Origin of the sequence: Aliidiomarina taiwanensis, from assembly GCF_003987015.1 — a bacterium.
In the GTDB taxonomy this organism is placed as follows: Bacteria; Pseudomonadota; Gammaproteobacteria; order Enterobacterales; family Alteromonadaceae; genus Aliidiomarina; species Aliidiomarina taiwanensis.
This window is the reverse complement of sequence record NZ_PIPQ01000001.1, coordinates 461,371-692,056: the sequence shown is the minus strand read 5'-3', so window position 1 is coordinate 692,056 and position 230,686 is coordinate 461,371. Positions and strand designations below refer to the sequence as shown.

The 230,686-nt window shown below is 48.6% G+C and carries 217 protein-coding genes and 6 tRNA genes (2 of these 223 running past the window's edge); 75 read left to right on the top strand and 148 right to left on the bottom strand.

Going from position 1 to position 230,686, the window contains the following annotated elements; genetic code table 11:
* Positions 1 to 471: the 3' portion of a prolyl oligopeptidase family serine peptidase gene (locus tag CWE15_RS03210; RefSeq protein WP_126756590.1), read on the top strand. Its footprint begins 2,037 nt before the window's first position; the window shows 471 of its 2,508 coding nt (coding positions 2,038–2,508); its start codon lies beyond the left edge, outside the window; it ends in the stop codon at positions 469 to 471.
* A 74-nt stretch (positions 472 to 545) separates the two neighbouring features.
* Here the strand turns inward: CWE15_RS03210 and asnS are convergent, their stop codons facing one another.
* A complete protein-coding gene (gene asnS / locus CWE15_RS03205) occupies positions 546 to 1,946 on the bottom strand; it encodes an asparagine--tRNA ligase (protein WP_126756589.1) in 1,401 nt (466 codons plus the stop codon).
* 60 nt (positions 1,947 to 2,006) lie between these two features.
* Positions 2,007 to 3,302 carry an adenosylmethionine--8-amino-7-oxononanoate transaminase gene (bioA, locus tag CWE15_RS03200; protein ID WP_126756588.1) on the bottom strand — a complete coding sequence of 432 codons (1,296 nt, stop codon included), beginning with the start codon at positions 3,300 to 3,302 and terminating at the stop codon, positions 2,007 to 2,009.
* An 86-nt stretch (positions 3,303 to 3,388) separates the two neighbouring features.
* Between bioA and bioB the strand changes: the two genes are divergently transcribed.
* The 4 genes from bioB to bioD all read left to right on the top strand — a co-directional run bounded on the left by bioB (position 3,389) and on the right by bioD (position 7,127).
* Positions 3,389 to 4,426: a biotin synthase BioB gene (gene bioB / locus CWE15_RS03195; protein WP_198674964.1), complete on the top strand. Its 1,038-nt coding sequence runs from the start codon at positions 3,389 to 3,391 to the stop codon at positions 4,424 to 4,426.
* A complete protein-coding gene (locus tag CWE15_RS03190) occupies positions 4,413 to 5,633 on the top strand; it encodes an aminotransferase class I/II-fold pyridoxal phosphate-dependent enzyme (RefSeq protein WP_126756586.1) in 1,221 nt (406 codons plus the stop codon). The genes bioB and CWE15_RS03190 overlap by 14 nt, the downstream gene beginning before the upstream one ends.
* Entirely contained in the window at positions 5,630 to 6,304 is a 675-nt protein-coding gene (locus CWE15_RS03185) for a methyltransferase domain-containing protein (RefSeq protein ID WP_126756585.1), read from the top strand. The genes CWE15_RS03190 and CWE15_RS03185 overlap by 4 nt, the downstream gene beginning before the upstream one ends.
* 127 nt (positions 6,305 to 6,431) lie before the next feature.
* Positions 6,432 to 7,127, top strand: coding sequence for a dethiobiotin synthase (bioD, locus tag CWE15_RS03180; protein ID WP_126756584.1), 696 nt, complete (start codon positions 6,432 to 6,434; stop codon positions 7,125 to 7,127).
* 4 nt (positions 7,128 to 7,131) lie between these two features.
* Here bioD and pepE read toward each other — a convergent pair whose 3' ends face one another.
* A complete protein-coding gene (gene pepE / locus CWE15_RS03175) occupies positions 7,132 to 7,830 on the bottom strand; it encodes a dipeptidase PepE (protein ID WP_126756583.1) in 699 nt (232 codons plus the stop codon).
* A gap of 130 nt (positions 7,831 to 7,960) precedes the next feature.
* Between pepE and htpX the strand changes: the two genes are divergently transcribed.
* From htpX to CWE15_RS03155, 4 genes are all read left to right on the top strand, one after another.
* A complete protein-coding gene (gene htpX, locus CWE15_RS03170; RefSeq protein ID WP_126756582.1) occupies positions 7,961 to 8,851 on the top strand; it encodes a protease HtpX in 891 nt (296 codons plus the stop codon).
* Positions 8,848 to 9,486 carry a flavin reductase family protein gene (locus tag CWE15_RS03165; protein ID WP_126756581.1) on the top strand — a complete coding sequence of 213 codons (639 nt, stop codon included), beginning with the start codon at positions 8,848 to 8,850 and terminating at the stop codon, positions 9,484 to 9,486. Before htpX ends, CWE15_RS03165 begins: the two co-directional genes overlap by 4 nt.
* A gap of 102 nt (positions 9,487 to 9,588) precedes the next feature.
* The gene (locus CWE15_RS03160) at positions 9,589 to 10,965 is read left to right on the top strand and encodes a class II 3-deoxy-7-phosphoheptulonate synthase (protein ID WP_126756580.1); all 1,377 of its coding nucleotides are present in this window, start codon (positions 9,589 to 9,591) and stop codon (positions 10,963 to 10,965) included.
* Positions 10,966 to 10,981: 16 nt separating this feature from the next.
* Positions 10,982 to 11,776 carry a DUF1338 domain-containing protein gene (locus CWE15_RS03155; protein WP_126756579.1) on the top strand — a complete coding sequence of 265 codons (795 nt, stop codon included), beginning with the start codon at positions 10,982 to 10,984 and terminating at the stop codon, positions 11,774 to 11,776.
* Positions 11,777 to 11,824: 48 nt separating this feature from the next.
* Here the strand turns inward: CWE15_RS03155 and ppsR are convergent, their stop codons facing one another.
* Positions 11,825 to 12,631, bottom strand: coding sequence for a posphoenolpyruvate synthetase regulatory kinase/phosphorylase PpsR (gene ppsR, locus CWE15_RS03150; RefSeq protein WP_126756578.1), 807 nt, complete (start codon positions 12,629 to 12,631; stop codon positions 11,825 to 11,827).
* A gap of 121 nt (positions 12,632 to 12,752) precedes the next feature.
* Between ppsR and ppsA the strand changes: the two genes are divergently transcribed.
* Positions 12,753 to 15,128: a phosphoenolpyruvate synthase gene (gene ppsA, locus CWE15_RS03145; protein WP_126756577.1), complete on the top strand. Its 2,376-nt coding sequence runs from the start codon at positions 12,753 to 12,755 to the stop codon at positions 15,126 to 15,128.
* Between the two features lie 18 nt (positions 15,129 to 15,146).
* Entirely contained in the window at positions 15,147 to 18,185 is a 3,039-nt protein-coding gene (gene ydiJ, locus CWE15_RS03140) for a D-2-hydroxyglutarate dehydrogenase YdiJ (protein ID WP_126756576.1), read from the top strand.
* Between the two features lie 76 nt (positions 18,186 to 18,261).
* On the opposite strand, the gene CWE15_RS03135 is transcribed toward ydiJ, so the two are convergent.
* Positions 18,262 to 19,311 (bottom strand): Glu/Leu/Phe/Val dehydrogenase dimerization domain-containing protein, encoded by a 1,050-nt coding sequence (locus CWE15_RS03135; RefSeq protein ID WP_126756575.1) that lies wholly within the window; start codon positions 19,309 to 19,311, stop codon positions 18,262 to 18,264.
* Positions 19,312 to 19,529: 218 nt separating this feature from the next.
* Between CWE15_RS03135 and CWE15_RS03130 the strand changes: the two genes are divergently transcribed.
* Positions 19,530 to 19,949: a DUF4826 family protein gene (locus tag CWE15_RS03130; protein WP_126756574.1), complete on the top strand. Its 420-nt coding sequence runs from the start codon at positions 19,530 to 19,532 to the stop codon at positions 19,947 to 19,949.
* Here the strand turns inward: CWE15_RS03130 and CWE15_RS03125 are convergent.
* Genes CWE15_RS03125 through CWE15_RS03105 form a run of 5 tightly spaced genes read right to left on the bottom strand, consistent with a single transcriptional unit; the run spans position 19,946 to position 24,998 of the window.
* Positions 19,946 to 21,133, bottom strand: a complete 1,188-nt coding sequence (locus CWE15_RS03125; protein ID WP_126756573.1) for a cupin domain-containing protein — start codon at positions 21,131 to 21,133, stop codon at positions 19,946 to 19,948. The genes CWE15_RS03130 and CWE15_RS03125 overlap by 4 nt on opposite strands.
* A complete protein-coding gene (purB, locus tag CWE15_RS03120) occupies positions 21,134 to 22,522 on the bottom strand; it encodes an adenylosuccinate lyase (RefSeq protein ID WP_126756572.1) in 1,389 nt (462 codons plus the stop codon).
* 16 nt (positions 22,523 to 22,538) lie between these two features.
* A complete protein-coding gene (hflD, locus tag CWE15_RS03115; RefSeq protein ID WP_126756571.1) occupies positions 22,539 to 23,192 on the bottom strand; it encodes a high frequency lysogenization protein HflD in 654 nt (217 codons plus the stop codon).
* Positions 23,189 to 24,307: a tRNA 2-thiouridine(34) synthase MnmA gene (gene mnmA / locus CWE15_RS03110; RefSeq protein ID WP_126756570.1), complete on the bottom strand. Its 1,119-nt coding sequence runs from the start codon at positions 24,305 to 24,307 to the stop codon at positions 23,189 to 23,191. Before mnmA ends, hflD begins: the two co-directional genes overlap by 4 nt.
* A 49-nt stretch (positions 24,308 to 24,356) precedes the next feature.
* Positions 24,357 to 24,998, bottom strand: a complete 642-nt coding sequence (locus CWE15_RS03105) for a pseudouridine synthase (protein ID WP_420807747.1) — start codon at positions 24,996 to 24,998, stop codon at positions 24,357 to 24,359.
* A 101-nt stretch (positions 24,999 to 25,099) separates the two neighbouring features.
* Here CWE15_RS03105 and CWE15_RS03100 point away from each other — a divergent pair, with 101 nt between their 5' ends.
* Entirely contained in the window at positions 25,100 to 25,927 is an 828-nt protein-coding gene (locus CWE15_RS03100) for a hypothetical protein (RefSeq protein ID WP_126756568.1), read from the top strand.
* A gap of 30 nt (positions 25,928 to 25,957) precedes the next feature.
* Positions 25,958 to 26,887, top strand: coding sequence for a glucosaminidase domain-containing protein (locus tag CWE15_RS03095; RefSeq protein WP_126756567.1), 930 nt, complete (start codon positions 25,958 to 25,960; stop codon positions 26,885 to 26,887).
* Here the strand turns inward: CWE15_RS03095 and uspE are convergent.
* From uspE to ccoN, 10 genes are all read right to left on the bottom strand, one after another.
* Positions 26,868 to 27,791 (bottom strand): universal stress protein UspE, encoded by a 924-nt coding sequence (gene uspE, locus CWE15_RS03090; RefSeq protein ID WP_338022893.1) that lies wholly within the window; start codon positions 27,789 to 27,791, stop codon positions 26,868 to 26,870. The genes CWE15_RS03095 and uspE overlap by 20 nt on opposite strands.
* A 77-nt stretch (positions 27,792 to 27,868) precedes the next feature.
* On the bottom strand, positions 27,869 to 28,615 hold the full coding sequence (fnr, locus tag CWE15_RS03085; protein ID WP_126756565.1) for a fumarate/nitrate reduction transcriptional regulator Fnr: 747 nt from the start codon (positions 28,613 to 28,615) through the stop codon (positions 27,869 to 27,871).
* Positions 28,616 to 28,629: 14 nt separating this feature from the next.
* Positions 28,630 to 29,283: a sulfite exporter TauE/SafE family protein gene (locus CWE15_RS03080; RefSeq protein WP_126756564.1), complete on the bottom strand. Its 654-nt coding sequence runs from the start codon at positions 29,281 to 29,283 to the stop codon at positions 28,630 to 28,632.
* Positions 29,280 to 29,483, bottom strand: coding sequence for a cbb3-type cytochrome oxidase assembly protein CcoS (gene ccoS / locus CWE15_RS03075; protein WP_126756563.1), 204 nt, complete (start codon positions 29,481 to 29,483; stop codon positions 29,280 to 29,282). Before ccoS ends, CWE15_RS03080 begins: the two co-directional genes overlap by 4 nt.
* A gap of 9 nt (positions 29,484 to 29,492) precedes the next feature.
* Positions 29,493 to 31,895 carry a heavy metal translocating P-type ATPase gene (locus CWE15_RS03070; RefSeq protein WP_126756562.1) on the bottom strand — a complete coding sequence of 801 codons (2,403 nt, stop codon included), beginning with the start codon at positions 31,893 to 31,895 and terminating at the stop codon, positions 29,493 to 29,495.
* Positions 31,896 to 31,904: 9 nt separating this feature from the next.
* Positions 31,905 to 32,417, bottom strand: coding sequence for a FixH family protein (locus CWE15_RS03065; protein WP_157980705.1), 513 nt, complete (start codon positions 32,415 to 32,417; stop codon positions 31,905 to 31,907).
* Positions 32,418 to 32,497: 80 nt separating this feature from the next.
* A complete protein-coding gene (ccoP, locus tag CWE15_RS03060) occupies positions 32,498 to 33,457 on the bottom strand; it encodes a cytochrome-c oxidase, cbb3-type subunit III (RefSeq protein ID WP_126756560.1) in 960 nt (319 codons plus the stop codon).
* A complete protein-coding gene (locus CWE15_RS03055; RefSeq protein ID WP_126756559.1) occupies positions 33,450 to 33,644 on the bottom strand; it encodes a cbb3-type cytochrome oxidase subunit 3 in 195 nt (64 codons plus the stop codon). Before CWE15_RS03055 ends, ccoP begins: the two co-directional genes overlap by 8 nt.
* Positions 33,645 to 33,654: 10 nt before the next feature.
* A complete protein-coding gene (gene ccoO / locus CWE15_RS03050) occupies positions 33,655 to 34,263 on the bottom strand; it encodes a cytochrome-c oxidase, cbb3-type subunit II (RefSeq protein WP_126756558.1) in 609 nt (202 codons plus the stop codon).
* Between the two features lie 14 nt (positions 34,264 to 34,277).
* Positions 34,278 to 35,711: a cytochrome-c oxidase, cbb3-type subunit I gene (gene ccoN, locus CWE15_RS03045; protein ID WP_126756557.1), complete on the bottom strand. Its 1,434-nt coding sequence runs from the start codon at positions 35,709 to 35,711 to the stop codon at positions 34,278 to 34,280.
* A gap of 180 nt (positions 35,712 to 35,891) precedes the next feature.
* Between ccoN and CWE15_RS03040 the strand changes: the two genes are divergently transcribed.
* Complete coding sequence (locus CWE15_RS03040; protein WP_126756556.1) at positions 35,892 to 36,365, top strand: hypothetical protein; 474 nt, start codon at positions 35,892 to 35,894, stop codon at positions 36,363 to 36,365.
* Here CWE15_RS03040 and CWE15_RS03035 read toward each other — a convergent pair.
* Positions 36,362 to 37,978 carry a methyl-accepting chemotaxis protein gene (locus CWE15_RS03035; RefSeq protein WP_126756555.1) on the bottom strand — a complete coding sequence of 539 codons (1,617 nt, stop codon included), beginning with the start codon at positions 37,976 to 37,978 and terminating at the stop codon, positions 36,362 to 36,364. The two genes, CWE15_RS03040 and CWE15_RS03035, sit on opposite strands and share 4 nt — an antisense overlap.
* 170 nt (positions 37,979 to 38,148) lie before the next feature.
* Between CWE15_RS03035 and CWE15_RS03030 the strand changes: the two genes are divergently transcribed.
* From CWE15_RS03030 to CWE15_RS03015, 4 genes are read left to right on the top strand one after another with little or no spacing between them, the layout of a single operon-like run.
* A complete protein-coding gene (locus tag CWE15_RS03030) occupies positions 38,149 to 39,054 on the top strand; it encodes a MaoC/PaaZ C-terminal domain-containing protein (protein ID WP_157980704.1) in 906 nt (301 codons plus the stop codon).
* 2 nt (positions 39,055 to 39,056) lie between these two features.
* On the top strand, positions 39,057 to 39,506 hold the full coding sequence (locus tag CWE15_RS03025) for an NfeD family protein (RefSeq protein ID WP_126756553.1): 450 nt from the start codon (positions 39,057 to 39,059) through the stop codon (positions 39,504 to 39,506).
* A 21-nt stretch (positions 39,507 to 39,527) separates the two neighbouring features.
* Positions 39,528 to 40,451, top strand: coding sequence for an SPFH domain-containing protein (locus tag CWE15_RS03020; RefSeq protein WP_126756552.1), 924 nt, complete (start codon positions 39,528 to 39,530; stop codon positions 40,449 to 40,451).
* Positions 40,448 to 40,954 carry an LEA/WHy family protein gene (locus CWE15_RS03015; protein ID WP_126756551.1) on the top strand — a complete coding sequence of 169 codons (507 nt, stop codon included), beginning with the start codon at positions 40,448 to 40,450 and terminating at the stop codon, positions 40,952 to 40,954. The genes CWE15_RS03020 and CWE15_RS03015 overlap by 4 nt, the downstream gene beginning before the upstream one ends.
* A 268-nt stretch (positions 40,955 to 41,222) precedes the next feature.
* Here the strand turns inward: CWE15_RS03015 and CWE15_RS03010 are convergent, their stop codons facing one another.
* The gene (locus tag CWE15_RS03010) at positions 41,223 to 42,020 is read right to left on the bottom strand and encodes a MipA/OmpV family protein (protein WP_157980703.1); all 798 of its coding nucleotides are present in this window, start codon (positions 42,018 to 42,020) and stop codon (positions 41,223 to 41,225) included.
* Positions 42,021 to 42,202: 182 nt separating this feature from the next.
* Between CWE15_RS03010 and CWE15_RS03005 the strand changes: the two genes are divergently transcribed.
* Both CWE15_RS03005 and fabA read left to right on the top strand, forming a co-directional pair.
* Positions 42,203 to 44,200: a Lon protease family protein gene (locus CWE15_RS03005; RefSeq protein WP_126756549.1), complete on the top strand. Its 1,998-nt coding sequence runs from the start codon at positions 42,203 to 42,205 to the stop codon at positions 44,198 to 44,200.
* 79 nt (positions 44,201 to 44,279) lie between these two features.
* Positions 44,280 to 44,789: a 3-hydroxyacyl-[acyl-carrier-protein] dehydratase FabA gene (gene fabA, locus CWE15_RS03000; RefSeq protein WP_126756548.1), complete on the top strand. Its 510-nt coding sequence runs from the start codon at positions 44,280 to 44,282 to the stop codon at positions 44,787 to 44,789.
* Positions 44,790 to 44,857: 68 nt separating this feature from the next.
* Here the strand turns inward: fabA and rmf are convergent, their stop codons facing one another.
* From rmf to rlmKL, 5 genes are all read right to left on the bottom strand, one after another.
* Entirely contained in the window at positions 44,858 to 45,034 is a 177-nt protein-coding gene (gene rmf, locus CWE15_RS02995; RefSeq protein ID WP_126756862.1) for a ribosome modulation factor, read from the bottom strand.
* A 164-nt stretch (positions 45,035 to 45,198) separates the two neighbouring features.
* On the bottom strand, positions 45,199 to 46,896 hold the full coding sequence (locus CWE15_RS02990) for a DUF3466 family protein (protein WP_126756547.1): 1,698 nt from the start codon (positions 46,894 to 46,896) through the stop codon (positions 45,199 to 45,201).
* On the bottom strand, positions 46,896 to 48,824 hold the full coding sequence (gene uup, locus CWE15_RS02985) for an ATP-binding cassette ATPase Uup (RefSeq protein WP_126756546.1): 1,929 nt from the start codon (positions 48,822 to 48,824) through the stop codon (positions 46,896 to 46,898). Before uup ends, CWE15_RS02990 begins: the two co-directional genes overlap by 1 nt.
* On the bottom strand, positions 48,821 to 49,060 hold the full coding sequence (locus CWE15_RS02980; RefSeq protein ID WP_126756545.1) for a glutaredoxin family protein: 240 nt from the start codon (positions 49,058 to 49,060) through the stop codon (positions 48,821 to 48,823). Before CWE15_RS02980 ends, uup begins: the two co-directional genes overlap by 4 nt.
* Entirely contained in the window at positions 49,053 to 51,188 is a 2,136-nt protein-coding gene (gene rlmKL, locus CWE15_RS02975) for a bifunctional 23S rRNA (guanine(2069)-N(7))-methyltransferase RlmK/23S rRNA (guanine(2445)-N(2))-methyltransferase RlmL (protein ID WP_157980702.1), read from the bottom strand. The genes CWE15_RS02980 and rlmKL overlap by 8 nt, the downstream gene beginning before the upstream one ends.
* A gap of 184 nt (positions 51,189 to 51,372) precedes the next feature.
* On the opposite strand from rlmKL, the gene CWE15_RS02970 reads away from it, so the two are divergent.
* A tRNA-Met gene (locus tag CWE15_RS02970) sits at positions 51,373 to 51,449 on the top strand.
* 86 nt (positions 51,450 to 51,535) lie between these two features.
* On the opposite strand, the gene CWE15_RS02965 is transcribed toward CWE15_RS02970, so the two are convergent.
* The 3 genes from CWE15_RS02965 to CWE15_RS02955 all read right to left on the bottom strand — a co-directional run bounded on the left by CWE15_RS02965 (position 51,536) and on the right by CWE15_RS02955 (position 53,532).
* Complete coding sequence (locus tag CWE15_RS02965) at positions 51,536 to 52,024, bottom strand: helix-turn-helix domain-containing protein (RefSeq protein ID WP_126756543.1); 489 nt, start codon at positions 52,022 to 52,024, stop codon at positions 51,536 to 51,538.
* A gap of 191 nt (positions 52,025 to 52,215) precedes the next feature.
* Positions 52,216 to 52,698 carry a hypothetical protein gene (locus CWE15_RS02960; RefSeq protein ID WP_126756542.1) on the bottom strand — a complete coding sequence of 161 codons (483 nt, stop codon included), beginning with the start codon at positions 52,696 to 52,698 and terminating at the stop codon, positions 52,216 to 52,218.
* Positions 52,699 to 52,743: 45 nt separating this feature from the next.
* Positions 52,744 to 53,532 (bottom strand): class I SAM-dependent methyltransferase, encoded by a 789-nt coding sequence (locus tag CWE15_RS02955; RefSeq protein WP_198674963.1) that lies wholly within the window; start codon positions 53,530 to 53,532, stop codon positions 52,744 to 52,746.
* A gap of 169 nt (positions 53,533 to 53,701) precedes the next feature.
* Here CWE15_RS02955 and CWE15_RS02950 point away from each other — a divergent pair, with 169 nt between their 5' ends.
* Entirely contained in the window at positions 53,702 to 53,923 is a 222-nt protein-coding gene (locus CWE15_RS02950) for a TA system antitoxin ParD family protein (protein ID WP_126756540.1), read from the top strand.
* Positions 53,916 to 54,206: a type II toxin-antitoxin system RelE/ParE family toxin gene (locus CWE15_RS02945; protein WP_126756539.1), complete on the top strand. Its 291-nt coding sequence runs from the start codon at positions 53,916 to 53,918 to the stop codon at positions 54,204 to 54,206. The genes CWE15_RS02950 and CWE15_RS02945 overlap by 8 nt, the downstream gene beginning before the upstream one ends.
* Before the next feature lie 69 nt (positions 54,207 to 54,275).
* Here the strand turns inward: CWE15_RS02945 and CWE15_RS02940 are convergent, their stop codons facing one another.
* A complete protein-coding gene (locus tag CWE15_RS02940) occupies positions 54,276 to 54,689 on the bottom strand; it encodes a hypothetical protein (RefSeq protein WP_126756538.1) in 414 nt (137 codons plus the stop codon).
* 186 nt (positions 54,690 to 54,875) lie between these two features.
* Here CWE15_RS02940 and CWE15_RS02935 point away from each other — a divergent pair, with 186 nt between their 5' ends.
* Positions 54,876 to 55,157, top strand: coding sequence for a type II toxin-antitoxin system RelB/DinJ family antitoxin (locus tag CWE15_RS02935; RefSeq protein WP_126756537.1), 282 nt, complete (start codon positions 54,876 to 54,878; stop codon positions 55,155 to 55,157).
* A complete protein-coding gene (locus tag CWE15_RS02930; protein WP_126756536.1) occupies positions 55,157 to 55,435 on the top strand; it encodes a type II toxin-antitoxin system RelE/ParE family toxin in 279 nt (92 codons plus the stop codon). The genes CWE15_RS02935 and CWE15_RS02930 overlap by 1 nt, the downstream gene beginning before the upstream one ends.
* A 57-nt stretch (positions 55,436 to 55,492) precedes the next feature.
* Here the strand turns inward: CWE15_RS02930 and CWE15_RS02925 are convergent, their stop codons facing one another.
* The 5 genes from CWE15_RS02925 to CWE15_RS02905 form a co-directional block, all read right to left on the bottom strand.
* Positions 55,493 to 55,699, bottom strand: coding sequence for a YqaE/Pmp3 family membrane protein (locus CWE15_RS02925; RefSeq protein WP_420807746.1), 207 nt, complete (start codon positions 55,697 to 55,699; stop codon positions 55,493 to 55,495).
* A gap of 628 nt (positions 55,700 to 56,327) precedes the next feature.
* Positions 56,328 to 56,891 carry a hypothetical protein gene (locus CWE15_RS02920; RefSeq protein WP_126756535.1) on the bottom strand — a complete coding sequence of 188 codons (564 nt, stop codon included), beginning with the start codon at positions 56,889 to 56,891 and terminating at the stop codon, positions 56,328 to 56,330.
* A 319-nt stretch (positions 56,892 to 57,210) separates the two neighbouring features.
* Positions 57,211 to 57,405 carry a hypothetical protein gene (locus tag CWE15_RS02915; RefSeq protein WP_126756534.1) on the bottom strand — a complete coding sequence of 65 codons (195 nt, stop codon included), beginning with the start codon at positions 57,403 to 57,405 and terminating at the stop codon, positions 57,211 to 57,213.
* A 318-nt stretch (positions 57,406 to 57,723) separates the two neighbouring features.
* Positions 57,724 to 58,209, bottom strand: coding sequence for a hypothetical protein (locus CWE15_RS02910; protein WP_126756533.1), 486 nt, complete (start codon positions 58,207 to 58,209; stop codon positions 57,724 to 57,726).
* A 180-nt stretch (positions 58,210 to 58,389) separates the two neighbouring features.
* Positions 58,390 to 62,274 carry a S8 family serine peptidase gene (locus CWE15_RS02905; RefSeq protein WP_126756532.1) on the bottom strand — a complete coding sequence of 1,295 codons (3,885 nt, stop codon included), beginning with the start codon at positions 62,272 to 62,274 and terminating at the stop codon, positions 58,390 to 58,392.
* A 362-nt stretch (positions 62,275 to 62,636) separates the two neighbouring features.
* Here CWE15_RS02905 and CWE15_RS02900 point away from each other — a divergent pair, with 362 nt between their 5' ends.
* The 3 genes from CWE15_RS02900 to CWE15_RS02890 all read left to right on the top strand — a co-directional run bounded on the left by CWE15_RS02900 (position 62,637) and on the right by CWE15_RS02890 (position 65,038).
* Positions 62,637 to 63,524 carry a LysR family transcriptional regulator gene (locus CWE15_RS02900; protein WP_126756860.1) on the top strand — a complete coding sequence of 296 codons (888 nt, stop codon included), beginning with the start codon at positions 62,637 to 62,639 and terminating at the stop codon, positions 63,522 to 63,524.
* An 88-nt stretch (positions 63,525 to 63,612) separates the two neighbouring features.
* A complete protein-coding gene (locus CWE15_RS02895; protein ID WP_126756531.1) occupies positions 63,613 to 64,308 on the top strand; it encodes a pirin family protein in 696 nt (231 codons plus the stop codon).
* A 1-nt stretch (position 64,309) separates the two neighbouring features.
* Positions 64,310 to 65,038, top strand: coding sequence for a sulfite exporter TauE/SafE family protein (locus tag CWE15_RS02890; RefSeq protein WP_126756530.1), 729 nt, complete (start codon positions 64,310 to 64,312; stop codon positions 65,036 to 65,038).
* On the opposite strand, the gene CWE15_RS02885 is transcribed toward CWE15_RS02890, so the two are convergent.
* Positions 65,035 to 65,289 (bottom strand): Rho-binding antiterminator, encoded by a 255-nt coding sequence (locus CWE15_RS02885; protein ID WP_126756529.1) that lies wholly within the window; start codon positions 65,287 to 65,289, stop codon positions 65,035 to 65,037. The genes CWE15_RS02890 and CWE15_RS02885 overlap by 4 nt on opposite strands.
* A gap of 117 nt (positions 65,290 to 65,406) precedes the next feature.
* Here CWE15_RS02885 and CWE15_RS02880 point away from each other — a divergent pair, with 117 nt between their 5' ends.
* On the top strand, positions 65,407 to 66,576 hold the full coding sequence (locus CWE15_RS02880) for an MFS transporter (RefSeq protein WP_198674962.1): 1,170 nt from the start codon (positions 65,407 to 65,409) through the stop codon (positions 66,574 to 66,576).
* 21 nt (positions 66,577 to 66,597) lie between these two features.
* On the opposite strand, the gene CWE15_RS02875 is transcribed toward CWE15_RS02880, so the two are convergent.
* From CWE15_RS02875 to CWE15_RS02865, 3 genes are all read right to left on the bottom strand, one after another.
* Positions 66,598 to 69,129, bottom strand: a complete 2,532-nt coding sequence (locus tag CWE15_RS02875; RefSeq protein ID WP_126756528.1) for a putative bifunctional diguanylate cyclase/phosphodiesterase — start codon at positions 69,127 to 69,129, stop codon at positions 66,598 to 66,600.
* 145 nt (positions 69,130 to 69,274) lie between these two features.
* Complete coding sequence (locus CWE15_RS02870; protein WP_126756527.1) at positions 69,275 to 70,255, bottom strand: glutathione S-transferase family protein; 981 nt, start codon at positions 70,253 to 70,255, stop codon at positions 69,275 to 69,277.
* Positions 70,256 to 70,331: 76 nt separating this feature from the next.
* On the bottom strand, positions 70,332 to 70,787 hold the full coding sequence (locus tag CWE15_RS02865) for a DoxX family protein (RefSeq protein WP_126756526.1): 456 nt from the start codon (positions 70,785 to 70,787) through the stop codon (positions 70,332 to 70,334).
* A 132-nt stretch (positions 70,788 to 70,919) separates the two neighbouring features.
* Between CWE15_RS02865 and CWE15_RS02860 the strand changes: the two genes are divergently transcribed.
* A complete protein-coding gene (locus tag CWE15_RS02860) occupies positions 70,920 to 71,834 on the top strand; it encodes a LysR family transcriptional regulator (RefSeq protein ID WP_126756525.1) in 915 nt (304 codons plus the stop codon).
* A 112-nt stretch (positions 71,835 to 71,946) separates the two neighbouring features.
* Positions 71,947 to 73,383, top strand: a complete 1,437-nt coding sequence (gene cls / locus CWE15_RS02855) for a cardiolipin synthase (protein ID WP_157980701.1) — start codon at positions 71,947 to 71,949, stop codon at positions 73,381 to 73,383.
* A 28-nt stretch (positions 73,384 to 73,411) separates the two neighbouring features.
* Here the strand turns inward: cls and CWE15_RS02850 are convergent, their stop codons facing one another.
* From CWE15_RS02850 to CWE15_RS02790, 13 genes are all read right to left on the bottom strand, one after another.
* A complete protein-coding gene (locus CWE15_RS02850; RefSeq protein WP_126756523.1) occupies positions 73,412 to 73,951 on the bottom strand; it encodes a cell division protein ZapC domain-containing protein in 540 nt (179 codons plus the stop codon).
* Between the two features lie 45 nt (positions 73,952 to 73,996).
* Positions 73,997 to 75,013 carry a quinone-dependent dihydroorotate dehydrogenase gene (locus CWE15_RS02845; RefSeq protein WP_126756522.1) on the bottom strand — a complete coding sequence of 339 codons (1,017 nt, stop codon included), beginning with the start codon at positions 75,011 to 75,013 and terminating at the stop codon, positions 73,997 to 73,999.
* Positions 75,013 to 79,857, bottom strand: a complete 4,845-nt coding sequence (locus CWE15_RS02840) for an NAD-glutamate dehydrogenase (RefSeq protein WP_126756521.1) — start codon at positions 79,855 to 79,857, stop codon at positions 75,013 to 75,015. The genes CWE15_RS02845 and CWE15_RS02840 overlap by 1 nt, the downstream gene beginning before the upstream one ends.
* A 193-nt stretch (positions 79,858 to 80,050) precedes the next feature.
* Positions 80,051 to 80,272, bottom strand: coding sequence for a DUF2835 family protein (locus CWE15_RS02835; RefSeq protein ID WP_126756520.1), 222 nt, complete (start codon positions 80,270 to 80,272; stop codon positions 80,051 to 80,053).
* Between the two features lie 4 nt (positions 80,273 to 80,276).
* Positions 80,277 to 82,889, bottom strand: coding sequence for an aminopeptidase N (gene pepN / locus CWE15_RS02830; protein ID WP_126756519.1), 2,613 nt, complete (start codon positions 82,887 to 82,889; stop codon positions 80,277 to 80,279).
* Entirely contained in the window at positions 82,886 to 84,358 is a 1,473-nt protein-coding gene (gene nhaC / locus CWE15_RS02825; protein WP_126756518.1) for a Na+/H+ antiporter NhaC, read from the bottom strand. The genes pepN and nhaC overlap by 4 nt, the downstream gene beginning before the upstream one ends.
* A 44-nt stretch (positions 84,359 to 84,402) precedes the next feature.
* Positions 84,403 to 85,782, bottom strand: coding sequence for a sodium-dependent transporter (locus tag CWE15_RS02820; RefSeq protein ID WP_126756517.1), 1,380 nt, complete (start codon positions 85,780 to 85,782; stop codon positions 84,403 to 84,405).
* Between the two features lie 42 nt (positions 85,783 to 85,824).
* Positions 85,825 to 87,873: a carboxy terminal-processing peptidase gene (gene prc, locus CWE15_RS02815; RefSeq protein ID WP_126756516.1), complete on the bottom strand. Its 2,049-nt coding sequence runs from the start codon at positions 87,871 to 87,873 to the stop codon at positions 85,825 to 85,827.
* Positions 87,874 to 87,884: 11 nt separating this feature from the next.
* Positions 87,885 to 88,547 carry an RNA chaperone ProQ gene (gene proQ, locus CWE15_RS02810; protein ID WP_126756858.1) on the bottom strand — a complete coding sequence of 221 codons (663 nt, stop codon included), beginning with the start codon at positions 88,545 to 88,547 and terminating at the stop codon, positions 87,885 to 87,887.
* 46 nt (positions 88,548 to 88,593) lie between these two features.
* Positions 88,594 to 88,887 carry a hypothetical protein gene (locus CWE15_RS02805; RefSeq protein ID WP_126756515.1) on the bottom strand — a complete coding sequence of 98 codons (294 nt, stop codon included), beginning with the start codon at positions 88,885 to 88,887 and terminating at the stop codon, positions 88,594 to 88,596.
* Positions 88,877 to 89,374 carry a GAF domain-containing protein gene (locus CWE15_RS02800; RefSeq protein ID WP_126756514.1) on the bottom strand — a complete coding sequence of 166 codons (498 nt, stop codon included), beginning with the start codon at positions 89,372 to 89,374 and terminating at the stop codon, positions 88,877 to 88,879. The genes CWE15_RS02805 and CWE15_RS02800 overlap by 11 nt, the downstream gene beginning before the upstream one ends.
* Positions 89,375 to 89,379: 5 nt before the next feature.
* Positions 89,380 to 89,697 carry a YeaC family protein gene (locus CWE15_RS02795; RefSeq protein ID WP_126756513.1) on the bottom strand — a complete coding sequence of 106 codons (318 nt, stop codon included), beginning with the start codon at positions 89,695 to 89,697 and terminating at the stop codon, positions 89,380 to 89,382.
* 4 nt (positions 89,698 to 89,701) lie between these two features.
* On the bottom strand, positions 89,702 to 90,067 hold the full coding sequence (locus CWE15_RS02790) for a zinc ribbon domain-containing protein (RefSeq protein WP_126756512.1): 366 nt from the start codon (positions 90,065 to 90,067) through the stop codon (positions 89,702 to 89,704).
* Between the two features lie 237 nt (positions 90,068 to 90,304).
* Between CWE15_RS02790 and CWE15_RS02785 the strand changes: the two genes are divergently transcribed.
* On the top strand, positions 90,305 to 91,840 hold the full coding sequence (locus CWE15_RS02785) for an alanine/glycine:cation symporter family protein (RefSeq protein WP_126756511.1): 1,536 nt from the start codon (positions 90,305 to 90,307) through the stop codon (positions 91,838 to 91,840).
* 63 nt (positions 91,841 to 91,903) lie between these two features.
* Here CWE15_RS02785 and tyrA read toward each other — a convergent pair whose 3' ends face one another.
* The 5 genes from tyrA to msrB all read right to left on the bottom strand — a co-directional run bounded on the left by tyrA (position 91,904) and on the right by msrB (position 97,941).
* Positions 91,904 to 93,043, bottom strand: coding sequence for a bifunctional chorismate mutase/prephenate dehydrogenase (gene tyrA, locus CWE15_RS02780; RefSeq protein WP_126756510.1), 1,140 nt, complete (start codon positions 93,041 to 93,043; stop codon positions 91,904 to 91,906).
* 86 nt (positions 93,044 to 93,129) lie between these two features.
* Positions 93,130 to 94,587: a catalase KatE2 gene (katE2, locus tag CWE15_RS02775; RefSeq protein WP_126756509.1), complete on the bottom strand. Its 1,458-nt coding sequence runs from the start codon at positions 94,585 to 94,587 to the stop codon at positions 93,130 to 93,132.
* A 154-nt stretch (positions 94,588 to 94,741) separates the two neighbouring features.
* Entirely contained in the window at positions 94,742 to 95,869 is a 1,128-nt protein-coding gene (locus CWE15_RS02770) for a M14 family metallopeptidase (protein ID WP_126756508.1), read from the bottom strand.
* Positions 95,870 to 95,934: 65 nt separating this feature from the next.
* Positions 95,935 to 97,383 (bottom strand): glyceraldehyde-3-phosphate dehydrogenase, encoded by a 1,449-nt coding sequence (locus tag CWE15_RS02765; protein ID WP_126756507.1) that lies wholly within the window; start codon positions 97,381 to 97,383, stop codon positions 95,935 to 95,937.
* A 162-nt stretch (positions 97,384 to 97,545) separates the two neighbouring features.
* Entirely contained in the window at positions 97,546 to 97,941 is a 396-nt protein-coding gene (gene msrB / locus CWE15_RS02760; protein ID WP_126756506.1) for a peptide-methionine (R)-S-oxide reductase MsrB, read from the bottom strand.
* 96 nt (positions 97,942 to 98,037) lie between these two features.
* Between msrB and pyk the strand changes: the two genes are divergently transcribed.
* The gene (pyk, locus tag CWE15_RS02755) at positions 98,038 to 99,468 is read left to right on the top strand and encodes a pyruvate kinase (RefSeq protein ID WP_126756857.1); all 1,431 of its coding nucleotides are present in this window, start codon (positions 98,038 to 98,040) and stop codon (positions 99,466 to 99,468) included.
* Positions 99,469 to 99,502: 34 nt separating this feature from the next.
* Here pyk and CWE15_RS02750 read toward each other — a convergent pair whose 3' ends face one another.
* Both CWE15_RS02750 and CWE15_RS02745 read right to left on the bottom strand, forming a co-directional pair.
* Positions 99,503 to 100,333 carry a LytR/AlgR family response regulator transcription factor gene (locus CWE15_RS02750; RefSeq protein ID WP_126756505.1) on the bottom strand — a complete coding sequence of 277 codons (831 nt, stop codon included), beginning with the start codon at positions 100,331 to 100,333 and terminating at the stop codon, positions 99,503 to 99,505.
* A 1-nt stretch (position 100,334) separates the two neighbouring features.
* Positions 100,335 to 101,402: a sensor histidine kinase gene (locus CWE15_RS02745; RefSeq protein ID WP_198674961.1), complete on the bottom strand. Its 1,068-nt coding sequence runs from the start codon at positions 101,400 to 101,402 to the stop codon at positions 100,335 to 100,337.
* A 141-nt stretch (positions 101,403 to 101,543) separates the two neighbouring features.
* Between CWE15_RS02745 and CWE15_RS02740 the strand changes: the two genes are divergently transcribed.
* Positions 101,544 to 103,313 carry a M61 family metallopeptidase gene (locus CWE15_RS02740; RefSeq protein WP_126756504.1) on the top strand — a complete coding sequence of 590 codons (1,770 nt, stop codon included), beginning with the start codon at positions 101,544 to 101,546 and terminating at the stop codon, positions 103,311 to 103,313.
* Positions 103,314 to 103,332: 19 nt separating this feature from the next.
* On the opposite strand, the gene CWE15_RS02735 is transcribed toward CWE15_RS02740, so the two are convergent.
* Positions 103,333 to 104,172, bottom strand: coding sequence for a M23 family metallopeptidase (locus CWE15_RS02735; protein ID WP_338022891.1), 840 nt, complete (start codon positions 104,170 to 104,172; stop codon positions 103,333 to 103,335).
* A gap of 19 nt (positions 104,173 to 104,191) precedes the next feature.
* Positions 104,192 to 104,863, bottom strand: coding sequence for a LysE family translocator (locus CWE15_RS02730; protein WP_126756503.1), 672 nt, complete (start codon positions 104,861 to 104,863; stop codon positions 104,192 to 104,194).
* Between the two features lie 107 nt (positions 104,864 to 104,970).
* Between CWE15_RS02730 and CWE15_RS02725 the strand changes: the two genes are divergently transcribed.
* From CWE15_RS02725 to CWE15_RS02715, 3 genes are all read left to right on the top strand, one after another.
* Complete coding sequence (locus CWE15_RS02725; RefSeq protein ID WP_126756502.1) at positions 104,971 to 105,855, top strand: LysR family transcriptional regulator; 885 nt, start codon at positions 104,971 to 104,973, stop codon at positions 105,853 to 105,855.
* A gap of 243 nt (positions 105,856 to 106,098) precedes the next feature.
* Positions 106,099 to 106,893: an ADP-ribosylglycohydrolase family protein gene (locus CWE15_RS02720; RefSeq protein ID WP_157980700.1), complete on the top strand. Its 795-nt coding sequence runs from the start codon at positions 106,099 to 106,101 to the stop codon at positions 106,891 to 106,893.
* A 72-nt stretch (positions 106,894 to 106,965) separates the two neighbouring features.
* Positions 106,966 to 108,033 (top strand): AAA family ATPase, encoded by a 1,068-nt coding sequence (locus tag CWE15_RS02715; protein ID WP_126756500.1) that lies wholly within the window; start codon positions 106,966 to 106,968, stop codon positions 108,031 to 108,033.
* Between the two features lie 99 nt (positions 108,034 to 108,132).
* Here CWE15_RS02715 and CWE15_RS02710 read toward each other — a convergent pair.
* The 9 genes from CWE15_RS02710 to CWE15_RS02670 all read right to left on the bottom strand — a co-directional run bounded on the left by CWE15_RS02710 (position 108,133) and on the right by CWE15_RS02670 (position 114,678).
* Positions 108,133 to 108,219: transfer RNA gene (locus tag CWE15_RS02710), tRNA-Leu, on the bottom strand.
* 36 nt (positions 108,220 to 108,255) lie between these two features.
* Positions 108,256 to 108,329 (bottom strand) — tRNA-Cys (locus tag CWE15_RS02705).
* Between the two features lie 15 nt (positions 108,330 to 108,344).
* A tRNA-Gly gene (locus CWE15_RS02700) sits at positions 108,345 to 108,420 on the bottom strand.
* Between the two features lie 113 nt (positions 108,421 to 108,533).
* Positions 108,534 to 109,091, bottom strand: a complete 558-nt coding sequence (gene pgsA, locus CWE15_RS02695; RefSeq protein WP_126756499.1) for a CDP-diacylglycerol--glycerol-3-phosphate 3-phosphatidyltransferase — start codon at positions 109,089 to 109,091, stop codon at positions 108,534 to 108,536.
* 36 nt (positions 109,092 to 109,127) lie between these two features.
* Positions 109,128 to 110,963, bottom strand: coding sequence for an excinuclease ABC subunit UvrC (uvrC, locus tag CWE15_RS02690; RefSeq protein WP_126756498.1), 1,836 nt, complete (start codon positions 110,961 to 110,963; stop codon positions 109,128 to 109,130).
* 71 nt (positions 110,964 to 111,034) lie between these two features.
* On the bottom strand, positions 111,035 to 111,679 hold the full coding sequence (locus tag CWE15_RS02685) for a LuxR C-terminal-related transcriptional regulator (protein WP_126756497.1): 645 nt from the start codon (positions 111,677 to 111,679) through the stop codon (positions 111,035 to 111,037).
* Positions 111,680 to 111,776: 97 nt separating this feature from the next.
* Positions 111,777 to 113,156: a DUF3482 domain-containing protein gene (locus CWE15_RS02680; RefSeq protein WP_126756496.1), complete on the bottom strand. Its 1,380-nt coding sequence runs from the start codon at positions 113,154 to 113,156 to the stop codon at positions 111,777 to 111,779.
* A complete protein-coding gene (locus CWE15_RS02675) occupies positions 113,149 to 114,480 on the bottom strand; it encodes a DUF2868 domain-containing protein (protein ID WP_126756495.1) in 1,332 nt (443 codons plus the stop codon). Before CWE15_RS02675 ends, CWE15_RS02680 begins: the two co-directional genes overlap by 8 nt.
* Before the next feature lie 106 nt (positions 114,481 to 114,586).
* Positions 114,587 to 114,678, bottom strand: a tRNA-Ser gene (locus CWE15_RS02670).
* A gap of 268 nt (positions 114,679 to 114,946) precedes the next feature.
* On the opposite strand from CWE15_RS02670, the gene CWE15_RS02665 reads away from it, so the two are divergent.
* The 3 genes from CWE15_RS02665 (at position 114,947) to CWE15_RS02655 (ending at position 116,790) form a co-directional block, all read left to right on the top strand.
* A complete protein-coding gene (locus CWE15_RS02665; protein ID WP_126756494.1) occupies positions 114,947 to 115,609 on the top strand; it encodes a Bax inhibitor-1/YccA family protein in 663 nt (220 codons plus the stop codon).
* A gap of 105 nt (positions 115,610 to 115,714) precedes the next feature.
* On the top strand, positions 115,715 to 116,458 hold the full coding sequence (locus tag CWE15_RS02660; protein WP_126756493.1) for a DsrE/DsrF/TusD sulfur relay family protein: 744 nt from the start codon (positions 115,715 to 115,717) through the stop codon (positions 116,456 to 116,458).
* Positions 116,459 to 116,460: 2 nt separating this feature from the next.
* Positions 116,461 to 116,790 (top strand): TusE/DsrC/DsvC family sulfur relay protein, encoded by a 330-nt coding sequence (locus CWE15_RS02655; protein WP_126756492.1) that lies wholly within the window; start codon positions 116,461 to 116,463, stop codon positions 116,788 to 116,790.
* Here CWE15_RS02655 and serS read toward each other — a convergent pair.
* Genes serS through CWE15_RS02625 form a run of 6 tightly spaced genes read right to left on the bottom strand, consistent with a single transcriptional unit; the run spans position 116,787 to position 123,460 of the window.
* The gene (gene serS, locus CWE15_RS02650; protein ID WP_126756491.1) at positions 116,787 to 118,079 is read right to left on the bottom strand and encodes a serine--tRNA ligase; all 1,293 of its coding nucleotides are present in this window, start codon (positions 118,077 to 118,079) and stop codon (positions 116,787 to 116,789) included. The two genes, CWE15_RS02655 and serS, sit on opposite strands and share 4 nt — an antisense overlap.
* Positions 118,080 to 118,123: 44 nt before the next feature.
* Positions 118,124 to 118,525 carry a fluoride efflux transporter FluC gene (locus tag CWE15_RS02645; protein WP_126756490.1) on the bottom strand — a complete coding sequence of 134 codons (402 nt, stop codon included), beginning with the start codon at positions 118,523 to 118,525 and terminating at the stop codon, positions 118,124 to 118,126.
* Entirely contained in the window at positions 118,516 to 118,866 is a 351-nt protein-coding gene (locus CWE15_RS02640; protein WP_126756489.1) for a fluoride efflux transporter FluC, read from the bottom strand. The genes CWE15_RS02645 and CWE15_RS02640 overlap by 10 nt, the downstream gene beginning before the upstream one ends.
* A 5-nt stretch (positions 118,867 to 118,871) precedes the next feature.
* Positions 118,872 to 120,224 (bottom strand): replication-associated recombination protein A, encoded by a 1,353-nt coding sequence (locus CWE15_RS02635; RefSeq protein WP_126756854.1) that lies wholly within the window; start codon positions 120,222 to 120,224, stop codon positions 118,872 to 118,874.
* A 20-nt stretch (positions 120,225 to 120,244) separates the two neighbouring features.
* Positions 120,245 to 120,895 (bottom strand): outer membrane lipoprotein periplasmic chaperone LolA, encoded by a 651-nt coding sequence (lolA, locus tag CWE15_RS02630; protein ID WP_157980699.1) that lies wholly within the window; start codon positions 120,893 to 120,895, stop codon positions 120,245 to 120,247.
* 9 nt (positions 120,896 to 120,904) lie between these two features.
* On the bottom strand, positions 120,905 to 123,460 hold the full coding sequence (locus tag CWE15_RS02625) for a DNA translocase FtsK (RefSeq protein WP_126756487.1): 2,556 nt from the start codon (positions 123,458 to 123,460) through the stop codon (positions 120,905 to 120,907).
* Positions 123,461 to 123,710: 250 nt separating this feature from the next.
* Here CWE15_RS02625 and ald point away from each other — a divergent pair, with 250 nt between their 5' ends.
* The 4 genes from ald (at position 123,711) to infA (ending at position 126,927) form a co-directional block, all read left to right on the top strand.
* Positions 123,711 to 124,838, top strand: a complete 1,128-nt coding sequence (ald, locus tag CWE15_RS02620; protein WP_126756486.1) for an alanine dehydrogenase — start codon at positions 123,711 to 123,713, stop codon at positions 124,836 to 124,838.
* 106 nt (positions 124,839 to 124,944) lie between these two features.
* Positions 124,945 to 125,895 (top strand): thioredoxin-disulfide reductase, encoded by a 951-nt coding sequence (gene trxB / locus CWE15_RS02615; RefSeq protein WP_126756485.1) that lies wholly within the window; start codon positions 124,945 to 124,947, stop codon positions 125,893 to 125,895.
* Positions 125,896 to 125,910: 15 nt separating this feature from the next.
* Complete coding sequence (gene aat, locus CWE15_RS02610; RefSeq protein WP_126756484.1) at positions 125,911 to 126,615, top strand: leucyl/phenylalanyl-tRNA--protein transferase; 705 nt, start codon at positions 125,911 to 125,913, stop codon at positions 126,613 to 126,615.
* Positions 126,616 to 126,708: 93 nt separating this feature from the next.
* Positions 126,709 to 126,927 (top strand): translation initiation factor IF-1, encoded by a 219-nt coding sequence (infA, locus tag CWE15_RS02605; RefSeq protein WP_072155533.1) that lies wholly within the window; start codon positions 126,709 to 126,711, stop codon positions 126,925 to 126,927.
* 65 nt (positions 126,928 to 126,992) lie between these two features.
* Here the strand turns inward: infA and clpA are convergent, their stop codons facing one another.
* The gene (gene clpA / locus CWE15_RS02600) at positions 126,993 to 129,260 is read right to left on the bottom strand and encodes an ATP-dependent Clp protease ATP-binding subunit ClpA (RefSeq protein WP_126756483.1); all 2,268 of its coding nucleotides are present in this window, start codon (positions 129,258 to 129,260) and stop codon (positions 126,993 to 126,995) included.
* A 37-nt stretch (positions 129,261 to 129,297) separates the two neighbouring features.
* Positions 129,298 to 129,615 carry an ATP-dependent Clp protease adapter ClpS gene (clpS, locus tag CWE15_RS02595; RefSeq protein WP_126756482.1) on the bottom strand — a complete coding sequence of 106 codons (318 nt, stop codon included), beginning with the start codon at positions 129,613 to 129,615 and terminating at the stop codon, positions 129,298 to 129,300.
* A 251-nt stretch (positions 129,616 to 129,866) separates the two neighbouring features.
* On the opposite strand from clpS, the gene cspD reads away from it, so the two are divergent.
* On the top strand, positions 129,867 to 130,082 hold the full coding sequence (gene cspD, locus CWE15_RS02590; RefSeq protein WP_126756481.1) for a cold shock domain-containing protein CspD: 216 nt from the start codon (positions 129,867 to 129,869) through the stop codon (positions 130,080 to 130,082).
* Positions 130,083 to 130,156: 74 nt separating this feature from the next.
* On the opposite strand, the gene yejK is transcribed toward cspD, so the two are convergent.
* Entirely contained in the window at positions 130,157 to 131,206 is a 1,050-nt protein-coding gene (gene yejK, locus CWE15_RS02585) for a nucleoid-associated protein YejK (RefSeq protein ID WP_126756480.1), read from the bottom strand.
* Between the two features lie 82 nt (positions 131,207 to 131,288).
* Here yejK and CWE15_RS02580 point away from each other — a divergent pair, with 82 nt between their 5' ends.
* From CWE15_RS02580 to CWE15_RS02570, 3 genes are all read left to right on the top strand, one after another.
* Positions 131,289 to 131,501, top strand: a complete 213-nt coding sequence (locus CWE15_RS02580) for a DUF1414 domain-containing protein (protein WP_241971837.1) — start codon at positions 131,289 to 131,291, stop codon at positions 131,499 to 131,501.
* Positions 131,502 to 131,523: 22 nt separating this feature from the next.
* Complete coding sequence (locus CWE15_RS02575) at positions 131,524 to 133,155, top strand: DUF3413 domain-containing protein (protein ID WP_126756478.1); 1,632 nt, start codon at positions 131,524 to 131,526, stop codon at positions 133,153 to 133,155.
* A gap of 91 nt (positions 133,156 to 133,246) precedes the next feature.
* Positions 133,247 to 133,323 (top strand) — tRNA-Pro (locus CWE15_RS02570).
* A 117-nt stretch (positions 133,324 to 133,440) separates the two neighbouring features.
* On the opposite strand, the gene CWE15_RS02565 is transcribed toward CWE15_RS02570, so the two are convergent.
* The 6 genes from CWE15_RS02565 to CWE15_RS02540 all read right to left on the bottom strand — a co-directional run bounded on the left by CWE15_RS02565 (position 133,441) and on the right by CWE15_RS02540 (position 136,838).
* Positions 133,441 to 133,758 (bottom strand): hypothetical protein, encoded by a 318-nt coding sequence (locus CWE15_RS02565; RefSeq protein ID WP_126756477.1) that lies wholly within the window; start codon positions 133,756 to 133,758, stop codon positions 133,441 to 133,443.
* 58 nt (positions 133,759 to 133,816) lie between these two features.
* Positions 133,817 to 134,041: a hypothetical protein gene (locus CWE15_RS02560; RefSeq protein ID WP_126756476.1), complete on the bottom strand. Its 225-nt coding sequence runs from the start codon at positions 134,039 to 134,041 to the stop codon at positions 133,817 to 133,819.
* A gap of 108 nt (positions 134,042 to 134,149) precedes the next feature.
* Positions 134,150 to 135,394, bottom strand: a complete 1,245-nt coding sequence (gene traF / locus CWE15_RS02555) for a conjugal transfer protein TraF (RefSeq protein WP_126756475.1) — start codon at positions 135,392 to 135,394, stop codon at positions 134,150 to 134,152.
* 37 nt (positions 135,395 to 135,431) lie between these two features.
* The gene (locus CWE15_RS02550; RefSeq protein WP_126756474.1) at positions 135,432 to 135,938 is read right to left on the bottom strand and encodes a YgjV family protein; all 507 of its coding nucleotides are present in this window, start codon (positions 135,936 to 135,938) and stop codon (positions 135,432 to 135,434) included.
* Between the two features lie 25 nt (positions 135,939 to 135,963).
* On the bottom strand, positions 135,964 to 136,326 hold the full coding sequence (locus tag CWE15_RS02545) for an outer membrane protein assembly factor BamE (protein ID WP_126756473.1): 363 nt from the start codon (positions 136,324 to 136,326) through the stop codon (positions 135,964 to 135,966).
* Positions 136,323 to 136,838 (bottom strand): DUF192 domain-containing protein, encoded by a 516-nt coding sequence (locus CWE15_RS02540; protein WP_157980698.1) that lies wholly within the window; start codon positions 136,836 to 136,838, stop codon positions 136,323 to 136,325. The genes CWE15_RS02545 and CWE15_RS02540 overlap by 4 nt, the downstream gene beginning before the upstream one ends.
* Before the next feature lie 75 nt (positions 136,839 to 136,913).
* Here CWE15_RS02540 and CWE15_RS02535 point away from each other — a divergent pair, with 75 nt between their 5' ends.
* Positions 136,914 to 137,300 carry a hypothetical protein gene (locus tag CWE15_RS02535; RefSeq protein ID WP_126756471.1) on the top strand — a complete coding sequence of 129 codons (387 nt, stop codon included), beginning with the start codon at positions 136,914 to 136,916 and terminating at the stop codon, positions 137,298 to 137,300.
* On the opposite strand, the gene CWE15_RS02530 is transcribed toward CWE15_RS02535, so the two are convergent.
* Positions 137,297 to 138,055: a 3-deoxy-D-manno-octulosonic acid kinase gene (locus CWE15_RS02530; RefSeq protein ID WP_126756470.1), complete on the bottom strand. Its 759-nt coding sequence runs from the start codon at positions 138,053 to 138,055 to the stop codon at positions 137,297 to 137,299. The two genes, CWE15_RS02535 and CWE15_RS02530, sit on opposite strands and share 4 nt — an antisense overlap.
* Positions 138,052 to 139,362: a lipid IV(A) 3-deoxy-D-manno-octulosonic acid transferase gene (gene waaA / locus CWE15_RS02525; RefSeq protein ID WP_126756469.1), complete on the bottom strand. Its 1,311-nt coding sequence runs from the start codon at positions 139,360 to 139,362 to the stop codon at positions 138,052 to 138,054. Before waaA ends, CWE15_RS02530 begins: the two co-directional genes overlap by 4 nt.
* Before the next feature lie 137 nt (positions 139,363 to 139,499).
* On the opposite strand from waaA, the gene CWE15_RS02520 reads away from it, so the two are divergent.
* From CWE15_RS02520 to CWE15_RS02510, 3 genes are read left to right on the top strand one after another with little or no spacing between them, the layout of a single operon-like run.
* Positions 139,500 to 140,426 carry a gluconeogenesis factor YvcK family protein gene (locus CWE15_RS02520; RefSeq protein ID WP_241971836.1) on the top strand — a complete coding sequence of 309 codons (927 nt, stop codon included), beginning with the start codon at positions 139,500 to 139,502 and terminating at the stop codon, positions 140,424 to 140,426.
* An 8-nt stretch (positions 140,427 to 140,434) separates the two neighbouring features.
* Positions 140,435 to 143,146, top strand: coding sequence for a M14 family metallopeptidase (locus tag CWE15_RS02515; RefSeq protein ID WP_241971835.1), 2,712 nt, complete (start codon positions 140,435 to 140,437; stop codon positions 143,144 to 143,146).
* Positions 143,147 to 143,163: 17 nt separating this feature from the next.
* On the top strand, positions 143,164 to 145,218 hold the full coding sequence (locus CWE15_RS02510) for an alpha/beta hydrolase family protein (protein WP_126756468.1): 2,055 nt from the start codon (positions 143,164 to 143,166) through the stop codon (positions 145,216 to 145,218).
* On the opposite strand, the gene dcd is transcribed toward CWE15_RS02510, so the two are convergent.
* Positions 145,193 to 145,786 carry a dCTP deaminase gene (gene dcd, locus CWE15_RS02505; protein ID WP_126756467.1) on the bottom strand — a complete coding sequence of 198 codons (594 nt, stop codon included), beginning with the start codon at positions 145,784 to 145,786 and terminating at the stop codon, positions 145,193 to 145,195. The two genes, CWE15_RS02510 and dcd, sit on opposite strands and share 26 nt — an antisense overlap.
* Before the next feature lie 18 nt (positions 145,787 to 145,804).
* A complete protein-coding gene (gene apbC / locus CWE15_RS02500; protein WP_126756466.1) occupies positions 145,805 to 146,821 on the bottom strand; it encodes an iron-sulfur cluster carrier protein ApbC in 1,017 nt (338 codons plus the stop codon).
* Between the two features lie 168 nt (positions 146,822 to 146,989).
* On the opposite strand from apbC, the gene metG reads away from it, so the two are divergent.
* From metG to CWE15_RS02485, 3 genes are all read left to right on the top strand, one after another.
* On the top strand, positions 146,990 to 149,032 hold the full coding sequence (gene metG / locus CWE15_RS02495) for a methionine--tRNA ligase (protein WP_126756465.1): 2,043 nt from the start codon (positions 146,990 to 146,992) through the stop codon (positions 149,030 to 149,032).
* 87 nt (positions 149,033 to 149,119) lie between these two features.
* Positions 149,120 to 149,431 (top strand): heat shock protein HspQ, encoded by a 312-nt coding sequence (gene hspQ, locus CWE15_RS02490; protein WP_126756464.1) that lies wholly within the window; start codon positions 149,120 to 149,122, stop codon positions 149,429 to 149,431.
* A 105-nt stretch (positions 149,432 to 149,536) separates the two neighbouring features.
* Positions 149,537 to 149,902, top strand: coding sequence for a histidine triad nucleotide-binding protein (locus CWE15_RS02485; protein ID WP_126756463.1), 366 nt, complete (start codon positions 149,537 to 149,539; stop codon positions 149,900 to 149,902).
* Here the strand turns inward: CWE15_RS02485 and CWE15_RS02480 are convergent.
* The gene (locus CWE15_RS02480; RefSeq protein WP_126756462.1) at positions 149,899 to 150,321 is read right to left on the bottom strand and encodes a hypothetical protein; all 423 of its coding nucleotides are present in this window, start codon (positions 150,319 to 150,321) and stop codon (positions 149,899 to 149,901) included. The genes CWE15_RS02485 and CWE15_RS02480 overlap by 4 nt on opposite strands.
* The gene (ggt, locus tag CWE15_RS02475; RefSeq protein ID WP_126756461.1) at positions 150,318 to 152,060 is read right to left on the bottom strand and encodes a gamma-glutamyltransferase; all 1,743 of its coding nucleotides are present in this window, start codon (positions 152,058 to 152,060) and stop codon (positions 150,318 to 150,320) included. Before ggt ends, CWE15_RS02480 begins: the two co-directional genes overlap by 4 nt.
* A gap of 91 nt (positions 152,061 to 152,151) precedes the next feature.
* Between ggt and rrtA the strand changes: the two genes are divergently transcribed.
* Positions 152,152 to 152,742 carry a rhombosortase gene (gene rrtA / locus CWE15_RS02470; RefSeq protein ID WP_126756460.1) on the top strand — a complete coding sequence of 197 codons (591 nt, stop codon included), beginning with the start codon at positions 152,152 to 152,154 and terminating at the stop codon, positions 152,740 to 152,742.
* Here rrtA and CWE15_RS02465 read toward each other — a convergent pair.
* A complete protein-coding gene (locus tag CWE15_RS02465) occupies positions 152,739 to 153,290 on the bottom strand; it encodes a nitroreductase family protein (RefSeq protein WP_126756459.1) in 552 nt (183 codons plus the stop codon). The two genes, rrtA and CWE15_RS02465, sit on opposite strands and share 4 nt — an antisense overlap.
* A gap of 123 nt (positions 153,291 to 153,413) precedes the next feature.
* Between CWE15_RS02465 and sppA the strand changes: the two genes are divergently transcribed.
* Both sppA and ansA read left to right on the top strand, forming a co-directional pair.
* The gene (sppA, locus tag CWE15_RS02460; RefSeq protein WP_126756458.1) at positions 153,414 to 155,300 is read left to right on the top strand and encodes a signal peptide peptidase SppA; all 1,887 of its coding nucleotides are present in this window, start codon (positions 153,414 to 153,416) and stop codon (positions 155,298 to 155,300) included.
* The gene (gene ansA / locus CWE15_RS02455; protein WP_126756457.1) at positions 155,301 to 156,314 is read left to right on the top strand and encodes an asparaginase; all 1,014 of its coding nucleotides are present in this window, start codon (positions 155,301 to 155,303) and stop codon (positions 156,312 to 156,314) included.
* Between the two features lie 5 nt (positions 156,315 to 156,319).
* On the opposite strand, the gene CWE15_RS02450 is transcribed toward ansA, so the two are convergent.
* The 13 genes from CWE15_RS02450 to yceD all read right to left on the bottom strand — a co-directional run bounded on the left by CWE15_RS02450 (position 156,320) and on the right by yceD (position 166,737).
* Positions 156,320 to 157,108: a TatD family hydrolase gene (locus CWE15_RS02450; protein ID WP_126756456.1), complete on the bottom strand. Its 789-nt coding sequence runs from the start codon at positions 157,106 to 157,108 to the stop codon at positions 156,320 to 156,322.
* Between the two features lie 2 nt (positions 157,109 to 157,110).
* Entirely contained in the window at positions 157,111 to 158,076 is a 966-nt protein-coding gene (locus CWE15_RS02445; protein WP_126756455.1) for a hypothetical protein, read from the bottom strand.
* Entirely contained in the window at positions 158,064 to 158,684 is a 621-nt protein-coding gene (gene tmk, locus CWE15_RS02440; protein ID WP_126756454.1) for a dTMP kinase, read from the bottom strand. Before tmk ends, CWE15_RS02445 begins: the two co-directional genes overlap by 13 nt.
* On the bottom strand, positions 158,681 to 159,703 hold the full coding sequence (gene mltG, locus CWE15_RS02435; RefSeq protein WP_126756453.1) for an endolytic transglycosylase MltG: 1,023 nt from the start codon (positions 159,701 to 159,703) through the stop codon (positions 158,681 to 158,683). Before mltG ends, tmk begins: the two co-directional genes overlap by 4 nt.
* The gene (gene pabC / locus CWE15_RS02430) at positions 159,697 to 160,545 is read right to left on the bottom strand and encodes an aminodeoxychorismate lyase (protein WP_126756452.1); all 849 of its coding nucleotides are present in this window, start codon (positions 160,543 to 160,545) and stop codon (positions 159,697 to 159,699) included. Before pabC ends, mltG begins: the two co-directional genes overlap by 7 nt.
* A gap of 8 nt (positions 160,546 to 160,553) precedes the next feature.
* The gene (gene fabF, locus CWE15_RS02425) at positions 160,554 to 161,804 is read right to left on the bottom strand and encodes a beta-ketoacyl-ACP synthase II (protein ID WP_126756451.1); all 1,251 of its coding nucleotides are present in this window, start codon (positions 161,802 to 161,804) and stop codon (positions 160,554 to 160,556) included.
* 124 nt (positions 161,805 to 161,928) lie between these two features.
* Positions 161,929 to 162,168, bottom strand: a complete 240-nt coding sequence (acpP, locus tag CWE15_RS02420; RefSeq protein WP_126756450.1) for an acyl carrier protein — start codon at positions 162,166 to 162,168, stop codon at positions 161,929 to 161,931.
* A gap of 104 nt (positions 162,169 to 162,272) precedes the next feature.
* Positions 162,273 to 163,010, bottom strand: coding sequence for a 3-oxoacyl-ACP reductase FabG (fabG, locus tag CWE15_RS02415; protein WP_126756449.1), 738 nt, complete (start codon positions 163,008 to 163,010; stop codon positions 162,273 to 162,275).
* 10 nt (positions 163,011 to 163,020) lie between these two features.
* Positions 163,021 to 163,950, bottom strand: coding sequence for an ACP S-malonyltransferase (gene fabD, locus CWE15_RS02410; RefSeq protein ID WP_126756448.1), 930 nt, complete (start codon positions 163,948 to 163,950; stop codon positions 163,021 to 163,023).
* Between the two features lie 40 nt (positions 163,951 to 163,990).
* Complete coding sequence (locus CWE15_RS02405; RefSeq protein ID WP_126756447.1) at positions 163,991 to 164,950, bottom strand: beta-ketoacyl-ACP synthase III; 960 nt, start codon at positions 164,948 to 164,950, stop codon at positions 163,991 to 163,993.
* A 36-nt stretch (positions 164,951 to 164,986) separates the two neighbouring features.
* The gene (plsX, locus tag CWE15_RS02400) at positions 164,987 to 166,012 is read right to left on the bottom strand and encodes a phosphate acyltransferase PlsX (protein ID WP_126756446.1); all 1,026 of its coding nucleotides are present in this window, start codon (positions 166,010 to 166,012) and stop codon (positions 164,987 to 164,989) included.
* Between the two features lie 5 nt (positions 166,013 to 166,017).
* Positions 166,018 to 166,188 carry a 50S ribosomal protein L32 gene (gene rpmF, locus CWE15_RS02395; RefSeq protein ID WP_126756445.1) on the bottom strand — a complete coding sequence of 57 codons (171 nt, stop codon included), beginning with the start codon at positions 166,186 to 166,188 and terminating at the stop codon, positions 166,018 to 166,020.
* 30 nt (positions 166,189 to 166,218) lie between these two features.
* A complete protein-coding gene (gene yceD, locus CWE15_RS02390; protein WP_126756444.1) occupies positions 166,219 to 166,737 on the bottom strand; it encodes a 23S rRNA accumulation protein YceD in 519 nt (172 codons plus the stop codon).
* A gap of 113 nt (positions 166,738 to 166,850) precedes the next feature.
* On the opposite strand from yceD, the gene CWE15_RS02385 reads away from it, so the two are divergent.
* Positions 166,851 to 167,453, top strand: coding sequence for a Maf family protein (locus tag CWE15_RS02385; protein ID WP_275065501.1), 603 nt, complete (start codon positions 166,851 to 166,853; stop codon positions 167,451 to 167,453).
* Here the strand turns inward: CWE15_RS02385 and CWE15_RS02380 are convergent.
* Positions 167,419 to 168,090, bottom strand: a complete 672-nt coding sequence (locus CWE15_RS02380) for an HAD family hydrolase (protein WP_126756443.1) — start codon at positions 168,088 to 168,090, stop codon at positions 167,419 to 167,421. The two genes, CWE15_RS02385 and CWE15_RS02380, sit on opposite strands and share 35 nt — an antisense overlap.
* A 6-nt stretch (positions 168,091 to 168,096) precedes the next feature.
* Positions 168,097 to 169,095: a 23S rRNA pseudouridine(955/2504/2580) synthase RluC gene (gene rluC, locus CWE15_RS02375; protein WP_126756442.1), complete on the bottom strand. Its 999-nt coding sequence runs from the start codon at positions 169,093 to 169,095 to the stop codon at positions 168,097 to 168,099.
* A 521-nt stretch (positions 169,096 to 169,616) separates the two neighbouring features.
* Here rluC and rne point away from each other — a divergent pair.
* Positions 169,617 to 172,601, top strand: a complete 2,985-nt coding sequence (gene rne / locus CWE15_RS02370; RefSeq protein WP_126756441.1) for a ribonuclease E — start codon at positions 169,617 to 169,619, stop codon at positions 172,599 to 172,601.
* 57 nt (positions 172,602 to 172,658) lie between these two features.
* Here the strand turns inward: rne and CWE15_RS02365 are convergent, their stop codons facing one another.
* The 11 genes from CWE15_RS02365 to gyrA all read right to left on the bottom strand — a co-directional run bounded on the left by CWE15_RS02365 (position 172,659) and on the right by gyrA (position 184,427).
* Positions 172,659 to 172,976: a ComEA family DNA-binding protein gene (locus tag CWE15_RS02365; protein ID WP_126756440.1), complete on the bottom strand. Its 318-nt coding sequence runs from the start codon at positions 172,974 to 172,976 to the stop codon at positions 172,659 to 172,661.
* Positions 172,977 to 173,059: 83 nt separating this feature from the next.
* Positions 173,060 to 173,749 (bottom strand): orotidine-5'-phosphate decarboxylase, encoded by a 690-nt coding sequence (pyrF, locus tag CWE15_RS02360; RefSeq protein WP_198674960.1) that lies wholly within the window; start codon positions 173,747 to 173,749, stop codon positions 173,060 to 173,062.
* On the bottom strand, positions 173,749 to 174,906 hold the full coding sequence (gene lapB / locus CWE15_RS02355) for a lipopolysaccharide assembly protein LapB (RefSeq protein WP_126756439.1): 1,158 nt from the start codon (positions 174,904 to 174,906) through the stop codon (positions 173,749 to 173,751). Before lapB ends, pyrF begins: the two co-directional genes overlap by 1 nt.
* Position 174,907: 1 nt before the next feature.
* Positions 174,908 to 175,171, bottom strand: a complete 264-nt coding sequence (locus CWE15_RS02350) for a lipopolysaccharide assembly protein LapA domain-containing protein (RefSeq protein ID WP_126756438.1) — start codon at positions 175,169 to 175,171, stop codon at positions 174,908 to 174,910.
* A gap of 81 nt (positions 175,172 to 175,252) precedes the next feature.
* Positions 175,253 to 175,537, bottom strand: a complete 285-nt coding sequence (locus CWE15_RS02345) for an integration host factor subunit beta (protein ID WP_126756437.1) — start codon at positions 175,535 to 175,537, stop codon at positions 175,253 to 175,255.
* Between the two features lie 45 nt (positions 175,538 to 175,582).
* On the bottom strand, positions 175,583 to 177,256 hold the full coding sequence (rpsA, locus tag CWE15_RS02340) for a 30S ribosomal protein S1 (RefSeq protein ID WP_126756436.1): 1,674 nt from the start codon (positions 177,254 to 177,256) through the stop codon (positions 175,583 to 175,585).
* A gap of 134 nt (positions 177,257 to 177,390) precedes the next feature.
* The gene (gene cmk / locus CWE15_RS02335; RefSeq protein WP_126756435.1) at positions 177,391 to 178,140 is read right to left on the bottom strand and encodes a (d)CMP kinase; all 750 of its coding nucleotides are present in this window, start codon (positions 178,138 to 178,140) and stop codon (positions 177,391 to 177,393) included.
* A gap of 103 nt (positions 178,141 to 178,243) precedes the next feature.
* Positions 178,244 to 179,551: a 3-phosphoshikimate 1-carboxyvinyltransferase gene (gene aroA / locus CWE15_RS02330; RefSeq protein WP_126756434.1), complete on the bottom strand. Its 1,308-nt coding sequence runs from the start codon at positions 179,549 to 179,551 to the stop codon at positions 178,244 to 178,246.
* Positions 179,541 to 180,650 carry a histidinol-phosphate transaminase gene (hisC, locus tag CWE15_RS02325; protein ID WP_198674970.1) on the bottom strand — a complete coding sequence of 370 codons (1,110 nt, stop codon included), beginning with the start codon at positions 180,648 to 180,650 and terminating at the stop codon, positions 179,541 to 179,543. Before hisC ends, aroA begins: the two co-directional genes overlap by 11 nt.
* A gap of 41 nt (positions 180,651 to 180,691) precedes the next feature.
* A complete protein-coding gene (gene serC, locus CWE15_RS02320; protein ID WP_126756849.1) occupies positions 180,692 to 181,768 on the bottom strand; it encodes a 3-phosphoserine/phosphohydroxythreonine transaminase in 1,077 nt (358 codons plus the stop codon).
* A 7-nt stretch (positions 181,769 to 181,775) separates the two neighbouring features.
* Positions 181,776 to 184,427 carry a DNA topoisomerase (ATP-hydrolyzing) subunit A gene (gyrA, locus tag CWE15_RS02315; protein WP_126756432.1) on the bottom strand — a complete coding sequence of 884 codons (2,652 nt, stop codon included), beginning with the start codon at positions 184,425 to 184,427 and terminating at the stop codon, positions 181,776 to 181,778.
* A 185-nt stretch (positions 184,428 to 184,612) separates the two neighbouring features.
* Between gyrA and ubiG the strand changes: the two genes are divergently transcribed.
* The 6 genes from ubiG (at position 184,613) to CWE15_RS02285 (ending at position 190,429) form a co-directional block, all read left to right on the top strand.
* Positions 184,613 to 185,338 (top strand): bifunctional 2-polyprenyl-6-hydroxyphenol methylase/3-demethylubiquinol 3-O-methyltransferase UbiG, encoded by a 726-nt coding sequence (gene ubiG / locus CWE15_RS02310; protein ID WP_198674959.1) that lies wholly within the window; start codon positions 184,613 to 184,615, stop codon positions 185,336 to 185,338.
* Positions 185,335 to 186,015 carry an HAD family hydrolase gene (locus CWE15_RS02305; RefSeq protein WP_198674958.1) on the top strand — a complete coding sequence of 227 codons (681 nt, stop codon included), beginning with the start codon at positions 185,335 to 185,337 and terminating at the stop codon, positions 186,013 to 186,015. The genes ubiG and CWE15_RS02305 overlap by 4 nt, the downstream gene beginning before the upstream one ends.
* A gap of 310 nt (positions 186,016 to 186,325) precedes the next feature.
* Positions 186,326 to 188,662 carry a class 1a ribonucleoside-diphosphate reductase subunit alpha gene (gene nrdA / locus CWE15_RS02300; protein WP_126756431.1) on the top strand — a complete coding sequence of 779 codons (2,337 nt, stop codon included), beginning with the start codon at positions 186,326 to 186,328 and terminating at the stop codon, positions 188,660 to 188,662.
* Between the two features lie 14 nt (positions 188,663 to 188,676).
* Positions 188,677 to 189,807 (top strand): class Ia ribonucleoside-diphosphate reductase subunit beta, encoded by a 1,131-nt coding sequence (gene nrdB / locus CWE15_RS02295; RefSeq protein ID WP_126756430.1) that lies wholly within the window; start codon positions 188,677 to 188,679, stop codon positions 189,805 to 189,807.
* Between the two features lie 5 nt (positions 189,808 to 189,812).
* Positions 189,813 to 190,076, top strand: a complete 264-nt coding sequence (gene yfaE, locus CWE15_RS02290) for a class I ribonucleotide reductase maintenance protein YfaE (RefSeq protein WP_126756429.1) — start codon at positions 189,813 to 189,815, stop codon at positions 190,074 to 190,076.
* 89 nt (positions 190,077 to 190,165) lie between these two features.
* Positions 190,166 to 190,429: a GrxA family glutaredoxin gene (locus tag CWE15_RS02285; RefSeq protein WP_126756428.1), complete on the top strand. Its 264-nt coding sequence runs from the start codon at positions 190,166 to 190,168 to the stop codon at positions 190,427 to 190,429.
* 59 nt (positions 190,430 to 190,488) lie between these two features.
* Here the strand turns inward: CWE15_RS02285 and hrpA are convergent, their stop codons facing one another.
* Positions 190,489 to 194,370, bottom strand: a complete 3,882-nt coding sequence (gene hrpA, locus CWE15_RS02280; protein ID WP_126756427.1) for an ATP-dependent RNA helicase HrpA — start codon at positions 194,368 to 194,370, stop codon at positions 190,489 to 190,491.
* A gap of 110 nt (positions 194,371 to 194,480) precedes the next feature.
* Positions 194,481 to 195,524: an isoaspartyl peptidase/L-asparaginase family protein gene (locus CWE15_RS02275; protein ID WP_126756426.1), complete on the bottom strand. Its 1,044-nt coding sequence runs from the start codon at positions 195,522 to 195,524 to the stop codon at positions 194,481 to 194,483.
* A gap of 115 nt (positions 195,525 to 195,639) precedes the next feature.
* Here CWE15_RS02275 and sbcB point away from each other — a divergent pair, with 115 nt between their 5' ends.
* On the top strand, positions 195,640 to 197,079 hold the full coding sequence (gene sbcB / locus CWE15_RS02270; RefSeq protein WP_126756425.1) for an exodeoxyribonuclease I: 1,440 nt from the start codon (positions 195,640 to 195,642) through the stop codon (positions 197,077 to 197,079).
* Between the two features lie 85 nt (positions 197,080 to 197,164).
* Here sbcB and CWE15_RS02265 read toward each other — a convergent pair whose 3' ends face one another.
* The 3 genes from CWE15_RS02265 to CWE15_RS02255 all read right to left on the bottom strand — a co-directional run bounded on the left by CWE15_RS02265 (position 197,165) and on the right by CWE15_RS02255 (position 203,774).
* The gene (locus tag CWE15_RS02265) at positions 197,165 to 199,930 is read right to left on the bottom strand and encodes a TonB-dependent receptor domain-containing protein (protein WP_275065502.1); all 2,766 of its coding nucleotides are present in this window, start codon (positions 199,928 to 199,930) and stop codon (positions 197,165 to 197,167) included.
* A 349-nt stretch (positions 199,931 to 200,279) separates the two neighbouring features.
* On the bottom strand, positions 200,280 to 202,634 hold the full coding sequence (locus CWE15_RS02260; RefSeq protein ID WP_126756424.1) for an efflux RND transporter permease subunit: 2,355 nt from the start codon (positions 202,632 to 202,634) through the stop codon (positions 200,280 to 200,282).
* A 6-nt stretch (positions 202,635 to 202,640) separates the two neighbouring features.
* Positions 202,641 to 203,774, bottom strand: a complete 1,134-nt coding sequence (locus CWE15_RS02255) for a WD40/YVTN/BNR-like repeat-containing protein (RefSeq protein ID WP_126756423.1) — start codon at positions 203,772 to 203,774, stop codon at positions 202,641 to 202,643.
* 267 nt (positions 203,775 to 204,041) lie between these two features.
* Between CWE15_RS02255 and CWE15_RS02250 the strand changes: the two genes are divergently transcribed.
* Positions 204,042 to 205,394, top strand: a complete 1,353-nt coding sequence (locus CWE15_RS02250; protein WP_126756422.1) for a DUF1329 domain-containing protein — start codon at positions 204,042 to 204,044, stop codon at positions 205,392 to 205,394.
* A 62-nt stretch (positions 205,395 to 205,456) separates the two neighbouring features.
* On the opposite strand, the gene CWE15_RS02245 is transcribed toward CWE15_RS02250, so the two are convergent.
* From CWE15_RS02245 to CWE15_RS02235, 3 genes are read right to left on the bottom strand one after another with little or no spacing between them, the layout of a single operon-like run.
* Positions 205,457 to 206,335, bottom strand: coding sequence for an NAD(P)-dependent oxidoreductase (locus tag CWE15_RS02245; RefSeq protein ID WP_126756421.1), 879 nt, complete (start codon positions 206,333 to 206,335; stop codon positions 205,457 to 205,459).
* Position 206,336: 1 nt separating this feature from the next.
* Positions 206,337 to 207,092 (bottom strand): methyltransferase domain-containing protein, encoded by a 756-nt coding sequence (locus tag CWE15_RS02240; protein ID WP_126756420.1) that lies wholly within the window; start codon positions 207,090 to 207,092, stop codon positions 206,337 to 206,339.
* On the bottom strand, positions 207,089 to 207,856 hold the full coding sequence (locus CWE15_RS02235) for a Nif3-like dinuclear metal center hexameric protein (protein ID WP_126756419.1): 768 nt from the start codon (positions 207,854 to 207,856) through the stop codon (positions 207,089 to 207,091). Before CWE15_RS02235 ends, CWE15_RS02240 begins: the two co-directional genes overlap by 4 nt.
* A gap of 86 nt (positions 207,857 to 207,942) precedes the next feature.
* On the opposite strand from CWE15_RS02235, the gene CWE15_RS02230 reads away from it, so the two are divergent.
* Positions 207,943 to 208,296 (top strand): hypothetical protein, encoded by a 354-nt coding sequence (locus tag CWE15_RS02230; RefSeq protein ID WP_126756418.1) that lies wholly within the window; start codon positions 207,943 to 207,945, stop codon positions 208,294 to 208,296.
* A 48-nt stretch (positions 208,297 to 208,344) separates the two neighbouring features.
* Here CWE15_RS02230 and CWE15_RS02225 read toward each other — a convergent pair whose 3' ends face one another.
* The 11 genes from CWE15_RS02225 to CWE15_RS02175 all read right to left on the bottom strand — a co-directional run bounded on the left by CWE15_RS02225 (position 208,345) and on the right by CWE15_RS02175 (position 217,149).
* The gene (locus tag CWE15_RS02225) at positions 208,345 to 208,557 is read right to left on the bottom strand and encodes a DUF3912 family protein (protein ID WP_241971834.1); all 213 of its coding nucleotides are present in this window, start codon (positions 208,555 to 208,557) and stop codon (positions 208,345 to 208,347) included.
* 91 nt (positions 208,558 to 208,648) lie between these two features.
* Positions 208,649 to 209,209, bottom strand: coding sequence for a DUF3833 domain-containing protein (locus tag CWE15_RS02220; RefSeq protein WP_241971833.1), 561 nt, complete (start codon positions 209,207 to 209,209; stop codon positions 208,649 to 208,651).
* Positions 209,206 to 209,757, bottom strand: a complete 552-nt coding sequence (locus tag CWE15_RS02215; protein WP_126756416.1) for a chalcone isomerase family protein — start codon at positions 209,755 to 209,757, stop codon at positions 209,206 to 209,208. Before CWE15_RS02215 ends, CWE15_RS02220 begins: the two co-directional genes overlap by 4 nt.
* Positions 209,747 to 210,286: a DUF2878 domain-containing protein gene (locus tag CWE15_RS02210; RefSeq protein WP_126756415.1), complete on the bottom strand. Its 540-nt coding sequence runs from the start codon at positions 210,284 to 210,286 to the stop codon at positions 209,747 to 209,749. The genes CWE15_RS02215 and CWE15_RS02210 overlap by 11 nt, the downstream gene beginning before the upstream one ends.
* Complete coding sequence (locus CWE15_RS02205) at positions 210,274 to 211,515, bottom strand: class I SAM-dependent methyltransferase (protein ID WP_420807748.1); 1,242 nt, start codon at positions 211,513 to 211,515, stop codon at positions 210,274 to 210,276. The genes CWE15_RS02210 and CWE15_RS02205 overlap by 13 nt, the downstream gene beginning before the upstream one ends.
* A gap of 5 nt (positions 211,516 to 211,520) precedes the next feature.
* The gene (locus tag CWE15_RS02200) at positions 211,521 to 212,309 is read right to left on the bottom strand and encodes a DUF1365 domain-containing protein (protein WP_241971831.1); all 789 of its coding nucleotides are present in this window, start codon (positions 212,307 to 212,309) and stop codon (positions 211,521 to 211,523) included.
* Complete coding sequence (locus CWE15_RS02195) at positions 212,302 to 213,627, bottom strand: NAD(P)/FAD-dependent oxidoreductase (RefSeq protein WP_126756413.1); 1,326 nt, start codon at positions 213,625 to 213,627, stop codon at positions 212,302 to 212,304. The genes CWE15_RS02200 and CWE15_RS02195 overlap by 8 nt, the downstream gene beginning before the upstream one ends.
* 3 nt (positions 213,628 to 213,630) lie before the next feature.
* On the bottom strand, positions 213,631 to 214,362 hold the full coding sequence (locus CWE15_RS02190) for an SDR family NAD(P)-dependent oxidoreductase (protein WP_126756412.1): 732 nt from the start codon (positions 214,360 to 214,362) through the stop codon (positions 213,631 to 213,633).
* The gene (locus CWE15_RS02185; protein ID WP_126756411.1) at positions 214,359 to 214,799 is read right to left on the bottom strand and encodes a nuclear transport factor 2 family protein; all 441 of its coding nucleotides are present in this window, start codon (positions 214,797 to 214,799) and stop codon (positions 214,359 to 214,361) included. Before CWE15_RS02185 ends, CWE15_RS02190 begins: the two co-directional genes overlap by 4 nt.
* On the bottom strand, positions 214,786 to 216,204 hold the full coding sequence (locus tag CWE15_RS02180; protein WP_126756410.1) for a cryptochrome/photolyase family protein: 1,419 nt from the start codon (positions 216,202 to 216,204) through the stop codon (positions 214,786 to 214,788). Before CWE15_RS02180 ends, CWE15_RS02185 begins: the two co-directional genes overlap by 14 nt.
* Before the next feature lie 9 nt (positions 216,205 to 216,213).
* A complete protein-coding gene (locus tag CWE15_RS02175) occupies positions 216,214 to 217,149 on the bottom strand; it encodes a YbgA family protein (protein WP_126756409.1) in 936 nt (311 codons plus the stop codon).
* Positions 217,150 to 217,310: 161 nt separating this feature from the next.
* Here CWE15_RS02175 and CWE15_RS02170 point away from each other — a divergent pair, with 161 nt between their 5' ends.
* From CWE15_RS02170 to CWE15_RS02160, 3 genes are all read left to right on the top strand, one after another.
* Entirely contained in the window at positions 217,311 to 217,889 is a 579-nt protein-coding gene (locus CWE15_RS02170; RefSeq protein ID WP_157980697.1) for an LON peptidase substrate-binding domain-containing protein, read from the top strand.
* 87 nt (positions 217,890 to 217,976) lie between these two features.
* A complete protein-coding gene (locus CWE15_RS02165; protein ID WP_126756844.1) occupies positions 217,977 to 218,570 on the top strand; it encodes a sigma-70 family RNA polymerase sigma factor in 594 nt (197 codons plus the stop codon).
* Positions 218,560 to 219,228, top strand: a complete 669-nt coding sequence (locus CWE15_RS02160) for a ChrR family anti-sigma-E factor (RefSeq protein WP_126756407.1) — start codon at positions 218,560 to 218,562, stop codon at positions 219,226 to 219,228. The genes CWE15_RS02165 and CWE15_RS02160 overlap by 11 nt, the downstream gene beginning before the upstream one ends.
* A 35-nt stretch (positions 219,229 to 219,263) precedes the next feature.
* Here the strand turns inward: CWE15_RS02160 and ihfA are convergent, their stop codons facing one another.
* From ihfA to thrS, 7 genes are all read right to left on the bottom strand, one after another.
* On the bottom strand, positions 219,264 to 219,563 hold the full coding sequence (ihfA, locus tag CWE15_RS02155; RefSeq protein WP_126756406.1) for an integration host factor subunit alpha: 300 nt from the start codon (positions 219,561 to 219,563) through the stop codon (positions 219,264 to 219,266).
* Position 219,564: 1 nt separating this feature from the next.
* Positions 219,565 to 221,955 carry a phenylalanine--tRNA ligase subunit beta gene (gene pheT, locus CWE15_RS02150; RefSeq protein ID WP_126756405.1) on the bottom strand — a complete coding sequence of 797 codons (2,391 nt, stop codon included), beginning with the start codon at positions 221,953 to 221,955 and terminating at the stop codon, positions 219,565 to 219,567.
* 12 nt (positions 221,956 to 221,967) lie between these two features.
* On the bottom strand, positions 221,968 to 222,948 hold the full coding sequence (pheS, locus tag CWE15_RS02145; protein ID WP_126756404.1) for a phenylalanine--tRNA ligase subunit alpha: 981 nt from the start codon (positions 222,946 to 222,948) through the stop codon (positions 221,968 to 221,970).
* Positions 222,949 to 223,081: 133 nt separating this feature from the next.
* On the bottom strand, positions 223,082 to 223,441 hold the full coding sequence (gene rplT, locus CWE15_RS02140) for a 50S ribosomal protein L20 (protein ID WP_126756403.1): 360 nt from the start codon (positions 223,439 to 223,441) through the stop codon (positions 223,082 to 223,084).
* A 15-nt stretch (positions 223,442 to 223,456) separates the two neighbouring features.
* On the bottom strand, positions 223,457 to 223,654 hold the full coding sequence (gene rpmI, locus CWE15_RS02135) for a 50S ribosomal protein L35 (protein WP_126756402.1): 198 nt from the start codon (positions 223,652 to 223,654) through the stop codon (positions 223,457 to 223,459).
* A gap of 85 nt (positions 223,655 to 223,739) precedes the next feature.
* Positions 223,740 to 224,276, bottom strand: a complete 537-nt coding sequence (gene infC / locus CWE15_RS02130) for a translation initiation factor IF-3 (protein ID WP_126756401.1) — start codon at positions 224,274 to 224,276, stop codon at positions 223,740 to 223,742.
* A 20-nt stretch (positions 224,277 to 224,296) separates the two neighbouring features.
* Complete coding sequence (gene thrS, locus CWE15_RS02125; RefSeq protein WP_126756400.1) at positions 224,297 to 226,213, bottom strand: threonine--tRNA ligase; 1,917 nt, start codon at positions 226,211 to 226,213, stop codon at positions 224,297 to 224,299.
* 222 nt (positions 226,214 to 226,435) lie between these two features.
* Here thrS and CWE15_RS02120 point away from each other — a divergent pair, with 222 nt between their 5' ends.
* On the top strand, positions 226,436 to 227,320 hold the full coding sequence (locus CWE15_RS02120) for a DMT family transporter (RefSeq protein WP_126756399.1): 885 nt from the start codon (positions 226,436 to 226,438) through the stop codon (positions 227,318 to 227,320).
* Here the strand turns inward: CWE15_RS02120 and CWE15_RS02115 are convergent.
* Positions 227,298 to 227,927, bottom strand: coding sequence for a riboflavin synthase subunit alpha (locus CWE15_RS02115; RefSeq protein WP_126756398.1), 630 nt, complete (start codon positions 227,925 to 227,927; stop codon positions 227,298 to 227,300). The two genes, CWE15_RS02120 and CWE15_RS02115, sit on opposite strands and share 23 nt — an antisense overlap.
* Before the next feature lie 50 nt (positions 227,928 to 227,977).
* On the opposite strand from CWE15_RS02115, the gene CWE15_RS02110 reads away from it, so the two are divergent.
* Positions 227,978 to 229,072, top strand: a complete 1,095-nt coding sequence (locus tag CWE15_RS02110; RefSeq protein WP_126756397.1) for a DUF3080 family protein — start codon at positions 227,978 to 227,980, stop codon at positions 229,070 to 229,072.
* On the opposite strand, the gene CWE15_RS02105 is transcribed toward CWE15_RS02110, so the two are convergent.
* Positions 229,059 to 229,949: a diacylglycerol/lipid kinase family protein gene (locus CWE15_RS02105; protein WP_126756396.1), complete on the bottom strand. Its 891-nt coding sequence runs from the start codon at positions 229,947 to 229,949 to the stop codon at positions 229,059 to 229,061. The two genes, CWE15_RS02110 and CWE15_RS02105, sit on opposite strands and share 14 nt — an antisense overlap.
* Positions 229,918 to 230,686 carry the final stretch of a thiol reductant ABC exporter subunit CydC gene (cydC, locus tag CWE15_RS02100; RefSeq protein WP_126756395.1) on the bottom strand. 965 nt of this gene lie beyond the right edge of the window, so only the last 769 of its 1,734 coding nucleotides appear in the window; its start codon lies off the right edge, out of view; the stop codon is at positions 229,918 to 229,920. The genes CWE15_RS02105 and cydC overlap by 32 nt, the downstream gene beginning before the upstream one ends.

The following is a 230,686-nucleotide window of genomic DNA, read 5'->3' as shown; positions in this document are numbered from 1 at the left end:
GACGTGGTGAACTGGATGGGCGAGCACCGTCATGTGGACACAGAGCGTGTAGGTACTTATGGCGGCTCTTACGGTGGTTTCTTAACCTTTATGGCCCTGTTCAAAGAGCCAGGCCTATTCCAAGCGGGTGCCGCTTTACGGCCGGTGACAGACTGGGCGCACTACAATACAGGCTACACGTCGAATATTTTGAACCTGCCTCAGGACGACGCCATTGCTTACCGTCGAAGTTCGCCTATTTACTTCGCCGACGGCCTGGAAGACGCCTTGCTGATCAATGCGCCTATGGTAGACGACAACGTCTTCTTCCAAGACACAGTGCGTATTGTGCAGCGCTTTATTGAGCTGGAAAAAGAAAACTTCGAAACGGCTATTTTCCCAGTGGAGCCGCACGGTTTCGTGCAGCCTTCCAGCTGGTTAAATGAGTTCCGGAAAATTCATAAGTTGTTTGAAGAAAACCTGAAGAAATAATGTTCGTCGGTACGAAAAAACCCCAACCTAGGTTGGGGTTTTTTATTCTTACTGTTTATGGTTTTACAGCGTTTTTAGAAGTCGGCGCTATGGGGTGCACGCGGGAAGGGGATAACGTCGCGAATGTTCGACATACCCGTTACATACGACACTAAACGCTCGAAACCTAAGCCAAAACCGGCGTGAGGGACTGTGCCATAACGGCGTAAGTCGCGGTACCAGCTGTACTCTTCTTTCGGTAAGCCCATTTCGTCAATGCGCTTGTCAAGCAGGTCTAAGCGTTCTTCACGGGCACTACCACCAATAATTTCACCAATACCTGGGGCTAATACGTCCATGGCCGCAACGGTTTTGCCGTCTTCGTTTTGGCGCATATAGAAGGCTTTAATGTCCCTCGGGTAGTTTTTCAAAATAACAGGTGCGCCTACATGCTCTTCAGCGAGATAACGCTCATGCTCAGACTGCAGATCAACACCCCATGCCACCGGGTATTTAAACTCTTTGCCGCTCTTTAACAGAATATCAATGGCGTCCGTGTAGTCCATGTGCACGAAGTCGTTTGAAATCATGTGCTCGAGGCGGGTAATGGCGTCTTTGTCTACACGCTGGGCAAAAAATGCCATGTCGTCAGCACGCTCTTCCAGTACCGCTTTGAACACATACTTCAGCATGTCTTCAGACAGCTTGGCAATATCGTCTAAGTCAGCAAAGGCTACTTCAGGCTCAACCATCCAGAACTCCGCAAGGTGGCGGCTGGTGTTGGAGTTTTCGGCACGGAAAGTAGGGCCAAAGGTGTACACTTTCGATAGAGCGCAAGCATAAGCTTCCGCATTCAGCTGGCCGGACACGGTTAAGAAAGCTTCTTTGCCGAAGAAGTCTTCGTTGTAATCCACTTGGCCTTTGTCGGTCAGCGGCAGGTTGGTCATGTCCAAGGTAGAAACCCGGAACAATTCACCCGCGCCTTCGGCGTCACTGGTGGTAATAATGGGGGTGCTTACCCAGAAGAAGTTATTCTCATGGAAAAAACGGTGTAAGGCTTGCGCCAGGGTGTGGCGTACACGCGTTACAGCACCGGTAATGTTCGTGCGCGGACGTAAATGCGCATATTCGCGTAAATACTCCATGCTGTGGCGTTTTGGGGCCATGGGGTAAGTTTCCGGATCTTCTACCCAGCCAAGTACTTCCAACGCACTGACTTGGAGCTCAAACTCTTGGCCTTTGCCCTGAGACTCCACCACAGTCGCTGTGACAGACACAGAGCAGCTGGTGGTTAGTTTTTGTACTTCAGAGCTGTAATTTTCTAGCGAATTAGGAACGACAGCCTGCACAGCGTCAAAGCACGAGCCGTCGTGCAAATTTATAAAGGAAAAGCCAGCTTTCGAGTCGCGCCGAGTGCGCACCCAGCCACGTAGCACAACTGTGTCACCCACAGCATGTTTTCCTGCCAAAATGTCTTTGACAACTGCAAAGGTCATTGATGTTCTCCAACTGCATGTTAAAAATGGATTGTTATGTTACCTTGCTCGCCATGATACTCAAGCAAAATGTTGGCAAAAAGCCGCGATTGCCTGCGTTAACTGCTGAATATCTTGTTCCGTCGCAATATAAGGCGGCATGATATACAGCAAGGTCCCGAAGGGACGTATCCAAACCCCTTGTTTTACCAAGAAGGCTTGCGCTTTCGCTACATCAATGGGCGTTTTCATTTCCACGACACCAATTGCACCGAACACGCGCACGTCGGCCACTTGTTCATACGCCCTGCAAGGCGCGAGCTCTCGTTTCAATTGGGCTTCAATGCGTGGTACATCTTGCTGCCAGTGACCTTCAGCAACCATGGCTAAACTTTCGCAGGCTACGGCACAAGCAAGTGGGTTGGCCATAAAAGTCGGTCCGTGCATGAGCACACTGGCTTCACCTTGACCTATGGTGTCTGCCACATGCCGGCTGGCTAAGGTGGCGGCTAACGTCATGTAACCACCCGTGAGCGCCTTCCCGACACACAGTATATCAGGGCTGATATTGGCATGCTCACAGGCAAACAAACGCCCCGTACGACCAAATCCAGTGGCTATTTCATCGGCAATCAGCAACACGTCGTAGGCGTCGGCAAGACGACGGGCGCCCGCCAAGAAGCCTGGGTGATAAAAGCGCATACCGCCTGCGCCTTGTACAATAGGCTCAAGAATAATGGCTGCTAATTCCTGGTGATGCGCAGCAAGCAAACTCTCAAAGGCGTCAAGCTCCACGTCTTGCCAGGTGTCCTCGGGTTTTAGCTGCGGCGCTGGAGCAAACAGGTGGTGTGGTAACACACTTTGAAACAAGCCGTGCATGCCATTCACCGGGTCGCAAACGGCCATGGCCGCAAAGGTGTCGCCATGGTATCCCTGACGAATGGTGAGCAACCGGCTTTTCTCGGGTTTGCCGCGGCTGGTTTGGTATTGCAGAGCCATTTTTATGGCGACTTCCACCGCAACCGAGCCCGAGTCAGCGAAGAATACGGCGTCAAGCCCTTCCGGTGCCATGGCCAGCAGCTGCCGCGCCAGTTGCACCGCGGGAGGGTGGGTGATGCCGCCAAACATGACATGGCTCATTTGACTGGCTTGATCAACTAACGCTTGGTTTAGCCGCGGGTGGTTATACCCATGAATGGCCGACCACCAAGAGGCCATACCATCCACTAATTCGGTGCCGTCCGCTAGGGTTAATTTGGTGCCCGTCGCAGACACCACAGGGTAGGTAGGTAGCGGGTTACGGAGCGACGTATAGGGGTGCCAAATATGCCGGGCGTCAAAGGCCAAGCCATCTTGTACTGTTTGAAATTCAATCATAGGTAAACTACTTTTCTTTTGGTTTGTTGACAGTTTACCTTGTGCAGTTATTCTTATCGAGTAAATTCATGGCGATAGGAACCAGTATGACCACTGCATGGAAACGGGAGCAAATACAGGCTTTATTTGAGCTCCCATTTAACGATTTACTTTTTCAAGCTCAAACCGTTCACCGCGCACATTTTAAGCCGAACGAAGTGCAGGTTTCCACCTTGCTTTCGATTAAAACCGGAGCTTGCCCTGAAGACTGTAAATACTGCCCACAAAGTGCCCGGTACGACACGGGGCTAGAAAAGGAGCAGTTAATGGAAGTGCAACAGGTGTTAAAGCAAGCCGAGCGGGCTAAGTCGACGGGTGCGACGCGCTTCTGCATGGGGGCCGCGTGGCGCGATCCGAAAGATCGCGACATGCCAAAGCTTCAGGCCATGATACAAGGCGTACGCGAATTAGGCTTAGAAACCTGTATGACCTTGGGCATGCTCAACGGTGAAAAAGCGCAAGCCTTAGCTGAAGCAGGCTTAGACTACTACAACCATAATTTAGACACCTCACCAGAATATTACGGCGATATTATTACGACGCGCACTTATGCAGACAGGCTCAATACCATTGAAAATGTGCGCAGTGCCGGCATGAAAGTCTGCTCGGGTGGTATTGTTGGTATGGGCGAGCAGGCGAAGGATCGTGTGGGTCTACTCCAACAACTGGCGAACATGGAACAACCACCGGAAAGCGTGCCCATTAACATGCTGGTGAAAGTACCTGGCACCCCCATGGCAGACTTGGACGATCTTGACCCGTTTGAGTTTGTGCGGACCATTGCCGTGGCACGTATATTAATGCCCACCTCGCATGTGCGTTTGTCGGCAGGGCGTGAAGCCATGAGCGACGAGTTACAAGCCCTCTGTTTCTTTGCTGGGGCCAACTCCATATTTTATGGTGAAAAACTTCTCACCACAGACAACCCGGAAGCGGAAGCCGACCAGCAGCTCTTTGCTCGCCTTGGCATAGTGCCGGAGCAGCGCTCAGTGCACCAGCAACAGCTTGAACAGGAGGCCACGGCTGTGGACCAAGCGCATCAAGCCTTAGCCCCTGAACCTCTGTTTTACAATGCCGCACCTTAACGCCATGGGGCTGCAACAACAACTAAAAGCGTTTCAACAAGCGCGTAAAGAAAAGGCGCTATGGCGGAGCCGTCAGGTGACCGCTATGGGTACCCGGGCCTTTAATTTTTCGAGTAATGACTATTTGGCTTTAAGCACCCATCCAAAGGTGATCCAAGCCTTTCAACAAGGGTTAGAAGTGTGGGGTGCTGGCTCGGGCGGCAGCCCATTAACAACGGGTTACCAAGGGCCGCATCAAGCGCTAGAAGAAGCGCTGTGCGCTTGGCTAGGGGTCGAGTCCGTGTTGTTATTCAATTCCGGCTACGCCGCCAACCAAGCCTGTATGAAAGCGCTGACGCAACTAGGGGCTGTGCCAGCGCTAGACCGATTAAGCCACGCGTCTTTGTATGCGGGGGCCTTGTCGGGCGCAGCACAAGGTCAGCGCTTATTGCGTTTTCACCACAACCACGTAGAGCATGCTCGCAAACAACTTAACACGCTCCCCCATTCGACCCCCGGCGTCTTAGTTACCGAAGGTTTATTTAGCATGGACGGGGACAGCGCTCCTTTAGCTGACTTCATTGCGCTAAAAGCAGATCAGAAAAAGCACGGCCGCAACACTTTGTTGTTTGTTGATGACGCTCATGGGTTAGGGGCGCGTGGGCAAGCAGGGCGTGGTTCAGTCCCCGCAAGCTATATGTCTCACATTGACCTGCTTACGGCCACCTTTGGTAAAGCTTTGGGCTGCCAGGGCGCTTTTGTGGCGGGTGATAAGGCTTTTATTGAATACTTGGTACAAACAGCCGGGGAATACATTTACAGTACCGCTATGCCGGCTGCACAAGCCTGTGCGGTACTGGCTGCCATTGAACTTGTTCAAGACGAGTCTTTGGCGTTGCAGCAACAGTTAGCAACTCAGGTCAAGCTGTTTCAACAGGAAGCAACGCAGCTCGGCATTCCTTTACTGTTACCTGAACAGGGGCCTGTAAGTGCTATTTTACCTTGTGTGCTTGGTTCAGCAGACAAGGCGTTGCGTTTAAGCCAGCAATTGCAGCAACAAGGCATAACCGCAGTAGCCATTCGGCCACCAACGGTGCCGCAAGGGAAAGCTCGCGTGCGTTTTACCATCAGCTTGCAGCAAACTCCCCAGTCCATTCAACAAACGGTGCAAGCATTGCACCAAGCGTTACAGCAGCAAAGTGCCCCGTGGGTTGAGGAGACGCAATGAGCGAGGTGCATGTACAGCAAGCATTTAACCGGGCTGCGGCCAAATATCAGACGCTTTGTTATGGCGCAAACACGGCCACCCTGCAACAGCAAGCCGCCCAATTATTACTGCAGCAGACTCTGGCTGCGCACAAGCAGCCTGCTAAGCAACTCCTCGATTTGGGATGTGGCTCGGGGGTGCATTGGCCAAAACTACATACGTTAAGCAAAAATTACCTCGGCGTAGACCTGTCACCCGCCATGATAGGGCAAGCCCGCAAGCGCTATGGTATGCCTGCAGGGACACACTGGCTAGTAGGCGATGCTCAGGCATTACCGCTGCCCAATAGCGTAACAGACTTGGTGTTTTCTAATTTGGCTTTGCAGTGGTGTCCGCAGCCAGAACAGGTGGCCGCAGAGTTATTTCGGGTGTGCAAGCCCGGTGGGCGTATTCATGTGTCCACCTTAATTCAAGGCAGCTTAGTCGAATTAAAGCATTTGCAGCAACTAGGGCTGCTAACCCGTGTGAACCGTTACCCAAGGGCTGCCCAGTGGCAACAGGCCTTGCAACAAGCCGGCTTTCAACAGGTGCTTGTAGAGCAAACCCAAATTACCACCCACCATGATTCTGCAGCCAACTTATTACGCAGTATGAAGGCTATAGGCGCAAGCCGCGTACTGCAGTGTTCTTAGTCGCGGGGCTTGCGGACTCCCCATTGGTTACGCCAAGTCCACCAAGCCCTCGCTGCTTTTGAGCAAGAGCAGGGCATACCTCTTACTTATCACCTTGCATTCATCCAAGCATATACATGAGGTGTTTATGACCCAGCGAGTTTTTGTGACAGGCACGGACACTGAAATTGGGAAAAGCCAGGTGGCGGAACTGATTTTGTCCACGCTGCCATACACGGCGGTGAACCATGGTTGGAAACCCATTGCGGCTGGCTGCGAACAAAATGGGCAAGGCCAATGGGTGAATGAAGACGCCTTACTATTGCAAAGTGCCAGCACCAGCCAGTGGGGGTATGCCAGTGTTAATCCTATTGCTTTACCACAGCCTATAGCGCCGCATATAGCGGCTCAGTATGCGCAGCTTCCCTTGTCGGTGCAGTTGGTGCAAGAACACTTCGAAGCATTGCCAAAGCAGATGGATCATCTCGTGATTGAAGGCGCTGGCGGCTGGCTGCTGCCTTTAAATGCAAAAGAAACCCTAGCCGACTGGGTGTGTTTAAACCAACTACCTGTGGTCTTGGTGGTGGGCATGCGGCTCGGTTGTTTAAACCATGCGTTACTTACTTGGCAAGACATACAAGCGCGTGGGCTGCGTTGTTTGGGCTGGGTTGCTAACTCACCCGAGCCAACACCTATGGCAGAGTATGCCGCGAACTTGGCTTACCTACAGCATGCTTTACCTGTACCCATGTTAGCGGAAGTGCCGTTTATGGCGACGGAACAAGAAAGGCAACAGTGGTTGCAGCAGCATGCCCAGTTTGGGGCGCAGCTGCTGCAAAATTAACACATTAAAGCCAGTGTGAAATAGTGCTGCCAGCTTTTAAGGTGCGGCGGGTGTTGTCAGCAAACACAACCCCGTCTTTCTCACCGAGAAGCTGCATGTGCTGGCCTTGTACTTTTAATGCTGTGCCTTCCATAATTCCCAGCACAGGCGTGTGGCTGTCCACCACCATAAACTCGGCAATGCGTTGGCTGCGGGTTTCACCGCGGTGACCTTTTGGCATTGCGTCGGTAAAGTGAGGGTTTAACTGAAAAGGCACCACGTTTAAAGCGTTAAAGGAGCGTGGCTGAATAATGGGCATATCGTTGGTGGTGCGAATGCTTGGCCCTGCAATGTTCGAGCCTGCGCTCCAACCCGCATAAGGCATGCCTTCTTGAATACGACGCTTTAAAACGTCAAGGCTGCCGGTTTCGTAAAGGGTATGCAGCAGCATATAGGTATTCCCGCCGCCAACGGCTACTGCCTCGGCTTCGGCAATGGCTTCCGCAGGCTGGGTATAGTCCTGAATACCTGTTACTTGAATGTTCTCTTTAGCCAACGCCTCTTGCACCATGCCTGTGTAGGTCTCATGGCTCATGGTGACGCCTGCATAAGGGATAAACAGCACCCGTTTGCCAGCGAAATGTTCGCTCAGCCAAGGTAGACCGTGGGCCAAATAGTCGGGGTTGTCTGCACGAGAACTACTCATTAACAGCAGGTTACGCATGTGTTCATGTCCTTTCGTTACTAAAAGTGAAAGCGAAGCTTATCATTTACACGTAAAACATTGAACTTACGGCATCTGCCCCCATCTATGAAGCAGTTGTATTGTGTTTAGCTGTATAGGTCACATTCTTATGAAACGTACGATTCTTTTTCTAGCAACCAACCTTGCCATTTTGGTTGTGTTTAGCCTGGTTGTGAATATTTTGATGGCGGTGCTTGGCATCGACTTTGGAAGTACCTCCGGCTTATTGTTATTTGCTGCTGTGTTTGGTTTTGGTGGCTCATTTCTTTCCCTAGCTATTTCTAAGTGGATGGCCAAGCGCTCAACCGGTGCGCAGGTAATTACCCAGCCGCAAAATGAAGTAGAGCACTGGCTATTGAACACTGTGGCACGCCAAGCGCAGCAGGCCGGTATTAAAATGCCGGAAGTGGCTATTTATAACTCGCCCGAGCCCAACGCCTTTGCCACAGGCCCCAGCCGCGACAACTCGCTGGTTGCTGTGTCTACAGGACTGTTACGCTCCATGACCCGAGACGAAGTGGAAGCCGTATTAGCCCATGAAGTAAGCCACGTGGCCAATGGCGACATGGTTACCTTGACGTTAATTCAAGGGGTGGTAAACACCTTTGTTATTTTCTTAGCCCGTATTATTGCTGGGGCAGTAAACAACATGATGCGCAGCAACCAAGACGAAGAGCATGGGCAGGGTGGTTTTCTGTACTTTGGCTTGGTCATGGCCTTTGAAATTTTGTTTGGCTTCTTGGCCAGCATAATTGTTATGTATTTTTCCCGTCAGCGCGAATACCGTGCCGACGCCGGCGCTGCACGCTTAGTAGGAGCCAATAAAATGATCGCGGCCCTACAACGGTTAGGGCAAGGGCGTATGGACGAGTCGGAGCTAGAAGGCTCATTAGCAGCCTTTGGTATTCGAGGTGGCAAGAAGCAAGTCAGTGAATTATTTTTAACCCACCCACCTTTGGAAAAGCGCATTATGGCGCTGCAACAAGGACGCTTTTCATGATTATTGAACTGGCCAGTATGAGCAAGAACCAGGTGTACCATACCATGACCCAAACCTTGGTACCCCGACCCATTGCTTGGGTGCTTTCTCAGCATACACAGGGGCACTTGAACCTAGCGCCATTCTCTTACTTCACGGCGGTTTCAAGTAAACCGCCGCTGCTGATGTTCTCTGTGGATGAAAAGTCACCAGGGGAGCTCAAGGACACAGCGGCCAATATTCAAGCTTCACCATACTTTGTCGTGCATATTGCCAGTGCTGAACAAGCGGAAGCTGTGACAGAAACATCGCGCACGCTGCCAGCAACCGAGTCGGAACTTGCGAACATTGATATGCCCACAGTACCTTTTGAGGGGTTCCCCTTGCCGCGGTTAGCCGAGGCACCTGTTGCTTACGGCTGTAAGCGACATAGCACGTATCAGTTACCTGGCTCTTCGCAAACCCTCGTATTTGGAGAAGTAGAGTGTATTTATATTGCGGACCATTGCGCCGAGCGTATTGAGTTTACAGACAAACAAGGGCAGCAAAGAACCCGCATTCAGGTGTCTGCAGAAGCCATAAATCCATTGAGCCGACTCGGCGCTGGAGAATATGGCAGCTTAGGACCGATAAAGTCCGTACCAAGGCCCCGATAGTCGCCTGTAGCGGTTGCGTTTATATAAGCCAGCCGATACTATTTGTACTCTTTTGCACCACTCGGTAGGTGCTTTTCTCAGATGTTCGTATAAAGGTATAAGATGTCCTCAAATAACCCAGCATGGAGTACAAGTAGCTGGCGTGATTTTCCAGCCCAACAGCAACCTGATTATCTTGATAAAGCCCAACTAGCCGCAGTTGAAGCCCAACTAAAGTCGTTTCCACCGCTGGTGTTTGCCGAGGAGATTCGTAGCTTAGAAGCCAACCTCGCGCAGGTCTGTCAGGGGCAAGGCTTTTTACTGCAAGGGGGCGACTGTGCAGAGTCATTCCAAGACTTTACCGCACCCAAAATACGCGACACCTTCAAAGTTATTTTGCAAATGGCCATTGTACTGACCTTTGCAGGCTCATGCCCTGTCACCAAGGTAGCCCGCATGGCCGGCCAGTATGCCAAGCCTCGTTCAAGCGACTTGGAAACCATAGGCGATATGAGCCTACCCAGCTACCGAGGCGACATTATTAATGGCGCTGAATTTACGGCAGAAGCACGGGTACCTGATCCGAACCGCATGATCACTGCGTATCATCACTCTGCGGCGTGTTTAAACTTATTGCGTGCATTTGCGCAAGGGGGCTTGGCTGACTTACATAAAGTGCATAAGTGGAATATGAGCTTTGTGGAAGCAAACCCCTTGAAGGACAAGTACCTGGAGCTTGCCAGCAAGCTCGAAGAGTCGTTGCGTTTTATGCAAGTGATTGGGATTACTTCAGAAACCCACCCGACGATTCATGAAACCGAGCTGTTCACGTCTCACGAGGCCTTACTGTTGCCTTATGAAGAAGCGTTAACGCGTATCGACACCTTAACGGGGCTTCCCTATAACTGTTCGGCGCATATGCTTTGGATTGGTGAGCGTACCCGTCAGTTAGACCATGCCCACGTGGAGTTTTTCCGCGGGCTCAATAACCCCATTGGGGTCAAGCTGGGGCCAAGCACACAGCCAGACGACGTTATGGCCTTAATGGACACCCTGAACCCAGACAACAAGCCGGGCCGCTTAACCTTTATTACTCGCATGGGCGCAGACAACCTGGCGGAGCATTTGCCCAAGCTGATTCGGAAAGTGGAAGCGGAAGGGCGCCATGTTATTTGGTCGAGCGACCCGATGCACGGCAACACAGTAAAAACAGGAAATGGGTACAAAACCCGTAACTTTAACGCCATTGTGCGTGAACTCGAGCAATTCTTTGCAATTCATCAAGCGGAAGGCTCGTATGCGGGTGGAATTCATTTGGAAATGACCGGTGAGGACGTCACCGAGTGCACAGGCGGAGCTTATGCCATTTCCGAGTCGGACCTTGTACAACGCTACAAAAGCCAGTGCGACCCTAGGTTAAATGCCGACCAGGTTTTAGAGCTGGCGTTTTTAGTTTCGAAGTCGTTGGCGAATGCACGCCAAGGACAAACCAACGTTTAAGGAGCAGTAGAACATAATGCAAGCAGATCAGTTTTTTGAGTTACTGTGGCAAGACTACATTTCCCGCACACCGTCTGCGGCGAAAGTGCACCAAGTTCTTGGCCAGGGTAATGAAATTATCAACGACCACGTGGCTTTTCGTACTTTCAACATCGAGCCGATTGGCTTAGAGTCTTTAGCGAAGCTGTTTGAGGGTATGGGGTACTTTGCCAACGGCGACTACCACTTTGAAGAGAAAAAGTTACGCGCTAAGCATTTTGAACATGAAAACCCGAACCTACCCAAAATATTTTTAAGTGAGTTGTTGGTTGAAAAGTTCAGTCCTGAACTGCAAGAGTTTGTGCATTCCATTGTGGCGCAAATTAACCCAGAAGACGTAAAACAGCCTGAGTTTATGTTCTCGGGAACGCACTGGGACATTGACTATTCACGCTACGAAAGCTTGCTGCAAGAAAGCGAGTACGCCGCGTGGTTAAGCACCTTTGGTTTTTGTGCCAACCACTTCACTGTGAACGTGAATGAGCTAAATGACTTTGCCACGCTTGAACATGTAAACCAGCTGCTAAAAGAAGCGGGCTTTACATTGAACACGTCAGGCGGCGAAATTAAAGGCTCGCCAGAGGTATTCTTAGAGCAGTCGTCCACCATGGCCGACGAAGTGGATGTGCAGTTTAGTGACCGCACGGCTAAAATTCCAAGCTGCTTTTACGAGTTTGCACGCCGCTACGAGTTACCCGAAGGTGGCTTGTATACAGGCTTTGTTGCAGCCTCTGCAGATAAAATTTTCGAGAGCACCAACAAAGTAAACTAAAGGGTCCTAAGCTAAATTTCTGAGCGGACACCTTTCTGAAAGCGCTACCTAATACCGGTAGCGCTTTAATTTTGTAATGGCCATAATTTTGGCTGCTATTTCTTCAACCGAAGCATGGGTTGAGTTTAAATAGGGAATAGCCTCCCGCCGATACATGCTTTCTATATGCTCTACTTCTTTTTCGCACTGCTCCGTTGACGCATACCGGCTATTTGCCATGCGGTTGTCGCGTATTTGTTGGAGTCGCGTGGCGTCTATGGTTAAACCAAATAACTTATGGCGGTGCATTTTCAAGTCACTCGGCAATGACAAGTCCGCCATGTCCTCTTCCGTGAGCGGGTAATTTGCGGCTTTTACGCCATACTGCAGGGCCAAGTACAGACAGGTTGGAGTTTTCCCCGTGCGTGAGGCTCCCACCAAAATAATGTCGGCTTCAGGATAGTTTTTGGTTGTCACTCCGTCGTCGTTAGCGAGGGTGTAGTCAACGGCGTCAATCCGAAAGGAATAGTCTTGGTGAATACCGTGGGTTCTATTGGTTCTTGGTTGAGGCTCAACACCCAGTTCAGCCTGCACTGGTGCCACATAATGGTCCAAGAAGTCGAAAGCAACGGCTTGGCTACTGGTCACTATGTTTTTAATCATCGGGTCTATAATGGTGTGAAAAATAAGGGGCTTTTCCCCTTGAGCTGCAAACTCAGCATTTATTTCTTCAACGGCTAAGCGGGCTTTATTTTCGTCGTCGATAAACGAAAGGGTGCGGTGTTTCACCTCTACGGGGAATAAAGAAAGGATGGCGTGACCAAATGTTTCTGAGGTTAATGCTGTTCCGTCGGATATATAAAAGGCTGTACGCATAAAAGTTGTTTATCTCGAGTATACAAGTGGACATTCATGTTAACCTTTTGCTGTGGAATGTGTAAAATGATTGCACCTTCAAACGCTCCAGCATTTATGCGCAGATAACAAGGAAAAGACCGTGCAAGACTTTGTACTTTGGTATCAAGATTTAGGAATGGGTGATGTAAGCCGAGTTGGGGGTAAAAACGCCTCCCTCGGAGAAATGATCAGTAACTTAGCCGGTGCAGGCGTTACTGTGCCAGGTGGCTTTGCAACAACCTCGGAAGCATTCAACAGCTTTCTTGAGCAAAGCGGCTTAAACGATAAGATCTATGCATTACTCGACACATTGGATGTGAACGACGTCAAAGCACTTGCCGTAGCAGGTAAGCAAATTCGCGAGTGGATTATTGAAACTCCGTTCCAACCCGAATTCGAAGAAGCAATACGCCAAGCCTACGACACCCTGAGTGCCGGCCAAAGCGATGTTAGTTTCGCCGTCCGTAGCTCCGCCACCGCAGAAGATATGCCAGACGCTTCCTTTGCTGGTCAGCAAGAAACCTTTTTGAACGTACAGGGTATCGACGCTGTGATGGAAGCAACCAAACACGTGTTTGCTTCTTTATTTAACGACCGAGCTATTTCTTACCGAGTGCATCAGGGTTACGACCACAGAGGCGTAGCCTTGTCTGCGGGCATTCAACGTATGGTGCGTTCAGACTTAGCCACCGCCGGTGTGATGTTCTCCATTGACACCGAGTCTGGCTTTGACCAAGTGGTGTTTATTACCTCTTCCTACGGGTTAGGAGAAATGGTGGTGCAGGGTGCGGTTAACCCGGACGAGTTCTTTGTGCATAAGCCAACATTGGCAGCAAGCCGCCCAGCCATTTTGCGCCGTACCATGGGCAGCAAAAAAATTGAAATGGTTTACTCAGGCAGCACAGAGCACGGTGAACAAGTGCAAGTGCAAGACGTAGACGAAGCGCGTCAGCGTCAGTTTTCTTTGTCTGACGAAGAAATTCACGAGTTAGCCAAGCAAGCCGTTATTATTGAACAGCATTATGGCCGCCCCATGGACATTGAGTGGGCGAAAGACGGTCAAGACGGCAAACTCTACATAGTACAGGCCCGTCCTGAAACTGTGCGCTCAAACGAAAAAGGGCAAAGCATTGAGCGTTTTGCCTTGCAAGAAACCTCGGAAGTACTGGCCTCTGGCCGTGCCATTGGTCAGCGTATTGGCAGTGGCGTGGCACGTGTTCTGAACTCCATTGACGACATGGACCAAGTGCAACCAGGCGACGTACTGGTAACGGACATGACAGACCCCGACTGGGAGCCTATTATGAAGCGGGCGTCTGCCATTGTCACTAACCGTGGGGGCCGTACCTGTCACGCCGCAATTATTGCGCGCGAACTAGGCATTCCAGCGGTGGTTGGCTGTGGTAACGCCACCGAGCAAATTAGTGACGGTATTGATGTCACTGTGTCTTGTGCTGAAGGCGACACCGGCATGATCTACAAAGGCACATTGAACTTTGATGTGACCCAAACAGAAATTGGTAGCATGCCAAGCCTGCCGTTAAAAATTATGATGAACGTGGGCAACCCAGACCGTGCCTTTGACTTTGCTACCTTGCCTCATGAAGGGGTTGGTTTAGCGCGGCTTGAGTTTATTATTAACCGCATGATAGGCGTGCACCCACGGGCCTTGCTCGAGTTTGACTCACAAACCGACGAAATGCAGGCGGCTATTCGTGACCATATTGTTGGTTACCCAGACCCCATTGAGTTCTACATTCGTCGTTTAGTGGAAGGTATCTCCACCTTGGCTGCGTCTTTTGCGCCAGAGCGAGTGATTGTCCGTATGTCTGACTTTAAGTCGAACGAATACGCCAACTTGCTCGGTGGTAACCAGTACGAGCCAGAAGAAGAAAACCCAATGCTGGGCTTCCGTGGTGCTTCCCGTTACTTGTCGGAAGAGTTCGAGCCATGTTTTGCCCTTGAGTGTGAAGCTATTAAACGTGTTCGTAACGACATGGGCTTAACCAACGTGGAAATAATGATCCCGTTTGTGCGTACGCTTGAAGAAGGGCGGGGGGTTATTGAAGTGTTGGCTAAGCATGGTTTACGCCAAGGCGAAAACGGCTTACGTGTTATTATGATGTGTGAGTTACCGTCTAACGCGTTACTGGCAGACCAATTCCTCGACATTTTCGATGGTTTCTCCATTGGCTCCAACGACTTAACCCAGCTAACGCTTGGCCTCGACCGTGACTCAGGCGTTATTGCGCACCTGTTTGACGAGCGTGACGAAGCGGTGAAAGCCTTGCTGTCAATGGCCATTCAAACAGCCAAGAAGCGCGGTAAGTATGTGGGAATTTGCGGCCAAGGGCCGTCGGATCACCCCGACTTTGCCCACTGGCTGGTAGAACAAGGCATTGACTCGGTGTCACTGAACCCAGACACAGTGGTAGACACCTGGCAATACCTCGCACAAGAACTGTCGAACACTTAACAGAAAAGGAAGTAGAACATGAGCACTGCGTTACCCACGCTGCAAGATGTATCTCGCGTGGCGGATGAAACCGAACGCTTTTTAAACGCATTAGGTAAGGCAGGGTTCATAGGCGACATAGACGCCTCCTACGGGGGGCGTCTGATTGCTGCAACCGACAACAGTATTTATCAGCAGCTGCCACAAGCAGTTGTGTACCCGAAAAGTTCCCACGATGTTCGCTGCCTATTGCGGGTCGCTAACAAAGCAGAGCACCAACATATCACTTTTTCGCCACGAGGCGGGGGGACTGGCACCAATGGCCAGTCGCTTACGCCAGGTATTGTGGTGGATGTTAGCCGCTACTTAACCAATATCCTCGAACTCAACCTAGAAGAAGGTTGGGTGCGGGTAGAAGCCGGCTTAGTCAAAGACGCATTAAATGAATACTTGGCGCCTCATGGCTACTTTTTTGCACCGGACACCTCCACCAGTAACCGTGCCACTATTGGCGGCATGATAGGCACCGACGCTTCCGGGCAGGGCTCTTTGGTGTACGGCAAAACAAGCAACCATGTGCTTGGCTTACGAGCCTTTTTAGCGAATGGTGAAGCCCTCGACACGGCACCTATAGCCCGCACGCAGGCAGAGCAAATAGCTCAAGAAAACTCCACCTTAGGGGCTATTTATCAGCAAGTATTAAAAAGCTGCGTTGACGAGCGCGCCACCATCGACGATAAGTTTCCACCGCTGAATCGCTTTTTAACGGGCTACGACTTAAAGCATACATGGGACAAAGAAGCAGACACCATTGATCTTTCTCGCTTACTCACCGGGGCGGAAGGTACATTGGCCTTTGTGACCGAAGCGAAGTTGAACATTACCCCCATTCCCAAACATAAGGTGTTGGTGAATGTAAAATATCAAAACTTTCAGGCGGCGTTACGCCATGCACCTGCCTTAGTAAAAGCCCGTGCCACCTCTGTTGAAACCGTGGACTCCACGGTATTTGACTTAGCCCGCAACGACGTGATTTGGAGCGAAGTGAAAGACCTGCTCACGGACGTAGAAGGCTTCAGCATGGACGGCATTAATATGGTGGAGTTTACCGCCACAGAAGCCGCCGATATAGAAGACAAGGTGGCAAGTTTATGCGCCACCCTTGACAGGTTAGACCCGAATGAAAGTGGGGTTATTGGCTACCAAGTGTGTGCCGACGGGGCAAGTATTCAGCGTATTTATGCCATGCGGAAAAAAGCCGTAGGGCTGCTGGGCGCTACCAAAGGTCGGCGAAAACCCGTTGCCTTTGTGGAAGACACAGCGGTACCACCAGAGCATTTAGCCGACTTTATTGAAGAGTTCCGTGCCTTACTGGATGCAGAGCAGTTGCAATATGGCATGTTTGGCCATGTGGACGCTGGCGTTTTGCATGTGCGACCCGCGCTTGACTTAACCCAAGACGAAGACGAAGCACTGGTGCGCCGAGTAAGCGACCAAGTGATGGCACTCACAGAGAAATATGGCGGCCTTATGTGGGGCGAACATGGCAAAGGCTTTCGGTCTGAATATGGGCCGGAGTTCTTTGGTGAACACTTATTTATGCAGTTGCGCCAACTGAAAGCTGTATTTGACCCGCTGAACCGAATGAACCCTGGCAAAATATGTACGCCGGCTCATTCAGACGCTGCATTGGTGTCGGTAGACGCCCGTAAGCGGGGCTGGTTCGACAAGCAAATCCCCCTAGAGGTGCGTGAAGACTGGCAAAGCGCGATGGACTGCAATGGCAATGGGCTTTGTTTTAATTACGACGCCACAACACCTATGTGTCCTTCCTATCGCGCCACGAAAGACCGGCGTTATTCGCCGAAAGGCCGTGCCTCTTTATTGCGGGAATGGTTACGTCTCACCCACACGGAAGGGCAAACCCTTGGGCAAGCTAAACCCAGCTTTTGGCTGAAACGAGTATGGAATACTTGGCGAGCCGGCACAGACTATAACCATGAGGTGCGCGCAGCCCTCGACACTTGCTTATCGTGTAAAGCATGTGCCACTCAGTGCCCCGTCAGCGTGGATATACCGACCCATAAGTCGCGCTTCTATCAGCATTACTTTAGTCGGTACGCACGGCCACTAAAAGACTACCTGGTGCGTGACGCAGAGCAAGTCTTACCGCGCCTTGCGAAAACCCCGCGGCTGGCCAACGCACTGACGCAAAACCCATGGAGCCGGTGGCTGCAAGCACGGCTGTTTGGGTATACAGACACGCCGAGCTTTGCCGTGCCTAGCCTGCAGCAGCGCATGGAAAAAATGACCCACTTACTCAGTTGGGACGACTTTTATAACCTGACCCAAACCGAGTATTTTGACGCCAGCGACTATGTGGTTGTGGTGCAAGACGTGTTTACCTCCAGCTATGAGCCTGAAGTCATAGAAGCCTTTTTACAGGTTGCCCAGCGCTGTGGCAAAACGCCTGTGGTGATGCCGTTCAAGCCGAACGGCAAAGGCCTGCATGTGAAAGGCTTCCGCACACAGTTTCGTCAACAAGCGCAGCGCATGGCGAACCAACTAAATGAATTACACAACAAAGGCGTCAGCCTAGTTGGTTTAGATGCTGCAACAACCTTATGTTTCCGGGACGAATACCATGAAGTGCTGGGTGAGCAGCGGGGCGAATTCCGCGTTGATCTTGCTCATGAATGGATTATTCGCAACATGCCGGTGAAATTACAGGCTCAGGCATCGAATGCCCACTATACCTTGCTACCGCACTGTACAGAACAAACGGCATTACCAAACCTCAAGCAGGCCTGGAGTGCTATCTTTAATGTGCTGGGTCTGAAGCTAGAAACGCCAGCCATGGGCTGTTGTGGTATGGCGGGCAGCTTTGGCCATGAAGTGGAACAAAAAGAGTTAAGTGCTGATATATTCAACTTAAACTGGAAGCACGCCCTACAGCAAGAAGGGAGCGTTCCCTTAGCAACCGGGTTTTCTTGTCGCTGTCAGTCGGAACGTTTTACCCCTGAAAAAGCCAAGCCACAACACCCCTTAGTGGTGCTCGCGCAGGTGCTTTCGCCATAGTAGAAAAAAAGCCTAATGAGCAAAAAACTCATTAGGCTTTCCTATTTTAAACGTCCGTTTGCAGAAGCAAAGAAGCTTAGCCTGCGTTCTCCGCTGCTTTAGCAGCTAAGATTTCACGGGCCATTTCATCGGCAATTTCACCCGTAGGGCGGTTTTCTTCCTTCGAGCGCGTGAAAATTTTGTCCAGGGTGTTGTAAATGTTACGTACCCGAGCGGCCGTTTCTTCATTGCTAAAGCTAGCTGCTTCCGAGCATACGTGAATAACACCACCGGCATTAATCACATAGTCTGGGGCGTATAAAATACCCATGTCTTTTACTTTTTGGTCGTGCTCTGGCGTGGCCAGCTGGTTGTTGGCACTCCCGGCAATAACTTTTGCTTTAATACGTTGCAAGGTGTCGTCGTTAATGGTGGCACCCAGTGCACATGGCGCGTACACGTCAACTTCTTGGTCGTAAATTTCGTCTATACCAACCGCCGTTGCTGCTAACTCTTTCACAGCACGGTCAACCGCTTCTTGGTTCACGTCAGTGACAAACAAAATAGCACCGTCTTTAGCACAGTGCTCGGCCAGGCCGTAACCAACAGCGCCTAAGCCTTGAATAGAGATTTTAACGCCGGCTAGGTCGTCTTTATTTAAAGCATGTTTTACAGCGGCCTTTAAACCAAGGTATGCGCCAAGGGCCGTATGCGGCGAAGGGTCGCCCGCTTTTTCAGCTGTGCCTGCAACATAACGGGTTTGAGTTGCAACAATGGCAATGTCTGTGGTGCGAATGTTCACGTCTTCAGCGGTTATGTATTTACCGTTTAACGAGTTAATAAAGCGACCGTAAGACTTAAATAACGCTTCGGTTTTATCGGTTTTTGCATCGCCAATAATAACCGCTTTACCGCCACCGAGAGGCAAGCCGGCAAGGGCGCTCTTATAGGTCATACCGCGAGAAAGACGAAGCACATCGGTAAGAGCTTCTTCAGAAGACGCATAGTTCCACATACGCGTACCGCCAAGGGAAGGGCCCATGGTGGTGTCATGCACAGCAATAATAGCCTTTAAACCAGATTCTTGGTCATGGCAAAAAACCACTTGTTCGTGGTTATCAAACTCTTTATGTTCAAACAGGGACATGAAATTTACCCTTTTCAGTTATATAAAAACGCTGCGTAAATTATCACTTTGCACTAACAAGTGCTAGTAAGAAGAGCGTTAATTTTACCTTGTATTGAGTGGAATGTGTAAGAGTTCTTTACACCACACGATAAAAGGCGATTGAAACAATTCCCACCTTGGGCACTAAATGGTAAGCTTGTTTATGAACGTTTTATGTAGTTATAACGAGAATAAACATGACAACACCAATGAATGAAGAACAAATGCAAGCCTGGGTTCGAAGCCAGTACCAAACCGCGAATGGTTATTTAGCCGAACGTGGGTTAGTCACCGACCGTGTGCTCACTAAAGAAAGCCGTATGCTGGTTCCCCATGTGACGGTTTGGAAGTTTTCCTTGCAACGCCTTACCGAAAAAGTATGGGTCATAGCAGGGACTGACCTACCCACCGACCATATCGACGCAAGCCTTGCTGCAACAGCCCAAGACGCATTACGTTATTTTTCTTATATGTGGCAACTAAAAGCAGACAAAATACTGAACAGTGAGTCTGGTATAAGCAAAGAACAGCAGTCGATTGCTGATGTGCTTGTTAAAAGTGCCGAGCGTATATTCCAAATGAGTGAAGAAAAACAGTTGTGGGAAGAAGAGGCTTAAGCCTCTTCTTCATCTTCTGCGTCGTCTTCCACCACCAAATACCCTTCATTAAGCAACCATATAACAAGCTTAGCAGCCTTGGATGAAGTCTGCACAGCCTGCAAAATACGTGCGCTCGACACACTTTCGACCGACTTAAACACACCCAATAACGCTTCGACCTCTGTGTCACAAGCGAATGCTTGGCCTTGTACGTAAAGGGTGAGGGCCTCGTCTTCGTTGCAATGCTCTGTTGTGAGCCAGCGTAAACCTGGTGCCGTTAAAAATGCATCGTGCTCTGTTAAAAAAGCAGGTAGCTGCTCGTGTGTGAACGGTTTCTCAGGCCAAAACTGCAGCGGGGGCCGCGGGTTTTGCGAAAGAAATTGGGCACACAAGCGGTGCATAAGCGCCGAGTCGGCAACGGCTTCTTGCAACATCCGCTGAAACTCATTCACAGCCGCTTCGGGTAAATACCAAGAGGGCTGGCTATTTTGTGCTTGCAATGAAGCGTCTGTGTCGCGAAAGCGGGTATTAAGCAATTCTTTATCAAGAGCTTTGTCGGCTAAAGCAGAAAGTAGCTCGGCCTGGCTTGGCGCCCGGAAGCCCACGGAATAGCTTAACGACGGCTCAATACTCACCCCGTCATGAGGAAAGCCAGCCGGAATATAAATCATGTCGCCTGGCTCTAACACCACATCAATCATGGGAGTAAAGCCTTTGACCTGTTTTAACTCGGGGTGAGGTGTCATGGTTTCAAGATTACCTGGCTCGCCAATTTGCCATTGGCGTCGGCCTTCCCCTTGAATAATAAACACATCGTATTGATCCACATGAGGGCCCACGCCCCCTTTCGGTGTTGCGAAACTGACCATAAGATCATCAATACGCCAGTCGGGTAGCCAGTCGAAAAAGCTTAGTAATTGGCGAGCAGGGGGGTAATGTTCATTCACCGCTTGCACCAGCAAGGTCCAGTGGGAGTCACCGAGTTTGCCGTAGTCTTCGAAAGGACCGTGAGCAAGCTGCCATTGACCTCTGTTGCACCAGATAACACGCGAGTCGACACCAGGCTCTAACGCTAAACCAGCCAGTTCGTCGGGTGTTAATGGTTCTTCAAGCTGTGGCAAAACCTGGCGAAATACGCCAGGTTTTTTTTGCCATACAGTGCGCTTAAAGTCTGCAGGGTCAAAGTCGCGCAACTTATTCATTTAGTTGTTTTCCAAGTACTTAGACACGTCTTTAGCAAGGCGAACGGCATCACCTATATAGGTATTTGGCGCAAGCGCTTTCAGCTCGTCTTTAGCGGCTTCTGGCATGTCCAAGGTGTCGATAAACTCAGCCATTCCTGCTGCGGACAAACGCTTACCACGGGTAAGGTCTTTTAGCTTCTCGTAGGGCTTTTCAATGCCGTAACGACGCATGACGGTTTGTACCGGCTCCGCCAGCAGCTCCCAGTTCTTATCTAGTTCTGCATCGAGCACGGTCGGGTTTATTTCAAGCTTACTTAAACCTTTTAATGTGGCTTGCCAACCTATAAAGCTATAGCCTAAGCCAACCCCTAGGTTACGCAACACGGTGGAGTCGGTTAAGTCACGCTGCCAACGTGAAACAGGTAGTTTTTCAGCCAGATGACGCAAAATAGCGTTGGCTAAACCTAGGTTACCTTCTGAGTTCTCGAAATCGATGGGGTTCACTTTGTGTGGCATGGTGGAAGAGCCCACTTCGCCTTCTACGGTTTTTTGCTTAAAGTGGTTCAGCGCAATATAGCCCCAAACGTCGCGGTCGAGGTCAATAATAATTGTGTTTAAGCGGGCTACGGCGTCAAACCACTCGGCAATGTAGTCATGGGGTTCAATTTGTGTGGTGTAGGGGTTCCAGCGAATACCTAAGCTGCTAACAAACTCTTCCGACACCTTATGCCAGTCTACTTCAGGGTATGCCGACAAGTGCGCATTGTAGTTACCTACAGCGCCGTTAAGCTTGCCTAAAAACTCAATGTCTTTAATTTGTGACAGTTGGCGATCCACACGAATGGCCACGTTCGCAAACTCTTTACCAAAGGTAGAAGGGCTGGCTGGTTGACCATGGGTGCGGGACATCATGGGTACATCGGCAAACTCTGCCGCTAGGCTAGCAAGCTTCTGCAATAATTCTGTCACTGTCGGCACCACAACTTCTTCACGGGCATTGTGGTGCATCAATGCGTGTGACAAGTTGTTAATGTCTTCGGAAGTACAAGCAAAGTGAATAAACTCACTCACAGCCGCCAACTCTGCGTGGTCCGCAACTTTCTCTTTTAAGAAGTATTCAACGGCTTTCACGTCGTGGTTGGTGGTGCGTTCAATGTCTTTTACGCGGGCGGCGTCTTGTTCTGAAAATTCGCTCACAATGCGATTTAAGAAGTCGTTTGCGTCGTCAGACAGCGGGGGTACTTCGGCAATCGCTTCAATACTGGCCAGCTTCTGCAACCAGCGTACCTCTACCAGCACACGTTGGTGAATAAGGCCAAACTCACTCACATGAGGACGTAAACTGGCTGAACGGCTGCCGTAACGACCGTCGACAGGACTAATTGCACTTAAACTGGAAAGCTCCATTATAATTGGCTCCGCTTTACGATGTAGTTAATAAAAGTGATTTCGCAGCATCGACCATGCTGCGACGATTGAATATGAAATGGCGTTTTTTGCCGCCTAATTGACGCCATAAAACAGCGCTTCGTATACCTGCTAGCAGCAGGCTACGTATTTGGTGTTGAATGGCCGGCTGCTGTAATAAACTAGGTTTGCCTGGCACTTGAATAGGGGGAGCGAGGGGACTAATAATACTGCTGTATAAGCCCGCTAAACTCTCTGTAATACGGTAATTGTCCATATTAAAGTCGTTTCGCTGCCGCGCGACCTGTATTAAACCTTTGCCTAACTCAGCTTTGGCCGCCTCGTTCTTATGAAGCACCTGTTCCATTCGTAGTATGTTCAACGCATGCTTTAAGGGACCGTCTTGTTTTGCTTTAACACCTGGGGCCCCTGCAAACTGCTCTAAAAAAATCCGCAAGCCAATGGCTAAGGGAAGTCTATTCTCACCTTCTGCCATTTCACTCGCGTATATATCTTCTACAGACTCCGCATCTATCGCTAGCACTGAGTTTATCAGGGGGGTGGCGGCGTCTTGGGGAATTATTTTACCTTGGTATGCTAACTGGTACACACAAGCGGCTGCTTGTTGAATACCTGCGATAGCATACACACGCTGCTGCCACTCGGTCACAGTGCAACCTCAAAGTCGGTAATGCGCGACTCGATAATAGCACCACCTAAACAGACGTCGTCTTGGTAAAACACTGCGGACTGGCCCGGTGTCACCGCGGCCACAGGCTCATTGAACATAACTTCAAGGTCACCGTTTTCAAGCGGGGTCACCACGCACGGAATGTCTTGTTGGCGGTAACGGGTTTTCACCATACACTGCACGGGTGCTGTTAAAGTTTCACGGGACACCCAGTGTATTTGCCCAGCGACTAACCCCTTGGAAAATAAGCGCGGGTGGTTTTTACCTTGGGCAACCACCAGCTCATTGCTGGCTACGTTTTTGTCCACCACGTACCAAGGGTCATTGCCGGCATTGGCTAACCCGCCAATCAGAAGCCCTTTGCGCTGGCCTATGGTGTGGTACATCAAGCCTTCATGCTCGCCCAGCTGTTCACCGTCGACGGACACGATAGGGCCGGGCTGAGCTGGCAAGTATTGCTGTAAAAAGTCTTTGAATTTACGCTCGCCAATAAAGCAAATACCCGTCGAGTCTTTTTTATTGAAGGTTACTAGGCCTTGTTCTTCTGCAATACGGCGCACTTCGTTTTTCTCTAAGTGGCCCACAGGGAAGAGGGTACGTGCCACGTGTTCGTGGCTTAGCGTATATAAAAAGTAACTTTGGTCTTTATTGCTGTCTAAGCCTCGAATCAGTTGATACTTGCCTTCGTGCTCACGGCGCTGACAATAATGCCCTGTGGCTATGTAGTCGGCGTCCAACACCTCGGCAGCAAAGTCTAGAAAGGCTTTAAACTTAATTTCTTTATTGCACATAATGTCTGGGTTGGGCGTGCGGCCTGCTTTGTATTCTTCTAAAAAGTGCTCGAACACAGAGTCCCAGTACTCGGCGGCGAAATTAACCGTGTGCAATTCAATGCCCAGTTTCTCACAAACGGCTTCGGCGTCTTTTAAGTCTTCGGCTGCGGCACAGTATTCATCCGTGTCGTCTTCCTCCCAGTTCTTCATAAACAAGCCTTCCACTTGGTACCCTTGCTGCTGCAAGAGCCAAGCAGAAACCGACGAGTCTACGCCGCCGGACATACCAACAATAACGCGAGGAGAAGAAGTGTTTGTCATGGAAAACCTTTAGTCGAGAACGCCTGTATTTAGGCGCTGAATTCTACCACTATTTCCTTGCAGGGAGAAGCTCAGGTGGGATCTCGCTTAAACTCAGCTCTTTATATTCACCTGGTTGCAATCCATTGAGTTGAAATGAGCCAATTTGGTGGCGTACCAGGCGCAAGGTTGGGTGGCCAATCGCCGCTGTCATTCTTCGTACTTGGCGGTTCCGGCCTTCGCAAATGCTAATATTTAGCCAGGTGTCGTGAATGCTTTTGCGGACACGAACAGGCGGGATTCGCTGCCAAAGGTCCGGTGCATCTATGACCTCGGCTCGGGCGGGTAGTGTCTGTCCATCCTTCAGCTCGACCCCTTGCCGAAGTTGCGCTAAGGACTCTTCACTTGGTTCACCTTCAACCAGCACCCAATAGGACTTGTAGGTGCGCTGTTTGGGTTGGGTAATACGAGCCTGTATAATGCCGTTGTTTGTTAGCAGCAAGAGCCCTTCACTGTCTTTGTCGAGACGACCCGCGGGGTAGACATCCGGAATCGGGATAAAGTCTTTAAGCAAGCTGTCGTGAGGCTCACCGCTGAACTGACAAAGGGTTAAGAAAGGTTTGTTAAAGAGAATAATCTTCGGGGTGGCGGGCCGCGGTCTGCGCTTTTGTTGCTGCCAACGAGGACGTTTCGACACGGGTTTTTTGCTCACTTTAACCTCTACCGGGTAAAAACAACGCAAGCCATGCGTTCGTTGTCGTGAATTTACGTTACAATATGCCCTAAGCATAACAGTAGAATTGGAAAATAAGAATGAGTGATATGTGGAAGAACCAACAAATACAACGGATTGGCGGGCACCCAAGCACGGCTTTAGATGACACCTACACCTTAGACACCAAAGAGGTACTAAAAGAAGCTTGGGATATGGTGCGCACCACAAAAGCACCTTTTTTAATGGCTACTTTCATTATTTATGTCATCGCCCTGGCCAGTAGCTTTGTATTTCCGGCGTTAGATATTGATGTGAATGACCCGAACGCATTAGACGCGATTACCTTACCTGTGGTGCTTGGCCAATTTGCTTTACAAGTCATAACTGCCATTTTATTTGCCGGCATGATCTCCATGGGGCTACGCAATGCAGTGCGAGGCCAGCGCGCAGAAAATGGCGCTCGTGCTATTGCGCCAAATAATACACCTATGATGGTCTTTGAGCACTTCCCAACGGCTTGGCCTCTAGTTGTCTTTGAGCTGATTAAAGCCGTTGCTGTGTTAGCTTTAGCTGCGCTTGGTTTGCTATTAGCGAATAATCTGGGTGTGTCCTTGAACGCACTGATGTTCCTTTGGATTTTCATTGCCATGACGTTTAGCTTAGGCCTTATCTTCTCGGTGCAGTTAATTATTCAAGACAAATTAAGCCCTGTAAAAGCCATTCGTGTGTCGCTAACAGTTGTATTCCGTCGGTTTTTTACCTTTTTGCCCCTCTATGCCTTTATGACATTACTGGCGGTGGCCTCGGTATTTACTTTTTTCATTGGCTTTATTTGGGTTATTCCGTTGTTTTTTAACATGAAGGGTATTTTGTATCGGGAAATATTTGGTATTGAAGCACCGGTTACAAATGGGGAAGACTCATGATGAGTCACCTTGCATTGGAAAGGACGTAACATGCTGAAAGAGAAAATAATAAAGCATAAAGTATTGAGTGTAGTTTCCGGCCTTTTGGCCTTGATTGTACTGGTACTTATTCTGGTTGTTCTGCAGGTGGACGACCAGGTGCCTGCACAACAGCAAGCAGAGCAAGGCAAGCAAGCAGTAACCTTTGTAGCGCCCCCCGCAGCGCCATTACCCGCCGTGAATGGGCCCATTCAGCAAGGCCATACAGAAGTCCCAAATTTTGCTGAAATAACCAATGTGACCGCCAGAAAAGTAGAGTTCTTTCGTTTCTTATTGCCAGCAGCGCGACAAGAGAATCAAGCCATATTGACTCAACGAGAAACGCTGGAAAACCTCTATCATGAAAAAGTGCTCAAAGGCATTGCGCTATCAAAGGAAGAGGCTGCCTGGTTAGCCAAGTTAAGCGACTACTATAAAGTAGACACTCAAGACAGAACACGGCAGTTCAAGCTTCTCTTGCGACGGGTCGACATAGTCCCTGAAACTTTAGTGCTTATTCAGGCAGCGAATGAAAGTGGTTGGGGAACGTCACGTTTTGCCTTACAGGCCCGAAACTTTTTTGGTCAGTGGTGTTGGGTGCCAGGCTGTGGCTTAGTGCCAAACCAACGGCCAGAAGGGGAGTCCTATGAGGTACAACTGTTTGCCAATATGGAGTCGTCTGTTCGCGCCTACATTCGCAACTTAAATACCCACCAAGCCTACCATGACTTGCGCAGCATCCGACGCCTACAACGTTTGCACGACAAACCGATGAAAGCCACTGCGCTGGCAGAAGGGCTTATGAGTTATTCCACCCGTGGTGAAGCTTACATTGCAGAGTTGCAACAAATGATCAGAGTCAATGGCCCCATTATTGAGGCCATTCGCGCAGACTTAGAAGAAAGTAACGAGCAAGGTATACTTAGCCAAGTGGGCAGTTAAACCCTTCCGGTTTCAAAGCCAACAAATCGCAATTTAAGCGGCCGATCACATGCTCCGCCGTATTCCCAAGCAGTGCGGCGGAAATTCCAGTACGTCCAACCGTGCCCAGCACAACCAGCCCAGCATCAATTTCTTCAGCTAAAGCAGGAATTCTGTCTTCCGGCATGCCTTCTTCCAAATGCAGCTCGTAAGCGTCCGCATGCAACTCTTCTGTTAGCTTTTTTATTTCTTCTTCATGGTAAGAGCGCACACTCTCTTGGTACTGGTAGGTGTCAAAGTCTGGTATTTCAATGGCTATGGCCGATGGAGCAGACGGATAGCTATTGATTAAATGTAAACTTGCCTTGAGCTTTTCACTCATGGCATAAGCGCTTTGAATCACTTTTTTGTTCAAGCTTTTGTGGTCTTCGCTGGTGGTTGCTGCGTGTACAGCCGCCAGCACTCGGCCTCCTTGCTCTGGCCATGCGTGCTCTTTCACCAGCAATACTTGGCAGGGCGCTTTGCGTAACAAGTGCCAGTCAGTGGGCGTAAACAGAACGCTCTGGAGGGCACCGTGCTTTTTAGCCCCTTTAATAATAAGGTCATGGTTATGCTCAAGAGCGCAGCGAATGATGGCTTCAAAAGGTCTGTGGTGCCACACCACTTCCACGTTTACATCGAGGTTTTCTACCTCTCGCTCTTTTAACAACCCTTGCACCCAGTGACGACGCTCGTGAATAAGCGAGTCGCGCATTTGCTCGCGCTCTTCACCCGAAAGCATGGTGGTCATTTCATAAGAGAAGTCGTAAATAGACACAAACAGAGTGAGTTGTGCGCTTAACAGGCTTGCAAGGTGCAAGCCGCGGGAGAGTGCTTTATGCTCATCATCTTCAGCATCAAGTACTACCAGAATATTCTTATACATAAGCAACCTTCCTTAAACAAAAAGAGAACAATGGCTTATGTGTAGCTTAGTCTATTTGCTGGCTAATTCACAAGCTATTAAGCTTGTTTCAATTGGCAGGGTACTGGCGATAAGCCGGCAATTTCACAAATACGGCTCGAGTCGAGTAGCTTCACAAAACGGCCATTCACCTCAATGAGCTGCTCTTTTTGAAACTTACCAAGCAAGCGGCTGACCGTTTCTACCGTAAGCCCAAGGTAGTTGCCTATCTCTGAGCGGGTCATGCTTAAACGGTATTCAGTTGATGAAAAGCCACGTTTATGAAAGCGTGAAGAAAGCTCCATTAAAAAGGTGGCCACGCGGGCTTCTGCACTGCGAGATGTTACTAAACCAAGCAGGCGTTTGTCGGCGTTAATTTCGTCGCTCATCAGCCGCATTATTTGACGGCGCAGACTCGGCACCTGGCCACTCAATAACTCTAAGTTATTGTAAGGTATTTCACAGACCATGCTGGTTTCAAGGGCTTCAGCGAAGCCTTGGTAATGCTCTTGACCTATAGATGAAAAACCAATGAGGTCGCCTGGCAAGTGAAAGGCTGTAATTTGCATTTCACCCGCGTCGTTTAGCATGTAGCTTTTTAGACTGCCTGAGCGTACCGCATACAAAGAAATGAGCGGATCGTTGGCTCGGAATAAGGTTTCGCCGCGTTGGTAGGGACGTTTCCGTTCAATAATCGAGTCGAGTTTGTCCATCGAACTGTCGTCTAAAGTATAGGGCAAGCAAAGCTGATTGATGCCGCAGTTTTGACAGTTAATATGGTTTTTTAAACGACTTTCATTTGACATTTGAACTCCTAGAATTAACGCAATTGCATTAACCCGATAGTAATTGTAGCCACGCCATAAGTTGCTAAAATAGCTGATGAAAACCAACGAAATTTAGTTGATTTCAATAGGCTAACTAACGTATGACTCACCATACCTAAGAATAACATACTTGGCAAAGTACCGAGACCAAATAACAACATAAATAATGCCCCGGATGTCGGCGACGCGGTTAAAGCAGCCCACGACAACGCACTATAGACCAAACCACAAGGTAACCAGCCCCATAACATGCCGGCCAAGTATACATGATGGCTTTTCCCGTTACGGTTATATTTTCGGGTTAATGGCTTTAAACGTCGCCAAAGAATGGCACCGATGCGCTCCAGCCACAGCAGGGCGGCGGTAATGCGCAATAAGTAGGCAGCTAAAAGCAGCATCATAACGCCAGCGAATATACGCATCCAAATAAACAGCTGGGGTTGCAGTTGGGCTAAACCAAAGAAAGCAGAGCCAACCAAAGCGCCTGCTAGCATATAACTGCTAATACGGCCCACGTTATACAGGAGAATGCGGGGTTTGCTTTGCTGCACACCCATGGCACCTGCAAGGCCGCCACACATGGCAATACAATGGCCGCTTCCGGCCAGTCCCATTAAAATAGCAGCCCAAAAGTCAACGGGGTTCATGGTGATTTCGCAGAAGAGTGTTTGTTCGGTGTTTCTTTGTCGTCATTCTTTGTTTCAGGTGTTTCGTCGTCCAGAAGTATATTGAACCCCTGACGTTCGAGGTCGTCGAACTGGCCTGTTCGAACCGACCAAAACAGCAAACCAATTAAAGCCGCAACAATAATAATAGCAACAGGGACCATAATATGGAGATATTCCATATTCCCTCCTTAATACGCCTGTTTACGGAGTAGGCGTAACGAATTAGAAATAACAATGAGTGAGCTTGTGGACATGCCTAGCATGGCCCATAAAGGCCCCACATAGCCCATCACGGCTAAGGGTAATATTATACCATTATACCCTAAGGCCCAGGCAAAGTTTTGACGAATGACCAATCGGGCCTTTTTAGCGGTATCGAACAGCCGGCGAATCGCCGTTAATTCACCGTTCAAAATAACCACGTCAGAACCTGACTGGGCCAATTCCGAGCCGGAGGCGAAGGTAATGGAAGCGTCGGCCTGTGCAAGTACAGGCGCGTCATTAATGCCGTCGCCCACCATAATAACCGGCCCTTGGTGTTGCTGCTTGCGTAAAATGGCCAACTTGTCATCTGGTTTTAATGCACTGTGAACTTCGTCTAAAGCTAAGCTTTCAGCTACTGCAAGCGCACGCTCTTGAGTGTCACCTGTTAGCATAATGGTGTGGAAACCTTTTTTCTTGCACCACTGCAGCATAGTCGTTGCGTCATCACGCAGTTCATCGTCGACTCGCCAGCAAGCGATAAGGCCTTGCTCTGTGGCTAAAAACACATTGGCTTGAGGCATCGGCGAGCTTAACTGCGGATGCCATTGCTGAACAAAGGCCAAGCTACCAATGCGGTAAAGGGTGTTGTCTACGCGGCCTTCCACGCCAAGGCCAGGGGTGTTTTCTACTTCATTTAAGTCCACCGGTTTAGCAAGCCTGCGAAAGGGCTGGGCAATGGGATGTTCTGAAGAAAACTCCAGCGCAGCAGCAATGGCTTCATGCCGACTTTGCTCGCTCGTTTCCTGGTGCCATGCCTCCAAAATATGAAAGCGACCATGGGTTAAGGTGCCTGTTTTGTCAAAGCAAACGGTTGTTATTCCAGGTAATGCTTGCAGCACATTGGCTTGTTTTAACAAGATCCCACTTTGGTTTAACCGACTGACTGCACCGCTCATTGCCGTAGGAGCCGCTAACGAAAGGGCACAAGGGCAGGTGGCAACCAAGACAGCCAGCACAGTCCAAAGGGCTTTCTCTGGCGCAATAAAATACCAACCTAAATAAGTCGCTGAAGCAATAATAAGAGTCGCCAGCACAAAGTATTTACTAATGTGGTCTGCCAATTGCACCACGCGTGGCTTTTGCCCTAAAGCGTCGTCTTGCAAATGAATAATGCCTGCCAGTAAGGTGTTTTGATGGGTATGGGTTACCCGCATACGCAGTGGGTTTTCTTGGTTCACACTGCCCGCATAAATGGTTTCACCGGTGCGCTTTGCAATCGGGCGGCTTTCGCCGGTGAGTTGGGCCTCGTCGCACCAAGCTTGTTGTGAAAGTAATACTCCGTCGACAGGAATAGCTTCGCCCGGGCGAATTTGAATGACATCGTCTGGTACTAGGTGTTTCACCATCACTTTTTGCCAGCCTTCAGCGGTTTGTTTCTCGGCGATAGCTGGAATAAGCTTCATCAGGTTTGCGGCATTGGTAATGGCTTTTTGGCGGGCTAATAGCTCTAAATAGCGGCCCGACAACAGAAAAAACGCAAACATGGTGACACACTCATAGTACACGTCACCGGTGTCGGTTACCGTGGCGTAAAAGCTGGCAAAAAACGCAAAAATAATTGCCAGGCTGACCGGCACATCCATATTTAACGACTTGGAGCGTATCGCCCGCCAAGCGTTTTGAAAGAAGGGCTGGCAGCTATAAACAAACACCGGGGCACTAAAGAGTAAAGAAACCCACCAAAAATACAGCCGGGTGGTGGCGTCAATGTCGTCGTAATACAAGCCCACAGCCACCATCATGGTTTGCATGGAAGCAATACCTGCTACCCCCAGCCTGCGTATATAGCTGCGGCGTTTGCGTTCGTACTGCTCTTCTAAGTCAGCTTGCTGGAAAGGCAAAGCCTTATAGCCTATTTGGTGAATGGCTTTTAAAATAGAGCTCAGCTTCGTTTTGCCTGCAGCCCAGGTCACATGGACACGATCTGTAGTGGCGTTCACTACCACCTTTTCAATCCCCGCGTGGTTGCCTAATTGCCGCTCAATCAACCAAGCACAAGCTGCGCAGGTCATGCCTTCTACCGCCAGCGAGGCCGAGCTATGGTCGTTTTGAGTGAGAACAAATTCTTTTTGTATTTCTGCGTCATCGTAGGCTGTAACGGCTTCATCAAGCCCCGCTAGCTCTTCAGGAATAAGTGCTGGGCCTTGGCTATCGTCTACTTCACGGTACTTATAAAAATGGGTCAGGCCTTGGTCCACAATGGTTTCGGCAACGGCTTGGCAACCATAGCAGCACATGGGTTGTGCTTCGCCGAACACCTCTACTGTAATATCAACGCCTTTGGGAATGGGCTGAAAGCAGTGAAAACAGGCCTGTTCTTTGTTCATTCGGAAACCTTATACATCAGGAGTAATATTCAGCTCTTTGCGCAATGGGAAAGTGGTAGACTTCGAAATACGCCACTCTCTGTTATAAGGTTCAAAATCCATACGCCAATGGCCACTCACATCCTCTGGAAACTCGGCACGGTACACACCATTCGAGGCGTGAGGCACAAGAATATCAAAGTCTCTGTCGTCTAAAGTAGGGTGGTAAAACATGACACGTACAGCCGTTCGCTGCTCAGGCTCGCCACTAGCGAACTTTAAAATAAACATGTCGTTTTCAATGCTCACTTGCAACTCAATACCAAGGTCTGCAGCGCGCTGTTCACGGTCGAGTTGGAAGTTAATGGCACGGCCTTCGTTATAATAGTCGTCAATAACCATAGCCGTTGGGTTTTTCTTAATGAGTATGACGGTAATCGTTATTGCAGTAATAACCGCAAGCTTCATGAACACTAAATACCAAGGCCAAAAGTGCTTGTACCAAGGACCAGTATTTTTTGTGTGGTTTGTATTCATCGACATACGCATTCTCTTTTAGGGTGATTGATACAAAAAGCCCCTAACGAAGTAGGGGCTTCCAATAGGGCAGAAAAGGAACTTGCTTACTCAGCGTTTAAGCTCAGTACATAACCTGCAAGTATTTTCACCTTATCTTCGCCTAGGATGTTTTCCCAACTTGGCATAACACCGTTCCGGCCATGGCGAATGGTTTCTTCAACTGCTTTTTGCGAGCCACCGTACAACCAAATGTTGTTGGTTAAGTTAGGTGCGCCTAGCATTGGGTTACCTTGACCTTCGCTACCATGACACACAAAACATGTCCCTTGGCCTTTAAAAATTGCTTCACCAGCGCGGGCTACGTCACGGTCTACAGAACGACCATTCAGGCTTAGTACGTAGGTTGCTACTTCAACAACACCTTGTTCGCCTAGGGCGTCAACCCACGACGCCATGTTGGCGTTACGGCCTTTCATAATAGTGGTGTAAATGTCTTGTGGCTTACCGCCCCAGTTAAACACACCATCGGTTAGGTTCGGGAAGCCTTGTGAACCACGCGCATCCGACCCGTGACACTGAGCACAGTTCTGCAAGAACAGGCGTTGACCAATTTGTACAGCTTCAGGCTCAGCGGCAATTTCTTCAATGCTTAAGCTTGCATACTGTTGGAAAATTGGGCCGTACTTTTCTTCCGCATGCATACGCTCACGGTCGTATTGTACGTTTAAGCCTTGTTCACGAGCAAGCTCGACAGCTTGACGCGACTCTTCAAGTGAAAGAACGCCTTGGTTTGAACTTGTCCAGCCAAGAAGTCCTTTGAAATTGCCTAATCCTGGGTATAAGGCAAGGTATACGAAACCCCAAGCAAAACATAACCAGAATAAAATAGTCCACCATTTAGGTAGTGGGTTATTTAACTCTGAGATGCCGTCGAATTCGTGCCCCATAGGCTCGCCTTCTTCCACACCCGTGTAGTTAGTCATGTTCCAACGCAGTAGTAGCATTAGTGCTATTAAGGTACCGAGGGTTATTACAATTATCCAGGCACTCCAGAAGCTACTCATTATTATTTGACTCCTGTTTGCGACCTGAAGCGTTATCCTTCAGGTCGGTTGAATCATCGTCCACGACAGACTTTGCGATATCGTCGTAACGCTTTTTGTTTTTAGGTAAGAAGGCCCACAGAATCACCAAAATGATGATTCCGAAGACCACGAGTGTGTACCATGCTGTGAATGTAGCTCCACTCATATTTTATTCCTTACCTTAGGGCGGTGCCAAGTGACTGCAAGTAAGCAATCAGGGCTTCCAACTCAGTGTGACCGGCAACTTTCGCGCCTGCGCCTTCAATATCCTCGTCCGTGTACGGGACACCTAGGGTTCTGAATGCGCGCATTTTACGCTCAGTCAGTCGACCATCGAGTTTATTTTCAGCTAACCAAGGGAAGGCTGGCATGTTTGACTCTGGAACTACGGCACGTGGGTTAATCAGGTGCACATGGTGCCATTCGTCAGAATAACGACCGCCTACACGGGCTAAGTCAGGACCTGTACGCTTCGAGCCCCATAGGAATGGGAATTCCCATACGTGCTCACCTGCTACAGAGTAGTGACCATAGCGTTCGGTTTCGTGACGGAACGGGCGAATCATTTGGCTGTGACACCCAACGCACCCTTCACGAATATAAATGTCACGACCCTCTAGCTGCAACGGTGTGTATGGCTGTAGGTTTTTCACTGGCTCATTTACTTGGCGTTGGAATAAGAGGGGGGTGATCTCTACGAGACCACCTAGTGATATTGCAATAATTGCAAATACAGCAAGCCAGCCTACGTTCTTTTCTACTAACTCATGTTTAATTCTTTTCACGACTCAGTATCTCCTTAGGCGGTTTGTGCAACGAGTGGTTCGCTTTTGCGAACAGCGTTACTGCGAACTGTTTTGAATACGTTGTATGCCATAAGAAGCATACCAGTAACGATGAACAGGCCACCCACAAAGCGCACAAAATAGAATGGGTAAGAGGCTTGTAAGCTTTCCACGAAGCTGTATGTCAGGGTACCGTCAGAGTTCACTGCGCCCCACATTAAGCCCTGTGTAACACCTGAAATCCATAGCGCGACAATGTAAAGCACCACACCAATGGTATGTAACCAGAAGTGCGTAGTAATCATCTTAATGCTGTACATGCGCTCGCGGTTGAATAGCACTGGAATTAAGTGATAAATCGAGCCGATGGTGATCATCGCAACCCAGCCTAGCGCACCCGAGTGCACGTGACCTACAGTCCAGTCAGTGTAGTGTGACAAGGCGTTCACCGACTTAATCGCCATCATGGGGCCTTCAAACGTGGACATGCCGTAGAACGACAACGACACAATCAGGAAGCGCAAGATAGGGTCGGTACGTAATTTATGCCACGCGCCGGATAAGGTCATAATACCGTTGATCATACCGCCCCAGGAAGGAACGAATAGAATAACGGACATCACCATACCCACACTTTGTGCCCAGTCTGGCAGCGCAGTGTAGTGTAAGTGGTGAGGGCCAGCCCAAATGTAAATACAAATAAGGGCCCAGAAGTGAACAATGGACAAGCGGTAAGAATAAACCGGACGCTCTGCCTGCTTAGGTACGAAGTAGTACATCATACCAAGGAAGCCAGCTGTCAATAGGAAGCCAACCGCGTTATGCCCGTACCACCACTGCATCATGGCGTCGATAGCACCCGGGTAAATCGAGTACGACTTCATGAAGGACACAGGTAAGGCCAGGTTATTACCAATGTGCAGCATGGCAACGGTAATCATAAAGGAGCCATAGAACCAGTTCGCTACATAAATGTGCGAAGTTCTACGTGTGGCTACTGTACCGAAAAACACGATCATCACGGCAATCCACACAATCGCGATAAGAATACCAATCGGCCATTCTAGCTCCGCGTACTCTTTGGTGGTTGTGTAACCCATAGGCAGGGTGATAATTGCTGCAACAATGACAAGTTGCCAACCCCAAAAGGTGAAGGCAGCTAAACGGTCAGAGAACAGTCGCGTATGACAGGTTCTTTGCACCACATAGTATGCAGTCGCAAAAAGGGCACTGGTACCAAATGCAAAAACTACTGCGTTGGTATGCAATGGACGTAAACGGCCGTAGGTTAGCCATGGGGTGTCGAAGTTCAGTGCGGGCCAGACAAGCTGGGCTGCAATGAGAACACCAACACTCATGCCTACAATGCCCCATACGATGGTCATGATCGTAAATTGTCTGACCACCTTATAGTTATATTCAACAGGTTGAGAGTTCGTTTGGTTCATTTTCTTATTATCCGCTCGAGGTTGCAGGACGTGGAAAGGTAACTTTAATAAAAAATTACCAATAACAAATTAATTGTACGGTTTTTATAAAAGGATTACACCCTATAAGAGGTAGATTTTATGACACTGATCAATCTAATGGGTATTATAGCAGCGGTTTTTCATGTTTGCGGAGATAAAATGCACAAAATAAATGTATATAAAGCCATGGGCTTAGCAGTCGTCCTTTCTGTTTCGCTTGTTTCTTGTACAAAAGCAACGCTTCCAAGTACGGAGGTGGCTTTTTGTGCGCTTGGCTCTATTCCAAGCGCTCAGTGCCAGGTACAAGTGGGCGACCAGACCATTAGCTTTTTCTCAACTTCACCTTCCATGCCAGAAGAAACAGACATGACCCTGTTTGCGCAAACACCTTCGGAGTGGACTCTGAATAAAGCGGTGATGCGGGGCGAAAGTATGTATATGGGAGAAATACCTATTGTCTGGACGCCACAAGGGGATGGACGTTGGCAGGCCGACCTACGTATCGCTGCCTGTGCACACCCCGGCATGGTCTGGCGTATAGACTTTGACATAGAAACAGAAGCAGGGCATGCGACCACAGCTATTCACTTTCCTGTGGCCGCACACGGTGAAGCGTCACATCACCAGCATTAGGTTTTAAACTGTCGCGCTTGGGCTGCAAGCTCATGGCTACTTGTAGACATGGTGTTGCTTAAGCGGCCCAGCGCTTGGTTGTTTTCTTCATTCTGATTGGTTAAGTCGTTAATACCAACAATGCTTTGACTGATTTCGCTAGTCACACGGCTTTGCTCGTCCGTGGCTGTCGCAATTTGAACGTTCATGCTGGATATAGTTTCAACCGCTTGATTAATGGTACGTAACGCATTTTCAGCATTACCAACATTGGTACTGGTATGAGCCGATGCTTGCTGCACATCGTTTATCACTGTGGAAACATTACTAATCGCCGCTTGTATATTGTCCGTTAGTTGGCTTATTTCATTGGTGGAGTGCTGGGTACGGGTCGCTAGGGTACGTACTTCATCAGCTACAACGGCAAAGCCGCGGCCTGCCTCGCCCGCTCGCGCTGCTTCAATGGCAGCGTTTAAAGCAAGCAAGTTGGTTTGCTCGGCAATATTTACAATCACTTCAAGAATATCACCTATGCGGCTCGAGCTTTCTTCCAGTGCTTTTGTTTGCGAAACAGCCGAGTTCAACTTGATGGCCAGTGCGTCAATGCTTTCTACTGTGCTGTGCATCACTTCCGCGGTGGTATGAGACTCTTTATCCGCTTCACTAGCCGACTCCGCTGCTTGGCGGGCATGGTCCGCAACTTCAGCGGCAGAAGCCGACAGCTCATGCACGGCTGTAGCAACCGAGGAAGCCTCTGAAGCAAGTTGCGCAGAAAGGCTCGAGCTGGAATGGCTGAGGTGGGTCAACTCTTCCGCAGCTTCCTCCTCTTGCAAGGCACTCTCTTGTAGGCTTTTCACCACTTGCTGTACCTTGCTAACAAATAAATTAAAGCTGTGGCCTAATTGAGAAAGCTCGTCATTTCCTTCGGCATTTAAACGGACAGTTAAGTCGCCATCACCAGAAGCTATGTCTTGCATAGCCGCAATCGACGTGTTCAATGGCTTAGTGATGCTGCGAATAATCAGCATAAAGAGCAGCAGAAGGGGGATAGACAAGCACAGGGCAATCAGCATTAAGCGCCAAAACTGTTTCATGACCAAGCCGTTAATGGTTTGCATTTCAACACGTGTGTTAATAACCCAACCCCAAGGCTCAAAAGCCGCAACTCGAGCCAACACAGCCTTGTCGTTTTGATGGTACCGGACCGTTGCTTCTTTGTTGTTCGAAAGGGCGCTTAACATGTCTCTATAGTAGGGAGTGCCACGGCTGTCCGTTTGATCAAGCACTTTTTGCCCTTGCAGCCTCTGGTTTGGGTGCTGCAACAAGGTACCATTGGTGCTTAGGGTATAAATATAGTTGCCACCGTCGTACTTTATATTGGCTAACATGGCTAAAGCGGCTGCTTGGGCTTCCTGTTCTGTCATATTTCCGCTTTCAGCTTGGCGGTAAAACCCTTGTACTTGCGTCAGAGCAACGTCATTAATGGCATCGAGCTTATTCTGAACCTCGTTCATCACAAAGCTTCTGTCGCTCATGAGCATAAATAACACCATAAGCCCCGTGCCTATTGCCGCTATGCAAAGAAGTAAAAAAAGTCGAACGCTAATTTTAAAGCGCTGAAAGAAACGGTCCATATTTTAACCACCTACTAAGTTCACAAAAGATGATGTTGTATTCTAGTGAATATGTATCGGCTGATATTGATATAACACAAGGCTTTATTTCATAAATAGTACTACGCCGTTTATAAGAACTTTGGTAACCTAACATACATATTACAAACAAAAGTGCTATGGAGGGATGGATGGCGCAAGGTTACCAAGCGGAGAACCCGCCTGTAAAAACCTTACCTGACTTACCAGGTATGTTGTTGCGAGCTGTTGGCACAGTCACACGGAAAGGCATTGTCAGCGACGATTTGAAGCGACTGACCAGTCAATACAGTGCCAAGCCGATCGATCTGGAGCATTTGGCGTCTTATAAAGAAAAAATACCTAACTTTGTCAGTGACGTACCTTTAACTTACTTTTATTTGTTAGCACAACGGGCGCATTTAGCGCTGATGCTTGAAAATGACTTCCCGTTTCCTATTTTAGGCATGGTGCATGTTGCCAACCGTATGGAGTACTTTGCTCCAGTTGATAAAAAGCAACCCTTCACCCTGGATGTGCAAATAGAAATGCCAGCAAGGGCAGCCAAGCGTAAGCGTATTCGTCCAATGTATTTAGTGGACTTCTACCAAGACGACACGCTGGTGCTGCGCAGTAGCAGTGCCTACCAGGTAGGTGGCGGCAGCAAGCCAGGCAAGGGGCGCGAACGCAAAAGCCCAACTATCGACTTGAGCCTGTGGCAAGAAAACGACGCCTGGTCACTGCCAAGCCATTTAGGCCGCACCTACGCGCGCTTGTCGGGTGACTATAATCCTATCCACTTGCACCCTTGGGTGTCGCGCTGGTTTGGTTTCAGCCGGCCTATTATTCATGGCATGTATTCGGTAGCTCGGGCGCAAGCCAGTATTGAGCATTACTTAGGCGAAGAAGTCACGCTCATGGACGTTGGCTTCCGACGTCCCGTATTTTTGCCGACGGAGCTAAAAAGCTTTCACCAATTAGAAGAAGGGCGGCTGATGGTTGCTGACACACGTGGCAGCCGGAGTTTTTTAGAAGGCAGCTTCGAAACCCGCAGTATGCACTCGAATAAAGAGGACTAAACATGTCAGCCGGTATTATTTGGATTATCGTAGGTATATTTCTGATACTAACAGAACTCCTGGCAACCAGTGTCATTGCTGTGTTTATTGGTATAGGCGCTATCACCACGGGCATTTTATTGCAGCTTGGTGTTATTACTTCCCAGTCTGCCCAGTACCTAGTGTTTGGTGGGGTCAGTTTAGCGACGCTTCTGTTAGCTCGGAAACATTTACAAAATTGGTTTGTTGGCTTCACCAGCGACACTGCAAGCTCTCCACAAATTTTTCAAAAAAGCCTGGGCGACCGGGTTGAAGTGCAAAGTACCTTTGTACACGGCCGAGGGCGTGTCGTTTTGAATGGCGTACAGTGGGACGCAAGCAGTGAAGACCCGCTAGAAAAAGGGGATGTGGCTTGGGTGATCAAAAACGACGGCATCACCTTAATTGTTAGCCGCAACCAACCTGCAAAATAATTTACTTATAAGGAACAACTCATGGACAGCTTAGCCATACTCTCGTTGGGGTTTGCCGTATTTGTCATTGTTATTATTGTCAAAACAGCGCGCATCGTTCCCCAGCGCAGCAACTATGTCATTGAACGTTTAGGAAAATACTCCCGTACTTTAGACTCGGGCTTTCATATTTTAATCCCGTTTATTGACAAAGTAGCCTATGTACATACGCTAAAAGAAGAAGTAATCGACGTGCACCGCCAAGCTTGTGTCACCAAAGACAACATACAAGTAGGCATTAATGGTGTGCTGTATATTCAGGTAATCGACGCACATCGCGCAAGTTACGGTATTAACGACTATCGTTACGCTGCGTCTCAGCTTGCACAAACCACCATGCGTTCTGTTATTGGCCAAACGTCATTAGACAAAACCTTTGAAGAGCGTGCCAAAATTAACGAAGCTGTAGTGCAAGCACTTGACGAAGCAGCTGCACCTTGGGGTATTAAAGTCCTGCGCTATGAAATTTCAGACATTGAGCTACCCACCAGCATTAAAGACGCCCTTGAACAGCAAATGCGTGCAGAGCGTGAACGCCGCGCTGCAATCGCCAAGTCTGAAGGTGAACGCCAAGCCATGATCAACGTTTCAGAAGGTCAGAAACAAGAAGTGATTAATATGTCGGAAGCCGAAAAGCAGAAACAAATAAATGAAGCAGAAGGGCGTGCGCAAGAAATTGAACTTATTGCTTCTGCCACGGCTGAAGGTTTACGTAAAATTGCCTTGGCCATTAATGAGCCAGGTGGTAAGGAAGCAGTGAACCTACGCGTTGCAGAACAATATGTAAAAGAGTTTGGTAACTTAGCTAAAGCCAACAACAGCATGATCATTCCTGCTGAATTAGCCAACATTGGTGGCGCGGTGGCCAGTATTACCGACATTGTGAAAGGTATGAGCAAGTCATGAAGCATGGTTTATTTAAAACAAGCGCACTCATAGCAGCAAGCTCCTTGCTGCTCAGTGCATGCTCTGTCGTAAAGGACCAAATAACCGACAAGGTTTCTTTCGATTTAGCTGCCGTGAATGCAAACATGTCACTCCAACAAGACGGTACCTATATACCAGACCTTGTTACAGACCTAGCTGTGCAAGTGAGCATAGGAAACGCCAGTCCTGTGCAGCTCCGTTTAACCCAGGTAAATTACCAAGTTTATATGGGCGAAGCCTTAATCGCCGAAGGCGCAAACAGCGACCAGCTAGCAATAGCAGCAAATGGTGGCACGGGCGACATTACGTTGCGCATAGCGCTGAGTGGTAAGAAGCTCCTTACTGAAGGCTTAAAGTTAAAACGCGGCGAAAGCTTGCCACCATTTCGAGTAGAAGGTGCTGCCCAAGTAGGAACACCGATTGGCCAATACGCATTGCCGTTCACCTTAAACTACAACGAGGAAACCAAGCCCAGCAATTAAAGCTTTGGCTTTTCACCAAACGAATCGCCGCCACCGTTTTTACGGTGGCTTTTTTTTTGACAAATTTTTGAACAAATCAAATTTCCTGTTTTTACGTTATAACCAAAAACCAGCAAAAACAGCCGAAGTTTGCACGTACAAACACCACAGGGCAGAGCAGGCCTCATAAGAGCATAATAAGCAATTTAACATAATATATATTATGCGTAGTTATAATAATAAGAGGCGCCTGGAAAAACACCTCCATATGTTTGGTTTTTGCATCACGCTACAGCCGATAATTGATAATGATAAAGGCACTATTTGCATGGCTGCCTTCAGTCATTGGGCTGTTACGAATGGCGTCGTCTAAGAAACTACGTTTAATGGTACCTGCCAAAGACCAGCGCTCATTTAAGCGCACAAAGCCTTCCAAGCTTATGGCCACATTCCAGCTGCTATTGCTGTCGTAGGCAGAAAGCCCAGACCGTCCAGCTTCCGCTTGGCTTATTCCATAGAAATAATCGGTATAGCTGCCGCTGACATAACTGACATCTAGCCGTGGTCCTAGCTGCCATTGCCGTGGGCTTGGGCTAAAGGAGTAAAAATACCCCAGTGTCGACTGGTAACCCGTGTCAAAGTCACGCACGTTCACACGGCTTTCAGCGGTAAATCGGCCGTATGGTGTTCGCTGTGTGAATTTAAGGCCTGTTTCTAAGCGAAAGTCCCGTTTATCTAATTGCTGCAGTTCTGCATTGTTATTCTTTTTAGGATCAAAACGTTTCCCTCCAATGCCAGACACAATGGCCAGCTCCTGACTGCGCGAACTCAACAAGCGATAACCTAACTCAATTCCACGAAAGTAAAGCCGTTCACTTTCGTAACCAAGTACAGGAAACACATAATTATCGCGGTTTCTGCCTTTATAAGCAGCATCTACCGTGGCCAAAGCCAGACCTGCTTGCCAAACACCTTTGCTTGACTCTTTTTCAGCGGCTACGGCAAGGCCGCTAACAAGCGTCAAGCCTATAAATGGCGCTGCTTTTAGTGCTTTTCTGAAGGCTTTCTGCTTTTGCGTTAAATTCAACTTACCATTCCTTTTAGTCATGTCAAATTAGGCTTTTTTAGCCTCAATATGATGTTTTTAGCCAGTATTACTACCAATACGCATGCCATTTCGAAACGGATTCACCTCTGTATTTTTAACTTTCGTTTACAGTGCTGTGTTTTAGCGTATCATACCGTTTGTTTTTACGGGGGCGCTATCTTATGCCAAGCAATCAAGAAACCACGAGTTCATTTACGTATCAAAAACTAACAGCAGAGCAGTTAACCGCTCAGGTCCATCCCATGCTGACGCAGCCCGCTTCTGCGGAAAATGTGGCAGCCCAGGTATTAGCAGGACAATCACGCGCCCTTCTTGCTTTACAACATGCCATTCAGTCGAACTCCAGCTACAGCCATGCGTTTATGGCGTTACCGAGTGGACTTATTGCCAACGACGTTATTCGTGCCGTGGCGAAACATCAGCAATGGCAAGCAAAAAACCAATACGACTGGGTTTATTTGGCCCATCCCAGCAACCCGCTGACACCCGTCTGTGTGTGGTTGCCCGCTGGTAGTGCGCCAGAAGCCCTGCACAGCTTATGGGATTTTTTAAACACAGCACCCGAACAACGCAGCGAACTCATGCAACAGCTGAAGGCACAGTTTCCTTCCAGTAGCTTCAGCCAGTACTTAAACCACATCGCCACAAAGCGCTTCGACGACATACCCGGCAATGAACTGGCCAATATTATTGTGTCCCACACCCAAGACGCTGAGCCTTGGGTGTATTGTGACCGGGTAAACTATGCCCGTTTATTTGGCGACATTCGTATTCAAGCCGTAGAAGGCACCGTGAGTTCGGCCCTGCATTTAATTCGTCCAGGCGCCCTGTTGCATGCAAATGGTGGGGTGTTGGTGGTCGACGCCCATGAACTATTGCAAGAGCCCCATTTATGGCGCCAACTAAAGCATGTGTTAAGACGCAAACGGTTTGACTGGGAGCAACCCGGCAAAGGGCAAACGGCTATTTTTTATCAGCCCGAAGCCATTCCTATCGACGTCAAAGTTATTTTAACCGGCGACACCTACTTATTTAGTCAGTTGGCGGAGCTCGACGAAGAGTTCAGCAACTTTTTCCCATTTATTGCCGACTTTACAGCTATTTTTAAGCCAAGCGAGCACAACAGCCATGAATATTTAGGCTTTTTAACCTACCTGCGCGATCAGGTTCGACACCGCCCGCTAAGTGCATGTGGTTTCACCGCCCTCTTACAGTATTCGTCCAGCCTGTGTGAACACCAAGGCGAACTCAGCCTAGACGCCGTGCGATTAATGCAGTTTTTAGAGCAAGCCGAAACCCTAGCAAACGCCGCAAACAGTGAGTACATAGAAGCTCGCCATATTCATGCCACAGAGCAAGAGCAAGACTACCGCATGGCCCGTATTGCGGAAATGAACTGGCAAAGCATTATTGAGCAACAAGTGCATATCGACACCAGCGGCCAAGTCGTCGGTCAAATCAATGGGCTGACGGTGGTGTCAACGGCGGGCATCGAATTTGGTGAGCCTTCCCGTATTACCGCGACCGTCCATTACGGCGACGGCGATATTATTGATATTGAGCGCAAAGCCGAGTTAAGTGGCAGCATCCATACCAAAGGCGTCATGATATTAACCGCCTATTTAGCCCATGTTTTCGCGCAGAAAGAACAAATTCCTCTGTCTGCAACCTTGGTGTTCGAACAGTCGTACCATGAAGTAGACGGCGACAGCGCCTCGCTGGCAGAGCTTTGCTGCTTGCTTTCAGCCTTAGCCAATGCCCCAATTGAACAAGGTTTGGCTGTGACCGGCGCCATCGATCAATTCGGTAATGTGCAAGCCATTGGCGGTATTAATGAAAAAATACAAGGCTACTTCACCATTTGCCAACAACGCGGTCTCACCGGTCAGCAAGGTATTATTCTGCCCTACTCAAACCGGCTGAACCTGCATTTGCCTCCAGCCATACGGGAAGCCGTGGCCAACGACACCTTTCACATTTACACCGTGAAACATGTGAGTGAGGCGGTACAACTATTAATGGGGATGCCGTGCGGCTCAGCACAACAGCCAGACAGTGCTAGTATTTTCGGCCGTATACAGCAACGGTTGCAAGAAGTACAAGAGTTACACCACCACGACGAGCCGGTCTTTTTCCGCCGTTGGCTGCGTAAAAGCTAAAGGCGCAACTGTTCGGACTTGTTCAGCGTACAGGTGTTCGCTAAGCTACGCGCAACATTTATAATATAAAGGTGTAACAATGCAGTCTTCTTATACACGCGAAGAACTCTTAGCCTGTGGCCGTGGTGAAATGTTTGGTCCTGGTAACAGCCGTTTACCAGCCCCGAACATGCTCATGATGGACCGTGTCACCCGCATGGAAGAAACCGGTGGTACCCATGGTTTAGGATATGTGGAAGCCGAACTCGACATTCATCCAGACCTTTGGTTCTTCGACTGTCACTTTATTGGTGACCCTGTCATGCCCGGTTGCCTAGGCCTCGACGCCTTGTGGCAATTACTTGGCTTCTTCTTGGCCTGCTCTGGTGGCCCCGGTCGAGGCCGTGCCCTAGGTGTGGGTGAAGTCAAATTCACAGGACAAGTATTACCAACAGCGAAAAAAGTAACCTACCGCATTAACTTTACCCGCGTTATCAAACGCAAGCTGTTTATGGGTATTGGCGACGGTGAAGTAGAAGTAGACGGCCGTGTCATTTACACCGCCAAAGACCTAAAAGTAGGTTTGTTTACCGACACATCTAAGTTCTAATATGTGCCGTTAAACACAGAAAAGCCCGGTAATTTGCCGGGCTTTTTGTTGTGAATTCAATAGTGAGTTTAGCGAATAAAATAACCGTCGTTGCGGGCTTCCATGGCCTCTCGCCACCCGCCTAACCACTCAGAACGAATATCGCTTTCTTGATAAGGACAAAGATCTTTCGAACGACCAGCAACTCCAGCTTTAAAGCCTTGGGCATTTGCCCTTTCTAAGCGATTCCGCTTCTGTCTTTTCATGCTCATGTTCACTTTCCTCTTGTCTTAATATAAGGCGTGCTTTTTTCACTGCACACTTACTTTGATAGCGAGGATCGTGGCAAAGTTCAATCAAAAAAAATGCGATCTCATCGGCTTTTCGTTAAGCAGCTGAGATCGCACCAAATTTAATTTGCACAAAAAGCTTATTTTTTCGCTTTTCGACGGCGGCGGCTAAATACTGCAAAAACAGAAAGTGTCGCAGCCATAGCAAACTGCATAGGGCTGAGAGCCGCACCTTTCCGCTCTTGGTTGCCCGTGTTATCGCCACAGGCTTCCACTGTGTCGCTGGCACGAAGTAACACAGGCTGCACCGCGTGAGTAGTGTAGCTGCGTCCGTCAATTTCACGGGTGACTTCTTTATTAGCTAAAGCCACAATATCGCCATGCTCGTTAATGCTTACCGCATCGAACAAGTGGTAGCCGCTATTACACGCCAATTGACTGTTTAAGTCCGTTAAGGTGTCGGTTTCTATATCGTATAGAAAAGCAGACGTTGGGCGATTTTGTACTAGGGTTCTGTCGCGCTCAGCACGACCAACCACTTGGTTTAAGTTGTTTAAATCGCGCGCTTCCCACGCTGAATGACTAAAGTGACCATCGGGGAAGACAGGCTCACGACCATCCACATGCGCTACAAATAAACGCTTCCGGTTAAATTGGAAGTTTCGAATTAATGCGTCACCCACAATGTAACCATTGTCGTTTATATGTGTCGCCCGCGACTGAGTGAAGCCTTCTGTATCCCGTGGTAAAACCCATAGGGCTTCACCGTCTTTAAATACAGTGGCATAACTTAAAACAAAAAACTCATTCCGTAGGCTAGTGAAGCCAACCGCAACTCCTTGGTTGTTAATATCTACAGCTTCACTGCGTACCACGCCGGTTAATCTGTCTTCTTCAGCTACATCCTCTTGTTCGTCTAATAAGGTCGGAGCTGCCCCTAAAGTCGTTTGACTTACCACAGTTCCTGTTGCATCGAGAGTCCAGGTATAAGCTTGCTCTGTATATAAAGGAGCCGTTATAACTTGCGCAAAACGCTCACTAAACCAAGCCGTGTGCATGCACACCTTCAGTGGTAGGTGAGCTGTTTCAGATTCAGGATCCGAACATTTTTCATAGGCAGCCACAATCCGGTCGTTGTCGGCTACAGCCGCATAACCCACCACTTGGTTGTGGTCGTTAATTGCATAGGCCCGAGACAAGCCGCCATAGGTTAATCCAGGCTCTGCAGGCAGCTCTACATGGTCTACCCCATTACTCCAAAGCCCATGGGGGTAGCGGTCGCGCACAAAGTACTGCACCGGCTCACCTGCACCATTCACACCCTCTTGCTGAATAAAAGGCGCTCTGTGCTCACCCACAACTTGGTTTTGTTCGTTTATATCGTGCAGTAGCACGTCGTTGCTTTGGCTTAACAAGCCCGTCGCCGGCTCTATTGTGTCAAGGTCTTCATTTAAAGACATGTTCATACCTTGAAACACTACGCCTCGTAAGCTACTTAATTTTTGTGCTGTCGAGTCAGCTAATGAACCATTGGTACTTAATAAGTAGTTACGCAATTGCATGTACTCACTGGCGGATAACTCATTGAAGTCTTCAATCCCTTCAAAGTTTTCCGGGTCTAATAGCTCCGTACGAATAAGAATATCAGCAAGGTTATAGCCAATACCCGTGTAATTGCCGCTGTTGTTCATACTGGTTACGGAAAAAGAAAGTGCACCCGTAACTGGCTCTAGCTCTGTCACTTCATAACCTGTGGCAGCGTTTGCAGCACCCGAGAAGCTCGCACTCACCAATAAAGCAGAAAGAGCTAAAGCAAGCTGTGTTTTTTGAAATTGCATTAATTATCCTCGAAATTCTCTAAGTAATCCCAACGCTCAAGCGCGGTTTCTAATTCTTCTTCGATGGCTTGTATACGCTCTAAAACAGGCTGCGTATCACCAATAGGCTGAGTAAAAAAGTCCGGCTCAGACACCTTTTCTTGCAAGCCTTCAAGCTCTTGCTCAAGCTGCTCTATTTTAGCGGGCAACTGCTCAAGTTCGCGTTTCAGTTTGTATGATAACTTGTTACCGCTACGAGCTGAAGTTTGCTGTGCTTGTGAGTGCTTTTCTTTCGCAGAAGTTCCCTGCTTTGGCGTATTAACCGCCCGTTTTTGTTCTTTTTCACGTTTTGCTTGCTGGTACATGGCCACTTCGTGGAAACCACCCACTATTTCAGTAATTTGACCATTACCTTCAAACAATAACACTTCGTTCGCCGTGTTTTCGATAAACTCACGGTCGTGGCTCACTAAGAGTACCGTGCCTTTAAACTCCGACACAATAGTTTCAAGCAATTCTAAGGTTTCCACATCCAAGTCGTTGGTGGGCTCATCCAGAATCAGCAAGTTGCATTCTTTCAGTAGAATTTGGGCCAACAACACCCGGTTGCGCTCACCGCCAGACAAGGCCTTCACTGGCATACGGGCTTGCTGCGGGGTAAACAGGAAGTCTTGCAAATAGCTGTATATATGGCGAGTGCGCCCACCAAAGGTCACATCCATTTTGCCTTCGCCCACGTTGTCCGCTATCGACTTTTCTGGGTCAAGCTCAGCACGGTGCTGATCGTAATAAGCCACATTCAGCTTGGTGCCCTGCTCCATCGTGCCAGCCGTGGGCTGTAAGTCACCAAGAATCAGTTTAATCAGGGTACTTTTCCCAATTCCATTCGGACCCACAATGGCAATTTTGTCGCCCCGTTGCAGGGTAAAGGTAAAGTCTTTCACCAGCACTTTGTCGTTGTACTGAAACGAAATATTATTTGCCCGCCAAACAATTTTGCCCGAGCGTTCAGCTGCCTGCGCTTCAAAATTCGCTGTCGACTGCTTCTCGCGGCGTTGTTTGCGCTCTTCGCGCAAGGCTTTTAGCGCCCGTACTCGACCTTCGTTGCGGGTACGACGGGCTTTAATACCTTGGCGAATCCACACTTCTTCTTCGGCCAGCTTTTTGTCGAAGGCCGCATTATGGGCTTCTTCTACTTCCAGCAAACGCTGTTTTTCCACTAGATAGGCGTCATAATTGCCTGGGAAGCTATGCAGCTCGCCCCGGTCTAAGTCTACAATACGTGTGGCTAAGGCCCGAATAAAGGCCCGGTCGTGGCTTATAAATACAATCGAACCATGAAAGTCACGCAAGGTTTGCTCAAGCCACTGCACAGTTTCTACGTCTAAGTGGTTCGTGGGCTCGTCTAATAACAATACATCGGGTTGAATCACCCAAGCTTTCGCCAAGGCCACACGGCGCAACCAACCACCGGACAAACTGTCCAAGCGGGCTTGGCCGTCTAACCCTAAACGCGTCAGGGTTTGCTCAATTTGCTGCTGCACTTCCCAGCCATTTTGGGCTTCTAGCACTTCTTGTACTTTCGAAAGCTCCGTAAACAAGGCTTCGTTGGTAGGCTCGTCGGTCATGCGTTGAATCAGGCGCGCATACTGGCTTAAATGTTCTTTTAAGTCGGCAAAGGCCCCAGCGACAAAGTCGAACACCGCCATTTCCGTGCGCGCAGGCGGGTCTTGCGGCAACATAGCCACTTTCAAGCCAGCGTCTTTCTTTAATTCGCCATCGTCCAGCGCTACTTGGCCATTTAACACCTTTAGCAAACTCGACTTGCCCGCACCGTTACGGCCAACAATACACAGGCGCTCGTCGCGCTCCACAATTAACTGTGTGTTGTCTAATACAGGCGCCGTACCAAAGGCTAAACGGGCATTTTGTAAACGAAGTAAACTCATTGTTCGAGAAAATTCCTTAACTTGTCATCGCCGAAAGGCCATTTCAATTCGGCATCATCGTGCTCACGCACTAAAACAGGCACTAAATTGCCATACTCTTCAAGCAGCTCTGCTTGGCTGGCAATGTCCACCTCGTGCAACGCCACAGGCTGTTGCAGCGCCATACGCTGTATAAGCTGCTTGGCCATGGTGCATAAGGGGCAGTTGTCTTTTGTCAGTAAATAAAAATTACGCATGCTCTATATACCAGCAGTAATGAATGGCGCGCTGGCGTTTAAAGTCTTCCGACGTGGTGGCATGGGTGCGTTCATCCGCTTTTAATGCCAGTTCTGCAAGCCCTGCCTGATCCAGCTTAAACCTGCGTTTGTTGGTCGAAAATATCAGCAAGCCACCAGGCGCCAACAGGCTTTTCACCTGACGCAATACGTCAAGGTGGTCACGTTGAATGTCAAAGGTGTCTTCCATGCGTTTCGAATTTGAAAACGTCGGCGGGTCTAAGAAAATCAAGTCCCACTGCTGCCCCGAGCCTTGCATGTCACTTAGCCACTGCAGGCAGTCCGCTTGAATAAAAGCGTGCTTATTAATGGTTAAATGGTTCAGACGGAAGTTGTCTTTGGCCCAGTTTAAGTAGGTGCGCGACATATCCACCGTGGTCACTTCCGTCGCCCCGCCTAAAGCCGCATGCACAGACGCACTGCCCGTATAGCCAAACAGGTTCAACACCCGCTTGTTCGCCGCCCGCTTTTGAATGTCTTTACGGACTAAACGGTGGTCTAAGAACAGCCCCGTGTCTAAGTACTGGGTCATATTCACCCAAAAAGCCGCATTGTATTCACGGGTTTGGAACACCACAGCATCGTCTTCGGCCGTGTTTTTCTTATTGTACTGCGCAAGCCCTTTCTGGCGACGACGCTGCTTGGTGTGAATATTGTCAGGGTCAATCGGCAATACTGCTAAAATGGCATCAATTAAGTCCCAAAAGCGGTTTTCCGCCACATGATCAGGAATATCCGCCGGAGCTGCGTATTCTTGCACCACCAGGTGGTCGTTATAGTAGTCAATGGCTGCGTTGTAGTCGGGCAAGTCCGCGTCGTACACACGAAAGGCTTCCACCCCTTCCCGCTTCGCCCACTTGCGGCGCTGCTGCCAATTCTTTTTCAAACGGTTGGCAATGTCGGTGTTGTCTTTCGCCCCAAGCTGCTTTTGGCCTTCCAGCTTATAAACAGCCAAACGCACAGAAATAGGTCCGTTATTAAAGTTGTATTTCTTCCAGGCACGTAACCGCAGCGACTTCAACAAGACGTCGCTTGGTGCTAACACACTGGCGTTCCAAGTACCTTCTAATTGATACAACACAGCGCCAAAGTTTCGGAACAACACATGGGCCGAAAGCGGAGTTTCTAAGCGTTCACCATAAGGCGGGTTGGTTACCAGCAGGCCGTTTGCTTGCTCGCCTACAAAACTCACTAAGTCCGCCGTTGCCGCGTCTAATCGTTCAAATTGGAATAAGTCTGCCAGCCCCAAAAGCTCTGCAGACGCAGCCGCTTGAGCCAGTACTTTCGGCTCTAGGTCACTGCCATAAAAGGTGGTGGTACAGCTGGCTTTGCCTGCTGCAAAACGCTGCTCGGCTGCCGCCAAGGTTTCTTCCCATAAGCCTTGGTCGTGTGCTTTTAAACCGAAAAAGCCCCAATGTTCGCGCAGCAAGCCAGGTGCACAGTCTGTTAATAGCATGGCGGCTTCGAGTAATAAGGTACCCGAGCCACAAAATGGGTCTACTACTGCAGAAGGCGTAGGCTCTGCCAGCGAATTCAAACTCCGCTGCACAACAGCCGCAGCCAAAGTTTCACGAATAGGCGCTTGCCCCGTACCATGGCGGTAACCCCGCTCATGCATGCCCGACCCAGAAAGGTCTAAATAAAAATTCGCGTTCTCTTTGCCCAGCTGCACCACCACCATGACACCCGCTTCGTCGCGGTCCACCGCTGGGCGTTGGTCGAAGGTACGCCAGTAATCCAAATAACCGTCTTTTACCACTTGCGCAGAAAAGCCCGTATGGCGCAGCGCGTCGTTGGTACCGCTAAAGCGCACCACAAAGCTGTCGTCGCCATTTACATAGCTGCCCCAAGGCACCTTGGTAGACTCGCGTAACAAAGACTCGCGGTCCGACACCGGCCCTTCATGTAGGTGCAAAAGCACTCGGCTGGCCGTACGCAAGTTTAAACACAGGCTGTAAGCAGCGGCTAAATCGCCCTTACAAGTTACCCCACCGTGAGTTAGCTTCACTTCAGAAACAGGCTGTTGGCTTAACTCAGCCGACAGCAACTCTTCTAAACCATGCGCGCAAGAAATATAAAATTGATACATAAGGCCATCCGTTCGTTTTAATGGCGCATAGTATACCTGTTCAGCAAGGCTATGTCTGTTATAGCTTTTCAAGCCAATATGCACACATAAGCAGCACATTGCCCAATAAGTACGCACTTAAACGCTTTTTCAAGAAATAGGCTTGCGTTCTGCTCTGCGCATCATTATAGTGCACTTCATCGGACGCGGGGTGGAGCAGTCTGGTAGCTCGTCGGGCTCATAACCCGAAGGTCGTAGGTTCAAATCCTGCCCCCGCAACCAACGTATTCAAAAGAAAGCCCGAACAGAAATGTTCGGGCTTTTTTGTATCGCGGGCTCAATCAATGTCCTTATCGCGCACGACATTCCTACAGCTTACGCCCTAGCTTCCACTCGACCAGCTTTTTTTCCCATTTAGGGCTTATAAAGCTTATAACTTCAAAGGCAAGCAACCCTTGCACGACCAAACCTATGCCTAACCCCGCAAAAATCATATAAACGACTGGCTCATCATGAAATGCGAAGAGAAAAACCGCAGCAAGCACCAGGTAGGTTATCAGGTGATCATAAAATGCTTTCATACGTTTGCCGCTCATTAATGCTTCTTGCTCATCAGGCTGAAGCCCCTCATTGGTTTTCTTGTTTTCTAATCGTTCATTCGTTTCTTTCATCGTCTTGTCCTCTGGTTGTAAAATAGAAAGTTCTATCTCAAACACAGAAGCAAGTGCTTTGCTGGTTTCCAAGCTCGGCCGATAGCCTTGTTCAATCCGTTGAATCGTGCGCGTGGTAACCCCTGCCATTTCGGCTAGTTGGCTTTGCGTCCACCCTCTTTTCAAGCGAAGTTTTCTTACTATCATGGCTATTCCCTTACTGTTTGAGATGCACCAAGCGTTACAAACTTTTCGCCATTTGAGAACGAAAGGAACACGAAATGAACACGACACATCAATAAAATCAATAGGTTAAAAAGCAAGCATTCGGCTTTGTTAGCGAATCCGCTTTCTCGTAAAGCATAGTATTAGAGTAGCAGCTTTTGCTTTTGTAGTGGTCAGTGTTTCGGTAACGTGAAGTCTTCGTCAACGAAGAAGTCAGCATAGCTATGTAGCGCGCCAACAAGGGCGACGGCCGCCTGGCGCTTTTCAGCTAGGTCGCTGTTTTGCTCCATGGTTTGGGCGCTCACCATCATGCGAGCAATCACAATATGCAGCTGGGCGTCAGCGGCGGGCTCAAGTTCGCAATTGGCAAAGATATACGCTATTTGTTCATTCACCTGCCCTGCCAGGGTTTTGTAGCCCGCTGCGTTTAATGAATGGTTGTGTATGTCTGCCAGCACTGCGCTTACATTCTGGCTCACTGTGGCCATCGACTGGCGAAGCGGCGCATCGGTTTCCCATTTCTTACCGTTGTTAAGTTGCAGTTCAACACCTTCAGCATGATGGTGATCGTGCTCATCAGCGCTACCGGGAAAAGCAGTCGCCGTGAAAGCCAAGGTTGCAACAAGTCCGACAATCGAGCCAATAGGTAATTTCATAATCTATCCTTTTGTCAATTAGTGTGTCTTTACATATAACGAGGGTTAATTCGGTTGCCAACTCATAAAAGCCCAGCGTAGAGGTTCACCGCCCTGCTTTGCGTACTCCGGCTGCTGTTGGTACCAGCGGCTTAAGGTGTGCTTTTCTGCCGTGCTCAGGGGGCCAAAGCGAGTGTCTACCTTTTCAATAAACTCGGCTTCCGAACGGCTGCCCGCAAGGCCACTGGGCAGCTCAATATAATCCATAGTCGGATAAATATTGCGTTGATACAGCATGTTCAACACATACATATGATCAGGAAAACTGGTGTCGGGCCGACCTAACAGCTCGGCTATTTCACGGCTTTGAAAACGTCCGCCAACCAAATGCGTCATATACACGCGTTTGCGAGTGTGGGCATTCAGTTTAGTTAAAGCCCTGTCCATGTCGTTCACAATACTGGCGCGAGACACAACCGTAATGTCGCACACAGGCACTTGCTCCCAAGGGGCATCCCAGGAGCATTCAATAGGCGCCACATTATTTAACTCAAGCCGCTTAGCATGCTCCATCAGGGCCGTTAGCATTCCTGAACTATAGTCGAGCCCATACACCTGTTGCACGTGCGGCGCCAACGCCAAACCAATGGTGCCAGGCCCACACCCCACATCAAGCACAGTGTCGCTTGCATGCAACTGAACCCGACGTACAAATTCCCTCGCATAATCACTGTCGGTTCCAGGCGAAGCCATGGCAGCCGCCTTCGCGTCCCACACACTGGCGGGCTTTGCTTTACGTCCACTACGGGCAAGGTGTTCACGGTACAGGCGGGCAAAATCAATGTCTTTTATCACGCACTCCATTCCTACTTCTTAAGAAACTGCATATGCGAGTAGTTATACCTGTTTCTCTAAAGGTATACGATGCTACTTATGGGGTATTTAACGAATCAGTTGCACTTTGCATCATTTGTGGCAATTTGCTACAATATGCGACAATGTTAACCTGCTTGAGGATATGCCCGTGGCAACTACTAGTATACGATTAGACAAAGAGCTTATAGATAAAGCCACTATTATGGCAAAAGCCCTTAACCGAACACCACCCAAACAAATAGAACATTGGGCTAAAATTGGTAAAATAATGGAACAAAACCCCGACTTACCTTATGGGTTTGTTAAACAAGCCATTATTGCGCAGGCTGAAAAAGAGGCAGGAAAGCTGGAGAACTACGACTTTGGTTAAAGTTACCAGCGTTTTACAAACGCCGAGTTTCAAGAAAGCCGTAAAGAAACTTAAACCGAATCAAAAGAAAGATCTAGATTCCGCCATTAAAGAGCTCATGAATGAACCTTCGCTTGGCGAACAAAAAAGAGGCGATTTATCTTTTTTGCGCGTTTATAAATTTAAAATGAGTAAACAGCTTACATTATTAGGGTACAGCTTTAATGATGGCACGCTCACTCTCGAATTAATGGCACTTGGTTCGCATGAGAATTTTTATCGCGATATAAAACGTAGCACCTAGAACCCCCATCAATAGAACCTGTTTATGCTGCCCCACCGTAAGGCAGTGCCTTACCTACCATCCCTTTTATTAAAGGGCTTTCGACCTCGCCAACCAATACCCCAGCAGTGCGCATGGGAAGTACGCTAGTACTAAGTCCATGGCTACAAACCAGGTGGGTGCGGGGACCATGCGGGCGGCTTGTATGCCACCGACGAAAAACAAACTACCTACCACCAGGGCGGCAGCTAGTTGGTGCTCTTTTGTTATTTTTACTGCGGCAAAGCTGCCAATAAAGGTGCCAACGGCGTGTGCTAGGGAGGGAAACATATAGTGTTTAGGCTCAAGCAGCGCATGGGCGGCTTGTATGCCTTCGGGTGTGCTTAGGTCGGCCCCGGTGGGCGGTGCAACAAAAAAGCCGCTGTTGAGAATAACGCCCATGTTTACAAAACCTCCGAGCGCCACACCTATAATAATGGCTAATAGAAGTCGAACAAATGACATTGAGGAGCTCCTTATGTTTTTAGGAATTATCATCACACACTTTTTGTTAACTCACCACCGACAAACACCAATAAAGGCCCTAAATGAACATACAGAGCGTTGGAGATCTGACTTAAACGCTTCGTTAGTTGCCCTTGCCTGACGCTGGTGCTAACATTTGTGTGTACAATTATTTGGGAGCAACGCATGGACACTAGAATTCAATTTCGTGTTGATGACGAAACAAAACGCTTAGCTCAGCAAATGGCTGAAAGCCAAGGACGCACGCTTAGCGATGCTTGTCGTGAACTTACTGAGCAAATGGCCGAGCAACAACGCAAAGCATTATCTCACGACGCTTGGTTAACTGAACAAGTAAATAAAGCATTTGAAAAGTTAGACTCTGGAAAAACTTCATTTGTTGATCATGACTCAGCAAAAGCACGAATGGCTGAACGAAAAGCAATGGTTCGTAGCCGAGGTCAATAATGATTTTATGGGAAGAAGCATCGCTAAATGATCGTGAAAAGATCTTTGAATTTCTTTATGACTTCAACCCTGAGGCGGCAGACAAAACGGACGATATGCTTGAAGCTAAGGTAGAAAACTTACTTGAGCACCCCCTCATGGGTGTGCAACGTGCTGGTATTCAAGGACGATTACTCATTATCCCCGAAATCTCAATGATAGTTTCTTACTGGGTAGACGGCTCCGCAATTCGCGTCATGCGAGTATTACACCAGAAGCAACAATTCCCTACCGGCTGATTGTGCCGGCGGGCAAAATAAGGCCCGTGTTTACTAGGATAGGCCCCTGCCCTATTTTTAGTAGTCTGGATTTGTCACCACCCAAAGTGCGTGGATAATCCCAGGCACTAAAAATATAAGGGAAAGCACCAGATTTATAAGAAAGTCTTTACCTAACCCTTTTTTAAGCAGCACAGCCAGTGGTGGTAAAAATATAGAGATAATAATGAGCAGTAAGCGGTCCATAGTTTCAGCTTTTGTTGGTTCATTTCGCATCGTTGTCATGTATAACCTAGCATGAACCGCTATAAACTCAATAAACTATCAACAAAAGCAAAGCAACAATGCCGAGGGTTAGGAATCCCATGTAGATACTTAGCTCAGCAATTCGCGTCATGCGAGTTTTACATCAGAAGCAACTATTTCGTAACGGTTGATTGAGGTTGGTGGGCAAACTAACGCTTTGCTCACCGGTAAATTGCGAGCGTAGCGAGTAATTTATCCGCGTGCAGCAATTTGTTAGCGATTGCTCGCCCGTAATTTGGACATAAGCTTCCAAACATACACAATACTCTGAACGGCTAAAACTGAAGTGAAAACCTCTACCAAGACAAACGACGTAGCAATCGGGTCATAGTTCTGAAAGTTTTCGAATCCGAGAGAGCAGTAACCCTTAAAAGACGATGCAATAATACCGATGCTCGGCGGAAGATAAACCAGCATTATGCATAGTGTAGCCAGTAATAGTGGTATCGCACGGGACCATAATACTGACTTAAGATTTTTGTCGAACTCTCCTCGGTCTTCCTTATGCTGCGGCATAACCTTAGCTATTGCGTTAACAATATCATCATGCCAAAGCGCATACAGGACGCCTGTTATGGCCAAAAGAACACTTGCTGCGGTAAGAAGCTCATTCATTAGGAATAAATTTTTCCGTCAGTCTGGCGTATGCGGCAGGGGATATTTCAAAAGTGGACACACTACCTCGCTTTTTCTTTATTTGCTGAAGTGTTCCATCTATTGATGCAAGCGCCCTATTGAGCTCTTCGACAACATTTTGGCTGTTGATTGTTACCACATAGGGACCAGTATTCCCCTCTTGCTGAGCAGACTCTAATGCTCTTCGTATTGAATTATCGATGGCGCCACGTAGTTGATATTGAAATTTGGACATTACTGCCCGAATCAATGCTCGACTTTCTGTAGCGCTCGTTTGAAAGAGTCGGCAAACCTCTTGTTCGTCCGGGATCCTGTTCTCGAACACATTTGTTATCAGGAGAAATAGTCGATATTCGTTGATATCAGATCCACGCCTGAATATCTTCTGCCCCAAAAACATGGAAACATATTCCCTCAGCGCAGCTGATGAATACGATGAAAGGGAATCTGAAATATCGTCTATCGAGCAATTTAGAATTCGGGCTAGCTCTTGCTGATCCTCATCACTGAGTTCAATTGTTGCATTTACTTCCATGCATCCTCCTTATCTATTTACGCTAACATTTATATACTAAGCATGCTTGGTATATCCAACAAACCAAACAGCTGCAAAGCCTTTCAGGCCGTGACTTTTAATCACCTTCACGCGTATAAAGCTGAAGTGTAAGTGTGCATGCACGTATATCTAATATAACAGGCATGCGTGTTAATAAATTGTAACCATTGATGTTAGCGAGGCTATGGCTAATTATCAAGCAGATAACGTGCCTGTTCTATTTGATGTTTCAGGTTTGTTGCGTAACGCACTCACTGGTAATTCGCCCATACACTTGCAATTGGTGTGGGCGAATACGTCAACGCTGTGGCCTTTCTGCATGAAATAACAAATCAAATATGGTTAGCATGAAGTTATGCGATCGTTTCGGGTCGCTTAACAACTGCATCATTTGGTTTTGGTGTGCGTCGCCTGGCTCTAGTTCATATCCGTCGGATTCATCTTCAAGCTTTATATCTTGCTGACGAATTTTTGATAGGCGGTAGTGGCTCATTACCACGTTGCTTAAGTCTATATCTGTTTTTCGGGCTCTACTGACCTTTCCCCCAAATTTAAAACGCCTAGTCTCGCCTGTGCAGCTACTTTAGTCAAAAAGCTTTGACCTTCGGTTATGCATGTATTTGGGCTGTAATTTATCGATTACTATTTTAATTCTGGTTTAGCTTTAAAATCATATTTTACCTTCCTTTATACTGACTTTAAGGAGTGCCATCAATTTTGATTTAAAGACTAACTTCATCAGTAGAACTGCTCTCTTGTTGCTCGCGGAAGCGTGTCATCAGCTCGATCAAACGAATTTATACTTCGACACCTACCCCTGATAAAAAATCTCGCGCTTGGTCACCAGGCAAGCTTTGCCTGACTCTGAGGGGGTTAGGTAATAGTACAGGTCGTTGTCTTTGTGCAGCATTAAGCTGGTTTTGTTCATGGAGCCGCCATAGGACATTTCACTGAACATTTCTTCCCGAACGACTTGGCAAGGCTGTTCCACGGTGAAGGTTTCTGTGTACGACCAGTCGCATTTGTTCTCTCGGGGCACAATGGTCAAAGAAATATGGCTGTCACCGTCGGAGTAGTCTTTGACAATAAGCGAGTTAAAAAAGCGCTCGTTTACGTTGTCGGAGTTCCAGAAGTCGTGTGAAGCATGTGCGTGTTCTTTTACAAGGAAGTTCGCAAGGGTTTCTGTGGTTTCAAGGCATTGAGTGAAGCCTGCGCTTTTAGCTTGGTCGGTCACTGTCGTGGCAAAAGCGGGGGTTATGAAACCGGCTAAAAGTACAGAAAAGGCGATTTTTTTCATTGTTATTCGTTGTCCGTTATATGTGTGGTCGTAAAACGGCCTTTATACATATTTTACAAATCAATTTCAACAACTTGCGCTTCTAAAGCGTTGAATTAGCTACCTGTAATAGCCATAAAAAAGCCACCCAACAGCTCCTTGCTGAGTGGCTTTGTGTTTACTGCTTAGAAAAGCATTCCCTTACTGTAGGCTTCCTCCCTGCTCTCGCTCGGGGGCGTGTTGTAACACCTCGGGCTGTGCTTTAGGTAAGCGGTGCTGTTTCTTGAAGGCGTCGGACATACGGGCCTTCACACGACCACTGGCAATGGAGGGCTCCACTTCGTCGTAGCTAATGTCAACGAGGCGGAAGTTGTCGAGTACCCAGCCTCGGAAACCGTTATACAGACTGTCCACCGTGTTAAACATGAAGCGTACTTGTATTTCACTGCCTGCATACTCGCTTAAGTCGAGGGTTTCGTTGGCCCACACTGGCATGCGGTTGTACCCTGCTGACGAGAAAGGCTTGGCGGCTCTTTCTGAGTCGTTCGGGTCCACATAGGGGTTCAGGGTACGCACCGTAACGAAGCTGCCGCCATTTTGCGAAATTTGGATTCGCATCAGGTCGAAGCCACTGCTGTTCGGGTTGACCGACTCAATTTCCCACCAGGTTTGCAAGTCAAGGTGCGGGTTGGTGGCGGTGGTGAGGTCTATCACCGGCGAGGTCAGCGTTCCTTGGTTCGACGTTGTAGAGCGCCCACCACTGAGTGGCGAGTCGTTCGGGTTTTGCGTCCCAATAAAGGTGCCCGTGTCAGCGGCGCCATACCACCACACATGGTCGCCTTGGTAGGCTTGTGGTAAGTAGGCAAAGTCACTTACTTCGTCGGGTGCAAACAGCACGAAGCCTTGCTCGACCAACAGGTTGTACAGGGTGTTCCCCGGCATGGCTTCTATATGCCACATACCGGTGGCCTCCCAGTCGCCTGCCCCTGCTTCGAAGTTATCGACGAACAGTTCTTCTTCCGTGTACACCACTTCGTTTAGGCGGAAGTTTTCGGTGCGATCAAGCCCTGCTAGCACAATCACTTCTTCCCTAACTATGGTGGCATGCATGGGGGCGCTTGCTTCCATGGTGAAGCTCACAATGGGCTGGCCATTCGCCGCTGTTTTCGAGATGTTCGAGATAACGTATTCACCATTGCTGTCGGTCACGGCTGAAGCGAAGTATCCGTTGGTGAGCTCACCACCGGAAATACGCACAGAAGCCCCTGCAATGGGCACGTCATTTTGATCAACCACTACACCGCTAATGGAGCCGACCGCGCCCGCGTCGGAGCTGGTCATATTCACAAACACCTGCTGCACGTCGTCGGCCGAGGCCACAAAGTTCACCGCGTTGTCTTGGTAGTCGGTGGCTTGGGCGAACACAGTGTAGCTGCCTGGCGTAAACCATGCGTGTTGCATGCCCTGTTCGTCGGTTAGCCCGGTGGTGTCACTGACCAAGCCACTTTCAAAGGCAATGGTTAGGTCCGCCCCGGCTATTGGCGCCAGCGAAACCGTGTCGCGGGCCACAAAGGTGACCTGCCCGACTGCAAACGGATAGGTGCGACTTGCGGTTACCAGGGTTTCGCTGGTTTGGTCGAGCAGCTCTACGTCAAGGGTAATACGGTGTTGGTTCGACTGCGGGTCGAAGCTACCGCTGAACATACCCATGTCAAACACACCAGAGCCTGAGTCTACCACTTGCCAGCTTTCGCCATTCACAAAGCTTTCCAGTGTCCAAGCTATGGTTTGCAGTTCTAAGTTACTGTCGATGCTGCTTACCATAAAGTCTGAGCTTGGCATAAACGGATTGCTCACTGTGTGCTGCACCGTCACACGGCCATTAATAATGTCTTGGGCCATGCTCACCGCATTTGCTGCATTTAACACAGGAATGGGGTTGGGTAAGTCCACCAGTTCCGGTGCTCCGCCTGTACAGCTGTCGCTCGTAGCGTGGCGCTGAGTAATAAAGGTGTCGGCGCTTTCAATAAGTATGTTGCGTACCTCGGCGGCACTAAAGCCTGGGTACATACTGTAAATAAGTGAAGCCACACCCGACACAACAGGCGCTGCTGCCGATGTCCCATTAAAGCCACCGCTATAGCAGTTTCCATAGGTGTCATTGTCGCTGACATAGTATTGCGACTGGCCGTCTACCACGGCCCCAACACCTAAATACTCGCTGGGTGCGGCAATGTCGACGGTGGTGCCATAGTTACTGTATGGCAGTAGTACACCGTCGGCACCATGAGCGGCCACCACTAAAATGTTGTCCAGCGGTGAGTAGCTACCTGTGTCGTTTAAGTGCAAGGCACCATTTTGGTACGTGGCACTGGTGCCGTCGTTACCTGCGGCCCACACATGCAGTACGTCGCTATTGTAAAGCGCAATTAAACGGTAAGCACGGCTAAAGAGAATACCCGCGTTCACCGAGGCGGAGCTATTCCCCATAGGCCCCCAGGAGTTGTTTACCACTTTAATGGCGTGCTCTTCACTGCTGTCGTTTTGTCCCAAGGTTTCAACGTAGCTATGAATACCCCAGCGCGAAAGCACCGCTTGGGAGGTATGGTTCATACCGGTTACACCAACCCCGTTGTCGCTTGCACCCACAATAGCGCCCGCTGTCGCATTCCCGTGGCCCGACTGGCCATTGGTCAGAACATGGCTAAAGCGCCCGGCAATTTCTTCGTGGTTCGCGTAGAAGCCACTGTCAATAATGGCCACGCGTATATTGCTGTTGCCTGTGGTTGTTTCCCAGGCTTCCACAAAGTTTGCGCCCTCGGCTTCTAGTTGCCAGTTACTGCCCCCATCGCCCCAGGTGTCTCCGTCGTCGGGCAGGGTTATAACAAAGGAAATGTCGGAGTTTACCCCCGTATGCACGCGCTGGTGCACACTGGCCACACTGGGCTGCAAACGCAGCATTTCAAGCTGTTCGCGGGCCAATAACGAGTCGGCGTTGTATTCCAATAGCAACCCTTGGGTGCTGTCGTACACACCTGGTTGAAGCTCTGAATAGGTGTTCACCACCAGGTCGCGTAATTCCGCTTCTGTGAGTACCCGGCTGACCACCCACGACTGGTTGGTGACCACACTCACCACTTCGTCTACGGGGGTGGTGCCGTCGTAGTCTTCAAGGGCTGCTGGGTCTGGCTCGGGAATATTGGTAGTGAGTATGGCCAGGGTTTGTTCACTTAAGCCCGACTCTGAAGTAACGGTAACATCGTAATAGGCGCTGGCGTCTATGGTGAATTCGATGGTGTTTCCGTTAACACGGGTAAATGACACGTCTTGGGCCGTGCTTCGGTTACTCACAGACCAGGTGGCACTCTCAAAGTCGTCGTCGCTGTCCAGGTACACGCTCAGGGTGTCACCCACGGTGCGCTGATCGCTTGCGACTAAAGCCACCCCGGTGACCTCAAGAATTTTAGGCTCGACAGTGACCACTACCGTGTCGCTGGCGGTTGCACCGTCACTGTCGGTAACTGTCAGCTGAAATTCAAGGTTTGTGTTTTCGTCTACGTCAGGTGCCACAAAGGTGGCGGTGGCCGTGTCTGCGTTCGCTAAGGTAACACTTGGCCCGGCTGTTTGTTCCCACAACCAGCTGGCAATGGCCACGTCGTCGCTGGCGTCTCCCTGTAAGGTGACAGTGTCGTCGGACGTGACGGTCATGTCTTCGCCAGCATTCACCGTTGGCGCTTGATTTGCCTCAAACTCAGCAGACACGGTACAGGCGCTGGTAATAGCCCCTGTGGTGTACGTGCCTTCACTGAAGCTGCCTCCACAGCCCTGCGTATTTAACAGGCGAAAAGCAGTGGCGTCCCAGGTGAGGGTGAACGCAGCCGTATCGCCATGCTCTACCGACCGCTCTGCGGGCGACCAGGTGCCCCCTATATTTACTTCAGTGCTGACGGTATAAACGTCGGGTGTTTCTTCTTCTTTCGAGTCGGAGCCGCCGCAGGCTACTAAAAAGAGCGCAGCAACAACCCCTGTGGTTAAATGGAGTAAGGATCGAGCCGAGAGCCCCACCCCTGGGTTTATTGGTTTCATAATAAGTATCCTTACCAATGTGAGCAAACGCCCTTGTTCACTACGAAACTCACGGCTGTGGGTTACAACGTCTAGTCGGAGCCTCCCCAAGAGCTATTATATGTAAATTAGGCAATAGCTTACAAAAACACAAAGTAATATAACAAGAAATCTACATGGTTCGTTATATATAACTGATGTTCCACACACTTTAATTTTTGTTTTTTTTGTGGGATCGACCATATCTTTACTGGGTTAAGCCTTTTGCATCGTGTTACTGTTCTTAAAAGCAGAACGTAAATTAGAACAAACCCTATTTTTTATTCCACAAACCCGAACGGTGAAGAGGTGCAATTTTTATGGCTAAGTTACTTGAAGGAAAAATACTTAGAGTCACCTTAGAGCAATGGCGTATGTTCCGTGCTGTGGTGCAATACGGTGGCTTTAACCAGGCGGCCGCAAGCATTCATAAAAGCCAGTCGAGCATTCATAATGCGGTGAGCAAAATTGAAAACAGCCTGAATGTGAAGCTATTTCAGGTAGAAGGGAGAACAACACACCTTACAGAGGCGGGCAAGTTGATGCTGCGCCGCGCGAACTTTTTACTGGACGAAGCGGCCAAACTTGAAATTGTTGGCCAGTCTCTTGGGCAAGGCACAGAAACCAGTTTACGCATTGCTGTCGACGAAATGTTTCCTCCGGCCTTGTTGTACCAAGTACTCGAGCAGGTTTCTTCGCAGTACCCATTGCTGCAAGTCGAGCTGGTGGAGTCGGTGTTAAGTGGCGCCAGCGAATTGATAAGCAATGCCGATGTGGACCTTGCTATTTCTCCCTTGGCGTTTACCGAAGGATTTTGCGAGCAGCTATGCACCATCGAATTTTTAGCGGTGGCCAACCCAAACCATGCGCTGCATGCGTTAGGCCGCAAGTTAACCGAGCAAGACCTAAAAAGCCACCGCCAGTTAGTGGTGCGGGACTCGGCACTGACCAATCGCAGCGACTCGGGCTGGCTAGGGGCTAACCAGCGCTGGACGGTTAGCCACTTACGCACCTCCATTGACATGATTTGCAATGGGCTGGGCTTTGCGTGGCTACCTGTTAGCGCTATACAGGAGAAACTGACTGCAGGCACGCTTAAACCCTTGCCTTTGCAGCACAACAGTAAACGCACCATGCAGCTGTACCTCGTATTTAAAGACGAAGACAGCCTTGGGCCTGCCGGGCACAGCTTTATTCATGAACTGCGTAACCGCTGCAACCATTCTGATTAAACGAATGGTTTGGGCTGTATTTGCTAATTTTTATTAAAATCAAAGAACGCTAAAGTAACTCCATTAAACGAACATAAGGAGTTCAGCTATGAAATATATTCGACGAGCGAATGAGCGTGGCGTGGCCAACTTTGGTTGGCTTAACAGCAAGCACAGTTTTTCTTTTGGTAACTATTACGACCCGAAACACATGGGTATTTCAGCACTGCGAGTGATTAACGACGACATGGTCATGCCTGGGCAAGGCTTTGGCACCCATGGGCACCGTGACATGGAAATTATTTCCTATGTAATAGAAGGCGCATTAAAGCATGAAGACAGTGAAGGCAATGCACATGTTATTCCTGCGGGTGACGTACAGCGTATGAGCGCCGGCAGCGGCATTATGCATTCGGAGTTTAATGCCTCGCAAACAGATCCGGTGAATTTTTTTCAAATTTGGATTCAGCCCAACCGTTTAGGTACTCAGCCTAGCTATGCGCAGAAAACCCTGCCGCAAGAGGACCCGTTAACTCCACTGGTCACGCCGGACGGAGAAGGCAATACGCTGTCGATGCAGCAAAATGCGCGTATGTCGCGTTTAATGTTGAGTACAGGCGATGTGTTTCACTTGGCGTCGCACGAAAGCATTGGTTATTTGCACTTAATTAAAGGCGAATTGACCACAGAAGACGACACCTTTGGTCCAGGCGATGCCTTTGCCATTGACCCAAACCAAGTGCTGCAGGTAAAAGCCGGGGCCGACGTAGAAGCCCTGTGGTTCGAACTGCCAGCGGCTCGTTAACATGGATGCGACGAGTTTGGCTCTGATTGCCGGTGTGGTGTTGCTCACCGGCATTTCGAAGTCTGCCTTTGCAGGGGCCCTGGGCGTGTTCGCCGTGCCCCTGTTAATGTTGAGCTTTCCTGCTCCACAGGCCATTGCCTTAATGCTGCCTATTTTAATTATGGGCGACGCTTTAAGTGTGCGTAGTTATTGGCAAAAGTGGGACACGCAGCTCTTGATGCCTTTGTTACCTGGAGCTGTGGTGGGGGTGCTGGTTGCCTATCTGATTATTGATGCAGTCAACCCAAGCCTGCTGCGTACCCTAATTGCTATTATTTGTATCGCTTTTGCGTTAAAAAGCCTGCTCTTTAAGCATATTCAACTGACTTTTTTCAAGAACAAGCTAGGTGCCTTTGGCATGTCCACCACGTCAGGCATCACCAGTAGCTTGGTCCACGCGGGCGGGCCACCTATTCTTATTTACTTTAGCGCCATTGGCTTAGCGCCGAGTAAATTTGTAGCCACTGCGGCTGTGTTTTTTGCCCTGATGAATTTACTGAAGCTCGCGGGCGCTGTGAGCTTTGACTTATTGTCACTAAACACCCTGGGGACCGCCCTGCTGTTCTTTCCTTTGTCGCTTCTTGGAAATTGGTTAGGTGTGACAATTAACGAGCGCTTAAACAAAGAACGGTTTCTTACGGTCATGAATGCCCTGCTGTTGGTGCTTGGCTTCTGGATGCTATTCACCTAAAAGCGTTTGTGAAACGACACTTGCTGAAAGTGCGGGTTTTCCACGCGAACTTCTAAACTGGCTACCTGGTCGAGCGCCACCAAGCGATGGTGGCCATGCTGGTTAAGCTCAATGCACTCTTCCCGTGCTTCATTCAAACAAGTATTCACAGCAATGCCTTCGATGGCTTCACCGGCGCGCATATGCAGCCGCACGGGGTACTGAAACAGGCAGGCAATTTCAACATAGTCATGCTGATCGCAGGTGATCATGTGTTACTCCTTGCTAAACAGCGGAGTGTGAAGGACACTCTTCCTGAAAGAGGGTTTACTTTCAGTATAAATAAACCTTAGCATAAACGCCTCATTGCTTGTGAACAGGAGCCTTCATTGAAAACAACTTCGTCGCCGTACATGTGGTTTGTATTTGGCCTCATGGCCAGCGTAACCTTTATTGGTCTGTTGTCGGAGTTACTACCTTCGGGTATTTTGCTGGAAATGACCGAAGGCTTAGGCGTTGAACAAGCCGAAGTCGGTTTTTTAGTGGGCGTGTATGCTCTCGCCTCGGCCGTATTCGCTATTCCTATTATTAGTGCCACGCTTTGGGTGAATCGCAAAGTTTTATTGCTCACCCTGTTAGTGGGCTTTAGCGTGTCGAATTTGGTGGTCGGCTTTAGCAGTAACTACAGCCTGATTGTGGCCATGCGTATTGTAGGAGGAGTTTGCGCCGGGATTATGTGGCCCATGATAGCGGCCTATGGCTCGAGCTTGGTACCGAAAGACCAACAAGGTAAAGCCATTACCATTATTATGGCGGGCAATACCTTTGGGGTGAGTTTAGGCCTGCCCCTTATGACCGTATTAGGGACCAGCTTCGACTGGCGGGTCTCGTTTATTGCCCTTGGTTTACTGAGCGCCCTGATTACACTGCTTTCGGCTAAATGTTTACCCCCGGTGGCCGGAGAAAAGCTCACCAGAGAAAACTCTCCTTTGGCTATGTTAAAGCTGCCTGCCATACAGGTTATTTTATTGCTCACCTTTTTGTCGGTAGTCGCCCATTACAGCACCTATACCTACATTGCTCTGTTAACCGAGCGCATTGCTTTTTGGGGTGGTATTAGTTTTGCGCTGCTTATTTTTGGGCTCGGCTCAATTGTGTCTGTGCTGCTGTCGGCGTACATTATTGACCGTTATCTGCAACAACTGATTGTGGGTATGTTATTCAGCGGCGCTCTGGCTATTGGTGTGCTTTCCTTCCTTGGGCACGTGCAAGGGCTTTCCCACGCAGCCTTTTTCCTTTGGGGGTTAGCCTTTGGCCCCTTAGTCACCATGTACCAAGCGGCTATTAGTAAGCGGGTAGCAGAAGGTAAAGCAATTGCCACTTCAGTGCAGTCGAGTATGTTTAACCTGTCGATTATGGTCGCCACTTGGCTGGGTGGGCTTATTCTGGTGCATTTGCCAGACTTAGGGGTGATCGGGGTGGGTTATTTATCTCTCCTCTGCTTTGTGCCGGCTACTCTTATAGCCGCGCTTGCTCACCATAGCTTAAGCAGCAAATAACGGCCCCTTATGCGCACAAGGTTAGCTTGTCTTGTGCGCATTCACATAGGCTTTTAACTCGGCTAAAGGCAGCGGTTTTGAAAAGTAAAAACCTTGCACGAAAACTTCGTCAATACCTTGTAAATAGTGAATGAGCCCTTCTTGCTCCACCCCTTCTATGACCACTCTTTTGTCCAGCTCCATGCACACCTTAATAATAGCTTCAAGCAATGAGCGTTTTTGTCCCGGCACTTCTGTGTCGAAGGTGAACTCCCTGTCTATTTTTATAATGTTTGCAGGTTGGCGGGACAAGTAGGACAAGCTGGAAAAACCGGTACCAAAGTCGTCAATTGCCACATTGAAGCCTTCGGCCATTAAGGCTTTTAATATGCCTTCAATGGAGCCTTTTTCCGACATCACGGTTTCTGTTATTTCCACAGTAATTTGCTCTGGTAGTAACCCTTTATTACGCACTTTTGCACTGAGCTTACGAACAAAGCCCGTTTGTTGTAACTGCTGTGGCGAGAAGTTAATAGACACGCCCAGATCAGCAAACTCTGGGTTGTCCCGCATATCATTCAATGCGCGCTCTAACACAAGCTCGCCTACTTGGTGGATTTGCCCGGTTTGTTCAGCCACAGGAATAAACACTGCCGGTGAAATATAGCGGTCGTCATTTTTCCACCGAGCTAAGCTTTCAACCGCGGCAATGCGCCCATCAGAAAGCCCATGTATCGGCTGATAAAACACCTCAATGTCGCCGTTATTGATGGCTTTTTGTAACGCACCCCGAATTTCCACCATACGTTGGTGACGCTCGTCCATAGCACTGCGATAAAAGCTAAGCTGGTTTCCACCCTGTTGCTTGGCATAATCCATAGCAATGTCGGCTTGTTGTAAAATAAGCTTATGATTCGCTTCGCCTTGCGTAGACACAGCAATACCTGCGCTTACGGTGAGGTGTACATCGACTTCGCCTAAGGGGTAAATCTCGGCAAGGGCCTGCATGACCTGCGTCACTTCCACAATTAGGTCTTCTTCGCTGATGTCGCAGTACAGTAATAAGAACTCGTCGTTACCAAATCGAGAAATTGCCTCGGCTCGAGCAGCGTGGGCTTCAAGGCGCCGTGCCACCATCACCAACACTTGGTCGCCCAAGGTATGGCCAACACTGTTATTCACAGCACTAAAGCCGTCGAGGTTTAAAAACACAATGGCGGTGGTTTTTCTTTGTTTCTGCAGCTCTTTAATTTTTTCCGTGAGTGCGTCACGACGCATAAGCCCTGTTAAGTCGTCAAAATGGGCCGTGGTATACAGCTTTTCAGACTGCTTGCGTAACAGATATACGGAGTCGGTAGCAAAGGTATAAATAAACACAAAAATGAGCGTAAACCAAATAATCCCTTGCTCTGTTTTTGCAGCGTTATTGAGCGCGCTATAATCTTCAATGTAGGTATACATTTTAAAGTTGAGCCGATTCATAAATTGAATGGGCTCCACTATAAAGTGATCATATTCAGCCATAAGAGCGTTTAAATCGGGGTAAAACTTATTCTGCGCATTCAAAGAGAAGTATATATTTTTGCTAATTTCAACGTAAGCAGCATACGCGTCTAGGTAACCCAAGTAATCACTATCAATGAGTTGGTCCACATTTAATAAAGCGAGCACCTGGTAACGCTCTTCTGAGTTTTTATTAATAAAAAAAGAAAACATGATGATAGGCACATCAGCGCTTAAAGTGGCAGCAGTTGTTCCGTACTTGATGCTTTCTGAAGGCCTGCGCAACCAAGCTTGTACATCTGGATCGTCAAGAATGCCCTTTTGAATAAAGCGCTCAGCAAATGGAGTAGCTTTGACAGGCTCTAGTTCTGTATTAAGTAAGGTGAGACCCTCTATCGCTTCGTAGTCTGCTGTGTAGATTGTAAAATCGACAGCAATTAACTTGTGGAAATCATCTTCATTCATGATATCTAAACGTGCTTTTATGCGGCCTAGCGCAGCACTATATTTGGCAACATTTCGGTTCACCATGGTTTCAAGCAGGTGTACTTTGCTTTTTGCGTTAATGGTTTCACGCTCAACGTTTTTTATGCCACTTAAATGCCATAAGCCGAAGCCGAGTAAAATCATGACAAACATAATCCGCCGAGCAACCTTCCCTGCATGGGCGCGCTCTTCGGTGTTGAATACTTTGATGGTGACTGCGCACAGCAGCGAAAGAACAAGAAGCGCATTTAAGGAAGTAATAAAACCGTTCGCATGTATCCATAACCAACGCGTGTTGGGTTCACCCCAAATATTGATCTGAAAATGGGCAAGCAGCGCCAAACCTGTCACTATGAGCACATAGCCTAATGGTTTGGCTTTCTGCGGAAATGTAACGGGCTTCAATACCAGTAATAGTAGACCAAGAGCAAACGCAACAAGCCCGGAGGGAAAGGGAATAATAGGCATGAGCTCGAGCGAAAAAAATAGTTTCTCGACCAAGCTTAGAATGGCCACAACAAAATAAACGTAGATAAACCCTAAATATAAGGTGTTTGCCGCCGTTCGAGAAAAAAACACAGACATAAGGCCTATTCACTCTTCATTAGTAGTAACGTTACCTTGTTACCACTAAGGTAACACTGATCTGCATCAAGTGTTAGTAAAAAAATGTGGGTAGGCTTTTATGCAAGAAGGCGTGCCCTAGCCTGTGCTAAGGCACGATTGTCGGTTAACTTAATTGTTCCCTCTGATGGGGCTGTTCAAAATCTAAGATGGGACCTGCCGGTACCACCCCTGTTGGATTTATCGTGCCGTGACTACGATAATAGTGCTCTTTAATGTGTTTCATATTCACGGTTTCCGCAACGCCTGGCCATTGATATAGCTCACGAATATAGCCCGTTAAATTCGGGTAGTCGGCTATTTGTTTTAAGTTACACTTAAAGTGGCCATGATACACAGGGTCGAAACGCACCAAGGTGGTAAATAAGCGCCAGTCCGCTTCAGTAACCTGGTTGCCAACGAGGTACCGCTGTGTGCTTAAACGCTGTTCTAGCTCATCAAGAGTGTCGAACAATGGGTGGACTGCGTCTTCGTAGGCATGTTGGGTAGTAGCAAAACCGGCTTTATACACACCGTTATTTACTTGATGGTAGACTTTTTCATTTATCTCATCGATTTCGGCGCGCAGCGCTTCCGGATAATAGTCGCCCTCAGTGGCTCCCACCTGGTCAAACGCACTGTTAAACATACGAATAATTTCTGCCGACTCGTTGCTGACTGGCTTATTCTGTTTTTTATCCCAAAGCACTGGCACTGTAACCCGGCCTGAATACTTAGGATCAGCTTGCGTATAAATTTGGTGCATAAAGTCTGCATTATATAAAGGGTCGGCGACCACGCCTTCGTCGTCTGCGAAAGTCCAGCCATGCTCGGCCATCAGTGGGTTTACCACCGACACAGTAATCATAGACTCCAGCCCTTTTAGCTTACGAAAAATAAGGGTGCGATGGGCCCAGGGGCATGCTAGCGACACATACAAGTGGTATCGGCCTGGCTCTGCTTTAAAGCCCGCTTCACCGGTTGGCCCTGCGCTACCGTCTGCGGTAACCCAGTTACGAAATTGTGACTCGCTACGGGCGAATTTACCGTCGTTTGCGTCTGTGTCGTACCATTGGTCGACCCATTGACCGTCAACTAAAAGTCCCATAATGACTCCATATATTGATGTATGAACCCCAGCAAGCCATGCATGCTGGGGTATGCGTGTATTTTGAACATGCAGTTTATGACTGACTTAATTTATTATTGATCAGGCTGTCGAGAGGAATCTTGCCTGCACCGTTAAACACAAGTGCCACAGACATACCAAGCAATGCCAAACCAAACTCATACCCATTGTTGCTCATAAACAAACCGTTTGGTAAGTGCACGGTAACAATTGCGACCACCATAGTTACAGCTAACACCAAAGCAGCTGGGCGGGTTAACAGACCTAAAATAAGGGCCAGGCCACCAAAGAATTCGGCACTGCCAGCAGCTAAAGCCATTAAAAAGCCCGGCTCTAAACCAATCGAGGCCATCCACTGCCCTGTGCCTTCAAGCCCGTAGCCACCAAAACTCCCAAACAGTTTCTGGGCACCGTGGGCGACAAAAATAATGCCCGCAATCATGCGCAGTACAAGACCTGCATAGTTTTGGTTCGTGCTCAGTACACATTGTAATTTTGTCATGTTTTTCATAAGTTGCTCCTGGTAAGTTGCATATAACTAATTTAAATATTCAATTGCCTTGTTCGATGAAGATACTATAGTAGCTATATGTACTAATTAATAACGGAACATTTTGACCAATAACATCAGGAATTTTGAACAATGGCTTCACCTATTACACTTGACTCCCTTTTAACCTTGGACGCCATTGCTCGGCGGAATAGCTTTGCTGCTGCGGCAGAAGAGCTACACCGCGTACCTTCCGCCGTGTCTTATACAGTGCAAAAGCTAGAAGAAGACTTGGGCGTCGCCTTATTCGATCGTAGCAGGCGTCGGGCCGAACTGACAGCAACGGGCCGCTTGGTATTAGAGCAAGGCCGGCACATACTGAAAGCCGCAGATGAGCTAACTGCTTTAGCCCGCCAAGCTGCCGAGGGTTGGGAGCCGGAGCTGCGCATTTGTATCGACAGTATTTTAACCAACGAGCACGTACTGCAACTGCTGGCTGACTTTCAGCAAATCCAGCCAAAAACTGAAATTCGTTTAAGCGAAGAAGTGTTAGGTGGTAGCTGGGACGCTCTAAACGACGACCGTTGCGATTTGGTGATCGGTGCCGAAGGAAAGCCGCCCGCTGCGGGTTTTCGTACCCATGCCCTGGGTGAAGTAGTTTTTGACTTTGCAGTGGCAGCCGGCCACCCGCTCACCCACGCACCACAACCCCTAACGCCCGACGTAATTCAAGGCTACCCTACCGTGGTGGTAGCAGACAGTTCACAGCGGCTACCACGACGCTCTTCTGGTCTCCTTGACGGTCGCAGCCGCATAACCGTGCCTACCATAGACTACAAAGTAGATGTTCAGATAAAAGGGCTTGGCGTTGGGTTTTTACCTCGCCACCGTATTCAGCAGGAATTAACTGAAGGCTGCTTAGTTGCCCTTGAGCTAGAAAGCCCGCGCCCCAACACCCCTATTTCAGTGGCTTGGCGTGCTGGTAAAGAAGGAAAGGCCTTGGCCTGGTTTATCGACCGTTTCAAGTCGAGCTTGTTCGACCCCAAGCATGGCTTGAAGCAACAATAACTTATAAAACGCTTGCATTCTAAATAATACATTAGCTTACAGCGTGCACATTGCCCCACGGCAGTTAGCTCGATATAGTAGTTTTAATTAACTTTAAACGATGGCGGTTACCTTGAATCTATCCACTATTGGTTTGATTATTTACTGGTTACTTTTAACAACTGTGTTCCTGCGGGTTGTTTTTAAACGCCGCTCTGTTAGCTCGTCGCTGGCTTGGATGCTGATTATTGTTTTCTTACCCATTTTAGGGGTGGTTTTGTACTTCCTGTTTGGTGAAGTGCAACTCGGAAAGCGCCGAGCTGAGCGGGCGCAAGCCTTGCGTGACCCCTTTATTCAAAACCTTTCCTCTCATTTATTAGAGCAAAAAGGCCAAAAGCCGACTTCTACCGCAGCTAAAGCGGTTTACAGCATTATGCAAGAGCATATGGGCCGTGGCTCTATTGGCTACAACGACTTACAGGTGTTCAGTGACCCCGATGAGATTTTTGATGCTTGGCTTGCTGACATTCGCTGTGCTCAGAAAAATATACGGGCGTGCTTTTATATTTGGCACGACCAGGGCCGCGTGGCCGAGGTGGCACAGGCATTAATAGAGGCCGCAGAGCGTGGCGTGAAAATAGAAATATTGGTGGACCATGCTGGCAGTTGGTCCTTCTTTATGTTTTCCAAGCAATTAGCAGAAATGCGGGCTGCCGGTATTGAGTTCGTTGCCGCATTGCCTGTTTCCCTTTGGCGAAATATTTTTCGCCGCATCGACTTGCGCATGCACCGTAAACTGCTCATTGTGGACAATAAGGTTGGCTACAGCGGTTCGATGAACATGGCCGATCCGCGGTTTTTTAATAGCAAACGCAAAGTAGGTCCTTGGATAGACATGATGATGCGCTTTGAAGGCGCTGCCGCCTTTGGTGTGTCTAAAGTATTTTCATGGGACTGGGAAGTTGAAACGGGCGAGCGCCGTTTCCCTGTAATGGAGCGAGAAATAGAGCTTCTTCCCACCACCCAGTGGATGACCATGGTCCCCTCTGGTCCAGATTTAGGCACTGATGTGATAACCCAGGTTATGCTGACCAGTATTTACCGAGCTGAAAAGTGCATTACTGTAGCAACGCCCTACTTCGTACCTTCTGAGTCCTTGCTATTGGCCTTGTGCCATGCGGCCGAACGAGGTGTGGAAGTGATTATTTTACTGCCCAAAAAGTGCGACTCCAAGCTAGCCGGCTGGGCAAGCAAGTCTTTTTATAGTGACATTTTGCGGGCTGGCGCGGAAATTCGTCACTTTAACAAAGGATTGCTGCACACCAAAGCCCTTGTGATAGACGAGCAAATAGCCATTGTTGGCAGTGTCAACTTAGACGTGCGAAGCTTTCAGCTAAACTTTGAACTTTCGTTTGCTCTTTATAATGAAAACAGCTGCGGAAAAATCATTCGTTTGCTGAACCAATACAGCAAAGACAGTGAACCTGTTACTTATGAAGCGTGGGAAAAAAGAGGCCGCTTAAGCCGCCTCTACGAACGTTTAACATTCTTTGTAAGCCCTTTGCTGTAACGAGCAGAAATAGCCACCTAAAAAGCTTTTAAGCGAGTTCCTGCCAATGGTTCGGCGTTTCTGCAACAGGGTGACAAGGGTGGCTAAAGAGTCGGTCGTTTAAAACCCGCACCACATCAAACCGCTTCATTACTTTGTTTGCCCCTATTTCGAAGGTATCGTCAAGAAGCATACACAGGCTACTACGATGATCTTGACTGACAATAATAAAGCTCTTCTCTTCAAAGCCAGACTTTAACCGGCAATAAAGATGATTGACAGGCCATTCTTCAAGGGTGTTTGTTTGGAAGTGCCAGCTTTGTGCCATTAAGGCTTTACCAAAGCGTGCAATTGCTGCTCCATGTAGAGCAACCAAAAAGAAGTCCGAGGGAGCAGTACCCTCTTGTGTTTCTTGGTATTCTAGCAGCGTACTATGCAAATTAGCATCGTCTAGTGTGAAGTCACACAAGGCTGGCATATCATTTCGGAAATGTTTCTTTTTAAAAACAAGCGGTTGCTCTATGCCATTGTCCATAATGGCACATAACGCTTCATTAGCTGTGTCATACCGCCACTGCCAGTTTTGCATCTAATTGAATTCCCTTACAATTTAGCCACAACTTAAGACTGTTAGTTATAATTTTGTTACGATATCACGAATTAAGCGGGGTCCGCTATATATAAAACCTGTATAAATTTGCACTAAATTTGCGCCTGCGTCCAGTTTTTCTTGTGCGCTTTTTGCACTATCTATCCCTCCCACCCCAATTATTGGGAAATCAGCATGGGTTGCAGCCCGTAACCAACGGATAACATCGCAGCTACGTTCATGAACGGGTGGGCCACTAAGTCCACCGGCTTCGTTACCGTGTTCAAGCTCTGCGACCGCATGACGCTCAAGGGTTGTATTCGTTGCAATCACACCGTCGATGCTATGTTCTAACAACAGTTCTGCTAAAGCTTCCACGGCTGGTTGGTCGAGGTCTGGTGCTATTTTTACTACCAAGGGCACATAACGTTTTGTGGCTTGGTGTTGGCGCTGCTGTTCTGCTTTTAACACTGAAAGTAAACGAGCTAATTGTTTTCCGTGTTGCATATCGCGCAAGCCAGGCGTATTCGGTGATGAAATATTGACTGTGACATAGCTTGCATAAGGATAAACACGCTCTAAGCACAGCCTAAAGTCTTCAGGCCCTTCTTCTTCTGGCGTGTCTTTATTTTTTCCTATGTTCACACCCAAAATACCTGAGTACTTGGTGTTTTTCAGGTTTTCGACCATGAGGTCTAAACCACCATTATTAAAGCCCATGCGATTAATAAGCGCACGGGCTTCTGGTAATCGGAACATGCGGGGCTTTGCATTACCAAGTTGTGGGCGCGGTGTGACCGTGCCCACTTCAATAAAGCCAAACCCCATTTGCGCAAATGCGTCAATACAGTTTGCGTTTTTGTCTAACCCGGCCGCTAACCCCACAGGGTTAGGAAAGGTCATGCCTAAACACTCCACAGGCTTACTTGGCACCGTTTGCTTTAGTAAAAAAGCCAACGGTGACCGCCCTAACCTGTGTAATTGTTTTAGTGTAAAGTCGTGTGACCATTCTGCGTCGCGGCTAAATAGCCAACGACGCATAGCAGGGTACAAAAACTGCATTACTGATCTTCTCCACAATGCTGTCCTAGCATCATCAATTCACTAAGCGCAACAGAGAATTTCGCAAACTCGTGGCTTTGTGTTGATTTGAAGTCTGCAAGCATTTGCTTCCAGCGGTTCAAGTGGGTGGCATTTTTCTCCATCCATAGTTCTAGCATAGCCACTGGGGAGTCTGCTTTGTCAGCAAATCTCAGGACTGTGCTGGTAAGTTCACGCTGCTGCCAGTCCAGCTCTTCACGGAAGGCAGCACGTGCAAGTGCTTGCCAGTGGTTTGCTGTAGGCTGTGCGTTCACTTCTTTTAAGAACCAGTGCAATTCTGTTTTTGCACCGAGACGGAAGTAAATTTGCGCAACAGTTGAAATTTCTTGCTTACTTGCCGCTGAAATTTCCGCAATATCCATGGCTGAGAAGGTGGTGCTTAACAAGCCAACTTGCTGGGCAAGGGCTGCTGGCACTCCAATTTCTTCTAAGCGTGCAATATCTGCTTTAATTTCTTTCGCTTCAACCTCGGTAATGTAGTCCAACGCATTTTCACGTAGGTCGTCAAACGCTGCTTTGTAGAAGTCGATATGCGCCTGAATACCTTTCAGTGCTGGGTTCTTATGACGTAAGAACCAACGGGAAGTACGGCGAACTAAGCGGCGAACCTGGAATAGAATTTGGTTCTGTGCATCTGCCGAAATAATGTTATCGAGCGCTTCAATTTCAGCTCTAATTTTATGAGCTTCAAAGAGTTCGCGAGAAATAACATAACTAGCCGCAATTTCAGCTGAAGTAGCGCCTGTTGCTTCTTTCTTACGAAGCAAGAAGTTTGGCCCCATGTCATTCACCATATTATTTGCCAATTTAGTGGCAATAATTTCGGTGCGCAGTGGGTGCCCTTCCATGTCGTCTGCAAACTTTTCACGCAGCGCAGCTGGGAAAGAGTTCACTAACTCTTTGGCATGGAACGGGTCGTTGGCAATTGCGTCAATGGCAAATTCGTCTTTCAACACCATTTTGCCATAAGCAGACAGTACGGCTAACTCTGGACGTGTAAAGCCTTTGCCGTTGGCAATGCGATCGGCCAGTTCGTCGTCGCTTGGTAAGAACTCGATGGCACGATCAAGGTGACCGTCGCGCTCTAACTGGTGAATAAAGCGTTGAATTTCTTTAATTTGGCTTACACCACGTAGGTAAGTTACCGACATGGACTGGGTTTGACGCTTCGCGTCTGTCAGCACAATTTCACGCACGTCTTCGGTCATGGCAAAGAGCATTTCGTCGCGCTGTTCACGCGTTAATTTGCCTTGGTTCACCAAGCCGTTCAGTAATATTTTAATGTTTACTTCGTTGTCCGAGCACGACACACCACCCACGTTATCAATAAAGTCGGTGTTAATGCGGCCGCCTTTATTCGCGTATTCAATACGGCCAAGCTGGGTCATACCCAGGTTACCGCCTTCGCCAATAATCACAGCACGAATGTCTTCGCCGTTGACACGCAGTGGGTCGTTAGCACGGTCGCCTACGTCAATGTCGGACTCTTTCGACGACTTCACGTATGTACCAATACCGCCGTTCCAAATGAGGTCGACTTCAGACATGAGCAATGCACGGATCAACTCGTTTGGCGTCATGCTGCTTTTGGTTGTGCCCACAAGCTCTTGAATTTGTGGTGTTAAGTTAATGGACTTGGCACTACGTTCGAAAATGCCACCCCCTTCACTGAGCAAGCTCTTGTCGAAGTCAGCCCACGATGAACGTGGCATTTTGAATAAGCGTAAACGCTCTTCATAGGTGGTTTCTGGGTTCGGGTTCGGGTCCACAAAAATGTGCATGTGGTTAAAGGCACCCACTAGCTTGGTGTGCTTCGACTGCAACATACCGTTTCCGAATACGTCACCGCCCATGTCACCAATACCCACACAGGTAAAGTCTGTTGTCTGACAGTCCACACCAATTTCACGGAAATGGCGCATAACCGACTGCCAAGCACCGCTTGCGGTAATACCCATTTTTTTATGGTCGTAACCAACTGAACCACCCGAAGCAAAGGCGTCGCCTAACCAGAAGTTGTATTCAGCAGCAATGCCGTTGGCAATGTCTGAGAAGGTTGCGGTTCCTTTGTCTGCAGCAACAACAATATAGGTGTCGTCTTCGTCGTAACGCACAACGTCTGGCGCATGTACCACTTCGCCTTCCACAATATTGTCAGCAATATCAAGCAGACCGCGGATGAAAATACGGTAGCAGTTTTTGCCCTCTTCAAAGAAAGCGTCACGCTCGGTTGGCAGTTTCTTCGCAACAAAGCCACCCTTCGCACCAACAGGTACAATCACGGTGTTTTTCACTTGCTGTGCTTTTACCAGGCCAAGCACTTCGGTACGGAAGTCTTCAGGGCGGTCTGACCAACGTAAACCACCACGAGACACCTTACCACCACGTAAGTGAATACCTTCAACACGCGGCGAGTACACAAATACTTCGTACTTCAACAGCGGTAATGGCATTTCTGGAATCTCTTCCGGTAAGAACTTGATAGACACATAGCTCTTCGGCTTGCCGCTTTCGTCTTTCTGGAAGAAGTTAGTACGTAAAGCCGCTTTAATTAAGTCGATGTAGCGACCAATAATACGGTCGTCGTCCAGGCTGGCTACATTGCTTAACTCGCCCTGAAGCGCTTCGTTAATAGCGGCCAGTTGCTCTTCAACGTTTTCCACACCCGGCTCAAACTTGGTGTAGAACATTTTAATAATAAGCTCTGCAATTTTCGGGTAGCGAGCAAAGGTGTTTTCTATGTAGCTTTGGCTAAAGGTCACGCCAATTTGACGCATGTATTTGGCTAACATACGTAAAATAACAACGTGGCGACCGGACATGCCTGCGCTTAAAACTAAACGGTTAAAGCCGTCATCTTCTAGTTCGCCGCTCCATACACGTGCAAAGGCTTCCTGGAAGTTTTCACGAATTTCGTCAAGGTCAAGAGGGCCGGCCGTGTGCACCATAAAGAAGTCGAGCACCCAGAACACATTACCTTCGTTGGTGGTAATTTCGTACGGGCTTTCGTTAATAATGCGCAGACCAAAGTTTTCAAGCATGGGTAGCACGTCAGACAAGTGAATAGGCTCGTCTTTATGGAAAAGCTTTAGTTTCACACGGTTTGAGTCGTTTTCCACTTCTTGGGCACGGTAAAACAACATACCAAGCTTGTGGTCGTCGTCGAGCGCTTCAAGCTGGTCGATGTCTGCAATCGCAACTGACGTTAAAATGTCTTCCTTATAAGAGCGCGGGAAACCGTCGGCATAGCGGCGCATGTAGGTTTGCGCTTTTGCTTCACCGTGGGCTGCTACAAGTAGGCTTTCCAGGTGGTCTTCCCACGTGCGAGAAGCTTCTTCTAAATCTTGTTCTATTTGACTCACATTAATGTCCTGTACGCTGTCTGATACACGAACCGTGTACAATGTTCTGGCAAAGTTCGACTCTGAGAAGTACGTATTAAACTCAACGTCTCCAATGGCTCCGAGTGAACGGGCTAATATATCTTGAGTTTTTTCACGTAACCCGGTGTTGTAGCGCTCTTTTGGCACATACACCATGGCCGTGATAAAGCGGCCAAATACGTCACGACGAATAAACAAACGGGTCACATCACGCTCTTGCGCTTGCAGTACACCCATGGCCGTACTGAGTAACTCTTCCGGGCTGGTTTGAATCAGCTCGTCGCGCGGGTAGGTTTGTAAAATATTTAAAATAGCTTTGCTGCCATGAGAGTTCGGGGCGTATTTTGACGCTTCCAATACCGCTTGAATTTTTTCCCGTACAAACGGAATGTCCATGGCACTGTCGTTATAAAAGCTTGACGAATACAAACCAATAAAACGGTCTTCGCCTATGACGTTTCCTTCTTTGTCGAAACGTTTAATACCTAAATAGTCGGTATAAGCTGGGCGGTGAACCCGCGACTTACTGTTGGTTTTTGTCACCAAAATAAGTTCGTCTTTGCTTAAAGCTGCATGGCGCGACTGCTTGGTCATGCTGGTAATTTTACGCGGAGTGTCAGACTCGGTGCTTTTCATAACACCTAAGCTAGAGCCTTTTTCTTGGCGCAACTCGTAGTCACCTTCTACAGGCGTTAGCGTATAACCACGGTAACCCATTAAGGTAAAGTTGTTGTCGGCCAACCATGACAGTAAACGCTTGGCTTGTGCCACGTCTTCGTCGCTACCTGGGTAGTTTCTGTCTTCAATGGTGTCCGCAATTTCTGCCAGCTTTTCACGCATAGGCTGCCAGTCGGTAACCGCGGCTTTAATTTCAGCCATAACCGAGGTAAGTTCAATTTTTAATGTTTCAATTTCGTCCGCCGAGGTAAGGCGGTCAATTTCAAGCAAGAAGACAGTGTCGGCTTGTGCATTTTTGTCGACTTTACCTGCTTCAACAATACTCACCACGTCCCCTGCTTCATTCCGGGTGTGGGTAAAAGGCGCTTGTAAGAATAAGTGCGGCTTAATACCAAAGCGGTTCAGTGCCATGCGCACCGAGTCCACCATAAATGGCATGTCCACTTGAATAATCTCTACAACGGTATAAGGCGATTCCCAGCCATGCTTGCTCGCTTCAGGGTTGTATACCCGAATTTGTGCTTCATTCCCGTTCGCATAGTTATTAAAGCTGTGCCACAGGGAAACTACAGAACCGTAAATATTACTATAATCGCGTCCGATTAGATCGTCTCGAGAAACGTTTTGGTAGAGGCGCTCGGTAAACTCGACCACAAGCGGAGCTGTGTCTGCTGGTAGTTTTTTCTTGATTACCTCAAAAACCTTCTCAAGGAGAACCGGAGACTGACCATTCAACGAAGTCATTAGGGATATATCCTTGTATGCATACACTCAGAGCAAATATATAAGTGCAAAAAGTAAATACGAATGTCCTTATATTCTCGACCTTAATGACACAAAAAGCAATGGTACCCAGTGTGGTGGGATGAGTTTATTTTGACCCTTGTAGTGTTTTTCCTAGCTGTTTTTTTATTCTAAAAAAACAACAACTTAAAAGTTACAATTTCTCTAACGAAATGAAGGCATGTTGGGCATTCGTGCGTAAACGAAAACGCCCTGAAATTCCATCGCGGGTAATGAAGGGTACTAAATGGCGCAGTGCCAACTGCACGCGTAAGCCGTTTTCGGCAGTGACAACAATGTGGTGTAGACCACTGCCGTAAAATAACTGTTCGGTTTCAAGTGCCGTAAGATGAATGGGCAAAATATATTCGTTCACTGGCTTACCGTAAACTTTGCTCTATTTTTTCAAACAAGTCGGGTGCTAAGTCTGGCATGTTACGCAGATCAGACAGCACTTGTTGCAATAAGCCTTGGCGCGCGTCGTTAAAACGTCGCCAGTTCAATAAGGGCGACAGTAATCGGGAAGCCACTTGCGGGTTTGCTGTGTTCAAGCGTTTAATGGCGCTAACTAAAAGTGCATAGCCTGCCCCGTCGGCTTGATGCAGCTGGGCAAAGTTGTGGCTAAAACTAGCCAGTAAAGCATACACCCGGTTGGGGTTACTCCAGTCGAAGGCGCTGTGCTCCGTTAGTTCGTGTACCTTCGCAATGCTCGAAGCATGTCGCACTGTGGCTTGCACCGCGAGCCATTTATCCATCACAAGGGGGTCGTGCTGCCAACGGTTGGCAAACTGGGCTAGCTGGACTTCGGCCAATCGGTGTTGGTTGTGAACCGCAGCTTGTAAGGCACCGAACACAAGGGTCATGCTTTGTTCTGCGGCAAACTGCCGCTGCAAACGTTCATGGACAGCTTCGCTGTCGGTCATAGCCGCCAAGTAACCCAAGCAAGTATTACATAACATACGGGCTGCAATGGCTTCCTTACTAAAAGCTGCCTGTTTGTCTGTCGCTTGAGGCCAATGCATGTCCCAAGCCTGTAGCAATTCCGTATACAAGCCTCGGGCTAACGCTTCATGCAGCTCGGTGATAGCCCGGTGAATTGCTGACACAGGGACATACTTAAATTCAGCTGCCACACCCTCTTCTGATGGTATTTGCAATAGCAATGCGACTAATGCTGGGTCGCTATTGCCATCGGTTAAGCTGGCTTTTAAGCCGTCGATCAGGGCGTTAGGCAGTGTCAGTGCGCCACCCTGCGCAATGGCTTCATGAACAGCCTGGCTATACAGCTGCTGCACCGCGTCCCAACGCAAAAAAGCGTCTTGGGCAAACCGCGTAATGGTGATTAATTCGTCCAAACTACGCGTGTCGTTGCATTTAACAGGCGCTGAGAAGTTCGCAAGAGGTGCAAATACAGGCGCTTCCTTCAACCCAGTAAAAGTGAAAGTTTGTTCGGGCTCGGTCAACTCCAGCACGCTGTTTACAGGCAGCTCTGGTGGGTGCAATGGCTCGCCCTGCTGGGATAGAAGCTCCACTTGAATGGGTATATGAAAAGGAGCATTAGCAGGTTTATCGCTAGCTTGGCTAATAGTTACAGTAAGCTTTCGTTGCCGTCGGCTGTAGTCTGTTTGCACACTAATTTCAGGCGTGCCAGCTTGTGAATACCAACGTTTAAACTGATTGAGGTTGCGACCACTGGCCTGCTCCATAGCCTGCAAAAAGTCATTGCAGGTAGCTGCTTTGCCATCGTTATCGGCTATATAGCGGCGCATACCCGCTTGGAAGGTTTGCTCCCCAAGCAAGGTGTGCAGCATACGCACTACTTCGGCACCTTTGTTATAAATAGTCACCGTGTAAAAGTTATTCATTTCGACCACTATGTCGGGTCGAATGGCGTGGGCCATGGGGCCTGCGTCTTCTTCAAACTGGTGGGTACGCATAATGCGCACGTCTTGAATACGGTTCACCGCGCGCATGCCTTGGTCAGCACTAAACTCCTGTTCGCGGAATACCGTTAAGCCTTCCTTTAAGCTAAGCTGAAACCAGTCTCGGCAGGTTATGCGGTTACCTGTCCAGTTATGGAAATACTCGTGGCCTATCACCGCTTCAACGTTAATAAAGTCTTGGTCTGTGGCTGATGCTTCATCGGCAAGCACAAATTTTGAATTAAATACATTCAGCCCTTTGTTTTCCATGGCCCCCATGTTGAAAAAGTCCACGGCAACAACCATGTAAATATCGAGGTCATAACTTAAACCAAAACGTTGTTCGTCCCAGCGCATGGAGTTTTTAAGTGCCTCCATGGCAAAATACGCCTTGTTTAAATTTCCTTTGTCCACAAAGAACTGAAGTAAAACCTGACGGCCTTCCGCGGTTGTATAGGTGTCTTCCAGTAAGTCGAAGTCACCCGCTACCACGGCAAATAAATACGAAGGCTTTGGGTATGGGTCGTGCCAACGTACCCAGCTGAGCCCTTCTGCTGTGGTGCCCGTGTCTACTTTGTTGCCGTTACTGAGTAAGTGGGGGTATTCTTCTTTGTTGGCAACGTACAAGGTGGTGGTGTACACACTGAGTACGTCTGGCCTGTCTAAAAAGTAAGTAATGCGGCGAAATCCTTCTGCTTCACACTGACTGCAAAACACACCTGCCGACTTATATAAACCTTCAAGTGCCGTGTTAGCACTTGGGTTAATGGTGTTTTCTATGGTGAGGCTAAACTGTGCGGGCACATTGTAAATGGTTAAGCTTTTGCGGCCTACTTTATAGTCTTGTTCAGCCACCAGCAGACGGTCGTCTAATGTCACCTGCACAAGTTGAAGTTGTTCGCCGTCAAGCACTAGGTCAGGTTCGTCGTCACGCTTTTGTACCTGCATGGTATTGACCACGCGGGTGCAGGTGTCGTCCAAATAAAAGTGAAGGTCGACCGTGTCGATACTAAAAGAAGGCGCCTTATAGTCTTTTCTATAACGCGCCGTAGGAGCTGTTGTTACAGTCATGCTTCTTGCACACGATTGGTTTGTGAGTCGTTGGTCCGTAAAATTTTAAAGTTGGTGTAACCGTAAGCGATGGCTAACACAGGGACTAGCCACAGGAAAATAGCATAAGGTGCATAAGCCAATGGGTAGACACCTAATACCGAGAACATAAAGGCACCACAGGTATTCCACGGAATTAGTGCTGAAGTAACGGTACCGCTTGACTCAAGGGAGCGTGAAAGCACTCGCGCGTCAAGGTTTTCTTGTTGGTATGCTTCACGGAACATGCGGCCAGGTAGAACAATCGCCATGTATTGGTCTGCGGTTAAAACGTTGGTGCCAAAGCCCGTTGCTATGGTGGCGAAAATAAGTGAGCCCGTAGACTTCACCAGCTTCAGCACGCCGCCTATTATTTTTTGCAGCAGGCCCGTGGTTTCCATCACCGCACCAAAGGTCATCGCAGAAATAATCAGCCATACTGTGTTGGTCATACCGCTCATACCACCACCGCTGACTAGGCTTTGTAAGTCTTCGTTATTGGAGTGAATATCGACGCCGTCGGCCAATGCCCGCCAAACAATTTCTAGTGCGCCAACAACCCCGTTGGCACGGCTAGGGTCTGCCAATTCAGCAATTAGGTCTTGTTGGAAAATAAGAGCCCACACACCACCCAGCACGGCCCCTGCCAAAATGGAAGGTAAGGCTGGCTGTTTGAAAATAGCCAGTGCAAGTAACGCTAATAAAGGCAACAGCACAATGGGACTAATATAGAAAATGCCTTTCAAGTCCGCTTGCATTTGCACCAGCTTGCTGAGGTCTGCAGAGCCTGTGTTACTAAAACCCATAATGGTAAACACCAGCATGGTAATACCGAAGGCTGGAAAAGCAGTCCAGCTCATATAGCGAATGTGGCCGAACAACTCACTACCACTGACAGCGGCGGCCAAGTTCGTAGTTTCCGAAAGTGGTGACATTTTGTCACCAAAATAAGCTCCTGAAACGACGGCACCTGCGGTTATTTCTACGCTTAAACCAAGCCCGGTGGCAACGCCTATAAGGGCCACACCTATGGTGGCTGCTGTCGTCCAAGAGCTTCCGATGGACATAGCAACTACAGCACAAATTAAGCAGCTTGCTGCGTAAAACCAGGAGGGGCTAAGTAATTCTAGCCCGTAATAGATCATCGTAGGCACAATACCGGAAAGAAGCCAGGTACCTATTAAAGAGCCCACCATAAGGATGATGAGCACTGCGCCTAAGGCAACGGAAATGCCCGAGACAATACCCTCTTCTATTTTATTCCAGGTATGGCCATTTCGAAACGCCACCACACACGCAATGGCCGCTGCAAGTAATAAAGCGATTTGGTTCGGACCATAGGAGGAGTCTTCGCCAAATAAATACACGGAGCTGGCCAGCATGGCCACAAGAGCTACAAGCGGAATTAAGGCCTGCAGATACGATGGAGATTTAATGTCTTGGTTTGTCATTGTTTAATTCCACTTCTAATGTTCTATGTGGCAATGGCCTCAATTTAAATGAGGCCTAGCAACTGAAGAAAAATAATGATGATGGCCACAGGCGCCAAATAACGCACACACACCTGCCAAATAAAGTAAGCAAGTGGGCTGGTGTTTAGTTCGTCTTGTGTGTAGTGCTTTTTCATAATCCAACCGGTAAATAGCGCAGCGAGCAAGCCACCAATTGGCAGTAGTATATTGGAAGCTATGTGGTCGATGGCCGAGAAAATAGTTGGTAGCTCTTTACCAAAAATAACCCAGTCGATTTGCGCCCAAGCGGCACCCGACATGGAAAACACAGTACCCAAACTGACTGTCCAAAGCAGTGCACCGGACACAATGGCCGCTGTCCAGCGGCTAGTTTTAAATTTCTCTTCAATAAAGGCTACCGTGGCTTCTATCATGGAAATAGCCGAGGTAAAAGCAGCTAGAACCAGCATTAAAAAGAACACAGTAGCAACTAAGCTTGGAGCTGGCATGGCCGAAAAGGCTATGGGCAAAGTTTGGAAAATAAGTCCAGGCCCCTCGCCAGGCTGTAAACCAAAGCCAAACACAATGGGGAAAATGGCTAAACCGGCTATCACCGCCACTATGGTGTCGGCAATGGCTATCCAAATAGACGTACGGACAATAGATGTTTCACGGGGTACGTACGCACCGTAAATAATCATCACGCCGGAAGCTAAGCTTAAAGTAAAAAAGGAGTGCCCTAGGGCAATCAAAATACCTTGGCTGCTTAAGTTGGCAAAGTCGGGTTTAAAAATAAACTGCGCCGCTGTGCCAAAGTCCCCTATTTTTGCTGCATAAACTGCAATTAAAATAAGCAACAATAAAAGCATGGGCATTAAAAAAGTGACCGCACGCTCCAAACCGCTTTTAAAGCCCTTGCCCACCACAAACACGGTGCCCGCTATCATGATGGTAGTGAAAAGAACCAGTTCATTAGCGTTACTGACCATGCTACCAAACACATTGCCAATTTCCGCTTCTGATATACCGGTAAAAAAAGTGCCTTGCGCCGCTTTCACCATGTAGGAAAGCGCCCAGCCAGCAATAACGGCATAAAAAGAAAGAATCATAAAGCCGGCAAACATACCCAGCCAACCTGTGACTTGCCAAGCTGAGTTTACCTTCGACTCTTTAGCCAATTTACGCACTGCATAACCAGGGGATGCTCGTCCACGGCGACCTATAAGCACCTCGGCCATAAGCACAGGCACACCAATTAAAAAGATAAAAATCAAATAAACAAGAACAAAAGCACCGCCCCCATTTTCACCCATAATGTATGGGAACTTCCAAATATTTCCGAGCCCGACGGCTGCGGCTGTTGCGGCAAGTACAAAAGAAAAGTTACTTGACCAACGGTTATGAGTCGGTGATTTTGTTGTCATATTATTTCTTATTATAGTTTTGATTAAGCAAATGGCTGCACTCTACAGGGTAGAGTGCGCCAGGGCGTTGTTGTTTATCATGCTTAGGTAGTCACGGGTTATCAAGAGGGTTTCGTCTAAATACGGGTCGGCATTTTGATATTCTTCCGGCACGTCGTCCCAGCTTTCTACAGGCTCTAAGCCTGCCCGCTGCATACGTTCATTGGCACGCTGTAAACGGCGAGCTTTATTCGCTTCACTTTCAGCTTCGCGTTCGCTTCGAACCAAGCTTACGTAGTCACGCTCTTGCAGCGCTTGGTAACGAGCAATATCTTCATACACATAGGCAAACTCTGGGTCCTTTGCAATACGCGCTTTGTGCTCTTGGGTCAGGGTTTCTAACAGCTCTGTAGACACCTTACCAAGCAAACGGTATTTCAGCGGATCTATTTGGTCCCAGGGCAAGGCATTTTCTGCTTTGCTTTCACCAAAGTCGTCAGGGTTTATGGCTGTGGGCAACGAAATGTCCGGTACCACCCCTTTATGCTGCGTGCTGCCCCCATTAATACGGTAAAACTTGGCAATGGTGTACTGCACGCTGCCCATGGGCGACGAATAGAAGTCAAAACGACGTTGTAGTCCTCTGTGTTGCTGTACAGTTCCCTTACCAAAGGTATGTTCACCAACAATAAGTGCACGCCCATAGTCTTGCATGGCGGCTGCAAATATTTCAGAGGCAGAGGCACTAAAGCGGTCCACCAAAACCACTAAAGGCTTGTCATACACCAAGTTCGGGTCTCTGTCTTCGCTAACGCTGACACGGCCACTGCTGTCGCGTACTTGCACAACGGGCCCTTCAGGAATAAATAAACCGCTGAGATTAATGGCTTCTTCTAACGAACCACCCCCGTTACCGCGTAAATCAATAACCAACGCTTCAGCGTTATCAAGCTGTTGCAGTAACTCACGCACATCGCCGCTTAAATTATTGTAGAAGTTAGGTATTTCAATAACGCCCAGGGTTATATCGTCTAACTGTTTTAGCTCTAATTTGGCTTCACGGTCTTCTAGGCGAATTTTCTCGCGGGTTATTTCAACAACTTTAGGCGTACCCGCCGTGCCTTGGCTTTCAGGCAATACCTGCAAACGCACCACACTGCCCTTCGGCCCCGTAATTAACTCGACCACGTCGTCTAAACGCCAGCCGATTATGTCGACAAACTCTTGGTCACCTTGGGCTACAGCAATAATGCGGTCGTTCGGTGCTAGCTTGCCAGACTTAGCCGCAGGGCCACCTGGCACCAGGCTGCTGATCACTGTGTAGTCATACTCCGCTTGTAATACTGCGCCTATCCCTTCAAGGGACAGGTTCATATTCTGGCGGAAACGCTCGGCATTTCGAGGTGACAAGTAGCTGGTATGGGCGTCGACACTGCGACCAAAGGCATTCATAAGCGACTGGAAGGCGTCTTCACTTTGAGACTGGGTTAAACGCTGAATGGCTGTTTGGTAACGGCGCTCCAGGTTTTCTTTTATCTCTTCTTCATTGCGACCGGCCAAAGCCAGGTTCAGGGCGTCATTTCGCACCCGTTGCTCCCAAATGCTGTTGAGCTCTTCCACAGAGCTTGCCCAGTCACTTTCTGATCGGTCGTAATAAAAACGTTCGCCTTCTTGTTCGAAGGTAAATTCGGTGTCTAACAAGGTCAGCGCATACTGATAGCGTTCATAGCGGCGTTGTAAATGCAATTGATACATGTGGAATGGCACAGCAAGCTCGCCGCTTTCAAAAAGTTTATGAAAGCTGTCACGGTGTTTGCTGAAATTGTCTATATCCGCCTGTAACAAAAACATCCGGTTATAGTCGAGTTGCTCGATATAGCGGTCAAACACCTGCTGACCTAGCTCTGCATTTAAGTCTGCTCGGCTGTAGTGATAGCGCGTGAAATAAGCAGCAATCCGCTTGGTCGCTGTCATTTGCTGCGACTCAGCACTCAGCTCAGGTATGTCATTTAATGTATGTAGCGGCTCGATAGCATGGCTACTTACAACATACCCACTGGATAAAATTAGCAGTAAAAATGCAGTGGCTAGCTTAGACCCGAATTTAAACATTAATGCTCCTGTTACACCTGATGCAGTTCAGCAATCGACACTTTAATGGTCATGCCTGTATCAAGCTGCACTTGTGCCTCTGATTTGTCAATGGTTGTGACTGTCGCTTCCATTGGGTTATTACCTAGTTTTAAGGCAACCCGTTGGCCCACTGTTAGTGCTGTAGCGTCCACGGTTTCTTTTAATGCGACCTCGGCTTTCGGCTTTGGTTCAGCCTTTTTCGTGCGCACGGGTTTTGTTCCTTTGCGCACTGCACGCTTAGGTGTGCGGCGAGGCTGCTTCGCTTCTGCTTCTTTCTTGTTGGCTTCACGCTGAGCTTTTTTTGCTTCCTGCACTTTGGCTTGTGAGGCAGCCAATGTTTCCTGTGCATGAGCTTCATGTTCAGCTTCAATCACCCCTGCTTCCGCACCGTCTAGGTCAACGCGCACAGCACCGGCCTTGACCGAACGAAGATACCGCCAAGAGTTAGTGTATTGACGAAGCGCTGTGCGTAAGCGGGTCTTACTCACTTTTTCGTCGTTTTCAAGACGCTTTGCTAAGTCTTCAAAAATGCCTATTTTCAGCGGTAGTGCGTCGCCAGAAGTGGTAAAACACGCTGGGAATAATTCCGCAAGATACGCAATAACGGCCTTACTATTCGGTAGACGCTTTGTTTCTTCTGCAGCAGGTGCCACTTCAGAGGTTGTTTCTGTTGCTTGTGTTTCTGGGTTTACTTGTTGGTTATTCGTCACCGTCTTGCTCCTGCTCTATGCGACGTATCAATTGGCGGACGTAGTCGTCCAACTCATCGGTTTCGGCTTCCAGGAGCGCAGGCTCTTGTAACCATTTTTGTGAAATTTCTTCTATAAATTGCTCGGCACGGTCTAGGTTCCAGAACGTGCTTTGCGCCATTTCATCAACAGCACTAAAAAACATAGCGTTTAGTTGATCTGCGGCATATTCTGCCTCTTCTTCGAAGGCTTCCATATCAGAAGCCGTTACCAAGTAGGGGCGTACATCAAATTCAAATGTCATTGTGGGTCCAGCTTAAACTTTCCAATAAAGGTAATAATAGTTCAAAACCGGCCTGATCTTCAGCACTAAAGCGCTCTGTTACTGGACTGTCAATATCAAGCACAGCAACCACCTTTCCTTGGTGCTTAATCGGTAACACTAATTCGGACTGGCTTGCAGAGTCACAGGCAATATGCCCTTCAAACGAATTCACGTCAGCTACCCGCTGCACTTCGCCCGTGGCCACAGCTGTACCACAGACCCCTTTACCCACAGGTATACGAACACAAGCGACCTTTCCTTGAAACGGGCCGAGCACTAACTCGCCTTGCTTCATAATGTAAAAGCCCAGCCAGTTCAGGTTTTCTATGTGTTCATAAAGTACAGCACTAATATTGGCAAGGTTTGCGATAAGGTCTGGCTCGCCTGCAGTAAGCGCAGTCAGTTGGTCGGCCAAGGACTGATATTGTTCAAGGGTACCCGTAGAGGATGTTTTAACTTCAAACACGTGGGTTACTGCTCCTGGTCTTCATGGTTGGATTTATTCAATTGAAAGCGGGCAATATCGTTCTTCGAAGAAGTCGCTTTCGCTCGCAGTTCATCTCGCATATCGCGCTTGGATTTCATGACAAGTTCACCCTGGTTGTTCACCGAGAAGTGATCTGTTTGGTTTAAACGTTTTGCTTGGTACACCATAACAAGCTGCATGGCATTTTCTTTTTGCTCGTCGGTTAAAGGCTGTCCGTCAGGCCAGCGCCCTGTTTCCACAGCCGAGAGCATACGTTCATAAATTTCTGGGGTCATGGCCCGCAGTACATCGTCGTATTGCATAAACTTATGCTTTTCTCTTCAAATTAAAAATACGGCTACGGGTAATAACATACCAGCCAAGGCCTACACCCATCAGCATAAACCCAATGTACTTTAAAAGCACCGGGGTCATAAAGGTTTTTTCAAACACGCTGGCCATAAAGCTTTCATCGGACCATTCATAAAAAGCAACGGCAATGCCCACCACAAACAACAGCATAGACTTCATTTGGCTGCCAATGAGCTTGTTGAGCCGTTTGCTTTTTAATGCTTGTGCACTGTGCGCCATGCTTGCTGCATCTTGGCCGCTGATTAAAAAGCCGCAATGCTCGCAGGCCGCTGCTTTGTCTGACACCCGCTTGTTACAGCTTGGGCAACTAATAATCGCCATGTATCGTCCTGTTCAGAGTCTACTTTACAAGTTAATAGGCCGATAATACCAGTACACTGGGCATTGTTCACCCCTTCTTAGCATGTCAATGCGCTACTTACCGCACAAATTAGTGCGTCCATGTCAATTAACGCTAAGAGCCTACGATTGAGAGCATGAATTCTAGCGGTTTCATGTGACTTATGGCAAAGTGGCATTCTTAATAATAACAATACAGCAACAACCAAGGGGAACCCTATGGAAGGCCTGGTTAATACAGTTAACAATATTATCTGGAGCCCTGCACTTGTCTTTTTATGTCTTGCTGCAGGCTTGTTCTACTCTATTCTTACCCGCTTTGCTCAATTGCGACATTTTCGCGAAATGGTTCGGCTCCTGTTCCGGCCCAATCCCTCCAAAAAAGGCATTTCTTCCTTTCAAGCACTTTCTGTGACCTTATCGGGCCGTGTGGGCGCTGGTAACATTGCCGGTGTTGCGGCCGCTATAGGCTTTGGTGGCCCAGGTGCCGTGTTTTGGATGTGGGTGGTGGCATTTCTTGGTGCAAGTACTGCCTTTGCCGAGTCCACCTTAGGTCAGGTTTACAAAGAAGAGCAGAACGGCCAATACCGTGGTGGCCCAGCCTATTATTTTGAAAAAGCCCTCGGGCAAAAGTGGCTGGGTATTTTATTCGCTCTGTCTGCCGTTTTAGCTTGTGGTATTTTCTTGCCTGGCGTGCAAGCCAACGTGGTTGGCAACGCAGTAACCCAAGTCTTTGGTGAAGGTGACCTTGTAGCCACAGCCTTTGGCGACGTGGGCATGCACAAACTTATTTCACTTGCCGTTATTTTAGTGGTACTGGGCTTTATTATTTTCGGTGGTATTAAACGTATCGCCAACTTCACGCAAATAGTTGTGCCTTTCATGGCCCTTGCATACATTATTATGGCCATGCTCATTGTGTTCCTTAACCTCGATAAGGTTCCGGGCGTGTTGTCACTCATTGTCAGCGACGCCTTCACGGCGAAGGCTGGCTTTGGTGCCGCTATCGGCTGGGGTGTAAAACGGGGTATTTACTCAAACGAAGCAGGTCAAGGTACCGGCCCCCATGCTTCTTCTGCAGCGGAAGTGAACCACCCGGCTCAGCAAGGTCTAGTGCAAGCTTTCTCTGTTTACATAGATACTTTGTTTGTTTGTACTGCAACGGCCCTGATGATTCTTATTACCCAACAATACAACGTACAAACCGAAGACTTCGACATGCTGGCCAATACAGGTGTAATGATTGTACAAAACGTACCGCCAAGCACGGAAGTGGCTTCGTCGGCCTTTACTCAGTTGGCTCTGTCGAGCGTGTTTGGTCACATGGGTCAGGTCTTCGTTGGTTTGGCTCTGTTCTTCTTCGCCTTCACCACCATTTTGGCTTACTACTACATTGCCGAAACCAACGTGGCATACCTCACCCGCTTCCTCAACAAAAAGTACACCATTTTGTTTTATGTGAAGCTGGTGATTATGGCTATGGTGGCCTACGGTACGGTGAACCAAGCAGGCTACATTTGGGACATGGGTGACATAGGTGTGGGTTTGATGGCCTGGATAAACATCCTGGGTATTATCGCCATTTTCTTTGTGGCGAAGCCCGCTATTATGTGTCTTCGCGACTATGAAGATCAGAAAAAAGCGGGTGGACCTGTACGTTTTGACCCCGTTAAGTTAGGCATTAAAAATGCTCCCTTCTGGGAGAAGCGGTTAGCTAAGCAGCTGGCTGAAGACGCTAAAAACGCGAAAGAATAAATAGTTTAAAGCGGCATATAAAAAGCTCCGTAGGCTGTTTTCAGCTACGGAGCTTTTTTTGTTTTAGTCAGCGTAATGACTGATATGCCGATGGTCGTTCGCCTGCGCTAACAGGTTTCTGCTTTCCTTTAGGAAGGTGTCTGCATAGTCACCAAAGAAGTCGCTCACTTGTTCAAAGGTTTCAATAAATGCGGCACGGTCGCCCTGCTCCAGTGACGTGAGCAAAGCACCAAACCGTTCATGGTAGCGCCTGATCATGGCCAAGTTGTCGGGTGAAGACAGAATAATGTCTGCATACAGGTTCGGGTTTTGCGCAAAGAGCCTACCCACCATGGCCAACTCTAGTCGGTAAATGGGTGAACTTACACTCAGCAACTGCGCTACGTCCGCTTGCTCAGCACATAGGTGTGCTCCAAATGCAAAACTTGTAAAGTGACGTAATGCTTGAATAAACCGCATCGACTCGTCGTGAGCGGATGCGCTCACAGGTTGCAGTCGTGCGCCCCAGGTGTGCATTTGCTTGATCAGCCCATGGAAGGCATTTAACTGGCGCCCTTCAGAATACACAATGACTTGCTTTGCCAGGCTAGCCACGTCGGGCCCAAACATAGGGTGTAAGCCAAGTACAGGGCCTGAATGGGCCGCCAACATGGCGTGTAGCGGCGCTTCTTTTATACTGGTTAAGTCTACCAGCAAGCACTGCTCGGGTAAGGGGGGTAATTGCTGAATAACTTGCACCGTCTGTTGAATGGGCACAGTAATCACCACAAGGCCGGCGTCTGCGAGCAGCTCCTCTGCTTGGTGCCAGTCTTCTTTGTCCAGTACCTTCACCTGATACCCAGACAATTGAAATAAATGATGAAATAACCGTCCAAGGCGCCCTGCACCACCCACCAAGACCACAGGGCCTAAGTTAGGCATCATATTTTTAAAGCCGGCATTTTTTTCACTATTGTAGGACTCGCGCATGGCCCGGCGCAGTACGTCTTCTATGAGCTCGGGTGGCACACCCAAAGCCTCCGCTTCAGCACGGCGTTTGGCTATCAGTGCGGCTTCTCGTTCAGGAACATAAATGGACTCGCCTTGCTTGGTTTTCACTTCGCCTATTTCAGTGACAAGCTGCAAGCGTTTAGCAAACAAGGCAACCAGCTGTTGGTCAACAGCGTCTATTTGGTTGCGTAAATTCGATAGGTCGACTGGCATGGTGGTCTCAATTGGCTACAACATGGCGTTATTATGCCAGTTTCAAAAAGGCGGTGCTGTTGAAAAACACCGCCGTAGACCTTTCTTTATGGAACATCTTTCATATCAATGCCGAGAGCCTTCGCTACACCCTCACCATAGGCTGGGTCGGCTTTATAGCAATGGCGAATATGCCGATACTTTATTTCAACGGGTATGTCACCCATATTGCGTGCCGTGTTTTCAAATAGCAGCTGCTGCTTTTCCTGCGTCATAAGTCGGAATAGGTTGCCCGGTTGGGTAAAGTAATCGTCATCGTCTTCTCGATAATCCCAATGGTCGGCCGCCCCATTTATAGCTAAAGGCGGTTCACTATAGTCCGGCTGCTCTTGCCACTCTTGGTAGCTGTTGGGCTCGTATCCTAAAGTTGCACCAAAGTTGCCGTCTACACGCATAGCGCCGTCTCTGTGGTAGCTATGGACTGGACAACGGGGTGCATTCACTGGAATATGCTGGTGGTTGACACCTAATCGGTAGCGCTGTGCGTCACCATAAGAGAATAAGCGCCCTTGCAGCATACGGTCTGGCGAAAAACCAATGCCGGGTACTACGTTCGCTGGGTTAAATGCCGCTTGTTCAATTTCAGCAAAATAGTTTTCTGCGTTTCGATTTAGCTCGAATTCGCCGACTTCGATCAGCGGGTAGTCGCTATGGGGCCACACTTTAGTTAAGTCGAAAGGATGATAAGGCACTTTTTCCGCGTCTTTTTCTGGCATCACTTGCACAAACAGGGTCCACTTGGGGAAGTCACCGTTTTCAATGCTTTCGTATAAGTCTTTATGGTGGCTTTCTCTGTCTTTCCCTATTAATGCTTCTGCTTCAGCGTCGGACAGGTTTTTAATGCCTTGCTGCGTTCTAAAGTGAAACTTCACCCAAAAACGTTCGTTGTTGTCATTAATAAAGCTGAAGGTATGACTGCCGAAACCATGCATATGGCGATAGGTTGCAGGAATACCGCGGTCGCTCATGACAATGGTAATTTGGTGCAGTGCTTCCGGCAGTGAGGTCCAGAAGTCCCAATTATTATGCGCGCTGCGCATGTGGGTGCGCGGGTCACGCTTCACCGCGTGGTTTAAGTCTGGGAACTTGAGTGGGTCTCGGTGGAAAAATACGGGAGTGTTATTGCCTACGAGGTCCCAGTTGCCTTCCTCTGTATAGAACTTCAGTGCAAACCCGCGAATATCACGCTCCGCGTCAGCGGCACCACGTTCACCGGCAACCGTACTAAAGCGAGCTACCAGTTCTGTTTGCTTGCCTACCTCAGAGAATATTTTAGCCCGTGTGTATTTACTTATGTCGTGGGTAACAGTAAACACACCATATGCGCCCGAGCCTTTTGCATGCATTCGCCGCTCTGGAATAACTTCACGGTCAAAGTGGGCTAGTTTTTCTAAAAACCAAACGTCTTGGAGTAATTGTGGCCCACGCGGGCCTGCTGTCATAACGTTTTGGTTATGGCTAACAGGGCACCCTGCCGCTGTGGTGAGTTTCTTTTTCTTGGTCATTCTTTTCACCTTTTTATGAACGATGTTTCATCAGCTTAGAACACTCCAAGCGTTTGAGCAAAGCAACTTAATAGATACCCCCTATCGAATTTCTTAGGCAAAAAAAAGCCACGCAATTTCTTGCATGGCCTTTATATTTTCAGCGCTTGGCTATTTACAGCTGGTCGACAACCGCATGAATAGCCGACAAGGTGTCACGCCCAAGTTGGCTTGAACGGACGTCGTTCCAGCCCGTAAATGGTGCTGGCATATCGTCGTTGTCTTTAAACGGCATTTCAATGGTGAAAGCTAAGCACTTAAAGCGCTCGCCCACAGCGGTTGAGGCAACCGTTAGGTTCGCTTGTCCTGGTGCGTCTTTTTCGTAGCCATGGGTCACTTGGAATTCTGGCGTCGCTCGCAAGTAAGCAGTGCGGAATGCGTCTTCTAAGTTTTTATGGCGCTCGTCGTAGGAAGGAATGCCTTCGCAACCGGCCACAAAGTTGTACGGAATCGCTTCGTCGCCATGCACGTCTAAAAAGCAGTCCACGCCTACTTCTTGCATTTTATTAAGCACATGGAATACTTCCGGGCTTTGCTCAAGGGAAGGAGTCGCCCACTCACGGTTCAGGTTCACACCTGCTGCGTTGGTGCGTAAATGGCCACGCACACTGCCGTCTGGGTTCATGTTCGGTACAACATAAAACACAGACTTTTCCAGCAGTTCACGACTGATAGGCTCGTCTTCGTTCAGCAAGTGTTCAAGTAAGCCTTCCACAAACCATTCGGCCATGCTCTCACCTGGGTGTTGGCGCGCCGTAATCCAAATGTTCTTTTTACCTTCTGCTGGCTCACCTACCATCAGCATGGTCATTTCTCGGCCATCTAAGGTTTCCCCTAAATGCACTTGGCTAACCCACGCCGACTGCTGCGCCCACTGCAATAAGTCGAGGTGACGGTCCCAGCTATAAGGCACGAAATAGGCAAAGAACATGGACTCTTGTTCTGGCGTAACGCTAATAACTAGGTTTTCACCGTCAAACTCAGTAGGTACACGGAACCATTCAACACGGTCATATGAAGCCATAGCATGGTAGTTTTCCCAACCTTTCGGGTAGGCAGAGCCACCGGCGTTTTTAATGGTTAGTAAATGGTGCTGCTGTTCCGCGTTGGTCACCAATTTAAAATGAAACCACTGATAAAAGTCTGACTGGTTGTCTTTTTTAATGTTCAGCTCAATGGTTTCTGGTGAATCACAACGTAAAACTTCGATGTTTCCACTATCAAATGCACTAGTAATATACATACGAATTCCTTTAAAAAAAGAAGCGCCCGAAGGCGCTTATAAAAAATATGAGTGCTAAACCCTACTCACGCAGGAAGGCTTAATACATTCAGTCCTGCCATATCTTGTACCACACGCAGTACCTGGCAGCTGTAGCCAAATTCGTTGTCGTACCACACATAAAGTACCGCACGGTCGCCATCTACAATGGTTGCTTGCGAGTCGACAATACCGGCATAACGGCTACCTACAAGGTCGGAAGAAACAATTTCAGTCGACGCTGTGTAGTCAATTTGGTTTTGCAGCTCTGAGAACAAGGCTGTTTCACGCAAGAATTCGTTTAGCTCTTCTTTGTTGCTGCTCTCGTTTAAGTTCAGGTTCATGATAGCCATGGACACGTTTGGCGTTGGAACCCGAATGGCGTTACCGGTTAACTTACCTTCAAGTTCTGGTAGCGCCTTTGAAACAGCTTTAGCAGCACCTGTTACCGTAAGTACCATGTTTAATGGTGCAGAGCGGCCGCGGCGGTCAGCTTTGTGGTAGTTATCAATAAGGTTCTGGTCGTTGGTGTAAGCGTGAACTGTTTCAACATGACCATTGCGAATACCGTAGCGGTCGTTCACAGCTTTTAACACAGGCGTAATGGCGTTGGTGGTGCAACTTGCCGCTGAAAGAATAGTGTCTTCCGGGCTAATGTCTTTGTCGTTCACACCGTACACAATGTTTTTAATGTTGCCTTTACCTGGTGCAGTTAAAAGCACCTTGGAAACGCCCTTCGACTTCAAGTGTAAGCCGAGGCCTTCTTCGTCGCTCCAAATGCCTGTGTTGTCTACAACAATGGCGTCGTGAATGCCGTACTCTGTGTAGTCTACTTGGTCAGGGCCATTCGAGTAGATCACTTGAATAAGAGTGCCGTTGGCTTTAATGCACTTGTTTTCATGGTCAACCGTAATAGAACCATTGAACGGACCGTGAATGGAGTCGCGACGCAATAGGCTGGCACGCTTTTCTAGGTCGCCGTCACGGCCACCACGCACCACAATAGCGCGTAAGCGAAGCTTGCTGTTGCGGCCGTTGCGCTCGATAAGCAAACGCGCAAGTAAACGACCAATACGACCAAAGCCATAGAGAACAACGTCGCGTGGCTCGTCGGCTTCTTTTTTACCGGCTGCTGGTGCCAGCTGACGGCTCAAATAGTCTGCAATCGACTCGTCGCCCTGTTTGTCACGGCCGTGAATATAGCCAAATGCAATTTTGCCTAAATCGATACGGCAGTTGCTAATGTCCATTTCCGCCATGGCTTCAAGGAACGGGAAACTTTCGCGTAAGCGGAGCTTTTCGCTTTCATGTTGACGTACTAAACGGTGAGCTTTGATAATGTCGATGGTAGAGCCTGCAACTAAGCTGCGACCATAGACAACTACTTCTATACCCTTGGTGCGGTATAACTTACCAATTAACGGCTGCATTAACTCAGCAAATTCTTGACGCTCTTCCCAGCTGTGAAGAGTTGTATCGTTTTGTACGTCAGTCATGGGTTTTAAACCTTCCACGTATTTAGCAAAATCATAGTTGATTGTCGGTGTGCGGCTTATTTTATGTGCTTTTGCGCAACAACCGGGCGAAAAACGCCCATTATTGTACTAAAAACGCAGCCTGTAAGCCACCATTACCATACAACTCTTGCCTGTTCGCCTTTATTCTGCGCTTGGCACAAACTCGATCGCCACTGAATTTATGCAGTAGCGCTGCCCTGTCGGTGCAGGCCCGTCTTCAAACACATGGCCAAGATGACCCTCGCAATGGGCGCAAAGCACTTCTGTGCGGCGCATGCCGTGGCTGGTGTCTTCACGGTAGGTCACGTTCTTACCTGCCGCTTGGGCATAAAAGCTGGGCCAACCACAATGGGCGTCGAACTTGGTCTGACTGTCGAACAAATGCGCCCCACAACCAGCACAAACATACCGCCCTGCTCGTGTTTCATTTAATAAGGCACCACTAAAAGGGCGCTCTGTCCCCTGTTGGCGTAAAACATAGTATTGCTCTGGAGTTAATACTTGTTGCCACTCTTGGTCGGTTTTCTTAACCATCATTTTCCTCCTTCACCTATGTAATGCTCGTACATTCAGGCGCTTACTATGGTAGAATGAAGCATACTATTATACACCACAATAGGACTTGCAATAATGATGCTGCGTCGTACAAAAATTGTTACCACTCTGGGCCCCGCCACAGATAAACCCGGTGTTTTACGGGAGCTGATCAAAGCGGGAGCAAACGTAGTTCGCCTAAACTTTTCTCACGGAGAAGCGAAAGATCACGCTCGCCGAGCACAGGATGTGCGACGTATAGCCAAGGAGCTAGGTGTTTATGTGGGTGTTTTAGGTGACTTACAAGGCCCTAAAATACGCGTCGCGCGTTTTGCCGAAGGCCAAGTGACATTAACCGAAGGACAAACATTTACCTTGAACTCGGCACACCCTAGCGACGCAGGTGACGCAAGTGTCGTTGGCCTTGACTATAAAACCCTGCCTGAGGAAGTGTCCCCTGGCGATGTTTTGCTGTTAGACGACGGGCGCTTGCGGTTAGAAGTAAGCCATGTGAACGACACTAAAGTTGTCACCACTGTGGTCATTGGGGGTGTATTATCGAACAACAAAGGCATTAACCGCTTAGGCGGTGGTTTGTCTGCCGACGCCTTGACCGAAAAAGACTTGGCCGACATTAAAACCGCAGCAGACATTCAAGTGGACTATTTAGCGGTTTCGTTCCCCCGCAGTAGCGACGACCTAAATCGTGCCCGTGCCCTTTTAAATGAAGCCGGTTGCGACGGGGCTATTTGCGCCAAAATCGAACGTGCTGAAAGTGTCGCCACAGACGAGGCTTTAGATGACATTATCCTTGCCTCCGACGCTGTTATGGTCGCTCGGGGTGACTTAGGGGTTGAAATTGGCGACGCCCACTTAGTGGGTAAGCAAAAGCGTATTATCGAGCGTTCACGTGAATTGCAGCGTGTGGTTATTACCGCCACGCAAATGATGGAGTCGATGATTGAAAACAGCATGCCAACCCGTGCCGAAGTTATGGACGTGGCAAACGCCGTGTTAGATGGCACCGACGCTGTAATGCTCTCTGCCGAAACCGCTGCAGGCCAGTTCCCCGTTGAAACCGTGCAGCATATGAGCGACATTTGTATTGGTGCAGAAGAGTACCCGGCTCAGCGTGTTATCGATGCCTGTGTGGGCAAAACCAGCTCCGTCTCAGAAGCCAATGCCATGGCGGCCATGCATACGGCGAATAACCTAGAAGGTGTGTCTGCTATTCTCGCTCTCACAGAGTCTGGGCAAACAGCACGCCTCATGTCGCGTATTAACACCATACTGCCTGTGTTTGCTTTGTCTCGTCATCCACGCAGTTTGGCGAAAGCTGCACTTTACCGTGGCGTGTACCCTATTTACTTCGACTCAACCACAGAGGAAACAGAATACGCGCTGCGCAGCGCTATTAAGCTGCTTCATCGCTTAGGTCATGTGAAGTCGGGTGAATTTGTTATTGTCACACACGGCGACATTATGGAAACCGTAGGCGCCAGCAACACCACGAAAATCATGGTGGTGTAAGCAGGGCTTCTTGGGCAGCAGCCGCGTTATTTGGTTAGCTGCCCAATACTAGCTGTTTAATTCTGTCTTTGTACGAACGGCTTACTTTCAGTTCTTTACCGTTATTCAGCACAATATGGTATTCGCCATTTTGCCTACTACACAGTTTGGTCACTTGCTCTAAGTTCACAATAGCCGAGCGGTGAATGCGTTGGAATAAGCGTGGGTTCAGCTCCTGTTCAAGCTCTTTCATGGTCCGGCGTAAAATGTGAGTTTCTGTGCCTGTGTAAATACACATATAGTCGCCTGCGGCTTCTACCCACTCAATGGCATTAATGGCCACACGGGTAATTTCACCACTGTCTTTAATGGCGATATGTTCTGGGTATTGGCTGGTGTTGGTTAGCTCGCCGCCTTCTGCTAGGTGCTTTAAAATTTCTTCACAGTCGGCCCCACTCATTTCACTGACTAACTGAAACAGCTTTTGCTGCTGTTCATTTTCCAATTCCGGCATATTTGCAGCGGACACTTTTTCAATGGCCTGGCTTAAACGCGCATCATCTACTGGTTTTAATAAGTAGTCGAGGGCACGCACTTCAAAGGCTCGAATAGCATATTGATCATAGGCTGTAACAAACACCACAAAGGGCATGTGTTCTGCTGTGGACTTCAGTTCTTTTAACACATCGAAGCCATTCCAGCCGGGCATTTGAATGTCCAGAAATACTAAGTCAGGTTTCAGTGACGCAATGAGTGTCACCGCTTCTCGGCCACTACTGGCTTCACCGACAACTTCAATATTAGGGAATTCAGACAAACGAACCAGAAGGCCTTTACGAGCGAGTGGTTCATCGTCAACGATTAACGTACGTATTGTTTGGGTCATTTTACTCTGCTAACTGCCAAGGAATTACTATTTCTACGACACAACCTGTGGGGTTGTTACTAGACAGATTAAAGGAGTAATGCTTTCCATACAAGGCTCGAAGACGCTCTTCGGTATTTTTTAGGCCCACACCACGTTCGTTTTGCCGGACTGTTTCTGGGCTGTAAGCTGCGGGCCCATTGTCTCTTACTTCGAGATACAACCGCTGCTTGTGCACCCGACCATGCACTTCAATTATGCCCTGGTCTTCCAGCTTTGCCACCGCATATTTTATGGAATTCTCAATCAGTGGCTGCAAGATCATGCTGGGCACCAAAGCTCGCTCTGCTTCAGGTGTTATGTCAATCGTGACATGCAAACGCTCAGCAAAGCGCAGTTTTTCAATATCTAAATACAGCATCATGGCGTCGATTTCACGGGCCAATGAAATACGTTTAATGGGGTCGTTGTCTAAAGAAAAGCGTAAAAACTCACTCAGCTTCGACACCATGCCGTTGGCTGTTTTGTTTTCATTCACCAAAATAAGCGTTGAAATAGCATTCAAGGTGTTGAATAAGAAATGCGGGTTTAACTGGTACCGCAGCATTTTTAGCTGAGACTGGTGCGCCATCGACACGGCTTGCAAAGCTTTTTGCTTCTCGTCTTGCAGTAGCTGATAGTACTTAATGACAAAGTACAAGCCACTCCACGACATCATAATGTAGAACTTCACCACGCTGTGCTTTAAGTAGAACAGCCAGTTATATGGGCGGTAGCCGAATTTGTAAATTTCCCAATGGGTCGCGTTGTCAATGACCGCCCAAATTGCAGCCGCCACGTAAGAGCATGCCAACACCACGATAATCAGCAGCAGCGGCGGCGCATTCCAAATTTTTCGATAAAAATAGCGCATGGGTATCGTAATAAGAAACCCACCATAGGCCCCAAGCAAGATAATAAGTACATAGATACTGCGCATTTCTTGTATAAGCGAGCCAATGTATTGAACAAATGCATAGCCGAGCCACCCCATAATTTGGAGAGCCCAAAACATTTTGTTTCTGTCTTCTAAAATAACGCGCCAGTTCAAATGAATAAGCCTTACTGTGAATGTTGCAATATTGTAACTAAGTAGCCCCAGGTTTAGCGATGTTCTTTATCGTTTGTTTAGGCTGTTCTGTCGCAGTCAGCCCCATGCTATGGTATGCCCATTGTTTTTAAGGAGTATTTTATGATTGCAGTACGTATTGACCTTGCTTCGCCTCATCATCATTACTTTGACGTGAGTCTTTCCTTCGAGCAGCCTGACCCCGATGGGCAAGTTTTGCGGTTGCCTGCCTGGATACCCGGAAGCTATATGATACGTGACTTTGCCAAACATATTGTTAGCTTTGAGGCTAGTAGCTCGTCTGGTGCGCTTGAATACATCCGACCAGATAAAAGCACCTGGCAATTAGCCCCGACTGAAGGTCCAGTGACCGTTCGATACCGGGTGTATGCTTACGACGCCTCCATACGGGCCGCCTATCTGGACCTTCACTATGGCTTTTTTAATGGCACCAGTTTGTGCTTAGAGGTTCTAGGTCAAAGCCAGCAGCCACACCAAGTAACCCTTGTGCCACCTTTAGACCCTGCCCTAACTCAGTGGCAGGTAGCTACCGGTATGCCCGTCGCTTCAGTCGATCACAATGGTTTTGGCAGCTACCAAGCGGAAAATTACGATGCACTGATTGACTACCCGTTTTTGCTCGGTGAACTCTCCCGCATTTCTTTTCACGCCAGCGGCATTCCCCATGAGCTTGTTCTGGTGGGCAAACATTACGCCAGCCAAGCAAAGCTGGCGGAAGATTTAACGAAAATTTGCGAGGCCCAGCACACTTTATTTGGCGGTGCGCCCGACTTCGACCATTACCTCTTCTTAACGATAGTGACAGACAATGGGTTTGGTGGGCTTGAGCATAGGAATAGCACGGCCCTGATGTGCCCACGTGATGCCCTTGAATACGGCTCTGCAGAAGCGCCCCGAGACGCCTATGTGGAGTTTCTTTCCTTATGTAGCCATGAGTATTTTCACAACTGGAATATAAAACGCTTAAAGCCGAAAAGCTTCTTACCTTATCAGCTAGACCAAGAAAGCTATACTGAGCAGCTGTGGTTTTATGAGGGGGTTACTTCGTTTTATGACGACCTGATGGTTTACCGGGCGGGTTGTATAAGCGCTGAGGCGTATTTAAAGCGACTTGAAAGCACCATAAGTCGCGGCTTACGAGGGCAAGGCCCACGCCGGCAAAACTTAGTGGAGTCGAGCCAGCTCGCTTGGACGACCTTCTATCAGCAAAATGAAAACGCGGTCAATGCTATTTCCAGTTACTATGCCAAAGGTGCCGTGGTCGCCGCGTGTTTAGACTTATTATTACGCAAAACCAGCGCCGGACTTCACAGCTTAGACACTGTCATGCACAACGTGTGGGCAACTTATGGTGTAACCGGCTTAGGGACCAGCCAGGAGGAGTTACTTGCTGTTTGTAACCCGGAGCAACATGCGGACATTACCGCATTTCTCGAAGCAGCCTTATACAGTACAAAACCGTTGCCCTGGCAAGCCCTCTTAGCTGAACTAGGTGTGCAGGCCGAGTTCAGCCCTTTCGACCCGATCAGCCAACACATGCGAACACAAGGTGAGCTGCCACAGGTTGAACTGGGAGCTGGGCTGCAAGCATGCCCACAAGGGTTTAACGTACAGCGAGTTATGGAAGGCAGTGCGGCCGCTTTCGCAGGCTTGAGCGCTGGCGACACCCTGATTGCCCTTGACGGCTTACATGCCACTGAAAAAAGTTTAAAACTAGCCCAACAGAGGTTTCAACCTGGCGACACTGTGTCAATACACTTTTTTCGTGATGCCCAACTGCACCATAGCCAATTAACTTGGCAGGCGCCTGTGCCAGAGCAGGTTCAGCTAACCCTTGCCGACCCTGCTCGCTTCCCTTGGCAGCCAAACTAACCCCGCACGTTTTACACGGTTAGTTGCGCTTCGGCACCAAGTATTGGGGGTCGAGGCGCACATTGCCCCAATTAATACGCCAGTCCAAGTGTGGACCCGTAGCACGGCCTGTAGCGCCTATTTCAGCCACTACTTCCCCCTGCTTCACTTCTTGCCCGACTTCCACATGCATGGCGCTTAAGTGCAAGAAGGTAGAGAAAAACCCATAACCGTGATCAATGATCATGGTGCCCCCAGAAAGCACCATGTCTGGGTGTGCCAAACGCACAATACCGCCCGCTGGTGCCACCACAGGAGTCCCCGTAGGGGCTGCCACGTCTAAACCATAGTGGGGTGTTCGCGGGTTACCATTTAAAACCCGCTGACTCCCATACACGCCGGATATACGCCCTTCTGCAGGCCAAATAAAACCATTGGCAAAGTCTTCCCGCTCCGTACGATGTTGACGTGCAATCCACACTTCTTCATTGTTTTTCCGAATTTCGGCAACCACTTCAGGGTCGGGGGTGACGGTACGCTTCGGTAAGCCGTCAATGCGCTGTATATCGAAGGTTCGGCTAGCAATGGGGTAGCTTTGTTGCCACACCTCGCCCGAACTTGCAGTCAGCTTCAGCTCCACTGGACCGGTTTCATCGCGACCAAAGCCAAACACAAAGTGGCCGTTTGTACTTACCTGCACAGGCTCCCCATTGAGTTGCACGCGGGTACTTGGGTTTGTGTGCCCGAATACTATGCCCCCTTGTTCAAAATGACCTTGCAGTGTTGGTGCCATATCTGCGGCATACACTCGCCCCCAAAAGGCGGCAACCACCAGCACACACATAAGCACGCGCCAGGTGCGACATGAAACACGAAACATAGAAGAAAGCTCCTTGCGTTTATAAGAAAGTTAAAGCATACCACTGCCACAGCAGATGCATAGCCAAAATGAACACAATCAGCCCCATAACCCGGTCGAGCCAATGACCATAAGCATAGAGCCAGCCACGTAATGGCGTTTTACCTAGCAGCAGCGACAAGGCAGCAAACCATACAAAGGTCGCCATTGCTAAATACCCACCGTACAGAGACTTCACCACTAAAGGCGTTTCCACAGACACAATGGAGGTAAACAGCGCCAAGAAAAACATAGTGGCTTTCATATTTAAACCATTGGTTAAAAAACCTAAACCAATGGCACGTGGGACACTCGGTGCTTGGGTCTGAGCTGACTGCTGGGTAGTGGGCATGGCTTCTTGAGACTTTTTAGCGCGCAGCAAAATGCTGGCTAACCAAAGAAAATAGCCTGCAGCAACCAATAACAAACCACCATAAAGAATGGGCGTAGCTTGCACAACAAGCGCCAGCCCTAACACGGAATAGGTCACATGAATCAGAATACCCAGAGCAATACCTAAGCTAACCCATACCCCAATACGTGCCCCACATCGAACACTGTAGCGGCTGACCACCGCAAAGTCGGGACCAGGGCTAGCAACGGCAACTAAATGGGCTACGGCCAAAGCCGTAAACTCAATCCAATAGGGGGAATTTAATAGTGTATGAAGCATGCGGTTGCCTTATTCTCCTTATATTAAGCACACACCTTCACCATGACAAAATGTAATGCTAAGATAACCTCACCTACTAGCAGACACAGTCACAGCAGGGCCTTTTTATGAATAAATCAGAATTTCCTTCACTCAATGCACTGCGTGTATTTGAGTCTGTTGCCCGCTTGCAGAGCTTCAAGCAAGCCGCTGCTGAACTTGGAGTAACCCAGTCAGCAGTGAGCAGGCAGTTAACCACCTTAGAAAAACAACTCGGCGTTAAGCTTATACAGCGTGACAACCGCGTGCATGCCCTGACTGCCGCAGGCCAAGCCTTGGCTCCCGAACTGCACCGCGTGTTTCGCCAGCTCGAGCGCATCGTGACTTATACCATTAATGAAGGTGAACAAGCGCGGCGAGAAATAAGTATTGGCATTAGCCATGAAATTTATAGCCAGTGGTTGGCCCCAAAGTTAGAGGAGTTCCAGCAGCTTTACCCACACCTCGACTTGCGCTTTGTACAAGTGCAAGAGTATATGGATCGTAGCAATGAAGAAAGCTTAAATGGCCTACTTTTACGTAATGAAGTGGACGCTTTAATTGTGCTTGGCCAGAGCAAACAAAAACAGTTGGTTTGCCAAACATTATTGACACTGCCAACAGCAGCCTATATTGCTAATGATGAGTCAGTAAAGCAGAGCCAAGAGCTGATTCGTGTGGCCCACCAACCCCTGCCAAGCAATATAAAAAAGCAAACGGCGTTACCTATTGAGCGCCAAGCCCATGCCCAAAGCTCGCTGATGGCAGCCACCCTTGCAGCGGCACAGCAGGCTGTGGTTATTTTACCCCTGCTCTATAAAGCCATTACTCAAAGCACCCCACTACACCAGCATGCGTCGCTCGATGTAAAACTGCCCTTGTCCATTATTACCCGCAAAGACGACGAACGAGAGCTGGGCATGGTCGCGCTAAAACAATGGCTAGAATACCGCGCCGAGCGGTTTAAGCCCTAAGGCCCTAGCAAACAACTGACACAAAAACAACCCCTAAAGCGAAATAATCTTGACTTTTACACTCTATTATGCTAGTGTCCCCTTCCCGTTCGGGAGGCCTATGTCAGAATGCCACCCGAACGACATTAGATAGCTCACCCTTTTTAATACACCACAAACACTAAAAACTGATTGCACTATACGTTTACAGGCTGTTTTTTTTTGATAAAAACAGCCTGTCTGTTCATTGGATGAAGGATGTTTATGCAAACAATAACTGGCGCAATACTCGGTGATTTTGTTGGAAGCGTTTATGAGGCTGCAGGTATTAAAGGCATGATGTTGCCCTTAGTACTGACCACGAGCCACATCACAGACGACTCTATGATGACCTTGGCAACTTACTGGGCCCTAACGAAAGAGCAGTCTTTCGCTCCCTGGCTCAAGTATGCGTGCACGCAATATCCCCAGGTGGGCTTTGGGGCCACCATGGAGCAATGGGCTGCGGGTGAAAGCCCCGTGTATTTAAATGCAAACAGCAATGGCGCGGCGATACGTATTTCGCCCATTGCCAGCCTCGACACGGATTTACATACTGTCTTGGCCTTAGTGGAAGAAAACGCTGCACTGACCCACACGGGCGAAGACGCAATAACAGGCGCACGGGCGCTTGCTGAAGCTATTTATTTAGCCCGTCAAGGAATCAGCAAGGACACCATACGCAGTACCATTGAACGAACCTACGCCTATTCACTGGACTATGACATAGACGCCCTTTTCCACCACTTCGAATTTACAACGGCTGCCGCTGAAACCGTTCCCGTGGCTATTTGCTTGGGGCTGATAGCTCGCGACCCTATACACTGCCTGCGCTTAGGCTTGCATGTGGGCGGCGATACGGACTCCATTACTTCAATGGCCACAGCATTAGCCGCCTCGTTTCCTGGCGCTCACTTGCCCACAGAAGAAACGCAAAGGCTGCTGAGCTACCTTGCCCTTCATTACCCAGAGTTTGTTCGGGTAGAGTCGCCTTTACAGGTCCCACTCTACACACACTAAACTACCCCATTTCCCTGCAAAGGCCCTAGCAAGGGCTTTGGTCTCCCTATACCTAAAAAGTGAGGATTGAACATGAGCAAGAATAATAAACCAGCCAAGTGCTCAGCTAAGGACGACTTCTCATTGGACGATTTAGTTGATGAGATAATGGGTCCGTTTCCAGAGGCTTTTCAACGCGATAAAAACCATTCGCCTATGCTATTTCAACCGTCGCATTTAAAGCAAAGCAAACGGCTCTCTTCGGAGCAAAACAGTGCTGCTTTTCGGCCATTTCTGCAAGAGAAGCCTTATAAAACCCTGGTACCTATTACCAACCAAATAAAGGAACTGAATGCCTTAAAGCAACAGTTCCCAAACTTTTCTGAGGTGATCGCGTACTTCCAAGGGCAGATCGCTATTTGCCAGCACGCAGGCACTTCCCTTGCGGTGCCTCCCATTAACTTACAAGGCGAACCTGGCATTGGTAAAACCTTGTTTGTTAAAGCGCTAGCTGAAGCATTAAACACGGAGTTCTTTGACTTGCATGTGGGCGGTATGCATGCGGAATTTGAGCTTGTGGGTGGCAATAGCATGTTTAGCAAAGCAACGGCCGGTGCGTTAGCTACAACCTTGATTATCAAAGCCAAGACATACAGCCCTGTGGTGCTATTAGACGAGATTTGTTTATTAAAAAATGGCACCAATGAGAACTTATACCACCCGCTTTACAGTATTTTAGATACAGAGCAAGCAAGAAGCTTTCGGGATCAGTTCTTAGATATTGATATTGACGTCAGCAACGCCCTTTATATTACCACTACAAATAACCTAGAGCAGGTGCCAGCCGCTATTCGCAGCCGAGTGAACAACTTTCATGTGACAGCTCCTAGCTTGGAACAAAACTTGGTTATTGTGCCGAATATATTTAAGCACCTGCTAGAGCAATTAAAGCTATCCGATAGGGTCAGTAACACCCTGCCACGGCATAGTTTATTTGCGTTGGCTGAGCGCCCGCCACGGGAAATCAAAAAAGCGCTGCATCGTGCGGTGGGCTGTGCCTTATTAAGAGCAGAAGAAAATATTGAGCTCTGCGACGCAGACTTTGCGCACATTATTGATTTAGGGGAACACCATGTCAGTGAACATGACCTACTGCATTAGCAAAGCAGTGTTAGGGAGAAGTCTTGATAGAAAGCTTGAAGAGTGAGATTTAAATGCTGCAGGAGAAGCAGTGATACTTGAGTTGTGACCAATTGAAATTGGTGCCCGGGGCCGGACTTGAACCGGCACGCTGTTACCAGCGAGGGATTTTAAATCCCTTGTGTCTACCAATTCCACCACCCGGGCAAACACATTTTTTTGTACTTTAAACTGTCTCAAGTCTGGAGGCGGGTCCCGGAGTCGAACCGAGATCCACGGATTTGCAATCCGCTGCATAGCCATTCTGCCAACCCGCCAGAGACTTGAAATATTGGAGCGAGTAACGAGGTTCGAACTCGTGACCTCAACCTTGGCAAGGTTGCGCTCTACCAGCTGAGCTATACTCGCACTTTATTTCAGTTCTTGCGTGTGGCTCTTGCCAAACGCAGGGCCATTCTACCCATAGAGATTCTGCCGTCAACAACAATTTTCACTTTTTTGTTCGACTGCTGCTTTTTTGGCTAATTCGCTCTATTTTCAGCCGTTAATTCGTCCCAAGCGCTCATTAAGTAGACTTGCATCGACCACAGGGTAAGGACTGCAGCTGTATACAAGGCAACCGTGCCAACGGTCGAAATAAACATATTTGCATTCCAAAGGAGTGCCGTAAGCGCAATCATTTGTGCTGTGGTTTTAATTTTCCCCAAGGAGGAAACTGCCACCGCATCGCGCTTACCTACTTCCGCCATCCATTCGCGCAGAGCCGAGATAATAAGCTCTCGGCTGATAATAATCAAACCGGGTATGGTAATCCAAAGGGTTTGATGGTGTTCAACCACGACAATGAGCGCAGCGGCTACCATAATTTTGTCTGCTACAGGGTCAAGAAATGCGCCAAACTTGGTGTGTTGGTTCAGCTTTCGTGCCATGTAGCCGTCTAGTCCGTCCGTGATGGCCGCAAAAACAAAAATACAGGCCGCGGCAAAGTGTGCATAGGGCACAGGTAAATAGAAAAACACTAAAAACACCGGGATAAGTAAAATCCGAAAAGACGTTAATAGATTTGGGATATTCCACATAAACTGCTCGTTCTCTTTTATTGTAAGGTTTTTGTGTTATTCATCACGCAAAGCATAATAAATGGTTTCTGCTAAGGGTTTACTAATACCAGGTACATTGGCTAGCTGCTCTATACTAGCCCCTTTTACTTGTTGTAATCCACCTAGATATTTCAATAGATTTTGGCGACGCTTAGGCCCTACCGACGGAATAGACTCTAATGTAGAGGTTTTCTTCGCTTTGGCGCGCCGCTGTTTGTGGCCTGTAATGGCAAACCTGTGAGACTCGTCTCGAATGTATTGAATAAAGTGCAGTCCAGGGTTGTCCGCGGGTAAATGCCGGGTATTGCGGCTATAGCCAAAAATGAGTGTTTCCAGCCCTAACTTCCGACTTTCCCCTTTCGCCACGCCTATCAGCAGCGGCTTCTGCGGCCACTCAGCAAAGTACTCTTCCGCTTGGGTAAGCTGACCCTTGCCGCCATCAATAAACACGATATCAGGCACTGTGTCACGCTCCACTGCATGCTTATAGCGCCTGCTTAACACTTGCGCCATGGCGGCGAAGTCGTCGCCTGGGGTTATGCCGTCGATATTATACCGACGGTACTCAGATGTTCGAGGTCCTTCTGGGCCAAACACCACACACGAAGCCACGGTTTGCTCGCCCATAGTATGGGAAATATCAAAGCATTCAAAGCGCTCGAGGTTTGGCTCCTCGTCATTCAGCTCGCTTGCCACGAGCTTTTGTAAAGCATCGAAACGCGACTGCATAAGCGAAGCCTGCCCTAACCTGCTTTGCAGCGCATTCATGGCGTTCTTGTTCGCCAAGGCTCGGTATTGGGCACGTTGCCCCCGGTGGTTACTGGTAATGCGCACCCGCTGCTGTAACGCGTCTGTCAGTTGTTGACTAAGCTCTTTGGCGTGGGTTGGCTGGAGCGGGCTGACAATTTCGCTGGTCACCCGCTTTCCTTGGCTTTCGTTTAAGTAAAACTGCACTAAAAACGACTCAAGAACCTCCGCGTCGGGCGTATGGGCCGGAACTTTCGGGTAGTAACTTCTACTCCCATGCACGGCATTTTGTCGAATAAACAACAAGTGAATGCAGGTCATGCCTCCTTCTCGCCAGAAGCCAACGACATCAAGCTCTTCCTGTGCTCCGGACACTGCATTACGCTCTTGTACTTGGCGCAGTGCTGCAATTTGATCTCGTAACTCCGCAGCTTTTTCAAAGTCGAGTGCTTGGCTGGCTTGGTCCATAGCTGCCACTAAGCGTTCAATCACTTCGTCGTTCCGCCCCCGCATAAACATGCGCACTAAATCAACTTGTGCTTGATACTCTTCGTCGCTTGGTATGTTCACACAGGGTGCCAAACACCGCTTCAGTTGATATTGCAAGCAAGGTCGACTGCGCGCACGGTAAAAAGTGTCATCGCATTGACGTACGGGAAAGAGTTTTTGCAAAAGCTTTAGGCTTTCACGAACCGCATGACCATTTGGGAAAGGGCCAAAATAGTCCCCCTTTTCACGGCGTGCGCCACGGTGAAAGGCTATCCGCGGGTGTTTGTGGTTAGATATGAAAATGAACGGGTAGCTTTTATCGTCACGCAGTAACACGTTATAGCGTGGACGGTACTTTTTAATAAAGGTGTTTTCAAGTATAAGCGCCTCGGCTTCCGAATTGGTGACTGTCACATCCATATTGGCTATGTTGCGCACCAAAGCTTTGGTTTTAACCGCGTCCAGCTGTTTCCGAAAGTAACTCGACACGCGTTTTTTCAGGTTCTTGGCCTTCCCTACATAAATAACCTCACCGTCGGCGTCGTACATGCGGTACACCCCAGGTTGTTGGGTTAGAGTGGCTAGAAACTGTGAGGAGTCAAACACCTTATTTATTTACCTTGGCTATCTGTTAAACACGTAGCCAGTTTACCAGATAGCCATAGGTCTGTCCTGTGCTCTGTAGCTTAGGGCAGCTCCGCTTGCGGCTCTACCAGCCCACTTTTTATAGCTAAGTGAGCTAATTGCACATCACTGCTTACTTGCAGCTTTTCATAAAGTCGATATCGGAATGTGTTAACGGTTTTGTTGGATATCACCAATCGCTCTGCTATTTCTTTCACCGATAACCCCAGGCTGACCATTTGAAATATTTGTCGCTCGCGATTACTTAAGCCGAACGTCACGCAGCTGTCGTCTGCGTATTGACGATAACGCTTAAAGGCAGCGGTTAGATAGGGCGAGCTATAGCGTTGCCCTAAGGCAACGACCTGACAGCCACGGACTAACTCTTCTGTTTCTACAAACTGATAAAAATAACCGGGAATCAGCGGGTGCCGTGTTCGCATGTCCAGCGCACAGGCGAGTGTGTAGGTCCAAAGCATGACTTTTGCTCGGGTGTGTTGTCGATAAATCGTTCGCAATAGACCTTGCATACGTGACTTTTCGAAATGAGCCGAAAGAATCACAATAGCATTGGGGCTTTGTTGGAGCTGCTCTAAAAGAGCATTGCCGTGACTGACCTCGATGGGCTTCCAATGCTGTGCACTTAGCTCGGCCACAACACCACGACACTGAACACCTTTGGGGATTGCAACAATTACTTTCTTCATCTTCACGTCCTTGTCTAAATAAAAAAGGCAGTTGTTAACATCTCGTTACATATAATTGCAGGCTTTAACCTAAAGTCAAGCTTAGCTCAAGCAAAAGCTATTTAGCACTCAACATACGGTCTAACGCCACCTTTACTTCCTTAATAAAGCCAGCACGATCATGGCTATGCCCTCTTCCTCCGCCAAGCTGCGACCAACTTGGCTGTTGGCTTAAACTGCGTAATTTAGTGCGTAAATCCGTACTTATAACCAAGCTGTTGTCTAGCTCTAGTTGTAATGGCTCAATGGCTGCATGGCCCCTGTGCAATAAGGCGCGAATAAGCAGCAATTGTCGCTTTAACAGCATGTCCAACACCTGGCTTTCTGCTTGCATTAATACTTTACCGGTGAATTTAGCTTGTAGTTTTTTGCTGAATTTTTTACTCCCTTGGTACAAGCCCCCCACCATGGCGCCAAGCACGGTGCCTGCCCCTAAACTTAAACCACCGGTGAGTATGTCAATGCCCGCACCGACCGTGCCGCCGGCGACAACCCCTGTACCTGCCTCCACACCGAGCTTTTTCCAAGCGTCGGCATTAAAACTGTGTTGCTGCCAACTACCCTCCGTAATCGGCAGCTGCTGCAAACGCGCGTCGCCAAGATCAAACCCAAACACGCCAAGTATGTCTTGTAAACACTGGTTTTCTGCTTGTATGACCGTGTTTTTAAATGCAGACTGCGCTTCGATGAGGTCAATTTCATTGTCAGCGTCTACGGCTATTTGGAAGGCCCCTACATTCACCAATAGCTCAGCAAGTAACTGAAAGGCTGCGGACTGTTTGAAAGCCTGCTCTTGCTCCCGTGCTTGCTGTAACCGCAGTAAAGGCTCGCGGGCCATAGGCATAGCTGCAATACACTGCTCCAATAGCCTATTTTCGTCAGCCAAGGAGCTACTTTGGGTGTCAAACAGCACACTGTTGTGCAAATTTACGCGCGCCAAAGCTTCTTGCCAGGGCTGTAAGTCGCGCCCGGCATCAAGAAAGTTTAATACAGGAATAATGGGTTTTGCTGCCAATCGCAAAATAGCCAGCTCGTCAAGGTACTTTTCTAGTACCGGCGTTCGGGTGTCAATAACAAACAAGGCAATGTCTGTATTTAACAGTTGCCGTATTACTTTTGCTTCTTGTTCAAAGGTGGCCTTGGCTTCAGGAGCATTTAAAAACAGCTCCAGGAGCGCTGGACCGTTGTGCTTATGACGGTCGTCCATATAGCCTTGCAAGTGTTCGTATAAGGCTTGGCTGTCTTCTAGTCCGGGCGTATCAAATAGCTGCACAATGGTTTCGTGCTGCGCCCGCAACTCGGCCATGAGTACGTCGCGGGTGGTACTTGGGGTCGAAGACACCTCACCAAAGTGCGGGTCTTTTAGTAGCGTACGCAAAAACGAGGTTTTCCCCGTATTCGTATGGCCGACCACGCTCACGCGAACGGGGTTAAACATTTGGCTGCTCCTTATTTATTCGTACTCGCACCCGGTGCACAGCTTTCATGTCGTTAATGGCAGCTTGCCAACTGGGTGTAAAGTGCCCCTCGTGCGTCATGAGAAAACAGTCGAGCTGTGCGGCCAAAGGCAATAAGCTCCTGATCAATCTGAGGTTGCCGCGGTCGGGGGTCAACTGCGTGTCGATGAGTAGCACTATGTGTGCCGCAGGGCGCTTTTGCAACGTCTGCTGAACCCGTTCGACGTCGCTTAAGCTGGCCAGTACACCCAATACCTGGTACTCAGCAAATAACCCATAAGGGATGGGCTGCTCATGCTCTAAATGCACTAAATAGTTGCCCTTTCCTGTATGCGGTTGTATCTGTGAATTCGTGTCTTGCGGTAACGCTCCATCCTTGTCTATGGTGCGGGTTTGGCTGCGCATAAGCAAAGGCACCAAGTGACTAAGCCCTGGCTGCTGCTTGTCGATCTCTAATTTGTTTATACGTCGCATAAGTACCAAGGCACACACACCTGCGCTGACAAGGCGTAAACCACAGCCATAGACTAACACCATGGTAATAAGCCAGCGCCCCACTTGGACTTGGGTGTCTACCTGGCCTGCTTGCAACTCTGTCACCTTAGGTAAAGCGCCTCCTAGCCAAGCCAAACTTGCGCCTAACAGGTGCGCTAGCTGTTCCATGGTGGCTTGGTCTAAAACAGTGGTTTCCCAAGTGAAGGTATAGCGTTGGAACAAAAACAAGGCTCCCAGCGTACCGGCAGCTGTAAGCAGCAACATAAACCAGTACATATGGGTAAACACGGAAAAAAGTAACTTGCCCAAACGATAATGACGCAAGGTGTGTACAAAAGCTTGTAAGCAATACTGCGCTTTTGCATTCTTATTGAACAGCAGCATGCCTCGCTGCATAACGCCTGCGAACCAGCCTGTCCCTTGGGCTTTCATGCCATAAAGCGCAGCCCATACAATATAAAGCAGTAAATGCACACCCAACAAAGCAAACAGCACCCAGGGCAGGCTTAATTCGCGAGTGGCACTGTTATTCACCACTTGTGCTAAGCCAATTCCCAAAAGAGTCGCCAGGCCCAGCAGCAAGAAAACAACCCCTTTGATGTTCTGAATGCTTCTTTGCAAGTTTGAGTCCAAGCCGTACGTTGTCAGTAAATGCAGCGCTCGGCCTTGTAACCTTGCGTCAATGGACGCCGCTGGACTTGCACTTTCAGGTAACGAAGGGTCTGCAACGCCTTCGCCACGCTCGTAGCAGCGTACAGTTTCTACTTGCCATAACTGCAAGAACTTACGTTTACACAATGAATAGCCCATGAAAGGAAGCTTACCTTATTAATAGCAGGATATAAGACGTTGATATCATAAGCAGGCTGCGGGCAAAAAAAAAGCCCGCATGTTAGATGCGGGCTTTCTTGGAATGTGGCGGAGAGGGAGGGATTCGAACCCCCGGTAGGAATGAACCTACGTCTGATTTCAAGTCAGGTGCATTAAGCCGAGCTCTGCCACCTCTCCGAAGTGTTTCAGCAGTTACTTGCGATAACGCTTGTTTGCTGAAGACGGCGTGAATAATAAAGAGCTACTCGTCGCTTGTAAAGCCTATTTTGAAAAATATTTTTCAAGTGCTTCTTTTTCGATCATTTTGTCTTTGTTTTAAACAATTTGAATATCTTTCCCCTTTAGTTCTTGATATTCATCACCATATATAAGGTATACTGCTGAACTTGAATGAACAACAATGGTCTGAGTGATAGCATCACTTCGAACAGGAGAGTAAAATCTAATGAATAATCCTTCGGTACAAACAGTTCGCCATGACACGGCTGTTGAAGCCAACAAAGTGCTTCGAAACACCTATACTTTATTAGCCATGTCACTTGCTTTCAGTGCCGTTATGGCTGGAATTAGTGGCATGCTAAACCTACCACATCCTGGCTTTTTATTAATGATCGTCGGTTTCTACGGCCTACTATTCGGCATTCATAAAACCGCCAATAGCGGTTTAGGTATTGTGTTTGTTTTTGCCTTAACCGGCTTTATGGGTTACACCATTGGCCCCATTTTAAATATGGTTGTCGCCAACGGCGGGGCTGAAATTGTGATGATGGCCATGGGCGGCACCGCGCTTATTTTCTTTGCGCTCAGCGGCTATGTGCTGACCACGAAAAAAGACATGTCATTTTTAGGTGGCATGATGGTCGCTGGCTTTGTGGTATTACTAGTAGCCGTAGTTGCTAACCTGTTTTTAAACATTCCAGCACTCGGACTAGCCATTAGTGCCCTCTTTATTCTATTTTCATCGGGTGCTATTTTGTTGCAAACCAGTGAGATTATTCACGGCGGTGAACGTAACTATATTTTAGCGACCACTACCTTGTTTGTGTCGCTTTACAATATTTTCATTAGCCTACTAAACTTATTGATGGCGTTCAGCGGACGCGACTAAGCGTTTCCCCGCAAACGGTTCAAGCAAGAGCGCCCTGCGGGTTTCCCCCAGGGCGCTTTTTTTACCCTGTTACATTTACCCTATTATTCAACCTGAAGGGTTTTTATGGCCAACTATATTTTTCTTGTGCAAACCAACCCAGACGACATTCATGCGGGTCTCGATGCCATTCACCAAGTGACCCAAATAGCCGAACAAGGCCATGACATTGAACAAGTGTTCTTTTATGGGCCAGGTGTAGGTTACGGACATCATTTCTTGTCGTTTCCGGCGGGCGCTCCAAATTTACAGCAGCAGTGGCTTGAACTGGCCAAGCAGTATGCATTCCCCCTCGTTGTATGTGCCACTGTTGGCAGCCAATACGGCCTAGAAGCCGAATTACCGCCAGAAGGCAACCTCGCCCTTGGGTTTCAAGCGGGCGGCCTAACCGACTTTATGAGCCATTTAGTAAATGCCGACCACCTACTGCAGTTTCCTGCTGTTAAGCAAGGCCAAGCAGGTGCCAAGGGGCACATTAGCTTTCTTTTTCAAGAGCCAGCCACACAGCCGGCGGCTCGCCATGGCCTAGACATGCTGTTAATGGCCGCTAGCCTTGAACTCCCCTGTGCAGCAATTTATAACAAAATGGCTTTAACCCAATTAGTTGAGCCAGACCAGGGGCCAGACTTATTCAAACGCTTGGACATGTTAGCGGATATATTTGAATTTGAAGGTTTCTACACCACTGCCGAGGCCCTGCAGCAAGCCGGGTTAACAGCGGACGACTTGCGTGTGCCTGTGCGCTTGCTTACGCCTGAGGCCTTAGACGCTCTGCTGAGCACTGACAGCCAGCATATTGTGAGGTTTTAAGTATGTTTCTTTTTCAAGGGGAAGAGTACCCCACCGACAAACATGACTATTTGCTTCATTTCGAACAGTGGTCTGAGCCCTTGGCCGAGTACATTGCCTCCCTCGAAAATATAACCCTGACCCCAGAGCATTGGGAAGTGGTGCACTTTGTGCGAAACTTTTACCAAGAATATGACACGAGCCCCGCCATGCGGGTGTTGGTAAAAGCCATTGGCCAGCGTTTAGGCAAAGAAAAAGGGAATAGCCGGTATCTCTACTCCCTTTTCCCCAAAGGCCCGGCTAAGCAGGCCACACGCATAGCTGGTTTACCTAAACCAGCTAAGTGTATTTAGGCTGTAATACGCTCTGCGCCCGCCATGTATGGGCGTAGAGCTTCTGGAACCACTACCGAACCGTCTTCCTGTTGGTAGTTTTCAAGAATAGCCACCAACGTACGCCCAACCGCTAAGCCGGAGCCATTCAATGTGTGCATGAGCTCTGGTTTTTTCACCCCTTTACGGCGTAAACGAGCCTGCATACGGCGGGCTTGGAAGTCGCCCATATTCGAGCAAGAACTAATTTCGCGATAAGTATTTTGGGCCGGTAACCATACTTCTAGGTCGTAGGTTTTCTTTGCACTAAAGCCCATGTCCCCGGTGCACAACAATACTTTACGGTAAGGCAAGCCAAGCTTTTGTAGCACTTGTTCAGCGTGTCCTGTAAGTTCTTCAAGGGCAGCCATGGAGTCTTCAGGCTTCACCAACTGCACCAGCTCAACCTTGTCGAATTGGTGTTGGCGGATCAACCCGCGGGTGTCTCGCCCGTGAGAGCCCGCCTCACTGCGGAAACAGGCCGAATGGGCGGTTAGCTTAATAGGTAGCTCTGCTTCGTCGACAATTTCGTCACGCACAAAGTTGGTGAGTGGCACTTCCGCCGTAGGAATAAGCGACATGGCAACCTTGTCTTGGCTTTCACCGTCTACATGGAACAAGTCTTCACCAAACTTAGGTAGCTGACCTGTTCCCTGTAAAGAGGCATGGTTCACTATTACAGGAACATAGGTTTCTAAATAGCCGTGCTGCTCTGTGTGCAGGTCGAGCATAAACTGCGTCAGCGCACGGTGTAATCGCGCCACTGCACCTTTCATAACCACAAACCGAGCACCGGTAATTTTCCGAGCTGTTTCAAAGTCTAATCCGTTTTGCAGCGCTTCCCCAATGGCCACGTGATCTTTTGGCTCAAACGAGAAAACAGGCGGTTCACCAACTCGGGTTACTTCCACGTTGTGCTCTTCGTCTTCCCCTTCCGGTACATCGTCTGCCGGTAGGTTGGGTACGCCTAAAATAATCTCTTGCAGCTGAGCTTGGACTTTTTGTAGCTCCGCTTTCGCGGTATCCAATTGGTCGCCTAAAGCCCCTACTTCTGCTTTTAATGGGGTTGCGTCTTCGCCGCGCCCAATGGCTTTCCCAATTTCTTTAGAGCGGGCATTTCGTTCACTTTGTAGCGACTCGGTACGTACTTGCAGCTCTTTACGCTGTGCTTCTAGCGCTTTTAAGGTGTCTGTGTCTAAGGTAAAACCACGACGCGCTAATTGAATCGCCGTTTCCTCTATTCCATCACGAAAATGCTTCGCGTCTAACATGGCAACTACTCTCTTATAAATGCAAAATTAACAATACACGCAGCTTACTTGCTGCCACCCTTTGTACACGCCATAACCAAGCGCATTGCGGTGTAACACAGCACTAAGCCTACTCCGACTTGTGTCAGGACAAACCCCGCAACATGCACATACTCATGCTGTAGCATCAGCTCGACAGCGTCTGTTGCAAAGGTGGAAAAGGTGGTTAAGGCGCCAGCAAAGCCTGCACCATGTAACCAGAGGCGTCGCGCAGGCCAAATTCCTTGAGAAACCAGGCCAGCGACCAGCCCTAAATACAAACTACCTAATATGTTAACGACCACAACCTCAAAAGGGAAACCCATAGTGCCGCTTTGCTGAAAAAAAAGTGTGACCCCATAGCGAGCACTAGCCCCTAAAGCTCCGCCTAAGGCAACCCACAGTATGGCTTCTTTATTTATTGCCATAGACTTAACCCTAACAAGGCCGCCAACAAGCAGGCCACAATGGACGCTCCGGCATACACAAAGCGCTGACCCAGTGGCACATCACTAGGCTCGGTAAGCTCCAATATAAAAGTGGAAAAGGTGGTGAAGCCGCCCAACACTCCTAGCTGTATAAAGGCACCCCAAGGTGCGGGCCATGGAGCAATAGCCAACGCACTACCGAGTAAAAAAGAGCCTAAAACATTGTTCCCAAACGTGGCAGGCATCGACCTGCCCCAGCGCTGCTTCGCATACTCCGTGAACATAAACCGAAGCAGGCTGCCAAAAGCACCACCAAGAGCGACTGCAGCGAGGCTAAGCATTCGCTTTAGGGCTCCCGCTGCCAGGGGCTCGCTTGGTCAAGTGCCCGTAAATAGTCTAATTTGTCGCGTATTTGCTTTTCTAAGCCGCGATCGCTCGGTTGGTACCATTGGGTGCTGGCTAATTCCGGTGGTAAGTAACGTTCACCAGGCACATACGCTTCCGGCTCGTTATGGGCATAACGGTATTCGGCACCGAAGCCTTCCGCTTCATGCACTTTGGTGGGCGCATTGCGTAAATGTTCAGGTACAGGATACGAGGGGCCGTGTTTCGCTTCTTTTAGCATGGCATTAAAGGCTGTATACACGGCATTACTTTTCGCCGCACTGGCACAAAACAAGGTCGCTTGGGCAATGGCACGCTCACCTTCTGCAGGCCCCACCCGGTGAAAGGTGTCCCAGGCATTAATGGCTAACTGCAAAGCGCGCGGGTCGGCATTGCCGATGTCTTCTGAAGCGATAGCCAGCAGTCGGCGAGCGATGACTAAAGGCTCTCCCCCTGCCGCTAAGAAACGACAATACCAATACAAGGCGCCATCGGGCGAAGAGCCCCGTACCGACTTGTGAAATGCCGACAGTAAGTCGTAATAGTGGTCGCCATTTTTGTCGAACTGAATGGCCTTTTCACCGGTCACTTCTTCAATTAACTGACGGCTAATGGTGCCGCCAACGGGCGCCTCCACAAAGTCCGCCGCTATTTCTAAGTAATTTAAGGCGCGTCGGGCGTCGCCTTCTGCCACATGCAGCAAAAAGGCTTTTGCTTCAGGTTCAAACTGCAACTGGCGCTCGCCAAGTCCCTTTTCATTATCATGCAAGGCTTGGTCAATTACTTGCTCTAGTTGCTCTTGTGTTAAAGAGCGCAACCGATAGACTCGCGCACGGGACAAGAGCGCGTTGTTTAAGGCAAAACCTGGGTTTTCCGTAGTGGCGCCAATAAATACGATGGTACCGTCTTCAATAAAGGGTAAGAACGCGTCTTGTTGGCTTTTATTAAAGCGGTGTACTTCGTCTACAAACAATAAGGTTTGCTGTTTGCCAGCGCGCTCTTTGGCCGCTTTAATGGCATCGCGAATGTCTTTGACGCCAGAAGTAACCGCTGAAATACGCTCCACATGGGCTTGTACGCTACGCGCCATCAATTCGGCTAGGGTGGTTTTACCGGTGCCTGGCGGCCCCCAGAAAATCATGGAATGCAGTGCACCCTGCTCGACAGCACGGCGCAAGGGTTTGTTCGGAGCAAGCAGGTGCTCCTGCCCCATGTAAGTGTCTAAGCTGACAGGGCGCATACGGGCAGCGAGAGGCTGATAATGTGAGGCAGAGGCTGCTCGCTGAGCAGGCTGCTGCTCTTCTTCGTCACCCATTAAACTAAACTGCTTAACCATTACATACCACGCTGGTCATCTATCTCCACACCTCGAGGAACTTCAAATTGAAAGGTTTCACTGGCAACTGGCTGGTTCAGCTGTGTTTGTTGCAGGTGAAAAATACTTTTTTGGCCATAGGCATCGCTTAACTCTATTTGTGCAAGTTGTTGGTTATCATCAAAGGCTAAAATAAGTTGCTGCCCTTGGGCTTCGCCTTCGCCGTTAATAACCCATTGGCCAGCCACCTGCTCAATAGAAAATCCTTCCCAGGTGTTGTTTTCTAAAAGCACCAAGAGCGGGTTTGACGCCATAGTGGCTGACTGCGAGTACAAAGACACTTGTTCAATAAAAGGCGAGTAATACCAAACGGTTTCCCCGTCAGCCACTAAAACTGACTCGTCCGGTGCTTCCGTTTCCCAATACAATTGGCTTGGTCGCTGCAAAGCGAAGTGCCCTTGTAATACTTCAACGGGCTCGCCATATTCGTAAATATGCTGTTCGAAACGGCCTGTTAAGGTGTGAATTTGGTTTAACAGCGTCTGTAAGCTTTGCGCCTGCACAGACTGTTCTTGAGCCTGCAAGCTACTGGTTACCAGCATTCCGCCCGCTACCGACACACACAAAAAAATACGACCTACAACACGACGAACCGCTTTACTTAACAACATACACATTCCTTAATAATCATCCCGTGGCGCGCGAGGCGCAAGCACCTCGCGGGCGCCTCCTGAGCTTGCTGTACTTACGACGCCGCTTAGCTCCATTTGTTCCACAATACGCGCAGCGCGGTTGTAGCCTATACGGAATTGACGTTGTACCAAAGAAATAGACACACGCCCTTTTTCCGTGACAAAGGCCACGGCTTCATCGTAAAGCGGGTCCGACTCGGCGTCTTCTTCGCTTTGCTCTCCGGGTAAAAGGCTGTCTTCACAGGTATCACCATTCAACACTTCTTCTAAGTATTGGGGTGCACTTCGCGATTTCCAGTCAGCCACCACGGCATGAACTTCGTGGTCGTCTACAAAAGCCCCATGCACACGATTTGGCACACCAGAGCCTGGTGGCAAGTACAACATGTCCCCTTGGCCTAACAATTGCTCGGCGCCCGGCTGGTCAAGAATGGTGCGCGAGTCAATTTTTGACGACACTTGGAACGCAATACGGGTTGGAATGTTGGCTTTAATCAAGCCAGTAATAACGTCAACAGATGGTCGCTGAGTGGCTAAAATCAAATGAATACCTGCGGCTCGTGCTTTTTGAGCGATGCGCGCAATCAGCTCTTCGACTTTTTTCCCAACAATCATCATCATGTCGGCAAACTCGTCCACCACCACCACAATATAAGGTAGCTTTTCTAGCTCTGGCACGGTTTCATCCATGGTGTCGCCGGGTTTCCAAATAGGGTTTTTCAAAGGAGCGCCCGCTTCAATCGCTTCCATCACTTTGTCGTTGTAGCCCTTCACATTACGCACACCTAAGGCTGACATCAGGCGGTAGCGACGCTCCATTTCACCCACACACCAGCGCAAAGCATTGGCGGCGTCTTTCATGTCCGTGACCACTTCGGTCAGTAAGTGAGGGATGCCCTCATACACCGACAACTCCAGCATTTTCGGGTCTATCATAATAAGCCGCACATCTTCCGGCTGTGACTTATACAGCAGGCTAAGGATCATGGCGTTCACCCCAACGGACTTACCCGAGCCCGTAGTACCTGCTACTAGTAAATGCGGCATGCGGGCTAAGTCGACCACCACAGGCTTACCGGCAATGTCCTTACCTAGCACCATGGTTAAAGGCGACTCGGAAGCTTCAAAGTTCTCACAAGAAAGCACTTCTTGAAGCTGCACAACCTCACGGTTTTTATTCGGTAGTTCCAGCCCTACATAAGACTTCCCAGGAATTACTTCCACGACACGCACGGCAATAGCCGACAAACTGCGAGCAATATCCTTCGCTAAATTGGAAATGCGCGACACTTTCACCCCAGGTGCTAAGTCCAGCTCAAACCGTGTAATAACAGGTCCTGGCTGCACGCCCGCTACCTGCACACTGACACCGAAGTCTTTCAGCACGTTTTCCACCGTACGACTAATTTCATCCAGTTCTTCTTGGCTTAAGGGGTTTTCAACACGGTTTGGCCTATCTAATAAAGCTAACGAAGGCAACGGGTCGCGCACCGGCTCAGCTGTTTCTGGCACTGTCGGCTTCTCTACCGGTGCTGCGGTGGGTCTCTCAACGGACTCTACAGGCGAATCTACATGCTCTGTCACATCGGTTTCCCACGGCACGTCTGTTGTTTCTTCTGTTACTGGCTCCTCACTGGGTGAAACAACCTCTTGCGCTGACATTCCCACAAAGTTCTCTGGTTCAGGCTCGCTGTCAACCGCGTCGAGGCTAAACGATGGCAAGGCTTCGTCTTCTATATCAATAGAGTCTATGCGCATGCTCGGGCTTTTTAAGTGGCTGTCGGTAACTGGCAGGCTGTCCCAGTCGTTTTCTGGAGCGGCTTTACGACCTTTAAATAAATAGCGCCAAAAGAAAAGCTTGGCATGCCAAGGGCTGCTTGCTTGCGTCTGCGACTCTGTTTGCTCTGGCTCCGCAAGCTCCAATTGGGGCGTGTCGAGCGCTTCTGCGTCGGCAGAAGTTTCTGGTTTACGCATGGCTAAATTAAACACCCACAAACAGCCAGCGATAACCCAAGCACCTAGGGTGTCCACAACTTTCAGCCAGGAAATACCTGTCACCAAGGTGACGCCCGTTAGCACAAAAGTCACTAGCAATAACAAGGTGCCGGGAATATTAAAGTAGGGGATCATGGCGGAACTAATGACCCGACCTAAAATACCGCCGGAAGAAAAGCTGTAAACAGAGTCTAAGTTTAGGGTAAACAAGGCTGCAAAGCCCGACACCAGTAAAATGGAGCCAATTAAACGCAGACCTAACCCCAGGTAGTCTATTTCCACCAATTGACGGGTACGATAAAAGGCAAAGTAGCCTGCCAGCATCACTAAAAACGGAATAGCGTAGGCAACCAAGCCAAAGGTAAACAGCAAAATATCGGCAAACCACGCGCCTATAGCACCCGCCGCATTTTGAATTTCTTGGGTATGCCCTGCTTGTGACCAGCCTGGATCTGCCGGATGAAAGCTCAACAAGGCGGTGAGTAAAAATATACTGATTGCGCCGCTAATAATGAGCCCAGCTTCTAATAATCGTTGAACACCTGTCATAATTTATTGTTCTTCCTCATTCTATGCACTACGTTCGAGTTAGTTACAGCACAAATAACCTTCAGAAGAAAGTTACCGGTTCAACGTAAAAATCTTGTCTTTCAACTTCCTGCTCACACCAGTCATAAATAACATTAACAAATGAGTGTAACATGCTAATATGACGCTGCAAAAAATAGCACCCTGCGAACAGACAAATGGGGCTTTTTTGCTTGTTTTTTACCCCTAATTATTGTTTGAGGCTTTCACTATGTTAATAGGTGTTCCTAAGGAAATTAAAAACCATGAGTATCGTATTGGTTTAACCCCGTCTGCTGTACGTGAATATGTTGCTAACGGTCATCAAGTGATTGTTGAGCGCGACGGTGGCTTAGCGATTGGTTTTACCAATGAAGACTATGAACTAGCCGGAGCCCGCATTGCTGACACAGCTGAAGAAATTTTTGCCAGTGCGGAAATGATTGTAAAGGTGAAAGAGCCTCAGCCGCACGAATGTAAAATGATGCGCGAAGGTCAAATTTTATACACCTACCTGCATTTAGCACCCGACCCAGAGCAAACACGCTTATTAGCCGAAGCGGGTGTCACAGCAATTGCTTACGAAACGGTGACCGACAACCACGGCGGTCTCCCCCTACTTGCACCTATGAGCGAAGTAGCTGGCCGCATGTCCATTCAAGCGGGTGCGCACCATTTAGAAAAAGCCCAAGGTGGTAGTGGTACTTTACTAGGTGGTGTTCCGGGTGTGCAACCGGCTGAAGTCCTTATTCTTGGTGGTGGCGTGGTGGGTACAAACGCAGCCAAGATGGCCCTTGGTATGGGCGCTGATGTGACAATTCTTGACCGTTCACTGCCACGTCTACGCCAACTGGACGATATTTTCCGTGGCAGCGTAAAAACCATTTACTCCACCGTGGACGCAGTCGACTACTATTCGCAACGTGCCGACTTAGTCATTGGGGCCGTTCTTATTCCAGGTGCTGCAGCACCTAAGCTTATTACGCGTCAGCACATTAGCCAAATGAAGCCAGGCTCTGTCCTTGTAGATGTAGCCATTGACCAAGGTGGTTGCTTTGAAACATCGAAGGCTACAACACACCAAGACCCAACATTTGTCATTGACGACGTGGTTCACTACTGTGTAGCGAATATGCCAGGCGGTGTTGCTCGTACTTCTACAATTGCATTAAACAATGCCACCCTACCCTATGGTATTGCCCTTGCAAATAAAGGCTTACAAGCCATGATCGACGACAAAAACTTCCTCAACGGGTTGAATTTGCACCGGGGTGACATTACTTATAAAGCAATACACGACGTATTAGGCGAGTCCTTAGGCTTAAATTACAAAGACGCACTCACAGCGCTTTCAAGCTAAGTAGTCAGAGCCGGGATTTTCCCGGCTCTTTACCCTCTGGGTACAATTCCCTACAATCGTTGCACAATATTATTTTAATTCATCGGAAAACTGGAGTTTGAGCTCGATGGCTGATGTAAAGCATTGTAAATTATTAATTCTTGGTTCTGGCCCTGCTGGCTACACGGCGGCTGTGTATGCAGCCCGTGCGAACTTAAACCCAGTGTTGGTGACCGGCATGCAGCAAGGTGGTCAGCTTACCACCACCACAGACGTAGAAAACTGGCCAGGTGACCCAGAAGGACTTACAGGCCCCGATTTGATGGTGCGCATGCAAAAGCACGCTGAGCGTTTTGATACGGAAATCATTTTTGATCATATCAACGAGGCCGACTTAACACAGCGCCCTTTCCGCTTAAAAGGTGACTCGGGTGAATACACGTGCGACGCCTTAATTATCGCGACTGGCGCATCTGCAAAGTATTTAGGTTTACCATCGGAAACGGCTTTCCAAGGTCGTGGCGTAAGTGCCTGCGCAACCTGTGACGGTTTCTTTTACCGTGGGCAACAAGTATGTGTCGTCGGTGGTGGTAATACTGCCGTAGAAGAAGCCTTATACTTGTCGAACATTGCTGAAGAAGTGCATGTGATTCACCGCCGCGATACTTTCCGTTCTGAGAAGATTCTGATTGATCGCTTAATGGAGAAGGCGGAAAACGGCAATATTACACTGCACCTGAATAAAACCCTCGACGAAGTCGTTGGAGATGACGCGGGTGTTACCGGTGTGCGCATTCGGGACACACAAAGCGACGAAGTGTCTGACCTGGCTGTACATGGTGTGTTCATTGCCATTGGCCACCAGCCAAACACTCAGCTATTTGAAGGCCAGCTGGACATGGAAAATGGGTACTTAAAAGTGCAGTCCGGGGCCCAAGCGAACGCCACTCAAACCAGTATTCCTGGCGTTTTTGCTGCTGGCGACGTGTCCGACTTTACCTACCGTCAAGCCATTACTTCTGCTGGCACAGGCTGTATGGCCGCCCTTGACGCAGAGCGCTTTCTTGACAGTTTATAGCCAAACAAACAGGCCATGATTCCCTATTTCAACGCGGAGAGATTTTACTTTCCGCCCCTTGAAACGGCGTTACATGAGCCTGACGGCTTACTTGTTGCAGGGGGTGATTTGAGCCCAACGCGACTGCTACAAGCTTATCAACAAGGTATTTTCCCTTGGTATAGTGAAGGCGACCCGATTCTTTGGTGGTCGCCTTATACCCGGGCCGCCTTCTGGCCTGAGCAGATTCATACCAGCCGTTCCTTGCGCAAGTTTCTGCGCAAAAACCTGTACAGTTATACGATTAACTACGCATTTTCTGATGTGATAAAGTCATGCGCAGAGGTGCATAGCGCGGTGACAGGTACTTGGATAACACCCGACATGATGCAAGCCTATCAGGCTTTACACCAGCAAGGACACGCCCACTCCATTGAAGTTTGGTCGCAAGGGGCTTTAGTGGGGGGACTATATGGCGTGTTAGTGGGCCAGGTTTTTTGCGGTGAAAGTATGTTCCATCGGGCCGACCATGCTTCGAAGTGTGCTCTTTTAGCCTTAAAAAGCCATTTCCAGCCCCATGGCTTGCAACTTATTGACTGCCAGGTACCTAACCCGCACCTTATGCGCTTAGGCGCCGTTGTTCTCCCCCGACACGAGTATCTACATGCATTAGCCAAATACGGTCACAAGAATGTCTCGCAGCAGGCTCTTGCGCCACAAAAAGTACAGCTAGATACTTAGCTAAATTTGAAAATCGCTGGCAATTTGTCTTGTGTTAGGTTATGATTGCCCGCGTTTTTAAGCCAGATGCATTGATAAAGATTTGAGGAATTAATGGCGAAAGAAGATAGCATTGAAATGCAAGGTGTCATTCTCGACACTCTGCCAAACACTATGTTTCGTGTTGAACTTGAGAACGGTCACGTTGTGACTGCGCATATCTCTGGGAAAATGCGGAAGAACTATATTCGAATTCTGACCGGTGACAAAGTAACTGTTCAGCTAACACCTTATGACCTTACCAAAGGTCGTATTGTTTTCCGTACACGTTAATAAACGTTGCTTGAAATACCAAAAAACCGGCCTGTTGGCCGGTTTTTTTATTGCTTCATTCCCGCTTACACCACAGCTTCACTTTCGTTATCAAAGCAAAACTGCAAAGCGTTTTCTTTGTCGTCTGGCGTGTCCGACAAGGTAACACGGACATTACCTCCCTTCGTGAGGCGACCAAACAGTATTTCGTTCGCTAAAGGCTTCTTCAAGTGCTCTTGAATAATACGCGCCATGGGGCGTGCACCCATCGCCTTGTCGTAGCCATTATCGGTAAGCCATTCTCGGGCACCTGTGTCCACTTCTAGAGAAACGCCTTTACGGTCAAGCTGTGCTTGCAACTCGCAAACAAACTTGTCCACGACTTGTAAAATAACGTCTCGAGCTAAGTGGTTGAACCAAATAATGCCGTCGAGACGGTTACGAAACTCTGGGGTAAACACTTTGTTTATTTCTGTCATAGCGTCCACACTGTGGTCTTGCTGGCGGAAGCCCATGCTCTTACGTACCGTTTCACGAACCCCTGCGTTCGTGGTCATCACGAGGACCACGTTACGGAAGTCGGCTTTGCGCCCGTTATTGTCTGTTAACGAACCATTGTCCATGACCTGCAGTAAGATATTAAAAATATCTGGGTGAGCTTTTTCAATTTCGTCGAGCAGCACCACACTGTAAGGGTTTTTAATGACAGCTTCGGTTAACAACCCGCCTTGTTCGTAGCCTACGTAGCCTGGAGGTGCGCCAATTAAGCGACTCACCGCATGCCGTTCCATATACTCGGACATATCAAAGCGAAGCAGCTCCACTCCCATCGCCTTGGCCAGTTGTTGGGTTACTTCAGTTTTCCCAACTCCCGTTGGTCCCGCAAACAAGAAGGAACCTACAGGTTGGTTTTCACCTCCTAATCCGGAGCGCGACAACCGAATAGCCGAAACCAAGCTGTCAATGGCTTGATCTTGTCCGAACACCACCATTTTTAACTGATCATCGAGCTTTTGCAGCATGCTTTGGTCTGATTGCGAAACCGACTGTGCCGGCACCCGCGCTATCTTCGCAATAACCGACTCAATATCACCGACCCCAATGGTTTTCTTGCGCTTAGACGCTGGCAACAAACGTTGGCTTGCCCCTGCTTCGTCAAGTACATCTATGGCTTTGTCGGGTAAGTGGCGTTCATTAATGTATTTCGCTGCCAGCTCAGCTGCCGCACGAATAGCGGGCTGGGTGTAGCGAATACCATGGTGCTCTTCGTAGCGGTCACGCAGTCCCATTAAAATACGTGTGGTGTCTTCTACGGAGGGCTCCACCACGTCTATTTTTTGGAAGCGACGAACGAGCGCGCGGTCTTTTTCAAAAATATTCTTGAACTCTTGGTAGGTGGTAGAGCCCATGCATTTGAGCTCGCCACTACTAAGTAAAGGCTTCAGTAAGTTCGACGCGTCCATGACACCACCAGAGGCAGCACCGGCACCAATAATGGTGTGTATTTCGTCGATAAATAAAATTGCGTGCTCTTCTTTGCTAACTTCCTGCAAAAGGGTTTTAAAACGCTTTTCAAAGTCGCCGCGGTATTTAGTACCGGCTAGCAAGCCGCCCATATCCAAACTGTAAATGGTCGCGTCTTTAATCACTTCCGGAACGTCACCATGCACAATGCGGTACGCTAAACCTTCAGCGATGGCCGTTTTCCCTACGCCCGCTTCACCCACCAGCAACGGGTTGTTTTTGCGACGGCGAACCAACACTTGCACCGTGCGCTCTACTTCTGCATCGCGCCCAATCAAGGGGTCAATTCGCCCCTCAATAGCACGTGCATTTAAGTTGCTACAAAAGCGTGCAAGGTAACTTGTATCCTGAGAAGCAGCTCCCTGCTCTATTTCTTCTTGTATAGGCTCTTCTGTGTCTTCCAGGCGTGAAATGCCATGGGACAAGTAATTCACGACATCGAGACGCGTCACTTCATGTTTTTGCAGTAAAAACACAGCTTGCGACTCTTGCTCACTGAAAATAGCAACCAACACATTAGCGCCGCTGACTTCCGAGTTACCAGAAGACTGCACATGGAATACAGCACGTTGCAACACGCGCTGAAAACCCAAGGTTGGTTGGGTTTCACTTTCTTCGTCGGCTAGCTTAGGCGTTGCCCGCTCAATATAACTTTCTAAGTCCTCTTTAAGCCGCTCAAAGTTCACTCCACAAGAGCGTAATGCTTCGGCAGCGTCAGGGTTGTCAAGGAGGGCAAGTAATAAATGCTCTACCGTCATTAGCTCATGTCGAAACTCACGGGCAATTCGGAAAGCGTCGTTTAATGTAAGCTCTAAAGCTTTATTCAGCATAGATGCCTCCTTTCTTTCAAATCAACTCGCTTTGCAACTACACTTGTTCCATGGTGCAAAGCAATGGGTGCTGCGACTCACGTGCGTACTGGTTCACTTGAACCACCTTGGTTTCGGCAATTTCTGCCGAGTACACACCGCACACTGCTCGTCCTTGATAGTGTACCTTTAACATTACGTCAGTTGCTGCCTCTTGGTCTAGCTTAAAAAAACGCATAAGCACTTCAATGACAAAATCCATTGGCGTGTAATCGTCGTTATTGAGGACAACTTGATACTGCGAAGGCGGCTTAATACCCACCAAAGTATCTTCATCAAGATGCTGTTCTGGTATTGAATGACTATATTTGCTCATAACCCTATTATAGCTGAACCTCGATTAATCAGGCAGCTCTATCTCCACCTGTTTGTTAACTTTCCGTTAAAAATAATACACAAAAGCCTTGACTATTAATTAAGCTTATCTAAAGTTATAGGTAGTGTCATTACTGAGTTAATTCAAGGTTTTGACACGCATTAAAAAGAGAACCTGTTTCAACAGGTCAACGGCAGCTTACAAAGCGCCACCCAAGCAACACATATAGTACCAATAGAGGAAGTAGAAGTATGGCTACGGGTAAAGTTAAATGGTTCAATAATTCCAAAGGTTTTGGCTTTATTGAAAGCGAAGAGCGCAGCGGCGACATTTTCGCACATTATTCAACCATTCAAATGGAAGGGTACCGAACACTAAAAGCAGGACAAGAAGTACAATTCGAACTGCAAGAAGGGCCTAAAGGTCTGCATGCTGTTGAAATTGTACCAACCGAAGATGGCAGCTAACAACTTGTAGTTAGCGATAAAGCCAGCGCACTGAGTTAAACTCCATGCGCTGGCTTTTTTCATGGTTCAAGTGATCAGTCGTTCAGGCCATAGTAACGGCGTAATTGATCACGCAAGTTCGGCGGTGTGCCTGTAATGGTGAGCGTGTCTGTTGCTGGATCATACTGTACTCGTTCACCTAGCATTTTTTGGTCGAAGCCTACACTTAGGCCTCCCCCTTGCCCTTGGAAGCGCACGAGTTGACGCAGTGCTGTTTTATCGGCGGGAAATGCGTCCGGTAACTCTTGCTCTTTACTTTCACTGTATGACCGTAAAGAAGGAGCCCCCTTGTCTTGTAAGCGCTCGTCGAGTGCTTCAATATTTACCCGTTCGCCTTGTTGCCATTGCTCGCCGCAGTAGTCGTACACTTCCTGGCGTACTTGTTCTGCCACTTCCTTAGGCAATTCTTCTTCACCCACAAAAGCCTGCACTGTGCGCACTAAACTCTCCGTGCTTTGCTTGGCATTACTGCGCTCTGCGCAGCCTAAGAAGTCGAGAAAGAAGTCGGACACTTTGCGCCCTGCGCGCCCTTTAATAAATGAAATGTAATCCACATTTTCAACTTTAGCCTGGTACTCGGTCAGGTTAATACGGGCCGCTAATTGCAATTTCGTGACATCCAATTGCGCTGCACGATCAACCGATAAGTCAGGCTGCACCATCACCCCTTCCCGCACAGGGAGGAAGCTGACTAATAAGTACCGCGCACCGGTTTGCTCAAAGTCCGACAGCATTAAAAAGCCACTTTCAGCAAAGCCATAATGAGCAATTTCGTCTTTTAATAGGCGTGCTACTTCATGACTAAAGTCAATAAAGCTTGTTTCCTGTTGCAGCCATTGTTTAAGCAGCAACTTGAATTTAGGTGCGTCTGCTGGCGTTTCATCTGCTTCGGCAACTTCCAACTCGTCAACAAAGTTTGCATAGCCTTTGGCTGGCTTTGCGTTATAAACTCGGTTCAACTCCTCAAGGAGTGCAATAACTTCTACATCGTCCACTAACTCGGTGGGCGACAAGCGCAAGCCAAACTGGCCTTCGTTGTCGTGGTATAAATGATGAACAATACTTGTGGTTATATCTAGTTTCATTCCGCCTCTCGCTTTGCAAGCGTCTGATTTATGTTAAACTTCATTCAATTCTAACACGTTACTGGTGAACCTAATGCCTATCATGTCTAAATATTCCCGCGCCGAGCAAGACGAGCTGTTTGAAAAGCTGTTAAATGCGCTCACAGAAACCGATGTTCCCGCTGACTTAGCCTTGATGACTTTAGGTAATTTAGTCACTTATGTGTTAAATCAACAAGCGTCGCCAAGTCGACGTGAAGCACTTGCACGCCAATTTGGCGCTATACTGTTGCAGTCGGTGCAAACCAAGCAATAATAATTCAAAAAGTGAGGAAGCTATGAAAAGCCACCAGCATAGAGAACGAATTGCGCGAAGCATTAGCTGGGGCCATTGGTTTACTTTCGCCAATATATTCCTCGCCCTCCTGATAGGTAGCATTTACTTTTTGTCGGCTAACACCACAGGAAGCCCCTTGGCGCTATTTTATACTGTGGTTAGCTGGCTGGGACACTTTGCGTTTTTACCTTTTGCTTTTTTTATAGTTCTGCTTTTCCCCTTTTGCTTGGCACTGCCCTATTCCCGTATTTTAAGGGCCATCGGTGCTATTGTTGGGTCGTTTGCCATATTTGCTCTTTTGCTCGATGCCGTTTTCTTTCACTACTACCAATTTCATTTGAACTCCTATGCATTAGCCCAGCTTGCCACCGACGCAGAGAAGTGGCTTTCTGGTGGTAGTTTCGTGCTGTTAATAGGCCTCATTCTGAGTTTTCTGAGTATTTTTGCAATTCAATTACTGCTGACCAACGTAACCTGGAAAAAACTCGACAGCCTGCGCAACATGAGAAGCTTGCGTATTTTTCCGGCAATTTTTATTAGCGCATTTTTTATAAGCCACAGTATTCATATTTGGGCTGACGCTAATCTGTTCCGGCCCATTACCCAGCAAGACGACTTGTTTCCTCTATCATACCCAACAACGGCTAAAAGCCTCATGAGCCGCCATGGTTGGATAGATATCAGCAACATCAACAAGCACACAAATGCCCTTGAGCAGTCCCCACAAACAGACTTACGTTACCCTGTTAGTCCTTTGCTCTGCGCGCGACAAAGCCATGCGGAACCCACATTGGTCGTTGCTTTTGACAAGTTAGACCAAGAGCAAGTAGCGCATATACAGTCTGCGCTTCCACAGCTTGCTCTTTATTCAGGGCACTTTATAGGCCACCCACAAACAGAAGCAGGCTTTTTTCAACTAAGTTACGGGGTGTCTGACTTATACCAAACCAGCATTAATCAGCAACGGCGCATACCTGTTTTTGCCCAAACCCTGCAAGAGTTAGACTACCCTGTCGTCTGGCAACGCTCTGCCAACCTCGACAGCACTCTATTGCCAACAGCCCTACAAGGACAAATAGCAGCAGTCGACTCTCCTTTGTCGCCGCACTTAAGTATGCGGGTCGTGTTCGCGAGCACGCAAGACTTCAACTATGTGATGGCACGTGTGCAGGAGTTTATTCAGCGTCAACCAAAGGGGCGGGTTTACTTAACGGCTGTAACGCCTAGCACAGCGCCGACAACCCAGCGACAGGCCCAGTTACCCATAACCGCCAGGCTTTCTGTGCCTTTGCTCACGCGCAATGTGACGATTTACCCCGAGCGCCAGCTGGCCAGCTTGCACGACATTGTGCCCACGGCGGTCAGCCGCTATATGTCATGCGTCGATAAAAGCACGAGCTATAGTAACGGGCAACACCTCAATAGCCCGGTGAGCGGCTACCCTCGCGCCACCAGCATTGCTCCCAACATTTACTTGTTTGAGCCGCTAAAAACCAGTGTGTTAACCGCAACCGGTGACGTGGTGGTGTTTGATAACCAAGGAGCGGAGTTGGCAGGCCAGCAGCCTACAGCTTCAGCCCTTATTCAAGGACTGAATGAGTTACAGCGATTTACCGAGGCACAACGCAAATAAGCGCATTCGCTTGAAAAAGCAGCAGTCGCTTGCTGACAAGGGCCTTTCCTCTTGCCATTTGCAAAGAATTGAGTAAGATACACGCTTCAGTCGGCGTGTGGCGCAGTTTGGTAGCGCACTGGCATGGGGTGTCAGGGGTCGAAGGTTCAAATCCTTTCACGCCGACCAACACATTCTTTTTAAAGGGCTTTAACTCTACGTTAAAGCCCTTTTTTTATGGCTAACAAATAAAAAAGCCTTAGCTTATGTGCTAAGGCTTTTAAGTTAATCCCAGTTGCTAGTAGGTTATGATATTGCTAGTGGCTTGATCACAAAGCTTACAACAGCTTTGGCTACGACAACGTTAACAGCCAGCAATAACGAGACAATAACTGCTGACTCGTTCAAGCTGCCCCACCTATTACCATGCCAAAGAAACTCAACCGCTAAGGGTAAAACGAAGCTAAATGACGGCGCTTTCCTTGAAAGAAAAGCCCAAGCTGCGACCACCAAAACGACAGCTAGTGCCCCTTCTAATAGGCCGATGGGTGCAGGATGTAACCAAAACAGTGAATACGTTAAAAAACAAAATAAAAGAATAGAGGCAAGCATACTTGCAGCCACTAGCATGCCCATATAGGTTTGGGCACGGCGGTACTTCTTAACCATTAGAGATCCTTCGTTACAGTTTGTCTATTTCAGATTTTACTCGATAACTTTGGTCTGTAACCAGCGCTTCTAGGGTTTTCACTCTCTCTTTTAGGCGTTCTACATCATTTTTCAGTGATGAAACGGTTTCGTTGTCTGTGCCTGATTTATTTTCATACTTAAGCTGTACTATTTTTCCGACAATGCCAGCAACTAAGCTCGCCACCACAATAATAACGACCATGCTAAATGGGTTCATAATAACTCCTGTTGTTGTTTTCTATTTACTTTAAGGTGAAGTGTATTGATTGGCAATAAAAAAGGCACACTGCTTGTGTGCCTTTCCGTTACACCTTCACCATGGCAGTTAGAATGTAAATGCCAACTGTGCACCCGCACCTAGGTTTCGGTCGGACACATAGTTCGCCATAATATTAATATGCACTCGCCCAAACGGTGAAAAGCCTAGACCTGCGGTAATCATGTCGTCGAAGGTACCTTCTAAGTCGTGACGGTAGCCTACACGCAATTGCAAGGTACGCCATAAATCAAACTCTGCACCGGCTCGGGCAAATTGATGTTTGATTTCTTGACCGAATAATACCTGCTGGCTTTCACTCGACATATGCAAGTAGTTCTGCGCCGTTAAGTCGACGTCCGCTGACAGCGTGAACGACTTAGAGCGGAAGCCAACACCAGCAACAAACTCGGGCTTAAATTCATACACCAGCGGCATGGTTGGGTTACCATACACAACTTTGTTATTAATAAAGTCGATGCTATAAAAAGGAGAAGACTCAACATCTTGGCTGAGTAAGTTTTTCCCTACCAAGCCGAAGCTGACATTGTCGAGTGTGTAAGTAAGGCCAACGTCTAGGTTGAAGTAACTATCGTCTGAGGCAAAGTCATTGGCGTCGAACTCATCTTCGTCAAAGCTTTGAATGGTAGAAGCGTAAGCAAAGGTGTCAATGCGTTGCATTTTAGGAGCAATACCCACGCCTAATGTATTCCCACCTACTTCAAAGTTTTTAGCGAGGGCCACACCTAAGTCTGTGCGCATAGAGCCCACGACCACCCCGGCACTGCGTAGGTCGTCTAAGTCTGCAGCGTCCGTCGCATTATCAATGATGTCAAAGTCGCCGGTGTCTAAGCGAGGGCCTGTAAAAATGGTGGGTTGCGCATTCACAAACACACCAACCGACACTAAATGCGCCGGAATAGCTAACTGCGCATAGAAACTTGCTTCAAAGTTCACATCGCCTTTCACATTGCCGAAGTCGGTTCGAAGTTGGTCGCGAGCCGCTTCAATTGCAACCGCATCGTTCGAGCCAGAGTCAAGCAAGTCTTCAAGCTGTTCGTAGCTTTCTTGGAAAGCGTCGATGCGGTCAATTAAGTTGTCTTCGTCGGCAGCGTTAAAGCCGAAAGAAGGGAAAACCAAGCTTACGTTGTCTCTTTCTTCAAAACGCGCCATAAGCGCTGGGTTTAAAAAGCCAGCCTGAATGTAATTACCATTCGCAACACCGGCCCCACCCATAGAAAGTGTCCGATTTTCCGCCATTGCGCTCCCAGCACATAAGCTAGCTACAAGTACGCCTAAAATTCTTTTTTTCATTGGTTTTCTCCGACTTTCGGCTTAAAAAATAAAATGTTTATTCGGTTTTACTTTGCTGCTCAGAACGCATTTTTGTCACAATACTGGTTAAATTCGACAGGTTAAATAACATGCCTAAGCCACTGCCAACAATAAAGGCATACAGTAAGCCTAAAAGCTCTGCCACAATAAACCAGCGGCGAATGGCTTGAACATGCGTTAACACAATGGCGCCAACGGTAAATATAAGCGCTGAGGCATACGCAATAAATAAGCTCACTGGGTTATGCAAGTACAGCCACTCCCACAGACAAAAACCCAAGGTAGCGGCCACAAAAACAACAAGCACCAACCTGTTGGTGTAGCGCACTGCAACCAAATTTCGGATAGCGCCAATGCCTATACCAATGGCGCCAGCTAGCGCCTCTTGCAAAAAAAAGTGCAAGCTAAGAAAAGCAAGTGCTAAGGCTGCAATGACTCTGTATTTATTAATTGTCCCAGCACGGTACGCTATAAAGTTTGTTAGAACAGCGAGGCCGCCTGTGATATATATCCAATATTCCAATTCTAGACCCTGAGTATAGTATATTTCAATTTTTTTTCTGAAAGTGGTTGTTTTGTAAGTCGTAATCCACAAGCACCGCTTGGGAATCAAACACCAAGGTTAAACGGACCAAATTACTTTCTTGTTTTACTTGGTCATGGCGCACGTCCGTGTAATTCCAGTATTGATAGTCACCCACTTGGCTTACGCCGTGTGGTTGTCCTAACATGCCTAATACCTGCTGCTGACGAGTGTGCCCGCGCACCAACCACTGCTCCGCACGAGCAGGCGTTAAGGCGGTCAGCAAGATAGGTTCAACTTGAGGTTGTTGGTTAGCGGCTTGTTGCGCACACCCCACACCGAGCAGGCACATCAGAGTAAGCAGGCTAATAAGGCGGTGGCTGTTCATGACGGGTTCCCTATTTCTTGTGGGCAGGCATGCAGGGACAGCTTACTCCCAGTTGTTATATGCAAAGCCGCAAAACGCCCGGCGGCCATTTCCAGCGCCATTTTATATGGTACAGCGGGTCGATAGGTTGGGCATCGGCTGGCTTTGCGTTCATGGCATGGGGCCATTTGTTGAACCTCCATGACCACGCCTTGCGCGTTCATAAACGCAATGTCTAAGGGAATACGCGTACGGTACATCCAGAAGCTACGCAGTCCTGTTGTTGGGTAAATAAACACCATGCCGCTGTTGTCGCTTAACGAAGTACGCTCCATTAAACCACGGGCTCGCTGCTCATTTGTCTCTGCAACTTCCAGTTGTAACAACGTAGGCTGTTGCCCTTGCAGCGCGGGTGAAGTAATACATGCTTGGCGTGTTTCAAACTGCACATGAGCTTCGGCCGGAGTCGCCCATAAACTCACCATGAGTAGGCTACTGGCCAATAATCCACAAGCTCGTTGCCTTACAGACATGAGAACTTCCCCCTTCCATTTGTGTAAATTTAGCGTTAAATTAGCCCTGTGCATTTGCAATTGAAGGACACACACATGACTCACACCCTACGACTTGCTGCTGCTCTTTTGGCCATTAGCGGGCTTAGCGCATGCTCTGTTACGGTGCAAGACACTGTTGCCCTTCATCCATTTCATGAGCAACCCATTCAAGATCCGCGACCACAACTCCACTTTGCAACGCCTGCACACGTCGATGCAAGCCAATATAAGATTTATGTTAACACTCTTTATGTCGGGACTGTGGCTGATTTTAAAGAAAATTCTCGCCCGTTGCGTTTACTTTCTGGTTCACACCAAGTCAGTATAATGCACAATGCAGAGCCTGTTCTTACAAAAGGTGTCGTGTTACAAGACGGCTCTTTACAAGTCCTCCAGATTCCTCGGTCGGGCATATTGGTGCTGGCTGACAGCGAACACTAAGGCGCTTTTGAATAACCTGCCATAAAGGCCTGCCAGTCAGCAGGCTGCCAATGAAACCTACTTCCAGAAGGCGTATTGGCTAACTCTTTTTCAAAAGAACGCAGCAAGCGTTGTAAGTTAGACATTTGCCAGGAAAGGATTTGTGAAGAAGTATAGGGCCGCGGTTTCATACCACAGCGGTCAAAGTCTATCAGGAATGCTTGTTGGTCAAGGGCGCGCCACAGAATGTTTTTGCAATTTAGGTCTGAGTGGTACACCCCAGCCAAGTGAAAGCGCCGTACTGTTGCGCCCACCGTCATCCACTCTTCTTCATTTAAACTCTGTTGGAGCAAGAGCCGCCCTACATCTTGCGTGTGCGGTATTCGCTCAATAAGCAAACTGGCTTGATATGTGATGCCACGGCGTTTAACCAATGCCGCCACGGGCTTAGGCACTGGCAGCTGTGCTTTGCCCATATCTAAAAGCATTTGGTATTCAGCCATTGAACGCGTGCGGCTCAAGCCTGTATACACAAACGAACGGCGAATAAACTTTCCAGGCAGCCCTCCGCGGTAATAATGCCGCAGTACCCACTCCTGTGCTTGCACGTTGACTTCTGTTGCCTGTGATAACACCTTTTCTGGCGCCACAAACCACACCGTGTTACGACCACCTGACGTACCCGTTACGGCCTTGTGCTGCTGCCAAAAAGGAGCTTGAAAGTAACTTTCTGTAAGGCCTTCTACCTGCGTTACAAGGTGGTTTTGCGTCATCATAGTGTGGGCTCGTGTTGAAGGCTTTGCACGGCAGCATAGGTTCGCACTGTGGCCCCTCGATGACGAGCAAACACTTGCTGGGCTTGGTCGCCAATGTGACGGGCCTGGTCAAGGCAAGTAAGCAGTTCAAATAAAGCCTCTTCCATACTTGGCTCGCCGTGAACCCAGCGAATGGCTTTATGCGCGTCAAGTTGCTGGTACACTTCAGTAAAGTTAAACACATGCGGCCCAGATAAAATGGGTAAACCGTACGCCATGGGCTCTAAGGGGTTATGCCCACCCCGCTCTATTAAACTACCACCGACAAAAGCGACGCTTGCAACCCCGTACCACACCATCAACTCGCCCATGCTGTCGGCGAGCAATACCTGTGTGTCGGCAGTCATGGGGTCGCCACTACTGCGCCGTACCATACGCAGTCCAGACTGCTGTATTAAGTGAGCTACTTCTTCAAAGCGCTCTTTATGGCGCGGCACTAAAATTAACAAGGCGTCAGGCTTTTTGCTGAGCAACTGACGAAATGCGGCTAGTACTATTTCTTCTTCCCCTGCATGGGTACTGCCGGCTGTAATGATGGGCCGGTCCGAAAGGAGGGTTTTAAAAGCACTCACATCACGCTGCACCTGGGGTGGTATTTTTACGTCAAACTTCAGGTTGCCTGTCACTTGCAGCGCCTCGGTACGAACACCCAACTGTAAAAAACGCTCAGCCTGAACGCCGTTCTGCACACCACATAACTGCAATGTTTGCCAGCTCGGACGAAACAACCAAGCTGCGCGTAGGTAGCCTTTCATACTACTCTGGGACATGCGGGCGTTAATGAGCGCTTGGGGAATACCGTGCTTTTTGCCCGCATGCACCAAGTTAGGCCACAGCTCGGTTTCCATCAGCACGATGGTTTGGGGTTTCACCCGCTGTAAGAAGCGCCCCACGGCACATGGTAAGTCGAGAGGCAAGTAGCTATGTTCGCCTCGCCCTTGCAGAAAGTGTTGAATAAGTTCAGAACCCGTAGGTGTGGTGCAGGTTACCCAGACAGGCGTACCATTATCAAGTAACTGCTCAATAAAACCTTTGGCGGCAAGAAACTCTCCAACAGAAGCGCAATGCACAAGTGTTGGTTTATTCTCTTCAGCAACCTGAACAAAACCAAATCGTTCACCCCAACGGCGGCGGTAGGCTGGGTTTTTTCGACTTTGCCAAAAAAGGGAAAGCAATAACAAGGGCACCATCAAATAAAACAAAAGCGTGTACAACAAACGGACACAGCCAGCGCGCATAACGTACTCCAAGACACTGATAACCAGCATATCTTGCCAAATGCTTAGGAAAAACGCCACGAAAACAAGGTATACTGCCCCCTTTTGTGGTTATATGTTAATGCATTGTTGTATACTTGAAATGCATGTAACAACATGCTGTGCACTTCTTTGAGTTGAGGCAGTCTTTGGAAACACAACACATACAAACAAGCAGCCAAGCCAGCGACTATTTAAGGCCCTTACAGCGCATTACTGCTCTTGGCGGTGGCCATGGCTTGGGCCGTTTACTCTATTCATTAAAGTTTATGGGCAAGAAGTTAGTGGGCGTTGTTGCGACCACAGACAATGGTGGCTCGACGGGTATGCTGCGTGCGACACACAAGTGCATAGCCTGGGGCGACATTCGAAACTGCTTATCTCAACTAGCCCAGCAGCCGCTTGCCGCTGAGCTGCTAAATTACCGATACAACGACAACCAACTAAATGGCCATAGCTTTGGCAATCTATTGCTGCATACTTTGAATGAAATTTCGGCCCGGCCTATTGATAGTATTGAGCTATTAAGCCGGCTCTTAAAGGTAAATAGTAAAGTACTTCCTATGTCGGAAGTACCCACAGACCTAACCGCGGACACTGTTGAAGACTTACATTGCTTTGGTGAAATCAATGTGGACGCCCTGGTCACTATGCCCAAACGTTTGAGCTTAAGCCCGAAGGTAGCCGCCACACCCGAGGCCATAGAGCATATTCTTCAAAGCGACCTTATTCTGCTTGGACCTGGTAGTTTTCTTACGTCTATTATGCCGCCCTTATTAGTGGAAGAAATTCAACAGGCGATTGCTGCGTCCGGTGCTTCCATTCTGTATGTAGACAACTTAGTCAAAGAAAACAGCCCTGCTGGGCGTTTATCAACCCAAGAACGTCTCACATGGTTAGAACAATATCTAGGAGGCGCCCGGGTCCATGCGGTAATCAGTCCTAAAGCCCATGAGATCACGCATATTCCCGTTGTGCAAACGGTAACCCCTGAAGCAAACACCTTACATCGCCATGACGCAACCCGTTTACGTATAGCGATTGCGCAAGCGTACTACCAATTAAATAATAAGTGAGGAATAGTATGAACACACCTGTATTAGGTGCACGTTTACGTGTACTTGTTGGCGCTCTTTGTTGTGCCATGCCCATGTTTGCAAGCGCAACGGTAAACCAAGATCTACCTCAACAATACATACCGAATTGGTACAACAGCACCCAGTATCTCAGCAGTACGCCCACTGTTGAACAGGTGTTAGGTTATGCCGCAGGCTCCCGTATTTCTTCGCCTGCGGCAATTCATCACTATTTCTCCGCTTTGGCGCAAGCCCATCCGGACCGCATCAAACTATTTGAATACGGTCGTACATGGGAAGGCCGTCCGCTTTTTTATGCGGCGATTTCAAGTCCAGAAAACATCGCCAGGTTAGAGCAACTTGAAGCCAACATGCGCCTGTTAGCCGACCCACGCCAAACAAGCGAAGCAGAAGCGGCTGACATGATAAAGCAGCAGCCTGCCTCTGTTTGGATTGCAAGCTCTGTGCATGGTAACGAGATTTCGCCGGCAGACTCGTCCATGGTCACCGCATGGCATTTACTGGCCCATCAAGACGAGGCCACAAACGCTTTATTGCAGGACACGGTTATTTACCTTGATCCTCTCCAAAACCCAGACGGCCGCGCACGTTTTGTGTCGCGCTATTACGCCACCATTGGGCTTGAGCCTGCCGCTGACCGAATTGCTGCAGAGCACAATGAGCCTTGGCCCAATGGACGAACCAACCATTACTTGTTCGATATGAACCGCGACTGGCTCACCCTGACACAGCCAGAAACTCAAGGCCGTGTACGGGTGTTGCAACAAACGTTTCCCCTTTTGTTTGTTGACTCCCATGAAATGGGCGGCGATTCGCCTTATTACTTTACACCCGAGGCGCACCCCTATAACCCATTTATAACCCAGCCGCAGCGTGAAGCCCTGCACTGGGTTGGGGAGCATAACGCCAGCCACTTCGACGCCAATGGTATTGACTACTACACACGTGAGATTTTCGACGCCTTTTACCCAGGTTACGGCGCCAGCTGGCCTTTGTATCACGGCACCATTGCCATGACCTATGAAGTAGGTTCGTCCCGTGGGCATACATTCCGTACCCGCGATGGGGAGACCCTCACCTATGCCGACACTGTGCAGCGCAATTTTATTGCCTATATGGCAACGATAGAAACAGCTCAACAACGGCGTCAGGCCTTACTCGAGCGTTTCTATCAGTACCGAAGCGAAGCTGTGAATGCAGGCAATAAAGGCGATGTGCGCAGCTATATTTTCGCCAATCAACGTGATGCTGCAGGGCATCGAAAACTGATGAGTATTTTAACCGAGCACGGCATTGAGGTGGAGCAAGCGCAAAATGACTTTCGCGCCTGCCGTACCCGTTTTCCAGCAGGTGCCTATATTGTTAATGCCAACCAGCCAAGCTATCAGCTCATACGTACTTTGCTGGATAAGCATGTGCCCATGGACCCAGAGTTTCTTGCGGAACAAGAGCGGTTGCGGGCGAACAACCTGCCCGATCAAATTTATGATGTGACGGCATGGAGCTTACCCCTGCAATTTAATTTAGACATGCAAGTGTGTAACCGCACCGTGTCGACTGACACAGTAAAAGTAGCGCCACAGCGCATTCAGCCTGGCACTCTTAGCAACCCCGACGCCCGCTATGGCTTTTTTGCCGCTTGGGGCGACATGAACACCGGCAGACTATTAACCGCCGCATTACGCGCGGGCCTGCTGGTGCGCAGCGCGGATGTCGCCTTCACTGACAAAACAGGCACTCAATACCCTGCCGGCTCCTTAATTATTCCGCGTGAGGGCAACCCAGAACAGCTGAACGACATTCTTACAGAACTAGCACACTCCTCGGGTGCGCACCTCGTGGGGAGCGACTCGAGTTGGATGCAAGCAGGTCCTAACCCGGGCTCAAACAATGTGAAGCGCATGCATGCACCGCGCATTGCCATGCTTTGGGGCGAACCAAGCAATGTACTAAGTGCTGGTAGTACCCGCTTTATTATTGAGCGAGAGTTTAACTACCCTGTGACGGCTATTCGGGCTGAGCAGTTGAAACAGGCCAACTTGTCCCGTTACCAGGTTATTATTTTGCCCGCAACCCGCGGAGCTGGTTATCAACAAGCGCTAGGAGCCTCGGGCCGTGAACATTTACGCCAATGGGTGCAAAATGGAGGGGTGCTGATTACCTTAGGCAACGCCACCGCATTTGCCACCAGTGGCGACAACCCGCTACTAGCCAGTCAGCTAGAAATGAAAGCCCAAGTGGGGGATGTTGTGCCAAAAGGGCAAAGTGCAGGCGCCCTGATTACGGACAAACAAGACTTACAACGCTACATTCGCCCTGATAAGACACGCCCAGACTGGGTAGCGGGTGCATTATTGCGTGCAGAAGTGGATCAAGAACATTGGTTAACAGCGGGTATTCACTCGCACTTGCATAGTCTGTACACAGGCAATGCAATGTATACGCCGCTGCGCATTGAAGATGGCCGAAACCTGGTGTATTTCAGCGACAAGGAGCAGGTGTTGGCAAGCGGCCATATGTGGCCTGAAAGCCACGAACAAGTGGCCTTAAAGCCCCTGCTTATGCAGCAGCCTCATGGCCGTGGCATGGTTGTTAGCTTTACCCAAGAGCCAAACTACCGTGCCTACATGGACGGCATGCATGTATTATTGATGAATGCCATTTTCCGCGCGAGCGCCCATGCTCGCCCATTGCGTTAATATAAAAGAGGAAGCACATGACATCTTTTACATCCACTGGAGTTGCCGCTGCCCTGTCGGCTTCTTTAGTATTGTCAGGGTGTGCCCTCGCGCACACTCCTGCTGAAACCCAAACTGAACAACGGGCCCTAACCGCAGAAGACTATTATCATATAAAGCAGTTAAGCCAATTGGCCCTCAGCGACAATGGTCAATTGCTGGCATTTGTCCAAGCACAGGTCAGTGACGACCGGCGCTCACGGGAGACGTCTATTTGGGTCCACAAAGCGGGCCAAGAGCACCCCGTGCGGTTCACCTCTGGCAAGAGTGACCGAGCCCCCGTATTTTCACCTGACGGCACCACCTTATTATTCCAAGGCAGCCGCCCCGGTACCGGCCCTTTAGCAGGCAAAGACGTATCTGGCTTGTATGCCATGAGCACCTCGGGTGGCGAAGCGCAGCTGCTCCTGCATCTTGAACAAGCACGCATACAACAGCTCGCTTGGTACCCAGACAACACGCGTTTACTGCTTACCTTAAGCCATGCTCCTGAAGTTACAGACCCGCAAGCTAAAGCAGAAAAAAAAGAACAGCCAGAAGCCGACAGTGACTTTATTGCCTATGCAGACTACAAACGCCAAGGGGGTTACAAAAGCGAGCGTGTTAGTACCTTGTGGGAATACAATACCCAAACCCACCGCTTAACGCGCTTAGCCGCCGAAGTCGAACATTCTATTCAAGATGCCCAACTCAGCCCAACGGGCGAGCACATTGTGTTTACCGTGAACCGCCACCCTGACGCCCGAGAGGGGGCTTATGCCCGCGACATCATCCTATGGAGTGAAGGGGACACTCAGCTTTTACAAGCAGGAAAAGCCTATGCGGGCCAGCCTCTCTGGATAGATTCAGAGCACCTTGCTTTTGTGCGTCGTGAAAATGCGTATGCAGCACCGAGCTTGCTAAGCACCAACATTCATTCAGGCACGGTTCAATTGCTAGCAGAGCGCATGGACCATCACCCGCGTAATTTAGTGGCAGCTCATGACGCCCTCTGGTTTATTGCAGACCACTGCGGCAGTCGCATGCTATTTCGCACCGCTCTCGATGGCAGCGGCTATCAGCCTGTCACGGGTGAAGGATTTAGTTTAAGTAGCTTAGTGGTTTCGGAGCAAGGGCAACAATGGGCCTGGCTGCGTGAAAACGAAGTACAGCCCACCGAGCTAGTACGGGTGTCTGCACAGGGTAAGCCAAGTAATCACCTGCCTGCACTATACGACCCAAATACCGAACTGTTAGCGAAACTAAAGTTAACGCCCTACCAGCGTTTTACCACAGAAACTCCCGACCAACAGTCGCTTGACGTATTTTTCTTGGCCCCCAAACAAACGGCAGAAAACACCCCGGTTATTTTGAACATTAAAGGAGGCCCTGGCGGCATGTGGGGTCACCAATGGTTCCCAGAAAACCAGCTGTTGGCTGGTCACGGCTATGCAGTGACCTTTGTTAATTACCGTGGCAGTACTGGCTACGGATATGACTACCAAAACAAGGTACGATTCGACTATGGAGGGGTGGACTACCGTGACAACATCAGTGCCCTCGATGCGACTCTCGAGCGCTTCCCTTGGTTAGACAAAGAACAACAGTTTATTACCGGGGGCAGTCACGGCGGCTTTCTCACAAACTGGGCCACCACGCAAACAGACAGGTTTAAGGCAGCGGTTACCCAGCGCAGTGTCAGCAACTGGATTTCAGAAGCCGGCACACAAGCCTTCCCACCCCTTTCTATGCAACAAGAGTTTGGTGGCACCCTGTGGGAGAATTATGACTATTACTGGGACCGTTCACCGTTGCAGTTTGCCAATAAAGTAACCACGCCTACTTTGATTATTCATAGTAGCGACGACCACATTACCCCGATTGGTCAAGGTGAAGAATGGTTCTATGCCCTAAAAGCAAACCAAGTACCGGTTGAAATGGTGGTGTTTCGCGGGGAAGGACATGGGTTAAGCCGTTCCGGCAAGCCAGTGAACTTGGTAGAACGGCTACAACGCATGGTCGAATGGTTTAATCGGTACCGTCATCCGCACTAATGCGGCTGGCGGTCGCACCGCGCTGATCTTTGTATTTAGCGTCAGTGCGTTTACTGTAGGGGCGTATGCAAGACTCGCTAAGCACTTCAAAGCTAAGCGCCCCTATTTTCATATTCGGTCGCAAGGCCAGTGGCAGCTTACCACTATTGTAAAACTCCAACACAATTTGCCCCGACCAGCCTGGGTCAATTCGGTGGGCGGTCACATGCACCATCAGCCCTAACCGGGCCAGCGAGGAGCGGCCATCGAGCCAACCGACAATATTGTCTGGTAAGGTCACCGACTCATGGGTAACAGCTAAAGCAAACTCGCCAGGGTGTATAAAAAACTGATCATCGTCGTTAAGAATGATTTCACTGCTCATCACCCGTTGAATAGCTGCGTCAATGTCTTCCCGCTTGCCGCTAATGTCAATATAGGGAGCCGCATGGTCATCTATGACCCGGAAGCTATTGCCTAGGTGAATATCCACGGTGACCCCAGAAATGTTTTGCGAACTTGGCGCAGGCTCAATACCAATATGCCCTGCAGCCAAGTACTGCTCGATTTGTCCATCTGTTAAACGCATGCTCATATCCTATATAACTCAATCGTTTGGCGCATTGGGCGAGCTCAATTGCCAAGCATTGGCCGCCATCCGCTCTGCTGTTGTTATTATTTCTTGGCTTACTGGGTGTTCGGGTGAACTTTGAACCAAGGGCGTACCTGCATCTAGGTGTTCTCGCATATCTGTCACCAAAGGCCATTCACCCAGTAAAGGAATACTGTGCCGCTCTGCTAAGTTTTTACCACCGTCACGACCGAAGATATAGTCTTTGTGTTGGCACGCACCGCAGCTATAGTAACTCATGTTCTCGACTAAGCCGAATACAGGCACCCCCACCTTACGGAACATGGCAATGCCTTTTTGTGCATCGGCCAGGGCCACTTCTTGCGGTGTGGTGACAATAACAGCCCCTGTAACAGGGAGTTTTTGCGCCAGGGTCAATTGAATGTCGCCTGTCCCGGGTGGCATATCTATCAGTAAGTAGTCTAAGTTATGCCAACGCGTATCAAAACACAATTGCTCCAATGCTCGGCTGGCCATAGGTCCACGCCAAACCGTCGCGTCCTCTTCGTCCGTTAAATAGCCAAGGGAGTTCACCTGAAGTCCAAAACGCTCAATGGGAAGCATTTTCTTGTCTTCCGTAAACTCAGGTTTCGCTTGTTTGTTTCCTAACATCGTAGGAATAGACGGACCAAAAATATCTGCATCGAGAATCCCCACGCGGGCTCCACTGGCTTGCAGCGCTAAAGCAAGACTCACAGTTACCGAAGACTTACCCACACCCCCTTTGCCAGAGGTTACCGCAATAATATTACGACTGGACACAGCCTTAGCGTCCGTTTTTCTGGGTAAGGCTTCAACTTTGCCATGAATATGCCAAGTGTAAGCATTCAGAAAGTCATCTGTTGCAATGAGCTTTCGCGCTTCAGTTTCTGCATAAAAAGGAAGGGTTAGTTCAATCACAGGCCCGCGCACCTGAATCCATTCAGGAAGAAAACCATGCACGAAAGTGTCGCTGCGCAAGGTTTGGCAATAATGAAGTAGTGAATCTGTCATGAGGAAGGTCCTTGTAGCAATCGATTGTCGCTCGGGTACGTTGAAGCTTTGATCTTATGAACAAGTTCACTGGAAAAGCAACTGATAGCTAATGAAAACAAAGGCGAAATCAGCTACTATATGCAGCTTATGAGGCACACCCGACTTAATTTAGGAACGAGAGCGCTAATGGCTGATCAAGAAAGAAAAATATTAGTAACCAATGCCCTACCCTATGCCAATGGCCCAATACACTTAGGCCATATGCTTGGTTATATCCAAGCGGACATTTGGGTTCGCTACCAACGTTTGGTAGGTAATGAGTGCCATTACGTGTGTGCCGATGACGCACACGGCACACCTATTATGCTGAAAGCAGCCGAGTTTGGCATAACGCCTGAAGAAATGATCGAGCAGATGAGCCAAGCTCATCAAGCCGACTTCCGCGACTTTGGTGTTTCTTTCGACCACTACCACTCAACCCATAGTGAAGAAAACCGCGCTCTTGCTAGCCTTATTTATACCCGCCTACGGGACAACGGTTATATTACAACCAACACCATAGAGCAGTTATACGACGCCGAACGCGGTATGTTTTTACCGGACCGTTTTGTCAAAGGAACCTGCCCTGAGTGTAAGTCGCCTGACCAATACGGCGATAACTGTGACAACTGTGCAGCGACTTATTCGCCTATCGATCTCATTGACCCGCGTTCGGCCGTGTCGGGCTCTGTGCCTGAGGTTCGCGAGTCTGAGCACTACTTCTTTGACTTGCCTGCCTTCGGTGACATGCTAAAAGAATGGACCCATTCTGGCTCATTGCAGCCGGAGATGGCGAATAAGCTCAATGAATGGTTTGAAGCCGGGCTGCAACAGTGGGACATTAGCCGCGACGCACCCTACTTTGGTTTTGAAATTCCAGACGCACCGGGTAAGTACTTCTATGTTTGGCTCGACGCGCCTATTGGCTATATGAGTTCGTTCCAACATTACGCCGAGCGCGAAGGCTTAAACTTTGACGAGTTCTGGCAAAAGGGTAGCAAAGCCGAGGTATACCATTTTATTGGTAAGGACATTATTTATTTCCACAGCCTGTTTTGGCCTGCCATGCTGAAAGGCGCGAACTTCCGCCAGCCCACCAACGTTTGGGCTCATGGCTTTATTACGGTCAACGGCACCAAAATGTCCAAGTCGCGGGGCACTTTTATTATGGCCCGTACCTATTTAGAGCACCTGAACCCTGAGTATCTGCGTTACTACTTCGCCGCGAAATTAAGTAACCGTATAGACGACTTAGACCTGAATTTAGAAGACTTTACCCAACGGGTGAACTCAGACCTAGTAGGGAAAGTAGTCAACATTGCCAGCCGTTGTGCCGGTTTTATTAGTAAAAAGTTTGCCGGCCAATTGTCAGACACTGTTGCCGAGCCAGAGTTGCTAGCAGAATTCCAAGCAGCGCAGAACACCATTGCCCAAGCTTATGAGTCACGTGAGTTTAGCAAAGCCATGCGTGAGGTTATGCGTTTAGCAGACCGTGCCAATGAGTATATTGCTATAAAGGAGCCCTGGCAGTTAGCTAAGCAAGAAGGCCAAGAGCAAGCGGTGCAAGACATCTGCTCTATGGGTATTCACCTATTCCGCATTCTGATGGTTTACCTTAAGCCGGTTACGCCGCAATTAGCAGCCGACGCAGAAGCGTTCCTGCAAGACACGCTCACATGGGCAAGCATTGATCAGGTCCTCACCGGCCACACTATTAATAAGTTTAAGGCGCTGTTACAGCGCGTCGATAAAGAGAAAGTGAATACTATGATTGAAGAGTCAAAAGAGTCGTTACAAGAAACAGCAGCCCCAGCTCAGGAAACTCCTGCGCCTACGCAAGCAGCCATTGAGCCTATTGCGGCTGAAATTGAGTTTGACGACTTTATGAAAGTTGATATGCGGGTTGCTCGCATTGTCAACGCAGAGCATGTAGAAGGCGCTGATAAGTTGATAAAGCTCACCTTAGACATTGGTCTTGCAGAAACCAAGCAGGTTTTTGCTGGCATTAAGGCTGCTTACCAACCTGAGTCTCTGGTAGGCCAGTTAACGGTTATGGTGGCCAACTTGAAGCCACGTAAAATGCGTTTTGGACTGTCTGAAGGCATGGTACTAGCGGCCGGCCCAGGCGGCGACGACCTCTACATTTTGAACCCACACGAAGGCGCTCAGCCTGGCATGCAGGTCAAATAAAAAATAACAGAATTCGGGTAAAGCTCGTGCCATTGGTGCCGATAAGTATGTATCGCGCAGGATGAATACGTATAGAAGGAGCACAGTATGGTGCGAGCTAAATTTTCAATAGGTCAGGTGGTGACCCACGGGTTATATGGATATCGTGGCATCATTATAGACGCCGACCCGGTATTTTCTTTGTCGAATGACTGGTACGAACGCATGGCGCAAACTCGTCCTGCTAAAGAACAGCCTTGGTACCACATTCTGGTCCATAACTCGGATATACAAACCTATGTCGCTGAACACAGTTTAACCGCTGAGCAGCAGACGCTAGACGTTACCAACCCGCATATTGAAAGCTATTTCCGTAAGCGTGAGCGCCAGCAATACGACACCCAACGTATGATGAGCTAAAGTTTCACCTTCTATTTGATTGAATATCCAAAGGGCTCAGTGTTATCACTTGAGCCCTTTTGCTATTCTGCCTACCATAGGTTGAAACGTGTAAAAGGAGGCTACATGGCCGAAGAAACTATTTTTGACAAAATAATTCGCAAGGAAATTCCTGCAGACATTGTGTATGAAGACGACCTTGCGCTTGCATTTAAAGACATTAACCCACAAGCGCCTGTTCACCTACTGATCATTCCGAAGCAAGCAATTGCCACTACGAACGATATCAGCAAAGAGCAACGTGAATTGGTGGGGCACCTTTATTGGGTAGCTGGTGAAATTGCACGTGAGCAAGGGTTTGCAGAACAAGGTTACCGTACCGTCATGAACTGCAATGAATATGGTGGCCAAACCGTGTACCACATTCATGTTCACTTATTGGCGGGGAAACCATTAGGTTGGCCGCCCTATCAAGAGCGGCTAAAAGCCTAATTATAGGGGCCGCTGAGTAAGCGTTCAAGCTTCCAGCGTCCCTCTTCTACCGTCATCACTGCAATACGAAAATTCTCGTAATGCTTGTCACCTTTATAACCGGTAACCGCCAAATTTAAGCGTAAACTCTCAGTGTCACTGCGCTTCGGCGGATGCAGAGGAGCTTGAACACTAACTTCTATTTTATCGTAGCTCATATTGTATAAGTAACGCCCCACAGAGCGCGTGGTGCCATACGACTGCATCAACTTTTGATGCCGCTGGCTAGCATAAGCCATCGCTGCATCGAAATTGTCTTGGTTATATAGTGCATCAAAGTGCTTAACAACCACCTCACTAGGCGTTTCTATATGAGGCTCTTCCTGACAACCAGTAAGGAAGGGCAATGTTACACAAATGATTAATATAAGGTTTTTCATTGCCCTGCCACATGTCCTTCTCGACGTGGGTCAGCACCACCGAGTAAACGACCATCTGGTAAACGCGTAATACCATGCAAACCGCTGTTCAACGCCCGCACTTCAACCGTGTGGCCACGCTTCGTTAGGTCTTCAACCCAGTTCAACGGAGCGAGTTCAGCCTCCACAGCTGTGCTGCCATTCATATTTGTCATTCTTGGCATATCAATCGCTTCTTGCATGTCCATGTTCCAGTCGACAAGACCTAAAATAGTTTGTGCTACATAGTTAATAATACGGGGACCACCCGGTGAGCCAAGCACATGCAAGGGTTGACCATGTTCATCAAACACAATCACAGGGCTCATTGAACTACGGGGACGCTTTCCTGGCTCTACCCGATTTGCGACCAACCCTTCGGCATTGCGCGGGTTTAATGAAAAGTCTGTCAGCTGGTTATTCAGTAAAAAGCCACCGGCCATCACCGTCGAGCCAAAGCCCATTTCAATGGTGGTGGTAATGGACACTGCGTTTCCTTCTTGGTCCACAATACTAAAGTGGCTGGTGTTCGGTTGTTCCAGGCTAGCGGCCATCACCCATTGACCACCGGCTAAATCACCCGCTTGCGCAGTTCCCATGTCGCGCTCGGAAATAAGGGAACGACGCATTTCAATATAATCATCGGCCAGCATGGCTTGCACCGGCACTTCAATAAAGTCCGGGTCGGCGCTATAGGTGTTGCGATCAGCAAAGGCTAAGCGGGAGGCCTGAGTAAAATAATGCAGCGCTTCTGTATTCACGTGCTCACCCAGTTCAAAGCCTTCTAGCAACTTGAGCATTTGCACAATAGTGGTGCCTCCCGAGCTTGGCGGCCCCATGCTGCACACATCAAGCTCACGGTACGCGCCACAAACAGGCTCGCGCCACACGACATGGTAATTTGCCAAATCCTGTATATTTAGACGGCCGGGTGCTATGGCAGAGTGTCGAACAGCTTGCACCATCGCTTCCGCTAAAGGCCCTTGATAGAACCCGTCTGCTCCTTCATTGGCAATGGTACGTAGGCTCTCAGCTAAAGCTGGATTCTTCTTTAAGGTGCCCGCTGCCAGCGGTTGCCCATTTGGAAAAAAATAACTTTTCGCAGGCTCTAGTTGTGCAAGCCCCGGATTAATGCCCATGGCGACCAGTTGTGCCAACCGGTCAGAGACCACAAAACCTTCTTCGGCACGTTCAATGGCTGACTCAAATAAGTGTGCCCAAGGCAAGCGACCAAAGCGTTGATGCGCTTCCTCCAGTCCCTTGACAATACCTGGGGTACCCACTGAGCGGCCCCCGACAACAGCGTCTATCCAACGCACAGGCTGCCCTTGTGTGTTGAGGAATAAGTTTTCGTCTGCTTCTGCCGGTGCAGTTTCTCGCGCATCAAGGGTGTATAGCTGCTTGGTCTTGGCATCCCAATACAAAATAAAAGCCCCACCACCAATACCTGATGACTGTGGCTCCACCAGCGTTAGCATAGCTTGCACTGCAACAGCCGCGTCAATGGCATGCCCTCCTTGACGTAAAATATCCGCCCCTGCCTCCGCCGCGTAGGGATTAGCAGCAACCACCATGTAGTCGTTTAACACAACGGCTTCTTGGGCAATGCGGCCCGTATGCCCTTCTGGGTCGAAAGCCGTCGGCGCACCCGTGGGGGTTGGCTGGCATGCAGCTAAAAATAGTGGCGCTGCGAGCCACAGCAAGCGTGATAATTTTTTCATTTCAAGTACACTTCTAGAATACGAGTCGTGGCATTAAGCCTACCATAATATCCACTACCACTGAAGCTACAAACGAAAGGTAAAATTAATCATGGATCGTGTGTTTAAATACCCTGTCATTACGCCCCTGCTTGTTCTTTGTGTGTTGCTATTGGTGGCGTATTCCCCTGCAGCACAAGACGCTTTAGTGTTAATAGAAGGCGAACTTTGGTCGCAGATTTGGCGTCTTTTCGGGACCCACTTGGTGCATATCCACCTTGCACATGCTATTTACAACGGCTTGGGCCTGTTTCTCTTGGCTGCTGTCTTTCACACCCAGTTTACCAACCGCTTATTGTTTAACGTGATGTTATTAAGTGCTTTAGGCGGCACCTTGGTTTCTGTGTATTTAGGGGGGGAATCAAACTTTGTTGGGCTAAGCGGTGTGCTGCATGGAGTGTATGCCTATGCTGCCTTGCGTATAGTGCAAACTGAGCGGACCAAAGGCACTATTTTATTGGCCTTGTTGGTGTTAAAGCTAAGCTATGACTTTGTCACAGCAGGGAGCCAGCTTGCTTGGCTAGATGGTGCTGCCGTGGCGCACTGGTGCCACTTTGGCGGGGCGATTGGCGGCGCCCTGGCAGTTCCTGTACTTCGTAAAACGTCACTCGAACTGTTACGGGGCGCCGATGAGCAGCATTAGTTGCTGCTGTAGTCGAAGAAAATCTTCTTGTCTTTGGCTGGCTTAATAGGCGTTGGCACCGCAGGTGTGCCCACATAAATAAAGCCAAGGATGTCTTCTTCCGCTATACCTAGCTGCTCTTTTAAGAACTGGGATTCCGCATAAGGCCCCGTACGCCACACCGCCCCGTAACCTTGGGTAAACGCCATTTGCACTATCGCATGGGCGGCACAGGCAGCACTGGCGAGTTGTTCGTCACGAGGCACCGACTTATGTTCTTGATAACGAGTCGACACCATCAAAATCATGGGGGCACGCAAAGGTAAGCTGGCCGCGCGCTCTATGGCATTCTCGCCTAACTCTTCATGCTCTGCTGTGGCTCGGAATAAGTCTCCAAGCTCCACTAAATGCTCGCCGCGAAATACGATTACTTGGTATGGTGTTAAGCTCATATGATCTGGGACCCGCAAAGCCGCTGCTTCAAACAATTCTAAATCAGCAGGTGTCGGCGCTGGCTCCACTAGTCGAGGCATTGACGAACGATTCAATAACAAATGACGTGCATGCATAAATGTTCCTACATCATAATCAACAAAGAAATGAATGGGCAAAGAGTACCACTTACCCTATAACCTTACAAAGCGCTCTTGTATTCGGTTACAATACGGCTTTGTTTTTAACGGATAAAAAACATGAAGCTACTAATGCGCTTACTACACTCGCTTGGGCGGTTTTTCAACGGCGTTCGCCGTTTTCTCACTAACTTGGTGTTTTTCACTGTGTTGTTTTTTGCTCTGCTCTTTTTCGTGTTCAAGGACGACCGCGTGGTGATTGACGACAACACCCTACTGGTGCTTGACATAGAAGGCGTGCTCGTTGACTTACCTAACTACAAAAGCCCGACTGAACAGCTTACAAACGACATGTTCAGTCTCGACGACGACACTTTGGAAACCAGTATATACGACGTATTAGCTGCCATAGACCGCGCTGAAGTAGACCACAGAATTTCGGGCATTCACCTTCAATTAGACTACTTCCAAGGGGGTGGCTTAAATCACCTGCAATTGCTTGGCCAACGGTTAAGTGCGTTTCGTGAGCAAACAGGGAAACCCGTTATCGCCACAGGCGACTACTTTAACCAAAGCCAATATTATGTAGCTGCCCATGCCAGCCAGATTTTGTTGCACCCTGAAGGGGTTATTGACCTACAAGGCTTTCATGCCTACCAAAATTACTTCGCCAGCTTTTTCGAAAAGCTCAATGTGAACACCTACATTTTTAAAGCCGGCGACTATAAAACAGCTACCGAACCCTATAGCCGCGACACCATGTCGGAAGCTGCTCGCACCCAAAGCAGCCTCTGGCTAAACGACCTATGGCAACAGTATCTAACGGATATTGCGAACCAGCGTGTATTGCAACCAGACGCCCTTTCAGGGCGCATCACAGACTATTTATACGCCTTAGAAGCGGCCGACTTTCATCCGGCCCAAATGGCGTTGCAAGTAGGGTTCGTAGACCGCTTGGCCAGCCACCAAGAAATGCGTGAAGTACTGGCTCAAGCGAGTGGCAGCCAAGCCGACCATCAGGATTACCCACGTGTTTCATACCGCTCGTACTTAGAAGCCTTCGACCCTGTCCAGGTGCCTCAAGAACAAGCGCGCATTCAAGTTATTCTGGTTTCCGGCAGTATTATTCATGGCTCCAGTTACCCAGGCGCTACCGGCAGCGACACCCTGATCGCCAAGCTACGGGAGGCCCGTTTAGACGAGCACGTAAAAGGCGTGGTACTGCGTATCGATAGCCCGGGTGGCAGTGCCTTCGCCTCGGAAGTAATACGCCAGGAAATGGCGCTCTTTGCCGAGGCCAATAAACCTATTTATGCTTCTTTAAGCGCTACGGCAGCTTCTGGCGGGTACTGGGTGGCTTTAGGCGCAGACAAAATTTATGCAGCCCCCTCCACCATTACAGGCTCCATTGGGGTATTTGGCATGTTCATTAGCTTGGAAGATAGTTTCAAGCAGCTGGGAATTCATTACGACGGCGTGTCGACAACGGATATGCCATTACTCGATGCAGGCAAGAACCTGCCTGCAACCGCAGCGCTGATGATGCAACATGACGTAGACAGAACCTATCGCAACTTTACCCGGTTAGTAGCCACAGAGCGCGGCATTCCCATTCAAGGCGTTGCCAACATTGCCGAAGGCCGTGTTTGGACGGGCCGTCAGGCAAAGCAACGGCAGCTTGTGGACGCTCTCGGTCATTTATCCGATGCACTCACCGACCTGGCCACCGAATACGAAATAGACCACTACTGGGTGGATATGCCAACGGTTGAAAAAGGCAGCCTGGATTACATCCTCGAGCAGCTTTTGCAAGCACAGGCCTCCATCACAAAGCAGCTGGTTTCGCTGAATGTGCTGAGCGCTGCGCCTTCGCCCACTACACGTATACCCAATAGTTTGACTCAACAGATACTACGGAAGCAGTTAAAACAACTGGCCACCCTGAATAATTTTAATGATCCACGCGGTTTATACAGCCGCTGTACCGAATGTATTGAGGTATTTTAAGTGAACACGTCTCGTAAACGTATTTATATTGCTTACACCGGCGGCACCATTGGCATGAAAAAGTCGGACCATGGGTATGTCCCAGCACCTGGCTTTTTAGGCCAGTCTATTCAAGGTATGCCAGAATTTTACCGGGAAGAAATGCCGACCTTCGACTTGTGCGAATACAGTCCGTTAATGGACAGCTCCGACATGAACCCGTCGGACTGGCAGAAAATAGCCGCCGATATAGCAGACAAGTACGATGATTATGACGGCTTTGTTATTTTGCATGGCACCGACACCATGGCCTACACAGCCTCGGCTTTGTCGTTCATGTTTGAAAACTTAGGCAAGCCCGTTATTGTGACTGGCTCGCAAATACCTCTTGCTGCGCTGCGTTCTGACGGTCAAACCAACCTCCTGAATGCACTGTATTTAGCGGCTCACTACCCTATTCATGAGGTGAGCTTATTCTTTAATAACCAGCTATTTCGCGGCAACCGGTCCACCAAAGCCGACGCAGATGGCTTTAATGCATTTGCATCACCTAACTTCCCTCCCTTATTACAAGCCGGAATTGATATTGACTTAATTGAAGGCAAGGTAAGCCCTGTTTCCGAAGCGCCATTAGTTGTGCACCCAGTAACAGCGCAAGATATTGGGGTGGTCACCCTGTATCCTGGCATGAGTGCAAATATTATCGACAGCTTAGTAGCACAACCGGTTAAAGCTTTGATTATTCAAAGTTTCGGTGTCGGCAACGCCCCCCATACGGGTGCTCTACCCGCAGCCATAGGACGTGCTGTCAAAGCTGGCATTCCTGTATTGAACTGTACGCAGTGCTTTAGCGGCAAAGTTAATATGGCCGGGTATGCAACAGGTAACGCATTAGCCGACTTAGGTGTCATAAGTGGTGGGGATATGACCATTGAAGCCGCCCTTACCAAGCTGCACTATTTGCTTAGTAAGGGGCTCACTGGTGACGCCTTGTGCGAGAAGTTAAAAGCCAATTTGCGTGGCGAATTAACTTAAAGCGTCTAAGCAGTATGCGAGGCTGCCAGCGTAAATAAGTCGTAGAAGTTTTGTTTCGTTTGCGCTGCAACCTCTTCTACGGAACGTTTCTGTAACGCAGCCACGCAACGGGCCACCTCACTCACATAGGCAGGCTCGTTTTCTTTCCCTCGGTGTGGAACGGGAGCCAGCCACGGTGAGTCCGTTTCAATTAAAATACGCTCTAACGGAAGCTGTTTTACCACTTCACGCAGTTCGTCGGCGCTGGCAAAGGTCACAATTCCTGAAATAGAAATATAAAAGTCCATGGCCAAGGCTTGTTCGGCCATTTCCAAGGTTTCAGTAAAGCAGTGCAATACCCCTCGGCAACGCTCTGCTCGCCCCTCCCTTAACATCGCTATGGTGTCTTCTCGAGCATCGCGCGTATGTATAATAAGAGGTTTATTCACTTCACAGGCAATTTCGATGTGGCTAGCAAAACTTTCCTGCTGCGCTTTATGAAATTCCTTGTCGTAGTAATAGTCGAGCCCTGTTTCACCTACAGCCACCACTTTTTCGTCGGTAACCAATTGGCGCAGTTGGATCGGACAATATTTTTCTTGTTTCATATACAAGGGGTGAACCCCACAAGAAAAGCTGACGTTGTCTCTATTTCCTACCAGTTCACGCATTTTAGGGTACTCTGACAAGGTCACATTCACGCATAGCATGTGTTCAACCTGTGCTTTGGTAGCACGCTCAATGACTGCGTCTATACCGTCTGTTGCAACGGCCTTCATTCTGTCTAAATGACAATGCGAGTCGACAAACTGCATTTTTACTCCACTTTAACCTGAATACTATTCATGTACATGGTACTTAATAACTGCTGAATCAGGTGCTTTCCATTCACACCACTCCCCTGAAGCTGGCGCTTAATGTCCAGAGCACGATCATACCAAACGGGCAGCAAGTTCGCGACCTGAGGTACTTGCACCAAAAACTGTCCCCAAGCGTCAGCTGGTGGCTGCTCGTTCAACTCAAGCCGCTGCGCCGCACGCATGCCTCGCACCAAGCTCAGCAGAAAGGTATCAAGCCAGGCTAATTGTTCTGGGGCTTTATCAGGCAGCTCCAACAATTGGCCTTGAAACACCGCAAGGATGTCTTCTTCAGGTTGCTCTTGCCCACTCTGAATACGCTTTAATACTGCCACGGGCTGGACCTGCGCTTCACTTAACAAGTCGGCATTGTCAATCCGTGTTTCGGTATGCCGTTGCAGCCAGTCTTGTACTTCCGTTAAAGAAGGCTTTGGCAGTGGGTAAACCGTTAATCGGCTACGCACCGTGGGCAATAAACGGGAAAACCGCTCAGGACAAATAATTAAATAGTTATGTGCTGGTGGCTCTTCGAGGGTTTTCAGCAAAGCATTTGCTGCTGCTTCTGTCATTTGCTCAGCTTTTTCAATGACAATCACTGTAGCCCCACCCTGGCTAGCGTGTTGCCACACTTTATTTTGCAAGTCTCGAATGCGGTCAACCCCTATTTTCTTTCCTTCTTCAGGTTGTACCCAAAGTAAGTCAGGGTGGTTGCCTGCTTGCTGCAATAAACAGCTTTTACACTGGCCGCAGGCCTTACTAGCTGGTTGTTGGCACAGTAACCACGCCACCAAGGCTTCCAGCAAGGCTTCACTGCCAGCATGGGGTTGCCAAGGTATACCCAGTGCATGGGGTAAGCCTTGTTGCTGTTTGGCCTGCAACCATTGTCTCCAAAGACTGGCTAACCATGGGTAGTCTAACTTGGCCATTGTGCCTCCAATACGGCCAGTACGTGCGCTTTCACTTGCTCTGGCGTTTGTTCTGCGTCAATGGTTTTAATGCTTGGGTCGGCGGCTGCAAGCTCTTGATAACGAGCTCGCGTGCGTTCAAAAAACCCGAGCGCCTCACGTTCAATTCTGTCCAAGGCACCACGTGCTGAGGCCCGGGCTAAACCAACCGCAGGCTCAATATCTAAATATAAGGTTAAGTCCGGCTTAAAGCCTTGCAGCGTCATGTCGCTTAGCTGGGCTAGCATATTCTTGCTTAATTGGCGGCCCCCACCTTGGTAGGCTTGAGAGGAAAGATCATGACGGTCGCCAATCACCCAACGGCCTTGCGCTAATGCTGGCTTAATCACTTCATTCACCAGTTGCACGCGGGCTGCATACATCACTAAAAGCTCCGCCTCAGGGCTGACCCGTTCGTCCCAGTCTTTTTTTATGAGCTCACGCAAGGACTCGGCCAATGGTGTACCACCAGGCTCCCGCACTGTCAGGTAGTCTATTCCGCGTTGCTCAAGCCATTGGGTTATCACTTGCAAAACCGTGCTTTTACCTGCGCCTTCAAGGCCTTCTAAAACAATAAACGGTGTTTTCATTTATTTCTCTGATAATGCTGTACGGCCCTATTATGCTCTCGTAGGGTCTTAGAAAAAACATGTGTGCCATCGTTTCGGCTCACAAAGTAAAAGTAGTCTGACACATCGGGTTGTAAAGTTGCAGCAATAGCTTCGCGCCCTGGCATAGCTATAGGTGTAGGTGGCAGCCCATTTATGCGGTATGTATTGTACGGGGTTGTTTCTTGAATATCCGAGCGATAAATAACGCCACGATAGCGTTCACCAAGGCCATACACTATGGTTGGGTCTGATTGTAATCGCATACCTTTATTCAAGCGGTTCACAAACACCGAAGCCACCAAGCCTCGTTCATGGGCAGCCCCCGTTTCTTTCTCCACAAGAGAGGCCAATATTAACGCTTGGTATGGAGTTTCAAGAGGAACCTGTGCGCTCCGCGTTGGCCATAATTCCATTAATACCTCTTGCATACGAGCATAGGCCTGCTGGTACAGCTGGCGGTCGCTGGTATAAGCATGAAATTGGTAAGTGTCGGGAAATAGCAAGCCTTCTGGCAGCGTATAACCTGCCTCGGGAGCTAGTTGCGCCATCACTTCGGTGGCCGACAAGTGGGCCCACTCTTTACGTAGCCAAGGGTGTTCAGCAATACGTTGGCGCCACTCTTTAAAGTTTAAACCTTCCGCAAAAGTAATAGAAAAATAATGTTGCTGGCCTTCGGCTATTTTTTGCCAAAACTGCGCCAGAGTTTCGCCTTGCCGAACTTGGTATACGCCCGCTTGTATATGTTCGCCCCCTTGAAATAACCGCACCGCCCAATAGGCTAATTCAGGTGAGGCTATGAAACCTTCTGTAGCCAGCTGACTTGTTAGCCGGCGAGCGTGGGTGCCAGGTCGAACTTCAAGTAGGCGCTCGGAACTTGTGTCGCTTAACTGCAGTTGCGTTTCTTTATACCAGTGACTAAGCCCGTAATAACCCGCAGCGGCCAGCATAACCGTTAGCAGCAAAGACACCGCAACAAACCAACGAATAAATTTTAGCATGGTGACAATCCCGCCAAAGTGAATGGCGCTTCGTTTTTATAGTTGCGTACTGTAGGAAGTGCCTTGCCATCCAAGCTGCGAATACTCACTTGTCCCATCAGGGCGTTGCACACAAAGGCTTCGTCCGCTGTTCGTAATGCATTCACCTGGGCATTCACCCGTTGAATCTGAGGATATTTAGTCAGTAAAGCCTGACGGACTACACCATGCACGCCTGTTTGTGCAAGCTCTGGGGTGTACCAGGTGTCGCCTTGTCGCCAAAACACATTTCCTGCCGTCGCTTCAGCGATTGCGCCAGACGCATCTAGCACGATAAGCTCGTCAGTGTCCCGTTGAGCCAGCTCTTGCTTGAGCATCACTTGTTCTAGCCGGTTTAAGGTTTTTAACCCAGCTAAACGTGGGTGCTGACTACCTAAATAAAACGCGGCTAGCTCCGTCTTCACTCCGTGACGCTGCCAGTCGCTATACACAGCCGGGTAGGCAAAAGCTGTCACCATACGTGTCACAGTGTCTGCGTTCGACTCAGGAGGCGCATAACCTCGGCCCCCTACACCCCGTGTAAGCGTGATACGGGCACCACATTCCTGGTGCCCCTCTGTCACTGTGCTCAGCTCTTGCTCAATCAGTGTGAGCACGCTTTTAGGCAACGCTGCCCAGCCAAATACAGCCCGCGCGCAGGTCTGCAAACGCTCCACATGCAAGGGCCACAAATCTGGCTGCCCTTGAACTACGCGAACCGTGGTAAAAAAACCGTCGCCGTATAACAAGCCGCGATCTGCGGCCGCAATGTCGGCACCGGCCGTACCATTGATTAAGCTGGTATACACCTGTTGCGTTGTCATCGGCGGGCTTAGTCCTCGGCGTCTAGTTTTGAGAAAAGCACACTACCATTGGTACCACCAAACCCAAAGGAGTTACATAAAACATGGTCTACTCGCATAGGGCGAGCTTTATGCGGAACAAAGTCTAAATCACATTCTTCGTCTGGTTGCTCAAGGTTAATAGTCGGCGGCACCACTTGATCACGAATAGCCAGTACAGAGAAAATCGACTCTATCGCACCTGCTGCACCCAACAAATGCCCTGTCATCGACTTGGTAGAACTCACCGTTAGCTTTTTGGCATGGTCCGCAAATACCGCTTTCACGGCCCTGACTTCGGCGATATCACCCGCCGGAGTAGAGGTTCCGTGGGCATTAATGTAGTCGACAACGTCGGCTGTTAGCTCCGCATCGGCTAAGGCATTGCGCATGGCCGCAGCGGCCCCTGCACCATTTTCAGGAGGTGCCGTCATATGGAAAGCGTCGGCACTCATGCCAAAGCCAGTGAGTTCAGCATAAATGGTTGCGCCGCGCTGCTTCGCATGCTCGTACGACTCGAGTACCACCACCCCAGCACCATCGCCAAGCACAAAGCCATCTCGGTTTTTGTCCCACGGGCGGCTCGCTTGTTGTGGAGCGTCGTTCCGAGTCGACAAAGCACGAGCAGCACTAAAGCCAGCCATACCAAGAGGTGTTGACGCTTTTTCAGCACCCCCTGCTAGCATCACATCTGCATCGCCATAAGCGATAATACGCGCCGCTTGACCTAAGTTGTGCACGCCACTGGTACAGGCTGTCACAATGGCCATATTAGGCCCTGTCAGACCATGCATCATGGACACCTGACCGCTGATCATATTAATAATGGAAGAAGGCACAAAAAACGGCGACACACGACGCGGGCCACTGTTATTCAGTTTATTGTGGTTTTCCTCGATACCTTCTAACCCACCAATTCCTGAGCTTATCATGACGCCCACACGGTGACGGTTACTATCATCAAAGGTTAAGCCGCTGTCGGCAATAGCCTCTTGCGCTGCGACGACACCGTATTGAATAAAGGTGTCCATTTTGCGTGCGTCTTTACGGCTCATGTAGTTGGTTACTTCAAAGTCTTTGACTAAAGCAGCAAAGTGCGTTCCGAAGCCTTCCGTGTCGAAATGCTCTATTGGTCCGACACCCGACTCCCCTGCTAAAATACTCTGCCACGTTGACGCCACATTTAACCCGTTGGGCGTCACCATTCCTAAACCTGTTACTACAACACGTCGCTTCGCCATATTAACCTCTTGAAAAATTGACTGGTATTATTCTACCTAGCCTGCGCTGCATTTCCATTAAAAAGCGGGCAAAAAAAAAGGCGGAATAAAATTCCGCCCCTTATTCATTCAAGCAACTAATTCATTAGTCTGCAGAATGGTTGTTCACGTAGTCGATAGCAGCCTGAACCGTACGAATTTTTTCAGCTTCTTCGTCTGGAATTTCAGTTTCGAATTCTTCTTCTAGCGCCATAACTAGCTCAACAGTGTCTAGAGAGTCTGCACCTAGGTCATTTTCAAATGACGCTTCAGGCTTTACTTCGTCTTCAGAAACACCTAGTTGCTCGATGATGATTTTTTTAACGCGTTCTTCAATAGTGCTCATTATGATCCCTCAAAGGTATCTTGGATTAATTTGCGGCTAGTTTAGACAAACTCGCCCCACGAATAAAGAGAAACTTCTCAAGAAAGGTCGAGGTACGACCTCACTTAAGCCATATTCATTCCACCATTCACATGAATGGTTTCGCCGGTAACATAGGCAGCGCCTGGTGAAACCAAGAAACTAACGGCTGCCGCAATTTCTTCAGGCTTACCTAAACGTGCGGAAGGGATTGTAGCAAAGATTTGCTCTTTTTGGTCTTCCGTTAGCGCTTTTGTCATATCTGTGTCAATAAAACCTGGAGCGACCGCGTTGACTGTTACGCCACGGGAAGCAATTTCCTTGGCAAGCGCCTTGGTAAAGCCAATTAAACCAGCTTTGGCTGCACAGTAGTTTGCCTGGCCAGGGTTACCTGTGGTGCCAACCACAGAGCCAATATTAACAATACGTCCCTTACGTTTTTTCATCATGCCACGCATAACAGCTTTACATAGTTTAAAAACCGACGTTAGGTTGGTGTCAATCACATCATTCCATTCATCGTCTTTCATGCGCATCAACAAATTATCACGGGTAATACCGGCGTTGTTGACCAAAATGTCTATCGCACCAAATTCCTTTTGCACCTGGGCAATAAAGGCGTCAATAGCACCTTCTTCCGTTACATTTAAGCGTAACCCTTTGCCGCCAGCACCTAAATACTCACTAATAGCCTCGGCACCCTGTTCGCTGGTGGCTGTTCCAATCACTGTAGCGCCTTGAGCTGCGAGTATTTCTGCTGTCGCGCGCCCAATACCACGGCTGGCCCCTGTTACAACTGCAATTTGTCCTGACAAATCACTCATAATATACCCCTTACTGATGAAATGCTTGCACACTCGCTACACTATTTAACGACTGGCCTACTAAAGATTTATCGATGCGCTTGGTGAGACCTGAAAGGACCTTCCCCGGACCTACTTCATACAATTCTGTAATACCAAGGCTTGCTATATGCTGCACGGTTTCTGTCCAGCGCACTGGCGAGTAGAGTTGGGCAACGAGTGCATTCTGTATCGCCTCATCAGACTCGGCTAAAGCAACACTGACATTATGGATAACTGGAATACTTGGTACACGCACTTCCATTGTTTGCAACGCCTCAGCAAGTTTTTCCGCGGCGGGCTGCATTAAAGCACAATGCGACGGTACACTGACAGGCAATGGTAAGGCACGTTTTGCGCCTGCTGCTTTACAAGCTTCGCCAGCGCGCTCTACTGCGGCTTTATGTCCGGCAATCACCACTTGACCTGGTGAATTATAATTCACTGGGGCAACAATTTCCCCTTGAGCGCTTTCTTCGCATGCTGCTGCAACAGCTGCGTCGTCTAAGCCAATAATAGCAGCCATGGCACCCGTACCTTCAGGCACAGCGGCTTGCATGGCTTGGCCGCGCAGCGCCACTAACCGCACTGCGTCCACAAAGTCGATAGCACCAGCACAAACTAAGGCAGAATATTCACCTAAACTGTGCCCAGCCATGACACTTGGTGCGACAAAGTCAGGCTGTGCTGACAACACCCGATAAATGGCCACACTAGCAGCTAAAATAGCAGGCTGTGTCACCTCTGTTTGGTTTAGACGGCCGTCTGGGTTGTTCTCAATAACATCCCACAAATCGTAACCGAGCGCGTCACTGGCTTCTTGAAAGGTTTCCCGAACCTGCGGATAGTCTGCATATAAATCTGCGACCATGCCCACACTCTGTGAGCCTTGTCCTGGAAATACACATGCGTATTTAGCCATTTCCTTATCCTTTTCTAGCCTTTAAAGGTGTCTTTAAAAATTAATAGTCTATAAGGGCCGAGCCCCAAGCAAAACCACCACCAAACGCTTCTAGCAAAAGCTTGTGGCCACGCTGTATGCGGCCATCACGAATGCCTACATCGAGCGCTATAGGCACGGAAGCTGCTGACGTGTTTCCCGTGTACTCTAATGTGAGTATTACTTGTTCCATTGGCATTTTTAGCTTTTTTGCCGTCGCTTGAATAATTCGGTAATTCGCCTGATGCGGAACCAGCCAATCAATCGCGTCTGGTGGCAGCCCATGATGTTGCAGCGTATCTTGCACTAACTCCGACAGCTTTTGTACCGCAACTTTAAAAACTTCATTGCCTTTCATATAAATCCAGGCGTCGTTTGCCACAACAGACTCGCTTCTACTCGGCAGCTTTGCGCCCAGTAATGAAGCGTATTTGCCGTCACTATATATATGCGTCGAAACAATGCCGGGCTTTTCAGCTGCGCTCGCAACAAGGGCCCCTGCACCGTCGCCGAACAATACCAAGGTGTTTCTGTCGTCTGGCTTGCATAAGCGTGACAGCACGTCACTCCCTATCACCAGTACATGCTGCGCCATGCCCGACTTTATATATTGGTCCGCCACACTCAGTGCAAACATAAAACCGGCGCAAGCAGCTGACACATCAAAAGCAACCGCACGGGAAGCTCCTAGCTGCTCTTGCACTTCGCAGGCAGCGCTTGGAAATGAATGTTCTGCGGAGGTGGTTGCCACAATAATCATATCAATATCTGTGGCTGCCAGTTGCGCCGCTGCTAAGGCTTGTTGGCTGGCCGCAACAGCCATGGTGACAACATTTTCATGGGCGCCGGCTATACGGCGTTCACGTATGCCTGTACGTTCACGGATCCATTGATCCGACGTATCAACACGTTGTTCTAGTTCTACGTTTGTTAAACGCTGGGAAGGTAAATAATGACCCGTACCCGAAATGCGAGAAAACATACCATTCCTTTCCTATCACTTAGGAATATAAGGAAACTACTGGCTTTTCAGTAGCACCGACTCAACGCGGTCATGAATTCGTTCGGGTACTTGCAAAGACGATTCTGCATGCGCTTGTTTTATCGCATGATAAAAGGCGGTTGCGGAGGCGTTCCCATGGCTTTTCATGACCACACCGCGCAATCCTAACAAACTTGCTCCGTCATACTGGTCGGGGTTGAGCCACTGCCAGGCCTTTTTGAAGCGCTTGAGCAAAAACCACGCCATTAAGCGGCTAAACCAATGGCCTTTTAAGCTTGAACTCAGTTTTTTGTAAACAAGCTGGGCCATGCCTTCGCAGCTTTTTAAAGCGATGTTACCGGTAAAGCCATCGCAAATAACAACGTCTGCTTTTCCAGAGAACAAGTCATTCCCTTCTATAAAGCCTATGTAGTTAATATCGGTGCAATTTGCTAACTGTTGGCCGGCCTGCCGAACCGCATCTGTGCCTTTTATGTCTTCAACACCTATGTTCAGCAAAGCAACCTTTGGCTGTGCAATACCCGCCACTTCTTTGGAAAGCACAGAGCCCATGACACCAAACTGGAATAAGGTGTCTGCGTCACAACGAGGGTTTGCACCAAGGTCAAGTAAAAAGCCCGGACAGCCTTTTTCGGTTGGTATTTGCGCCACCAAGGCTGGGCGAATCACACCGGGAATGGTTTTTAAGCGCACATAGGCAATTGCCATTAACGCCCCGGTATTACCACAGCTAACACACGCTTGTGCCCGCCCTTCTGCCACCGCTTCTATTGCCAAGCGCATCGACGCTTTCGGCTTTGTACGAAGGCTTTGACCTGGCTTATCGTCCATTTCAATCACTTCGTCGGTGTGCTCAAGGCTTACCCTGGGATGATTCTGGATTTTTTCTGCTTGAAAGAGAGGGAGCAGCACCCTGGAGTCGCCGAACACAAGAAAGTGTGTCTCGGGAAATGACTGCAGCGCTCGAGTGAGCGCTGCAACTACAATAGCGGGACCACGGTCACCGCCCATTGCATCAATAGCAAGTGTGAGCGAACTCATGCACTTTATTTAGCAATAACTTGCTTACCTTTGTAGTAACCGTCAGCAGTTACATGGTGACGACGGTGCGTTTCACCACTGGTTGGGTCGATTGAAAGCGCAGCACCACTTAGTGAGTCGTGCGCACGACGCATACCACGCTTAGACGGGGTTTTACGGTTCTTTTGTACAGCCATTGGAATTCTCCTAAATGTATTTCTAAACTGTTATTTCTTTAACTGTTGCAATACCGCAAATGGGTTCTTTTTCTCCGCCTCAGGCGGTAATTCCCCAAATACCATGGCATTGCGATCAATTTCGCATTCGTTCTCAGCATGCATTGCGACCAGCGGCAACCCTAAGATAAGCTCATCTTCAACAATTTCATGAAGATTCACTTCTCCGAGTTCGTTTAATTCCACTGCCTCGTAATGACTCGGCAAATCGTCAATGGTTATTTTACGATTTGTCGGCGCATATATAAACTTCACGCTTACCTGTTGCTCAATCGGCTTGCCGCAACGTTGGCATGCAAGGGCCACATCCACTTCCGCGTTGCCACGAAAAAACACGATGCCCTGCTCATCCCTATCAAATGAGAGATAAACAGCTACATCGTCACATGGAGTGAACAATATTTCTTGCAGCCGCTTTAAACCAGACGCTGGTACAACACCATCGTAACTGGTTGCTTTGCTAGCACTGCGAACCGGATCGACCGTTATCGGTACTCTAACCTTTTTCATAACGCGCGAATCATACTGTTTGTAAGCCTTTGAGTCAAAGTTTTTTATGATTAAACCCTTTCATTGTGGCAGTATTTTGTTTTATCAACTATCGACACGCAGAGAGTTATAGAATGTTGAAACCCTTAGTGCTTGCTTCAAGCTCCCCTTTTCGAAAAGAGTTACTTGAACGATTACAACGCCCTTTTATTACCGCGACGCCAGATATCGACGAGTCAGCTCTTGAAGGAGAAACAGCTCCAGAACTAGTTCAGCGGTTGGCTCAGCGAAAAGCGGCTGCCCTCGCCCCTCGCTTTCCTCATCACCTCATTATAGGATCCGATCAGGTTGCCGTTGCCAACGGGCATATACTTGGCAAACCTCACACTGAAGAAAACGCCTATCTGCAATTAAAGCAGTTTAGTGGCCAGAAGGTTACCTTCCACACAGGCGTAAGTGTATATGATAGTGCCTTAGAAAAATACCATACCAGCCTAGCGAATTACGCCGTGTATTTTCGCCAATTAAGCGACGAGGATATTTGGGCCTATATTCGCGCTGAGCAACCACTTCAATGTGCCGGGAGCTTTAAAAGTGAAGGCCTGGGAATTTGTTTATTCGAGCGTATGGAAGGAGATGACCCCACCAGCCTGATTGGCCTGCCACTTATTCAGCTTTGCACGCTATTACGTGACTGCGGCGTTAATCCTTTACTGTCGCATGAAAGTAGGTCTTGACCAGCCAGGTGTGCAACGCCCTTGGCGACGCTGCAATGTAGCGCGGTGACTCTGCGGCCAATACCTCACGCCCATGCACCCCATAGGTCACACCCACACTGGCTATTTGGGCGGCCGCAGCCATGCGTAAGTCAAACTTTGAGTCGCCTATCATCACGCTATTTTCAGGCGTTTCTTGTTGTTCAGCTAAAATTCGCTGCAGCATTTCAGGGTGCGGTTTAGACTCGGCTTCACAGGCACAATAAGAGCTGCTAAAAAAGTGGCCTGTATTTGTTTCCTGCCAAACTCGGTCCAGGCCTCTCCGCGCTTTTCCTGTTGCAACCGCAAGTCGTGCCCCTCGTTGCTTCAAGTCTGACAACATGTGTTCAACGCCGTCAAAAAGAGGCGTTGGGGTGGTGTCTTCTTCCACATAATAATAACGGTACAAGCTGGTCAACCTTTCTTGCTCCGTTTCAGTACGCTGCTCTGGAAATAACTGAGCAAGCGCTACCGGCAAACTTAAACCAATGACATCATGAACTGCGGCGGGGCTTGGCGGTGTTAGCTTCGCTGCACGAGCTGTTTTTTGCATACAGGACACAATACGAGGCACCGAGTCCATCAGAGTGCCGTCCCAGTCAAAAATAATCAGAGGCATGCTCACTTACCTTTCACGACGAGGTGGACGCGGTAATTGACGCAGCCTTTGTAAAACACCTTCGAGGGCTTCATCGAGAGGCGCTTCCACACGCATTCGCTTTTCTGTTCGTGGGTGAGTAAAAGTAAGCTCGCGAGCATGCAAGAACAGGCGCTCTAGGCCATTTTGCTTGGTCAACGCGTCGAAGGCAGCGTCCCCGTACTTGTCGTCACCCGCAATAGGATGCCCCGCTACTTGGGTGTGAACACGAATTTGGTGCGTTCGGCCTGTCACCGGCTCTGCCTCTACCAAGGTACCGGCCCGAAAGCTTTCCAGCACTTTAAACCGTGTCAGCGACTCCTTGCCTTCTGGGTTCGCACGCACCACCCGTTCACCCGACTTTAATGTGTTACGTAACAAGGGTGCATTCACTTTGGTTTTATTGGTGGGCCATTGCCCGGCCACTAAAGCCACATAGCGTTTGTCCATTTGCTTGTCGCGTAATTGCGCATGTAAAGAGCGCAACGCCGAGCGCTTTTTAGCAACGAGAATAATACCTGAGGTGTCGCGGTCTAAACGGTGGACCAATTCTAAAAATGCATGCTTGGGCCGCAAGCTACGTAACCCTTCAATTAAGCCAAACCGGAGCCCAGACCCCCCATGAACCGCCAGCCCCGACGGTTTATTAATAACAATAAGGCACTCGTCTTCGAACAGTATGGCGTCTTCCAGGGTTGCCACCTGGCTTAGTTTGGGGCTTGGTAACGCTTGCTCCGGCGCTACGCGTACGGGAGGAATACGGACCACATCAGCTTCTTTTAGCTTATATTCGGGCTTACAACGGCTTTTGTTAATGCGCACTTCCCCTTTGCGCACAATGCGGTAAATCATGCTTTTGGGCACGCCCTTTAACCGCGCTAGAAGAAAGTTATCTAAGCGTTGACCGGCTTCGTCCGCCGAAACTGTGTACCAAGTAACTTGCGCTGGTGGTTCAGCGTGTTTTTGTGGTGGCTTTTTTAAAGACATACTTGCACCATGTAGTGAAAACTGCGGCTAAACACGGATAAAACTGTAAATTTCGCCATGTTTTAATAGACTTGCCATGATACCACGAGTTTTTCCTCCTCATGTCTTTTATTCGCATATATTTGTTACTTGTCAGAGAAGTACTTTTAATGCGACAATACGGTGTCAGAACCATTTTATTTGGTCGGGGCGTAGACGAATCGTCCGCCTGTTGAATTTTCAACCGAGCGACAACACTGGCTAGGCGAAGGCGCCTGTTTCGGTTCAGCAGAAATTTAATGTTACACGTGGCACTAGCGCAGTATGCAACATGCTGGTACACGGGTAGCTCCGCCTCTCTTTATATAGGTTGGGCGATGAATTTAGAAAGCAGAAAAACGTATATTGTACTATCGATAAATGACAGTTTCCCCGCTTCTTGCACTATGTAAGCAAGAGCAACGATAGGTTCAGTTGACGGAACAGAGCCGTTTAACGGTGCAGTGTTGTGGCACTATACACTTGAGTATGAGTCACAATTTATGAAAAGAATGCTAATTAATGCCACGCAACTTGAAGAGCTTCGAGTTGCCTTGGTAGATGGCCAAAAGCTTTATGATCTTGATATCGAAAGTCCTGGCCACGAACAAAAAAAGTCAAATGTTTACAAAGGAAAAATAACCCGCGTAGAGCCAAGTTTAGAAGCTGCATTTGTTGATTATGGTGCTGAAAGGCACGGTTTCCTTCCACTGAAAGAAATAGCTAAAACCTACTTCCCCAAAGACTACAAGCTCAACGGCCGCCCTAGCATTAAAGACGTTGTCCACGAAGGACAAGAAGTTATCATCCAAATCGATAAAGAAGAGCGTGCGCAAAAAGGTGCCGCCCTAACCACCTTTATTTCGTTGGCTGGTAGCTATTTAGTACTGATGCCAAATAACCCGCGTGCCGGTGGCATTTCACGCCGCATCGAAGGCGAAGAACGCACACAACTGAAAGAGGCCATGGCCAACTTAGAAGTGCCTAAGGGTATGGGCCTTATTGTCCGTACCGCAGGTGTTGGGAAGTCTGCAGAAGAGCTGGCTTGGGACTTAAACGTTCTGCTTCATCATTGGAAAGCCATTGAAGAAGCTGCCGCTGCAAACCCGGCTCCCTTGCTTATTCACCAAGAAAGTAATGTTATTTTCCGCGCTATTCGCGACTATTTACGCCGCGATATTGGCGAAATATTAATTGACGACGAAGATGTATTTAAAAAAGCGCAAGAGCACATAAAAATTGTTCGTCCAGACTTTTTACAGCGCGTAAAGCTGTATAAAGGAGACGTGCCTTTATTTAACCACTACCAAATTGAAAGCCAAATTGAGTCGGCTTTTGAACGTGAAGTGCGCCTACCTTCCGGTGGCTCAATTTCTATTGACCCAACAGAAGCGCTTACTTCTATCGACATTAACTCGGCAAAGGCTACGAAAGGCAGCGACATTGAAGAAACGGCCTTTCAAACCAACCTAGAAGCAGCCGACGAAATTGCACGCCAACTGCGCTTACGTGACGTGGGTGGTTTAGTGGTTATCGACTTTATCGATATGACCCCAGCACGTCACCAACGTGAAGTTGAAAACCGCTTACGTGACGCATTAAAGCAAGACAGAGCCCGTATTCAAGTAACGCGTATATCTCGCTTTGGCCTGCTAGAAATGTCACGTCAACGCCTACGCCCTTCGCTTGGCGAGTCGGCCAACCATGTCTGCCCTCGCTGTGATGGTCAAGGTACCATTCGTAGTGACGAGTCCCTGGCTTTGTCCATTCTTCGCTTAATCGAAGAAGAAGCGTTAAAAGACAACACAGGCCAAGTTATTGCTCAAGTACCGGTTGTGGTTGCAACCTACTTACTGAACGAAAAACGAGAGTCGTTGCAAACCATTGAAACTCGGAATAATGCTCAAATTGTCATTATCCCTAACCCATACCTTGAAACACCGCATTTTGAGGTTATTCGTGCACGTAAAGACGAAATGCTACCAGGCCAAAGCATTAACTTATTGCAAGCACCCCCTGAGAAGCGCATTGAGTTAAGCAGTCAGGAAGCAAAACAGTTTGAAGAGCCCGCGTTGAAAAATATTGCAGCGCCTAATATGCCTGCCGCTGCACCTGTCAGCCAGCCAAAGCCTGCGCCGAAGCAGTCGCAAAAAAAGGCAGCCGAGCCTGGTTTACTGGCCAAGTTAAGTGCATGGTTTAAAGGTCTTTTTGCATCTGTAGAAACGCCAAAGCCAGAAGTTAAACCGAAGCAACAACAGAACCAACGCTCGAGAAACCAAAACCAACGTCGTAATAACCAAAATCGTCGTCCGAACCGGAATAATCAAAACCGTCAGCGCCCAGATCGCAATAAACAAGGGAAAGCTGCTGAAACGCCTGCGGAAAATACTGCGGCCAATACCCAAAAGGCAGCAGCTAGCTCAGGTGCAAGCTCTGCCAATGAGAACCGGAACCGCCGAAATCGCCGTCGTAAGCCAAGTGATCAAAACACCAAGCAACAAACGAGCGAAACAAATACAAACGCGAATAAGCAACAGGCGAATACTGGTCAGCAGCAAAGCGCTACTCCGAACATTCCAAGCAAGCGTCGTCAACGTCGTAAACTTGAAACCTCAGTGCGTGCAGGTGGCAGCATTGAAGAAACGGCAGTAACAACAAGCCAAGTAGAAGCGCCGGCGGTACAACCTGAAGAGCAAAAGCCAACAAGCCAAAAGCAAGTTGATATAGCTCAAAAGGAAGTAGCTTCTATTGTTGAAGCTGCACCTACAGCTGAAGCAGCGCCTAAAGCTGAGGAAGCACCTACAGCTGAAGAAGCGCCTCTAGTTGAAGAAGCGCCTGTAGCTGAAGCAGCACCAGTAGCTGAAGAATCACCTCAAGCTGAAGAAGCACCTGTAGCTGAAGAAGCACCTCAAGCTGAAGAAGCACCTGTAGCTGAAGAAGCACCTGTAGCTGAAGAAGCACCTCAAGCTGAAGAAGCGCCTCTAGTTGAAGAAGCGCCTGCAACTGAAGAAGCACCTAAAGCTGAGGAAGCACCTGTAGCTGAGGAAGCACCTGTAGCTGAGGAAGCGCCTGCAACTGAAGAAGCACCTCAAGCTGAGGAAGCGCCTCAAGTTGAAGAAGCACCTGTAGCTGAAGAAGCGCCTCAAGTTGAAGAAGCACCTGTAGCTGAAGAAGCGCCTCAAGTTGAAGAAGCGCCTCAAGCTGAAGAAGCACCTCAAGCTGAAGAAGCGCCTGCAACTGAAGCAGCACCTGTAGCTGAAGAAGCGCCTGCAACTGAAGCCGCGCCGCTCGTGGCCGCCTCTGGTTACTCGAGCCGCTTTGTTTCGGCAGATACAGCGAAAGCGCCTGCCGTGCCTGTACAAGGCGAGCCTGAGGTTTTAGCAGCTCGCGCTTTTGCCGAGCCGCAAACCAGCGGTTTAGCCCCTGCTGGTTTCCAATCTCCGACTGCGAAAAGCAGTTCGGAAACAACTCAGTGCGGCGTTAACTGATAACACTGTATAAGTCATTAAATAAAAGCCGGACTTTTTGAAAGTCCGGCTTTTTTGTTAAAGACGAATACGATCACGATTGGCGTCTAAGGTACGTACCCCTAACCCCCTTACCTCAAGTAATTGGTCAATATCGCTAAAGCCACCTAACCGTTCCCGTAACTCCACAATGGCTCTAGCTCTGGACATTCCCACCCCTTTTAAAGAGGCCGCCAACTCTTCTACCGTTGCCGTATTAATATTGATGGTTTCTTGGGCTTGTTTCATATCCGACGCCACCGGCTTAGTAGGTAACTCAGCAGCGTATACCTGAGGTGGGCTAGCCAGAGCTAAGGGTGAAATAAGCGAAGCAAATAAAAGTGTTTTTTTGAACATAACTGTCTCCTTAAGAAAAAGCACTGCGTTCCGTGCAGTGCTTCAAAGTATAGACAGGCTTATTCGGTTTTAAAGGCGTGGTGTTAACTAAGCTGCTGGTTTATTGCTGACAAAGTTGCGACAGGGTCTGAACTTTGTCGAATGGGACGTCCCATCACCAAGTAGTCTGAGCCGGCTGCAACCGCTTGTACGGGCGTCATAATACGGGTTTGATCTTGTGTCTCTGCACCTTCAGGCCGGATACCAGGTGTGACCAAGCAAAATTCAGAGCCTAGCTCGGCTCGTAAGGTTTGCGCTTCATGAGCAGAGCACACAACGCCATCTAATCCCGCTTTCTGAGCTAACTTAGCCAAGTGTAATACATGCTGTTCAAGGGGCTGCTGCACACCTGTAGCCGCTAACTCAGCTTCATCCATGCTGGTGAGCACAGTCACAGCAATCAAAAGTGGCGCGTGTTCTTTATACTCTGCTAAGGCCTCTTTTGCCGCCCGCATCATACGCTCGCCACCGCTGGCATGCACATTCACCATCCAAACCCCAAGGTCAGCGCTTGCTTTCACTGCTTGAGCAACCGTATTTGGAATATCATGAAATTTCAGATCTAGAAATATATCGAAGCCCATAGCAACCAGTTGCTTCACAAGGCTTGGGCCGCCCGCTGTAAACAGCTCCTTACCCACTTTTAGTCGGCACGCATCTGGAGACACTGTTTTTGCAAAAGTTACAGCGTCGTCGGCATTGTTATAGTCTAAGGCAATAATTATTCGCTTCATTATTCTCCGTCTAATCCTCGCGTTGGTTTCATTCGGCCCCACGATTTACATGAAGGACAGTGCCAATACAGCGACTGAGCAGAAAATCCACACTGACCGCATTGGTATTTGGTTCTTAATTTCAATTGTTGAGCAACAATGCCGCCTAAGAGTTCTAAACTTGAACGCTCAGTACCCGGCGTAGCTTTTTTAGTATGTAACTCGATAAGCTTGTGAAACCCCTTCATGGTAGGGTTGCGCTGTAAGGCTGTTAAAATAAACTGTTCTGCGTCTTCGTTATTGTTTGCCTCAGCTACATGCTCTGCCAGCATGACGACGGCTGTGGCACAAGGCTGTTCTAGCACAATGTCGTGTAAGCATGCCATTAAGCTTTCTCGGTCATTCAAGCCTTCGTAAGCGCTTTCAATGAATGGGAGAGCTTCAGGCGTAAAGTCCGGTGCGGTGGTTAATATAGGCAATAAGTAGTCTAACGCATGGCTGTAATTCTTTTGCTCTAGCCACCAATGGCCCAAGGCCAAACGTGCTCGTGCAGAGCTTTTGTCATGCTTCAGGGCTTTTTCATATAGCTTCAGCACAGACTCAACGTCATCTTGCACAGACGCTAATTCACAATAGTAATGGGCTATTTTCAAGCTGACAGAGGCGTCGTAGCGACGAATTTTCAAGGCAACGCGTATTGCCTTATCCCAGTCGTTGGTTGCTTCGTAAATTTGCAATAGCAGCTGTTCACTTGCTTCGCGGTATGGCTTATGGACACTAAGCTCAGCCAGCATTTTTTCGGCACGATCATAGAGGCCTGCTGCTAAGTAGTCTTTACCCAGCTCCAGCATAGCTTGAAGTCGTTGCGGCTCGGTTAAGGAAGGGCGGGCTATCAGATTACGATGTATGCGTATGGCACGTTCAACTTCACCCCGGCGGCGGAATAAATTGCCTAAGGCCCAATGTGTTTCTATGGTTTCGCTATCGACATCCAGCATGTCGATAAACATGTCGACGGCTTTGTCACTTTGTTCTGATAACAGTAAGTTTAAACCGGCTACATAACTTTTTGAAAATTCTTCTTGCTCACGTCGCTGCTCTTGTCGAACACTGTTACGCCCCATAAACCAACCGTATGCGGCGGCAACAGGCAGTAATAAAAACAGCAACTCGAGCATATTATTCGCCTTGTTTAATGCGCTGCGCCAATTCTTTTCGAATGCGGCGATAGCGTATGCGTAAACTGAAGTGATTTGCTAAAAACACACCTAAGCCAAAGACAAAACCTATGCCTAGCGTCCATGCAAGTAGTGTTGACAACATCATCTCTGGCTTCGCCAACAGTAAATTTATCACTACGGGTTGCTGATTCTGTGAACCAATAGCAAGCGCTAACAGGAAAAAAATCACCAACGGAATAAGACTAAGAATAAAGCGCGCCATATATCTTCCTTTTTTTGTTTAGAATAATAAAAAAGGGCACGCTAGTATAGCATGCCCTTTTATTATTCCGAGTGCTTTCAGTTAAACACTGGCGTCTACACGTTCGCGTAGCAACTTGCCGGGTTTAAAGTGCGGTACATACTTACCCTTTAAATCCACCTTTTCGCCAGTTTTCGGGTTTCGCCCAATGCGTGGGCGACGGTAATGAAGCGAGAAGCTTCCAAAACCCCTAATCTCAATGCGCTCTCCAGACTCTAACGACTGGATCATCGACTCGAGAATACTGCGCACCCCTGCTTCAACATCCTTTGGTGCTAAATCTGGCTGCTTACCAACCAGAATTTCAATCAGCTCTGACTTCGTCATAACAGATATTTCCTTCTTAGTAAGCCGCCATTAGCACCTGCGACATTAGTCGTCAGTTTTAGCAGCTTTAAATGCTTCAGCCATTGCGCTGCTGAAGGCTGTGTCGTCTTGCTTGTTGAGCGTTTCCATTGCTGCTTTTTCTTCAGCTTCGTCTTTCGCTTTAATTGACAAGCTCACAACACGGTTCTTACGGTCAACACCCATGAAGCGTGCTTCTACGCTATCACCAGCAGTTAATACTGTAGATGCATCTTCAACACGCTCACGCGCGATGTCTGATGCACGGATGTAACCTTCAACGCCTTCGCTTAGCTCAACCACAGCGCCTTTCGCGTCAACTTCTTTGATAGTACCTGTAACAATAGCACCCTTCTTGTGTGACGCCAGGTAGTTATTTACTGGGTCTTCAGAAATTTGCTTGATACCTAAAGAAATACGCTCACGCTCTGCGTCTACTTGAAGAACAACCGCTTCTACTTCGTCGCCTTTCTTGAAGTCACGTACAGCTTCTTCACCTGCTGAATCCCATGAGATATCAGACAAGTGAACAAGACCGTCGATGTTTCCGTCAAGACCGATGAAGATACCGAAGTCAGTGATAGACTTGATCTTACCACTTACTTTGTCGCCCTTCTGGAAGCTCTTCGCGAACTCTTCCCATGGGTTCGGCTTACACTGTTTGATACCTAGAGAAATACGACGACGCTCTTCGTCGATTTCAAGGATCATTACTTCAACGGTGTCGTCTAAGTTGACAATCTTAGATGGGTGAACGTTTTTGTTCGTCCAGTCCATTTCAGAAACGTGTACTAGGCCTTCAACGCCTTCTTGTAACTCAACAAAGCAACCGTAGTCAGTTAGGTTGGTTACGCGACCAGATAGGGTTGAACCTTCTGGGTAACGGTTTGAAATTTCGCTCCATGGATCTTCGCCTAACTGCTTCAGGCCTAAAGATACACGGGTACGCTCACGATCGAACTTCAATACTTTACAGTTGATTTCGTCGCCAACATTTACGATTTCACTTGGGTGCTTAACACGCTTCCAAGCCATATCGGTAATGTGCAGTAGGCCGTCTACGCCGCCTAAGTCTACGAACGCACCGTAGTCTGTTAGGTTCTTAACGATACCCTTAACTTCTTGACCTTCTTGTAGGTTCTCAAGAAGCTCATCACGCTCTGCACTGTTTTCTTTTTCAATCACAGCACGACGAGAAACAACAACGTTATTGCGCTTCTGGTCCAGCTTGATTACTTTGAATTCTAATTCACGGTTTTCTAGGTGCGTTGTGTCACGTACTGGACGTACATCAACTAATGAACCTGGTAAGAACGCACGTACGCCGTTAAGGTCAACTGTGAAGCCGCCTTTTACTTTGCCGCTGATAACACCGTTCACAGTTTCTTCGTTCTCGTAAGCAGCTTCTAACTGAATCCAAGCTTCGTAACGCTTCGCTTTTTCACGAGAAAGAATGGTCTCACCGAAACCGTCTTCTACTGCGTCTAGAGCAACTTCTACAGAATCGCCAACTTCGATTTCTAAGTTGCCTTCAGCATTCATGAACTGCTCTGCAGGAATAGCACTTTCTGACTTAAGACCCGCGTCAACTAATACTAGGTCTTTGGTAATCGCAACTACAACACCAGAAACAATTGAACCTGGACGAGTTTCGACTTCTTTGAGGCTTTCCTCAAATAATTGAGCAAAATTTTCTGTCATAATTTAATAACTTCTATTTAAGTTAATACATCCGCACAAAATCCATCTCGACGGGGTTGTTAAAGTTTGTCAGTCACATCCTGTCACCGACGCTTGACGTTAATAAGCCTAATGGCTTACCACTTCAATTTTTCCTAGTCTTGTACTTTTACTTTTGACGCTGATAACTTTTCATGTGCAAATTCAAGCACTTCACTTAAAACTTGCTCAATAGGCTTACCTGTCGAGTCTAGCAAAAGCGCATCCTCCGCAGCTTTCATAGGAGCAACGGAGCGATTAGAATCTCGCTCATCACGGGCATTTATGTCCGCAATAATACTGTTCATATTAGCATCAATGTTCTTTTCCTGCAATTGCAAAAAGCGGCGTTTGGCCCGCTCTTCCGCGCTTGCGGTCAGGAATATTTTTACTTCAGCAGAAGGGAAAACCACGGTCCCCATGTCCCGGCCATCGGCAATTAAACCGGGGAATTCACGGAATGCGCGTTGCCGGCGTAACAAGGCCTCACGTACGCGTGGCAGAGCCGCAATGCGAGAGGCTTTCGTGCCCACGTCTTCAGTGCGGATCGTGTCGGTTACATCTTCGCCTTCTAAAACAACATGGGTTTGGCCGGTTTCGTCGCTTACTACAAACTCCACATCTAAGTCGGTAGCAAGGGCTACTAAGCTGTCTTCGTCGCTTTCAGAAACATCATGGTGCATACCAGCAAGGGCTAAAACACGGTAAATAGCGCCACTGTCCAGCAAGTGCCAACCTAATTGGTTCGCCACTAAACGACAGATAGTGCCCTTCCCAGAGCCACCAGGTCCGTCAATGGTAATGACAGGCGCTTGCGAGATGCCCGCTTGCTCTGCAGGTGCATTATTTGATGCAGGTAAAGACATAGTCACCTCAGTTATGTATGTTCATCGCCCCGAAGAGCGTGCGAAATGCGGGCAGATTATACGGCATTTCACAAAAATTGCATTAAGCTAAACGATTAAGTTTTTACGACGTCAGCTGATTGAAGTCGTGAAAAAAAGCAGGATAGGTTTTTTCGCAGCACTGGGGATCGAGAATGGTCACCCCGGCCGCATCGAACGCAAGGAGTGCAAAGCACATGGCCATGCGGTGATCATTGTACGTTTCAATCGTTGCATGCTGGATGGATGTGGCAGCTTGTAAGCTGCTCGGTGGGGTTATGCAAATCCAGTCTTCGCCCTCTTCTACGCCGGCCCCCACCTTTCGTAATTCGGTTGCCATAGCATGTAGTCGGTCTGTTTCTTTAATACGCCAATTACCTATATTGCGAATACAGGTGGTGCCTTGCGCAAAAAGCGCGAGAGTCGCTATGGTCATTGCGGCATCGGGAATTGCATTCAAGTCAAAGTCGCCGCCTTGCAAAGGTCCCGCCTGTACCTCAATGGCATGAGGCTCAATGGTTACTTCAGCACCCATCCGAGCTAACACGTCGGCAAAGGCTTTGTCCCCTTGTAGACTTGCGCTACCCACACCTTCTACGCGGATCTGACCTGCTATGGCGCCCGCAGCTAAAAAGTAAGACGCGGAAGAAGCGTCGCTTTCTACTAAGTAATCGCCTGGGCTTACATAACGCTGTCCGGGCGGTATAAGGAAAGTGCGTTCATCAAGCTGCTCCACTTGTGCGCCAAACTCACGCATCATGGCTAAGGTAATGTCGATGTAAGGTAAAGACACTAAGTCGCCGGTTAATTCCAACCGAGTATTTTCTTGTCCTTCAAGCAAAGGCAATATCATCAGAAGTGCGGAAATGTACTGGCTCGACAAGCTACCGTCGATACTGACTTGGCCACTTAACAGGGTGCTTCCGTTTATTTCTAATGGCGGAAACCCTTCTTCTTCTAGGTAACGAATATCTGCGCCTAATTCACGCAAGGCGTCAACTAAAGGGCCAATTGGGCGTTCTTTCATTCGCGGCTCGCCCGTTAATTCAAAGCTTCCGCTCGATGCTGCTAGCGCAGCACACAAAGGTCGCATGGCGGTTCCTGCATTGCCCAAAAATAATGACACTTGCGCTAATTGGCTGGCAGCAAAAAAGCCGGCGCGGCCTTGCACATGGTACTGCTGCCCTACCTGCTGTACAGAGACGCCTAGTTGTTTCAGTGCGGATAGCATCCAGTGGGTGTCGTCGCTGACCAATAAATTGTCAATGCGCGTGGTACCTTCGGCTAACGCTGCTAACAGCAACGCCCGATTGGAAATGCTTTTTGAACCTGGTAAGCGAATACAGCCCTCGGTTACCCGAGGGCCAGAAAGGGTTAGTGCATTATGCTTCATTTGCAATTGCAACCATGGCGTCTATAAACGCCTGGTTTTCACTCCTTAAACCTATGCTGACACGTAAATGGCGAGGCAGTTCATACCCTGTTACTGGTCGCACAATAACGCCTTTATGCAAGAGTTTTTGATACAAGCCTTCGGCGTCGTCGCCCACCTCAATGGTCAAAAAGTTGCCGTGGGAAGGAATGTAGTTCAAGCCCTGCTGCTCGCAAAAAGCCACCAACTGTGCCATCCCTTCACAGTTTACTTGCACCGAACGTTGCAAGAAGTCTTCATCGGCCAAAGCAGCCATAGCCGCAGTTAAAGCCAACTCATTCATATTGAAAGGCTGACGAATACGGTTCATTAAGTCCGCTACCGCTGGGTGCGTGATGGCGTAACCCGCTCGCAGCCCTGCGAGCCCATAGGCTTTGGAAAAAGTTCGGCTAACAACCAGGTTCGGGAACTCAGCAATCCATTCAATAGAAGGCGCGCGCTCCGCTGCCTCTACATATTCATAATAGGCTTCATCAAGCACTACTAATACATGGCTCGGCACTTGCTGCAAAAATCCATAGAGGGCATCTGCAGTAAGAAAGGTACCGGTTGGGTTATTCGGGTTGGCAATGAAAATCATGCGGGTGCGCTCTGTGACAGCTGCCAACATAGCGTCTAAGTCATGGCCATAGTCTTTGGCGGGCACTGCAATTGGCGTTGCGCCTATGGCTTTTGTCACCAAAGGATATACTACAAAGGCATGCTGTGCGAATATCACTTCATTTTCGGCACTAACATACGTCCGTGCCAACAGCTCTAACACATCGTTCGAGCCATTGCCGAGCGTGATCTGTTCGGGCTGCACACCATATTTTTCAGCCAAGGCTGACTTCAGGTAAAAACCGTTGGCGTCTGGGTAACGGGCGAGCCCTGCAATTTTCTCTTGCAGAGCCTGCGCCACTTTTGGGCTGACCCCAAGGGGGTTTTCATTAGAAGCGAGTTTAACAATGTCCGTCACGCCTAGCTCCCGCTCTAACTCTTCAATAGGTTTCCCGGCTTGATAGGGCTGAAGCCCACGAATTCCTGGTAATGCAAGTTGTGCAGCATCAAAGTCACGCATCATTCTGTCCTTTTTTATTATTATTTGAACGTCAGTGTTTGTTACGTATTTTCTTTGGCAAAGCGGGTCATAAAGTCGACCAATGCTTTTGCGCCTTCGTATGGCATGGCGTTATACATGCTCGCCCGCATGCCCCCTACAAACCGATGCCCCTTCAATGCCAGTAGCCCTTCTGCTTTTGCTTGCTGCAAAAACAAACTATCCAGCTCAGGGTTTTCAAGCTGAAACGGCACGTTCATTTTAGATCGGTTTTTCGGGTGAATGGTATTGCGATAAAAGCTTGAGTTGTCTACGCACTCATACAACAGTTCTGATTTACGCGTATTTAAACTGGCCATAGCTTCAACACCGCCCTCAGCTTTAATCCACTTAAATACTTCACCCGCTAAGTACCAAGCAAAGGTATTTGGCGTGTTGTACATGGAGTGTTCAGCCGCTTGAACCTTATAGTTCATTACGGTGCACACTGTATTTTGCTGTGTTTCCAGCAAGTCTTTGCGAATAATAACCAAGGCTAAACCGGAGGGGCCTATATTCTTTTGAGCGCCAGCATAGATAACCCCAAACTTCGACACATCCAGGGGCTCAGACAAAATAACCGAAGACATGTCCGCCACCAAAGGAGCTGACACCTTGGGTATGTCATGAATGGCAATTCCGTCGACGGTCTCGTTCGGGCAATAGTGAACATACGCAGCGTTTTCACTTAAGCTCCAAGCGGCTTGTTCACGAACTTGTTTTAAGCCGTCTTGCTCGGTCATGACGTCGAGCACATTCACATGAGCTGTGTACTTTTTAGCTTCACGAATAGCAAACTCAGACCAAATACCCGTGTTCAAATAGTCCACAGTGGCATCGGCAGACGCTATATTTTGTGGCACCGCAGAGAACTGCCCGCGGCCACCACCGTGCATAAACAACACGGCATAGTTGTCTGGAATCGCCATTAAGTCACGGACGTCTTGTTCCGCTGTTTCTGTCATCTGTACATACACAGCGTCACGATGGCTCATTTCCATCACAGACACGCCTTGGTTGTTCCAGTTCAGAAGTTCCGACTGAACCTTTTTAAGAACTGGGGCCGGCAGCATTGCCGGCCCCGCAGAGAAATTATACATCACGCCATTATTCCTCTACGTGTTCGTCACTACTGGCGTCATCTGCTGCGTCCGGGGTCGTTTCCTCGGCCCCTTGCTCGTCACCTGGTAGTGCTTCTTCTTCGTCTTCTTCTGCAATTCGGGCAACGCCCACAACCACTTCGTCGTCGCCTGTACGAATGAGGGTAACCCCTTGGGTATTACGTCCCACCAAAGACACTTCATCGACCCGTGTACGCACCAAGGTACCCCGGTTACTAATCAGCATCAGGTGTTCTGCGTCCACCACCTCAAGCGCGCCAACAACACTACCGTTACGCTCGCTTACTTTAATGGACACAACCCCTTTCGTGGCTCGGCTTTTCGCTGGGTATTCGCTGAGTAGAGTACGCTTACCGTAACCATTTTCAGTGACAGTCAAAATAGCTGACTCACCCGCATCGTCACCTTCTTCCACTCCGCGAGGAATGATAAGGGACACGATCCGTTCGTCTTCATCAATACGCATACCGCGAACACCCGTTGCGGTACGACCCATAGAACGCACGTGCTCTTCGTGGAAGCGGACCGCCTTCCCTGAGTCTGAAAACAGCATAATGTCGTTACTACCATCGGTAATATCAACGCCAATCAGCTCGTCTCCTTCGTTTAAGTTCAGCGCGATAATGCCACTAGCACGTGGGCGCGAATACTCAGGTAATGGGGTTTTCTTAATGGTTCCGTTACGCGTTGCCATAATGACAAACTTGTCTTCTTCAAAGTCAGTAATAGGCAAGATAGCCGTAATACGTTCGTCCGACTCCAACGGTAGCAAGTTCACAATAGGACGCCCTCGCGCCGCACGGCTGGCATATGGTAATTGATATGTCTTCATCCAATACACGCGACCGGCACTAGAGAAGCAAAGAATATTGTCGTGCGTGTTCGCAACAAGCAGGCGCTCTATAAAGTCTTCGTCTTTCATACGTGTTGCCGCTTTACCACGGCCACCACGGCGCTGTGCTTCATACTCTGTCAATGGCTGGTACTTCACATAGCCTTCATGGGACAAGGTCACAACAACGTCTTCACGGTCAATTAAGTCTTCCATGTTAATGTCGTGGCTTGCCGCCGTAATTTCTGTACGACGCTCGTCGCCGAACTCGTCTTTTACTTTCTCAAGTTCTTCACGAATCACTTCCATTAAGCGCTCAGAGCTATTTAAAATATGCAGTAGCTCTTCAATGACACTCAATAGGTTCTTATATTCTTCAAGAATCTTTTCGTGCTCTAGTCCCGTTAAACGGTGTAAACGTAGCTCAAGAATAGCTTGTGCCTGTACTTCCGTTAGACGGTACTCATTGGTGTTGATAATACCGTAGCCTTCTTCCACCCACTCCGGGCGTGCTGCGTCAACACCTGCACGCTCGAGCATGGCGGCTACATTGCCGAGTGACCAGCCACGCTCCATAAGCTGAGTTTTGGCCTCAGCCGGTGTCGGAGACGCTTTGATCAGTTCGATCACTTCGTTAATGTTAGCTAAAGCAATCGCCAAGCCTTCAAGGGTATGGGCACGTTCACGCGCCTTGCGAAGCTCAAACACACTCCGGCGTGTAACAACTTCACGGCGGTGCGTAATAAAGGCTTCCAGCATTTCAGCTAAACTAAATAGCTTCGGCTGGCCTTTATCAAGTGCCACCATGTTGATACCAAAAGACACCTGTAGCTGGGTGTTACGGTATAAGTGGTTCAAGATGATTTCGCCTGACTCGCCACGGCGTAACTCAATCACAATGCGCATACCGTCTTTGTCTGACTCATCGCGCAGTGCACTAATACCTTCTACTTTTTTGTCTTTTACCAGCTCCGCAATTTTTTCGATGAGCTTGGCTTTATTCACTTGGTACGGCAGCTCGTGCACGATAATGGTCTCGCGACCGCTGTTCTCGTCCACCTGTACTTCTGCCCGCGCGCGAATGTAAATTTTGCCCCGACCAGTGGTGTAAGCGTCAATAATGCCTTGACGCCCCGACAAAATTCCGGCCGTTGGGAAGTCTGGCCCAGGAATATACTCCATCAGCTCAGGCAAGGTAATGTCAGGGTTTTCGATCATGGCTAAACAGCCATCAATCACTTCATTCAAGTTATGCGGAGGGATATTGGTTGCCATACCAACGGCAATACCAGACGACCCGTTCGCTAACAGGTTCGGGACTCGCGTTGGTAAAACTTCTGGAATTTGCTCTGTACCGTCGTAGTTAGGTACAAAATCAACGGTTTCTTTGTCTAAGTCGGCGAGTAACTGGTGCGATATTTTGGCCATGCGCACTTCTGTATAACGCATCGCAGCCGCCGAGTCACCGTCAACAGAACCAAAGTTACCTTGACCATCTGCCAGCATATAGCGCAATGAAAACGGCTGAGCCATACGAACAATGGTGTCATACACTGCTGAGTCACCATGCGGGTGATACTTACCGATAACGTCACCCACCAAACGGGCAGATTTTTTGTATGGCTTGTTAAAATCGTTCCCTAAAACATTCATTGCGAAGAGAACGCGCCGGTGAACTGGCTTTAACCCGTCTCTCACATCGGGTAATGCTCGACCAATAATAACGCTCATCGCGTAATCTAAGTACGAGTTCTTTAACTCGTCTTCGATATTGACCGGTACAACTTCGTTGGCAAGATCGCTCATATATTTTTTTCCTGAATCAATCGACGTATTCGTTATAGTTATGCGTCTAAATACCACTGCGCTTAATGCAGCGAGCATACCATAAGCTGCCTTTTATGACACTCCCCCGTTGAACGTGCAACTAGTTTCTGCCGTTCTGCTAAGGTAGACTAGCTAGCCTATCAAGTGAAACCAAAAAGAGGCAAATGGTGAGCCAGCCCATGAATGTTGATCCTGCTGAAATTGAAAAGTTTAATGCTATGGCGTCCCGCTGGTGGGACCCTGAAGGCGACTTTAAGCCCTTGCATAAAATAAACCCGTTACGCGTTCAATTTATTGACCAACATGCTGGCGGTCTTGCCGGCAAGAAAGTACTCGATGTGGGCTGTGGCGGAGGCTTACTTACGGAAGCCATGGCACGGGCGGGTGCGGAAGTTACGGGCATCGATATGAGCCCAGACGCCCTGAGCGTGGCTCGCTTGCATGCCTTAGAAAGTGAGCTAAGCATAGACTACCAACAAATTACCGCTGAAGCCTTTGCGGCGGAGCATGCCCAGCAGTTTGATGTGGTGACCTGCTTAGAAATGCTCGAGCATGTCCCTAACCCCGCTGCGGTGATTGCCGCCTGCGCTAGCTTGGTAAAACCCGGTGGACGGGTTGTATTTTCAACGCTAAACCGCACTTTAAAAGCCAAGTTATTTGGTGTGTATATAGCGGAGTATGTACTGCAATGGCTGCCTAAAGGCACCCACGACGCAAGTAAATTTATTCGCCCTTCTGAGCTTATTCGCTCAGCTGAGAGTGCGGGGCTACAAGCGAAAGCCACAACGGGCATCCACTATAACCCGCTGACTTCGGGCTTCTTTTTAAGCGATCGAAACCTCGACGTAAACTACTTAGTTGCCTGTGAAATGCCCGCGGAGCGTTCATGAAAGACATGCCTATGCAGCCTTGCAAAGCCATTTTATTCGACCTAGACGGTACCCTTTTAGACACAGCAGCAGACCTCGGTTTTGCCCTGAACTTAATGCGCTTAGCACGTTCGCTTCCGGCTCTCAGCGATGAGCTTACTCGGCCACTCGCTTCCCATGGCTCCCACGGTTTATTGAGCCTGGGCTTTGCCGACACGTACCCAAGCGCTGACGAAGCCACACAGTTAAGTTACAAAGAAGAATTCCTCGCTTTTTATGCAGAACATGTATGTGTCAACACAAATTGGTTCGAGGGAATGCAGGAAACCATCGAAGCTTTGCATGCAAAAGGCATCGCCACTGGCATTGTGACCAACAAGCCAAGCCGTTTTACCATGCCTATTGTGGCAGAGTTCCCTCTGCTCGCCGACATGCAAGCGATTGTTAGCGGCGACACGCTGCCTATTGCTAAACCTGACCCAGCACCTATTTTATTGGCTGCAGAGCAACTTCAAGTAGCCCCTGAACACTGTTGGTATGTGGGCGATGCCGAGCGCGATATTATGGCGGGGCGAGCGGCTGGCATGAAAACCTTCCTTGCTGAGTGGGGTTATATTGGCCAGAATGACCGCCCTTCTGCTTGGGGAGCTGATGTTCATTTAAGCAAGCCTGAGCATATTTTGAACCACTTGCCTTAAGGCCTTAACAGCTGTCATATGCCACCTGTTATATACAAAATAAGCAATTCCATTCGAAGCAAAAACATTGCAGGATTTTTTTCAATGCAGGAACTAGCTCGCAACTGACAGCAAAGCCGCACCAGATATGCGAAACAAAATTTTCAATATATTGTCCAGTTTTTTATTTTCTTAAAGCCCCTTGATCAGAACCCACTTCCTGACTAGAGTAGCCTTCATACCCAAACACTATATATTGTGTCGTTTTGACCACTGGCGCCAAAACGACCACTATATATAGTGATAATAAAAGTAACCCAAAGAGGGAGCTATGAACCAATCTATTCAAGTCACTAAGCGTGATGGTCGTCGCGAATTACTCGATCTCGATAAAATTCACCGTGTTGTTGGTTGGGCGGCAGAAAACTTAAATAACGTTTCTGTGTCCCAAGTTGAAATTAACGCACAAATCCAATTTTACGACGGTATGCGTACCGACGTGATCCATGAAACGCTCATCAAGGCAGCGGCTGATTTGATCTCTGAAGACGCGCCAGATTATCAGTACATGGCTGCGCGTTTAGCTATTTTCCATTTACGGAAAAAAGCTTATGGTAAATTCGAGCCACCGCACCTATACGACCAAGTAACCAAAATGGTTGCGGACAACCGTTACGACAAACATTTACTAGAAGACTATACAAAAGAAGAGTTCGAGCAAATGAACAGCTTCTTAGACCATAGTCGTGACCTGAATTTCTCCTACGCGGCTGTGAAGCAGTTGGAAGGCAAATACTTGGTTCAAAACCGAGTAACAGACGAAGTCTATGAAAGTGCACAGTTCCTGTATGTACTTGTGGCTGCTTGCTTATTCGCAAACTACCCTAAAGACACGCGCCTCGACTACATTCGTCGTTTCTACGATGCAGCCTCTACCTTTAAACTGTCGCTACCCACGCCGATTATGGCGGGTGTTCGTACTCCGACACGCCAATTTAGTTCATGTGTTCTAATTGAGTCTGACGACAGCCTCGACTCCATTAACGCCACGGCGAGTGCCATTGTAAAATATGTTTCTCAGCGGGCGGGCATTGGTATTAACGCAGGCCGTATTCGTGCGCTAGGTAGCCCCATTCGTGGTGGTGAAGCCTTCCACACAGGCTGTATTCCCTTCTTTAAATACTTCCAAACAGCCGTTAAAAGCTGTTCGCAAGGCGGTGTGCGTGGCGGAGCAGCGACCCTGTTTTACCCCCTTTGGCACCTTGAAGTGGAGTCTCTGCTGGTACTGAAAAACAACCGTGGTGTAGAAGAAAACCGTGTTCGCCACCTAGACTACGGCGTACAATTTAACCGCACTATGTACCAGCGCCTCATTAAAGACGACTACATTACTTTATTTAGTCCGTCGGACACGCCTGGTTTGTATGACGCTTTCTTCGCTGACCAAGACGAATTCGAGCGCTTGTATGTGCAGTATGAAAACGACCCAGACATTCGCAAAAAGCGCATTAAAGCCATCGAGCTATTTAGCTTGTTTATGCAGGAGCGTGCTAGCACAGGTCGTATTTATTTGCAAAACGTTGACCACACAAACAACCATACGCCATTTGAGCCTAAATTGGCCCCTATTCGTCAAAGCAACCTATGCTTAGAAATCGCGTTACCAACCAAGCCATTGCAGCACATTAACGACGAAGAAGGTGAAATTGCCCTGTGTACACTGTCGGCCTTTAACTTAGGTGAAATTAAGTCTCTTGACGACTTTGAAGAGCTAGCTGATTTGTCGGTACGTGCTCTCGATAGCCTTCTCGACTACCAGGACTACCCAGTACCTGCAGCCTACAATGCAAGCATGGGCCGCCGCACCTTAGGTATTGGTGTTATTAACTTTGCCTATTACCTGGCCAAAAACGGTGTACGCTACTCAGACGGTAGCGCCAACGGCCTTGTGCACCGCACCTTTGAAGCAATGCAGTACTACCTGATGAAAGCTTCGAACGAGCTAGCGAAGGAAAAAGGCGCGTGTCCTAAGTTCAACGAAACCAGAACTTCGAAAGGCATTTTGCCCATCGACACGTACAAAAAAGACGTGGACAGCATTTGTTCAGAACCACTCCATTACGACTGGGAAAGCCTCCGTGAGTCCATCAAAAAGTACGGCTTACGTAACTCGACGCTGTCGGCCTTAATGCCGTCTGAAACATCGTCGCAGATATCGAATGCCACCAACGGCATTGAACCTCCACGCGGTCATATCTCGGTGAAGTCGTCAAAAGACGGTGTCATGAAGCAAGTCGTGCCAGAGTTCGAGCGTTTGAAAGACGACTACGAACTGCTGTGGACCATGCCAAACAACAAAGGCTACTTGGAACTTGTAGCGATTATGCAGAAATTCGTAGACCAAACTATTTCTGCCAACACCAACTACGACCCAAGCAAGTTTGAAGGCGGCAAAGTACCTATGCGCCAACTGCTGCAAGACTTACTGCATGCATATAAGCTGGGCGTTAAAACCATGTACTACCACAATACCCGTGACGGTTCTTCAGACAACCAAACCGACTTGTCTGCAGCAACACGTGAGAAGCTTCAAGAAAACGCCAGTGCGGCTGTTACTGCCGTTGTGGAAGACGATGACGACTGTGCCGGTGGAGCTTGTAAAATTTAAGTAGTGAGGAAACTATGCGCTATACAACATTTAATCAGAACAATGTGAACCCACTTGGGGAGCCGATGTTTTTCGGCAACCCAGTGAACGTTGCTCGTTACGACCAGCAGCGCCACAGTATTTTTGAGAAGCTTATTGAAAAACAGCTTAGCTTCTTCTGGCGCCCAGAAGAAGTGGATGTAAGCCGTGACCGCGTCGACTTTCAGGCCATGTCGGAAAGTGAAAAGCATATTTTTATTTCAAACCTGAAATACCAAACATTGCTTGACTCGGTACAAGGAAGAAGCCCGAACATTGCGTTCCTTCCCATTGTTTCCTTGCCAGAGCTAGAAACCTGGATAGAAACCTGGAGCTTCTCTGAGACCATTCACTCACGCTCGTACACGCACATTTTACGCAACCTGTTTACCGACCCAGGTCCGGTGTTCGACGACATTGTGGTGAATGAGCAGATACGTGAGCGTGCCTCAGACATTTCCAAGTACTACGACGACTTGATTTTCTATGTGCAGCTGTGGCAAATCTACGGTGAAGGCACCTTTGAGATTAATGGGGAAACCCATGAAGTCAGCAGGCGCATTTTGAAACGTAAACTCTTCTTGTGTGTCAACTCGGTGAACGCACTAGAAGCCATTCGTTTCTACGTCAGCTTTGCGTGTACCTTTGCTTTTGCCGAGCGCGAACTGATGGAAGGGAACTCAAAGATTATTCGCTTAATTGCGCGTGACGAAAACCTGCATGTCACCTCAACACAGCACATTATAAACCTGTGGCAACATGGTGACGACGACCCAGAAATGAAAGAAGTTGCAGAAGAGTGTCGTGAAGAAGCCTTTGAGATTTTCACCTCTGCTGTTGAGCAAGAGAAGAAATGGGCCGGTTACCTGTTTGAAAATGGTTCCATGATTGGCTTGAACAAAGAAATTCTATGTCAATATGTGGAATACATTGCGAACTTGCGTATGCAAGCCATCGGCTTTGAACCTCACTACAACCAAGTTACCAACCCACTACCATGGATGAATAAATATTTGGTTTCTGACAACGTACAAGTCGCACCGCAAGAGTCAGAGATTAGCTCCTACTTAGTTGGTCAAATTGACAGCGAAGTGAGCGCTGGAGACTTTGGCGACTTTGACCTGTAGTTCTTATGGCTTCAACGCATAAAGTTCAAGTGAATAGCTTACCGGTGGTCGAAGTGACCACCGGTGAGTCTAAGTCCCTACTCCAAGCCCTCGAAGAAGCAGGCCTAGAGCTTAACTACCATTGCCGAACTGGATTCTGTGGCGCCTGCCGCTGCACCCTCACCTCGGGCCAAGTTGAGTACCTGAACGAACCTTTAGCCTATGTACGCCAAGGCGAAATTCTACCTTGTGTCTGCATTGCAAAAAGCGACTTGAGTATTGACCACTAAAAACTATTAAGCCTATCGATAAAGCCCATTGGTTCCTGTTCCGCTTTAATGACATAATAAGCGCAATCGAAACTAGAAAGGAGTATTTCATGTTAACCGTTATTTTTGGACGCGATTCCTGTCCTTTTTGTGTGCGTGCAAAACAAATTGCTGAGCAGCTTGTAGAAAAGCACGACGACTTTGAATACCGCTATGTGGATATTATTAAAGAAGGCATTAGCCGCGCAGACTTGGAAAAAACCATTGGGAAGCCAGCAGAAACCGTGCCGCAAATCTTTATTGATGAAAAGCATATTGGTGGTTGCACCGAATTTGAAGCTTACGCAAAAGAGCATTTAGGCCTTTACGCTTAAGCAAATACAAAAAACCTGCCTAGAGCAGGTTTTTTGTAACTAAAGGTAGCCGCAGCCTCTTAGAGCCCAAGCTCCTTCTGAAGCTGCGTTAAATGACGCTTAAGACGCTGTTCCGACACCGGAAAAGCTGTTCCTAAAACTTGAGCAAACAGAGAAATACGAAACTCCTCCAAATGCCAACGGAAAGCCTGTAAAGGCTCTGGCCTGCTTTTATAGTCTGGCACTTTATTGCATAAGCTTTGCCATTCAGCTTTTATTTTTTCCACTTGCAGCACGCGCAACCTGTCTTTATTTGGGTCCACCGGTAGCTTTTCTAAACGGTACGCTATGCCTTTTAAATAGCGCTCCAAGTCAGCTAAGCGCTCTGTACCAAAGGTGGTAACAAAGCCTGGAAAAATAAGCTCGGACAAGTGGGCTTGTATGTCGTTATACGACTGCATTAAACGCAAGTCCAGCTTCCCTTTTAACCCTTTATTAATGCTGTGGCTAAGCAGCAAACACTGCTCTACGCGTTCAACAATAGCTAAGGTGGTGTCATTCAGCTCTGCCCGCACCTTGTCTACTAGCTGCCTAAAGCTGGGTTCATCTGTGACTGCATGGCCTGCTATAAGCTGGTCGATAGCTGCCATAATACAGTCGTCGATTAAGGCTTCAATACGTCCCCAAGGGTTAAAGTACATCGCCAATTTGGTTTTTGCCGGCAGCGCTTGCTGTAAATATTTTAACGGTGACGACACTTGCAAATAAACCAGGCGGCGCAGCCCTTGTAGCTGTGCCTGCTGTGCATCCTCAGCTTGGTCATAAACACGAATGGCGACCGACTTCCCTTCGTCGGTTAAGGCAGGGTAGGCCTTAATGGCAAAGCGTCCTTGGCGGCGCTCTACGGGCTTTGGTAGCGCGCCAAATGACCAGTCCGTTAATCCCTCTTGTTCAATCTGTTCGCCAGCCGTTTCGGTAATGGTTTCTTGAACTTTGCCTTTCATGCGCTGCTGCAGCTCGCTTAGGTTTCGGCCTTGGCGAACTATCTTGTTGTCTGCATCACGAACCCGGAAGTTTATGCGCAAATGCTCTGGTATCAGTGTCGCATCCCAGGCATCTGTGGGTATCGTCAGCCCTGACATGCGTCTAAGCTCATCGGTCATGGCTTCGAGCAAGGGCGCTGTAAAGGGCTGCACAGCGTCGAGCACAGCCTGCGCATAGTCCGGCGCAGGCACAAAATTACGTCGTAGGCGCTTTGGCAGGCTGCGGATCCACGCGGTGATCAACTCATGCCGCAAGGCGGGCACTTGCCAGTCAAAGCCTGTGTCTTGAACTTGACTTAACGCAGCCAACGGAATGTCAATGTTCACTCCGTCGTCTTTCCTGCCTGGTTCAAAGATATAGTCTAAGGGTAGACGCAAGCTACCCTGCTCCCACTCATCTGGGTAGAGCTGCTCTGTGACATGCTCGGCGGACTGCGCCATTAAGTCGTCACGCTGGAAGAACAAAGCTCGCTGTTGCTCTTTATTTGCTTTGCGCCACCAGGCATTTAAACTGCGATCGTCCAAAATGGACGGGGCAAGCACACGTTCGTAAGCCGCATACAAGGCTTCTTCATCCACTAAAATATCGCGGCGGCGTGACTTTGCTTCAAGCGCTTGAATGTCATCTATTAGTGCTTGGTTCGCAGCCACAAAGGGTGGGGCTTTTTTTACTTCACCCGCCACTAAAGCTTGGCGAATAAATAACTCTCGTGACACCACAGGGTCAATACGGCCATACTGCACACGGCGGCCAGGCACCAACAGTAAGCCATACAAAGTCACTTGCTCAGAAGCAATCACAGCCCCCTGTCGCTTTGAATAACGTGGTTCGTTATAACTTTTTCGCACCAAATGAGCTGCCGCCTGCTCCACCCACTCGGTCTTGATACCCGCCACATAGCGAGCGTACAAGCGCGAAGTCTCCACCAGCTCCGCCGCCATAATCCATTTAGGCTTCGCCTTAAACACCGCAGAGCCTGGAAAAATATAAAAGCGACTTTGCCGTGCGCCCATATATTCAAACTTGTCCTGGCGCGTACCTATGTGTGAAAGCAGCCCCGGCAACATGGCTTGGTGCACATGGTCTTCACTCGCTGGCTCGTCACTTAAAGGGAAGCCAAGCTCGCGCACCGTGTGCCTTAACTGTGTATACACATCGTGCCATTCCCGCACTCGTAAGTAATGAATAAACTCTTTCTTACAGCGTTTCCGAAATTGGCTGGCACTGCCCTCTTTTTGAATGTCTTGTAAGTAGCCCCAAAGCTTTAAATAACTCAAAAAATCCGAATGACTCACCGCAAAGCGGTTATGTAATTCATCCGAACGCTGCTGCTTGTCATGGGGCCGCTCGCGCGGGTCTTGAATGCTTAAAGCGGCCACTATCACGAGTACCTCACGGGTACAGTTTAATGGCCCACTAGCAAGCACCATGGCACCTAATCGTGGGTCTATGGGTAAACGCCCCAACTGTCGACCCAAACTGGTTAGCTTTAACTGCTGATGGCCCCGCCGGCCACGCATGGAAACAGCTTGAAGCTCTTCGAGCAGTTTTAAGCCGTCATTAATATAACGCTCGTCGGGCCGTTGTAAAAATGGAAAACGACGAATATCACCCAGCTTTAAACTGGCCATTTGTAAAATAACCGAGGCTAAGTTTGTTCTTAGTATTTCCGGGTCTGTAAACTCAGGCCTGTTTAAATAGTCCTCTTCACTGTATAAGCGAATACAAATACCCGGGCCAAGTCGCCCGCAACGCCCAGCCCGTTGGTTCGCACTTGCCTGTGAAACGGGTTCAACAGGTAAGCGTTGGACTTTTGTACGGTAGCTATAGCGACTAATACGGGCCAGTCCCGTGTCAATAACATAGCGAATTCGGGGCACAGTTAACGACGTTTCTGCAACGTTCGTGGCTAGCACAATGCGCCGGCCACCGCGGGGTTGGAATACTCGGTTTTGCTCTTGCGCTGACAAGCGTGCATATAAAGGAACAATATCAACCAGGGTGCCACTGCCGGAACGGTTAAAGGCATCGTTTAAACTGTCGGCTAAGTCGCGAATTTCACGTTCACCACTTAAAAACACCAAGATATCACCTGGCCCTTCTCGCATCAGCGACTCGGCTGCATCGATAACACCTTGGTGTAAGTCTTGGTCTTCCTCTTCAGAAATAGGCTGATAGCGGACTTCCACGGGATACGTACGTCCACTCACTTCTATCACAGGCGCATCATGAAAATGCTGAGAAAATCGTTCTGTTTCAATCGTGGCAGATGTAATAATAAGCTTTAAGTCTGGTCGTTTTGGCAGCAGCTTATGTAATACGCCTAAAAGAAAGTCGATGTTCAGACTACGTTCATGGGCTTCATCAATAATGATGACTTCATAGTCACTTAAAAAAGGGTCGTTTTGCAGCTCTGTCAATAAAATACCGTCGGTCATTAATTTAACTGACGTTTGGTCACTTGTCTGATCTTGAAAACGAATCTTATAAGAAACAAGTGTTTGCCCTAATTCTCCCACTTCTTCTTGAATACGCGATGCCACCGAACGGGCTGCTAACCGGCGTGGCTGTGTATGACCAATAACGCCCGCGGCACCATAGCCCATATCTAACAGCATTTTCGGTAGTTGGGTGGTTTTCCCAGAGCCTGTTTCACCGGCTAATACTGTGACTTGGTTGTCAGCTATGGTCTGCTGAATACGCTCACGCTCTACACTGACGGGCAAGTCGTCGGAAAAGTGAATGGTCGGAATACGCGCTCGCCGTTCGCTCACCCAAGCACGGGAGCTTTCAATGTCGTGCTGCAAACGTTCAAGGGCTTCGGTGCTGGCTTTCTTTTGTAAACGGCGAAGCCGTTGCTTGAAGGAAAAGCGGTCACGGCTTCGGCATTCGGGCAATAAACTAAACAGATGCTTCATAAACTCATTACAACAGGAATGTAAGCTGCTAGTTTAGCAAAAATATAGGTGGGTCGATATGTTAAAGAAAAAGGGGAAGCTAAGGGCAGCTTCCCCCTGTAACAGCCCTATTATTCGTTAGCGTAAATGCCTACGTATAAAGGTTGACTGTTCGACTTAGAAGCTCGGTACATGCCTTCGGTATTAAAGGGTAAGCTTATATTCCCTTGTGCGTCCAATACAATGACACCACCGGTACCGCCAAGGGGTAGCAGCACCTCGTGTATCACTTCATGGCTCGCTTGTTCTATACTTTTGCCTTGATACTTCACCCGTGTACAAATATCGGCAGCCACGTGGAAGCGAATAAAGTACTCACCATGTCCTGTCGCTGACACTGCACAACTTTCGTTATCAGCCCAAGTACCTGCGCCAATCACTGGGGAGTCTCCAATACGGCCCCAGCGTTTGGCTGTCATGCCACCTGTGGATGTGCCCGCAGCCAAGTTGCCGTTCGCATCAAGGGCCACCGCACCAACTGTGCCCATATTAAAGGCAGGGTCCCAGTTTTCTTGATAGGCAATGTGGTCGCCCATTTCGTCTTGCTCGCGAAGCAATTCCAAAGCGCGCTGTAATTGCTCGTAACGCTCCATGGTGTTGAAGTAAGTATTACTGACTTGCTCTAAGCCTACTTGGCGAGCAAATGACTCAGCACCACTGCCACTTAACATCACATGGCGTGACTGTTCCATCACCGCTCGAGCAGCAGCAATCGGACTTTTCACTGTGGTCACTCCAGCAACGGCACCGGCTTCACCTGTTTCGCCAAGCATAATGGAAGCGTCTAATTCATGGCGGCCTTCATAAGTATAAACGGCGCCTCGTCCGGCATTGAATAAAGGGTTTTCTTCCATCATTTGAATAGCTGCTTGCACTGCGTCCACAGCACTCCCACCGTCTTCAAGCACGGCATAACCAGCTTCCGTTGCATAAGCGAGTGCTTGGCGATACTGCTCTTCCCGCTCGGGACTCATGTTTTCACGGGTTATAGTGCCAGCGCCACCATGAATCGCAATGGCAATAGGTTGCTCAGTGCTTGTTGGTCCGTCGCTGTCGACACACGCTGCAAGCCCAATGGTTAGCAAACTTGCAAATATTAAATGCTTCGCACGCATAAACTTCTCCACAGTAAAGGTTGACCCTAAAATTAATGAACTGAACGATTCTCGCATATTAGTATGCTCAAGTGCTATTCTAGTGTCATTAAGCTCACTTAACTTCGTTGTATATATGACAGATATCACATTTTTTTGGCACGACTACGAAGCTGGCGGTGTGAACCCTCGCGCCGACCGCCCCACACAGTTTGCCGGCATTCGAACAAACGCAGCACTAGACATTGTAGGCGAGCCCATGAATATTTTCTGCCAACTGGCGCCCGACTACCTGCCCCACCCCGAGGCGTGTCTTATTACAGGTATTACGCCGCAACAATGCCAACGGGACGGCTACATTGAAACAGAGTTTGCCGGAAAAATAGCGGCTGAGCTGTCAAAGCCCGGCACCGTCAGCGTTGGCTACAATAACATACGCTACGACGACGAAATGACGCGCTTTCTGTTTTATCGTAACTTTATTGACCCTTATGCGCATACTTGGGCAAATAACAATTCCCGCTGGGACCTGCTCGAACTTGTTCGTGCCTGTTATGCACTGCGTCCTGAAGGGATAGTATGGCCCACAAATGCGGAAGGCGCTATTAGCTTAAAGCTTGAACACCTGACTGAAGCTAACCAACTAGACCACGGCCAGGCCCATGACGCTTTGTCCGATGTGTACGCAACCATAGCGCTGGCTAAACTTATAAAAGACACACACCCTCGGCTATTTGATTGGGCCTTTCAAAAGCGCCGCAAGGCCGCTTTACTGCCCCTTATCAATGAAGCGCTTGTGAACCTGACTCCGTTGGTGCATGTGTCTGGCCTTTACGGTGCCGCACAAGGCTACTGCCGATGGGTTTTACCCTTAGGCTTTCACCCAGAACAACCCAATCAATTAATAGCCTGGCGTTTAGACAGTGATCCGAGTAAGTGGCACCAACAAAGCCTCGAAGAACTTCAAAGTACGCTTTACAGCAAGGGGTTAGCACAAGAAGAGCGCCCTGGTCTTGTACGTATTGCCATTAACCAAGCGCCGTTTTTGGCCCCAAGACAAACCTTAACGGAAGCCCGCGCACTTGAATTTGGTCAAGACCCGAGCACTATTGAAGCCCATGCTACTTGGCTACGCAATGCCCCAGATGTGCGCCAATATTTTATCGACTGTTTAGCCCAACCTTATGGAGACGAAGGCTCCGAAGAAGTCGCTATTGACGTTGACCTCGCTCTCTATAGCGGCGGCTTAATAAGTCGCCAATCACAAACTCATATGGGTATGATCCGTAACATGGACCCCATGCAGTTAAGCGCGCACCCGTTTGAGTTTGATGACCCGCGTTTTCAAGAGCTTTTATTCCGTTACCGGGCACGAAACTACCCGCAAACCCTCACCCAAACCGAGCTTGAAACCTGGCGTCAGCATTGCAAAGAGCGGCTTGAGTTTGGCACAGGTGGCTATTTAAGCATTCATGAGTTTATATTAGCGCTTGAACATGCGGCCGAGCGTGTCGCCGACGATCCGGCAAAAATGCAGATATTAAGAGACTTGTACCAGTGGGTCAGTGAACTATAAGTCACCTTCAAGCATAAAAAAACACCAGCTCAAGGAGCTGGTGTTTTCTTAAGTAACTTAGGTCTATCTGAGAGCTAGCGTATTGTTAAAACCCATAGGTTAGGTTTGCAAACACGCGGCGACCCATTTGATCGTACTGCGAGTAAAGCATCGCATTACCAACAGTACTAGCACGAGAAGGACTTCCCTTCGGCGGCTTTTTATCAAATAGATTATTAACACCTACGGTTAAGTCCCAGTTGTCCCCAAAGGTTTTGCTGGTTGAGAAGGTATGGTAAATAACTTTTGGTGCAGAGCTTACAAAGCGTACTTCTTCACCCCGGTAAGTACCTAAGTCGCCGTCTGTATACAAATGGTCGTTCGACACAGAGTCCACATAGCGAATAGAATAGTTGTAGTTCCACGTATCGCGCTCAAGGTTAATATTCACGTTCCCCGTATGCTTCGGATTCCCTAAACGACCTACATACTGTAAGCGTTCACTGTCTGGGAACTGCAAGTAAGAGCGTTCCAACTGCACCGTATGGTCTAAGCGCATACGTAAGCGACCAAAGTCCATGTCTCGCTGGTACGAAAGCACAAAGTCAGCACCGCGAATTTTCTGTTCTGCAACGTTCACGTAACCACCCCGTACTTCTGTAATGTTGTAGTCACCGTTTGCACCATCATTCCGGTCAAATTGTTCAAAGAACGGCTCACTTTGGAAGTTCTCTGAGTTATAACATAGATTCACAATGCTTGAACCACCTACGTTACTAATTTGGTTACGTATAACCACATCATAGTAGTCAACCGAGAAGGCAATACTATTATCTTCAGAAGTCCAGACCAAGCCAACGCCTTCCGACACAGAGGTTTCAGCGGCCAAACGACCAGCACCACCAGAAGTAATAGCGGTTGCTGAACCAAAATCTTGCTGGTAGTCATCAGGAATACCATCAGCAGCACAGTTTTCAGCAATGGTTGAGTTGATTGAGCCAGAGTCTAAGCGCTCTCCCCAGTTCCAACACGGGTCATTACGTTGGTCAAAGAAGCTGGTCTGCTCTTTTAAGAACAGCTCAAATAAAGCCGGTGAACGGAAGGATGTTCCCCGCGATGCACGGAGTCTAAAGCCATTGGCAATTGACCAGTTCATGCCCAATTTATAAGTTTCATCACTACCGTAGGTAGACACATCTGTGTAGCGCGCTGAAGCAGTTACATCAAGCGCTTCCATCAGCTTTAAGTCGCGTATTAAGGGAACTTGTACCTCACCATATAACGCCGTTGTGGTGGAACGACCTGCAGTAATACCCGAACTGGTCATCCCCCACGAGTTACCCGCCATAGTGACGGCTCCCGGGGTGTCTCGTATTTCATCAGTTTGATAGGACACACCGAAAGCCGCACCTATCGTGCCAGCACGTAAATCATATACGTCACCTGTCACATAAGCTTCAAGAGTATCTTGTTTATAGGTAGTTTTACCCACTTCAGTATCAAACAAGAAATCTTTCGTGCCCTGATCAAATTCACCACGCAAGTATTCTGGCGTAAAAAAGTCTATTGCATAGCACGGTCGATTTGAAATAGGCGAGAACTCTCCTTCACAAGGGTCCCCCCAAAAAGCATCATGAGCCATAACTAAGGCGTCGTCTAAGATCACTTTAGTTTGGTACTCACCGCTGTTTAAAGTACGCTGGAATGAAGCATTCCACTCCCAACTTCCGGTTAAGTGTCCTTCGAGACCAGCCACAAAGCGCGTGTAATCAACGGTTGTAACCGATCCCGAGTGATCTGTTACAGTTGTTGGGTCCAAAATGACATGACCGTCCCAGCCATCAACCAAACCGTACCATGCAGGTACAAAGGGTTCCCAGAATTGGCGATAACTGTTAATAGTGGTTTCACGGCGGCTAAAAAGAAGCTCTGAATAAAAGCCAATGTCATTGGTTAACTGGTAGTCACCCTGTAAGTACACTGACATGCTTTCTGTTTTCGGCGTCATCGACTCTAAGTCTTGGTATGGGTGGTCGGCGTCAACCCAGCCGTCGGACTCTTTGTCATAGCCCACAGGGAACCAACCTTCTGGCGCACTAATGTCGCCTGGGTTTTGTGGGTTATAGCCTGGCTTATTGTTTTCTCTTAAATAACCCGAATAGTCATAGGAGGTAATGGTCGACGTATAGTTTCCAGCACCTTGATTCCAAAGCCACATACCATAAGGCAAGTCATTACAATGTATTTCCCCAGTCCTCGGGTCGATTGGGTCCACCTGCTCCCCGCTCGTTGGATCGAACATAAAACGCTGCCCACAGGCAAAGTGCTCGCGATCGCCACGCTTTAACTCCGTTTGTAGGTTGTAGTCTACAACTGCGCGGACAGAGCCCCGATCGAAGGATTTACCAACAGTACCGTTGGCTCGGAAGTTTTCACCGCCTTTCTCAAAGGGCTGACTACCACTAACGTTAATACTCGACTCATCGCCTCGCTTGGTAATAATGTTAATAACCCCAGCAACCGCGTCAGAACCATACAAGGAGGAAGCACCGTCTTTTAATATTTCAACGCGCTCAACTGCAGACACAGCTAAAGCGTTCATATCAAAAGCAGCCACTTGTCCACGCGTACCTGCTGGTCCTGCACGACGACCGTTCAAAAGTACCAAGGTTCTGTTGGCACCTAAGCCACGCATTGAAATAGACTCAGCCCCTGCTCCACCTGCGGTGACACTCCCTACCGACATAGCAGAAATTAACTGGTTTGAGCCGGTGGCAACGGTTGCCGTACGAAGTAGCTCTCCGAGGGTTGTTAAACCTTGCTCAGTGGCTAAATCAGCACTAATAATATCGATGGGTGTCGCATTATCGATACCGTCGGTTCGTATACGCGAACCAACAATTTGAATGCGTTCAGGCTTTTTTTTCTGTTCAGCCTCTTGGTTTTCTGTGGTGGTTTATTCCTGAGCTAACGCTCCTGGCGAAAGTGCCAAGAGTGACGCAGCGCCTATTGCTAGCGCCACTTTGGACTTTTTAAGGTTGGTGTACATTGGGAGCTCTCCCTAGGGTTTTTATTAGTTTTATTTAAAGTGCTTGGCTGTGTAGAAAACAGCCAAGCAACATTAATACTAATGAGCCCCCACCCCATGTCAACAATTATTATACATTCGTTAATTAATTGCTTTAGCTGGAAATCGACACCCTAGGGAAATGCCTTTCAAACTACATAACTGGCTCTTTATTTTTTCCCTTTGGCCCTACCTTCAGCACGTAAGCCAAAGCAGGAATGAGAATTAATGCACCTAGCATGTTCCAAATAAACATGAAGGTTAATAGTAAGCCCATATCCGCTTGGAATTTAATAGGTGAGAAAATCCATGTTGCGACACCAATAGCCAAGGTCAAGCCAGTAAAGCCAACCGCTTTACCGGTTTTTGATAAGGCATACCCATAACTGTCCGACAGGCTCATGTTTTGAGCTAGTGCCTCACGCATTTTACTATAGATATAAATGCCATAGTCGACGCCAATACCCACACCCAATGCAATAACAGGTAAGGTTGCAACCTTAATACCTATATCTAACCAAGCCATTAACGCTTGGCTCATAATGGTAGTAAACATCAGGGGCAGCACAATACAAATAACGGTACGCAGGCTTCTGAAAGTTAATAAGCAAAGCGCTATCACCACACCGTATACCCACACCAGCATTTTAAATTGTGCTTCTTCAATCACAATATTGGTCGCCGCTTCAATGCCTGAGTTACCTGCTGCTAATAAAAAGTCCAAGTTCTCACTTGGGAATTCAGCGCTAAAAGCACGCACCTCTGCAACCACTCGGTTAAGCGTGTCGGCTTTGTGATCGTTCAAGTAGATAATCATCGGCGCCATGCTGCAGTCGCGGTTAATCAGGCCAGAAGGTGCTTGAGAAATAGACGCATTCAAAACAAAGTTGTCGCGGTTAATGCTGTACCACTTCAAGTTACCTTCGTTAATACCCGCCATTCCCAACTTAGAAACATAAGTAATAGAGCGCGTGGTTTGGACACCTGGAACGTTTTCCATATGCCACTGAAAGCGGTCCATCAGCACCATGTTTTCCCATGCAATACACTCTCCTGGTGGTGTTTCAGCCATCACCACAAAAATGTCGGTGCTTGAGCTGTAGTTCTCCACCATAAAGGCATTATCGAGGTTGTAACGGGAGTCTGCACGTAGTTCAGGCGCACCGCTGTCGAGGTCCCCTATTTGCAACGACTGCCCTTGCCAAACACCTATCACCGCCATAACAACAGCCACGGCAATCGCTGGCTTCGCCCATTTCGGCTGGGTAAAGTGTTGAAACCACTTCTGTACTTTGTCTTGCTTTAAGCGCGCTTGTTCGAGGTGTTGAATCCCTCCTTGGCTTACACCAAAGTAGGACGTAAGAATAGGCAGTAAACCCAGGTTGGTGAGTACAATAACCGCAACACCAATACTGGCCGCTATGGCAAGCTCTTTGATGACTTCTATATCAATGACCATCAGCGTGGTAAAGCCAATTGCGTCACTTGCTAATGCCGTTAAGCCGGCAATATATAGGCTGCGAAACGCCAAACGTGATGCCTGCAGTTTTTCTGCACCGTCAACCCGGTACGCCATCACAGCGGTAATCACTTGTACCCCGTGACTCACCCCAATAGCGAAGACCAAGAATGGCACCAACATGGAGTATGGGTTAATACCACTACCAATAAGGTTAATAATACCGAGCTGCCAAACCACTGCAATAACAGAGCACAGCAATACAATTAAAGAGCTACGTACACAACGGCTATAACCATAAAGCATGGCAAAGGTAATCAGCATAGCCAAAATAAAGAAAATGCCCACTTGCAAGGCACCGTCAATTAAGTCGCCGACTACTTTCGCAAAACCAACAATTTGAATATTTATCTTGTCGGATTGGTACTTCGCACGAATACGCTCTTCGAGGTTCAAACTAAACTGGTGGTAGTCGAGCTGCTCCCCTGTTTCTGGGTCTATCTCGTTCAAGGGAACATAAATAAGAGCAGAGCGGAAGTTATTGGCAACCAAGTTCCCCACTTCTCCAGAACGTAAGACGTTCTTGCGCAGGTTCTCTAAGCTGGCTGGGCTGCCGTCGTAAGTGTCAGGAATAACCGGGCCACCCACAAAGCCTTGCTCTGTTACTTCCGACCAACGCACGTTAGGCGTCCATACCGACCGAATACCCGAGCGGTTTACACCCGGTATATAGTTTAGTTCGTCGGTAATTTGCCGAAGAGTTTCTTGGTAGTCCGCGTCAAATATGGTGCCTTCAGTCGTTTCTACCGAGACTCGCACCGCATTACCTAAGCTGGCTAGGTCGTCGCCATATTTAAAATAGTTTTGTACAAATTCATGATTACTCGGAATCATTTTTGTGAAGCTCGCATCAGGGCGTACCTGCGCTGCTTGGTACAATAAAAATGCAGTAATACCTATAAAAATAAACAGCCAAAGTTTGCGAGCAGCAAACAGCGCGCGCTCCATCAGTGGTACCTTTGCGTGTGCAACGCTTAAATTATCCTGCATTGTAAATTACCCTTTCATTCCAGTTACGTCTGTGGGAATGGTAAAGCGTTGAAGCCCCGCTCGCCCAACCAGAATAAGTTCATTCCCGTGCAGCTGGCGCACGCCCATAATCGAAACGCTGCTCTCGTGCGTATGCGTTGTTATTGTGTCTGTGTCTGGCTCGATAACCACAATCACACCCGAATGCCCAACCAGCACAATACGACCGTCGTCAAGCACGGTCCCGCTGTTTAGGTTGTAATTGGTGTTCGCAAAGTGACCTTGAAAGCTTTCCCCATGGTCACTGCTACTAAATATATTGCCCCGAAGTCCAAACACCCAGAGTGTTCCATTCTGGTCGACGACGCCGCCAAAAAAAGAACCGTCATACGGGGTGTCTAAGGTGTCCCAGCTTTCGCCTAAGTCGGTACTACGGCTCATTAAGCCGTACTCGCCCAAGACATAAAGTCGCTGTTCTTGGTCCGAAACAATTTTATTCAGGTGATAGCCATAAGGGTTTTCAATTTTATCGTTCAGCACCTGCCAGGTGTCACCGCCGTCTGTGGTTTTCAATAAGGTTCCATAAGCCGCTATGGCAAACCCGGTCGAGCGATCTAAGAAGTGTATGTCTAGGAAAGGTTTGGTTGGGCCAACTTCAAACTGAATTTCCAGGCCTGACATCAAAAAACCAAGCTCTTCCAAAGCAAACTCAAGCTCCTCAGCTTCATAAGCGTCATCGGTTTCTGCAATTTTTGCTTCTAGGGCTGTCATTTTCGCTTGCAGCCACGGGTATTCAAGGTTCAGCAGTTGATAGCCATCTAGCCGGCGTTGCCAGCTTTTACCACCATCAGTACTTTGCACAATCACGCCATCGTGACCCGCTGCCCAAATATGTTCTTCATCGACAATATCAATACTCGTTAACAGAACAGATGTGGGGATTTCCAGTTGTTGCCATGACGCTTCACCTTCTTTTTCTATGACCGTACCGAACACACCACTGGCAAGCAGTTGATCTCCTCGCTGGTCTAACCCAACTAAAGCCGCATGTTCCGCACGAACAGCTTGAGGTGCTGGGGTAGTAATCGGGTCATAAGGCTCAGCAGCCTGGGCTCCAAAAGAAGCGAGCAACACTGAAGTAGCTACTGCTATCCTTATCATTAGTTAAACTCCAAACATTGATGTGTTAAAAAACATACATAGCGTATGCTTTTTAACCGGGGTTATAAGGTATCACCCTATAATCTAACAGGTGTTTGAAAACGCTTAAACTAAATTTCGTTAAATAACGTGAATCATTTGCTGAAATGATGCGGAATTATTTTAATTCTGTTTGTTTTGGTGTAGCTTAAGCCTTAATAAGGTCGGCCAACATCGTATTGGGGCGACGATTTTATAAAAAACGCACATGAACTAAGGACAACGACAATGAAAAAAATAATGTTTGGTGCAGGGATTCTAGCTCTTTCTCTGCTATCAGCAGGCGTACAGGCTGCTGTGTCACCGGAAGAAGCTGCCCGCTTAGGGAATGACTTAACGCCTCTAGGTGCTGAGCGTGCGGGTAACGCTGCTGGTACCATTCCAGCATGGGACGGCGGGCTTTCTCGCCCAGGTGAAGACACCAACCGCCCACAAAACGTATTTGCTGATGAAGAGCCACTTTTCACCATCACACGGAGCAACCTTGACCAGTACCGCGACCATTTGTCGCCTGGCCAAATTGCCATGTTTGAACGGTATGACACATGGCGTATGCCTGTCTACAAAACTCACCGTACCGCTGCTTACCCAAGCGAACTGTACGATGTCGTTGCCCAAAACGCCGTTAACACGACGCTTGTAGCTGGTGGTAGCGGACTGAATAACTTTTCGAATGTCATCCCATTCCCTATTCCAAAGTCTGGGCTAGAAGTCGTTTGGAACCACTTAACTCGTTACCGTGGTGGCTCGGTAGAGCGCACTGTTGGTCAGTTCCCTGTACAAACCAACGGCAGCTTCGAAATGGTGCGCCTAAAAGAGCAACTTGTTTGGCCTGAGTACCTCGAAGGTGGCCGAGACGAGCGCGCCGACGACAACATTCTGTTCTACTTCTTACAGCAAGTACTAGCTCCTGCGCGCCTAACCGGTACCGTGTTGCTTGTACACGACACTATTGACCAAGTAAAAGAAGGTCGCCGTGCGTGGATTTACAACGCAGGTCAGCGCCGTGTTCGCCGTGCACCAAACGTCGCTTATGACGGACCAGGTACAGCGTCTGACGGTCTGCGTACTTCCGACGGCTTGGATATGTTTAACGGTGCGCCAGACAAGTACAACTGGAAACTTGTGGGCAAAAAAGAAATGTACATTCCTTACAACAGCTACGGCTTAATGGACACAAACCTTCGTTATAACGATATTCTGCTTGCAGGTCACATGAACCCAGAGTACCTCCGCTATGAGCTGCACCGTGTGTGGGTTGTAGAAGGGACTCTGAAAGAAGGCGAACGCCATATTTACGCCAAGCGCACGATATACATTGACGAAGACACATGGACAGCCTCTGTTATTGACCATTACGACAGCCGTGGCGAGTTATGGCGTGTTGCTGAAGCCTATAACGCTCAGTTCTACGGCCATGATGTACCTTGGATGGCCGCAGAAGCCTTATACGACCTAAACAACGGTCGTTATATCGCGCTGGGTCTGGCCAACGAAGAAACGGATTACATGAACTTCGAGCTTAAAGCACGTCGTAGCGACTACACAACACAAGCCCTTCGCCGCTTAGGTATTCGTTAATACCTAGCGCCAGTGAGCTTGACTCGTTCAAAAGCCCGCACTTCAAATGTGCGGGCTTTTTTTTAGTGCTTCGGTTCGATAAAGCGCGTTAATAAAGATGACGTGTCCCAGCGCCCTCCTCCTTTTGCTTGCACATCACCATAAAACTGATCCACCATGGCGGTCAGGGGCAAGCGGCTGCCATTACGGTTTGCTTCTTCTAATGTCAGTTGCAAGTCTTTGCGCATCCAGTCTACGGCAAAGCCAAATTCATAGTGGCCTGCGGCCATGGTCTGCCAGCGGTTGTTCATTTGCCAGCTTCCGGCAGCGCCTTGCGAAATGGCTTGAATAACGCGTTCAGGGTCTAACCCAGCTTGCTCAATAAACTGCATGCCTTCCGCCAAACCTTGCACCACCCCTGCGATACAAATTTGGTTCACCATTTTCGCCAATTGCCCACTACCAGCGGGTCCTTGCCAGCCTACGTATTTGGCATAGCTGCTGAGTGCTGGCTGCACTTTCTCAAGCAGGGACTTATCCCCACCTAGCATCACAGTCAACACGCCATTTTCAGCCCCAGCTTGCCCACCAGACACAGGCGCGTCCATAAAGCCAACTCCTTGTGCCTGGGCTCGAGTCTCAAGCTCGCGAGCAAGCTCAGCCGAAGCTGTGGTATGGTCCACAAGCACACTGTCTGCTTGCATGGCACTTAAGGCCCCCGTTTCCCCATACACCACACTGCGTACATCTTCGTCGTTACCGACACACACAAAGACGAGTGAAGCACCAGTAGCAGCCTGCTTGGGTGTACTCGCTGCTTGTCCACCATACTGTGAACACCAACGCTCCGCGACAGCGCCCGTGCGGTTATATACACACACGTCAAAGCCTTGCTGTTGCAAGTGACCTGCCATTGGAAATCCCATCACGCCTAACCCAATAAATGCAACTTTCTGTGCCATACTATTTTTCCTTTCGTAACAACAAATGCTGGTAACGCCCTAAACTTCGGTAAGGCTCAGCTCGTCTGTATTGTAATTCTAGGGCGATAAGCTCTTGCTCATCAATTCGCTCCGCCTCTTTAATGTAGTCATTAAAGCAACGAATACCGCTATGTTGCACAACCGTTAAAGGCAGCTGACTCAGCCAGTTTTTCACCTGGGGTATCTCCAAGGGCCGCTGTGGACTCAAACGTACTTTCTTTTTTACCTGTAATCCGGCAAGCACGTAGTCTAGGTTGCCATAGGTCATATTCGCCATGAGCTTGGCGGTGCGGTTATAAAACATCAAAGAAAACCAACCGCCTGGCGCGACTTTACTTGAAAGCACCTGGAGAGCAGCAAACGGGTCTGCCAGCCACTCCAACACTGCATGGCAACACACAAGGTCAAACTGCAGAGGTTCTTCACCGAGGGATTGCAAAGGGGCCACGCGGTATTCATATTGCTGGCTAAGGCCTGCTTGGGCATGCCGTTGCCGCGCCGACGCCACCATATCTTCCGCCCCATCTAAGTGCAGTACCCTATGACCTGCTTCGGCAAACCACTGATTCACTTGCCCAAGCCCAGCGCCTGCGTCTAGCACGTGAAGGGGACTTGCATGCTGAAGTAAAAACGCAAGATCCTCCTTTAAGACCGCTTCACGCACTCGCCCTTTTCGAGTTGCGTAAATATTCTGTGCAAACTTGGTCGCGTCTTTACTAAAAATCCGATCGGTCATGCGGGATTATCAATATCAATGAATTGCACCTCGAGCCCACACACCTGTGCCAACTTCTCGCCTAATGCCTTTATGCCATATCGCTCAGTTGCATGGTGGCCTGCTGCGAAAAACTGAATACCACACTCGCGAGCCACGTGAATGGTTTGCTCTGACACTTCACCCGTAATAAAGGCATCTGCTTCTGCTGCCAGCGCTTGCTCAATAAAGCCTTGCCCACCCCCAGTACACACAGCAATGCGCTGTATAGAGGTTGCGTTACATTCCGCAGCAATAAGCGGTCGTTGCAGAACGGCTTCTAACCGTTCTGCCAGCGCATGCCCCGTACATGGGTTCGCCAATTGCGACATCATTAAAATACCTTCAGGGGCTATTCCCGCCACAGGCGCTATCGCTTCTGTACTGCCTTCTCCTTGAATCAGTTTTATCAGCTCAACATTATTACCAAACTCTGGGTGGGCATCTAAAGGCAGGTGGTATGCTAAAAGGTTTATATCTGCGTCCAGCAAGGCCTTCAGCCTGCGCCGCTTCATGCCAGTAATAGGTTGCGACTCGCCTTTCCAAAAATAACCATGGTGCACTAATAAGGCATCGGCTTCTGCCGCCACAGCCGCGTCAACTAAGGCTTGACTCGCCGTCACTCCAGTCACCACCTTCTGGATATCTAAACAACCCTCAACCTGTAACCCATTTGGACAGTAGTCATTTATCAACTCTGGCTGAAGCCAAGCATTTAACTGTGCGATAAGCGCATCACGACGCATTCTATACCCCTTACAAAATTAGACAGCGTGTAGTAAAACCTGTATAAAAATAATGTAGTTAAATAATACCACATAGGAAATGCCGAATGAGTAAACTAGATAAAGAGAAAGTTCTTAGTGAGTTTTCTCAGGCTTATAAAGCTGCCAACGGGAAAGCCCCAAAAATAGAAGAAAGCCCAGGCTGGTATAGTGTTGACGGTAGCAAAAACATGCGTTTAGCTAAGCTGGCCGAATGGACAGAAGAGCTACTTGGAGGCGCTGCAGAACCTGCAAGCGCTGCAAAGCCCGCTGCAAAAGCCAAGAAAGCAGCGCCCAAGGCGAGTCCAAAGGCCGCTATGAAGGTTAAAAGCAAGGCCAAAGGCGGTCTTTCAGCGAAAGAGCAGTGGCAACAATACTTAGTCAGCCAAGCTGGAGCAAGCAAGGCGCCTCGCGGCTTCTAAATCTCATGCCGAATAAAGAAAGCCCAGCAAAAATTGCTGGGCTTTTTGTTAACTCGAACGCATTCTTATTTTTCGGTAGCGGTGCACAATAAATTCCTTTCGCTTGAATTGCGCACGCTCTTTTCCAAAGTCAGCCCCGGTTACCATGTACACATCATTATTGAGCACTTCTTTGACAAGCCCAATTTTGCCCTGATGCGGACCTCGTTTAATAAAGACTGTCTGTCCAAGAATATCTGGATCATTAAATAAAAAACTCACTTTCGATCCCATCACTAAATACCGTCTATTCACTCTCTTATGCTTTTATCGGCCTAGCCCAACAAAGCTAAAGTGCACATTGTACACTAAGTTAATAAACGTGACGTTCCATATAAATGGTTATATCCCCTAAATGAAAACCCCATTTACTCATTTTAGTTTTATTTACTAGCTTGTTCTCATCAAGTAGATACATCCAGTCATCTAGCGTAATAGCCATGGTACTGCCTCGCCAGGGGATATTTAGCTGATAAGTCCAGTGCAATGCATTACCGGCAGTGTGACCTATCGCCACCCCTTTCACGTCACCGGCTCGCCCTTCGTACTGATGCTCTGAAACTTTGGTTAATAGCCAAGTTCGAGTTTGCTCTCGTCCATCGTCCCAAACAAACACTTCATGTAAGGTTCCTTCAAGCTGACCTGCTTCATTTCGCTGCCAGCTTCCTTGAATATCAACAGTAAACCGTTGTGTCACAAGCCCCGACCTGTCTTGTACCATGCCATAAGCGGTCAATGAGCCATCAAAAAAAACTTCAAGCGCAAGCTTTGGTGTTTTGCCATGGTAGTCGTCGATGTGTGCTGAACAGCCTGCTAACAAAAACAGACTTACCAAGACACAACATAACTGCATGCAATAGTGTCGTGTTTTCATTTCCTTCCCCTCTCGTTAAGCCCTAACAATTCATTGCGGTTACTTCGAAAGCGAGACTTATCTGATAACCAAATAGCCAAGAACTGCTGTGCAAACTGTTCGCTCTCAATCACCCCAAGCACCTTCTGAGAGTCAGTAAAGACAATACCCTCACCTTTTACATGCTCGGCAATAATCATGTCGCCTGCCGTTACATGAGGCCAAATACTCGCTAACTGTTGCAGCCAAGCAAGGCTCACTTGTGTGGTTGGAAAGCCTAGCCTGCGCCACTCTTTTGCTGTTGCCTCAACAAGTGACTCTGAGCTAATTGAGCGTAAGTATCTCAGACTCAACCGTAACCTGTTATACCCTGGGTACCTTCCTGTGTCTGTTTCCAAGGTGGCGTCATATACTTTAAACAGCATAACTTGTACGCGAGTTTGTCCAAGCCGAACGAAAGCGGCTTCGTCACTCGTAAATTTCGTGACCTCCATAGCGATGGAGGTAGGTGAGCTCAGAGCTAGTAGAGAAATAAGCCACACCATCAGAATGTTTTGTTTACCCATCATGGGATCGCACCATTGCTGGATGTGGGTCTTGCTTAACCAGCCGTGCAAATACCAACATCAGCACCGACCATGCAACTGCGTAGAAAAAAATCATATGTGGCTCACTTATTTGTATTTGTGCGGCACCAAATCGCACCCCTGCTAAATATGTCACAGGACCAAACACCGCCCCTAAAAGAGCTGCTAGAACATAACGACCTGCAAGCCAGTCCATGCTAGAAAATGCTGTGGCTGAAAAGCCCAGCCAGAGGACAACCAGCCAAAAGGGCAAAAAATCCGTTTGCGTAAAACGAATAACATGGAACATCACAAAAAGCAGTTCGGCCCCAAGCCCAAACAATACAAAAAGAATGAGAGGCTTAGCTTGGGCAACGAGCTGTCTGCCATTGAACAAGAACAGGCACAACACGAGCACTGTGTTTATTAACACATAAGCATCTCGGCCCCATACAGCCAAAAACCACACAATATCAAACAGAAAAAAAGGGATAATGCGGCGTAACAAACCCAACTGAATTAATGTTTGCATAGGGGCTTTGTTGCCATTAGTTGAACAGTACTAACGGTGCGTTCCCGGAAAGCCCCCTCACAATAGCTCAGGTAATAGTTCCAGAATCGGGCAAAGGCTTCATCATACCCAAACGCTGTTAGCTCATGCTTGCGCTCGTTAAATCCATGGCGCCAGTCTTTTAAGGTGTCGGCATAATGCAGCCCAATATCGTCTAGTTGGCGTACCCCCATGTCTGTATGTTTTCGAAACATTTGGGCTAACAGCTCGACAGATGGTAAATAGCCCCCAGGAAATACATATCGCTGAATAAAGTCGACGTTTCGGTTATACGAGGCCATACGCTGGTCTGCTATGGTAATGGACTGCAACACCATACGACCGGAAGGCTTAAGCAGTTGAGAACATTTCTGAAAAAATTGAGGCAAGTATTTAGCCCCAACTGCCTCTATCATTTCAATCGACACGAGTTTATCGAACTGTCCAGTAAGGTCTCTATAGTCCTGTTTTAATAAGGTTATTTTATTTTCCAGGCCAAATTCAGCCACTTGTTGCTGGGCATAAGCGTATTGCTCCTCGGAAATTGTTGTCGTGGTCACCCGGCAGCCATAATGAGTGGCAGCAAAAATTGCTAAACCTGCCCAGCCGGTCCCTATCTCCACAAGGTGGTCATGTTCAGTCAGTTCCAGTAGGTTGCAAATTTTATGCAGCTTATGCTCTTGTGCCTCTTGCAAGGAGGCACCAGCGTGCGGGTAAACAGCGCTTGAATACTGCATGCGCGCATCCAAGAAGCGGCTATATAACTCATTTCCTAAGTCATAATGCTCCGTTATATTTTGCTTCGCTTGTTGTTTACTATTATTGCGACGAAGATGACGTAGCATGTGCACAGGCCAGCTGAGCCAAGCAAACCGCCGCTGTATTTTGTCGAGTATTATAAGATTCATAGCAAACACACGAATAACACTGGTGACATCAGGGCTTGACCATGCCTGCTGCATAAAAGCTTCACCTGCGCCTATGTCGCCTTGAATCAGAAAGCGCGTGTAAGTTTTAGCATCATGTACATCGATCCGCGCCTTGATACTCGATGCTGGATTACCAAAGCAACCCACCACTTCGCCTTCTTCCGCCATGGTTAAATAACCATACCGCATTTGGGATAGCACCCGAAATAAAAGATTCCGAGCGATTCGCTGTGTTCTAGAAAGGCTATCAGATAAGGCTGTGAGTGATTGATCGTGATGAATTTGTGTCATGTGTCCTGCCTATGTTCACTGTGACCGTAAAGAGGTACGCGCTTAAGAAACAATCGAAGAGCTTGCCAATAAATGCCCCCAATAATTCTTATGCTCATCATTGGGTACTTCCTTAGTACGCGGTAAACGGCCGAACGGTTCAGTGTTTCGCCTTTTAAAGCTAAGGTAGCGTCAAACTCTTTGTGTTTTCTATGCGCTTCAATATGAATGAGGGCTCCCTCACCTGGCGCTCGAATACGCCAGTGATACTGCATTTCCATAGGATTGAAAGGCGAGACATGAAAGTTTTTTTCCGTTGGCTGCAGTGGGGCTGCGCTGTTATGGTGGTTGAAATTCACCAAATAGTAATGACGCTGATTCCAAGGTGTATTACTCACTTCAGCCAGCATATGGGTTGCTATACCTTCTTTGTTGATCAGGAAGTAGCAATTAAGAGGGCTAAAAAATAGCCCCCAAGTCCTTATATTTCCTAAAAAGAACACCTGGCCATCGAGAGCGCCTTCACTCAGGCTGTTCATTTTACGTAGAACGGCAGTGGACAAGGTCTCATGGCTTGGTAGGTAATAGCCCGGTAAGTAGTCGCTCGGCTTAAAGTGCAGGGGCGCCCATCGTTCACTGGTGCTGAACCACTTCGACGTGTTGTTTAGCTGTTCAAGCTCCTCAAGAGCTATACCCCACTGCATCAGGTGATAGCGAAAGCTATGCTCTTTAGGAATAAAGCGGCGATGGCGAACACTTCCCCAATAAATGCGGCTTGTTATGTGCCCTTGCATTTGGCTACGCATTTGCAGCTACTTCTGATGCCATAGGTGAAATGGCGGCAACTTGGAATCGGCTAGCAAGATCGTTAGCACTTCGCACGCCATCTTCATGGAAACCGTTGTACCAATAAGCACCACAATAATGGGTATTTCGTACTCCACATATTTCAGTGCGTCGCTTGCGTGCAGCAAAAGAAGGAATGGAGTATACCGGATGATGGTAAATGAAGGTGCGGAGTATTTTCTGTTTATCAATGGCAGAGGTATTGTTTAGGGTCACACAAAAGTCCGGCGTATCAACTCCTTGTTGCTTAGCTGGCAGCCCCTGTAAAATATTCATATTGTACGTCAGGCTAGCTAACTGGGTCTGCCGCTCCTCCCCTACGGGCAGCAAGTAGTTCCAACTTGCCCAAGCCCTACGCCGTGCCGGCAATTGTGTTTTGTCCGTGTGTAAAACCACCTCGTTAGCTTGATAAGGAATGCCCTTTAAAACCTCCTGCTCGGCGGCACTCGGGTCATCTAATAACGCCAAGGCTTCATCGCTATGACAAGCAAAAATCACATGCTCAAATTGCTCTTGCTGCCCGTCAGTAAAGCGCAGCACAGCCCCTTGTTCATTTCGAGACACCCCTTCTATGTCTGCATTGGTGTGTATTTGCTTTGCGAAGGGCTTCGTTAAGGGTTCTAAATAACTACGTGATCCACCTTGAATAACAGCCCACTGTGGCCTGTCTTTGATGTTAAGTAAGCCATGATTCATAAAAAAGCGCAGGAAAAAACCAAGTGGGAAAGCGGCAACTTCATTCAGACTCGCTGACCAAATAGCAGCACACATAGGGTAGAGATAGTTTTGCTGAAACATTTGGCTCATGCCAAGATTGGTAACAAACTCACCCAAAGCGATGTTATCTACATCCTCTGTCTTCTTGCGAGATCTTTCAAAAGCTAGCTTGGCTTCCTTGTTAAAACGCACTATTTCTGCCAAAAATTTATAGAAACTGGGCTTCAACAAGTTACGTCGTTGCGCAAACAAAGTATTCAGGTTGTGCCCGTTATACTCTAAGCCTGTCTCAGGGTTTTTTACACTAAAACTCATTTCAGTGTTCTGCCAAGAAACCCCTATATGCCGCATGAGGGCTCTAAATAGCGGGTAGGTTCGGTCATTGAAAACAATAAATCCAGTGTCGATTGCATACGACAGGCCAGCAACCTCTACATCCACTGTGGCCGTATGTCCACCAATACTGGGGTTCTTTTCGAATAAGTGGATTTCGTGTTCTTTGTGGAGTAAGTGGGCTGCGGTAAGGCCCGCAATTCCTGAACCGATAATTGCAATGCGCATAACTTATCCTTTTTTCATTCGTTTCGAAAGATATAACTGCAGCCCTAAGGGTAAGGCATTTAACATGCGCATAATGAAGCCGAACAGACGAGGAAAATAAATTTGGTGTTTACCTTTCTCTATACCAGAACGGATAGCGTTTGAGGCTTCAGCAGCTGTTACTTGCATGGGCATGGCAAAATCATTTTTCGACGTCATAGGCGTGCTGACAAACCCAGGAGACACAGAAATAACCTGCACACCAGCAGGTGCCAAGTCTACTTTTAACGTGTTTGCTAAGTAATGAACTGCGGCTTTGCTGGACGCATAGGCTTCGGCACGGGTAAATGGAAACAAGCGCGCCATGCTGTCGATAATAACTAAGCGAGCCCCCTCACTGAGTTGCGGTATGATGCCTTCAACACAATTGACCACGCCAAAGTAATTGGCAGCAAATACGCGTTGAAATAAAGGCCCTTGAATGTCACTTGGTTCATCAATGTATTCACATACGCCCGCACTTAAAATGACACAATCTATTTCGGAAAGCTGGCGTAAGGCTATGAGAGTGCCTGTATGATCGGTGACATCAAACGGCACTAAATGCAGCTGCCCTTGGCCTTGCAGCTCCTCTTGCAAGCTTTGCAACTTAGCTTCACTTCGGCCACAGGCATAAACCGTTTCCCCGGCCGCAAGATAGTCTGCTACTAGCTGACGCCCAATCCCAGAAGTCGCACCGGTAATAAGTACCTTCATGACTGCTCCAAATGGCTGCGAACCTTGCGAACCAAATAGCCAATAACGGGTAAGTGTTCGTACACCATACCCCCTAAGTCACAAAAGTCTTTATGCAGTTTTATCAAGCCTGTGTCAGGGTCAAACTGAAGCCAGCTAGCCCCTGGTACATAAATGTCCTTACCGCCACCAATGCTGGGGTGCTGCAGGTGCATTTCCCACACCAGAAATGCATTGTTGGCAGCAACACTTACATGCTCAAAGTGAAATGAACAGCGCTTCGCGTTACCCAGTCCGTGGTGGAAATATGCCTTTAACGCGCTTCGGCCAATGACCTGTTGCACTGCATCTTTGAATACGATATCTGGCGCATATAGGCTATCTATGACGGCAAAATCGCTAGCATGCATATCCGCATAAAAGGCCTTTACTTGATCTATTTGCTTAGAGAAGCCCATTTTTTACCTGCTTAAAGGTTTGTGTAAATAGCTCGCGCATTTGGCTGTGTTCCACAATGGGCTTAGGGTACGGGTTAGCCCTTGCATATTGTTGTAACCACTGCCAAGGTGCATGAATATGTTTGGCTGGCACATCAGCCAACTCTTTTACCCATATACGAATATACTGGCCTGCTGGATCAAACTTTTCACTTTGACGCTCGGGATTAAACACTCGGAAATACGGGGCGGCATCTGTGCCTGTGCCTGCACTCCACTGCCAGCCGCCATTATTAGCAGCAAAGCTACCATCTACGAGGTTTTGCATAAAATAGGCCTCTTCTAACCGCCAATCTAGGTGCAGGTCTTTCACCAGAAAGCTTGCCACCAACATACGCACTCGGTTATGCATCCACCCGGTAGCCTTTAATTGCCGCATGCCTGCGTCAATAATAGGAAAGCCTGTACGGCCCTCACACCATGCTGTGAACCGCTCTTCGCTGTTCACCCATGGGTATGCATCGGTTTCTTCTTGAAACCCTTTCCCTTGGCTTAAGCGCGGCACATGCCACATAAGGTGCTGGTAAAATTCGCGCCAGGCCAACTCCGACAGCCAAGTACTCGCCCCTGGCTCCAATCCGTCAGGAAAGTCGGGGGTTAATTGCGCCAATTTGCGGGCCAGGGTTGCAACCCCAAGACTGCCATTTTCAATATACGGCGACAAAGCTGAAGTACCATTAAGCGCTGGAATGTCTCTGTTCTGGGCATAGTCATGCAGCCGCTCGTGATAATACTGCTCCATCGCAGCATGAATCGCTTGTGTGTCGGCTCGCCATGCTGCACTGGATACTTTGTCGCCAAAGAGGGTGACTTTTTCGGGCAAACCTATAGGCGGCCCTTTGGCTGGTAAATGCTGCGGTGCAGATACTCCCTGCTCTGCAAGCACAGCAAGCCAGCGTTTATAAAAGGGTGTAAACTTTTTATAGTAGTGGCCTTGGCCTGTGTATATTCGCTCAGGAACAACCAGCAGCAAGTCGTCACTGACATGGCTTTGTATCCCATGCTGTTGTAACCAGCCCACAACAGCCTGGTCGCGCCGTTTTTCATCCAAGGGATACTCTCGATTAAAGTAAAGCTGCTGCGCCTGTTGTTTTTGCATGAATTGCAAAACACAGGCGGGCACCTGGCAGTAACTTTCAGCGTTGATTACATGCAAAGGAACACCTAAAGCCGCAAGTTCTGACGCCAAGGCATTGAGCCTACGTTCATAGAGGTCGCGCTTTATGGGTGCCCAGTGATGTTTCTGCCAGGTTTTTTCAGTCTGGGTTACCAGGGCCACAACCCGTTCATGGTTGTGCCACGCTTGGGCTACGGCTGTATTGTCTTGCAAGCGTAAGTCTTGCTTAAACCAGATAACTGCAGTCATAAACGTCCTCTATAAAGCGTAACGCAACCCCAAAGCCTGAGGGTAAGGTTGAAAGTAGCTTTGGCCCAGTAAATAAGGTTTTGGATACATTTTTAAGTAGTGCTTTAACAAGGACATAGGGGCACTTAAAGGTTCAACGCCTTGGCGGTAATCGAGGATGACCTGGGCCAAGGCTTCGCGCTCCACGGTAGACAGCTGCTGCTTAAAATAACCCTGAACATGCTGCAACACATTGGTGTGATTGCTCTTTGAAGCGGGTTTAGACAAGGCTTGCATCACTTCCAATATATAATTATTGGTAAAGTTTTCATCCATACTGTCCAGCTCGCCTAACTGCTTGCCAAGGGCGCGGTACATGGACTGATTGTGCGCCAGTAGTAATAATTTATGGCGAGTATGAAAAGCCAAAATATCTTTTTTTGCTAATGGCTGCGGTAAGCTTTTCCACTCTGCATAAACAAACAAGCGAGTGACAAAATTCTCGCGTAAGTGGGGGTCGTTTAGCCGACCATCTTCTTCCATCGGCATTGCCGGTTCAAGTTCACGCAAGCGCTGCGCGAAGACTCCTACGCCCGCTTTACGGTTTGCCTTTTCACCCGGGGTGTACAAACGCACCCGTTCTAAGCCACAGCTAGGCGACTTGGCACATAGCACATATCCGCTTAACCCCTTAAATAAGTCTTTTCTGTCGCTCGCATACTGACTTAAACGGTTGGTAATATCCTCACCCGTACTGGTAATAACGGCACGGGTTTCGCCCGCCTCGTTTTCTTCTAAGCGTATGCTAGGGCGCGGGGCCGGCAGACCAATGCCCATCTCGGGGCAAAGAGGTACATATTCAACAAACTTCCCCAAATTGTTTTGACAAAAGTCTGAAGCCTTATGGCCACCATCAAATCGAACTTTATGACCCACGAGGCACGAACTGATACCTACTTTCACCATCTCAATTTCCTTTTTATTTTCCCTGATGTGTTTGTATACACACTTAGTTATACGCTGAGTGTGAAAAAAAAGATTCCTCTTATGGATCTTTTTCCTTTTTACGATCGTATTAAAAATATGAATAGCAATACACGGGTCACCTGCTGATGGCACAGTCACACATGCAACAAACAATAGCGATTTTGCCCCTGGCAACCATTGTGTTACCGCAAGGGCGTATGGAACTGAGTATTTTTGAACAGCGCTATATTCGTATGGTGAAGGAGTCGCTTCAGGAGAAACGACCTTTTGGCTTGTGTTTCCTGAAAGCCAACCAAGAAGACATGGATAAAGAGCCCGTGTTTCCTTGTGGCACTAAAGTGCATATTATCGATTTTCATGCGCTCGCAGACGGTACCTTGGGTATTACCGTAGAAGGCGATTTCTTTTTTAACGTGAAAAGCATGGTGACTGAAGCGGATGGTTTACATGTGGCTGAGGTGAAATTCTTACCGCCTTGGCCAACACAACTGGATGACACAACGAAACTACAGACCTTGCTTCGCCAGCGGCTTGAAGAGGTGTATGCCACCTACCCAGAAATAGGTGACCTGTATGACGCACTGCCCTCCCATGACTTAGCTTGGTTATGTAGCCGCTGGTTAGAACTGCTACCTCTTTCACCTGAGAAAAAACATGCGCTTATATCGAGTCATAACCCAAAAGAAATAGCGAATTTTCTTAGCCGGCTTTTCGAGTGAGTATAGAACATGTATTTATCCATTGGTAACTTGAAGCTGAAGGCGTAAACTACTATGTATGGTCACTATCAAAACACGACGCACTCTATGACAGCCCATGCCTCCGGTTCGAGCCAAGCGACTTCTGCTGCGCATTTAGCTAGACTTTTGTCAAAGGTTGCAAAAACCCAATGTCGGGTTGCCTTTGCAGAGCTGTTTCATTATTTTGCGCCCCGTTTACAGGCTTATGCCAGCAGCAAGTTCGGCAACGAACAATTAGCCGCTGATCTCGTTCAAGAAGCCATGACGAATGTGTGGCAAAAAGCCCACCTCTTCAACGCAGAGCGTGGTTCGGCTGTAACCTGGGTGTTCACCATTGCTAGGAATACAGGTTTCGACTACCTGCGTAAAAACAAACACCGTTTAACCGACTTAAGTGCAGACGACCTGTGGCCTATCCTCGCAAGCAGCGAAGCGTCATTAGAAAGCGACATAGACCTTGATACGCACCGTCTTCAGCAAGAGCTCGCCCATTACCAACGTCAACTACCCGAAAGTCAGCAGGTTATTTTGCATATGATTTATCAAGAAGGTAAGTCGCAACAAGAAGTTGCAAAGGAACTTGGCATTCCTCTAGGCACAGTTAAGTCGCGAGTTCGCCTTGCCCTAGAAAAAATACGCGAGATGATTCATGAAAATTAAATACCACCCAACGGACGAGCTGATAGAACACTTCACAGCTGGCATATTAAGCCCTGCTTTAAGCGTCCTAGTATCGACACATTTGGACCTCTGTCCGCGCTGTCAACAGGTTAACCTGGAGGTTGAGGAAAGCTTAGCCGAGCAGCTTATTACTACATCGCCCGCCGGAGTTAATACAGCAGACTATGACCAGATGCTAGAGCACATCTTTAATAGCCCGGCTCCTGTACAGCAACCACAGCGTCAGTCGCTGCACAGCTTGCGTGTTAACGGTAAAACCTTTGTCTTACCACCCACGCTAGCTCGCCAATACCAGCGCATAGGCCAATGGAGTCGTATTCCCGGTAAAATGTTTAAAGCGCCCGTGCAATTAGGCTCTGACGAGTGCATTCATTTAATCTATATGGACAAAGGGAGCCGCGTACCTGAACACACCCATAAGGGAAACGAAGTTACCTTGGTGATTAATGGTGTTTTCAATGACGAACAAGACGAATACCGTGACGGGGACTTTGTCATGCTTGACCAACAGCACAAGCACCAGCCACAAACCCAAAGTCACGACTGCCTAACATTAGCAACCCTCGACGCACCTTTGCTGTTTACAGCAGGGTTACCGCGCCTGTTAAACCCGTTTAGCAGCTTGTTCTTTAAATAAATAAGCCCACTGGGTAGTGGGCTTATTGGTTGAACTTAGTCTTCTTTTAAGGTTGCATTTTCAACCCGGGACTTTAGTTTTTGCCCCGGCCTGAAGGTCACGACACGACGTGCAGAAATTGGAATATCTTCGCCAGTTTTAGGGTTACGGCCTGGCCGCTCTGCTTTATCGCGCAAGTCAAAATTTCCGAACCCAGAAATTTTCACCTGTTCACCACTTTCTAACGCAGTTCGAATTTCTTCGAAAAACAAGTCGACTAACTCCTTTGCGTCGCGCTTGCTCATCCCTAGTTTTTCGTACAGATGTTCTGAAATATCTGCTTTCGTCAATGCCATCTTAGCTGTCCCTTAAAATCGCGTTAAATTCAGTTTGCAGTAACGAAACAATTTGTGCAACCGATTCGTTCACATCCGCATCTTCAAGAGTGCGCTCTGTCGCTTGCAATGTTAACGCTATTGCTAAACTTTGTTTGTCTTCAGACAAACTATCACCTTGGTATACATCAAATAAGTGTAGGTCAACTATATGATTTGCGCCAACATTTCTGATTGCATGCAACAATTCGCCTGCGGCAACGTCGCGATCGACAATCACTGCGATATCACGGCGAATAGAAGGGTAACGTGAAATAGTCCCCGCCATTGGAACCGAACGAGTGTCGATGGCACTTAATAGTAGTTCGAAGACAAAAGCACGACCTTTCAAACCAAAGGTTTTTTCAAACTGCGGGTGCAATGCGCCACAGAATCCAACCAAGCTGTCACCGCGGTAAATTTCAGCTCCTTGGCCTGGGTGTAAGGCAGGGTTATTGGCAGCCACAAAACGGTATTCATGTAACTCACCCGTTTGTGCAAGTATGCTTTCCACATGGCCTTTTACCTGGTAAAAGTCCACCGGCTTGTTCCCTTCACGCCAATGTTCGGCTAATTGAGCACCTAGCAGCACGCCACCTATAACCGCTTCCTGGCGAATGCCGTTTTCCGCCTGCTGATCAGGCACAAAGCGAAGACCCGACTCAAACAAACGAACACAGGCTTGTTGACGCTTTTGGTTATAACCTGCTGCAGACAGCAAACCTGGTAACAAGCCTAAACGCATCGACGACATGTCCACTGAAATGGGGTGAGGCAATTCTAACCTTTCTGCATTCGGGTAAAGCATAGCCTGGTGTTTTGGATCGACGAAGCTATAAGTAATAGCCTCTTGGTAGCCTGCGGCTAATAAACGCTGCTGAAACAAAGCTAAAGGCGTTTTCGACTCCGCCGTACGGAACATTTTTAACCGTGCAAGCGGTGCTGCTTCTGGAATTTCGTTATAGCCGTATACGCGGGCGACTTCTTCAATCAGGTCTTCTTCTATGCTTATGTCGAAGCGATAAGCAGGCACTGTCACCTGCCATTGGCCCGTCAGCGCCTCCACGGCAAAACCAAGGCGTTGGAATATTTCGGTTACTTGCTCAGGCGCAATATTCACACCTAACACGCGCGCCAAGCGCTCGGCACGCAAAGTGACTGCGTTTGCTGTCGGCAAGTGGGCATTGTCCTTCGCTTCAACCACAGGTCCGGCTTCACCACCACATATTTCAATGATAAGCGCCGTTGCACGCTCCATTGCCTCAGCTTGAAGCTCTGGGTCAACACCCCGCTCGTAGCGATGAGAAGCGTCTGTATGCAAGCCTAAACGGCGGGCACGTCCAGTAATAGCCTCTGGTGCAAAGAATGCACTTTCTAAAAATACATCTTGAGTCGCTGCCGTAACACCTGTTTCCTGGCCACCAAACACTCCGGCAAAAGCAATCGCTTTTTGCTTGTCCGCAATGACCAGCATATCGCTGTCTAGCTTCACTTTTTGGCCGTCTAGCAAGGTTATTTGCTCGTCCTGATTCGCCATACGAACAACAATTTCCGTATCGAGTTTGGCTAAATCGAAGGCATGCATCGGTTGACCCAGTTCAAGCAATACATAGTTGGTAATGTCCACCACAGGGTCGATAGAACGTATTCCACTGCGACGCAGTTTCTCGGTGAGCCACAGCGGGCTTTCCGCTTGCATATTAACGCCACGAACGACCCGACCTAAATAGCGAGCACAAGCTTCTGGCGCTTCAAGGCGAATAGGCAAGGTGTCTTCGATGCTGGCTTCCACAGGTGGTATTTCTGGTGTTACCACGTCTAAGTTGTTCAGTACCCCTACTTCACGGGCAATACCTCGCAAACCTAAGCAGTCTGCACGGTTTGGTGTTAAGTCCACATCGAAACTGACGTCGTCTAACTGCAACCATTCCCGAATGTCTTTCCCTACTGGCGCATCGGCAGGTAGCTCTAAAATACCATCACTTTCTTCACTGAGCTCTAACTCTGAGGCAGAGCACAGCATGCCATGGGAAGGCTCGCCCCGTAGTTTGGTTTTCTTAATTTTAAAGTCCCCAGGCAATACAGCACCAACTGTGGCAACCGCCACTTTTAAACCTTCACGGCAGTTCGAAGCACCACAAACAATGTCGAGCAGCTCTGGGCCACCCACATCCACTTTGGTGACTTGCAATTTGTCTGCATTCGGGTGCTGCGTGCTCGACTTCACTTCACCCACTACCACGCCAGTAAATGCACTAGCAACCGGCTCTACACCGTCTACTTCTAAGCCAGCCATACTCAGCTGCTCAGCTAACTGCTCTGTTGTTAACGCGGGGTCGACCCATTCACGTAACCACTTTTCGCTGAATTTCATTGTCAAACTCCCTTAACTGAACTGGCGTAAAAAACGTAAATCATTTTCAAAGAAGGCGCGCAAGTCATTCACGCCGTAGCGCAACATGGTTAAACGCTCGACCCCCATACCAAAGGCGAACCCTGTGTATTCTTCTGGGTCAATATTAACCGCTTTTAGAACGTTCGGGTGCACCATGCCGCAGCCAAGTACTTCCAGCCAGTCACCGCCCTTACGGCGCACGTCCACTTCAGCTGAAGGCTCAGTAAATGGGAAATAAGAAGGACGGAAACGAATTTCTAAGTCTTCTTCAAAATAGTGGTGTAAGAAGTCATGCAAAATGCCTTTAAGCTCGGCGAAGTTCACATGAGTGTCCACCATAAGCCCTTCGACTTGGTGGAACATCGGCGTATGAGTTTGGTCGTAGTCGTTTCGGTACACTCGGCCAGGAGAAATAATACGCAGAGGTGGCTTTTCATGTTCCATGGTACGAATTTGTACGCCCGAGGTCTGCGTACGCAACATAGTACTTGGCGTAAAGTAAAAGGTGTCATGATCGGCACGAGCTGGGTGGTTCGCAGGTATATTCAAGGCATCAAAGTTATGGAAGTCGTCTTCTACTTCTGGGCCCTGCTTCACGGCAAAGCCAAGCTGGCCAAAATAGTGTTCAATACGTTGAATGGTGCGCGTAACAGGGTGCAAAGCACCTGGTTCTACAGAGGTTCCTGGTAGAGTGACATCAATGCGCTCTGCTTCCAGCTTTTGGTTTAGCTCCGCAGTAACCAATGCTTCACGGCGCGCATTTAATAGGGTTTGTAATTGCCCCTTGGCAATATTTATTTCTTGCCCTGCTTTAGGGCGCTCTTCCGCACTCAGTTTACCCAAGCCCTTTAACAGCTCAGTCATTTGCCCTTTTTTACCTAAATAGCTTACGCGCACTTCATCCAGATCGGCGGGCGTTTTAGCAGCTTCAATGGCTGCTGTCGCGGCGGCTAAAATAGCTTGTAAATCCATGAATGTCCTCTGTAATGGCGGTGCCAATTCAACTGGCAATTTAGCTCGTATTTGAAGCGCTAAATAATACCAGAAATCAAACAAAAAGGGAGCCATAGGGCTCCCTTCCTTATTGCAAATATCAACTTACTGCTTACGCAGATAAGCCTTCTTTTGCTTTCTCAACTAAAGCTGTGAAACCAGCCTGGTCGTGAACAGCGATATCTGCAAGAATTTTGCGATCGATTTCAACAGATGCTTTTTTCAAGCCATTGATAAAGCGGCTGTATGACAATCCACCTTGACGTGCTGCAGCATTGATACGAACAATCCATAGTTGACGGAATTGACGTTTCTTGTTGCGGCGGTCACGGTATGCATATTGACCTGCTTTAATGACAGCTTGATTCGCAACGCGATAAACGCGACTACGAGCACCATAATAACCTTTCGCCTGCTTTAGGACTTTTTTGTGACGCGCTCTCGCGACGACACCACGTTTTACTCGTGCCATTTGCTATCTCCTCTCTTAAGCGTACGGTAACATGCGGTCAATAAGTACAACATCATTCTGATGTACCATTGCAGTTGCACGAAGATGACGTTTACGCTTAGAGCTCTTCTTGGTCAAAATATGACGCAAGTGAGATTGCTTACGCTTGTAACCGCCTGAAGCAGTTTTCTTAAAGCGCTTTGCAGCACCTTTTTTCGTTTTCATTTTTGGCATTACATATACTCCGCATTGAGTTGCCAAGTGAGTTACAGGGTGAAGGGCCGAACTGGCACCTTACTTGTGAACCGCTGCTACTTCGTTATTTTCCAGGAGCCAGAACCATTACCATCTGACGCCCTTCAGCCCGTCGAGGGAAAGCCTCGCAGTTTGATATTTCGTCTAGATCGTTTTTAATACGCTCTAATAACTCAATACCAATCTCTTGGTGTGCCATTTCTCGGCCACGGAAACGCACGGTGACTTTCGCTTTGTCACCTCCCTCAAGAAAGCGACGCAGGTTGCGCAGTTTTACCTGGTAATCGCCCTCATCTGTGCCAGGTCGGAACTTCACTTCCTTTACCTGAATCTGTTTCTGCTTTTTCTTTTGCTCTTTTTGCTGTTTGCTTTTTTCGTATAAGAATTTGCCGTAATCCATCACTCGGCACACAGGTGGCTCTGCGTTGGGGCTAATCTCGACTAAGTCGAGGCCTGCTTCGGCAGCCAGCTCTAAAGCGTCATTAATAGCAGTTACGCCCCGTTGCTCGCCTTCCGCGTCTATTAAGCGTACTTCGGCAACAGTTATAGCGTCATTAATCCGGGTTTTATCGGCTTTTACGCCTTTTCTTCCACCTTTAATGTTTTATTCCTCCAGCAATATTAAGAAATTGTACGCGATGCCACATCATTGCTCAGGGTTTCAATAAACTCAGCAATAGACAGTTTTCCTAGATCTTCACCTCGGCGCGTACGCACGGCCACTTGTCCTTGTTCTACTTCTTTGTCTCCAACAACTAACAAGTAAGGCACGCGTTGTAAAGTATGTTCACGGATCTTAAATCCTATCTTCTCATTTCTCAAGTCAGCTGTCGCGCGGAATCCGTTCTTTTTTAACTCAGAAACGATATTTTCCACATATTCAGCCTGTTTGTCCGTAATATTCATAATGACAACTTGATTCGGTGCCAACCAGGTTGGGAAAAAGCCTGCATATTCTTCAATAAGAATACCCATAAAACGCTCTAAGGAACCCAAAATGGCTCGGTGTATCATAACGGGCACATGGCGTTCGTTATCTTCACCTACATAAGTAGCTCCTAAACGACTTGGCATAGAGAAGTCAAGCTGTATTGTACCACATTGCCAGGCTCTACCTAAACAATCGAATAAAGTAAACTCAATTTTTGGCCCGTAAAAGGCGCCTTCGCCTGGCAAGTACTCAAAGTCAATGTCGTTTGACTTCAATGCTTCTGCTAATGCAAGCTCTGCTCTGTCCCAAACTGCATCGTCACCTAGACGCTCGTCTGGTCGAGTGGACAGCTTCACTACAATGTTTTCGAAGCCAAAGGTACGGTACATTTCGTAAACCATACGAATGCAGTCTGCCACTTCCTCTTGTACTTGTTCTTCTGTACAGAAAATATGAGCGTCGTCTTGCGTAAAACCACGCACACGCATTAACCCATGCAAGGCACCCGATGGCTCGTTACGGTGACAGCAGCCAAACTCCGCCATACGCAGTGGTAAGTCGCGGTAAGACTTCAGGCCTTGATTGAAAATTTGTACGTGGCCTGGGCAGTTCATCGGCTTCACCGCATATTCACGGTTCTCGGACGCCGTTGTAAACATCAAGTCTTGGAATTTGTCCCAATGGCCTGAACGCTCCCACAATACACGGTCCATCATTAATGGGCCTTTCACTTCTTGGTAGTCGTACTCGTTCAGCTTTTCCCGTACAAACTTTTCTAGCTCTTGGAAAATAGCCCAGCCATTGTGGTGCCAAAACACCATACCTGGCGCTTCTTCCTGCCAGTGGAATAAGTCTTGCGCTTTACCAATTTTGCGGTGATCACGCTTTTCAGCTTCTTCCAAGCGTTGTAAATAGGCCTTCAACTGTTTTTTGTCTGCCCAAGCAGTACCGTAGATACGCTGTAACATTTTATTGTTGGAGTCGCCACGCCAATATGCACCCGCTACTTTCATTATTTTAAAGTGCTGGCAAAAAGACATATTCGGAACGTGTGGACCACGGCACATATCAATGTATTCTTCGTGGTGGTACAGACCTGGACGGTCATCGCGAGCGATGTTTTCGTCTAAAATTTCTACTTTATAGCTTTCGCCACGCTCAACAAACACTTCCCGTGCTTCTGCCCAGCTTACTTTCTTTTTAATAACAGCGTAGCCAGTTTTCGCTAGCTCTTTCATACGCTTTTCAAGCGCATCCAAGTCATCTTGGTGCAAGGGGCGGTCAATATCTACATCGTAGTAAAAACCATTGTCGATCGTTGGGCCAATGGCCATACGTGTTTCTGGCCACAACTGCTTTATGGCGTGACCCAGCAAGTGAGCACACGAGTGGCGAATGATTTCTAGGCCCTCTTCACTTTTCTGGGTAATGATTTCAAGGCTAGCGTCGTGCTCAATCAGGTCACACGCATCGACCAGCTCGCCATTAACACGACCAGCAATGGTCGCTTTGGCTAAGCCTGGTCCAATATCTTGGGCAACATCTAAAACGGAAACGGCATGGTCAAACGCACGTTGGCTACCATCAGGAAGAGTAATTACTGGCATGGAGATAAATTCCTTTATTGACAGTGGTGACACCCACCAAGTGCCACTTGTACACGTTCAGACTGCAATAACACACATGGGTCATTCTAGACAGCCCAGTAAAGAGCAGCATACTATACAGAATTTCGCTATTAGTAGCAATTACAACCCCGGCCAAAGGTATGAAATAAAGTAAGAACCGAGTACCCTACAAACTCTCGTGTTTTTACTTTGTAGGCGCTTGTGTTGATAGGACAAATTGCAGCATTGTCGGCGGCTTTTTTATGGGCCTTAGCCACCCTTCTTTATAGTAAAAGTAGCCATCATTTGTCAGCCGTACAATTGAATTTAGTAAAAGGCTTGGTGGCCTCTCCTTTATTACTTTTCGGTGTTTTTGCGTTACCAGGGCATAGCTGGGAAGGCTGGAGCCAAAACACCTGGCTCCTTATGACAGCCAGTGGCGTGATTGGTATTACATTAGGCGACAGCTGTTACTTTGCTGCATTAAGGCGGTTAGGCCCTGCCCATACTATTTTACTCGAGTACTTAGCGCCGCCCCTAGCGGCGTTGTTGGCTTGGTTGGTGTTATCCGAAAGCTTAACCTTATGGCAAATGCTGGCCAGCCTTATTGTTATTTTGGGCGTGCTTTTGGTTATTACCGAACGTCAATTAGGTAGTCCCATGCGCCTAAGCCGCTCGGGCTTAGCGTTTGCTATAACGGCAGCTGCCTGCCAGGCTACTGGGCTGGTCATGGCCTTTCAGGGGTTTGCTTTAAGCCAGGTGTCGGCAGCAGAAGCTGCATTCGTACGTTTACTCGGCGGCACTTTGGTACTGACTGCAGGTATTATGCTGTTCCGCCCACGGCTGATACCGGGCACTTATAAATCGCTAAAGCAAAGCCCGTTCTGGCCCTTGTTAGTGGCCATTGTCATTGGCACTTTCTTAGCTATTTGGTTACAGCAAATGGCGGTAGCCTACGTAACTCCAGGCATTGCGCAAACGTTATTGTCCACAGCGCCTTTGTTTATGCTGGGTTTAAATGTTTTTCGAGGACAGCGCGTCAGCATCCGCGCTGTTATCGGTACCCTCATTGCTATGCTGGGTATTAGCTTGTTGTTTCTGCTCTAGCCAACACCTGCTTCACCGTTTCTACAATGGTCAAAGTTTGTGTGTCCACCTCAATATTCAGCGCTGTGCCTACCTGCGCTTCTCCTAAATTTGTTCTATCCAAGGTTTCAGGTATTAAGTGCAGCCAAAAACCCTGGTCCGTGACTTCACCTACCGTTAAACTAGCCCCATTCACGCTGATAAAGCCTTTGGGGAATATGTATTCAAGCCACTTTTTATCCAGCTCTAAATACAGCCGGCAATTGTCGTCACTGTCATGGCGTTCGGCTAAACGTGCCGTGGTATGAATATGACCCGACACGATATGACCACCCAGCTCAGTCCCCATCGTCAGCGAGCGCTCAAAGTTAACCTCATCGTTTACCGCCAGTGCGCCCAAATTGGTTAGGCGCAACGTTTCGTCGATAACATCAAACTCCACTGTGCCAGGCTCTGTGCTGGTATGAAATGCGGTCACCGTTAAACAACAGCCATTAATTGCAATGCTTGCACCTGTTTCCAAAGCTTTCAAGTAGGCTGTAGGAGCAGCGATAACCAGCTTTCTAAATTGCTCCTTGTCTAAGATCGCGCTAACCTGAGCCTTCGTTTGTACAATACCTGTGAACATAAACACCGCCACTAAAATGAAAAGCCAATTCGATACAGGACTCAATAAAAATGAAGTACATATCGAAAATAATGCAGGCAAGTGTACCTAACTCTGGCCTTTGCTGCTATATCGCTCGCTGCAGCTTTTTTCTTTTGGCCCTGTTAACGGTTGCTTGCAGCGACTCGCAAGAAGCCTTGATGGAAGACTACAGCAAACGTATTGAACGCTTGTCACAGGTGCCCGCTGTCCATAGCGTCCAGGTGCTACACCCAGTCCCACCCCAAGTGAGCGAGTTACGAAAAACACTTCCCGATGTGCGCATTTCATTGCTCGATAGTTTTCGTTTAAGTAACTGCCGACTCGGTCAGGTCGTGGCAGAGCGAAATAGCTCCTTAGGAAAGGTTATGACGCCCGCCAACCAGTTATTGTATGAGGTGGAAGTGACACGAGCCCTACGAGATTGTTTATCGCAGCCTGCCAACCTTTCCCAGCAACTGAAGGAAGACTTAGCAAGTGCATTAGCCAGCAAAGAGCGCAGTCTTCACTTGGCAATTCATAATTTTTTAACCACCGACGACATTTGGCGCCAGCAATTTCGAGTCGGCTCAAAAGGTTTGCCTTTGCACAACCAAGATGACTTTACCAACACCTATATCGCAATAAGTTATTTTGCCCACACACTGACTCTGCTAGCTGAAAGTCCGTACCACGTAGATCTTGACCTCAGCTCTTGGCACACCCATGTGGAAACTTTGCATCGCTCGCAGTTTTTGCCAGCCTATTGGCGCACCCTGGCTTATATGCCGGCGCAGCTCGATGCCATTTCTGTGCAGTTACAGCAGGCACGATCGCACATTGGGTGCAGTCCTGTGGCTAGGCCCCAATCAGCAGAGTATATGCACAATGTGATGATGAGCCTCTATATTGGTCAGTTGCAGCCTGCCTTGGCCCGCTGGCATCACTACGGACAACAACTAGAGCCAGAGCTTAACCAACTATTGGCGCTGGTTCAGAAGAATGCATGGCGTTCCCATGCGCAGGCTCTTGGTTTGGGCGCTGTCCAAAAGCTGCAAGAAAGTACCCGCCAACATACCAAACAATGGCAAGACCTACTGCAAGCGTGCCGCTTAACGCCCCACGGCAACCCCATTAACGGCGCATAGTCAGTCGTTGCGGTATACTGGTGATATGCGCAGGTGTGCAGCCAATGTACTCTCCATCCGCTTGCATGGGCACACCTACTGTTTCTATATGTAATTTGTTTAACTGACCTTGAGTCACAATCTTGTTACGTATGTGCTTCCCTGTGTAGATCGACGCAAATGACCACAGCTTTGTCACCAAGTTACATTCATTTATATGTACCCAAGCTAACTCACCGGAATCATGCTGGGCATGGGGAGCTATGTGCATGCCAGCTCCGAAATATGGTGAATTAGCCACGACTAAAAGCAATGTAGACTGATTTTGTATAGGCTCGATGTCTGTTGGAGCATCACGATACTGTATCGGAACTCCTCGATAGCGGAAAAGTTGCCGCAACGCACACAACAAATAAGTTAATTGCGGCCACCAGCTTTTACTTCCCGCTAAACGCTTGGTTAAATCACCATCGAACCCCACCCCTACAGAATTAATAAAATAACGGTCATTCACGCAGCCCACATCCAATGGCTCAGGATCGCCATATACGGCACAATGGATCACCGCATCAATTGGTTGTTTCGGGATAAGCCAACCGCGAGCAAAATCATTACCTGTGCCAGCTGGGACTAGGCTGAGTACTGGCGGCTTCTTCAATAGAGCCAGCGCATTAACAACTTGGTGCAGGGTTCCATCTCCACCAACTACAATCAGGTTGTCAGCCCCTGCGAGTTGCTGCTGAATACTCGCTGCAGTGGTCTTTAAATCTGCGTCTGTTGCCAGCAAGGTATAAGACCGCTGGGCCGCATCTAAAGCCTGACAGAGCCTTTGTAGTCGTTGCCCTCGTGTTCGTTGTGGAAGCGGGTTAAACACCACCAGGGTGTTCGTTTGATTCATGCGCAAGGCCCTTCAAGCAATATTCACTCAGTTGTTTATTGACTAACCTATACTGCTTGTGAGTACCAGGCAATACATTCGTATCATGCGCAAAATAAATCACCGTGCGTCCCTGTAGCCAGGACTGTATTCGAACTTTAATCAGCGATTGCGTTGCGTTATCAACCCCGGTAAATGGCTCATCAAGTAGTACGAGAGCGGGATCCGTCAGTAACACACGTGCTAAAGCTAAGCGCCGTGCTTGCCCGCCAGACATTAACTCTCCTTGCTCACCTAACCAGGTATCGAGTCCTTTGGGTAACGCATGTACCCAGGTGTCTAGGGCAACCCAATGCAGCACTTGCCAAGCGTCTTGCTCTGTCAGCTTTGGGTTAGCCAAGCGCAAGTTTTCCCAAAGAGTGCCATTGACTATATGGTTCCGTTGGGTCAAATAACTAATCAGCTGAGTGCGCTGGTTCACCTCTAAACTCTCTAGAGAATCCCCCTTCCAATATACACCCAGCGTGTCGCTTTTTATCAAACTTGCAATGTGGTCTGCCAAGCTACTTTTACCTTCTCCTGAAGGAGCACATATAGCAACATGCATTCCTTGGGGTACATGCCAATATCGCATATCAAATAGCACCCGTTGCCGCTGCTCAATATAGACAGGCGCAAGCAGAAGCCCGTCCGACTGGTGCGGTATACTTGGCTCTGACAGGTCATGTGGCTGCAAGCTCTCGTTCGGTTTTAGGGCC

Bases quoted from the DNA above. Each gene is read 5' to 3' on its own strand.
- asnS (WP_126756589.1), bottom strand. From the start codon at position 1,946: ATGACCTTTGCAGTTGTCAAAGACATTTTGGCAGGAAAACATGCTGTG.
- bioA (WP_126756588.1), bottom strand. From the start codon at position 3,302: ATGATTGAATTTCAAACAGTACAAGATGGCTTGGCCTTTGACGCCCGG.
- bioB (WP_198674964.1), top strand. From the start codon at position 3,389: ATGACCACTGCATGGAAACGGGAGCAAATACAGGCTTTATTTGAGCTC.
- CWE15_RS03190 (WP_126756586.1), top strand. From the start codon at position 4,413: ATGCCGCACCTTAACGCCATGGGGCTGCAACAACAACTAAAAGCGTTT.
- CWE15_RS03185 (WP_126756585.1), top strand. From the start codon at position 5,630: ATGAGCGAGGTGCATGTACAGCAAGCATTTAACCGGGCTGCGGCCAAA.
- bioD (WP_126756584.1), top strand. From the start codon at position 6,432: ATGACCCAGCGAGTTTTTGTGACAGGCACGGACACTGAAATTGGGAAA.
- pepE (WP_126756583.1), bottom strand. From the start codon at position 7,830: ATGCGTAACCTGCTGTTAATGAGTAGTTCTCGTGCAGACAACCCCGAC.
- htpX (WP_126756582.1), top strand. From the start codon at position 7,961: ATGAAACGTACGATTCTTTTTCTAGCAACCAACCTTGCCATTTTGGTT.
- CWE15_RS03165 (WP_126756581.1), top strand. From the start codon at position 8,848: ATGATTATTGAACTGGCCAGTATGAGCAAGAACCAGGTGTACCATACC.
- CWE15_RS03160 (WP_126756580.1), top strand. From the start codon at position 9,589: ATGTCCTCAAATAACCCAGCATGGAGTACAAGTAGCTGGCGTGATTTT.
- CWE15_RS03155 (WP_126756579.1), top strand. From the start codon at position 10,982: ATGCAAGCAGATCAGTTTTTTGAGTTACTGTGGCAAGACTACATTTCC.
- ppsR (WP_126756578.1), bottom strand. From the start codon at position 12,631: ATGCGTACAGCCTTTTATATATCCGACGGAACAGCATTAACCTCAGAA.
- ydiJ (WP_126756576.1), top strand. From the start codon at position 15,147: ATGAGCACTGCGTTACCCACGCTGCAAGATGTATCTCGCGTGGCGGAT.
- CWE15_RS03135 (WP_126756575.1), bottom strand. From the start codon at position 19,311: ATGTCCCTGTTTGAACATAAAGAGTTTGATAACCACGAACAAGTGGTT.
- CWE15_RS03130 (WP_126756574.1), top strand. From the start codon at position 19,530: ATGACAACACCAATGAATGAAGAACAAATGCAAGCCTGGGTTCGAAGC.
- CWE15_RS03125 (WP_126756573.1), bottom strand. From the start codon at position 21,133: ATGAATAAGTTGCGCGACTTTGACCCTGCAGACTTTAAGCGCACTGTA.
- purB (WP_126756572.1), bottom strand. From the start codon at position 22,522: ATGGAGCTTTCCAGTTTAAGTGCAATTAGTCCTGTCGACGGTCGTTAC.
- mnmA (WP_126756570.1), bottom strand. From the start codon at position 24,307: ATGACAAACACTTCTTCTCCTCGCGTTATTGTTGGTATGTCCGGCGGC.
- CWE15_RS03100 (WP_126756568.1), top strand. From the start codon at position 25,100: ATGAGTGATATGTGGAAGAACCAACAAATACAACGGATTGGCGGGCAC.
- CWE15_RS03095 (WP_126756567.1), top strand. From the start codon at position 25,958: ATGCTGAAAGAGAAAATAATAAAGCATAAAGTATTGAGTGTAGTTTCC.
- uspE (WP_338022893.1), bottom strand. From the start codon at position 27,791: ATGTATAAGAATATTCTGGTAGTACTTGATGCTGAAGATGATGAGCAT.
- fnr (WP_126756565.1), bottom strand. From the start codon at position 28,615: ATGTCAAATGAAAGTCGTTTAAAAAACCATATTAACTGTCAAAACTGC.
- CWE15_RS03080 (WP_126756564.1), bottom strand. From the start codon at position 29,283: ATGAACCCCGTTGACTTTTGGGCTGCTATTTTAATGGGACTGGCCGGA.
- ccoS (WP_126756563.1), bottom strand. From the start codon at position 29,483: ATGGAATATCTCCATATTATGGTCCCTGTTGCTATTATTATTGTTGCG.
- CWE15_RS03070 (WP_126756562.1), bottom strand. From the start codon at position 31,895: ATGAACAAAGAACAGGCCTGTTTTCACTGCTTTCAGCCCATTCCCAAA.
- CWE15_RS03065 (WP_157980705.1), bottom strand. From the start codon at position 32,417: ATGTCGATGAATACAAACCACACAAAAAATACTGGTCCTTGGTACAAG.
- ccoP (WP_126756560.1), bottom strand. From the start codon at position 33,457: ATGAGTAGCTTCTGGAGTGCCTGGATAATTGTAATAACCCTCGGTACC.
- CWE15_RS03055 (WP_126756559.1), bottom strand. From the start codon at position 33,644: ATGAGTGGAGCTACATTCACAGCATGGTACACACTCGTGGTCTTCGGA.
- ccoN (WP_126756557.1), bottom strand. From the start codon at position 35,711: ATGAACCAAACGAACTCTCAACCTGTTGAATATAACTATAAGGTGGTC.
- CWE15_RS03040 (WP_126756556.1), top strand. From the start codon at position 35,892: ATGCACAAAATAAATGTATATAAAGCCATGGGCTTAGCAGTCGTCCTT.
- CWE15_RS03035 (WP_126756555.1), bottom strand. From the start codon at position 37,978: ATGGACCGTTTCTTTCAGCGCTTTAAAATTAGCGTTCGACTTTTTTTA.
- CWE15_RS03030 (WP_157980704.1), top strand. From the start codon at position 38,149: ATGGCGCAAGGTTACCAAGCGGAGAACCCGCCTGTAAAAACCTTACCT.
- CWE15_RS03025 (WP_126756553.1), top strand. From the start codon at position 39,057: ATGTCAGCCGGTATTATTTGGATTATCGTAGGTATATTTCTGATACTA.
- CWE15_RS03020 (WP_126756552.1), top strand. From the start codon at position 39,528: ATGGACAGCTTAGCCATACTCTCGTTGGGGTTTGCCGTATTTGTCATT.
- CWE15_RS03015 (WP_126756551.1), top strand. From the start codon at position 40,448: ATGAAGCATGGTTTATTTAAAACAAGCGCACTCATAGCAGCAAGCTCC.
- CWE15_RS03005 (WP_126756549.1), top strand. From the start codon at position 42,203: ATGCCAAGCAATCAAGAAACCACGAGTTCATTTACGTATCAAAAACTA.
- fabA (WP_126756548.1), top strand. From the start codon at position 44,280: ATGCAGTCTTCTTATACACGCGAAGAACTCTTAGCCTGTGGCCGTGGT.
- rmf (WP_126756862.1), bottom strand. From the start codon at position 45,034: ATGAAAAGACAGAAGCGGAATCGCTTAGAAAGGGCAAATGCCCAAGGC.
- CWE15_RS02990 (WP_126756547.1), bottom strand. From the start codon at position 46,896: ATGCAATTTCAAAAAACACAGCTTGCTTTAGCTCTTTCTGCTTTATTG.
- uup (WP_126756546.1), bottom strand. From the start codon at position 48,824: ATGAGTTTACTTCGTTTACAAAATGCCCGTTTAGCCTTTGGTACGGCG.
- CWE15_RS02980 (WP_126756545.1), bottom strand. From the start codon at position 49,060: ATGCGTAATTTTTATTTACTGACAAAAGACAACTGCCCCTTATGCACC.
- rlmKL (WP_157980702.1), bottom strand. From the start codon at position 51,188: ATGTATCAATTTTATATTTCTTGCGCGCATGGTTTAGAAGAGTTGCTG.
- CWE15_RS02965 (WP_126756543.1), bottom strand. From the start codon at position 52,024: ATGATAGTAAGAAAACTTCGCTTGAAAAGAGGGTGGACGCAAAGCCAA.
- CWE15_RS02960 (WP_126756542.1), bottom strand. From the start codon at position 52,698: ATGAAATTACCTATTGGCTCGATTGTCGGACTTGTTGCAACCTTGGCT.
- CWE15_RS02940 (WP_126756538.1), bottom strand. From the start codon at position 54,689: ATGTCATTTGTTCGACTTCTATTAGCCATTATTATAGGTGTGGCGCTC.
- CWE15_RS02935 (WP_126756537.1), top strand. From the start codon at position 54,876: ATGGACACTAGAATTCAATTTCGTGTTGATGACGAAACAAAACGCTTA.
- CWE15_RS02930 (WP_126756536.1), top strand. From the start codon at position 55,157: ATGATTTTATGGGAAGAAGCATCGCTAAATGATCGTGAAAAGATCTTT.
- CWE15_RS02925 (WP_420807746.1), bottom strand. From the start codon at position 55,699: ATGACAACGATGCGAAATGAACCAACAAAAGCTGAAACTATGGACCGC.
- CWE15_RS02920 (WP_126756535.1), bottom strand. From the start codon at position 56,891: ATGGAAGTAAATGCAACAATTGAACTCAGTGATGAGGATCAGCAAGAG.
- CWE15_RS02915 (WP_126756534.1), bottom strand. From the start codon at position 57,405: ATGAGCCACTACCGCCTATCAAAAATTCGTCAGCAAGATATAAAGCTT.
- CWE15_RS02910 (WP_126756533.1), bottom strand. From the start codon at position 58,209: ATGAAAAAAATCGCCTTTTCTGTACTTTTAGCCGGTTTCATAACCCCC.
- CWE15_RS02905 (WP_126756532.1), bottom strand. From the start codon at position 62,274: ATGAAACCAATAAACCCAGGGGTGGGGCTCTCGGCTCGATCCTTACTC.
- CWE15_RS02895 (WP_126756531.1), top strand. From the start codon at position 63,613: ATGAAATATATTCGACGAGCGAATGAGCGTGGCGTGGCCAACTTTGGT.
- CWE15_RS02890 (WP_126756530.1), top strand. From the start codon at position 64,310: ATGGATGCGACGAGTTTGGCTCTGATTGCCGGTGTGGTGTTGCTCACC.
- CWE15_RS02885 (WP_126756529.1), bottom strand. From the start codon at position 65,289: ATGATCACCTGCGATCAGCATGACTATGTTGAAATTGCCTGCCTGTTT.
- CWE15_RS02875 (WP_126756528.1), bottom strand. From the start codon at position 69,129: ATGTCTGTGTTTTTTTCTCGAACGGCGGCAAACACCTTATATTTAGGG.
- CWE15_RS02870 (WP_126756527.1), bottom strand. From the start codon at position 70,255: ATGGGACTTTTAGTTGACGGTCAATGGGTCGACCAATGGTACGACACA.
- CWE15_RS02865 (WP_126756526.1), bottom strand. From the start codon at position 70,787: ATGAAAAACATGACAAAATTACAATGTGTACTGAGCACGAACCAAAAC.
- CWE15_RS02860 (WP_126756525.1), top strand. From the start codon at position 70,920: ATGGCTTCACCTATTACACTTGACTCCCTTTTAACCTTGGACGCCATT.
- CWE15_RS02850 (WP_126756523.1), bottom strand. From the start codon at position 73,951: ATGCAAAACTGGCAGTGGCGGTATGACACAGCTAATGAAGCGTTATGT.
- CWE15_RS02845 (WP_126756522.1), bottom strand. From the start codon at position 75,013: ATGCAGTTTTTGTACCCTGCTATGCGTCGTTGGCTATTTAGCCGCGAC.
- CWE15_RS02840 (WP_126756521.1), bottom strand. From the start codon at position 79,857: ATGACTTCGTTGAATGGTCAGTCTCCGGTTCTCCTTGAGAAGGTTTTT.
- pepN (WP_126756519.1), bottom strand. From the start codon at position 82,889: ATGACTGTAACAACAGCTCCTACGGCGCGTTATAGAAAAGACTATAAG.
- nhaC (WP_126756518.1), bottom strand. From the start codon at position 84,358: ATGACAAACCAAGACATTAAATCTCCATCGTATCTGCAGGCCTTAATT.
- CWE15_RS02820 (WP_126756517.1), bottom strand. From the start codon at position 85,782: ATGACAACAAAATCACCGACTCATAACCGTTGGTCAAGTAACTTTTCT.
- prc (WP_126756516.1), bottom strand. From the start codon at position 87,873: ATGTTTAAATTCGGGTCTAAGCTAGCCACTGCATTTTTACTGCTAATT.
- CWE15_RS02805 (WP_126756515.1), bottom strand. From the start codon at position 88,887: ATGACATTTGAATTTGATGTACGCCCCTACTTGGTAACGGCTTCTGAT.
- CWE15_RS02795 (WP_126756513.1), bottom strand. From the start codon at position 89,697: ATGCAATACGACGATGTACTGCGGGCCATGACCCCAGAAATTTATGAA.
- CWE15_RS02790 (WP_126756512.1), bottom strand. From the start codon at position 90,067: ATGGCGATTATTAGTTGCCCAAGCTGTAACAAGCGGGTGTCAGACAAA.
- CWE15_RS02785 (WP_126756511.1), top strand. From the start codon at position 90,305: ATGGAAGGCCTGGTTAATACAGTTAACAATATTATCTGGAGCCCTGCA.
- tyrA (WP_126756510.1), bottom strand. From the start codon at position 93,043: ATGCCAGTCGACCTATCGAATTTACGCAACCAAATAGACGCTGTTGAC.
- katE2 (WP_126756509.1), bottom strand. From the start codon at position 94,587: ATGACCAAGAAAAAGAAACTCACCACAGCGGCAGGGTGCCCTGTTAGC.
- CWE15_RS02770 (WP_126756508.1), bottom strand. From the start codon at position 95,869: ATGTATATTACTAGTGCATTTGATAGTGGAAACATCGAAGTTTTACGT.
- CWE15_RS02765 (WP_126756507.1), bottom strand. From the start codon at position 97,383: ATGACTGACGTACAAAACGATACAACTCTTCACAGCTGGGAAGAGCGT.
- msrB (WP_126756506.1), bottom strand. From the start codon at position 97,941: ATGATGGTTAAGAAAACCGACCAAGAGTGGCAACAAGTATTAACTCCA.
- pyk (WP_126756857.1), top strand. From the start codon at position 98,038: ATGCTGCGTCGTACAAAAATTGTTACCACTCTGGGCCCCGCCACAGAT.
- CWE15_RS02750 (WP_126756505.1), bottom strand. From the start codon at position 100,333: ATGACCCAAACAATACGTACGTTAATCGTTGACGATGAACCACTCGCT.
- CWE15_RS02740 (WP_126756504.1), top strand. From the start codon at position 101,544: ATGATTGCAGTACGTATTGACCTTGCTTCGCCTCATCATCATTACTTT.
- CWE15_RS02735 (WP_338022891.1), bottom strand. From the start codon at position 104,172: ATGTTTCGTGTTTCATGTCGCACCTGGCGCGTGCTTATGTGTGTGCTG.
- CWE15_RS02730 (WP_126756503.1), bottom strand. From the start codon at position 104,863: ATGCTTCATACACTATTAAATTCCCCCTATTGGATTGAGTTTACGGCT.
- CWE15_RS02725 (WP_126756502.1), top strand. From the start codon at position 104,971: ATGAATAAATCAGAATTTCCTTCACTCAATGCACTGCGTGTATTTGAG.
- CWE15_RS02720 (WP_157980700.1), top strand. From the start codon at position 106,099: ATGCAAACAATAACTGGCGCAATACTCGGTGATTTTGTTGGAAGCGTT.
- CWE15_RS02715 (WP_126756500.1), top strand. From the start codon at position 106,966: ATGAGCAAGAATAATAAACCAGCCAAGTGCTCAGCTAAGGACGACTTC.
- pgsA (WP_126756499.1), bottom strand. From the start codon at position 109,091: ATGTGGAATATCCCAAATCTATTAACGTCTTTTCGGATTTTACTTATC.
- CWE15_RS02685 (WP_126756497.1), bottom strand. From the start codon at position 111,679: ATGAAGAAAGTAATTGTTGCAATCCCCAAAGGTGTTCAGTGTCGTGGT.
- CWE15_RS02680 (WP_126756496.1), bottom strand. From the start codon at position 113,156: ATGTTTAACCCCGTTCGCGTGAGCGTGGTCGGCCATACGAATACGGGG.
- CWE15_RS02675 (WP_126756495.1), bottom strand. From the start codon at position 114,480: ATGGGCTATTCATTGTGTAAACGTAAGTTCTTGCAGTTATGGCAAGTA.
- CWE15_RS02665 (WP_126756494.1), top strand. From the start codon at position 114,947: ATGAATAATCCTTCGGTACAAACAGTTCGCCATGACACGGCTGTTGAA.
- CWE15_RS02660 (WP_126756493.1), top strand. From the start codon at position 115,715: ATGGCCAACTATATTTTTCTTGTGCAAACCAACCCAGACGACATTCAT.
- CWE15_RS02655 (WP_126756492.1), top strand. From the start codon at position 116,461: ATGTTTCTTTTTCAAGGGGAAGAGTACCCCACCGACAAACATGACTAT.
- serS (WP_126756491.1), bottom strand. From the start codon at position 118,079: ATGTTAGACGCGAAGCATTTTCGTGATGGAATAGAGGAAACGGCGATT.
- CWE15_RS02645 (WP_126756490.1), bottom strand. From the start codon at position 118,525: ATGGCAATAAATAAAGAAGCCATACTGTGGGTTGCCTTAGGCGGAGCT.
- CWE15_RS02640 (WP_126756489.1), bottom strand. From the start codon at position 118,866: ATGCTTAGCCTCGCTGCAGTCGCTCTTGGTGGTGCTTTTGGCAGCCTG.
- CWE15_RS02635 (WP_126756854.1), bottom strand. From the start codon at position 120,224: ATGGGTGACGAAGAAGAGCAGCAGCCTGCTCAGCGAGCAGCCTCTGCC.
- lolA (WP_157980699.1), bottom strand. From the start codon at position 120,895: ATGTTGTTAAGTAAAGCGGTTCGTCGTGTTGTAGGTCGTATTTTTTTG.
- CWE15_RS02625 (WP_126756487.1), bottom strand. From the start codon at position 123,460: ATGACAGGTGTTCAACGATTATTAGAAGCTGGGCTCATTATTAGCGGC.
- ald (WP_126756486.1), top strand. From the start codon at position 123,711: ATGTTAATAGGTGTTCCTAAGGAAATTAAAAACCATGAGTATCGTATT.
- trxB (WP_126756485.1), top strand. From the start codon at position 124,945: ATGGCTGATGTAAAGCATTGTAAATTATTAATTCTTGGTTCTGGCCCT.
- aat (WP_126756484.1), top strand. From the start codon at position 125,911: ATGATTCCCTATTTCAACGCGGAGAGATTTTACTTTCCGCCCCTTGAA.
- infA (WP_072155533.1), top strand. From the start codon at position 126,709: ATGGCGAAAGAAGATAGCATTGAAATGCAAGGTGTCATTCTCGACACT.
- clpA (WP_126756483.1), bottom strand. From the start codon at position 129,260: ATGCTGAATAAAGCTTTAGAGCTTACATTAAACGACGCTTTCCGAATT.
- clpS (WP_126756482.1), bottom strand. From the start codon at position 129,615: ATGAGCAAATATAGTCATTCAATACCAGAACAGCATCTTGATGAAGAT.
- cspD (WP_126756481.1), top strand. From the start codon at position 129,867: ATGGCTACGGGTAAAGTTAAATGGTTCAATAATTCCAAAGGTTTTGGC.
- yejK (WP_126756480.1), bottom strand. From the start codon at position 131,206: ATGAAACTAGATATAACCACAAGTATTGTTCATCATTTATACCACGAC.
- CWE15_RS02580 (WP_241971837.1), top strand. From the start codon at position 131,289: ATGTCTAAATATTCCCGCGCCGAGCAAGACGAGCTGTTTGAAAAGCTG.
- CWE15_RS02575 (WP_126756478.1), top strand. From the start codon at position 131,524: ATGAAAAGCCACCAGCATAGAGAACGAATTGCGCGAAGCATTAGCTGG.
- CWE15_RS02560 (WP_126756476.1), bottom strand. From the start codon at position 134,041: ATGAACCCATTTAGCATGGTCGTTATTATTGTGGTGGCGAGCTTAGTT.
- traF (WP_126756475.1), bottom strand. From the start codon at position 135,394: ATGAAAAAAAGAATTTTAGGCGTACTTGTAGCTAGCTTATGTGCTGGG.
- CWE15_RS02545 (WP_126756473.1), bottom strand. From the start codon at position 136,326: ATGAACAGCCACCGCCTTATTAGCCTGCTTACTCTGATGTGCCTGCTC.
- CWE15_RS02540 (WP_157980698.1), bottom strand. From the start codon at position 136,838: ATGTCTGTAAGGCAACGAGCTTGTGGATTATTGGCCAGTAGCCTACTC.
- CWE15_RS02535 (WP_126756471.1), top strand. From the start codon at position 136,914: ATGACTCACACCCTACGACTTGCTGCTGCTCTTTTGGCCATTAGCGGG.
- CWE15_RS02530 (WP_126756470.1), bottom strand. From the start codon at position 138,055: ATGATGACGCAAAACCACCTTGTAACGCAGGTAGAAGGCCTTACAGAA.
- waaA (WP_126756469.1), bottom strand. From the start codon at position 139,362: ATGCTGGTTATCAGTGTCTTGGAGTACGTTATGCGCGCTGGCTGTGTC.
- CWE15_RS02515 (WP_241971835.1), top strand. From the start codon at position 140,435: ATGAACACACCTGTATTAGGTGCACGTTTACGTGTACTTGTTGGCGCT.
- CWE15_RS02510 (WP_126756468.1), top strand. From the start codon at position 143,164: ATGACATCTTTTACATCCACTGGAGTTGCCGCTGCCCTGTCGGCTTCT.
- dcd (WP_126756467.1), bottom strand. From the start codon at position 145,786: ATGCGTTTAACAGATGGACAAATCGAGCAGTACTTGGCTGCAGGGCAT.
- apbC (WP_126756466.1), bottom strand. From the start codon at position 146,821: ATGACAGATTCACTACTTCATTATTGCCAAACCTTGCGCAGCGACACT.
- metG (WP_126756465.1), top strand. From the start codon at position 146,990: ATGGCTGATCAAGAAAGAAAAATATTAGTAACCAATGCCCTACCCTAT.
- hspQ (WP_126756464.1), top strand. From the start codon at position 149,120: ATGGTGCGAGCTAAATTTTCAATAGGTCAGGTGGTGACCCACGGGTTA.
- CWE15_RS02485 (WP_126756463.1), top strand. From the start codon at position 149,537: ATGGCCGAAGAAACTATTTTTGACAAAATAATTCGCAAGGAAATTCCT.
- CWE15_RS02480 (WP_126756462.1), bottom strand. From the start codon at position 150,321: ATGAAAAACCTTATATTAATCATTTGTGTAACATTGCCCTTCCTTACT.
- ggt (WP_126756461.1), bottom strand. From the start codon at position 152,060: ATGAAAAAATTATCACGCTTGCTGTGGCTCGCAGCGCCACTATTTTTA.
- rrtA (WP_126756460.1), top strand. From the start codon at position 152,152: ATGGATCGTGTGTTTAAATACCCTGTCATTACGCCCCTGCTTGTTCTT.
- CWE15_RS02465 (WP_126756459.1), bottom strand. From the start codon at position 153,290: ATGCATGCACGTCATTTGTTATTGAATCGTTCGTCAATGCCTCGACTA.
- sppA (WP_126756458.1), top strand. From the start codon at position 153,414: ATGAAGCTACTAATGCGCTTACTACACTCGCTTGGGCGGTTTTTCAAC.
- CWE15_RS02450 (WP_126756456.1), bottom strand. From the start codon at position 157,108: ATGCAGTTTGTCGACTCGCATTGTCATTTAGACAGAATGAAGGCCGTT.
- CWE15_RS02445 (WP_126756455.1), bottom strand. From the start codon at position 158,076: ATGGCCAAGTTAGACTACCCATGGTTAGCCAGTCTTTGGAGACAATGG.
- tmk (WP_126756454.1), bottom strand. From the start codon at position 158,684: ATGAAAACACCGTTTATTGTTTTAGAAGGCCTTGAAGGCGCAGGTAAA.
- mltG (WP_126756453.1), bottom strand. From the start codon at position 159,703: ATGCTAAAATTTATTCGTTGGTTTGTTGCGGTGTCTTTGCTGCTAACG.
- pabC (WP_126756452.1), bottom strand. From the start codon at position 160,545: ATGACAACGCAACAGGTGTATACCAGCTTAATCAATGGTACGGCCGGT.
- fabF (WP_126756451.1), bottom strand. From the start codon at position 161,804: ATGGCGAAGCGACGTGTTGTAGTAACAGGTTTAGGAATGGTGACGCCC.
- acpP (WP_126756450.1), bottom strand. From the start codon at position 162,168: ATGAGCACTATTGAAGAACGCGTTAAAAAAATCATCATCGAGCAACTA.
- fabG (WP_126756449.1), bottom strand. From the start codon at position 163,010: ATGAGTGATTTGTCAGGACAAATTGCAGTTGTAACAGGGGCCAGCCGT.
- fabD (WP_126756448.1), bottom strand. From the start codon at position 163,950: ATGGCTAAATACGCATGTGTATTTCCAGGACAAGGCTCACAGAGTGTG.
- CWE15_RS02405 (WP_126756447.1), bottom strand. From the start codon at position 164,950: ATGTTTTCTCGCATTTCGGGTACGGGTCATTATTTACCTTCCCAGCGT.
- plsX (WP_126756446.1), bottom strand. From the start codon at position 166,012: ATGAGTTCGCTCACACTTGCTATTGATGCAATGGGCGGTGACCGTGGT.
- rpmF (WP_126756445.1), bottom strand. From the start codon at position 166,188: ATGGCTGTACAAAAGAACCGTAAAACCCCGTCTAAGCGTGGTATGCGT.
- yceD (WP_126756444.1), bottom strand. From the start codon at position 166,737: ATGAAAAAGGTTAGAGTACCGATAACGGTCGATCCGGTTCGCAGTGCT.
- CWE15_RS02385 (WP_275065501.1), top strand. From the start codon at position 166,851: ATGTTGAAACCCTTAGTGCTTGCTTCAAGCTCCCCTTTTCGAAAAGAG.
- CWE15_RS02380 (WP_126756443.1), bottom strand. From the start codon at position 168,090: ATGCCTCTGATTATTTTTGACTGGGACGGCACTCTGATGGACTCGGTG.
- rluC (WP_126756442.1), bottom strand. From the start codon at position 169,095: ATGTCTTTAAAAAAGCCACCACAAAAACACGCTGAACCACCAGCGCAA.
- rne (WP_126756441.1), top strand. From the start codon at position 169,617: ATGAAAAGAATGCTAATTAATGCCACGCAACTTGAAGAGCTTCGAGTT.
- CWE15_RS02365 (WP_126756440.1), bottom strand. From the start codon at position 172,976: ATGTTCAAAAAAACACTTTTATTTGCTTCGCTTATTTCACCCTTAGCT.
- pyrF (WP_198674960.1), bottom strand. From the start codon at position 173,749: ATGAAGCGAATAATTATTGCCTTAGACTATAACAATGCCGACGACGCT.
- lapB (WP_126756439.1), bottom strand. From the start codon at position 174,906: ATGCTCGAGTTGCTGTTTTTATTACTGCCTGTTGCCGCCGCATACGGT.
- CWE15_RS02350 (WP_126756438.1), bottom strand. From the start codon at position 175,171: ATGGCGCGCTTTATTCTTAGTCTTATTCCGTTGGTGATTTTTTTCCTG.
- CWE15_RS02345 (WP_126756437.1), bottom strand. From the start codon at position 175,537: ATGACGAAGTCAGAGCTGATTGAAATTCTGGTTGGTAAGCAGCCAGAT.
- rpsA (WP_126756436.1), bottom strand. From the start codon at position 177,256: ATGACAGAAAATTTTGCTCAATTATTTGAGGAAAGCCTCAAAGAAGTC.
- cmk (WP_126756435.1), bottom strand. From the start codon at position 178,140: ATGTCTTTACCTGCATCAAATAATGCACCTGCAGAGCAAGCGGGCATC.
- aroA (WP_126756434.1), bottom strand. From the start codon at position 179,551: ATGAAGCATAATGCACTAACCCTTTCTGGCCCTCGGGTAACCGAGGGC.
- hisC (WP_198674970.1), bottom strand. From the start codon at position 180,650: ATGCGTGACTTTGATGCTGCACAACTTGCATTACCAGGAATTCGTGGG.
- serC (WP_126756849.1), bottom strand. From the start codon at position 181,768: ATGTATAATTTCTCTGCGGGGCCGGCAATGCTGCCGGCCCCAGTTCTT.
- gyrA (WP_126756432.1), bottom strand. From the start codon at position 184,427: ATGAGCGATCTTGCCAACGAAGTTGTACCGGTCAATATCGAAGACGAG.
- ubiG (WP_198674959.1), top strand. From the start codon at position 184,613: ATGGTGAGCCAGCCCATGAATGTTGATCCTGCTGAAATTGAAAAGTTT.
- CWE15_RS02305 (WP_198674958.1), top strand. From the start codon at position 185,335: ATGAAAGACATGCCTATGCAGCCTTGCAAAGCCATTTTATTCGACCTA.
- nrdA (WP_126756431.1), top strand. From the start codon at position 186,326: ATGAACCAATCTATTCAAGTCACTAAGCGTGATGGTCGTCGCGAATTA.
- nrdB (WP_126756430.1), top strand. From the start codon at position 188,677: ATGCGCTATACAACATTTAATCAGAACAATGTGAACCCACTTGGGGAG.
- yfaE (WP_126756429.1), top strand. From the start codon at position 189,813: ATGGCTTCAACGCATAAAGTTCAAGTGAATAGCTTACCGGTGGTCGAA.
- CWE15_RS02285 (WP_126756428.1), top strand. From the start codon at position 190,166: ATGTTAACCGTTATTTTTGGACGCGATTCCTGTCCTTTTTGTGTGCGT.
- hrpA (WP_126756427.1), bottom strand. From the start codon at position 194,370: ATGAAGCATCTGTTTAGTTTATTGCCCGAATGCCGAAGCCGTGACCGC.
- CWE15_RS02275 (WP_126756426.1), bottom strand. From the start codon at position 195,524: ATGCGTGCGAAGCATTTAATATTTGCAAGTTTGCTAACCATTGGGCTT.
- sbcB (WP_126756425.1), top strand. From the start codon at position 195,640: ATGACAGATATCACATTTTTTTGGCACGACTACGAAGCTGGCGGTGTG.
- CWE15_RS02260 (WP_126756424.1), bottom strand. From the start codon at position 202,634: ATGCAGGATAATTTAAGCGTTGCACACGCAAAGGTACCACTGATGGAG.
- CWE15_RS02255 (WP_126756423.1), bottom strand. From the start codon at position 203,774: ATGATAAGGATAGCAGTAGCTACTTCAGTGTTGCTCGCTTCTTTTGGA.
- CWE15_RS02250 (WP_126756422.1), top strand. From the start codon at position 204,042: ATGAAAAAAATAATGTTTGGTGCAGGGATTCTAGCTCTTTCTCTGCTA.
- CWE15_RS02245 (WP_126756421.1), bottom strand. From the start codon at position 206,335: ATGGCACAGAAAGTTGCATTTATTGGGTTAGGCGTGATGGGATTTCCA.
- CWE15_RS02240 (WP_126756420.1), bottom strand. From the start codon at position 207,092: ATGACCGATCGGATTTTTAGTAAAGACGCGACCAAGTTTGCACAGAAT.
- CWE15_RS02235 (WP_126756419.1), bottom strand. From the start codon at position 207,856: ATGCGTCGTGATGCGCTTATCGCACAGTTAAATGCTTGGCTTCAGCCA.
- CWE15_RS02230 (WP_126756418.1), top strand. From the start codon at position 207,943: ATGAGTAAACTAGATAAAGAGAAAGTTCTTAGTGAGTTTTCTCAGGCT.
- CWE15_RS02220 (WP_241971833.1), bottom strand. From the start codon at position 209,209: ATGAAAACACGACACTATTGCATGCAGTTATGTTGTGTCTTGGTAAGT.
- CWE15_RS02215 (WP_126756416.1), bottom strand. From the start codon at position 209,757: ATGATGGGTAAACAAAACATTCTGATGGTGTGGCTTATTTCTCTACTA.
- CWE15_RS02210 (WP_126756415.1), bottom strand. From the start codon at position 210,286: ATGCAAACATTAATTCAGTTGGGTTTGTTACGCCGCATTATCCCTTTT.
- CWE15_RS02200 (WP_241971831.1), bottom strand. From the start codon at position 212,309: ATGCGTAGCCAAATGCAAGGGCACATAACAAGCCGCATTTATTGGGGA.
- CWE15_RS02195 (WP_126756413.1), bottom strand. From the start codon at position 213,627: ATGCGCATTGCAATTATCGGTTCAGGAATTGCGGGCCTTACCGCAGCC.
- CWE15_RS02190 (WP_126756412.1), bottom strand. From the start codon at position 214,362: ATGAAGGTACTTATTACCGGTGCGACTTCTGGGATTGGGCGTCAGCTA.
- CWE15_RS02185 (WP_126756411.1), bottom strand. From the start codon at position 214,799: ATGGGCTTCTCTAAGCAAATAGATCAAGTAAAGGCCTTTTATGCGGAT.
- CWE15_RS02180 (WP_126756410.1), bottom strand. From the start codon at position 216,204: ATGACTGCAGTTATCTGGTTTAAGCAAGACTTACGCTTGCAAGACAAT.
- CWE15_RS02175 (WP_126756409.1), bottom strand. From the start codon at position 217,149: ATGGTGAAAGTAGGTATCAGTTCGTGCCTCGTGGGTCATAAAGTTCGA.
- CWE15_RS02170 (WP_157980697.1), top strand. From the start codon at position 217,311: ATGCAACAAACAATAGCGATTTTGCCCCTGGCAACCATTGTGTTACCG.
- CWE15_RS02165 (WP_126756844.1), top strand. From the start codon at position 217,977: ATGACAGCCCATGCCTCCGGTTCGAGCCAAGCGACTTCTGCTGCGCAT.
- CWE15_RS02160 (WP_126756407.1), top strand. From the start codon at position 218,560: ATGAAAATTAAATACCACCCAACGGACGAGCTGATAGAACACTTCACA.
- ihfA (WP_126756406.1), bottom strand. From the start codon at position 219,563: ATGGCATTGACGAAAGCAGATATTTCAGAACATCTGTACGAAAAACTA.
- pheT (WP_126756405.1), bottom strand. From the start codon at position 221,955: ATGAAATTCAGCGAAAAGTGGTTACGTGAATGGGTCGACCCCGCGTTA.
- pheS (WP_126756404.1), bottom strand. From the start codon at position 222,948: ATGGATTTACAAGCTATTTTAGCCGCCGCGACAGCAGCCATTGAAGCT.
- rplT (WP_126756403.1), bottom strand. From the start codon at position 223,441: ATGGCACGAGTAAAACGTGGTGTCGTCGCGAGAGCGCGTCACAAAAAA.
- rpmI (WP_126756402.1), bottom strand. From the start codon at position 223,654: ATGCCAAAAATGAAAACGAAAAAAGGTGCTGCAAAGCGCTTTAAGAAA.
- thrS (WP_126756400.1), bottom strand. From the start codon at position 226,213: ATGCCAGTAATTACTCTTCCTGATGGTAGCCAACGTGCGTTTGACCAT.
- CWE15_RS02115 (WP_126756398.1), bottom strand. From the start codon at position 227,927: ATGTTCACAGGTATTGTACAAACGAAGGCTCAGGTTAGCGCGATCTTA.
- CWE15_RS02110 (WP_126756397.1), top strand. From the start codon at position 227,978: ATGAAGTACATATCGAAAATAATGCAGGCAAGTGTACCTAACTCTGGC.
- CWE15_RS02105 (WP_126756396.1), bottom strand. From the start codon at position 229,949: ATGAATCAAACGAACACCCTGGTGGTGTTTAACCCGCTTCCACAACGA.